This is a genomic window from Actinomadura rupiterrae (assembly GCF_024172125.1).
In the GTDB taxonomy this organism is placed as follows: Bacteria; Actinomycetota; Actinomycetes; order Streptosporangiales; family Streptosporangiaceae; genus Spirillospora; species Spirillospora rupiterrae.
Genome location: NZ_JAMZEA010000002.1, coordinates 1 through 228543 on the forward strand (window position 1 = coordinate 1; position 228543 = coordinate 228543).

204 protein-coding genes, 1 tRNA gene and 1 other RNA gene are annotated in these 228543 nt (G+C 72.5%); 111 read left to right on the forward strand and 95 right to left on the reverse strand.

The window, feature by feature from the left end; genetic code table 11:
• Together FHU30_RS04530 and FHU30_RS04535 are read left to right on the forward strand one after the other, a co-directional pair.
• Nucleotides 1–277 (forward strand): DUF4267 domain-containing protein (locus FHU30_RS04530; RefSeq protein ID WP_253871944.1); only part of this gene is annotated, 277 nt, incomplete at its 5' end.
• Nucleotides 278–378: 101 nt separating this feature from the next.
• Nucleotides 379–1344, forward strand: coding sequence for a pirin family protein (locus FHU30_RS04535; RefSeq protein WP_253871947.1), 966 nt, complete (start codon nt 379–381; stop codon nt 1342–1344).
• A 10-nt stretch (nt 1345–1354) separates the two neighbouring features.
• On the opposite strand, the gene FHU30_RS04540 is transcribed toward FHU30_RS04535, so the two are convergent.
• Entirely contained in the window at nt 1355–2443 is a 1089-nt protein-coding gene (locus FHU30_RS04540; protein ID WP_253871949.1) for a Gfo/Idh/MocA family protein, read from the reverse strand.
• 147 nt (nt 2444–2590) lie between these two features.
• Between FHU30_RS04540 and lplAB the strand changes: the two genes are divergently transcribed.
• A complete protein-coding gene (gene lplAB / locus FHU30_RS04545) occupies nt 2591–3640 on the forward strand; it encodes a lipoate-protein ligase LplAB (RefSeq protein ID WP_253871951.1) in 1050 nt (349 codons plus the stop codon).
• Nucleotides 3641–3707: 67 nt separating this feature from the next.
• A complete protein-coding gene (locus FHU30_RS04550) occupies nt 3708–4367 on the forward strand; it encodes a nitroreductase family protein (RefSeq protein ID WP_253871953.1) in 660 nt (219 codons plus the stop codon).
• A gap of 80 nt (nt 4368–4447) precedes the next feature.
• Here FHU30_RS04550 and FHU30_RS04555 read toward each other — a convergent pair whose 3' ends face one another.
• Nucleotides 4448–5080 (reverse strand): HhH-GDP family DNA glycosylase, encoded by a 633-nt coding sequence (locus FHU30_RS04555; protein ID WP_253871955.1) that lies wholly within the window; start codon nt 5078–5080, stop codon nt 4448–4450.
• A gap of 63 nt (nt 5081–5143) precedes the next feature.
• Entirely contained in the window at nt 5144–5848 is a 705-nt protein-coding gene (gene rnhB, locus FHU30_RS04560; protein WP_253873831.1) for a ribonuclease HII, read from the reverse strand.
• Between the two features lie 278 nt (nt 5849–6126).
• Between rnhB and FHU30_RS04565 the strand changes: the two genes are divergently transcribed.
• Nucleotides 6127–7296 carry a serine/threonine-protein kinase gene (locus FHU30_RS04565; protein WP_253871957.1) on the forward strand — a complete coding sequence of 390 codons (1170 nt, stop codon included), beginning with the start codon at nt 6127–6129 and terminating at the stop codon, nt 7294–7296.
• A 15-nt stretch (nt 7297–7311) separates the two neighbouring features.
• Here the strand turns inward: FHU30_RS04565 and FHU30_RS04570 are convergent, their stop codons facing one another.
• From FHU30_RS04570 to FHU30_RS04585, 4 genes are read right to left on the reverse strand one after another with little or no spacing between them, the layout of a single operon-like run.
• Complete coding sequence (locus tag FHU30_RS04570) at nt 7312–7917, reverse strand: response regulator (RefSeq protein ID WP_253871958.1); 606 nt, start codon at nt 7915–7917, stop codon at nt 7312–7314.
• A gap of 4 nt (nt 7918–7921) precedes the next feature.
• A complete protein-coding gene (locus FHU30_RS04575) occupies nt 7922–9181 on the reverse strand; it encodes a sensor histidine kinase (protein ID WP_253871960.1) in 1260 nt (419 codons plus the stop codon).
• Nucleotides 9182–9222: 41 nt separating this feature from the next.
• Nucleotides 9223–9954 (reverse strand): ABC transporter permease, encoded by a 732-nt coding sequence (locus FHU30_RS04580; RefSeq protein WP_253871962.1) that lies wholly within the window; start codon nt 9952–9954, stop codon nt 9223–9225.
• Nucleotides 9951–10886 carry an ABC transporter ATP-binding protein gene (locus FHU30_RS04585; protein ID WP_253871964.1) on the reverse strand — a complete coding sequence of 312 codons (936 nt, stop codon included), beginning with the start codon at nt 10884–10886 and terminating at the stop codon, nt 9951–9953. Before FHU30_RS04585 ends, FHU30_RS04580 begins: the two co-directional genes overlap by 4 nt.
• Nucleotides 10887–11047: 161 nt before the next feature.
• Between FHU30_RS04585 and FHU30_RS04590 the strand changes: the two genes are divergently transcribed.
• Both FHU30_RS04590 and FHU30_RS04595 read left to right on the forward strand, forming a co-directional pair.
• On the forward strand, nt 11048–13735 hold the full coding sequence (locus FHU30_RS04590) for an AAA family ATPase (protein WP_253871966.1): 2688 nt from the start codon (nt 11048–11050) through the stop codon (nt 13733–13735).
• A gap of 42 nt (nt 13736–13777) precedes the next feature.
• On the forward strand, nt 13778–14833 hold the full coding sequence (locus FHU30_RS04595; protein WP_253871968.1) for a winged helix DNA-binding domain-containing protein: 1056 nt from the start codon (nt 13778–13780) through the stop codon (nt 14831–14833).
• Here the strand turns inward: FHU30_RS04595 and FHU30_RS04600 are convergent, their stop codons facing one another.
• The 12 genes from FHU30_RS04600 to FHU30_RS04655 all read right to left on the reverse strand — a co-directional run bounded on the left by FHU30_RS04600 (nt 14834) and on the right by FHU30_RS04655 (nt 30145).
• On the reverse strand, nt 14834–14977 hold the full coding sequence (locus FHU30_RS04600; RefSeq protein ID WP_253871969.1) for a hypothetical protein: 144 nt from the start codon (nt 14975–14977) through the stop codon (nt 14834–14836). It abuts the gene before it with no gap.
• A gap of 42 nt (nt 14978–15019) precedes the next feature.
• The gene (locus FHU30_RS04605; protein WP_253871971.1) at nt 15020–15865 is read right to left on the reverse strand and encodes a 5-oxoprolinase subunit C family protein; all 846 of its coding nucleotides are present in this window, start codon (nt 15863–15865) and stop codon (nt 15020–15022) included.
• Entirely contained in the window at nt 15862–16536 is a 675-nt protein-coding gene (pxpB, locus tag FHU30_RS04610; protein WP_253871973.1) for a 5-oxoprolinase subunit PxpB, read from the reverse strand. Before pxpB ends, FHU30_RS04605 begins: the two co-directional genes overlap by 4 nt.
• Nucleotides 16533–17285: a LamB/YcsF family protein gene (locus FHU30_RS04615; RefSeq protein WP_253871975.1), complete on the reverse strand. Its 753-nt coding sequence runs from the start codon at nt 17283–17285 to the stop codon at nt 16533–16535. The genes pxpB and FHU30_RS04615 overlap by 4 nt, the downstream gene beginning before the upstream one ends.
• Before the next feature lie 17 nt (nt 17286–17302).
• On the reverse strand, nt 17303–18130 hold the full coding sequence (locus FHU30_RS04620; protein ID WP_253871978.1) for a putative hydro-lyase: 828 nt from the start codon (nt 18128–18130) through the stop codon (nt 17303–17305).
• Between the two features lie 71 nt (nt 18131–18201).
• Nucleotides 18202–18570, reverse strand: coding sequence for a UCP033725 family protein (locus FHU30_RS04625; protein ID WP_253871980.1), 369 nt, complete (start codon nt 18568–18570; stop codon nt 18202–18204).
• Complete coding sequence (locus tag FHU30_RS04630) at nt 18567–21650, reverse strand: TY-Chap domain-containing protein (RefSeq protein ID WP_253871982.1); 3084 nt, start codon at nt 21648–21650, stop codon at nt 18567–18569. The genes FHU30_RS04625 and FHU30_RS04630 overlap by 4 nt, the downstream gene beginning before the upstream one ends.
• 81 nt (nt 21651–21731) lie before the next feature.
• Complete coding sequence (locus tag FHU30_RS04635; RefSeq protein WP_253871984.1) at nt 21732–24590, reverse strand: TY-Chap domain-containing protein; 2859 nt, start codon at nt 24588–24590, stop codon at nt 21732–21734.
• A gap of 167 nt (nt 24591–24757) precedes the next feature.
• Nucleotides 24758–26380 (reverse strand): hypothetical protein, encoded by a 1623-nt coding sequence (locus FHU30_RS04640; RefSeq protein WP_443612884.1) that lies wholly within the window; start codon nt 26378–26380, stop codon nt 24758–24760.
• A 1318-nt stretch (nt 26381–27698) separates the two neighbouring features.
• Nucleotides 27699–27947: a hypothetical protein gene (locus FHU30_RS04645; RefSeq protein ID WP_253871986.1), complete on the reverse strand. Its 249-nt coding sequence runs from the start codon at nt 27945–27947 to the stop codon at nt 27699–27701.
• Nucleotides 27948–28818: 871 nt separating this feature from the next.
• Nucleotides 28819–29469: a cytochrome b/b6 domain-containing protein gene (locus tag FHU30_RS04650; protein WP_301322736.1), complete on the reverse strand. Its 651-nt coding sequence runs from the start codon at nt 29467–29469 to the stop codon at nt 28819–28821.
• Nucleotides 29456–30145, reverse strand: a complete 690-nt coding sequence (locus FHU30_RS04655; protein WP_253871990.1) for a molybdopterin-dependent oxidoreductase — start codon at nt 30143–30145, stop codon at nt 29456–29458. Before FHU30_RS04655 ends, FHU30_RS04650 begins: the two co-directional genes overlap by 14 nt.
• A gap of 132 nt (nt 30146–30277) precedes the next feature.
• Here FHU30_RS04655 and FHU30_RS04660 point away from each other — a divergent pair, with 132 nt between their 5' ends.
• Complete coding sequence (locus FHU30_RS04660) at nt 30278–30856, forward strand: HhH-GPD-type base excision DNA repair protein (protein WP_253871992.1); 579 nt, start codon at nt 30278–30280, stop codon at nt 30854–30856.
• Here the strand turns inward: FHU30_RS04660 and FHU30_RS04665 are convergent.
• Nucleotides 30849–32549: a serine/threonine-protein kinase gene (locus FHU30_RS04665; RefSeq protein ID WP_253871994.1), complete on the reverse strand. Its 1701-nt coding sequence runs from the start codon at nt 32547–32549 to the stop codon at nt 30849–30851. The two genes, FHU30_RS04660 and FHU30_RS04665, sit on opposite strands and share 8 nt — an antisense overlap.
• Nucleotides 32550–33050: 501 nt before the next feature.
• Here FHU30_RS04665 and FHU30_RS04670 point away from each other — a divergent pair.
• Nucleotides 33051–35204, forward strand: a complete 2154-nt coding sequence (locus FHU30_RS04670) for a SpoIIE family protein phosphatase (RefSeq protein ID WP_253871996.1) — start codon at nt 33051–33053, stop codon at nt 35202–35204.
• Between the two features lie 269 nt (nt 35205–35473).
• Nucleotides 35474–37138 (forward strand): RNA polymerase sigma factor, encoded by a 1665-nt coding sequence (locus FHU30_RS04675; protein ID WP_253871998.1) that lies wholly within the window; start codon nt 35474–35476, stop codon nt 37136–37138.
• 320 nt (nt 37139–37458) lie between these two features.
• Here the strand turns inward: FHU30_RS04675 and FHU30_RS04680 are convergent, their stop codons facing one another.
• From FHU30_RS04680 to FHU30_RS04695, 4 genes are all read right to left on the reverse strand, one after another.
• Nucleotides 37459–38205 carry a YaaA family protein gene (locus FHU30_RS04680; RefSeq protein WP_253872000.1) on the reverse strand — a complete coding sequence of 249 codons (747 nt, stop codon included), beginning with the start codon at nt 38203–38205 and terminating at the stop codon, nt 37459–37461.
• A gap of 240 nt (nt 38206–38445) precedes the next feature.
• Nucleotides 38446–38676: a DUF7455 domain-containing protein gene (locus tag FHU30_RS04685; RefSeq protein ID WP_253872002.1), complete on the reverse strand. Its 231-nt coding sequence runs from the start codon at nt 38674–38676 to the stop codon at nt 38446–38448.
• Nucleotides 38677–38803: 127 nt separating this feature from the next.
• Nucleotides 38804–39877 carry an ABC transporter permease gene (locus FHU30_RS04690; protein ID WP_253872004.1) on the reverse strand — a complete coding sequence of 358 codons (1074 nt, stop codon included), beginning with the start codon at nt 39875–39877 and terminating at the stop codon, nt 38804–38806.
• 97 nt (nt 39878–39974) lie between these two features.
• Nucleotides 39975–40877, reverse strand: coding sequence for an ABC transporter ATP-binding protein (locus FHU30_RS04695; protein WP_253872006.1), 903 nt, complete (start codon nt 40875–40877; stop codon nt 39975–39977).
• Nucleotides 40878–41046: 169 nt separating this feature from the next.
• Here FHU30_RS04695 and FHU30_RS04700 point away from each other — a divergent pair, with 169 nt between their 5' ends.
• Both FHU30_RS04700 and FHU30_RS04705 read left to right on the forward strand, forming a co-directional pair.
• The gene (locus tag FHU30_RS04700) at nt 41047–43137 is read left to right on the forward strand and encodes a DNA gyrase/topoisomerase IV subunit B (protein ID WP_253873835.1); all 2091 of its coding nucleotides are present in this window, start codon (nt 41047–41049) and stop codon (nt 43135–43137) included.
• Between the two features lie 7 nt (nt 43138–43144).
• Complete coding sequence (locus FHU30_RS04705; RefSeq protein ID WP_253872008.1) at nt 43145–44884, forward strand: LAGLIDADG family homing endonuclease; 1740 nt, start codon at nt 43145–43147, stop codon at nt 44882–44884.
• A gap of 38 nt (nt 44885–44922) precedes the next feature.
• Here the strand turns inward: FHU30_RS04705 and FHU30_RS04710 are convergent, their stop codons facing one another.
• The gene (locus FHU30_RS04710; RefSeq protein ID WP_253872010.1) at nt 44923–45396 is read right to left on the reverse strand and encodes a MarR family winged helix-turn-helix transcriptional regulator; all 474 of its coding nucleotides are present in this window, start codon (nt 45394–45396) and stop codon (nt 44923–44925) included.
• A 157-nt stretch (nt 45397–45553) separates the two neighbouring features.
• Between FHU30_RS04710 and FHU30_RS04715 the strand changes: the two genes are divergently transcribed.
• On the forward strand, nt 45554–46981 hold the full coding sequence (locus tag FHU30_RS04715; protein WP_253872012.1) for an MFS transporter: 1428 nt from the start codon (nt 45554–45556) through the stop codon (nt 46979–46981).
• Nucleotides 46982–47052: 71 nt separating this feature from the next.
• Here the strand turns inward: FHU30_RS04715 and FHU30_RS04720 are convergent, their stop codons facing one another.
• Nucleotides 47053–47433, reverse strand: coding sequence for an avidin/streptavidin family protein (locus FHU30_RS04720; RefSeq protein WP_253872014.1), 381 nt, complete (start codon nt 47431–47433; stop codon nt 47053–47055).
• 73 nt (nt 47434–47506) lie between these two features.
• Between FHU30_RS04720 and FHU30_RS04725 the strand changes: the two genes are divergently transcribed.
• Genes FHU30_RS04725 through FHU30_RS04740 form a run of 4 tightly spaced genes read left to right on the forward strand, consistent with a single transcriptional unit; the run spans nt 47507 to nt 51001 of the window.
• Complete coding sequence (locus FHU30_RS04725; RefSeq protein WP_253872016.1) at nt 47507–48472, forward strand: GlxA family transcriptional regulator; 966 nt, start codon at nt 47507–47509, stop codon at nt 48470–48472.
• A 53-nt stretch (nt 48473–48525) separates the two neighbouring features.
• Entirely contained in the window at nt 48526–49011 is a 486-nt protein-coding gene (locus FHU30_RS04730; protein WP_253872018.1) for a hypothetical protein, read from the forward strand.
• The gene (locus FHU30_RS04735) at nt 49008–50276 is read left to right on the forward strand and encodes a sensor histidine kinase (RefSeq protein ID WP_253872020.1); all 1269 of its coding nucleotides are present in this window, start codon (nt 49008–49010) and stop codon (nt 50274–50276) included. Before FHU30_RS04730 ends, FHU30_RS04735 begins: the two co-directional genes overlap by 4 nt.
• A complete protein-coding gene (locus FHU30_RS04740) occupies nt 50273–51001 on the forward strand; it encodes a response regulator (protein WP_308211196.1) in 729 nt (242 codons plus the stop codon). The genes FHU30_RS04735 and FHU30_RS04740 overlap by 4 nt, the downstream gene beginning before the upstream one ends.
• Nucleotides 51002–51026: 25 nt before the next feature.
• Here the strand turns inward: FHU30_RS04740 and FHU30_RS04745 are convergent, their stop codons facing one another.
• Entirely contained in the window at nt 51027–51800 is a 774-nt protein-coding gene (locus FHU30_RS04745; protein WP_253872022.1) for a glucose 1-dehydrogenase, read from the reverse strand.
• Nucleotides 51801–51914: 114 nt separating this feature from the next.
• Here FHU30_RS04745 and FHU30_RS04750 point away from each other — a divergent pair, with 114 nt between their 5' ends.
• A complete protein-coding gene (locus tag FHU30_RS04750; RefSeq protein ID WP_253872024.1) occupies nt 51915–52511 on the forward strand; it encodes a PadR family transcriptional regulator in 597 nt (198 codons plus the stop codon).
• 2 nt (nt 52512–52513) lie between these two features.
• Here FHU30_RS04750 and FHU30_RS04755 read toward each other — a convergent pair whose 3' ends face one another.
• The 3 genes from FHU30_RS04755 to FHU30_RS04765 are packed head-to-tail and all read right to left on the reverse strand — an operon-like array spanning nt 52514 to nt 54707.
• Nucleotides 52514–53494 (reverse strand): ABC-2 membrane transporter-related protein, encoded by a 981-nt coding sequence (locus tag FHU30_RS04755; protein ID WP_253872026.1) that lies wholly within the window; start codon nt 53492–53494, stop codon nt 52514–52516.
• Complete coding sequence (locus FHU30_RS04760) at nt 53491–54351, reverse strand: ABC transporter ATP-binding protein (protein ID WP_253872028.1); 861 nt, start codon at nt 54349–54351, stop codon at nt 53491–53493. The genes FHU30_RS04755 and FHU30_RS04760 overlap by 4 nt, the downstream gene beginning before the upstream one ends.
• Nucleotides 54348–54707 carry a GntR family transcriptional regulator gene (locus FHU30_RS04765; protein ID WP_253872036.1) on the reverse strand — a complete coding sequence of 120 codons (360 nt, stop codon included), beginning with the start codon at nt 54705–54707 and terminating at the stop codon, nt 54348–54350. The genes FHU30_RS04760 and FHU30_RS04765 overlap by 4 nt, the downstream gene beginning before the upstream one ends.
• A 142-nt stretch (nt 54708–54849) precedes the next feature.
• On the opposite strand from FHU30_RS04765, the gene FHU30_RS04770 reads away from it, so the two are divergent.
• Together FHU30_RS04770 and FHU30_RS04775 are read left to right on the forward strand one after the other, a co-directional pair.
• Nucleotides 54850–55725 (forward strand): hypothetical protein, encoded by an 876-nt coding sequence (locus FHU30_RS04770; protein WP_253872038.1) that lies wholly within the window; start codon nt 54850–54852, stop codon nt 55723–55725.
• A gap of 5 nt (nt 55726–55730) precedes the next feature.
• A complete protein-coding gene (locus FHU30_RS04775; protein ID WP_253872040.1) occupies nt 55731–55976 on the forward strand; it encodes a hypothetical protein in 246 nt (81 codons plus the stop codon).
• A gap of 49 nt (nt 55977–56025) precedes the next feature.
• On the opposite strand, the gene FHU30_RS04780 is transcribed toward FHU30_RS04775, so the two are convergent.
• Nucleotides 56026–56967: an acyl-CoA dehydrogenase family protein gene (locus FHU30_RS04780; protein ID WP_253872042.1), complete on the reverse strand. Its 942-nt coding sequence runs from the start codon at nt 56965–56967 to the stop codon at nt 56026–56028.
• The gene (locus tag FHU30_RS04785; RefSeq protein WP_253872044.1) at nt 56964–58094 is read right to left on the reverse strand and encodes an acyl-CoA dehydrogenase family protein; all 1131 of its coding nucleotides are present in this window, start codon (nt 58092–58094) and stop codon (nt 56964–56966) included. Before FHU30_RS04785 ends, FHU30_RS04780 begins: the two co-directional genes overlap by 4 nt.
• Nucleotides 58095–58333: 239 nt before the next feature.
• Between FHU30_RS04785 and FHU30_RS04790 the strand changes: the two genes are divergently transcribed.
• The 9 genes from FHU30_RS04790 (at nt 58334) to FHU30_RS04830 (ending at nt 66265) form a co-directional block, all read left to right on the forward strand.
• Entirely contained in the window at nt 58334–58957 is a 624-nt protein-coding gene (locus FHU30_RS04790; RefSeq protein ID WP_253872046.1) for a hypothetical protein, read from the forward strand.
• An 80-nt stretch (nt 58958–59037) separates the two neighbouring features.
• Nucleotides 59038–59400: a nuclear transport factor 2 family protein gene (locus FHU30_RS04795; protein WP_253872047.1), complete on the forward strand. Its 363-nt coding sequence runs from the start codon at nt 59038–59040 to the stop codon at nt 59398–59400.
• 224 nt (nt 59401–59624) lie between these two features.
• The gene (locus tag FHU30_RS04800; protein WP_253872049.1) at nt 59625–60392 is read left to right on the forward strand and encodes a hypothetical protein; all 768 of its coding nucleotides are present in this window, start codon (nt 59625–59627) and stop codon (nt 60390–60392) included.
• A gap of 162 nt (nt 60393–60554) precedes the next feature.
• Nucleotides 60555–61958 (forward strand): M20/M25/M40 family metallo-hydrolase, encoded by a 1404-nt coding sequence (locus FHU30_RS04805; protein ID WP_253872051.1) that lies wholly within the window; start codon nt 60555–60557, stop codon nt 61956–61958.
• Entirely contained in the window at nt 61955–63562 is a 1608-nt protein-coding gene (locus FHU30_RS04810; RefSeq protein WP_253872053.1) for a YfcC family protein, read from the forward strand. Before FHU30_RS04805 ends, FHU30_RS04810 begins: the two co-directional genes overlap by 4 nt.
• A 13-nt stretch (nt 63563–63575) precedes the next feature.
• Complete coding sequence (locus tag FHU30_RS04815; protein ID WP_253872056.1) at nt 63576–64940, forward strand: glucose-6-phosphate dehydrogenase; 1365 nt, start codon at nt 63576–63578, stop codon at nt 64938–64940.
• Nucleotides 64941–65059: 119 nt separating this feature from the next.
• Nucleotides 65060–65665, forward strand: a complete 606-nt coding sequence (locus FHU30_RS04820) for a hypothetical protein (RefSeq protein WP_253872058.1) — start codon at nt 65060–65062, stop codon at nt 65663–65665.
• A 70-nt stretch (nt 65666–65735) separates the two neighbouring features.
• Nucleotides 65736–66089 (forward strand): hypothetical protein, encoded by a 354-nt coding sequence (locus tag FHU30_RS04825; RefSeq protein WP_253872060.1) that lies wholly within the window; start codon nt 65736–65738, stop codon nt 66087–66089.
• Entirely contained in the window at nt 66086–66265 is a 180-nt protein-coding gene (locus FHU30_RS04830; RefSeq protein ID WP_253872061.1) for a hypothetical protein, read from the forward strand. The genes FHU30_RS04825 and FHU30_RS04830 overlap by 4 nt, the downstream gene beginning before the upstream one ends.
• A 196-nt stretch (nt 66266–66461) precedes the next feature.
• Here the strand turns inward: FHU30_RS04830 and FHU30_RS04835 are convergent, their stop codons facing one another.
• From FHU30_RS04835 to FHU30_RS04845, 3 genes are read right to left on the reverse strand one after another with little or no spacing between them, the layout of a single operon-like run.
• Complete coding sequence (locus FHU30_RS04835; RefSeq protein ID WP_308211198.1) at nt 66462–66734, reverse strand: DUF397 domain-containing protein; 273 nt, start codon at nt 66732–66734, stop codon at nt 66462–66464.
• A complete protein-coding gene (locus FHU30_RS04840; RefSeq protein ID WP_253872065.1) occupies nt 66686–66883 on the reverse strand; it encodes a DUF397 domain-containing protein in 198 nt (65 codons plus the stop codon). The genes FHU30_RS04835 and FHU30_RS04840 overlap by 49 nt, the downstream gene beginning before the upstream one ends.
• Complete coding sequence (locus tag FHU30_RS04845) at nt 66880–67740, reverse strand: helix-turn-helix domain-containing protein (protein ID WP_253872067.1); 861 nt, start codon at nt 67738–67740, stop codon at nt 66880–66882. Before FHU30_RS04845 ends, FHU30_RS04840 begins: the two co-directional genes overlap by 4 nt.
• An 85-nt stretch (nt 67741–67825) precedes the next feature.
• Here FHU30_RS04845 and FHU30_RS04850 point away from each other — a divergent pair, with 85 nt between their 5' ends.
• Nucleotides 67826–68695 (forward strand): ATP-binding protein, encoded by an 870-nt coding sequence (locus FHU30_RS04850; protein ID WP_253872069.1) that lies wholly within the window; start codon nt 67826–67828, stop codon nt 68693–68695.
• On the opposite strand, the gene FHU30_RS04855 is transcribed toward FHU30_RS04850, so the two are convergent.
• The 6 genes from FHU30_RS04855 to FHU30_RS04880 form a co-directional block, all read right to left on the reverse strand.
• On the reverse strand, nt 68692–69147 hold the full coding sequence (locus FHU30_RS04855) for a VOC family protein (protein WP_253872071.1): 456 nt from the start codon (nt 69145–69147) through the stop codon (nt 68692–68694). The genes FHU30_RS04850 and FHU30_RS04855 overlap by 4 nt on opposite strands.
• A gap of 145 nt (nt 69148–69292) precedes the next feature.
• Entirely contained in the window at nt 69293–69949 is a 657-nt protein-coding gene (locus FHU30_RS04860) for a DUF4097 family beta strand repeat-containing protein (protein ID WP_253872073.1), read from the reverse strand.
• Between the two features lie 178 nt (nt 69950–70127).
• Nucleotides 70128–70874 (reverse strand): SDR family NAD(P)-dependent oxidoreductase, encoded by a 747-nt coding sequence (locus FHU30_RS04865; RefSeq protein ID WP_253872075.1) that lies wholly within the window; start codon nt 70872–70874, stop codon nt 70128–70130.
• A 53-nt stretch (nt 70875–70927) separates the two neighbouring features.
• Nucleotides 70928–71353 carry an SRPBCC family protein gene (locus tag FHU30_RS04870; protein ID WP_253872077.1) on the reverse strand — a complete coding sequence of 142 codons (426 nt, stop codon included), beginning with the start codon at nt 71351–71353 and terminating at the stop codon, nt 70928–70930.
• Entirely contained in the window at nt 71350–71592 is a 243-nt protein-coding gene (locus tag FHU30_RS04875; RefSeq protein WP_253872079.1) for a hypothetical protein, read from the reverse strand. Before FHU30_RS04875 ends, FHU30_RS04870 begins: the two co-directional genes overlap by 4 nt.
• Nucleotides 71593–71669: 77 nt before the next feature.
• On the reverse strand, nt 71670–74201 hold the full coding sequence (locus FHU30_RS04880) for a DNA gyrase/topoisomerase IV subunit A (protein ID WP_253872081.1): 2532 nt from the start codon (nt 74199–74201) through the stop codon (nt 71670–71672).
• Nucleotides 74202–74280: 79 nt separating this feature from the next.
• On the opposite strand from FHU30_RS04880, the gene FHU30_RS04885 reads away from it, so the two are divergent.
• The 4 genes from FHU30_RS04885 to FHU30_RS04900 all read left to right on the forward strand — a co-directional run bounded on the left by FHU30_RS04885 (nt 74281) and on the right by FHU30_RS04900 (nt 77954).
• Nucleotides 74281–75444 (forward strand): lactate 2-monooxygenase, encoded by a 1164-nt coding sequence (locus FHU30_RS04885; RefSeq protein ID WP_253872083.1) that lies wholly within the window; start codon nt 74281–74283, stop codon nt 75442–75444.
• A gap of 108 nt (nt 75445–75552) precedes the next feature.
• The gene (locus FHU30_RS04890) at nt 75553–76173 is read left to right on the forward strand and encodes an ATP-binding cassette domain-containing protein (RefSeq protein ID WP_253872085.1); all 621 of its coding nucleotides are present in this window, start codon (nt 75553–75555) and stop codon (nt 76171–76173) included.
• A gap of 45 nt (nt 76174–76218) precedes the next feature.
• Nucleotides 76219–77349 carry a sensor histidine kinase gene (locus FHU30_RS04895; protein WP_253872087.1) on the forward strand — a complete coding sequence of 377 codons (1131 nt, stop codon included), beginning with the start codon at nt 76219–76221 and terminating at the stop codon, nt 77347–77349.
• Nucleotides 77346–77954 carry a response regulator transcription factor gene (locus tag FHU30_RS04900; protein WP_253872089.1) on the forward strand — a complete coding sequence of 203 codons (609 nt, stop codon included), beginning with the start codon at nt 77346–77348 and terminating at the stop codon, nt 77952–77954. The genes FHU30_RS04895 and FHU30_RS04900 overlap by 4 nt, the downstream gene beginning before the upstream one ends.
• A 207-nt stretch (nt 77955–78161) precedes the next feature.
• Here the strand turns inward: FHU30_RS04900 and FHU30_RS04905 are convergent, their stop codons facing one another.
• The 7 genes from FHU30_RS04905 to FHU30_RS04935 all read right to left on the reverse strand — a co-directional run bounded on the left by FHU30_RS04905 (nt 78162) and on the right by FHU30_RS04935 (nt 84344).
• On the reverse strand, nt 78162–79595 hold the full coding sequence (locus tag FHU30_RS04905; RefSeq protein WP_253872091.1) for a nitrilase-related carbon-nitrogen hydrolase: 1434 nt from the start codon (nt 79593–79595) through the stop codon (nt 78162–78164).
• A 76-nt stretch (nt 79596–79671) separates the two neighbouring features.
• The gene (locus tag FHU30_RS04910; RefSeq protein WP_253873839.1) at nt 79672–80283 is read right to left on the reverse strand and encodes a response regulator; all 612 of its coding nucleotides are present in this window, start codon (nt 80281–80283) and stop codon (nt 79672–79674) included.
• A 68-nt stretch (nt 80284–80351) separates the two neighbouring features.
• Complete coding sequence (locus tag FHU30_RS04915) at nt 80352–81434, reverse strand: sensor histidine kinase (protein ID WP_253872093.1); 1083 nt, start codon at nt 81432–81434, stop codon at nt 80352–80354.
• An 88-nt stretch (nt 81435–81522) separates the two neighbouring features.
• Nucleotides 81523–82278, reverse strand: a complete 756-nt coding sequence (locus FHU30_RS04920) for an SDR family NAD(P)-dependent oxidoreductase (protein WP_253872095.1) — start codon at nt 82276–82278, stop codon at nt 81523–81525.
• A 130-nt stretch (nt 82279–82408) separates the two neighbouring features.
• Entirely contained in the window at nt 82409–82987 is a 579-nt protein-coding gene (locus FHU30_RS04925; RefSeq protein WP_253872097.1) for a TetR/AcrR family transcriptional regulator, read from the reverse strand.
• Nucleotides 82988–83065: 78 nt separating this feature from the next.
• Complete coding sequence (locus FHU30_RS04930) at nt 83066–83674, reverse strand: hypothetical protein (RefSeq protein ID WP_253872099.1); 609 nt, start codon at nt 83672–83674, stop codon at nt 83066–83068.
• Nucleotides 83675–83891: 217 nt separating this feature from the next.
• Nucleotides 83892–84344, reverse strand: coding sequence for a hypothetical protein (locus tag FHU30_RS04935; protein ID WP_253872101.1), 453 nt, complete (start codon nt 84342–84344; stop codon nt 83892–83894).
• A 169-nt stretch (nt 84345–84513) separates the two neighbouring features.
• Between FHU30_RS04935 and FHU30_RS04940 the strand changes: the two genes are divergently transcribed.
• From FHU30_RS04940 to FHU30_RS05000, 13 genes are all read left to right on the forward strand, one after another.
• Complete coding sequence (locus FHU30_RS04940; protein WP_253872103.1) at nt 84514–85782, forward strand: sensor histidine kinase; 1269 nt, start codon at nt 84514–84516, stop codon at nt 85780–85782.
• Nucleotides 85770–86420 carry a LuxR C-terminal-related transcriptional regulator gene (locus FHU30_RS04945; protein WP_253872105.1) on the forward strand — a complete coding sequence of 217 codons (651 nt, stop codon included), beginning with the start codon at nt 85770–85772 and terminating at the stop codon, nt 86418–86420. Before FHU30_RS04940 ends, FHU30_RS04945 begins: the two co-directional genes overlap by 13 nt.
• A complete protein-coding gene (locus tag FHU30_RS04950; protein WP_253872107.1) occupies nt 86417–87235 on the forward strand; it encodes a DUF4097 family beta strand repeat-containing protein in 819 nt (272 codons plus the stop codon). The genes FHU30_RS04945 and FHU30_RS04950 overlap by 4 nt, the downstream gene beginning before the upstream one ends.
• 528 nt (nt 87236–87763) lie before the next feature.
• Complete coding sequence (locus tag FHU30_RS04955; RefSeq protein ID WP_253872109.1) at nt 87764–88771, forward strand: methionine ABC transporter ATP-binding protein; 1008 nt, start codon at nt 87764–87766, stop codon at nt 88769–88771.
• Nucleotides 88768–89424, forward strand: coding sequence for a methionine ABC transporter permease (locus FHU30_RS04960; protein ID WP_253872111.1), 657 nt, complete (start codon nt 88768–88770; stop codon nt 89422–89424). Before FHU30_RS04955 ends, FHU30_RS04960 begins: the two co-directional genes overlap by 4 nt.
• Before the next feature lie 25 nt (nt 89425–89449).
• Nucleotides 89450–90250, forward strand: coding sequence for a MetQ/NlpA family ABC transporter substrate-binding protein (locus tag FHU30_RS04965; RefSeq protein ID WP_253872113.1), 801 nt, complete (start codon nt 89450–89452; stop codon nt 90248–90250).
• Between the two features lie 112 nt (nt 90251–90362).
• Entirely contained in the window at nt 90363–91298 is a 936-nt protein-coding gene (locus FHU30_RS04970; RefSeq protein ID WP_253872115.1) for an STM4015 family protein, read from the forward strand.
• Nucleotides 91299–91302: 4 nt separating this feature from the next.
• On the forward strand, nt 91303–92217 hold the full coding sequence (locus FHU30_RS04975) for an STM4015 family protein (RefSeq protein WP_253872117.1): 915 nt from the start codon (nt 91303–91305) through the stop codon (nt 92215–92217).
• 2 nt (nt 92218–92219) lie between these two features.
• Nucleotides 92220–93380: an STM4014 family protein gene (locus FHU30_RS04980; RefSeq protein ID WP_253872118.1), complete on the forward strand. Its 1161-nt coding sequence runs from the start codon at nt 92220–92222 to the stop codon at nt 93378–93380.
• Nucleotides 93368–94168 (forward strand): STM4013/SEN3800 family hydrolase, encoded by an 801-nt coding sequence (locus tag FHU30_RS04985; RefSeq protein ID WP_443612885.1) that lies wholly within the window; start codon nt 93368–93370, stop codon nt 94166–94168. Before FHU30_RS04980 ends, FHU30_RS04985 begins: the two co-directional genes overlap by 13 nt.
• Nucleotides 94165–95478 carry an STM4012 family radical SAM protein gene (locus tag FHU30_RS04990; protein ID WP_253872128.1) on the forward strand — a complete coding sequence of 438 codons (1314 nt, stop codon included), beginning with the start codon at nt 94165–94167 and terminating at the stop codon, nt 95476–95478. Before FHU30_RS04985 ends, FHU30_RS04990 begins: the two co-directional genes overlap by 4 nt.
• Nucleotides 95478–96377: an STM4011 family radical SAM protein gene (locus FHU30_RS04995; RefSeq protein ID WP_253872130.1), complete on the forward strand. Its 900-nt coding sequence runs from the start codon at nt 95478–95480 to the stop codon at nt 96375–96377. The genes FHU30_RS04990 and FHU30_RS04995 overlap by 1 nt, the downstream gene beginning before the upstream one ends.
• A gap of 58 nt (nt 96378–96435) precedes the next feature.
• Complete coding sequence (locus FHU30_RS05000) at nt 96436–97554, forward strand: LCP family protein (protein WP_253872132.1); 1119 nt, start codon at nt 96436–96438, stop codon at nt 97552–97554.
• Between the two features lie 109 nt (nt 97555–97663).
• On the opposite strand, the gene FHU30_RS05005 is transcribed toward FHU30_RS05000, so the two are convergent.
• The 7 genes from FHU30_RS05005 to FHU30_RS05035 all read right to left on the reverse strand — a co-directional run bounded on the left by FHU30_RS05005 (nt 97664) and on the right by FHU30_RS05035 (nt 104087).
• Nucleotides 97664–98713, reverse strand: coding sequence for a DUF6745 domain-containing protein (locus FHU30_RS05005; protein WP_253872134.1), 1050 nt, complete (start codon nt 98711–98713; stop codon nt 97664–97666).
• Between the two features lie 122 nt (nt 98714–98835).
• Nucleotides 98836–99162 (reverse strand): DUF8820 family protein, encoded by a 327-nt coding sequence (locus tag FHU30_RS05010; RefSeq protein ID WP_253872136.1) that lies wholly within the window; start codon nt 99160–99162, stop codon nt 98836–98838.
• Nucleotides 99163–99227: 65 nt separating this feature from the next.
• A complete protein-coding gene (locus FHU30_RS05015) occupies nt 99228–100601 on the reverse strand; it encodes a threonine/serine exporter family protein (RefSeq protein ID WP_253872138.1) in 1374 nt (457 codons plus the stop codon).
• A 45-nt stretch (nt 100602–100646) separates the two neighbouring features.
• A complete protein-coding gene (locus FHU30_RS05020; protein WP_253872140.1) occupies nt 100647–102080 on the reverse strand; it encodes a glycosyl hydrolase family 95 catalytic domain-containing protein in 1434 nt (477 codons plus the stop codon).
• 35 nt (nt 102081–102115) lie between these two features.
• Complete coding sequence (locus FHU30_RS05025) at nt 102116–103048, reverse strand: glycoside hydrolase family 95 protein (protein WP_253872142.1); 933 nt, start codon at nt 103046–103048, stop codon at nt 102116–102118.
• The gene (locus tag FHU30_RS05030) at nt 103045–103368 is read right to left on the reverse strand and encodes an L-rhamnose mutarotase (protein ID WP_253872144.1); all 324 of its coding nucleotides are present in this window, start codon (nt 103366–103368) and stop codon (nt 103045–103047) included. The genes FHU30_RS05025 and FHU30_RS05030 overlap by 4 nt, the downstream gene beginning before the upstream one ends.
• Nucleotides 103368–104087, reverse strand: a complete 720-nt coding sequence (locus FHU30_RS05035; protein ID WP_253872146.1) for a FadR/GntR family transcriptional regulator — start codon at nt 104085–104087, stop codon at nt 103368–103370. The genes FHU30_RS05030 and FHU30_RS05035 overlap by 1 nt, the downstream gene beginning before the upstream one ends.
• Nucleotides 104088–104261: 174 nt before the next feature.
• On the opposite strand from FHU30_RS05035, the gene FHU30_RS05040 reads away from it, so the two are divergent.
• The 14 genes from FHU30_RS05040 to FHU30_RS05105 all read left to right on the forward strand — a co-directional run bounded on the left by FHU30_RS05040 (nt 104262) and on the right by FHU30_RS05105 (nt 122087).
• On the forward strand, nt 104262–105113 hold the full coding sequence (locus tag FHU30_RS05040; protein WP_253872147.1) for a fumarylacetoacetate hydrolase family protein: 852 nt from the start codon (nt 104262–104264) through the stop codon (nt 105111–105113).
• Nucleotides 105110–106393: an enolase C-terminal domain-like protein gene (locus FHU30_RS05045; RefSeq protein ID WP_253872149.1), complete on the forward strand. Its 1284-nt coding sequence runs from the start codon at nt 105110–105112 to the stop codon at nt 106391–106393. Before FHU30_RS05040 ends, FHU30_RS05045 begins: the two co-directional genes overlap by 4 nt.
• A complete protein-coding gene (locus tag FHU30_RS05050) occupies nt 106393–107163 on the forward strand; it encodes an SDR family NAD(P)-dependent oxidoreductase (RefSeq protein WP_253872157.1) in 771 nt (256 codons plus the stop codon). Before FHU30_RS05045 ends, FHU30_RS05050 begins: the two co-directional genes overlap by 1 nt.
• A 199-nt stretch (nt 107164–107362) precedes the next feature.
• Complete coding sequence (locus tag FHU30_RS05055) at nt 107363–108409, forward strand: sugar ABC transporter substrate-binding protein (protein WP_253872159.1); 1047 nt, start codon at nt 107363–107365, stop codon at nt 108407–108409.
• Entirely contained in the window at nt 108409–110946 is a 2538-nt protein-coding gene (locus tag FHU30_RS05060; RefSeq protein WP_253872161.1) for an ATP-binding cassette domain-containing protein, read from the forward strand. The genes FHU30_RS05055 and FHU30_RS05060 overlap by 1 nt, the downstream gene beginning before the upstream one ends.
• A gap of 143 nt (nt 110947–111089) precedes the next feature.
• On the forward strand, nt 111090–111995 hold the full coding sequence (locus tag FHU30_RS05065) for an aldo/keto reductase (protein WP_253872163.1): 906 nt from the start codon (nt 111090–111092) through the stop codon (nt 111993–111995).
• 18 nt (nt 111996–112013) lie between these two features.
• Entirely contained in the window at nt 112014–112823 is an 810-nt protein-coding gene (locus tag FHU30_RS05070) for an amidohydrolase family protein (RefSeq protein WP_301322740.1), read from the forward strand.
• A 7-nt stretch (nt 112824–112830) separates the two neighbouring features.
• Nucleotides 112831–113535 carry a (Fe-S)-binding protein gene (locus FHU30_RS05075; protein WP_253872165.1) on the forward strand — a complete coding sequence of 235 codons (705 nt, stop codon included), beginning with the start codon at nt 112831–112833 and terminating at the stop codon, nt 113533–113535.
• Nucleotides 113532–114941 (forward strand): LutB/LldF family L-lactate oxidation iron-sulfur protein, encoded by a 1410-nt coding sequence (locus tag FHU30_RS05080; RefSeq protein WP_253872167.1) that lies wholly within the window; start codon nt 113532–113534, stop codon nt 114939–114941. Before FHU30_RS05075 ends, FHU30_RS05080 begins: the two co-directional genes overlap by 4 nt.
• Nucleotides 114941–115537: a LutC/YkgG family protein gene (locus FHU30_RS05085; RefSeq protein WP_253872169.1), complete on the forward strand. Its 597-nt coding sequence runs from the start codon at nt 114941–114943 to the stop codon at nt 115535–115537. The genes FHU30_RS05080 and FHU30_RS05085 overlap by 1 nt, the downstream gene beginning before the upstream one ends.
• 165 nt (nt 115538–115702) lie before the next feature.
• Nucleotides 115703–117559, forward strand: coding sequence for an alpha-L-fucosidase (locus FHU30_RS05090; protein ID WP_253872171.1), 1857 nt, complete (start codon nt 115703–115705; stop codon nt 117557–117559).
• 100 nt (nt 117560–117659) lie between these two features.
• Nucleotides 117660–119990 carry a RecQ family ATP-dependent DNA helicase gene (locus FHU30_RS05095; RefSeq protein ID WP_253872172.1) on the forward strand — a complete coding sequence of 777 codons (2331 nt, stop codon included), beginning with the start codon at nt 117660–117662 and terminating at the stop codon, nt 119988–119990.
• Nucleotides 119991–120153: 163 nt separating this feature from the next.
• The gene (locus tag FHU30_RS05100) at nt 120154–120702 is read left to right on the forward strand and encodes an alpha-ketoglutarate-dependent dioxygenase AlkB (RefSeq protein ID WP_253872174.1); all 549 of its coding nucleotides are present in this window, start codon (nt 120154–120156) and stop codon (nt 120700–120702) included.
• A 728-nt stretch (nt 120703–121430) separates the two neighbouring features.
• The gene (locus FHU30_RS05105) at nt 121431–122087 is read left to right on the forward strand and encodes an HAD family hydrolase (protein ID WP_253872176.1); all 657 of its coding nucleotides are present in this window, start codon (nt 121431–121433) and stop codon (nt 122085–122087) included.
• A 1162-nt stretch (nt 122088–123249) separates the two neighbouring features.
• On the opposite strand, the gene FHU30_RS05110 is transcribed toward FHU30_RS05105, so the two are convergent.
• Together FHU30_RS05110 and FHU30_RS05115 are read right to left on the reverse strand one after the other, a co-directional pair.
• Nucleotides 123250–124176 (reverse strand): aminoglycoside phosphotransferase family protein, encoded by a 927-nt coding sequence (locus FHU30_RS05110; RefSeq protein WP_253872178.1) that lies wholly within the window; start codon nt 124174–124176, stop codon nt 123250–123252.
• A 185-nt stretch (nt 124177–124361) separates the two neighbouring features.
• A complete protein-coding gene (locus tag FHU30_RS05115; RefSeq protein ID WP_253872180.1) occupies nt 124362–125285 on the reverse strand; it encodes a carbohydrate kinase family protein in 924 nt (307 codons plus the stop codon).
• A 197-nt stretch (nt 125286–125482) separates the two neighbouring features.
• Between FHU30_RS05115 and FHU30_RS05120 the strand changes: the two genes are divergently transcribed.
• From FHU30_RS05120 to FHU30_RS05135, 4 genes are all read left to right on the forward strand, one after another.
• Complete coding sequence (locus tag FHU30_RS05120; protein WP_253872182.1) at nt 125483–128071, forward strand: bifunctional acetate--CoA ligase family protein/GNAT family N-acetyltransferase; 2589 nt, start codon at nt 125483–125485, stop codon at nt 128069–128071.
• A 525-nt stretch (nt 128072–128596) separates the two neighbouring features.
• Entirely contained in the window at nt 128597–129178 is a 582-nt protein-coding gene (locus tag FHU30_RS05125; RefSeq protein ID WP_253872184.1) for a DUF5998 family protein, read from the forward strand.
• Between the two features lie 293 nt (nt 129179–129471).
• Entirely contained in the window at nt 129472–130464 is a 993-nt protein-coding gene (locus FHU30_RS05130) for an alkaline phosphatase family protein (RefSeq protein ID WP_253872186.1), read from the forward strand.
• A gap of 112 nt (nt 130465–130576) precedes the next feature.
• Nucleotides 130577–131494, forward strand: coding sequence for a sulfurtransferase (locus tag FHU30_RS05135; protein WP_372503854.1), 918 nt, complete (start codon nt 130577–130579; stop codon nt 131492–131494).
• A 49-nt stretch (nt 131495–131543) separates the two neighbouring features.
• Here the strand turns inward: FHU30_RS05135 and FHU30_RS05140 are convergent, their stop codons facing one another.
• The 3 genes from FHU30_RS05140 to FHU30_RS05150 all read right to left on the reverse strand — a co-directional run bounded on the left by FHU30_RS05140 (nt 131544) and on the right by FHU30_RS05150 (nt 135125).
• Nucleotides 131544–134009, reverse strand: a complete 2466-nt coding sequence (locus tag FHU30_RS05140; RefSeq protein ID WP_253872190.1) for a CHAT domain-containing protein — start codon at nt 134007–134009, stop codon at nt 131544–131546.
• A 148-nt stretch (nt 134010–134157) separates the two neighbouring features.
• A complete protein-coding gene (locus FHU30_RS05145) occupies nt 134158–134601 on the reverse strand; it encodes a hypothetical protein (protein ID WP_253872192.1) in 444 nt (147 codons plus the stop codon).
• Nucleotides 134598–135125, reverse strand: coding sequence for an RNA polymerase sigma factor (locus tag FHU30_RS05150; RefSeq protein WP_253873843.1), 528 nt, complete (start codon nt 135123–135125; stop codon nt 134598–134600). Before FHU30_RS05150 ends, FHU30_RS05145 begins: the two co-directional genes overlap by 4 nt.
• Here FHU30_RS05150 and FHU30_RS05155 point away from each other — a divergent pair.
• A complete protein-coding gene (locus FHU30_RS05155) occupies nt 135069–135218 on the forward strand; it encodes a hypothetical protein (RefSeq protein ID WP_253873917.1) in 150 nt (49 codons plus the stop codon). The two genes, FHU30_RS05150 and FHU30_RS05155, sit on opposite strands and share 57 nt — an antisense overlap.
• A 195-nt stretch (nt 135219–135413) precedes the next feature.
• On the opposite strand, the gene FHU30_RS05160 is transcribed toward FHU30_RS05155, so the two are convergent.
• Nucleotides 135414–136583 carry a S8 family peptidase gene (locus FHU30_RS05160; RefSeq protein WP_253872194.1) on the reverse strand — a complete coding sequence of 390 codons (1170 nt, stop codon included), beginning with the start codon at nt 136581–136583 and terminating at the stop codon, nt 135414–135416.
• Between the two features lie 565 nt (nt 136584–137148).
• On the opposite strand from FHU30_RS05160, the gene lnt reads away from it, so the two are divergent.
• From lnt to FHU30_RS05180, 4 genes are all read left to right on the forward strand, one after another.
• Nucleotides 137149–138735 (forward strand): apolipoprotein N-acyltransferase, encoded by a 1587-nt coding sequence (gene lnt, locus FHU30_RS05165; protein WP_253872196.1) that lies wholly within the window; start codon nt 137149–137151, stop codon nt 138733–138735.
• 282 nt (nt 138736–139017) lie between these two features.
• Nucleotides 139018–139512, forward strand: coding sequence for a DUF3145 domain-containing protein (locus FHU30_RS05170; protein WP_253872198.1), 495 nt, complete (start codon nt 139018–139020; stop codon nt 139510–139512).
• Between the two features lie 670 nt (nt 139513–140182).
• Entirely contained in the window at nt 140183–140533 is a 351-nt protein-coding gene (locus FHU30_RS05175) for a VOC family protein (protein ID WP_253872200.1), read from the forward strand.
• 56 nt (nt 140534–140589) lie between these two features.
• Nucleotides 140590–141129, forward strand: coding sequence for a DUF6939 family protein (locus FHU30_RS05180; protein WP_372503845.1), 540 nt, complete (start codon nt 140590–140592; stop codon nt 141127–141129).
• A gap of 60 nt (nt 141130–141189) precedes the next feature.
• Here FHU30_RS05180 and fabF read toward each other — a convergent pair whose 3' ends face one another.
• From fabF to FHU30_RS05230, 10 genes are all read right to left on the reverse strand, one after another.
• Nucleotides 141190–142473, reverse strand: coding sequence for a beta-ketoacyl-ACP synthase II (fabF, locus tag FHU30_RS05185; RefSeq protein ID WP_253872204.1), 1284 nt, complete (start codon nt 142471–142473; stop codon nt 141190–141192).
• A gap of 355 nt (nt 142474–142828) precedes the next feature.
• Nucleotides 142829–143080, reverse strand: coding sequence for an acyl carrier protein (locus FHU30_RS05190; RefSeq protein ID WP_253872206.1), 252 nt, complete (start codon nt 143078–143080; stop codon nt 142829–142831).
• A 40-nt stretch (nt 143081–143120) separates the two neighbouring features.
• Entirely contained in the window at nt 143121–144092 is a 972-nt protein-coding gene (locus FHU30_RS05195) for a beta-ketoacyl-ACP synthase III (protein WP_253872207.1), read from the reverse strand.
• On the reverse strand, nt 144089–145006 hold the full coding sequence (locus tag FHU30_RS05200) for an ACP S-malonyltransferase (protein ID WP_253872209.1): 918 nt from the start codon (nt 145004–145006) through the stop codon (nt 144089–144091). Before FHU30_RS05200 ends, FHU30_RS05195 begins: the two co-directional genes overlap by 4 nt.
• A 1913-nt stretch (nt 145007–146919) precedes the next feature.
• A complete protein-coding gene (locus FHU30_RS05205; RefSeq protein ID WP_253872211.1) occupies nt 146920–148101 on the reverse strand; it encodes a PucR family transcriptional regulator in 1182 nt (393 codons plus the stop codon).
• A 464-nt stretch (nt 148102–148565) separates the two neighbouring features.
• Nucleotides 148566–149633, reverse strand: a complete 1068-nt coding sequence (locus FHU30_RS05210; RefSeq protein ID WP_253872213.1) for an alpha/beta hydrolase — start codon at nt 149631–149633, stop codon at nt 148566–148568.
• Between the two features lie 15 nt (nt 149634–149648).
• Nucleotides 149649–151499, reverse strand: a complete 1851-nt coding sequence (locus FHU30_RS05215; RefSeq protein ID WP_253872215.1) for an acyltransferase family protein — start codon at nt 151497–151499, stop codon at nt 149649–149651.
• Nucleotides 151492–152442: an alpha/beta hydrolase gene (locus FHU30_RS05220; RefSeq protein WP_253872217.1), complete on the reverse strand. Its 951-nt coding sequence runs from the start codon at nt 152440–152442 to the stop codon at nt 151492–151494. The genes FHU30_RS05215 and FHU30_RS05220 overlap by 8 nt, the downstream gene beginning before the upstream one ends.
• A gap of 1055 nt (nt 152443–153497) precedes the next feature.
• On the reverse strand, nt 153498–154163 hold the full coding sequence (locus FHU30_RS05225) for a response regulator (protein WP_253872219.1): 666 nt from the start codon (nt 154161–154163) through the stop codon (nt 153498–153500).
• A complete protein-coding gene (locus FHU30_RS05230; RefSeq protein WP_253872221.1) occupies nt 154160–155542 on the reverse strand; it encodes a sensor histidine kinase in 1383 nt (460 codons plus the stop codon). The genes FHU30_RS05225 and FHU30_RS05230 overlap by 4 nt, the downstream gene beginning before the upstream one ends.
• A gap of 379 nt (nt 155543–155921) precedes the next feature.
• On the opposite strand from FHU30_RS05230, the gene FHU30_RS05235 reads away from it, so the two are divergent.
• The 3 genes from FHU30_RS05235 to FHU30_RS05245 all read left to right on the forward strand — a co-directional run bounded on the left by FHU30_RS05235 (nt 155922) and on the right by FHU30_RS05245 (nt 158221).
• Entirely contained in the window at nt 155922–156950 is a 1029-nt protein-coding gene (locus FHU30_RS05235) for a PHP domain-containing protein (RefSeq protein WP_253872223.1), read from the forward strand.
• An 88-nt stretch (nt 156951–157038) separates the two neighbouring features.
• Nucleotides 157039–157761 (forward strand): helix-turn-helix transcriptional regulator, encoded by a 723-nt coding sequence (locus FHU30_RS05240; protein WP_253872225.1) that lies wholly within the window; start codon nt 157039–157041, stop codon nt 157759–157761.
• Between the two features lie 82 nt (nt 157762–157843).
• Nucleotides 157844–158221, forward strand: coding sequence for a VOC family protein (locus FHU30_RS05245; RefSeq protein WP_253872226.1), 378 nt, complete (start codon nt 157844–157846; stop codon nt 158219–158221).
• Nucleotides 158222–158613: 392 nt separating this feature from the next.
• Here the strand turns inward: FHU30_RS05245 and aceE are convergent, their stop codons facing one another.
• Nucleotides 158614–161391: a pyruvate dehydrogenase (acetyl-transferring), homodimeric type gene (aceE, locus tag FHU30_RS05250; protein ID WP_372503846.1), complete on the reverse strand. Its 2778-nt coding sequence runs from the start codon at nt 161389–161391 to the stop codon at nt 158614–158616.
• A 388-nt stretch (nt 161392–161779) separates the two neighbouring features.
• Here aceE and FHU30_RS05255 point away from each other — a divergent pair, with 388 nt between their 5' ends.
• From FHU30_RS05255 to FHU30_RS05275, 5 genes are all read left to right on the forward strand, one after another.
• A complete protein-coding gene (locus FHU30_RS05255) occupies nt 161780–161971 on the forward strand; it encodes a DUF1918 domain-containing protein (RefSeq protein ID WP_253872228.1) in 192 nt (63 codons plus the stop codon).
• A gap of 98 nt (nt 161972–162069) precedes the next feature.
• The gene (locus tag FHU30_RS05260; protein ID WP_253872230.1) at nt 162070–162477 is read left to right on the forward strand and encodes a YjbQ family protein; all 408 of its coding nucleotides are present in this window, start codon (nt 162070–162072) and stop codon (nt 162475–162477) included.
• 205 nt (nt 162478–162682) lie between these two features.
• On the forward strand, nt 162683–163108 hold the full coding sequence (locus FHU30_RS05265) for a DUF3052 domain-containing protein (RefSeq protein WP_253872236.1): 426 nt from the start codon (nt 162683–162685) through the stop codon (nt 163106–163108).
• 153 nt (nt 163109–163261) lie between these two features.
• Nucleotides 163262–163723 (forward strand): peroxiredoxin, encoded by a 462-nt coding sequence (locus tag FHU30_RS05270; protein WP_253872238.1) that lies wholly within the window; start codon nt 163262–163264, stop codon nt 163721–163723.
• A 289-nt stretch (nt 163724–164012) separates the two neighbouring features.
• Nucleotides 164013–164357, forward strand: a complete 345-nt coding sequence (locus FHU30_RS05275; protein ID WP_253873919.1) for a hypothetical protein — start codon at nt 164013–164015, stop codon at nt 164355–164357.
• Between the two features lie 144 nt (nt 164358–164501).
• On the opposite strand, the gene FHU30_RS05280 is transcribed toward FHU30_RS05275, so the two are convergent.
• The gene (locus tag FHU30_RS05280; protein ID WP_253872240.1) at nt 164502–165470 is read right to left on the reverse strand and encodes a phosphoribulokinase; all 969 of its coding nucleotides are present in this window, start codon (nt 165468–165470) and stop codon (nt 164502–164504) included.
• A gap of 232 nt (nt 165471–165702) precedes the next feature.
• Here FHU30_RS05280 and FHU30_RS05285 point away from each other — a divergent pair, with 232 nt between their 5' ends.
• Nucleotides 165703–166359: a response regulator gene (locus FHU30_RS05285; protein ID WP_253872242.1), complete on the forward strand. Its 657-nt coding sequence runs from the start codon at nt 165703–165705 to the stop codon at nt 166357–166359.
• A complete protein-coding gene (locus tag FHU30_RS05290; protein ID WP_253872244.1) occupies nt 166356–167477 on the forward strand; it encodes a GAF domain-containing sensor histidine kinase in 1122 nt (373 codons plus the stop codon). The genes FHU30_RS05285 and FHU30_RS05290 overlap by 4 nt, the downstream gene beginning before the upstream one ends.
• A 5-nt stretch (nt 167478–167482) precedes the next feature.
• On the opposite strand, the gene FHU30_RS05295 is transcribed toward FHU30_RS05290, so the two are convergent.
• Nucleotides 167483–168700 carry a saccharopine dehydrogenase family protein gene (locus FHU30_RS05295; RefSeq protein ID WP_253872247.1) on the reverse strand — a complete coding sequence of 406 codons (1218 nt, stop codon included), beginning with the start codon at nt 168698–168700 and terminating at the stop codon, nt 167483–167485.
• A gap of 114 nt (nt 168701–168814) precedes the next feature.
• The gene (locus FHU30_RS05300; protein ID WP_253872249.1) at nt 168815–169678 is read right to left on the reverse strand and encodes a LysR family transcriptional regulator; all 864 of its coding nucleotides are present in this window, start codon (nt 169676–169678) and stop codon (nt 168815–168817) included.
• A gap of 88 nt (nt 169679–169766) precedes the next feature.
• Between FHU30_RS05300 and FHU30_RS05305 the strand changes: the two genes are divergently transcribed.
• The 5 genes from FHU30_RS05305 to FHU30_RS05325 all read left to right on the forward strand — a co-directional run bounded on the left by FHU30_RS05305 (nt 169767) and on the right by FHU30_RS05325 (nt 175544).
• Entirely contained in the window at nt 169767–171194 is a 1428-nt protein-coding gene (locus FHU30_RS05305) for a form I ribulose bisphosphate carboxylase large subunit (protein WP_253872251.1), read from the forward strand.
• Nucleotides 171194–171613: a ribulose bisphosphate carboxylase small subunit gene (locus FHU30_RS05310; RefSeq protein ID WP_253872253.1), complete on the forward strand. Its 420-nt coding sequence runs from the start codon at nt 171194–171196 to the stop codon at nt 171611–171613. The genes FHU30_RS05305 and FHU30_RS05310 overlap by 1 nt, the downstream gene beginning before the upstream one ends.
• Before the next feature lie 90 nt (nt 171614–171703).
• Nucleotides 171704–172627 (forward strand): CbbX protein, encoded by a 924-nt coding sequence (cbbX, locus tag FHU30_RS05315; RefSeq protein WP_253872255.1) that lies wholly within the window; start codon nt 171704–171706, stop codon nt 172625–172627.
• A gap of 85 nt (nt 172628–172712) precedes the next feature.
• A complete protein-coding gene (locus FHU30_RS05320) occupies nt 172713–174455 on the forward strand; it encodes an alpha/beta hydrolase-fold protein (RefSeq protein WP_253872257.1) in 1743 nt (580 codons plus the stop codon).
• Nucleotides 174456–174638: 183 nt separating this feature from the next.
• The gene (locus tag FHU30_RS05325; RefSeq protein ID WP_253872259.1) at nt 174639–175544 is read left to right on the forward strand and encodes a proteasome assembly chaperone family protein; all 906 of its coding nucleotides are present in this window, start codon (nt 174639–174641) and stop codon (nt 175542–175544) included.
• 96 nt (nt 175545–175640) lie between these two features.
• Here the strand turns inward: FHU30_RS05325 and zwf are convergent, their stop codons facing one another.
• The 5 genes from zwf to FHU30_RS05350 all read right to left on the reverse strand — a co-directional run bounded on the left by zwf (nt 175641) and on the right by FHU30_RS05350 (nt 181801).
• A complete protein-coding gene (gene zwf, locus FHU30_RS05330; protein WP_253872261.1) occupies nt 175641–177086 on the reverse strand; it encodes a glucose-6-phosphate dehydrogenase in 1446 nt (481 codons plus the stop codon).
• A gap of 77 nt (nt 177087–177163) precedes the next feature.
• Complete coding sequence (locus tag FHU30_RS05335) at nt 177164–178105, reverse strand: aldose 1-epimerase family protein (protein ID WP_253872263.1); 942 nt, start codon at nt 178103–178105, stop codon at nt 177164–177166.
• A 363-nt stretch (nt 178106–178468) separates the two neighbouring features.
• On the reverse strand, nt 178469–180013 hold the full coding sequence (locus FHU30_RS05340; protein ID WP_253872265.1) for an FAD-dependent monooxygenase: 1545 nt from the start codon (nt 180011–180013) through the stop codon (nt 178469–178471).
• A complete protein-coding gene (locus FHU30_RS05345; RefSeq protein ID WP_253872267.1) occupies nt 180010–180930 on the reverse strand; it encodes a VOC family protein in 921 nt (306 codons plus the stop codon). Before FHU30_RS05345 ends, FHU30_RS05340 begins: the two co-directional genes overlap by 4 nt.
• A gap of 13 nt (nt 180931–180943) precedes the next feature.
• Nucleotides 180944–181801, reverse strand: coding sequence for a fumarylacetoacetate hydrolase family protein (locus FHU30_RS05350; protein WP_253872269.1), 858 nt, complete (start codon nt 181799–181801; stop codon nt 180944–180946).
• 115 nt (nt 181802–181916) lie between these two features.
• Here FHU30_RS05350 and FHU30_RS05355 point away from each other — a divergent pair, with 115 nt between their 5' ends.
• Nucleotides 181917–182630, forward strand: coding sequence for a FadR/GntR family transcriptional regulator (locus FHU30_RS05355; protein ID WP_253872271.1), 714 nt, complete (start codon nt 181917–181919; stop codon nt 182628–182630).
• Here FHU30_RS05355 and FHU30_RS05360 read toward each other — a convergent pair.
• The 3 genes from FHU30_RS05360 to FHU30_RS05370 all read right to left on the reverse strand — a co-directional run bounded on the left by FHU30_RS05360 (nt 182615) and on the right by FHU30_RS05370 (nt 185075).
• On the reverse strand, nt 182615–183331 hold the full coding sequence (locus tag FHU30_RS05360) for a class II aldolase/adducin family protein (protein ID WP_253872273.1): 717 nt from the start codon (nt 183329–183331) through the stop codon (nt 182615–182617). The two genes, FHU30_RS05355 and FHU30_RS05360, sit on opposite strands and share 16 nt — an antisense overlap.
• Nucleotides 183331–184284 (reverse strand): TAXI family TRAP transporter solute-binding subunit, encoded by a 954-nt coding sequence (locus tag FHU30_RS05365; protein ID WP_253872275.1) that lies wholly within the window; start codon nt 184282–184284, stop codon nt 183331–183333. The genes FHU30_RS05360 and FHU30_RS05365 overlap by 1 nt, the downstream gene beginning before the upstream one ends.
• Before the next feature lie 65 nt (nt 184285–184349).
• Nucleotides 184350–185075 (reverse strand): FadR/GntR family transcriptional regulator, encoded by a 726-nt coding sequence (locus FHU30_RS05370; RefSeq protein ID WP_253872282.1) that lies wholly within the window; start codon nt 185073–185075, stop codon nt 184350–184352.
• Between the two features lie 110 nt (nt 185076–185185).
• Here FHU30_RS05370 and FHU30_RS05375 point away from each other — a divergent pair, with 110 nt between their 5' ends.
• The 8 genes from FHU30_RS05375 (at nt 185186) to FHU30_RS05410 (ending at nt 192927) form a co-directional block, all read left to right on the forward strand.
• Entirely contained in the window at nt 185186–186181 is a 996-nt protein-coding gene (locus FHU30_RS05375) for a hypothetical protein (RefSeq protein WP_253872285.1), read from the forward strand.
• A 36-nt stretch (nt 186182–186217) separates the two neighbouring features.
• Entirely contained in the window at nt 186218–187309 is a 1092-nt protein-coding gene (locus tag FHU30_RS05380; RefSeq protein ID WP_253873847.1) for an alcohol dehydrogenase catalytic domain-containing protein, read from the forward strand.
• A gap of 33 nt (nt 187310–187342) precedes the next feature.
• Nucleotides 187343–188056, forward strand: coding sequence for a dienelactone hydrolase family protein (locus tag FHU30_RS05385; protein ID WP_253872287.1), 714 nt, complete (start codon nt 187343–187345; stop codon nt 188054–188056).
• Nucleotides 188057–188081: 25 nt separating this feature from the next.
• Nucleotides 188082–188801, forward strand: a complete 720-nt coding sequence (locus FHU30_RS05390; protein WP_253872290.1) for a PIG-L deacetylase family protein — start codon at nt 188082–188084, stop codon at nt 188799–188801.
• The gene (locus FHU30_RS05395) at nt 188798–189493 is read left to right on the forward strand and encodes a 4-carboxy-4-hydroxy-2-oxoadipate aldolase/oxaloacetate decarboxylase (RefSeq protein WP_301322742.1); all 696 of its coding nucleotides are present in this window, start codon (nt 188798–188800) and stop codon (nt 189491–189493) included. The genes FHU30_RS05390 and FHU30_RS05395 overlap by 4 nt, the downstream gene beginning before the upstream one ends.
• Entirely contained in the window at nt 189490–190482 is a 993-nt protein-coding gene (locus FHU30_RS05400; protein WP_253872292.1) for a PrpF domain-containing protein, read from the forward strand. The genes FHU30_RS05395 and FHU30_RS05400 overlap by 4 nt, the downstream gene beginning before the upstream one ends.
• 3 nt (nt 190483–190485) lie before the next feature.
• Nucleotides 190486–191514, forward strand: a complete 1029-nt coding sequence (locus FHU30_RS05405; protein ID WP_253872294.1) for a VOC family protein — start codon at nt 190486–190488, stop codon at nt 191512–191514.
• Nucleotides 191515–191679: 165 nt separating this feature from the next.
• Nucleotides 191680–192927, forward strand: coding sequence for an MFS transporter (locus tag FHU30_RS05410; protein ID WP_253872296.1), 1248 nt, complete (start codon nt 191680–191682; stop codon nt 192925–192927).
• 11 nt (nt 192928–192938) lie between these two features.
• Here FHU30_RS05410 and FHU30_RS05415 read toward each other — a convergent pair.
• Nucleotides 192939–193011 (reverse strand) — tRNA-Val (locus tag FHU30_RS05415).
• 341 nt (nt 193012–193352) lie between these two features.
• Here FHU30_RS05415 and glnII point away from each other — a divergent pair.
• Both glnII and FHU30_RS05425 read left to right on the forward strand, forming a co-directional pair.
• Nucleotides 193353–194372, forward strand: a complete 1020-nt coding sequence (gene glnII / locus FHU30_RS05420) for a glutamine synthetase (RefSeq protein WP_253872298.1) — start codon at nt 193353–193355, stop codon at nt 194370–194372.
• Nucleotides 194373–194611: 239 nt separating this feature from the next.
• On the forward strand, nt 194612–195235 hold the full coding sequence (locus FHU30_RS05425) for a hypothetical protein (protein ID WP_253872300.1): 624 nt from the start codon (nt 194612–194614) through the stop codon (nt 195233–195235).
• 22 nt (nt 195236–195257) lie between these two features.
• Here the strand turns inward: FHU30_RS05425 and FHU30_RS05430 are convergent, their stop codons facing one another.
• The 3 genes from FHU30_RS05430 to FHU30_RS05440 form a co-directional block, all read right to left on the reverse strand.
• Nucleotides 195258–196088, reverse strand: coding sequence for a hypothetical protein (locus FHU30_RS05430; RefSeq protein ID WP_253872302.1), 831 nt, complete (start codon nt 196086–196088; stop codon nt 195258–195260).
• Nucleotides 196089–196217: 129 nt separating this feature from the next.
• A complete protein-coding gene (locus tag FHU30_RS05435; protein ID WP_253872304.1) occupies nt 196218–196655 on the reverse strand; it encodes a universal stress protein in 438 nt (145 codons plus the stop codon).
• A gap of 9 nt (nt 196656–196664) precedes the next feature.
• The gene (locus FHU30_RS05440; RefSeq protein ID WP_253872313.1) at nt 196665–198323 is read right to left on the reverse strand and encodes a RelA/SpoT family protein; all 1659 of its coding nucleotides are present in this window, start codon (nt 198321–198323) and stop codon (nt 196665–196667) included.
• Between the two features lie 334 nt (nt 198324–198657).
• On the opposite strand from FHU30_RS05440, the gene FHU30_RS05445 reads away from it, so the two are divergent.
• The 9 genes from FHU30_RS05445 to FHU30_RS05485 all read left to right on the forward strand — a co-directional run bounded on the left by FHU30_RS05445 (nt 198658) and on the right by FHU30_RS05485 (nt 218084).
• Nucleotides 198658–199761 carry an alpha/beta fold hydrolase gene (locus tag FHU30_RS05445; protein WP_253872315.1) on the forward strand — a complete coding sequence of 368 codons (1104 nt, stop codon included), beginning with the start codon at nt 198658–198660 and terminating at the stop codon, nt 199759–199761.
• Nucleotides 199762–200148: 387 nt separating this feature from the next.
• Nucleotides 200149–207504: a type I polyketide synthase gene (locus tag FHU30_RS05450; protein WP_253872324.1), complete on the forward strand. Its 7356-nt coding sequence runs from the start codon at nt 200149–200151 to the stop codon at nt 207502–207504.
• Nucleotides 207501–211805, forward strand: coding sequence for a beta-ketoacyl synthase N-terminal-like domain-containing protein (locus FHU30_RS46880; protein WP_253872331.1), 4305 nt, complete (start codon nt 207501–207503; stop codon nt 211803–211805). The genes FHU30_RS05450 and FHU30_RS46880 overlap by 4 nt, the downstream gene beginning before the upstream one ends.
• On the forward strand, nt 211802–212158 hold the full coding sequence (locus tag FHU30_RS05460; RefSeq protein ID WP_253872333.1) for an acyl carrier protein: 357 nt from the start codon (nt 211802–211804) through the stop codon (nt 212156–212158). Before FHU30_RS46880 ends, FHU30_RS05460 begins: the two co-directional genes overlap by 4 nt.
• Nucleotides 212159–212167: 9 nt before the next feature.
• On the forward strand, nt 212168–212860 hold the full coding sequence (locus tag FHU30_RS05465) for an alpha/beta fold hydrolase (RefSeq protein ID WP_253872335.1): 693 nt from the start codon (nt 212168–212170) through the stop codon (nt 212858–212860).
• A complete protein-coding gene (locus FHU30_RS05470) occupies nt 212853–213821 on the forward strand; it encodes an alpha/beta fold hydrolase (protein WP_253872342.1) in 969 nt (322 codons plus the stop codon). The genes FHU30_RS05465 and FHU30_RS05470 overlap by 8 nt, the downstream gene beginning before the upstream one ends.
• Nucleotides 213818–215086 (forward strand): glycosyltransferase, encoded by a 1269-nt coding sequence (locus FHU30_RS05475; RefSeq protein WP_253872345.1) that lies wholly within the window; start codon nt 213818–213820, stop codon nt 215084–215086. Before FHU30_RS05470 ends, FHU30_RS05475 begins: the two co-directional genes overlap by 4 nt.
• Nucleotides 215083–216975 (forward strand): methyltransferase domain-containing protein, encoded by a 1893-nt coding sequence (locus tag FHU30_RS05480; protein ID WP_253872347.1) that lies wholly within the window; start codon nt 215083–215085, stop codon nt 216973–216975. The genes FHU30_RS05475 and FHU30_RS05480 overlap by 4 nt, the downstream gene beginning before the upstream one ends.
• Nucleotides 216972–218084 carry a galactokinase gene (locus FHU30_RS05485; RefSeq protein ID WP_253872349.1) on the forward strand — a complete coding sequence of 371 codons (1113 nt, stop codon included), beginning with the start codon at nt 216972–216974 and terminating at the stop codon, nt 218082–218084. The genes FHU30_RS05480 and FHU30_RS05485 overlap by 4 nt, the downstream gene beginning before the upstream one ends.
• Nucleotides 218085–218215: 131 nt before the next feature.
• Here the strand turns inward: FHU30_RS05485 and FHU30_RS05490 are convergent, their stop codons facing one another.
• Together FHU30_RS05490 and FHU30_RS05495 are read right to left on the reverse strand one after the other, a co-directional pair.
• On the reverse strand, nt 218216–218599 hold the full coding sequence (locus FHU30_RS05490) for a hypothetical protein (RefSeq protein ID WP_253872351.1): 384 nt from the start codon (nt 218597–218599) through the stop codon (nt 218216–218218).
• Between the two features lie 491 nt (nt 218600–219090).
• On the reverse strand, nt 219091–219438 hold the full coding sequence (locus FHU30_RS05495) for a DUF6191 domain-containing protein (protein ID WP_253872359.1): 348 nt from the start codon (nt 219436–219438) through the stop codon (nt 219091–219093).
• A gap of 248 nt (nt 219439–219686) precedes the next feature.
• Here FHU30_RS05495 and FHU30_RS05500 point away from each other — a divergent pair, with 248 nt between their 5' ends.
• The 4 genes from FHU30_RS05500 to rnpB all read left to right on the forward strand — a co-directional run bounded on the left by FHU30_RS05500 (nt 219687) and on the right by rnpB (nt 222731).
• Entirely contained in the window at nt 219687–220505 is an 819-nt protein-coding gene (locus FHU30_RS05500) for a Nif3-like dinuclear metal center hexameric protein (protein WP_253872368.1), read from the forward strand.
• Nucleotides 220502–221245, forward strand: coding sequence for a zinc ribbon domain-containing protein (locus FHU30_RS05505; protein ID WP_253872370.1), 744 nt, complete (start codon nt 220502–220504; stop codon nt 221243–221245). Before FHU30_RS05500 ends, FHU30_RS05505 begins: the two co-directional genes overlap by 4 nt.
• Nucleotides 221242–222342 carry a bifunctional RNase H/acid phosphatase gene (locus tag FHU30_RS05510; RefSeq protein ID WP_253872372.1) on the forward strand — a complete coding sequence of 367 codons (1101 nt, stop codon included), beginning with the start codon at nt 221242–221244 and terminating at the stop codon, nt 222340–222342. Before FHU30_RS05505 ends, FHU30_RS05510 begins: the two co-directional genes overlap by 4 nt.
• A gap of 12 nt (nt 222343–222354) precedes the next feature.
• Nucleotides 222355–222731, forward strand: an RNA gene (gene rnpB, locus FHU30_RS05515) — RNase P RNA component class A.
• Nucleotides 222732–222766: 35 nt separating this feature from the next.
• Here the strand turns inward: rnpB and FHU30_RS05520 are convergent.
• Nucleotides 222767–224008, reverse strand: a complete 1242-nt coding sequence (locus tag FHU30_RS05520) for a tyrosine-type recombinase/integrase (protein WP_253872374.1) — start codon at nt 224006–224008, stop codon at nt 222767–222769.
• A 31-nt stretch (nt 224009–224039) separates the two neighbouring features.
• Nucleotides 224040–224624: a helix-turn-helix domain-containing protein gene (locus FHU30_RS05525; protein WP_253872376.1), complete on the reverse strand. Its 585-nt coding sequence runs from the start codon at nt 224622–224624 to the stop codon at nt 224040–224042.
• 120 nt (nt 224625–224744) lie between these two features.
• Between FHU30_RS05525 and FHU30_RS05530 the strand changes: the two genes are divergently transcribed.
• Nucleotides 224745–224957, forward strand: coding sequence for a helix-turn-helix domain-containing protein (locus FHU30_RS05530; RefSeq protein ID WP_253872378.1), 213 nt, complete (start codon nt 224745–224747; stop codon nt 224955–224957).
• A complete protein-coding gene (locus FHU30_RS05535) occupies nt 224954–225967 on the forward strand; it encodes an AAA family ATPase (RefSeq protein ID WP_372503847.1) in 1014 nt (337 codons plus the stop codon). The genes FHU30_RS05530 and FHU30_RS05535 overlap by 4 nt, the downstream gene beginning before the upstream one ends.
• Nucleotides 225968–226232: 265 nt before the next feature.
• Here FHU30_RS05535 and FHU30_RS05540 read toward each other — a convergent pair whose 3' ends face one another.
• Genes FHU30_RS05540 through FHU30_RS05555 form a run of 4 tightly spaced genes read right to left on the reverse strand, consistent with a single transcriptional unit; the run spans nt 226233 to nt 228173 of the window.
• The gene (locus FHU30_RS05540) at nt 226233–226577 is read right to left on the reverse strand and encodes a hypothetical protein (RefSeq protein WP_253872382.1); all 345 of its coding nucleotides are present in this window, start codon (nt 226575–226577) and stop codon (nt 226233–226235) included.
• Between the two features lie 48 nt (nt 226578–226625).
• Nucleotides 226626–227459, reverse strand: coding sequence for a helix-turn-helix domain-containing protein (locus tag FHU30_RS05545; RefSeq protein ID WP_253872384.1), 834 nt, complete (start codon nt 227457–227459; stop codon nt 226626–226628).
• A complete protein-coding gene (locus tag FHU30_RS05550) occupies nt 227459–227974 on the reverse strand; it encodes a DUF6879 family protein (RefSeq protein ID WP_253872386.1) in 516 nt (171 codons plus the stop codon). Before FHU30_RS05550 ends, FHU30_RS05545 begins: the two co-directional genes overlap by 1 nt.
• The gene (locus tag FHU30_RS05555; protein ID WP_253872395.1) at nt 227958–228173 is read right to left on the reverse strand and encodes a hypothetical protein; all 216 of its coding nucleotides are present in this window, start codon (nt 228171–228173) and stop codon (nt 227958–227960) included. The genes FHU30_RS05550 and FHU30_RS05555 overlap by 17 nt, the downstream gene beginning before the upstream one ends.
• Between the last annotated feature and the right edge of the window lie 370 nt (nt 228174–228543).

Genomic DNA, 228543 nt, shown 5'->3' on the forward strand with positions numbered 1-228543 from the left:
CGGCTACTTCGACGTCAAGGGGTTCCGCGACCTGGCGGCGGCCGGGGTCGTGTTCGCGCTGCTCGCGCTCCGCCAGCACCGCGCGCTGGCCTGGGTGATGCTGTTCGACGTGCTGATCCCGCTCGGCGACATGTTCACGGTCATGACGCACGGCAGCTCGTTCGGCTACGCCTACGCCGTGCACGGATCCGCCGCCACGCTGATGGTCGTCGGCGTCGTCCTCCAGTTCGTCCGCGTGGCCCGCGACGACCGCGCCCAGAAGCGGTCCGCCGCCTGACCTCCGCTCGACACCGCGCGCGCCCCGACCCTCGCGACACGAGGGCGGGGCTCGGGTGCGTCCGGGACGGTGGCAGGCTGGTGGGGACGGAGGGGAGCGCGGTGAGTGATCTACAGACGCGGCCGGAGGCCGTGGCGTGCGGCGGACGGGACGACGTGGCGGGCGGACCGGTCCGGGAGCTGCTCAAGTCCCGGACGGTCTCGCTCGGAGCGGGCACCGAGGTGCGGCGGCTGCTCCCGACGCTCGGCCGGCGGATGGTCGGCGCCTGGTGCTTCGTGGACAACTACGGCCCGGACGACATCGCGCGCGAACCCGGCATGCAGGTGCCGCCGCACCCGCACATGGGGTTGCAGACCGTGAGCTGGCTGCACGCGGGGGAGGTGCTGCACCGCGACAGCCTCGGCAGCCTCCAGACCATCCGGCCGCGCCAGCTCGGGCTGATGACGTCCGGACGGGCGATCTCCCACTCGGAGGAGTCGCCGCGCGGGCACGGCCCGGTGCTGCACGGCGCGCAGCTGTGGGTGGCGCTGCCCGGCGCGGCGCGCAACACCGACCCGAGCTGGGAGTTCCACGCCGACCTGCCCGTCGCGGCGGCGCCCGGGCTGACCGCGACCGTGCTGCTCGGCGAGCTGGCCGGGACCGCGTCGCCCGCCCGCGTCCACACGCCGATCGTCGGCGCGGACATCGAGGTCGCGGACGGCGCGGACGCGCGCCTCCCGCTCGAACCCGACTTCGAGTACGCCGTGCTGACCATGTCCGGGCGGAACGTCGTGGACGGCGTGCCGCTCGACCCCGGGTCGATGCTCTACCTCGGCTGCGGGCGCCGCGAGCTGCCCGTCCGCGCGGACGGCGGCGGTTCGCTGATGCTGCTCGGCGGCGAGCCGTTCGAGGAGCGGCTGGTCATGTGGTGGAACTTCGTCGGGCGGTCCGGCGACGAGATCACCCAGGCCCGCGCCGACTGGATGAACGGCGACCGGTTCGGGACCGTCCACGGCTACGACGGCGGCCCCATCCCCGCGCCGGCGCTGCCCAAGCTCCCCCTGAAACCCCGCGGCCGCACCCGCTGAGGCCGGGCGGTCAGGCGGCCGGGAGGCGGGTGCCGGTCTCGGCGGAGGCGCGGACGACGTCGAGGAGCCGGTGCAGGTCCAGCGCCTCCTCGAACGAGGGGACGGACGCGGGGGAGCCGGCGAACGCCTGGTAGACGCGCGCCACGTTCGCGGCCTCCGTGCCGCGCAGCGACGGCGGGAGCGCCTCGTCCGGGAGGTCGAGCACCTGCGGCTCGCCGCCGGTCTCGCGGTTCCCCAGCAGGACGAGATCGTCGATCTGGACGCCGTACCCGCCGCGCGAGACCAGCGTGAGGTCGCCCTCGGTCCCGGCGATCTCGATGCGGGTGCCGGGCGCGGTGCGCTTGGCGTAGTGGACGTGCGCGGAGAGCGTCGCGCCGGACGCGAGCGTCCCGGCCAGCGCGATCTGGTCGGGGCTGTCCGCCTCGACGGGCTCGCCCGTCTCCGCGACCGTGTAGTGGACGCGCTGGACGGCGGTCGTCGCCGACAGCTCCGCGATCGGCCCGACCAGGTGCCGGACCAGGTCCAGGTGGTGGCCGCCGCCGACCTCCAGCGTGCCCGCGGCGTTCCGCACGTCCGCGGTGTAGGACGACCAGCCGGGCAGCGTGCCGTCCGCGCCCTTGAAGAGCCCGGCGTGCACGTTCACCGAGGTCACGCGGCCGATGTGGCCGTCCGCGAGCAGCTGGCGCGCGCGGACAGCGGCGGGTGCGAACCGGGCCTGGAGGCCGACGGCGGTCCGGACCCCGGCGCCGGCCGCCAGCTTGGCCACGGCCTCGGCCTCCGCGGTCGTCCGGGTGAGCGGCCATTCGGAGAAGACGTGCTTGCCCGCGTCCAGCGCGGCGCGGATCAGCTCGTCGTGCGCAGGGACCTTCACCGTGATCGCGACGAGGTCGACGTCCGGGTGCGCGGCGAGCGCGCGCGGGTCGGTGAAGTGGTGCGGGACGCCGTAGCGGCGGGCGGCCTCGCGGGCGCTCTCCTCGCGCCGGGTGCCGACGGCCGTGATCTCGAAGCCGTCCAGCGCGCGCAGCGCCGGGACGTGGGCGCGCGACGCCCAGCCCTGGTCCGGGTTGGCCCCGATGATGCCGACGCGGATCGCGGACATGGTGATCTCCGTTCAAGAAGCGGACGCGGGTCGTCCGGATGTCCCGACCGTAGCTCAAACGGACGCGGGCTGTCCACTTAATCCGGACGGGCGAAGTCCGCTTAGATCCGGAATCCCCGGTCCGCGGCCGCGGTTGAGTCCGGTGTGATGCATGGCGAGTACAAGGTGCCCGGCGGGAAGCTCGTCGTCGCCGACGTGGACGTCGTCGACGGCCTGCTCCGCGCCCCCCGGATCAGCGGCGACTTCTTCCTCGAACCCGACGAGGCGCTCGACGCGATCGACCGCGCGCTCGACGGGCTGCCCGCCGGGCTGGAGGCGCGCGACCTCGCCGCCCGCGTCCAGGCCGGGCTGCCGCCGGGCACGGTCATGCTGGGCCTCACCGCCGAGGCGGTCGGGATCGCCGTCCGGCGGGCGGTGTCGCGGGCGTCCGACTGGCGCGACCACGACTGGCGGCTCGTCCACGAGGGGCCGCAGCCGCCCGCGCTGCACATGGCGATCGACCAGGTGCTCGCGGAGGAGGTCGGCGCCGGCCGCCGCCCGCCGACGCTGCGGATCTGGGAGTGGGGCGCGTCCGCCGTGGTCATCGGCAGCTTCCAGTCGCTGCGCAACGAGGTGGACGGCGATGCCGCGTCCGCGCTGGACGTCGAGGTCGTGCGCCGGATCAGCGGCGGCGGCGCGATGTTCGTCGAGCCCGGCAACACCATCACCTACTCCCTGTACGCGCCGGAGTCGCTGGTCGCGGGCATGTCGTTCGCCGAGAGCTACGCCTTCCTCGACGACTGGGTGCTCGGCGCGCTCGCCGAGCTGGGCGTCCGCGCCTGGTACCAGCCGCTCAACGACATCACCTCCGACCAGGGCAAGATCGCGGGCGCCGCGCAGAAGCGGCTCGCGAGCGGCGCCGTCCTGCACCACGTGACGATGTCCTACGACATCGACGTGGACAAGATGCTCAGCGTGCTGCGGATCGGCCGCGAGAAGCTGTCCGACAAGGGCACCACCAGCGCGAAGAAGCGCGTCGACCCGCTGCGGCGGCAGACCGGCCTGGCCCGCGACGAGATCATCCGCCGGATGGTCGCGCACTTCCGCACCCGCTACGGCCTCACCCCGGACGCCCTGACCGACGACGAGCGCATCCTCGCCGACAAGTACGTGGCCGAGAAGTTCAGCACCCCCGAATGGACGGCCCGCGTCCCCTGACGGACTGGTCGCCGCGTGGCAGATCTTGCCGTTGTGGGCGGGACGGCCGGACGGTTAGAACGAGGGCATGAGCCAGTACCCGTACCCGGTCGTCCCCGCGCCCCGGTTCGACGTGCCCGCCGGCCAGGCCGTCGAGCGCGCGCGGGCGTTCGCCGACACCATGACGCTGCGCCGGACGGTCCGGGACTTCGCGCCCGATCCCGTGCCGCGCGAGGTGGTCGACCACGCGCTGCGCGCGGCGGCCACCGCGCCGAGTGGCGCGAACGTGCAGCCCTGGCGGTTCGTCGTCATCACTGACCCGGACCGCAAGCGCAGGCTCCGCGAGGCCGCCGAGGCCGAGGAGCGCGAGTTCTACGAGCGCCGCGCGTCCCCCGAATGGCTGGAGGCGCTGGCGCCGCTCGGCACCGACTGGCGCAAGCCCTTCCTTGAGGACGCCCCGACCGTCATCGTCGTCTTCGAGGTGCACAAGGGACCGCATTCGCCGCGTCCGTACTACGTGAAGGAATCGGTCGGGATCGCGGTCGGGTTCCTGCTGGCCGCATTGCATCAGGCGGGCCTCGCCACGCTCACGCACACGCCGAGCCCGATGAAGTTCCTGAACGAGGTGTGCGAGCGTCCGCAGGAGGAACGCGCGTACGTGGTCGTCCCGGTCGGCTACCCGGCGGACGCGGCGATGGTCCCCGACATCACCAAGAAGCCGCTCGACGAGACCGTCATCCACCTCTGACACCGGCCCTGAACGTGACAGCGGCCCTGAATGCGGTAGGGACGCGGCCGGGTTGTCCCCGGCCGCGTCCCTACCGCCGGTCAGGCTTTGAGGACGGATTCGGCGAGCTTCTTGTCCCGCGCCACGCGGACGAGCGCCGAGGTGAAGCGCGCGAGTTCCTTGTCGGGGACCTCGTCCGCCAAGCGCTTCGGGTCGGTGGTGAGGCCGAGGCGTTCGGCGCCCTTGAGAGCCTGCGCGTCCATGTAGGGGCGTAGCCACGGCCACATCTGCTGGGCTTCGCGGCAGAAGATGTCCACGCCGGTCGGGCCGATCCCCGGGAACTCCTTCAGCAGCTCGGCGGCGCGCTTGGTGTCGCGTTCCGCCTCGATGGGCAGCCGCCGCAGGTCGCCGCCGTACTTGTCCTGGACGATGTCGGCCATCTCGCCGAGGCGCGTCGAGGTGCTCTCGTCGTAGCGGACGTAGTGGCCGCGCCCGAGCGCGTCCACCCGCTGCTGCCAGGTCAGCCGTGCCATGCCCCGCGCCGTCCCGCCGCCCGCCTCGAACAGCTCGCGGGCCGCGTCCATCGCGATCTCCGAGCCGATCCGGGCGCTGAGCAGGTTGGCCAGCACGAGCAGCTTGAACAGCGCGGCCGGCTGGTCCTTCAGCGGGATGCCCACCTCCTCGGCGTAGGTCCGGCCCGCCTCACGCAACAGCCTCTTCACGACAGCGTCCATCAACGCACCTCCCGTCATCCGCGCTTTACCCAGGAGCGGGCGGTTGACGCCTGCCGGGGGCGATCAGAGCAGGCTGAGCTGGCCCTCGCCGGCCAGCGGGTCGCGGTAGCGCTTCAGGTGGCGCCAGCGGGGGAGGTCGTCCAGGTACGACCAGGACATCCGGTGATGCGGGGTCGGGCCGTGCTCCTCCAGCGCCTTCTGGTGGACCGGCGACGGGTAGCCGGCGGCGTCGGCGAAGCCGTACCCGGGGAAGCCGCCGTCAAGCGCGGCCATCAGGCCGTCCCGATGCACCTTCGCCAGGACGGACGCGGCGGCGACGGTGATCGAGCGCTGGTCGGCCTTGACCTCGCAGCGGACCCGCCAGCGCGGGTCCCGGACGTAGTCGGCGTCGCCGTCCAGGAGCACCAGGTCGGGCGGTTCGGGCAGCGCCGACAGCGCCCGGACGGCCGCCCGCCGCAGCGCCGCCGTCATGCCGATCTCGTCGATCTCCGCGGGGGACGCCGCGCCGATCGCGTGCCCGTCCAGCCAGTCCGGCAGGATCTCGGCGAACGCCTCCCGGTGCCGCTTGGTGAGCAGCTTGGAGTCGGTGAGCCGGACCGTCCGGCTGCCGCGTCCGGGCAGTTCCGGCGGGTCCGAAAGGTCGGTGACGGCCGCGCAGACCACGACCGGCCCGGCCCAGGCGCCGCGTCCGACCTCGTCCACCCCGGCGATCCGCACCGGACGGCCGGTCAGCTCGCGCAGCTCGTGCTCGATCTCGTACCCGGCCACCCGGGACGGCCGCGCGCCGGACGCCTCGGGCACGCCGGGATCGAACCCGGGCAGCGCGACATCGGCCTCGGCCTCGCCGGAAACGGCCTCACCACCGGACACGGATCCTCCCGAACGTCGACACCCCTGCGGCGTCCACGATCGTACGGCCCCGTCCCGCCGGGGATCGGCCAACGCGCTGGGGTGTCCGGTCCTGGAGCCTCGGAGGGAGTTCCCTTATGCCCGGTGAGGAGTAGCATCCGGCGCAACAGGACTCCGCCGCTTCAGGGGTGGTCGGCATGGAGGCTCTGCGGTCGGGGGACCCGCGCCGCCTGGGAGGCTACGACCTCCTCGGACGCCTGGGAGTGGGCGGGCAGGGAGTGGTGTACCTCGGCCGGTCCGCGCCGGGGCGGCGGGTCGCGGTCAAGCTGCTGCACCCCGGCCTCACCGAGGACCCGGCCGTCCGGGCGAGGTTCGTCGCCGAGGCCGCGGCGGCGCGGCGGGTCGCCCGCTTCTGCACCGCGGAGATCCTTGAGGTCAACGTCGCCGGGGACCAGCCGTACGTGGTCACCGAGTACGTCGCCGGTCCGTCGCTGCGGCACCTGGTGACGGCGCGCGGCCCGCTCGCCGGGGCGGAGCTGGAACGGCTCGCGATCGGCATGGCGACCGCGCTCGCCGCCATCCACACCGCCGGGATCGTGCACCGCGACTTCAAGCCCGCCAACGTCCTCCTCGGCCCGGACGGCCCGCGCGTCGTGGACTTCGGCCTGGCCCGCGCGCTCGACGTCACCCCCACCCAGACCGGCGGGCGCCCGGTCGGCACGCCCGCCTTCATGTCGCCCGAGCAGCTCAACGGCGACACCGCCGACCTCGCCATGGACGTCTTCGCCTACGGCGCGACGCTGGTGCTTGCAGGGCTGCTCTCCGCGCCGATGGTGTTGGGGCACGGGGTGCAGGCGCCGCGTGCGGCGATGCCGCGGCTGATCGCGCCGACGACGTCCGAGCGGGTGGTGAAGCCGCACGCGGTGGCGAGCGCGGCGCGCGAGCATTCGCCGGACGGCGCCGGAGACCCGCCGAGCGTCTTCGGGACGGCGACGTCGCCGGGGAAGGCGTCGGCGCGTGGCAAGCCCTCGACCGGTAGGCATCCTTCGAGCAGCGCGTCGCCGGCGTCGTCCTCGCCGTCCGGCTCGTCCCCGCAGGCGGGGATGCTCTGGACGGAGCGGGGCGGAGTGCAGCTCGCCGGGAACTGGTCGAGCCACTCGTTCCGGATCTGGGCCGAGGGCGGGCCGGTGCACTGGACGTCCAGTACCGGGCCCTACCTCAGCGCGCCGGCCGCCGGGGACCTGGCCGCCGAGGAGCGCTCGGAGATCACGGTGGACGAGCGTCCGGCCGCGCCCGCGACGGGATGCGACACCGTCACCCTCACCGGCGAGCGCAACTCCCGCACCCTCACGATCTGCTGGGGGTGAGCCGCGGACGGGCCGTCAGAGCCAGCCGTTCTGGCGGGCGGCGCCCACGGCCTCGATGCGGTTGCGCGCGCCGGTCTTGCCGATCGCGGACGACAGGTAGTTGCGGACGGTGCTCTCCGACAGGTGCAGGCGGCCCGCGATGTCGGCGACGGTCGCGCCGTCCGCCGCCGCGGCCAGCACGTCCCGCTCCCGGTCGGTCAGCGGGTTCGGCCCGACCGACAGCGCGGCCGTGGCGAGCGCCGGGTCCACGACCTGCTCCCCGGCGAGGACGCGGCGGATCGCGGCGACCAGGTCCTCGATCGGGCCGTCCTTGACCAGGAAGCCGCGCGCGCCCGCCTCCATCGCCCGGCGCAGGTAGCCGGGGCGGCCGAAGGTCGTGACGATCAGCACCCGGCAGTCCGGCAGGTCGCGGCGCAGGTCGGCCGCGACGTCCAGGCCGGTGCGGTTCGGCATCTCGATGTCCAGGACGGCGACGTCCGGCCGGGTCTCCAGGGCCGCGGGCAGCACCTCCGCGCCGTCCGCGACCTGGGCGACGACCTCGATGTCGTCCTCCAGGTCGAGGAGCAGCGCGAGCGCGCCCCGCATCATGCCCTGGTCCTCGGCGAGCAGCACTCTGATCACCGGGTCATTCTCCACCCGCCGCGACCGGCACCGACGCGGCCAGGACGAACCCCGACGGCGACGGCGACGCCTTGAGCGTCCCGCCCGCCGACCCGACCCGCTCGCCGAGCCCCGCCAGCCCGTTCCCGCCGGACACCGGCCCGGCCTCAGCAACCAGTCCGCCGGACGCCGCGGCCCGGCCGTTGTCGGCGATCTCCACGGACGCCGCCGACCCCTCGTTCCGGACCGTGATCACGCACCGGCCCGCGCCGCTGTGCCGGATCACGTTGGTGACGCCCTCCCGGACGACCCATCCGAGCAGCGCGTCCGGCTCCGGAGGCAGCGGCCCGCCGGACCGCCGGACGACCGCCTCGACGCCCGCGTCCGCGAGCGCCGTCCGGGCCCGGTCCAGCTCGGCCGCCAGGCCCCGCCCCCGGTACCCGCTGACCGCCTGCCGGACCTCGGTGAGCGCCTGCCGCCCGACCTGCTCGATGTCGGCGGCCTGCTCGGCGGCGCGCGCCGGGTCCCGCTCGGCGAGCCGCCGGACGGCCTGCGCCTTCACCACCATCAGCGACAGCGTGTGCCCGAGCAGGTCGTGCAGGTCCCGGGAGAACCGCAGCCGCTCCTCGGCGACCGCCGCGTGCGCCAGCTCCTCGCGCACCTCCCGCAGCAGCGCGATCACCGAGAACAGCCGGATCACGATCGCGGTGACCGTGCCCGCCGTGATCGTCCCCCACAGGATGCTCTGCAGCGCGCCGCCCCTCAGCCCGGCCAGCCAGATCGTCAGCCCGGCCGCCGTGGACACCCCGCCGACCAGGAGCAGCAGCCCGTACTCCGGACGCGGCGACGCGCTCGGCAGGTGCCCGGCGACCGTCCCGGCGGCCAGCCCGGACAGCGGGAAGAACACGAACCACTCCGGGCCGAGCCGGACCGTCGCCGTCACCGCCAGCGCGGTGAGCACGACCACCCCGGCGACCGGCAGCCGCATCGGGACGCGCGCGTCGAACGCCGCGAGGACCGTCCCGGCGTACCCGGCCACGAAGAGCACCAGCACCGGCGCGGCCAGCCACAGGGGGTGCGCCGAACCGGTCACCACGTCCTGGAACGGCCACCAGGCGATGACCCCCCAGAAGAGGAACGCCCACGGGGACGGGCCCTTCTGGTCGACCTTCTCCAGGTCCACGGGCGGCCGGCGGGGGACGCGCCCCCGCACCAACCGGGAGACCCGCACCAACGGGGAGACCCGCACCGGCCGGGAGGCCCGCGCCTCCGGGAACCGCTTCATCCGCTGCTCACTCTTCGCACGCCGAATACCGTACGGCCTGCTCAGAGCGCCTGCGCCGCGCGCCGGTAGCCGACCACCGAGAACACCGTGAACGCCACCGCCCACGCGCTCAGCACCCCGACTCCCACGAGCGTCGGCGCGTGGCCGCCCGCGACGTTCCAGGACAGCTCGCCGTACCGGTTCACCGGCGTGATCCGCGCGACGTCCGCCAGCCAGGACGGCATCTTGCCGATCGGGAACCACAGCCCGCCGAGCATCGACAGGCCCATGTAGAACACCAGCGCCGCCATCTGCGCCTTCTGCGCCGTCAGCAGGTAGCCGAACCCGACGCCCAGCACGGCGAGCGGTGCGATCCCCAGCCACAGCAGCAGGAACACCGCGACCCAGCGCCCCGGCGACAGGGCGACGCCGTCCACCAGGCCGCCCGCCGCGCAGACCGCGACGATCGGCGGCAGCGCCGCGACCATCGCGCACACCGCCCGCCCGATCACCGCCTGGGACGGCCCGAGCGGCAGCAGCCGCAGCTGCCGGATCCAGCCGAGCGGCTTGTCCTCGGCGATCGAGACGCCGTTCGTCATCACCGCGCCGATCGCCCCGAACCCGGCCATCCCCACCATCGAGTACACCGCGCCGTCCGCGCCCTTCCCGGTGCCGAGGTCCAGGTTCGTGAAGACCAGGTACATCGTCAGCGGCGACACCAGCGTCATGATCAGGTAGCCGGGGTCGCGCAGCAGCCGCAGCATCTCCAGCCGGACGTAGTGGAACAGGATCATCGGACGGCCTCCTCGGCCTGGATCGGCGCAACAAGGGCCGGTTCGGCATGGGTCAGGGACAGGAACGCCTCTTCGAGGCTCGCGCCGGAGACCTCCAGGTTCCGGACGGCCCCGGCGGCGGCGAGCGCCAGCACGGTCGCGTCGGAGTCGGTCGTGTGCAGCCGGACGCGCCTCGCGTCCACCTCGCTGCTCACCACACCCGGCAGCGCCGAGAGGTCCGCGTCCAGGGAGGTCGGCGCGTCCACGCTGACGGTGCGGCCGGGGACACGGCGCTTGATCTCCTCGCTGGTGCCGTCCGCGACGACCCGGCCGCGGTCGACCACCACGATCCGGTCGGCCTCGGCGTCGGCCTCCTCCAGGTAGTGCGTGGAGAACAGCACGGTCGCGCCGCGGTCCGCGCACGTCCGGATCGCGGCCCACAGCTCCCGCCGCGACTCGATGTCCAGCGCGGCGGTCGGCTCGTCCAGGACGATCAGGTCCGGCGACCCCGCGACCGCCATCGCGAACCGGACGCGCTGCGCCTGCCCGCCGGACAGCGCGTCCGCGCGGCGCCCGGCCAGGTCGGAGATCCGCGCGACGCCGAGCAGGTCGTCCAGCGACGGCACCGGTCCGCGTGCCACGGCGGCGTGGGCCCGCTGGACGAACCCGACCAGCTCCCTCACCGTCACCCCGCCGATCAGCCGGCCGGTCTGCGGCATCGCGCCGATCCGCCCGGCCCGGACGGCCCGCTCCGGCGTCCCGCCGAGCACCCGGACGGTCCCGGCGTCCGGCGCCCGCAGCCCGAGCATCATCGAGATCACCGTCGACTTGCCCGCGCCGTTCGGCCCGAGCAGCGCCACGGTCCGTCCCCGCGCCAGCCGCAGGTCGATCCCGTCGACCGCGCGCACCGCCCCGAAACTCTTGGTCACTCCGTGCAACTCCACCGCATCCATACCGAGGACCCTAGGAATCGGCGCGCCCCTCAAGGCAGAGCCGGACATCCGCATTAGCGCAGTACAAATGTCCCGGTTGACACAGAACTGCTCGGCGCGTGAGGCGAAGCTTGTCGTCGAGGGGTGCCGTTGGGGCAGCTCCTGCGCTTTACTTCGGATTGATGACGTTGTTCGGAGGCTCCGGCTCCCGCCCGGCGGCAGGGAACGCTGCGCGGGACCTCTTCGAGCGCCTGCGCTGCCGGTACTTCCAGGTGGTCCCCGGAGTGCGGTTCCTGGGCGGGGTGGTCCTGCTGGCCGCGGCCGTCGCGGTGGCCGCGGTGCTGAACCTGCCGGTGCCGACCTCCGCCGCGTTCGCGGTCGTCGTCCTGGTGGTGGCGCACCTGACGCTGCGCTCACCTGCGGGAATGGCCGTCGCGGCCGTGGTCGCCGCGTGGCTGGCCGCTTCGGTGGCGCTCGGACGGCTCTACCCGCACGGCTACCTGAGCGCAGGGCTGCTGCTGGCGCTGCTCGCCTTGCCCGTCGCGATCGGTTCGCTTCGTTCGCGCGGGTATGCGCCCTGGCGGACGGCCCTCATCTCGCTCGTCCCGGCCGGTGTCGTCGCCGCCGGGTCGGCGATCTCGGTTCCGCGGCTCTCGGCCGGTCCAGCGTGGGTGGCGGCGCTGGCCGTCCTGGTCTACCGCTGGGACCAGGCCCGCCGGACGGGATCGGCCGAGGCCTACGAGACCGGCTGGGTCCAGGAGCAGGCCGGAGGCCGCGCCGACAGCACCGGCGACCGTCCGGACGTTTCCGGAGGTCGGCCTGATGCTTCCGGAGGACGTCCCGATGGACGGCCTAACGGTCCCGGGGGGCGTCCCGACGGTAAGGGTTCGCGGACGGGCAAGGCGCCGGGCAAGCGGCCCGCGAGCGCCGAACCGCCCGGCGATCCGGCGTCTGAGGACGATGCCGTCCCGCCGTCCACCGGCGTTCCGGCGGCGACGCGCGCCGCGTACGAGGAGCGCGCGGCGGCGGAGGCGCGGCCGGACGAGCCGGACACCCCCTCGGTCGGCGAGGCGCTCGCCGAGCTGGAGGCGATGATCGGGCTCGCGCCGGTGAAGCGGCAGGTCAGGTCGATCGCGGCGTCCATCGAGGCGGCGCACCTGCGGGCCGCGGCCGGGGTGCCGACCGAGAAGCCGATGCGGCACCTGGTGTTCGTCGGGCCGTCCGGGACGGGCAAGACGACCGTCGCCCGGGTGCTCGCGCGGATCTTCCACGCGTTCGGCCTGCTGCCGTCCGCGACCGTGGTCGAGGCGACCCGCGCGGACCTGGTCGGCGAGTACCTCGGCGCGACGGCGATCAAGACGAACGCGCTGGTGGACGCGGCGCTCGGCGGCGTGCTGTTCGTGGACGAGGCGTACGCGCTGGCCAACGCGGCCGAGGGGCAGCCGGACCGGTTCGGCGACGAGGCCGTCCAGACGCTGCTGAAGCGGGCCGAGGACGACCGCGACAACCTGGTGGTGATCCTCGCCGGATACGAGGACCGGATGGGCGCGTTCCTCGACTCCAATCCCGGGCTGGCCTCGCGGTTCGGCACCCGCGTGCACTTCCCGTCCTACAGCCCGGACGAGCTGCTGGAGATCGCCGAGTACCACGTCGGGCAGCGCGACGACCGGTTCGACGACGCCGCGCGAGACCGGCTCGCGACGCGGTTCGCCGAGGTCCACCGGCGCGGGATCGTGGACGAGCTGGGCAACGGCCGGTTCGTCCGGTCGCTGACCGAGGCCGCGGCGCGCGCCCGGGACGTGCGCGTCGTCGCGACCGTCAGGGATCGCGCGCCGGCACCCGAGACGCCCACCGCCGGCGGGCCGACCGGCGGGGCGACCGGCGGGCCGGGCATGCCGACCGGCGGGCCGGGCATGCCGACCGCGGACGAGCTGGTCACGCTCACCGCGCGGGACGTGGAGGCGGCGTTCACCGAGCTCACCGAGCGGTACCGCGGCTACGCCGAGACCCCGACGCTGGAGGAGGCGCTCGGCGACCTCGACGCGATGATCGGCCTGGCGCCGGTGAAGCGGCAGGTGCACCAGATCGCCGCGCAGCTCCAGGTGGCGCGGATGCGGCAGGAGCAGGGCCTGGTCACGCGCCCGCCGACCCGGCACTTCGTGTTCACCGGCCCGCCCGGAACGGGCAAGACGACGGTGGCGCGGGTGCTCGGCCGGATCTTCGCCGCGCTCGGCCTGCTCACCCGCCCGGACGTGGTGGAGGTGCAGCGCGCGGACCTGGTCGGCGAGCACCTCGGCGCGACCGCGCTGAAGACCAACCGCGTCGTCGACTCGGCGCTCGGCGGCGTGCTGTTCGTGGACGAGGCGTACTCCCTGGTCAACCCGGGCTATTCGGGCGGCGACGCGTTCGGCTCGGAGGCCGTCCAGACGCTGCTGAAGCGCGCCGAGGACGACCGGGATCGCCTGGTCGTGGTGCTCGCCGGATATCCGGCCGACATGGACCGGTTCCTGGCGTCCAATCCTGGATTGGCCTCGCGCTTCGACGAGCGCGTGGACTTCCCGTCCTACGGCCCGGACGAGCTGCTCCGGATCGCGCAGCTCATCGCCGGCCAGGGCGGCGACACGTGGGCCGAGACCGCGCTGGACGACCTGGCCTTGGTGTTCCAGCGCGCGGTCGGCCTCGGCCGGGTGGACGAGCTGGGTAACGGCCGTTTCGCCCGCAACCTGTACGAGAAGGCGTCCGCGTGCCGGGCGCTGCGCGCCGCCGCGCTCGGCGAGTCCGCGACACCGGCCGACCTCACGACGCTCACCGCCGACGACGTGCACGACGCCCTCGCGGAGCTGACCCAGCGACTGTCCCGGATGTGGTGAGGCCGTGCGCCGGGCCGTCCCGGATGTGGTGAGATCGTCCGTATGGAGACGGTGACCTGGGCGCAGGCCCTCGCCTGGCGCATGCGCCGGCAGCACGTCGAGGCCCCGGACGGCGGGTCCGCCGCGGACGTCGCGCGGCGGCTGGCGGGCGTCCAGGCGCAGGTCGCGTCGGCCGCCGACCTCGCCGTCCGGATCAGGCAGGGCGAACCGTCCGGAACCGCCGATGCGGTCGCGTCCGGAACGCTCGTCAAGACCTGGGCGATGCGCGGGACCCTGCACCTGCTGCCCGTCGGCGACGCTCCCGCCTACCTCGCGCTATGCGCCGCGTCCCGCAACTGGGAGAAGCCGAGCTGGCAGAAGAACTTCGGCGCGACGCCCGCCGACATCGAGGCGATCGCCGAGGCCGCCCGCACCGCGCTCGCGGACGGCGCGCCCCGCACGCGCGAGGACCTGGTCGCCGCGATCGTCGCCGAGACCGGCTCCACGCATCTCGCCGACGTCCTCGGCTCGGGGTGGGGAACGGTGCTGAAGCCGCTGGCCTGGAAGGGCGTCCTGTGCCACGGGCCGTCTCAGGGCAACCGCATCACCTTCGTCCGCCCGCTCTGGTCGTCGTCCCTTCCGTCCTTGGAGGACGCGGGGCGGACCGTCGTGCGTGCTTTCCTGGGTGCGCACGGGCCTGGCACGCCTGACACCTTCGATGCCTGGCTGCTCCGGAAGGCCAGCCGGAAGAAGGACGTCCGCGCCTGGTTCGAGTCCGCCGACCTCGCGGAGGTCGATGTCGAGGGCACTCACATGTTCGTTGTGCGGGAGCACCTGGATGACCTGGTCGGCACGGCGCCGTCCGCATCCGTCCGGCTGCTGGGGCCGTTCGACCAGTACATCCTGGCGGGCGGCACCGGCTCGGCCCACCTCGTCCCGCCCGCCCACCGGAGCGCCGTCAGCCGAACGGCGGGCTGGATCTCCCCGGTCGTCCTCCACGAAGGCCGCGTCGCAGGCGTCTGGGACGCCGCGACCTTCGACGTCACGCTCTTCGAGGACGATGTTCCCGCCGCCGACCTGGCTTCCGAACTCGATCGCGTGCGCGCGCTGGCGGGCTGATCAGCGGCCGTCCTCGCGGTATCGGCGGGACGGCCCGTCGAACGGTTTCCAGTCCTGGGAGTCGCGCGAGTCGACGACTCCGAGGCCGAAGTAGGCGCAGCAGGCCAGCACCACGAGCAGGGCCAGCACGACCAGTGCTCCCATACGCGGAGTATGCGCTTGATCACCTGGTATGCCCAGGCTTGGTTATGTTTGACGGAAGCGGACCGTGCCGCCCGGACGGAGCTGGGCAGTCAGAGGCAGATCCCGGTTCCGGACGACCGCGATGACCGGGTAGCCGCCCGTCGTCGGATGGTCGGTGAGGAAAACGATCGGTTTGCCGTCCGGCGGGACCTGGACGGCACCTGTCACCATGCCTTCGCTGGACAGTTCGCCTTCGCGTGCGCGTACGAGGCTCGGCCCGTCGAGCCGCACGCCGACGCGGTTGCTGTCCTGCGAGACCGTGTACGGCTCCGAGGTGAGGACGGTCAGGGCGTCATCGTCGAACCAGTCGTCCCGAGGGCCGGGGACGATGTGCAGGATCGGGACGTCCGGGATGGACGGGACGGGAGCCTGGTCCACGCAGATCGGCGTGTCGGTTGCGCCCGTCGGAATGCGGTCGCCTTGCGCCAGCGGCTTCGGACCCAGGCCGGAGAGCAGGTCCGTGGAGCGGCTGCCTAAGGTCTCGTCGCAGGTCAGGCCGCCTCGGACGGCCAGGTAGCTGCGCAGCCCGGAAGCCGGGATGCCGAGGTTGAGCGTGGCGCCGCCATTGATCTGGATGGGCGCGTTCATGCCGTGGCGACGGTCGTCCAGACGGAGGTCCAGCGGAGCGCCGGTGACGGCGATCCAGGCCGGGGCGTCGAACCTCACTGCGGCGTTGCCCAAGGTGAACTCGATGCACGCCGCGCCCTCGGGGTTGCCGACAAGGCGGTTCGCGAGGCGCAGCGACGCGGCGTCGGCGGCGCCCGAACGCGGGACGCCGAGATGCGCGAATCCGGGACGGCCGAGATCCTGGACGGTGGCGAGCGCACCCGGCCGCACGATCTCGATCACCGCGTCGCCTCCGGGACGAACCGGACGCGCAGCCCCGGACGCAGCAACGCAGGCGGATCCTTGTGGACGTCCCACATCGTGAGATCCGCATGTCCCAGCAAGCGCCACCCGCCAGGAGACGGCGACGGGTACACGGCCGTGTAGGGACCGGCGATCGCCACCGATCCCGCTGGGACGGACGTCCGCGGCGTCGCGCGCCGGGACACGTGCAGCGCCTCGTCCAGGCCGGTGAGGTAGCCGAAACCGGGGGAGAAACCCAGGTAGGCGACCGAGTACTCGGCCGACGCGTGCCGCTCGACCACCTCCCGGACGGTCAGCCCGCTCAGCTCGGCGACCTCGTCCAGATCCGCACCGTCATAGTGGACGGGGATCTCGACGGGCGCCGCGTCCTCGGCCTCGGAAGCGCCGAGTTCGAGCGTCGCGACGCGCTTGGCCAGCTGATCGAGGTCGCAGACGTCCGGATCAGCGACCAGCAGCACAGTCCGCTCACCCGGCACGATGTCAGAAACTCCGCCGAACGCTGCATCCCGCGCGCCCGAGAACGCACCCTCCCGCGCGCCAGCGGATGCGGCGTCGCGGAGGGCGCGGTGTAGGCGGTGCGCTTCGTCCAGGCTCGCGGTCTCGATGAGCAACCCGCCGTCCCCGGCCCGCCGGATCGTCCTCGGCGTCATGTGAACGCGCCCAGCCTCACGCCCGCGGCATGCAACGCGTCCCGGACGGCGCGGGCCAACTGCACCGCGCCGGGCGTGTCGCCGTGGACGCACATCGAGCGCGCCGAGAGCGCGACGTCCGAGCCGTCCACGGTGGTGACGCGGCCCTCGGTCGCCATCCGGACGGCCCGTTTCACGACCTGCTCCGGATCGTGCACGACCGCGCCCGGCACGCGCCGCGACACGAGCTTGCCCTCGGGCGTGTACGCGCGGTCGGCGAAGCACTCGTCGATGACCGTCAGGCCGTCCGCGACCTCGTACAGCGCCGAGCCCGGCAGCGTGAGCATCGGCAGCGTCGTGTCGAACGCGCGCACGGCGTCGGCGACCGCGCGCGCCTGCACGGGATCGCGGGCGAGGCGGTTGTAGAGCGCGCCGTGCGGCTTCACGTACGCGACGCGTCCGCCCTCGGCCCGCGCGATGCCGTCCAGCGCGGCGAGCTGGTAGAGGATCTCGGCGGTCAGCTCCTCGGCCGCGACGTCCATTTCGCGCCGTCCGAAACCCGCGAGATCGCGGTAGGACACCTGCGCGCCGATCGCCACGCCCCGCGCCACCGCCGCCGCGCACACCCGCCGCATGATCAGCGGATCGCCCGCGTGGAAGCCGCACGCCACGTTCGCGCTCGTGATCACGTCCAGCAGGGCGAGGTCGTCGCCGAGCTCCCAGACGCCGAACCCCTCGCCGAGGTCGGCGTTGATGTCCATCACCGGCATGCAGAAGGTGTACCATCTCAGCCGGGCGTGAAGCCGTCCGGCCGGTCGGTCACGAACATCCTCCCAGGTGAGTGCGTGATGGCGAACTCCGGCCGCGCGGCCATCAGCACCGCCTGCGGCGTCACCCCGCACGCCCAGAACACCGGCACGTCGCCCGGCGCGAACTCCACCGGATCGCCGAAGTCCGGCTTCGTCAGGTCGACGATCCCGAGCTCGGCCGGGTCGCCCGCGTGCACCGGCGGCCCGTGCATGGCCGGGAACCTCGCGCTCACCGCGACCGCCTCGTCCACCAGACCGCCCGGTATCGGACGCATCGACACCACCAGCGGCCCCGCGAGCCGTCCCGCACGGACGCACGGCCGGTCGGTCACGAACATCGGGACGTTCCGTCCCTGCTCGACATGCCGCACCGGCACCCCGGCCGCCGCGAGCGCCGTCTCGAAGCTGAAACTGCACCCGATGAGGAACGCGACCAGGTCGTCCCGCCAGTACGGCGTCGCGTCCGGAACCTCGGCCACCGGACGTCCGTATTGGAAGATCCGGTAGGACGGCAGGTCGCGCCGCAGGTCCGCGCCGGGCGCGGTCTCGTGCGGGCACGCGTCGCCCGGATCGGTGACCTCCAGCAACGGGCACGGCCCGGGGTTGCGGCGGCAGAACAGCATCGCGTCGAACGCGATGTCCCGCGGGACGGCCAGCAGGTTCGCCTGCGCGTACCCCTCGCACCATCCCGCCGTCGTGCCCGGCTGGGCGCCCGCCCTGAACAGCGCCCTGGCCTGCGCCGGGGTCAGGATGGACGGCCGGTCCGGCACCGGCTGACCCGGTTTCGGCTGATCTGGTGGCGACATGGCCACCCCTTTCGGCAGACCTGCCGGCTACGTATCGCAGATCTGCCGGTTATGCCCCGCCGCGAGCGGTTTCAGACCGCCTTCTCCGCCATCCCCGTGACCTCTTCCCGCGGCGCCCACGCCTGGTACACACCCCGGTCGAACAGCTCCAGCCCGAGCCGCTCCGCGACCGGCGCCCGCCCGCCCGTGTACTCCACCCGCAACCAGCCGTCATGCTCGCCCAGCACCAGGAACGGCTCGCCCCGCCACGTGCAGTGCGTGCTCACATACGCCAGCCGGGTCACCTCCCCGAACGGCACGACCCGGACATACCGGTCCGACGTGACCTCCTGGAACCCCTCCGCCGGACGCGCCCGATACAGCCGCACCTCGTCCCCGTCCGGACTCGCCTCGTACTCCTCGCCGCGCCAGTCCGCGACGTACCCCTGCCGGATGCTCATTCCCATCCCCCTCGCGCATGCCGCCCCCGCGGCCCCTCGTCCACCCCATCCGCGGGCTCGTCCTGACCGAACGCGTCATCCCGCCACCCGGAATCCGCATGCCTCCCCGGTCCCTCGACCGACCCCGAAGCCCAAAACCCACCAGGATCCGAGCCTTCGCGCCCCCCTGCCCCCGAGGCCCCGACCCCACCAGCCCCAGACGCCCCGAAGCCACCTGAGCCCGCCGCCCCGAAGCCACCTTGACCCGACGCTCCAGGGCGCCCCTGACCTGTCGTCCCGAGGCTGCCTGGGCCAGGCGTCGCGTGGCCATCTGGGCCCGGCGTGCCAGGGCCACCTGAGCCTGGCGTCCCGAGACCGCCTTGGCCCGGCGTGCCAGGGCCACCTTGTCCGGGTGCCCCGAGGCTGCCCCGGCCCGGCGTCGCGGGCCCACCTCGGCCTGTCGTCCCGAGGCCACCTGGACCGGGCGTCCCGAGGCCGCCATGGCCGGGCGTGCCAGGGCCACCTTGTCCGGGTGTCCCGAGGCTGCCCGGGCTCGGCGTCGCGGGCCCACCTCGGCCCGGCGCTTCAGGGCCGCCTGGGCCGGATGCCCCGAAATCGCCTGCTCCTGACGTCCCGAGACCGCCCCGGGCTGACGTGCCGAGGCCACCTGGACTCGGCGTGCCGGGACGGCCTGGAGCGGACGGCCCGAGGCCGCCTGCGCCCGGCGTGTCGGGACGTCCCGGGCCAGGCGCGCCGGTGCCACCGGGACCTGACATCCCGAGGCCGCCTGGGCCGCCCGGCGTTGCGGGGCGGCCAGCTTGGCCCGGCGTTCCGGGGCTACCCGGGCTGGACGTCCCGAGGCCACCTGAGCTTGACGTGCCGAGGCCGCCTTGACCCGGGGTTCCGGGGACGTTCGGGTTCTGGCGTGCGAGGTCGCTTGTGCCGGGCGTCGCGCCGCCGGGTCTTGGGGTGCCCGGTGTCGTCCGTCCGGCGGACGCCGAGGACTGTGCTCGGGTGGAGCGGCGGGCGGTGCGCGGGGTGCGAGGCTTGTCCACGCCGCGCGCGGTCGCCAGGCGGATCCGCCACCGGCGCAGGTCGGCGTCGTAGACAGCGACGAGCGTCGTCCGCCCCTCGCGGGCCAGCCGGTACATCTCCGCGCCGTGCGGCAGCCGCTGACTGTCGATCTTGTACTCGACGATCGGCGGCCCCTCGCCCGCCGCGTACCCGCTGCCTGTGAACGGCGGGTGCTCCACGACCCAGCCGCCGGGGATCAGCGCCAGCTCGGCCTCGGTCTCGGCGCCCAGCGGACGCCGGAACAGCGGCGGCTTCGTCGCGGGCCAGCGGATCACGTGCACCGCGTCCATCCCCGGGTCGAACGGCGAGCCGGGATGGTGCAGGCCCAGCGCGCGGACGAGCTGCTCCGGACGGGTCAGCTCCGCGACGTCCTTCAGCTTGTGGACGTATCCGGCGATCAGGTCGTAACCGCCGTCCAGGTAGTGGACGACATGCTCGGGCCGCAGCACCTTCTGCATCAGGAAGACCTTGGGCGGAGCGGCAGCGGGCTCCGGCGTCGGCTGCTGATCCGGTTCCGGCGGACGGACAGGCTCGGGCCGCGTGACCTGCGGGATCGGCACGGCCGCACGACTCAGTCCCGCCACATGCCGATCGGACGGATCGGGCGGCACTGGCGAACCCGTCCCTAGCGCACCAGGCCCGGCCGGCGCTCCGGGCTGCCCTGAAGCCGCAGGCCCACCCGCAAAGCCAGGCTGCGCCGCCACGCCAGAGCGACCCGACGACCCGAACTGCCCCGCACCGCTGCTTTGCGCTGTGCCCGCGCCCTGCGCCGGGCTGCCAGGCTGGGTCGGCTCCCCGAACTGCGCTGGACCACCGGCCTGCGCCAGGTCCCCGGGCTGCGCCGACTCCCCGAACTGCGCTGGACCACCGGCCTGCGCCAGGTCCCCGGGCTGCGCCGACTCCCCGAACTGCCTCGGGCCTCCGCCTTGCGCCGGACCGCCGCCCTGCGCAGGGCCGCCGGGCTGTGTCGGGCTGCCAGGCTGGGTCGGTTCCCCGAACCGCGCTGGACCGCCGGCCTGCGCCGGACCACCGGGCTGCGCCGGGCTGCCGGGCTGGGCTGGCTCCCCGGGGTGCAGTGGACCGCCGGGCTGCGCCGGGAAGCCGGGGTGCCCTGGACTGGCAGGCTGAGCCAGGGGCCCAGGCTGCGCCAGGCTGCCCGGTTGGGCGGGTCCGGACGGGGCGGCAGGGGGTGCGGGCGGGGGAGGGGTGATGGTCGGGAGCATGCGTGTGTCCAGGTAGGACGCGCTGGGCAGCCCGGGATTGACGGCGAGCTTCCAGTCCGGGTGCGGCCAGTCCCGGACGAGGTCGGCGACCGTCGAGGTCTGGTGGTGGACGGCCTGACCGCGCAGCGACCGGTCCATCGCCTCGGGGGACGTGAAGGCCAGGACGAACGTCCCGCCGCCGAACTGGGCCGTCGCGAAGTGCCGTCCGCCCTCGGCGTCCGTGCCGGGGGCGGGCAGGTACAGCGTGGCGCGGGCGAGGAGGTCGAGGTATCCCTCCTGGTCACCGCGTTCGCGGGCGACAGTCAGGGCGTGCTCGGTGTCGCCCTCGCCGGTGATCGCGGTCGGGGTCGCCGCGTCCTCGACGTCCGGCAGGGCGGACGCGATGCCGAGCGCGGGCAGCGCTAGGGGAGTGCCGCCGTCCGGGCCGGTCGTCCCGGCCTGGTACACCAGCTCGCGCGGTGACCGGACGCCGTACGCCTCCCGCAGCGCGTTCGTCATCCGCTTGGCGAGATCGCCGCAGGGCCGCGGACGCGTCGAGTCCGGGGCCTCCAGGCGGATCCACCAGTTCAGCCGGTCGTGCTCGTCCGGCTCGTTCCAGCCGAGTCCGGACAGCTTGCGCTCCTGCCGCGCCGACAGCGGCTCCGGCAGGAACTCGTTGCCGACCGCCTCGGCGTGCAGTGCGCGGCCTACGCGCAGCGCCTGCGTGTAGGGCAGCCCGGTCGGGCCCTGCACGATGAGGTACGCGCGGTCCGGCAGCCGCAGCAGCTCGGCGCCGAGCCGGTCGGCGAAGTCGCTCCAGTCCACTCGGTCCAGCCTTCACATCCGCGGGTCGGGTCGGGGAGAACGACCGTAGCGGAGTGTCGCGGTCCCCGTCCCCACCAGTACCTATTCGCCGCGCTGCGCGGGCAGCGCGTCCGCCCGCACCGGCGCCCACGCGCCCCCGATGGCGTCGTAGACCGCGACCGGAGCGCCGTCCCCGTCGCCGTCCGCCTCCCAGAGCGGCGTCCCGTGCGGAACCCGCAGCACGGCCGCCGCACCGCTCGGCGCGGATTCACCGTATGCGGAGTCCGGCACCGGAGCGGCCGCCGGCATGGCGGCCGTCCCATGCTCCGCCAGGCCCGGCAGAACCGGCATCCCGGACGTGTCGAACTCCCGGAACCCCTGCGCCGCGTCCCGCCGGCCCACGAACGGCACGGCGCCGGCGAACGCCGCCTGCCCCGCGCCGTTGGAACCGACCGGCGCGAACCCGTCCCGCTCGGCCTGCGCCATCCCGCCGGCCGGCGCGCCGGCCCCGGACACCTCGCCCCTCGGCAAGGCCGCTTCGTCGCGCGGCCCCGCACCAAGCTCGCTTTCCGGACGAGCGGCGACACGGGCGCTGGGCGGCCCATAAGCCGCGAACTCTTCGAACTGCGCAGGCGTCGCGTGGACCTCGGGCCGCGCGTCCGGCGGAACCGGACCGTCCGTTCCGGCAAATCCGGCCCCCGCGAAATCCGCACCCGCCGCAGGGAAGCCATCGCCAACCCCGTTCGCGTTCGCGCCAGGGAACCCAGCCTGCGGGACGTCTGCGCCGGTCGCCGACCGTCCGTCGCGCGGCCCTTCTGGCGTCCGACCGGCGAAACCGGCGTCCGCGCCAGGCCCGCCGAGCCCGTTCGCGTTCGCTCCACTGAAATCGGGGTTCGGGCTATCTGAACCCGTCGCCAGGTGCTCGTCACGCGGCGCTTCTACAGGCCGACCGGGGAATCCGGCGTCAATGCCAGGCCCGCCGAGCCCGTTCGCTCCAGGGAACCCGGCCTGCGGGTTCTCTGCGTCTGTCGCCCGTTGTACGCCGCGTGGTGCGTCTGCAGGGAGGCCCGGAAACCCGGCGCGCGGGACGTCCGTGACCGGCTCGCCATGCCCGTTCGCGTTCGGGAAGCCGGCGTGCGGGTTGTCTGCGCCGGTCGCCCGTTGTTCGTCGCGTGGTGCGTCTGCGGGCAGGCCCGGGAACCCGGCGCCTGGGAGGTCCGTGACCGGCTCGCCGTGCCCGTGCCCGTTCGCGTTCGCTCCGGGGAATCCGGCGCGCGGGCCGTCTGAGGGCTGGGCGGGGAACTCGTTCGGGCTTGGTGTCAGACGGCCGCCGGGCGGGGCGTCCACGCTGGGGAAGCCTTCGCGAGCGGCGTCCGAGCCAGGGCCGGGGAAGGCGTCGGCTGAGCTCTGCGGGTGTGCGGGCGTGGGCCAGGCGGCAGCGGACGGGTTGTGCGCGGGGAGTTCTTCGCGCGGAGCTGGGACGGAAGGGGGCGCGGGCGGAGGTGTGATCCGGTGCGCGTCGGACGGGCCGGGCCCGGCGAAGTCCTGCGCGGGCTGGACGGGCGTTCCTGGCATCTGCGGCGTCGCGGACGGGTCCTGGCCCGCGGACAGGGCGGACGGGCCCGGACCCGCAGACAGAGCGGACGGGTCCTGGCCTGCGGACGGAACGGACGGGTCTGCGGGTCGGCCCGGGAAGCCCGGTGCGCCGGACGGCTCGTGCGCGTTGGTCGAGGCTGCGAAGGAGTTCTGCGAGCCGGGGACGCCGGGCGGCAGCGGGACGCTCTGCTCCGCGAACTGGTCATACGGAGCGGCCGGGGCCTCCGGCGCGGCCGGGGGCTCCGGACTGGCCGGGGTCTCCGGCGCGGGTGTCCGCTGGGCTTGGGCGGCGCTCAGGCGGGTGACGGCCGACAGGTCCAGCAGGACCTCGCTGGCGAGACCCGGGTTGATCGCGAGCTGCCAGGACGGGTCGGGCCAGTTCGAGGCGAGGTCCGCGAAGGACGTCCGGCGGTAGGGCGTGCCCTGGGCCGAGACGCGGGCGAGCGCGCCGGGGGAGGTGAACACCGTGAGGTACGTGCCGGTGCCGATGTTGATGGTCGGCGGGGTGCTCTCCCCGGGCGCCTCCGGGAAGACCAGGTCGGCGGTGGGCAGCAGGTCGAAGTACGTCGTGTGGTCTCCGCGCTCCTTCGCCTGCGCGAGCCGCGGCTCGATCTCGTCCGCCGGAGACAGAGCGGGCCCGGGCGAGGGCGCGCCGCCGCCGGACAAAGCGTCATGAGGTGCGCCGCTGCCGGACAGAGCGTCCTGGATGGACGGCACGGATTCGGGCAGCCCAGGGAAGCCGTTCAACGCCGGCCCGGTCAGGTTCTTCGCGTCCGGCAATGCAGGCGGCGGTGGCGGCGGAGGCGCCGGCGGCGGGACGGGCTCGGACGCCAGGACGTCCGCGGGCGGAAGGTCCTGGAAGGAGTCCTGGCCGGAACCGGACAGCGGGTCCGACCGCCGGGTGCGCGTGATCCGGGACGGGTCGGCGCAGTCGAGGCCGAGGTCGGGCAGCTCGACCAGGCCGGTGCCGTGCCGGTGGAACGACTCGTAGACCAGGTCGGACGGCCGCCGGACGGCCTGGACGTCGCGCAGCGCGGTGACCATGACGTCGGCGAGCCGGCCGTGGTCGGCCGGGGTCGCGTAGGCGGGCAGCTCGGTCCACCAGTTGCGCGGGCCGGCCGCGCCGGGGTCCGCGGGCGGACGCCAGTCGGCCTCGCTCATCACCTCTTCGTCCGCGAGGGTGAGAAGTAGCGGTCCGTCGAGGAAGTTGTTGCTCACCGCCTCGGCATAGAGCCGGTCCGGTTCCCGCATGGCCTGGACGTAGTGGCGGCTCTCCTCACGTTCCCGGACGATCAGGATCGTGTCCCGTTCCAGGGTCGCCAGCTCGCGTCCCAGGCGCCGAGCGAACTCGGACCACTCCAACAAGATCACTCCCTACGGCCGGGGGCGCCCCCCGGTTCCCCCCGTCGATCACTGCCCGGTTCGATGATTGTCGGCCGGGACGCTTTCTGGCAAACCGGGCGCTCAGCCCCGCCGCCGCGCGGCGCCCGGCCCTCCTCCGCCGCCGCGCCCGGCGCGGCGGAGGCCCGTGCTCAGCCCGGCGGCGGCTCGTGCCGCAGCACCCGCAGCGCGGCCCGCAGCGCGCGCGGGTCGTGCCCGCTGCGGTCCAGCACCGCGATCAGCCGGTGCAGCACCTCGTGCCGCTCGAACCCCACGTCCAGCAGCGCCTGCGCGGTCTCCCACAGCTGCGCCGGGTCGCCGCGCCAGAGCCGGTCCGCGAGCCGCTCGTGCGCCTCCAGATGCTCCTCCGGCGCGCCCGGATGCTCCAGCTCCAGCAGGACGCGCCGGTCCGCCGGATCGGACGGGTCGAGCTCCGCCAGGTCGATGGTGCCGTGCCGCCCCGACACTCTGTGCCGTCCTGACAGAAACGGCAGCGCGAACGCGCGCCGCGGCAGCGCCTCCAGATCACCGTCCGGAAGCAGCCGGTCCACCAGCTCGCGGTCGAGGCCGAAGGCGGACGGGTCGCGGTAGGCGTCGGCGAACTTGGCCGTCGCGTCCCACACCGCGTCCAGCGTCGCACGGACCGCCTCGTCCGGCAGCCCGGTCCGGCGCCCCGCCCAGCGCACCCACGCGGCCAGGACGTGCGGGACGGCGTCCTGCTCGGCCTGCGACAGCAGCACCTTGCGCGGCAGCCAGTCCAGCAGGAACATCTCGCACTTGACCGGGCTCACCCGCAGCGGGCGCCCGAAGTCGTGCGCGCAGCCGTAGTCGATGATCCGGTCCACGCAGCGGATCGCGGCGGCCGTGTCGGACAGGTCCGCCGCCTCCTTCGACGCCAGGAACCTCGTCGCGAGCGTGGCCCGCTGGTCCGCGCCGTGCACCGCGGGCTGCGGCGCCCGCCCGCCGGTCGGCAGCGCCCGCACCCGGTGCCGGACGAACGCGTGGTAGGAACCGAAGCTCTCGTCGACCGGCGCGTCCGGCTCCTCGTTCGCCTGGTCGAGGCAGCGCTGCAGCAGCGCCCGCGCGTCCCGCGGCTCGACCTCCGCGAACCGCGTCAGCGGGTTCGCCGCCGCCTCCCGCCGGCAGTGGTCGAGCAGCCGCTCCACCCGGGACGACACCCACGCGTCCCGGACCGTCCCGCACGCGGGCGGCCGCTCCCCGGGCAGCCGCGGCCCGACGACCCCCGGCTTCGTCCGGTCCACGAGCACCACCATCGCGTGCCGCTCCGCCGCCGTCCCCGGACCCCCGGGGTACTCGAAGACGCAGATCACCGACTCCTGGTCCCCGTACACGTCGCGGGACACGTAGCACTCGCGCGGCTCGACCATCCCGACCCGCTCGGCCCAGATCGGCCGCGCGACGCCCTGGTCCATCAGCTCCAGCGCGGCCCGCTCGGCGCGCGCCGCCTGCCCCCGCGTCCCGAGGCAGGTGATCCCGGTCAGCAGCGCCAGCGCGGCCGGGCTTCCGACGCGTCCGGCATGCGCGACCAGCGCCTCACCCACGACCTCCTCGACATCGCCGTCCGCGGCGCGCCGCCCCCACCACGACCCGAGGATCTCGCTCACGATCAGCTCGGCGTCCAGCGGACTGCGCACGGCCAGCAGCTCGCGCGCGTGCCGCAGCATCCCATCGAAGATCGCGGCGATTTCGTCGCCCGGTACCGGCGGCTCAGGTGCGGGCCCCCCGGCGGACGGACGGCTGCTACGGGGACTCACCCCCCTACCTTCTCAGATCCCACCCCCCAGAACGCAGCACTTCCCACCCCGCGCCCCCGAACACCCCCCCCACCGACCCACCGCACGCCACCGAGCGCAAACCCCGCCCCCACACCGCCGACCGGACGCAGCCCAGCCCCCGCAAGCCCCACACACCACCCACCGGGCGGAGCCGCTTCCCCCACCACAAGCCCCCCGCGCCACCCGCCGCCCGGACGTAGACCGGTACCGCAGCAAGCCCCGCACAGGCAAGCCGCCGCAAAGCCCGCACGCCCGCTGCTGGGCGGCCCCGGTTCGTCCGCCGCAAGCACCGCACTCCGGTCCCGGGCGGACGCGGCTCGCCAGCCGCAGGCCCACGTGCAACTCGCTGGGCGGACGTGGCCCGACCGCCCCCGAGGCCCGCACACCAGCCGCCGAGCGCTGCAGCCAGCCACCACAAGGCCCGTACGCCCACTGCCGGGGGACGCGGTTTGCCCGCCACAAGTCCCACGCGCCACCTCGCCTGCCGGACGCGGCTGGCGGGGAGCCAGCAGAGCCAGCGGTCGGTCCTGTCGGCCCGGATGGGGTGGCGGTTGGCGCCACGGGAGAGTGCGACGAAATTGGGGCCCCAGTACCGACCGCCGCGACAGGCCCGCACACCCGCCGCCGGGCGGGACGCCAGCCGCCGCAAAGTCCGGACGTCCGCTGCCGGACGGACGCGGGCTACCCCCGGCGAGGCCCGCGCAAGCGCCCGCGAGAGATGCTCGGCCAGACGCGGGAGGCCGCGGAAGGTCGCCGGGCGGACGCAGGACGGTCGTCGCCAGGCCGCGAGCGACCGCTGGGCGGACGTGGATCAGGCGCAGGCCAGCCGCCGAAAGAGCGCAAGCGACCGCCGAACGGGCGCGGGCCGGCCGCCGAGCGAACACGGCAGGCCGTGGGCTGGCCGCCACGCGGACGTTGCCCTGCCGCCGGGCGCCGGCGGCAGGGCGGCCGCCGGAAGGGCGTGAGCGACCGCTGGACGGACGTAGGTCAGGCGCCGGGCGGCGCGGCAGGTCGTGGGCCGCCGGGCGGGGGAGGGCGCAGGATGGCCGCCGGAAGGATGCAAGTGACCATCGGCGCACGCGGGTCGGCCGCCGCAAGACCCGCGCAGAACAACAGAAGGGCGCGGGGACCCATGGCAGAGGGCGCGCACGAGCCATGGGAGGTTCGCGGACGGGGCGCCCGTCGGCGGCGGCGAGGGTGCCACCCTGGCGTCCAGTGAGCAACCGCTGGGCGGACGTTGGTCGGCCGACGCGCGGCCCGGTGCCTGGGCTCTGGGGGCGTGGCGGGCGGGTGGGGGTCAGCCGCCGCGGGCCCAGGGGGTGACGCTGCCGGATGGCGGGTCGGACTTGACGCGCGAGGTGAGCTGCTCGCGGGCCATCCGTTCGACCAGGTCGAGGGTGGGGGAGAGGCCGAGATGGGTCATGCGCGCCTGGACGTCGGCGACGCACCGCGCCACGTCCTCCGCGGAGAAGATCACGAACTCGGTGCTGAGCCGCCGCGTGAGCAGGTCGCGGGTCTCGCTCCGGTGATCGGCAAGTGCAGGCATCGCACGCCTCCGCGCCCGAGGTGCCCGGCGGACGGGGGTGAACCGCCGGGGGAGGCGCGGCCGGGCCGCACACCGCCCGGCAGGCCGCCGCGACCCCGCCTCGATGTCTCATTTCAGCGCGTTCGCGCCGAGTGTCAAGACTTCCGGCCGTCCCGATTCCCGGCCGCCGATCGCGCGGTCACCCCACCCCTCACCAACCGCCCCCACCCCACCCGCGCCCGCCCCGGCCGACGACGCCAAGGGCCTCGCAGCGGATGCGCATCGCCCCCCATCCGCCCGACGCCCACCCGCCCGCTGGGACGTGCTGCCCATGTCCGTGCCGGGGCACTGCGCGTGCCCCGTGTTGAGAGTGAAGTGCGCACGTGTCGGACGTGCCGTGCGCGCCCGCCTCCGCCACTCCACCCGCGTCCGCTGGCGATGTCGGCGGCTTTGCGCCCCACGCGCCCGCTTGGATGTGCCGCCGTGCCCGCCTCCCGTGCCGGGCGTGCACTGTGCGCTCGTGCCGGACGTGCAGTGCGTGCTCGTGCCGGACGTGCCGTGCGCGCCCGCCTCGGCCACCCACCGGCGACAGCGTGGGCCGACGCTGTCAGGGGCGTCGCGGCGGCTCGCGTCGTGCCCGCTGGCGCGGCAGTCGCCCCACCCGCGCGCTCGGACGTGCTGCCCGTGTCCGCGTCGGCGTGCCGCCCGTGTCTGTGCTCGTGCCGGACTTGGTGTGCGCGCCTGCGTTGGCTACTTCATCCGCGCTTGGGGCGGTCGGTGCTGTCCGGGGGTGTCGCGGGGACACGCGGCGTCCCCACCCGCGCGGCGACCCCCACCTGCGCGGCGGCTGCCCTGCCCGCGTGCTTCGACGGGGGGTTCGGGCTTGTTGGGGTTATGGGGGATCGGATGGGGGCGGGGGTGGTTGGGTGTCGGTCCAGGTGGGGTGGTGGCGGGTTGCCCAGGGGCGGGTTACGTGGCCGGTGGCCATGCCGCGTAGGGCGCCGGGGTCGCGGAGGGCCTCCCAGAGGTGTCCGACGGTGACGACCGCGATCACCAGGAAGAGCCAGTCGTGGACGAAGGTCGCGCCGGTGCGCCAGCGGTCGGGCCACGGGTCGGGCCAGGTCAGCATCGCGCCCGTGCCGAGCATGACCAGGGCGGCCCCGGCCGTGAACGCGGCGTTCAGCTTCTGGCCGGCGTTGAACTTCCCGACCGGGATGACGCCGCGACCGTCCACGACGGCGCGGCGCTGCCCGCTGCGGAGCCAGTGGCCGTCCTGCGCGCTGAAGCGGTTGAGCGCGCCGAGGTCGCGGCGGAACGCGCGCGACGCCAGCCCCAAAAGAGTCGGCACCGGCAGCAGCAGCCCGCAGTAGATATGGACGGGCTTGATGATCTCGCGGTGCCCGACCATCGTCGCGAACGCCGGGATGTACAGCATCGTCGCCGTGATCAGGCAGGCCAGCATCAGCAGCGCCGTCGCGTGGTGCACCCACCGCTCCGCCAGAGTGAAGCGGAGGAGTACGGCTCGTCTGTCAGGTGGGGGCATCGTCGCGTCCGTTCGAGTGGCCGACCCAGGCGTCCACGTCGTAGCCGCGGTCCTCCCAGTAGCCCGGGTGGACGGTTTCGGTCACCTCGATGCGGCCCAGCCACTTGAGGGACTTGTAGCCGTACATCGGCGCGACGAACAGCCGCACCGGGCCGCCGTGATCGTGGCTGACCGGTTTGCCCTCCATCGCGGTCGCGACCAGGACGTCCCGGCGGCGCGCCTGCTCCAGCGTCAGCGACTCGGTGTACACGCCGTCGAACGAGTGGAACCGGACCGCGCGCGCACGAGGCGAGACACCCGCCGCGTCCAGGAGGTCTGGTAGCGCGACGCCCGTCCACTCCACGTGCGGCACGCGCCAACCCGTGACGCACTGGAAGTCGCGCTGGACCTTCGTCTGCGGCAACCGGGCCAGTTCCGCCAGTGAGTACGCGCGCGGACGAGCGACCAGACCGTCCACCCGCACCTTCAGATCACGCGGCGTATGGACGGTGCCCACCACCGAGTAGAAGCGGAACCCGCCCACCGCGGGAAGCACGTCCCCGATGCCGCTCACCGGCGAGAACGCCCGCGTCACCTCGCGTTGCAGGGACGCGCCGACGGCGACCCCGGCCGCGCCGAGGCCCAGCATCCCCAGCACGATCCGGCGCCCGACCGGTGCGCCGCGCTCCTCGTCCACGCCTCCCATTCGACCACCGCCTCGCCGCCCCCGCCACGATGCGCGTCCCGCCGTAAGACTTCCGCAAGAATTGCCCCGCACCCACCGCCGCCGGGACGCACCGGCCCGCGCACCGCCGCCTGGAGGAACGACATGCCGATCACGCTCCCGATCGAGGACGGCGCGAACGACCTGCTCAACCGGGACCCGTTCGCCCTGCTGACCGCGATGCTGCTGGACCAGCAGGTCCCGCTCGAACGCGCCTTCGCCGCCCCCGCCGAGCTGGCCGCGCGCCTCGGCCACGACCCGGAGCCGGAGGAGCTGGCGGCCTACGACCCGGACGCGCTGATCGAGATCTTCAGCCGCAAGCCCGCGCTGCACCGCTACCCCAAGTCGATGGCCGCGCGCGTGCAGACCCTCGCCCGCGCGATCGTGGACGACTACGACGGCGACGCCGCGAACCTCTGGAAGGGCGTCACGTCCGGCAAGGAGCTCTACAAGCGCGTCTCCGGCCTGCCCGGCTACGGCGAGCAGAAGGCGAAGATCTTCGTCGCGCTGCTCGGCAAGCGGCTGGACGTCCGTCCGGAGGGCTGGCGCGAGGCGGCCGGCTCCTACGGCGACGAGGGCTCCTTCCGCTCCGTCGCCGACATCGTGGACGAGGAGTCCCTGGGAAAGGTCCGCTCCTTCAAGCAGGAGATGAAGGCCGCCGCCAAGGCCGGCAAGGCTAAATAGCCCGGAACGTCCGCAGGAAGACGACGAAGTCCGCCTTGGCGCGCTCGAAGTCGTCCGAGCGCGCGGACATGTCGGCATAGAAGCCGCGCCCGCCGATGCTGAACCAGCGGATGCTCGCGTGGTACTCGCCGCCGCCGCGCCTGATGGTGATGGTGTACTCCAGCTCCGCCGCCGCGTCCGCGTAGTCGATGCTCTGGAGGCGGAGCGGCCGGAACCCGGTGTAGGTGACGGTGTCCCGCTGGATGCCGTCGCGCTCGCCCGTGGCGTTCGCCAGGGGATCGCCGGACGCGGCCCTCACGAAGATGTTGCGGCCGCCGGAGTCCTGGAACTGCCGTTCCTTCTCCTGGCCCGCCCAGGGCGCGACCCATCCGGTGGGGATCGCCGCCGAGAACCCCAGCTTGTCGTCCCGGAACAGCCGGTACCCGGCCGGGACGACCTGCGGCCCGCTCTGCCGTCCCGCAGGCCCGAAAGCCGGTGGACGCACCGGAGGGGACGTCCCGGCACTTGAGGACGGGCGCGAAACGGCACCTGTAGGTGGATGCGAGCCGGGATCAGGCCCGTGACCCGCGTTCCCGCTGAAAGTCCAAGCCAGGACCCCGGCAGTGACCAGAAGCGCGACCACACCCGCGGCGACCGCGATTGGCCTCACCGGAAAGCGCCGAGTCTCATGGCCGGGCAAAGGCGTTAGGGGCGCCTCGGGACGGCTCTGCGTCGGATCGTGCGCGGGCGCGTCCAGCGGACGGTCCGGGGACGCGAGAAACCGCCTCAGAGCGTCAGCGGCCTCAGCAGCAGTAGGACGCGCCGCCGGATCACGCCGCATCAGCGACGCCAGCAGAGGAGCGAGCGCTCCCGCATGCGCGGGCGCAGGAGGCGGCCCCGACAGCAGCGCCCCAACGACCTGCACAGAACTCGTCCCCTGGTAAGGCGGATGGCCCTCCACCGCCGTATACAAGGTCGCGCCCAGGCCCCAGACGTCCGCAGGCGGTCCGACCGTCCCTCCGGGCGACGCCTGCTCGAGAGCCATGTACTGCGGCGTGCCGAAACCGGCGTTCGTCTGGGACGGCGCGTCGAGCAGCACCGAAAGGCCGAAGTCGGTCACGACGACACGCTCGCCTGTGAGCTGCACGTTGCTCGGCTTCAGATCCCTATGGACGACCCCGGCGGCATGCGCGGCGCTGAGGGCCTCCGCCAGCGCGAGCCCGATCTCGGCGACCCGCCTCACCGGCAACCGGCCGGCGGCCAGGATCTCCTGCGCGAGCGAACGGCCGCGCAGCAGCTCCATGACGATGACCGGGATCCCTCCGTCCAACAGGACGTTGTACACGGTGACGATGCCGCGATGGTCGAGCTGCGCCGCCGCGCGTGCCTCCCGCACCGTCCGCCGAGCAACCCCCTCGCGCGCGTCCGCCAGCCGCTCACGCTCGCCCGCCCCGGTAGCCGCCTGCTCGCGCTCGCCCGCCCGTCCGCGCTCGTTCGCCCGGTGCGCGAGCCGCTCGCTAGCCGTGTCCGCCGCGCGTTCGGTCGGGGTGGGCGAGGGGAGGGCGGGGATGAGCTTCAGGGCCACGTCGCGGTGCAGGGTCTCGTCGCGGGCGCGCCAGACGGCGCCCATGCCGCCCTGCCCGACGAGTTCGGCGAGCCGGTAGCGCCCGCCGACAAGGTCTCCGCTGCGCGCCGCGCCGCTCGCCGCCGTCACGCGCCGATGCTAGGCAGATTCGCCCGGCCCCCGGGGCGATGCGGTGATTTATGGACCTGCCGAGGGACACGTGACGGGTTGTCCGTTCGGGGCCCCGGAACTCCCAAGTGGCTTTGCCTTCTTTTTGCTTCTGGATAGGGCAGCTGGTCAGCGTTGTTTCGGTGTGTCCGGAAAGAGGGGAGAGCGTGCCGGGCGGCGCGTCCGTGCGGCGCCCGACGCCCGATCCGGCGTAGCATCGTCCACTCGCCGTCCGGAAGGACACCGTTCCGGCGGGCGTCCTCGTGCGCGCGTGAAACACCGTCCGAATCGCGTGCCGTGCGCCGTATCTGCCGCAGGCGGATCGGCGACAGGGCTTCCGTCGGGGGCCACGCGTCGAGATGATGAGAACCTGACTTCGACGGGTGTTGTGATGGAGGCGGGAGCGTTAGCCTGCTCCCATTCACACATAGTGATGAGAACTTGCCGCGCGGTACGGGACCCCCTGGGGCGGAGGTGTTGCCAGTGAGCACCGAGACGTCCGTTCCGCGTCCCCGGCTCTCCCGGCTGAAGGGTCAGCCCATGGATGCGTCCGACGCCGCCCTCTACGCCACGCTGCTGAAGGAGGCCCCGGCGGGGATCGCGCTCTTCGACACGGGGCTGCGGTGCCGCCGCGCCAACGACGCGCTCGCCGCCATGCTCGGGGTGTCCGCCGCCGACCTCACCGGCCGCCACCCCGGCGAGGTCCTCGCGGACGAGACCGCCCTCGCCTTCGCCGCCGCGCTCGAAGCCGTCCTCGCCGACGACCGGCCCATCACCGACGCCGAGATCGCCGTCGGCGGGCGCATCCTGTCCTGCTCCTGGATCCCCGCCCGGGCCGGAGCCGCCCAGCCCGAAGGCAAGGACAAGGGCCGGGACAAGACCCGCCCGCCCAAGCAGGCCGGCTGGGACGACAAGCCCGTCGGCGTCGTCCTCACCGCCCTGGACGTCACCGAGCGCCGCCGCGCCGAGGAGGTCATCCGCCGCAAGGAGCAGCGCTACCGCTCCCTCGTCGAGGCCAGCTCCCAGGTCGTGTGGGTCGCCGCAGCCGACGGCGCCGCCATCGACGACGCGCCCGAATGGCGCGAGATCACCGGCCAGACCCCCGACGACTACGCCGGCGGCGGCTGGCTCGCCGTCGTCCACCCCGAGGACCGCGCCCGCATCGAGGGCATCTGGCGCGAGGCCGTCGCCGGCGACCGCGTCTTCGAGACCGGCTACCGGATCCGCACCCGCAGCGGCGCCTACCGCCACTTCGACGTCCGCGCCGTCCCGATCTGGCAGGGCGACCGGGTGATCGAGTGGGTCGGCGCGAACACCGACGTCACCGGCCAGAAGGAGGCCGAGGAGATGCGCGGCCGCCTCACCGAGCAGCTCTCGGCGGCGGCGCTGCGCACCGCGCGGCTCCAGCAGGCCACCTCGATGCTCGCCGAGGCGCTCACCGTCGCGCAGGTCGTCCAGGTGATCACCGAGGTCGGCCGGTCCGCGATCGGCGCCGACTACTCCGCCGTCGCGCTGCTCGACGACGACAAGCTGCGGCTGTCGATCGTCACCCCCGCCCCGCCCGGCGGCGACCCCGCGCCCGACCAGGCCCGCCCCGCCCGCGACGACATCCGGGTCAGCGACCAGACGGTCATGTCGATCGCCGTCCGCGAGGGCCGCCCGTTCCTCGCCCAGAGCCCCGACGACCTGCGCCTCCAGCTCGGCCGGGACGAGGCGGAGCTGTTCACCCAGCACGCCGAGGAGCGCGCCTGGGTCGGCCTGCCGCTGCTCGCGGCGGGCGCCCCGATCGGCGCGCTGCGGTTCTCCTTCAAGCGCCCCCGCGAGATCACCGAGGAGGAGAAGGTCTTCCTGGAGGCGCTCGCCGGGCAGTGCGCCCTGGCCGTCGAGCGGGCGCTGCTGTTCGAGCGCGAGCACAAGACCGCCGAGGAGCTCCAGCTCAGCCTGCTGCCGAGCGACCTGCCGCAGCTGCCGGGCATGGTCCTGGCCGCCCGGTACAACCCCGCCACCCGGCACGTCCAGGTCGGCGGCGACTGGTACGACGTGTTCCGGCTGCCGGACGACCGGCTCGCCGTCGCCGTCGGGGACGTCATGGGCAAGGGCGTCCGCGCCGCCGCCGGGATGGGCCGCGTCCGCAACGCGCTGCGCGCCCTCGCCCTGAACGACCCCCGCCCGGCCGCGGTCCTGTCCGGTCTGGACCGGTTGTTCTCCGCCACCGAGGACGAGGAGCAGTTCACCACCGTCGCCTACGCGGTCATCGACCCCGAGACCGGACGCGGCGCCTTCAGCAACGCCGGCCACCCGCCGCCCCTCCTGATCTCCCCGGACGCGCCCGCCCGGGTCTCCACCCGCGAGCCCGGCACCCCGCTCGGCTGGCCCTCGCAGCGCCAGCAGACAAGTTTTTCCATCGAAACCGGCAACACTGTGGTCTTCTATTCCGATGGACTTGTGGAGAACCGTAGGCGTGGGGTGGACGCCGGGCTGGAGGAACTGGCCGCTGTAGCGACGGACGCCCCACCTCAAGTGGTAGGAGACCCCGAGAGACTCGTCGACTTCCTGGTCGATCGGATGCTTGCCGGGTACGAGCAGGTGGACGATGTGACCGTACTTGCCCTGCATGTCCCGCCGAAGTCCCCGTGACGCCCGCGTAGAAGTTCCGCCGAAGGCGGCGAGAAGACGGCGTAGTACGTACGAAGGACCGCCGTGCGCCCTCTAAGGTGGTGTGTTACCGGGCAGCACATCGAAGCGGAATGCGCAGCCGTGCCAGAATGCTTGACCCTAGTAAGAGCGGGTACGCTGCGGTCCCGCACAGGGTGGCCCGCCCGGTGCACGTGGTCCCACTCCGAGTGAGGCCCGTCCCGTCAGGGCGCTTGGGTCAGCCAACCCACACGTTCGTTCGAGAGGTATTTGTGTCGCCTGCTAGCTCGACCTCGAAGGCATCAGACCTGCACGAGACCGTCATCGCGCAGCTGATCGAGCGTGGGAAGTCCCAGGGCAATCACCTCGACGCCGACGACCTCCGCCGTACGTTCGAGGAGGCCGAGATCCCCATGTCGATGGCCCCCAAGATTCTGCGTGCCCTGAGCAAGGAGGGTGTGATCGTCGTCGTGAGCGCCGCCGACTCAGCGGCGCCGAAGCGGACGCGCAAGCGCGCGGCCGCACCGGCGCGCAAGCCCAAGACCGCCGCTGCCGCCAAGGAGCAGCAGCCCGACACCGTGACCGCCGTCGTCGGCGACGACGAGGAGACCGCCGAGGCCGCCGAGGCCACGGCGAAGAAGGCCGCGGCCAAGAAGCCCGTGCCTGCCAAGCCGAAGAAGGCCGCCGCCAAGAAGGCGGCGCCGAAGAAGGCCGAGGCCGCGCCCGCGGCGGCCAAGGGCCCGGCCAAGAAGGCCGGCGACGACCCCGAGCTCGACGACGAGGTCGACGTCGACGACCTCGACGAGGACCTGAGCGACCTCGAGGCCGACCTGGAGGACGACGCCGAGCTGGAGGCGTCCGACCAGGGCGACACCGAAGGCGACGACGAGGAGGCCGCCCCGGCCGCCGCGACCGCCAAGGCCGCCGCCCCGGGCCAGCCCGCCAAGTCCCCCTCCGACGAGGAGGCCTTCGTCCTCGGCGACGACGACGAGGACGCCCCGGCCCAGCAGATCGCCGCCGCCGGCGCGACCGCCGACCCGGTCAAGGACTACCTCAAGCAGATCGGCAAGGTCCCCCTGCTGAACGCCGAGCAGGAGGTCGAGCTCGCCAAGCGCATCGAGGCCGGCCTGTTCGCCGAGGAGCGCCTGGCCACCGAGGCCGGCACCCTCTCCGAGGAGGACCAGGAAGACCTGGAGTGGATCGCCGAGGACGGCCGCCGCGCCAAGAACCACCTGCTGGAGGCCAACCTCCGCCTGGTGGTCTCGCTGGCCAAGCGCTACACCGGCCGCGGCATGCTGTTCCTCGACCTGATCCAGGAGGGCAACCTCGGCCTGATCCGCGCGGTCGAGAAGTTCGACTACACCAAGGGCTACAAGTTCTCCACGTACGCCACCTGGTGGATCCGGCAGGCGATCACCCGCGCGATGGCCGACCAGGCCCGCACCATCCGCATCCCGGTACACATGGTCGAGGTGATCAACAAGCTCGCCCGCGTCCAGCGCCAGATGCTCCAGGATCTCGGCCGCGAGCCGACCCCGGAGGAGCTGGCCAAGGAACTCGACATGACCCCGGAGAAGGTCGTCGAGGTGCAGAAGTACGGCCGCGAGCCGATCTCCCTGCACACCCCGCTCGGTGAGGACGGCGACAGCGAGTTCGGCGACCTGATCGAGGACTCCGAGGCCATCGTCCCGGCCGACGCGGTCAGCTTCACCCTGCTCCAGGAGCAGCTGCACTCGGTGCTCGACACCCTGTCCGAGCGCGAGGCGGGCGTGGTCTCCATGCGGTTCGGCCTCACCGACGGTCAGCCGAAGACCCTGGACGAGATCGGCAAGGTCTACGGCGTGACGCGCGAGCGCATCCGCCAGATCGAGTCCAAGACCATGTCCAAGCTCCGCCACCCCAGCCGCAGCCAGGTCCTCCGCGACTACCTCGATTAAGCCTCCGGCACCGCGCCCCCTCGCCTAGCGGCTCGGGGCGCGGCCCGGATGCTTGTGCGAACGCGGCATCGCTTCGCGATCAAGCGCGTGGGGACTCGCCTCCGGCGTCGTCCCCACGCGCTTGTTAGCGCGTTCGCGTGCGGGCTGGGCCGACCACGCGCGAACGCGTGCGAGCTGAGCCACGTGCGAGGGCGTGCCCACGTTCGCGTGGGGGGCGAGCCAACGCGCGTGAAGTACCGGCCCCCAGGTCGGTACTTCACGCGCTCAAAGGGCTGCAACCGTCCGCATACTCTAAGTGCACGCGTCGCCACTGACTGTGGTCAGACGTGGAGGATGATGTCTAGGTTGGGGCCGTTCAGTTCGGCGGTGTGGCCTAGGTCGGTGACGGCCTTGAGGAGTTCTTCGGGGGTGGACGGGTTCGCGCCTGCCTTCAGGAGGTCGTGGGCCACGGCGCCGCGCGTGGCCTTCGCCATGTGGCTGACGACCGTGCGCTTCGCTACGCCGCCCAGGAAGAACTCGCGGAAGACGCGGACGGCCACCGAGGGCCGGCGGGCCTTCCAGGCGGCGGCGTACGGGCCGGAGCGCATGTCGATGACCAGGCCGTCCGGGAGGTCGGCGAGGGCCTCGGCCAGGGCGGGACGCCACAGCGCGGCCAGGCGGCCCTCCGGCGGGAGCGTGACGCCCATCGCGAGCCGGTATGGGGGGATGCGGTCGGTGAGCCGCAGCGTGCCCCACAGGCCCGAGAAGACCAGGATCTGCTCGGCGGCGGACTCGTTGGGCAGGTCGTGCAGGGCGAGGTTGTCGTAGAGCACGCCCTGGTACAGGTCGGCTACGGAGAGTGTCGGCGCCTCGCGAAGCGCGCGGTTGCGGGAGAGCGCCTCGTCGGTCTGGCCGGCCGACAGGCCCAGCACGTCCGCCGCGTCCGGACGGAGGCTGACCTCGCCGAGCGCGCCCAGGACGCGTTCGCGGACGGGGTTCAGCGACGGGAAGCTGAGCGACGCGAGATCCAGCGGCGGGCCGTCCCCGGTGCGGGACTTCTTCTCGGACGGCGGCAGCAGAATCAGCACGGTTCCCCCGATGACGCATCGAACTGTCCGTACCGGGCGAATGCGCGGGCGAAAGGCTCCGGCGGCTCCGGACGGCGGTCCCTCCAGGATAGGAGCAGGACGCCCGGATTCCCGCAGGTCCGCGATGTGAGAATGCGCGCCCCGGACGGAAGCGGACACGCAGCGTGCTTATCCGGTCACAGCAGAACGGCGGCCACCGCCATGCGGTGACCGCCGTTCGGCGATTCACTTATATCGAGGCTAGCGCTCGTCCTCGAGAGCGTTTGCCGGGGTGTTGGTCAGCCTGTCGGTCTCGTCCTGGATGTCGGCCCCGTTCGAGCGGAGCGCCTCCGAGTACTTACGCCCGTGGTGAGCGCAGAACAGAAGGTCGCCGCCGCCTACAAGGACAGCACGGACGTAGGCCTGGGCGCCACAGCGGTCACACCGGTCGGCGGCCGTCAGCGGCTTGGTCGGGGCAAGGGCTCCAGTCACGGCACCTTCCTCATGGTCGGGGTCGGTACTTAGGACAACATCTAACCCGACGCTGACGTTCCCAACCTGTTTCTCAGTACGCCCACAGCAGAATGGGCGCATTAGTGACGGAGGTCACACGGCACCGTCACGTCGCGTCCCACCGGAACAGCCGCGCCGCGACCGCCGCCGCCACGACGGCGATACCGAGCAGGATTCCCATCTGCGGCAATGCCGACATCGGGCCCTGCCCGCGCGCCATCACGTTCAGCATCCCCTCGTTCAGATACCGCAGCGGGAACACGTACGAGACCGCCTGCATCCACTTCGGCGCATAGTCCAGCGGGAAGAACGACCCGCCGAGGAACGCCATCGGCAGCACGATCAACTGCGTCACCGTCTGCGCCGTCTCCTGCGTCTTCGCCCACGCCCCCACGACCATCCCCAGCGACAGGAACGTCAGCACCCCGCACACCACCAGCGGGATCGACATCCACCACGCGTGCTGGAGCTTCAACCCGAAGAACGGCAGCTGCGCCACCAGCAGGAACACCGCCAGCTGCCCCAGCGCGATCCCGAGACTCACCACCACCCGCGCCCCGAACACCGTCGGGATCGGCACCGGCGCCAGCCGCAGCCGCCGCAGCAGCCCCTTCGTCCGCCACAGCACCAGCGTCTGCGACGCCCCGAACATCCCCGCCGACGCCAGCGCCCACCCGAGCAGCGACGGCGTGAAGAAGTTGATCCCCTTGATCGACTTGTCCTCGACCCGCTGCGAGGCGACCGTGTACGTCGGCGGACGCCCCGACTCCGCCACGTTCGCCGCATTCGCCACCTGCTGGACCACCGACTGCACCACACCGGACTTCACCCGGTCGGCCCCCGAGTAGTGGACGACCAGCCGCCCCCCGGACTGCTCCACCGCCGCGTCCGCGTCGCCCTTCTGGACCTTCTTCAGCGCCCCGGCCAGATCATCGTGCTTGACCTTCACCGTCCGGCCCAGCTCGCCGGACGGATCATGCTGCAGCGCCCGGTCGAGCACCGGCACCGCGCCGACCTCCACCACGTCCACCTTGCCGGTCGTCTGCTTCCCGAACACCCCACCGAAGATCACCAGGAACAGCAACGGGAACAGCACCGTGAAGAACAGCGCGCCCCGATCCCGCCGAAACCCCAGGAACAGAGCACGAGAGAGCGACTTGAAACTGTCGAACGTACTCACGCTGTGTCTCCCACGGGCTTCCGGTGCGCACAACGGCGGCGCCTTCCCTCGCTCGTTCCTCGCTCAGTCCAGGCGCCGCCGCGCCCCTCCAGCCCGCTCATGCCCTGTATTCCCTTCCGGTGAGGTCGAGGAAGACGTCTTCGAGGGTGGCGCCACGGATCTGGACGCCGTCCAGAGCGTCCTTCGCGGACAGCGCCGCCACCACCGAGGACGGGTCGCGCGTCTCCACGACCAGGGACACCCCGTCGTCCGACACCTCGTCCACCCCGGCGAGGCCCCGCGCGTCCTCCGCCGCCAGGACGCCGCTCGCCACGCTGATCCGCGTCGGCGCGTCCAGCCCCCGCACCAGCGCCGCCGGCGGACCCAGCTTCAGGATCCGGCCCCGATCCATGATCGCCACCCGGTCGCAGAGCAGCTCCGCCTCGTCCATGTAATGCGTCGTCAGCACGATCGTCCGGCCACCCGTGTTGATCGCCCGCAGCACGTCCCACAGGTTCCGGCGCGCCTGCGGATCCAGCGCCGCCGTCGGCTCGTCCAGGAACACCAGCTCCGGGTCGTGCACCAGCGCGCACGCGATCGACAACCGCTGCGCCTGCCCGCCCGACAGCATCTCCACCCGCACGTCGGCCTTCTCCGCCAGCCCGACCGTCTCCAGCATCTCGTCCGCCTTCCGCGCCGAGACACCGTAAAGCGAACCGAACGTGCGCAACTGCTCACGCGCCGTGAGACGCTCGAAGAACGACGTCGCCTGCAACTGCACGCCGATCCGCGGCAGCAACTTCGCGTTACGCGGCCACGGCTCCAGACCGAGCAGCTCCACCCGCCCCTCGTCCGCCTCCCGCAGCCCCTCGACGATCTCCAGCGTCGTCGTCTTCCCCGCCCCGTTCGGACCGAGGATCCCGAAGAACTCACCCTCCGGCACCTCGAACGACACCCCGTCGACAGCCTGCACGTCCCCGTACCGCTTCCGCAGCCCCCGCACGCTGATCGTGTTTTTCATGCCGCCGACCCTAGAACGCCGTGACCTGCGCGACCCATAGTCCGGCGGGTGGATTCCGCCATCTCCACCCCGGTCCGGAATGTGCGGGAGCGGCGAGCCTGTCGGTGGAGTGTCGGTCCCCAGGGGTACCCTCATGCCCGACCGTCCATCCCCCGAGGAGCACACGCAGTTGACCGCCGCCACCGCCGAAGCGACCGCCGACGACCAGCAGGGCTACTCCGCCCGGCACCTCTCGGTGCTGGAAGGGCTGGAGGCCGTCCGCAAGCGACCCGGCATGTACATCGGGTCCACCGACTCCCGAGGGCTCGCGCACTGCCTCTGGGAGATCGTCGACAACTGCGTCGACGAGGCCCTCGCCGGATACTGCACCCACATCGACGTCGTGCTGCGCGCCGACGGCTCGTTCGAGGTCGGCGACAACGGCCGCGGCATCCCCGTCGACATCGAACCCAAGACCGGCCTGCCCGGCGTCGAGCTGGTCATGACGCGCCTGCACGCCGGCGGCAAGTTCGGCGGCGTCTCCTACACCGCCTCCGGCGGCCTGCACGGCGTCGGCGCCTCCGTCGTCAACGCCCTCTCCGCCCGCCTCGACGTCGAGGTCGACCGCGACGGCCACACCCACGTCATCAACTTCAAGCGCGGCCTCCCCGGCGAGTTCGCCGACGAAGGACGCCCCAACGCCCGCTTCAAGAAGAAGTCCGGCCTCCGCCAGACCCGCAAGGTCGCCAAGAAGACCACCGGCACCCGGGTCCGCTTCTGGCCCGACATGCAGATCTTCCTCAAGGGCGCCACCGTCGAGACCTCCCTCGTCCTCGACCGGATGCGCCAGACCGCCTTCCTCATCCCCGGCCTCACCATCGACGTCCGCGACGAGCGCGGCGACGAGGTCGTCGAGGAGACCTTCCGCTTCGACGGCGGCATCTCCGAGTTCTGCTCCTACCTCGCCAAGGACCAGCCCCTCGGCGACGTCCTCCGCCTCCAGGGCCGCGGCCACTTCACCGAGACCGTCCCCGTCCTGGACGACCAGGGCCACCTCGTCCCCACCGACGTCGAACGCGACCTGGAGGTCGACGTCGCGCTCCGCTGGGGCACCGGCTACGACACCATCACCCGCTCCTTCGTCAACGTCATCGCCACCCCCAAGCACGGCACCCACGTCCGCGGCTTCGACCGCGCCCTGCTCAAGGTCGTGAACGAGCAGCTCCGCGCCGTCAAGCTGCTCAAGAACAACGACGACGACGTCATCAAGGACGACGTCCTCGAAGGCCTCACCGCCGTCGTGACCGTCCGGCTCCCCGAACCGCAGTTCGAGGGCCAGACCAAGGAGGTCCTCGGCACCTCCGCCGCCACCCGGATCGTCTCCCAGGTCGTCGGGCGCGAGCTCAAGGCGATCTTCGACAACCCCGGCCGCGGCCAGAAGCAGGCCCTCCGCACCATCCTGGAGAAGGTCGCCGGCGCCGCCAAGACCCGCATCGCCGCCCGCACCCAGCGCGACAACCAGCGCCGCAAGAACGCCCTGGAGAACTCGGCGCTCCCGGCCAAGCTGGTCGACTGCCGCACCACCGACGACCGCAGCGAGCTGTTCATCGTCGAGGGCGACTCGGCGCTCGGCACCGCCAAGCTCGCCCGCAACTCCGAGTTCCAGGCCCTGCTGCCGATCCGCGGCAAGATCCTCAACGTCCAGAAGGCCTCGGTCGCCGACGTCCTGAAGAACGCCGAGTGCGCCGCCATCATCCAGGTCATCGGCGCCGGGTCAGGTCGGACATTTGACGTCGAAGCGGCGCGTTACGGGAAAATCATTATTCTTGCGGACGCGGACGTCGATGGCGCCCATATCCGGACACTTCTCCTCACGCTCTTCCACCGCTACATGAGGCCGATGCTCGAAGCGGGCCGGATCTACTCGGCCGTCCCGCCGCTGCACCGCATCGAGCTCGTGAAGCCGAGAAAGGGCCAGGAGAAGTACGTCTACACGTACAGCGACGCCGAGCTGCGGCGTAAGTTGGTCGAGCTGGAGCGCAAGGGCCAGCGCTGGAAGGAGCCCATCCAGCGGTACAAGGGCCTCGGCGAGATGGACGCCGATCAGCTGGCCGAGACCACCCTCGACCCGCGCCACCGGACGCTCCGGCGGGTCCGCGTCGAGGACGCCGAAGAGGCCGCGAAGATCTTCGACCTGCTCATGGGCAGCGAGGTGGCCCCGCGCCGCGAGTTCATCGTCAACGGCGCCGCCGAACTGGACCTGGAGCGCATCGACACCTAGGAGCGCGATGTCGCTGGTGCCCGAAGAGCCCCTGTTCCTCCTCGACGCGCGAGACGGTTTCGTCTTCGAGCGGACGGGGGCCCTGCTCGGCGACAGAGAGCGGCTGAAACGGCTCCGAAGCGTCCGAGGCGTCGCGTGCGGTGACATCGCCGGTCTGTCGGTGGCGTCCGCTCGCGTCCCGCGCCTCGTGGAGGAGACCTACCGGGGACCGGCCGTCCGTGTTCGCACGGCTTACGGCCGGTCCCTGACCGTTACGGGCGACCGGCTGCTCTTCGTCCACTCTCACGGTCGGCTCGTCTCCCGGAGGGCCGTCGATCTCCAGGTGGGCGACCTGGTCGCCCTCGGACGGCGCCTGCCGCGTCCGGACGAACCGTGCACCGAGATCGACCTGGTGCGCTTGCTCTGGGAGCGAGGGCATGCCGACGCCGTCCGCGTGGAGGGCGAGCCGATCCGGCGGCTGCTGGCCTTGAAGGCGGCCCGCCGTCAGCCCGCGATGCTGCGCCGCGATGAGGAACGCGTCCGGCTGCCCCGTGAGGCCTGGAAGCGGTTGGCCCGGGCCCGCAGGGCGCGAGGGATCACGGGCACGGACATGGCGCAGCGCATCGGCTATCGCCAGGCGTGCAGTATCAGCGAGTTCGAGACGTGCCGATCGCTGCCGCCGGCCAAAGCGTTCCGCGCGTACCTCGGCGCGCTGGGGGAGCAGTGGCCTCCCGAGGCCGTCATCGTCGCCTCGCAGGTCGATCGCTGGGCCGCCGTCGACTCCGCCAACGCCCGGTACCGCGCCATCTCGCCCGCAACCTGGCTGGCGAGCCTGGACGCGTCGGATCTGCGCTGGCTCGACCGGCAGCCGGACAAGCGCGATCTCGTCCTGTACACGCGGGCCCACCGTGAAGGCGCGGTTCCGCGCTTCCGGGCGGTCACGACGGAGCTGTGTTACGCGCTGGGCTGGTACCTCGCGGAAGGATCGGTCTCTTCGCGCGGGGCCAGGCTCAACTACTCGCTGGGGGTGGACGACGACCGCTACCTCCCCGGTCTCCGTGCGGCCATCGCCGCGTTCGGCGAGGGAACGGCCGCGCTGCACATGCCCAAGGGCCGGCCGAAGAGCCGGCACCTCTACGTCCAGGCGCCCATCGCCGTCCGCATGATCAAAGCTCTGGGGCTGGGCGGGACCGCCCTGGCGAAGCGGATCCCGGACCTGATCTTCAAGTGCCCGGAGGAGTGCCAGCAGGCATTCCTGGAGGGCTACTACCTCGGCGACGGCACCAAGCAGACCGAAGGGCGCCGACTGGAATTCGGAACGTCCTCGCCGGATCTGGCGGTCGGCCTGCTTCACCTGCTCGCCCAGTTCGGGGTGGTCGCCTCCCTCTTCCGGCGGCCTGGCGGCGTCTTCACCATCCGGGGCGAGGCCGTGCACACCCAGCCGAGCTTCGCCGTCGTGATCACCTCCGTGCAGGGCCTGCAGAAGCTCTCGTGGCTGTGGCGGCAGGCCCCCAGCGCCGCCGCGTACGACCGCAGGATCAGCGACCCGGTCCGGCCCGGCCACGACGAGTGGGTTTCCGACACGGTGATGAGCGTTCCCGTGCGGGAGGTCGAGGTGTTCGACTATGAGGGGCCGGTGTACGACGTTCCGGTGGGGGACGGGTACGCGGTCATCGCGGGGACGGGCGGGTTCTTGAGCAGGTCGTCCGGGCGGCGTGACGCGCGCTCCGGGCGGCGCGTGCTGCGGCTCGGCGGCGTGCGGGGCTGACGTCCGGGCTGGCGGAGACGGTGTGGCTGCCGTCCCGGTCAGGGGGAGTGGGGGGCGTACTGGGTCAGGGCGTCGGTGAGGTCGTCGAAGAGGCGGGTCGCGAGGCGGTGGAGGTCGGCGCGGTCGGACGGTGACCAGCCGGCGAGGGCGGAGTCGAACCAGCCGAAGATGACGGCGAGGTAGCGGTCGATGACCTGCTGCCCGTCGGGGGTGAGTTCGACGAGGCGGGCGCGGCGGTCGTCGGGGTCGGTGACCGAGCGGACCAGGCCGCGTTCCTCCAGGCGCTTGACGTGCCGGGTGACGTGCGGGCCTTCGACCTGCATGCGGTGGGCGATCTCGCCGACGCGGCGGGGGCCGTCCGAGGCGTTGAGGACGCCGAGGATCGTGATGGCGGGGCGTTCGAGGGTGGTGCCGGTGGCCTCGATGGCGGTCTCGTAGAGGCGTCCGCGGTTGACGGCGGTGGACAGCGCGGCGAGGCGGGCGAGCAGCTCGGCGGGGCTCGGTTCGGGCATGGCACGAATGCTACCTAACTTAGGTAAGGGTTCTGTGGCGCAGCTCACCCTAGATAGATACCTAACTTAGGTATATTTTGGTCGCGAGCCCGCCCTCGGAAGAGGAGATGAGTACGGGCACAGAAAAGATACCTAAGTTAGGTAAGGAGTAAGTCGGATGGCCATAACGGAACTCGGTGCGGAACAGCGGCGACGGCGGAGGCAGGCGAGGCCGTGGCCGGTCGTGGTGGTGCTCGCCGTGGCGACCTCGGTGACGTCGGTGCAGCAGACGGCGGTGCTGCCGCTGCTCGGACGGCTGCGTGCCGAGCTGCACGCGCCGCTGACCTCGGTGGCCTGGGCGTTCACCGCGAGCCTGCTGGTCGGGGCGGTGGCCACGCCGCTGCTCGGCCGGATGGGGGACCTCTACGGACGGCGGCGGGTGCTGCTCGCGGCCCTCGGCGCGCTGGCGGCGGGGTCGGTGCTCGGGGCGCTGTCCACGTCGCTCGCGGTGCTGGTCGTCGCGCGGGTCCTGCAAGGTGTCTCGATGGCGGCGCTGCCGCTGACGGTCGGGATCGTCCGGGGCGCCCTGCCGCGCGAGAAGCTGCCGGCGGGGCTCGGCGTGGTGTCGGCGACGATGGGGGTCGGGGTCGGCGGCGGGCTCGTCCTGGCGGGGGTCGTCGCGCGGTTCACCGAGGGGTACCGGGCGGTGTTCTGGGTGATGGCGGCGCTGGCCGTGGCGGCGGCGCTGGTCGTGGCGCTGGTCGTCCGCGATGCCGAGTCGGGCAGGACGGGCGGACGGCTCGACCTCCCCGGCGCGGCGCTGCTGAGCGGGACGCTGGTCAGCCTGCTGCTCGGGATCAGCCAGGGCCAGGCGTGGGGCTGGCTGTCGGGGCGGGTCCTCGCGCTGTTCGCGGCGGCGGTGGTCCTCGGCGTGCTGTGGATCGTGGTCGAGCGCCGGACGGACGACCCGCTGGTGGACGTCGCGATGCTCACGCACCGTGGGACGGTCGGCGCGAGCGTGTCCTCGCTGCTGCTCGGTTTCGCCCTCTACGGCGGGTTCACTCTGATCCCGAACTTCGTCCAGGCGCCGGCGAGGGCGGGGTACGGGTTCGGTGCGTCCGTGCTCGCGGCGGGGCTGTTCCTGCTGCCGACCACGTTGCTGATGATCGCGGTGTCCACGCAGGCCGGACGGCTCATGCGGCGGATGCCGGCGTCCGTGCTGGTCGCGGCCGGGTCGGCGCTCACGGCGCTGGCCGCCGGGTGGCTCGCGTTCTTCCACGCGCACCGCTGGGACGTCTACGGCGCGACCGTCCTGCTCGGTGTCGGGATCGGTCTGGCGTTCGCGGCGCTCGGCACGATGGCCGTGGAGCACGTCCGTCCGGAGCAGACCGCGGTGGCGAGCGCGGTGAACAGCCTCGTCCGGCTGGTCGGGGGCGGTGTCGCGGGGGCGCTCACCACGGCGATCCTTGCGCGCGACACCCTGCCGGGTTCGGCGGTGCCGTCCGAGCACGCCTACGCGACAGGGTTCGCGCTGAGCGGGGTGGTGGCGCTGCTGGCCGCCGTCGCCGCGCTCGCGTTCCATGCGGCCGCGCGGAAGCGTCGCTGATCAGGTCTCGCGGGTAAAGCTGATCAGGTCTCCCGGGGGTGACGCTGATCAGGTCTCGCGGGTGAGGCTGATCAGGGTTCGCGGGTGAAGGTGTCGGCGTTGGTCAGGACGGCGTGGGCCCAGGGGAGGGTGATGCGCTCGGGGGCCTGGCCGGGGCCGGGTGGTTTGACCGCGGTGTCCTGGACGACGTGCCAGACGGTTTCGAGGCGGCCTTCGCGGAGGAGGCCGGTGAACGAGGCGATGGAGTCGCCGTCGGGGCCGGTCCGAGTGAAGGCGAAGTTGAGGCAGGCGCCGCGGTGGACGCCGGTGACGGGCACTTCGGCGCCTGCGAAGGCGCTGTCGGCGAGGGCGGTCCGGAAGGTTCCGGTGACGGTGTCGTCGGTCTGGTCGGTGATGGTGAGGACTGAGCCGTACTGGTTGCGCCAGCGGCCGAGCCAGGTCGAGTTCGTCATGCGTCCAGGGTTCCCAGCGAGAGCGTCCCGGGGGAGTGGCTGGATTGTCCCGAATCGGGCTTATCCTGCCAGCATGGTCCATCGGGTCGTGGCGCTGGCGGTGCCGCCTCAGTCGCCGTTCGAGATGGCGAGCGTGGCGCAGGTCTTCGGTGTCGAGCATCCGGACGCTCCGGCGCGGTACGCGTTCACGGTCTGCGCCGAAACACCCGGACCGGTCGAGGTCATGGCGGGATGCCCGCTGTTCGTCGAACATGGGCTTGAGGCCATGGACGAGGCGGACACGGTGATCGTGACGGGTTGGCCCGATCATGCGGCGCGTCCGTCCGGGGGCCTGGTCGAAGGATTGCGGGCGGCGCACGCGCGGGGCGCACGGGTCGTCGGGCTCTGCTCCGGCGCGTTCGCGCTGGCGGGAGCAGGCTTGCTGGACGGACGGGCCGCGACCACGCACTGGCGCATGGCGGACGAGCTGGCCGCGCTGTATCCCAAGGTGGACGTCCGGCAGGACGAGCTCTACGTAGATCACGGCGATGTGGCGACCAGCGCGGGAACGGGCGCGGCCGTTGATCTCGCGCTGGCCCTCGTCCGGCGGGATTTCGGGGCGGCGCATGCGGCGGAGATCGCGCGGCACATGGTGCTGCCGCCGCACAGGGACGGCGGGCAGCGGCAGTACTCGCGGCTCGCGCCGGAGCCGGAGCATCCGGCCGAGGAGACGCTCGCGAAGATCGTGGAGTGGGCGGAGGCGAACCTGCACCGGCCGATCACCGTGGCGGACATGGCGGCGCAGGGCGCGGTCTCCGCGCGGACCCTGGCCAGGCTGTTCGAGCGCGGGTTCGGTGTGGCGCCGGGGAGGTGGCTGCTGAGGCGGCGCATCGAGACGGCCCGGACGATGCTGGAGCGCACGGATGCGACGGTCGATGCGGTCGCGTCGGCCTGCGGGTTCGCCGATCCGTCCAACTTCCGGCGCCGGTTCGCGGCGGAGACCGGGACGACCCCGGGACGGTACCGGCGGGTGTTCTCCACCTCGGGGTGGAGAGGCTGAACTCCGGCTCCGCGCCGATCCGCCGGAGGGGGCGGTCTCCGTAGCTTCGAGGCATGAGCACTTTGGCGAACGTCCTGGTCGTCCTCCTCGTCCTCGGGCTGGTGCTGCGGCGGCAGCTGACCGCGCAGCGGATCAACGAGGCGCGGATGTACACGCTGCCGGTGGTCCTGGTGATCATCGGGATCGTCCAGGGCGGGCTGGTCGACCACGCGCACCTGGCGGTGAGCGCCGGGCTGCTGGCGGTGGAGGTCGTCGTGGGGCTGCTGCTCGGCGCGATGCGCGCGGCGACGATGCGGCTGTGGCGCGAGCCGGACGGTTCGCTCTGGCGGCAGGGCGGCGGTCTGACGCTGGCGTCCTGGGTCGTGTCGGTCGCGGTGCGGATCGGGCTGATGGGCGTCGGGTACGCGTTCGGGGTGCACACCGGGTCCGGGAACGTGCTGGCGTTCCTCGGGGTGTCGCTGCTCGCGCAGTACGCGATCATCGATGTGCGGTCCCGTTCGCTGCCCGCGCGCCGTACCGGCGTTAACGTCGCGGCATGAGCAATCGTCAGGCGGCGCGTCCACCCCGCGGCTCTTCCCAGGACGCGCCTTCCGAGGATCCGGGCGCCGCGCGGCGCGCGCGGAAAGGGCCACTGGCCTGGCTCGGGCAGTATGTGGCGTTCTCGGGTTGGTGGGACGCCTGCGACAGCAGCGGCCGGACGGGGCAGCAGACGTCCGTCGGCGACCGCGTCGGGCGGGTCATCGCCCGGACGAGCCTGCTGCTCTGGGGCCTCGGGTTCTACCTGCTGGCGGTGCTCAAGTCGGGCCCGCACTCGCCCGCCGCGTGGACGGGCCTGGCGGTGACGAACCTGCTCGCCGCCGGAGGGCTGGCGTGGGGGCTGCTCGCGTTCGACCGCGACGACGCGCCGCGGTGGTCGCTGGTGCCGCTGGGGATCACGGTCCTCGGCGGGCTCGGCGCGAACATGATCGAGTCGCATGTCGGCGCGAACACCCTCGTGTACATCGCGACGGGGATCGCGGCGGCGCGGCGACCGGGCGTGGACGGCGCGGTGTTCACGGCCGGTGCGGCGGCCCTGCTGACCGGGACGGAGCTGATCGCCGACCAGTCGGTGGACGGCTGGTCCATCCTCGCGTTCGTCGGCGTGTACGCGGCGGCCCTCGCGCTGCGCGAGCGGCGCGGGCGGCGCAGGTCGGAGGCGAACGAGGCGGCGCTGGCCGAGCGGTCCCGGATGGCGCGGGAGATCCACGACATCCTGGCGCACTCGCTGTCGGCGCAGATCGTCCACCTGGAGGGGGCGCGGCTGCTGCTGAGCCGGGACGGCGACCGGGAGCGGGCGCTGGAGCGGGTGGAGCGGGCCCAGCGGCTCGCGCGGACCGGCCTGGAGGAGACCCGCCGGGCGCTGGCCGCGCTGCGCGGCGAGGCGCCGCCGCTGGACGAGGCGCTGGCCGAGCTGGCCGACGAGTACCGCGCCGCGACGGGCCGTCCGGCCGAGCTGGAGATCACCGGGACGCCGTACGAGCTGACGTCGGCGATGACGCTCGCGTTCGTCCGGACGGCGCAGGAGGCGCTGACGAACGTCCGGAAGCACGCGCCGGGCGCGTCCGTGCGGATCGTCCTCGCGCACCTCGCGGACGCCGTCGAGCTGACCGTGACCGACACCGGCGGCACCGAGGACCCGATCGTCACGACGGGCGGCGGCTACGGATTGGTGGGCATGCGCGAGCGCGCGGAACTCGTAGGTGGGACCCTGGAGGCCGGACCGGACGGCAAGGGCTTCCGGGTGGCGCTGCGGATACGGATGTGACGGGCGAGAACACGGGTGCGACGGGCGGGAACGCGGGCGACAACGCGGGCGACAACGCGGGCGCGGGGGTTACGCGGGTCGTCGTCGTGGACGACCAGACGGTGGTGCGGGAGGGGCTCGTCCTGCTGCTGGAGCTGCTGCCGGGCCTGGAGGTCGCGGGTTCGGCGGCCGACGGCGAGCAGGCGCTGGAGCTGGTCGCGCGGGTGGCGCCGGACGTGGTCCTGATGGACCTGCGGATGCCGCGCATGGACGGCGTGGAGGCGACCGCGAAGATGCGCGAGCTGCACCCGGACGTGCAGGTGGTCGTGCTGACCACCTACGCCGACGACGAGTCGATCTTCGCGGCGCTGCGCGCGGGCGCGCGCGGCTACCTCACCAAGGACGCCGGGGCGGACGAGATCGCGCGGGCGGTCGAGGCCGTCCGCGGCGGGCACGCGCAGCTCGACCCGGCCGTCCAGCGGCGGCTGGTCGAGGCGGTCGCGGCGGGCGAGCCGCGCCGGACCCGCGACACCGGCCTGCCGGACGGCCTGACCCGGCGCGAGGCCGAGGTGCTCACGCTGATCGCCCGCGGCCGCTCCAACGGCGAGATCGCCCGCGACCTGTTCATCAGCGAGGCGACGGTCAAGACCCACATCAACAACCTGTTCGCGAAGGCGGGCCTGCGCGACCGGGCCCAGGCCGTCACGTACGCCTTCCGCAACGGCCTGGTCGCCGACGACGACTGAACTGGGCGGCTGGGCCGCCGGGCCGTCAGGTGCGCTGGGCGCGGATGCCGTTCATCATGGCGTTCTCGCCGGCCGTCCAGCCGCCGTCGACGGCCAGCTCGGCGCCGGTCAGGTAGGACGCGTCGTCCGAGATCAGGAAGGCGACCGCGGCGCCGATCTCCTCGGGCACGCCGGTGCGTCCGAGCGCGGCGAGCGGGAAGCTGCCCTCGCCTTCGGTCGCGCCCGCCGACTCGACGGTCATCGGCGTCACGGTCATGCCGGGGTGGACGGAGTTGACCCGGATCCGGTCCGCGCCGAGCTCCACCGCGGCGATCTTGGTGAGCCCGCGGACGCCCCACTTGGACGCGCCGTAGCCCGAGGTCAGCGGCAGCCCGGTGAGCCCGGCCGCGGACGAGATGTTGACGATCGAGCCGCCGCCCGCGGCGCGCATGGCCGGGATCGCGGTCTTGATGCCGAGCCAGACGCCGAGCAGGTTGATCTTCAGGACCTTCTCGAAGTACTCCTGCGGCTCGTCCTCGATGGTCTGGCCGGACGCGATGCCCGCGTTGTTGACCAGCCCGTCCAGCCGCCCGTACGTCCCGACGGCCCGGTCGACGACGGCCTGCCACTCGTCCGCGCTGGACACGTCGTGCCGGACGAAGATCCCGCCGATCTCCGCGGCGGTCTTCTCGCCCTCCTCGGCGAGGACGTCGGTCAGCACGACCTTCGCGCCGCCCGCCGCCATCCGCCGGGCGGCGGCGGCGCCGAGCCCGCGGGCGCCTCCGGTGACGATGACGGCCTTGTCCTGGAGTCCGGACATCCTTGTCCCTCCCTGTACCTCGATCTCCGTTGGCTCCAGGTGTATTCCAATTTGGAACAAGTGCCAAATCAAGCGCCCGCTCGGCCCCCGGACGACTCCGGATAATCTGGATCTATGGCCCACGCCGACGAGCCCCCAGCGGAAGTGCGGCTGCCCGCGACGGCGTGGGCGGTCCTCGGCATCCTGGCGTTCGGCGAGGAGCTGACCGGCTACGAGGTCCGCCAGTGGGCCGAGCACATCCTGCGGTTCTTCTACTGGAGCCCGGCGATGAGCCAGATCTACTCCGAGCTCAAGCGGCTGGAGCAGGTCGGGTACGCCGCGTCCCGCGAGGTGTCGGGGGAGGACGGCCGTCCGCGCCGGGTCTACGCGATCACCGATGCGGGCCGCGCGGCGGCGTCCGACTGGCTGGCGCACGCGCCGGTCGAGCCGCCGGCCCTCAAGCACGGCCCGCTGCTGCGCGTCTGGCTCGGCCACCTCGCCGACCCCGACCGCCTCCGCGAGGTCGTCACCCAGCACCGCGACCGGAGCGCCGACCTCGCGGCGGAGGCCGACGAGGCCCGCCGCGCCGCCGCGGCCGTCAGCGGCTGGGCCTACCCCGAACTGGTCGCCCGCTGGGCCGTCCGCTACCACACCGCCGAACGCGATCTCGCCGCCCGACTCCTGGACGACCTGGACGAACTGGTCGCATCCGGCCGAGCCCCCGACCTCTAGCCTCAGACTCCGCGGCGGCGGAGCCGGTGGACGGCGAGGGCGAGCAGGACGAGCGCCAGCCCGCCGAAGATCGCGAACTCGATGAGCTGGAACGTCCAGAACCGTCCCGCGGGCTGGTAGACGGTCTTGAGGTGCAGGCCGAGGCTCCGCAGGTAGGCGTCCGGGTCGTGCGTCGCCTGGGCCCTGCCGACCACCTGGCCCTCCGCCGCGGCGGACAGCGGGCGCCCGGACGGGTCCAGCAGGTGGAAGCCGAGCGTCCAGCCGGGCCTGCCGGGGATGACGGGAAGCGCGCTCGGGCCCAGCGTGTGCCGGAGCGTCGGCGCGGAGATCCGCGCGGCGGGCGCCATGTAGTGCTCGCGCAGCCAGAACTCGACCGGCATCCGGACGGCCATGAACCCGGCGAACGCGGCCACGATCGCCGGGACCGTCCGCCGCATGAGCTGCCCGGCCAGGACGGCGGCCGCGAACGCGAACAGCGTGTACCCGGTGAGCGACAGCCCTTCGAGGTCGAACGCGCCGGGCGCGAACCGGCCGGTCACCTCGTCCACCGGCGCGCGGAACCAGGTGAAGATGAGGCTCAGCGCCAGGCAGACCGCGGTGATCCCGGCGGTGACGAGCACGATCCGCTGCACCAGCCACCGCGTGCGCGGGACCGACTGCGTCCACGCCAGCCGCCACGTGCCCTGCTCGTACTCGCGGCCGAGGATCCCGGCGCCGACGATCGCGCCGATCAGGCCCGGCAGCGGGCTGAACCAGGTGGACAGGTGGTTGGCGATGCCGTTGAACTGCTCCATGAACGCCTGCAGCGCCGTCTGGCAGTGGTCGCCTCCGGTGTCGTGCGCCAGGCAGGCCGCGACGCCGTGCGAGGCGAACGACCCGCGCGCGGTCTCGCCGTAAGGCAGGAACACCGCCGCGACCAGCGCGATCAGCGCCAACCCCGCGTACACCTGCGCCCGGTGCATGCGCCACGTGAACCAGATCATCGCGTCACCGCCGGGCTCTCCAGGTAGGCGAGGATCAGTTCCTCGAGGCCCACCCGATGCTGCTGCCACACCGGATGCACCGCCGTCTCCTCCGGTCCCGTCCGGACGAGGAGGTCGCTGTGCCGCTCGCTGTGCACGGCCCGGACCACGCCGGGCACGTCGGTCGCCGCGTCCCGCGGGCCGCTGAGCAGCCGGTGCGCGGCCAGCACGTCCTCGATCGCGCCGTCCAGCCGCACGGACCCGCGGTTCAGGACGACCAGCCGGTCGCACACCGCCTCCAGGTCCGCGATCACGTGCGACGACAGCAGCACCGTCACCTCGTCCTCGGCGACGGCCGACATCAGCGTCCGGCTGAAGTCGCGCCGCGCGACCGGATCGAGGTTCGCGAGCGGCTCGTCCAGCACCAGCAGCCTCGGCCGCTTCGCCAGCGCGAGCGCCAGCGACACCTGCGCCTGCTGCCCGCCCGACAGCGCCCCGGCCCGCTTCACCAGCGGAATGTCCAGCGCCGCCAGCCGCAGTTCCGCCAGCGCCCGGTCGAACCCCGGATTGAGCGCCTGCCCCATCCGCAGCAGCTCCGCGACCGTCATGCCCCGGTACAGCGGATGCTCCTGCGCGACGAACCCGACCCGCGCGAGCGCCTCCGCCGTCCCGCCGGCGTCCCCGCCGAACACCCGCACCCGCCCCTCGGACGGACGCAGCAACCCGCACACCAGATGCATCAGCGTCGTCTTCCCCGCCCCGTTCGGCCCCACCAGCGCCACCACCGACCCGGCGGGCACGCTCACCGAGCACTCCCGCAGCGCCCAGGCCCGCCCGAACCGCATCCCGAGCCCCTCGGCCTCCAGCGCCGCGGTCATGCCGCCCCCTCGGCCCGCACGTCGTTCCGCACCGCCGCGATCAGCGCCGTGACCGTGTCGTCGTCCAGCCCGGCCGCCTGCGCGTCCCGCACCCACCGCTCCAGCGACCGCCGCAACCGCGTGAAGTCCCCGGGCGCCACCGCCTCGACCTCCGCCGTGACGAACGTCCCCTGCCCCGGCTTCGCCTCGACGACCCCCTCGTTCTCCAGCTGCCGGTACGCCTTCACCACCGTGTTCGGGTTGATCGTCAGCGTCCCCACGACCTCCTTCACCGTGGGCAGCTGATCACCCCGCCGCAGATATCCCAGCAGCAGCGCCTGCCGCACCTGCTGCACCAGCTGCAGATACGGCGGCACCCCGCTCCGCCCGTCCAACCGAAACCGGAACACCTCAACCCCGTTCTACTATGATGTTAGTAAAACAGTAGATCGAACTCCGGATGCCGTCAACGCTCGAATAGTGCGTGACCAATCGGTCGCTGTAGGTAGTCTCATCCGTGTGCCCAAACCCCCGCATGAGGCGCTGCATCGCATCTTCCGGTGCGATGGCGGGTTGTTCGCCCGCGCCTTGAAGTCCTATGCCGGAATCGACTTCCCGGAGATCCGGGAGGTCCAGGAAGTCGACACGATCCTGGAGGAGTCCAAATCGACGGTGGGTGAGGTCGACACCGCCCTGCTGGTGACGACCGTCGAAAGCGAACGCCACGTCGCGATCGTCGAAGCCCAGGGGAAGATCGACCCCGACAAGCTGCTGAGCTGGCCGTACTACCTCGGCTACCTGCAGTACAAGCACAAGTGCGACGCGACCCTGATGGTGGTCTCCCACGACCTGGAGACCATCAGGTGGGCGCGCAGGCCGATCAAGAAGGGCCTCCCGGGATGGACCTCGCTCGCGGCCTACCCGATCGGCTTCGGCCCGGACAACGTCGAACCTCTGACCTCCCCGGACCAGTTCGTCCACGATCCCATGGCGGCGGCGTTCTCCATCCTGACGCACGCGGCAACGCCGCCCGCGAAGGGCATAATGGGGCTGATGGACGAGGGCATCGACGCCCTCCTGGAGACGGACGAGAAGACCGCCCGCTTTCTGGGGAGGTTCCTGCACGCGGGCCTCGCCAAGAGTGACTTGCTCGAACCCTGGAGGGAGATCGTGAGCACGATCATCTACGACAAGAAGCTCTTCCACGAGATCAGCGCCAAGTCCGAGGCCAAGGCAGGCCAGCGGATGCTGCTGACGGTGCTGGAGGCGCGGGGGCTGCGGCCGTCCGAGAGCGAGCGCCGGCGCATTCTCGACTGCAGGGACAGCGCCGTCCTCGAACTCTGGGGTGCCCGGGCGGTCAGCGCCGAGTCGATGTCGGACGTCTTCGCCGACTGAGCCCGGTGGTCCACCACAAGTCACCGCTCTTCGACGACCTCCGGAAGCGCAGCCGCGACGAAGGGAAGGCCGAAGGGAAGGCCGAAGCGCAGCGTGAGATGCTGCTGAACCTGTTCGCGCACCGGAAGTTCTGCGTGTCCGAGCAGGTCAGGAGGCGCGTCCTGGCCTGCGAGGACAGTGAGACCATGAACCTGTGGCTGATGCGGGCCGCCGACGCCTCGTCGATCGATGAGGTCTTCGCCGACGAGTGACGCAGGGTTTCGGACGCCGGGTCCCCTTTGGGGGGCTCGGCGTTCTTTGTTAGAGGGTGTTGATGAGGGTGGCGCGGTGGGTCGTGGGGGAGCCCCAGGTGGTCAGGAGGGCTCTTGACTTGCGGATCCAGAGGGACGGGGCGTACTCGGCGGTGTAGGCGATCGCGCCGTGGACCTGGAGGGCGGTCTTGGCGGTGCGGTAGGCGGCCTCGGATGCGGCGATCTTGGCGGCGGACGTGTCGCGGGGGAAGTCGGAGGTGCCGTGGGACAGGGCGGCCGCGTGGACGAGGGGACGCGCGAACTCCAGGTCGATGAGGGCGTTGGCCAAGTGGTGCTTGACGGCCTGGTACTCGCCGATGGGGTGGCCGTACTGGGATCGGGTCTTGGCGTAGTCGACGGAGAGTTCCAGGAGGCGGCGGCCTACGCCGAGGTGCTGGGCGGCGCAGGCGAGGGTGGCCAGGTGCAGGGACGAGTCGTCCGCCGGGCCGAGCTTGCGCGTCGGGGTGACCTCGTAGAGGCGGCGGGACGGGTCGATCGACGGGCGCAGGGCGCGGGCCGGGGTGGCTTCGTAGACCTCGCCGTCCTGGACGGTCAGGACGAGGTCGGCGACGTCGGCGTCCAACGCGTAGGGGGCGGCGAGGGTGACCAGGGCCTCGCCGGCGGCGATGCGGGGAAGCCAGCGGGTGTCGCCGAGGGCGGTCAGCAGGGACGCGGCCGCGATGGTCTCGACCAGGGGGCCCGGGACGGCGTGGCGGCCCAGTCCGTGCATGGCGGTGACCAGCTCGACCGGGAGCAGGCCCATGCCGTCGTGCTCCTCGGGGACGGCTAGGGCGAACACGCCCGTTTCGGCCAGGGACGTCCAGATGCGGCGGCCGGGGGCGTGGTCGCCGGACGACCAGGCGCGGATCGCGGACGGCGTGTCGGCCTGGTCGAGGAGCTTGTCCAGGCTCGCGGCGAACAGGCGGTGCTCCTCGGACAGGACGAACCTCATCGCGCTCCCCTCGGCAGGCCGAGCACGCGCTCGGCGATCACGTTGCGCTGGATCTCGTTGGTGCCCGCGTAGATCGGGCCGGCGAGCGCGAAGACGTAGCCCTCCAGCCAGTCGCCGTCCAGCTCGCCGTCCGGGCCGAGCAGGTCGAGGGCGGTCTCGTGCAGGGCGATGTCGAACTCGGACCAGAACACCTTGTTCAGGCTGGACTCGGCGCCGATGTCGTCGGTACGGGAGATCGTCTCGAAGCCCTTCAGGCGGTAGGCGCGGGCCTTGAGCCAGGCGTCGGCGACGCGGTCGCGCAGGGCCGTGTCGGACGGGTCGGCGCGGTCCCGCCACAGCGCGAGGAGCCGGTCGGCAGCGGCGGTGTAGCGGCCGGGGGAGCGCAGGGTGAGGCCGCGCTCGTTGCCCGCCGTGGACATCGCGACCTTCCAGCCGTCGCCGGGCGCGCCGATGACGTCGCCGTCCGGGACGAACACGTCGTCGAGGAAGAGCTCGGCGAACGCGGGCTTGCCGTCGAGGCGTCCGATAGGGCGGACCGTCACGCCGGGCGCGTCCAGCGGGAACATCAGGTACGTCAGCCCCCGGTGGCGCGCCGACTCGGGGTCGGACCGGAACAGGCCGAAGGCCATGTCCGCGAACGCGGCGCGCGAGCTCCACGTCTTCTGCCCGTTGAGCAGCCAGCCGCCGTCCGCGCGGGTGGCGGTCGAGCGCAGCGCGGCCAGATCGCTGCCCGCGCCCGGCTCGGACCAGGCCTGCGCCCAGATCACCTCGCCGCGCGCCATCGGCGGCAGGACGCGCCGGAGCTGCTCGGACGTGCCGTGCGCGAACAGCGTCGGCGCGAGCAGGTTGACACCGTTCTGGGAGACCCGCCCGGGCGCGCCCGCCGCGTAGTACTCCTCCTCGAAGATCAGCCATTCGAGCGGGGTGGCGCCGCGCCCGCCGAACTCCGCCGGCCAGTTGACCGTCGCGTAGCGGTCCGCGCCGAGCGTCCGCTCCCAGGTGCGGTGCGCCGCGAACCCCTCGGCGGTCTCCAGCGACGGCAGCGGCTCGGCGGGGACGTGCGCGTGCAACCAGTCGCGGACGTCCGCGCGGAACGCCTCGTGGGCGGGGGAGAAGTCGAGATCCATCAGCGGCGGCCTTCACCTCGGGTTCATCTAACAACTGTTTGGTAGATTAAAGCACGACCGTCCGGCCCCCTCCGGCCCCGCCCCGGCAAGATCGCATACGCCGCCCGCCGCCCGCCGCGCGCCCGGAAGCGCGCCCCGGCCAAGGGACGGCAATCATCGGGTCAAGTGCACCGGCCCCGGCTGACCTGCGCCGCAGCATGGGAGCGGCCCCCCGCCCGCACGACCGAGAGGACGGTCAGGTGCCCAAGAGCTGGATGATCGCCGACTTCCTGCGCCCCTACGCGCAGTGGCGGATCGACCGGGCCGAGGAACGCGACGACGGACGCAACGCCAGGGCCGCCATCGGACTCATCGACGCCGCCGCGTACGCGATGCAGCTGGACGACAGCGACCGCGTCATCGTCCGCCTCGCGATCGCCGGCTGCTTCGCGTTCGAGCGCTTCAACCCCGGCGTGGAGGGCGAGCGGCTGATCCGACGCTGGCACTACGACGACACCGAGGGCACACCCGGCGACCTCCTCACCGCCCTCGCCGACGCCGCCGAGCGCGGCATCGGCCCGGACTCCGCCGACCCGCCGTCCCGCCCGTCCACCCGCTGGCGCACCACCGACCGCCCCCACCGGAACGAATCTGACGAAGCCCCCTCCACCTCGGACGACGCCGCCGCCTTCGGCGAACCCTCCCGCGATGACGCGCCGTCCAATCCGTTCTCGGACCCCCAGGTCCCCCGGCACACGGACTTCCGCTACCCGGACGTCGCGGGAGCGCGCCGTCCGGACGGTTCCGCTCCGCGCGGCAAGGGGGACGGCTCGTCCACCCCGAAGCCGCCCCGCCCGCGCCGCGGCGAGAACTCCCCGGCCTGAGCGGACGGCGGCGCCCCACTCGAACCAAGCGGCCGCTCGGTATCCTGGCGCCTGCGTGACCACTCCAGGGAGGGACGACCGTGGCCGACACCGAGCACATGAAGGCGACCATGCGCCGCTACGCCGAGCTGTTCAACGCGGGCGACCACGTCGCCGTCGCGGACCTCTACGCGGACGGCGCGGTGATCGAGGACCCGGTCGGCAAGCCCCCGGTAGAGGGCCGCGCCGCGATCGAGAAGTTCTACGCCGACTCGATCGCCGCGGGCGCGAAGCTCACCGCGCACGAGGTCCGCGGCTCCTACGGCGACCGCAGCGCCATGCGCTTCTCCGCCGACCTCCCCGGCCTGCACATCGACGGCATCGAGGTCATGACCTTTGACGAGGACGGCAAGGTCGTCCGCATGGAGGCCTTCTGGGGTCCCGGCGACTTCCTCACGACCTGACCCCCCGAGTTCCACACGACCTGACCCCCGAGCCGCCCGCCCTCCCGGACGCGCGGGAGGGCCTTCGCGTTGTCGTGGACGGACGGCCGGAGCCTGACACTCGCAAGCCGAACTTTCGCCGGGTCCCGGCTGTCACATCCCCCATAAGCGCGGTGATCAGGGGCCGCGCGCACGGGGATCGCCGTCCCGCCTCCGGGACGGCCCGACACGTACGGGGACATGCGATGTCGATCAGCAGAACAAAGCCGGTAGGCACGATCAGCAGGGCCATCGCCGTGGCGGGGATCGCGGCCGGGCTCGCGGCGTCCGCCGCAGGCGCCGCCTACGCCGAGACGGGACCGGGCACGGGAGGTGGGCAGGACGCGCGCGCCGACAAGCAGATGCACGTTTCGGTCACGCCGCGCGTCGTCGAGGCCGGCGGGACGCTCACCTTCCGCACCTACACGACGGCGAACTACGACAAGCACCAGTTCTGCGTCCAGCATGGGACGGGCAAGCCGGGCCACCGCGTCTACAAGAACGTGGCGTGCGGCTGGTCGGTCTACCAGGGCCATCGCGTCCCGCCGCTGGCCACCATCAAGGTCCGGACGGAGCGGACGCTCGGCGCGGAGACGTTCCGGACGGTCGTCTACCACGGCACGCGGGTGTGGGGCGTGTCCGCACCCGTCACGGTGACCGTGAAGCGGCCCGCCGCCGACACGGTCACGCTCTGGGGGCCGGACGACCTGGGCTGGAAGGCGAAGCACGGCAGGAAGTTCCCGCTGGTCGCGGGCATCGGTGCGAACCGCCCGAACGAGGTCTGCCTCCAGCTGTGGAAGCACGGCCGGTTCGCCACCGTGGACTGCGCGAAGGCGCACTCGACGAAGATGGACTACGAGGCGGGCTTCTGGTTCATAACAAAGCAGCCGAAGATTCTCAAATTCCGCGCGGTCGAGTACCGCGCGGGTTACCCTGTAGGGGTCTCGAAGGTCATCACATTGCGAGTGAGCTGACCTACGCGCAGAACACCGGCCGCCCCTCTTGAGGGCGGCCGGTGTTTCGCTTTTGGGGCGGTTTCCGGCGGTTTCCCCGGCCCGTTTCCGCCGCCGCGGCCAGGGGTAGACCGCCTTCGATGTGTCGTCCCCCCGGAACGGTGCCGAGCCGGGGAGTGGACTGTGCGGGACGTCGAGGGCGACGCCGACGCCGTGAGCGCCGACGCCATGAGCGTCGAGGCCAGGGCGCGGGCGCTCACCCCCGACCTGGTCGCCGAGCTGGAGCGGCTCGCCGCCGTCCCGTCGATCGCGTTCCCCGGGTGCCCGCCGCACGAGGTGGCCCGGGCGCACGACCACGTCGTCCGGATGCTGACGGAGGCCGGTGTCCGGGACGTCGGTGCGATCCGGCTGCCCGATACCCCGCCGGTCGTCACCGGCACGATTCCCGCGCCCGAAGGCGCGCCGACCGTCCTGCTGTACGCGCACTATGACGTCCAGCCGCCGGGGGACGAGTCGCTCTGGAAGTCGCCGCCGTTCACGCCGACGCCTTTCGAGGAGGACGGCCGGAAGGCGGTCCGGGCGCGCGGCATCGCCGACGATAAATCCAACATCATGGCTCACATTGGAGCAATTCGGGCATGGAATGGCCGTCCTCCGGTGGGCGTCCGGATCGTGTTCGAGGGCGCGGAGGAGTGGGGCAGCCCGCTCGACGACTATCCGGTCGCGCATCCCGGGGAATTCCAGGCCGATGCGATGGCCATCGCGGACATGGGCAACGTCCGCGCCGGGCAGCCGACGCTGACGGTCGCGCTCCGCGGCGTCACCGACGTCGTCATCGAGGTGCGGACGCTCGAAGGCGCCAAGCACAGCGGCAACTTCGGCGGCCCCGCGCCGGACGCGATGCTCGCGATCGTCCGCGCGCTGGCGAGCCTGCACGACGAGAACGGCGACGTCGCGGTCGAGGGCCTGCGGCGCGAACCGTGGACGGGCGCGTCCTACACCGACGAGGAGTTCCGCGAGGCCGCGGGCGTCGAGCCGGGGATCCCGCTGCTCGGCACCGGCACGCTCGGCGAGCGGCTCTGGTCCGGGCCCGCGATCACCGTCACCGGCATCGACGCGATCCCGGTGGACAAGGCGGCCGGAGCCTGCGTCCCGTACGCCCGCGCAAAGATTAATCTGCGCGTCCATCCCGAGCAGCCCGCGAAGGAGGCCGAGGCCGCGCTCGTCCGCCACCTGAAGGCGCAGCGCCCGTTCGGCATCCCGCTCACCGTGTCGGTCGCCGGCGAGGCGGGCGACGGGTACCGCGCCGGGACGGGCGGCCCGGCGATGGAGGCGATCGCCGCTGCGATGCACGCCGCCTACGGGACCGACCCCGTCCAGATGGCCGCGGGCGGCGCGATCCCGTTGGTCAGCGCGCTGCACAAGGCCGTCCCGGACGCCGAGATGCTCCTGTTCGGCGCGCAGGACGGCAAGTGCAACCTGCACGCGCCGAACGAACGCGTCCTGGTGTCCGAGCTGGAGAACACGGTCGTGGCGGAGGCGCTCTTCTTCGCCGAGTTCGCCGCCCGCTGGGGAGACCGCCGATGACGACCGACAACGACACCGACGCTGCGTCCGACGCGGCGTCCGACGCTGCGCCGCCGCGGTCGGCCGGTAGCGCGCCGCCGGGCCCGGGCGGTGGCGGCCCGCCGACCGCGGACGACACCGGAGAGTCCGGGAAGAAGTTCCGCTTTCCGACCGCTTACACCGTGCTCGCGCTGGTCGCGGTCGTCGTGTGGGCGGTGGCGTTCGTCGTCCCGACCGGCGAGTACCAGGTGGGCGCGGACGGCAAGCCGAAGGGCGGGTCGTACCACCACATCCACCACGCGTACTCGTTCGGGGACCGGCTGCGCGACCTGCTGCTGTCCCCGATCAACGGCCTCTACGGCATCAAGGACGCCAAGACCGGCATGGTCGCCCCGGACGCCGTGGGCGATCTGTACGGTTCGGCGGCGGTGTTCCTGTTCGTCCTGGCGATCGGCGCGTTCATCACCATGACGATGGCGACCGGCGCGCTGGACAGCGGCATCGCCCGGCTCGCGCACCGGCTGCGCACCCGCGGGGTCGCGCTGGTCGTCGGGATCATGATCGTGTTCTCGGTCGGCGGCACCGTGGAGGGCATGGCCGAGGAGACGCTGGGCTTCTACGGCCTGATCATCCCGCTCGCGCTGGCGCTCGGCTACGACCGGATGGTCGGCGCGTCCATGATCATCCTGGGCGCGGGGGTCGGCACGCTGTGCTCGACGATCAACCCGTTCGCGACCGGCGTCGCGTCCGGTGCGGCGGGCATCTCGATCGGGGACGGCCTGCCGCTGCGCCTGCTGATGTACATCGTCCTGACCGCCGTCGTGATCGCCTACGTCGTCCGGTACGCGGCGCGCGTGAAGCGGAACCCGGCGCGTTCGCTCGTCGGGTTCAGCGCGGCCGACCGCGAGACCGCCGAGACGTCTACGGCCGAACCGCCCGAGCTGAGCCGGCGGCACAAGCTCATCCTGGTGCTGGTCGCGCTGACCTTCATCTTCATGATCTACGCGATCCTGCCGTGGGCCGCGATCATCAAGGGCCCGGACGCCAAGCCGTTCCCCTGGGAGCTCGGCTGGTACTTCCCCGAGCTGACCGCGCTGTTCATCGTCGCGACGCTGGTCGTCGGGGCGGTCGGCGGGCTCGGCGAGGCGGGCACCGTGGAACGCCTGGTCAGCGGCGCGGGCGACTTCCTCGGCGCGGCCCTGATCATCGTGCTGGCGCGCGGCGTCTCGGTGATCATGAACAACGCGAAGATCACCGACACCGTGCTGCACTCGCTGGAGAACCTGGTCACGGGCAGCTCGTCCGGGTTCTTCGCGTGGCTGATGTTCGTGGTGAACCTGCCGCTGGCGTTCCTGATCCCGTCCACCTCGGGGCACGCCACGCTCGCGATCCCGATCCTTGCGCCGCTCGCCGACTTCGCCCACGTCCCGCGCGCCCTGGTCGTCACGGCGTGGCAGTCGGCGTCGGGCCTGATCAACCTGTTCACCCCGACGACCGCGGTCGTGATGGGCGGCCTCGCGCTGGCGAAGGTCGGCTACGACCGGTACCTCCGGTTCGTCGCGCCGCTGCTCGGCATCCTGTTCGTCCTGGTCAGCGGCATCCTCGCCGTGGCGGCCCTGCTGTGAAGAAGGAGTCCTCATGAGCCGCGGACCGGTCGCGTCGGCGCTGGTGGTCTTCGGGATCACCGGCGACCTCGCGCGCAAGTCCCTGCTGCCCGCGCTGTACCGGCTCGCCGGGCGCGGCCGCCTGAACATGCCGGTGATCGGCGTGACGCGCCGCTCCTGGACCGACGACGACCTGCGCGACCACGCCCGCGACGCGATCGGGGACGACCTGGACGAGTCCGTCTTCTCCGACTTCGCGTCCCGGCTGCACATCGTCGACGGCGACCTCACCGACCAGGCCACCTACCGCCGCATCTGCGACGCCGTGGCGGACGTCCCGTTCGTCACCTACTACATGGCGACGCCGCCGACCCAGTTCACCACCATCGCCGAGCAACTCGGCAAGGCGGGTCTCAACCGCGACTCCCGCCTCGTCGTCGAGAAGCCGTACGGCCACGACCAGGCCTCGGCCCAGGCACTGGACGACGAGCTGCACCGCACCTTCGCCGACGACGCCCTCTACCGTGTCGACCACTACCTCGGCTCCGAGGCCGTCCGCGGCATTCCGGTCGCCCGTTTCGCCAACCCGCTTCTCGAAACGGTCTGGAGCCGCGACCACATCACGTCCGTCCAGATCACGATGGCCGAGGACTTCGACGTCGCCGACCGCGGCGGCTTCTACGACCCGACCGGCGCCGTCCGGGACGTGTTCCAGAACCACCTCCTGCAGATCCTCGCCCTGCTCGCCATGGACCCGCCCGCCTGCCGCGACGCCACGTCCGAGAACGTCGCCAAGTGGGAGCTGCTCCGCGCCGTCCGCACCATCGAGCCGTCCGACGTGGTGCGCGGCCAGTACGACGGGTACCTGAGCGTCCCCGGCGTCCACCCCGACTCGACCACCGAGACCTACATCGCCGCCCGCCTGCACATCGACAACTGGCGCTGGAAGGACGTCCCGATCCTCATCCGCACCGGCAAGTGCCTCCCGCTGACGTCCACCGAAGCGATCATCGAACTCCAGTCCCCGCCCCTGGCCCTTTACGGCCACCCGGAACCCAACCTGCTCCGCCTGAACCTCGACAAGCGCCGCGGCCTCTCCCTCGACCTGTCCCTGAACCGCGCCGAGGGCCAGCCACCCCAACCCGCCGCCGTCCCCGCCCGCGTCCCGCCCATGGGCAACGCCGAACTCCCGTACGAGCACATCCTCGAAGCCGCCATCGTCGGCGACGCCTCGGCCTTCGCCTCGTTCCCCTTCATCGAGGAGTCCTGGCGCATCGTCTCCAAAATCATCGACCGCGAAGACCCACCGACGACCTACGCCCGCGGCTCCTGGGGCCCCGACCAGTCCAAGGACCTCCCCGCCCCGTCCACCTGGCACCGAGTGACCACCCCCGACTAGGCAACCCCCGCACGACCCACTCCGAACGGGGGATCACCGCCCCGGCCATTCGACCGCCCGGGGGAAGCGCGCCGTCCACCCGCCTGCGACCTTCGAAGCAACGAGCCCAAGGAGGTCACATGGCAACCCGCACCGTCCTCGCCGCAGCCGTATTCGCGACCGCACTAAGCGCCGGCACCGCCTCCGCCACCGAGCCCGTCCCCAAGGAATCGAGCCTGGTAGGGGACGCCTGGGTGCACTTCCCAGCCGACCCCGAGAACCCGTTCCGCCGCTTCATCGTGAACGTCCACGGCAACCCCTGGCGCATAGTGGACGGCCGCCTCGTCATAGGCGCGGCCCGCGGCACCGTCGACATCGACCACTACGCCGGCGGCGAGCACACCTGGGTCAAGATCAAGGCCGACTACATCATGGCCACCGGCCCCATAGCCGTCATCTCGGGCCTCTGGCAGGACGCCCGCGACCCCAACAAACAGCGCGCGACCCTGACCTTCTACCAGTCCCCGCAAGGCCACCGCTTCGACCGCGTCGGCTTCTCCTGGGGCGTCGTGAACGAGCAGTGCCAGCAAATGGGCACCGGCCCCGCCCCCTTCAGCCCCGCAGCCCCCGGCCCCGACGGCCACTGGCTGAAGGGCTACACCATCAAGCCGGCCCCCATAGCCCTCCCCACCAAGTTCCTCCCACCCAAGGACCCCTCCGACTGCAAATACGACCACCAACCCTGACCCAACCGTCCACACTCATCCCATGCCGGACGATCCACTCGAAGCCCTGATCCCCTCCCTCCTCAGAGCCGTGGACCCGCAGTGGCGACCTCCCAACTTTCCCCCGATCGAGGACGAAACCCACCGCCGCCACGAGTGGATCGAGGCGACCCGCCTCCAACTGAGCGACGCCCTGGCAGCGAACCCCCACTTCACGGCCCGCGCCGCGGAGGACGTCGTCAGGGCCGTGCTCTTGGACGCGAACTTCACCAACCAGTTGGTGCACCCGCTGATCCAGGCCACCGGCCGCCGCGACGTCCTCCTCCGCCTGATCGAGGCGCTGGAATCCGGACCCATGGAACGTCGGAGGACATCATCCGCTCCGCAGGCAAGATCGACGATCTGTGGCCCCGCTTCTGGCGAGCCTGCCTCGTCACGTTCGTGACCTGCGAGGACGACGAGACCAGACGCCAACTCCAGACGGCGTTCCCGTTGGACCCGGCCCGCTACGACCCGCAAGACGCCGACTTGGTCGCCAAAGCCCGCCAGATCGCCGAATCCGCCCCCGACCGCTTCCAAAGCCTCCGCAACGGCAGCACCGGCTACGGCGCCGCGATCTGACACCGAACTCAGCGCTTGAGCCGTCGATAGCGCCGAAGAAGCTCGGTGATATCCGCCGGATTTGCGGCGCCGTTCAGCTCGTCCAGCAACGCGTCCGGGCAAAGCTCATAGAGGTCACCCCACCACCGCCGCGCGCGGTTGTCCCAGACCCGATACCCACCAGGCACCCCGCGAGCCACATACCTACGCCTACTCATCACGCACTCGTGCTGTTCGCACCTCCACGCACGCGCTCAAGCAAGCAACGCCAGGAAGCTGCGTCCACAGTCAAAACCGCGCCACCTGCGTCCCTGGAATCACGCACAGAGCACTGACGGCCCGACGCTGCGACTTCCACGCATCCGTTGCCGCCGTCGCTGAAAGAGCTCTTCCGGAACCTCGTCCCAGTGCCGTTGCTCATCGCTGCCTGGTCTCTTGGACTCAAGTGTCGAAGTCGCCTTGCTTGAGGCGTCCGATGAACGCGTGCCATGTGACTGCGTCCACCTTCAGGACCGGGCCGGACGTGTCCTTGGAATCACGGACCAGGCATCCAGGACCGGACTCCGCGATCTCCACACAATCGGATCCGCCGCCTTGCGAATAGGTGCTCTTTCGCCATGTGGGTTCGGCCTGCTTCACGTGGCTCCCCTTACCTCCTCCAGCAGCCGGTCACGAGTCGCTTCGGCGGAGAGTGCCGCCTCGGCGAGCCGGTCGAAGCGGTCGGTGAACCGGCGCAGCTCGTCCTTCTCCTCAAGGAAGCGGTAGTCGATGGTCGTTTCGAGATAGACGATGTCACGCTCTGCGGGATCAGTGAAGCCGAGGTAGGTGAAGGCCTCCCCGGCTCCTGGGTAGGGACCGGCGGCGGTGGGGATGAGGCGAAGTTCGACGTGCTCCTGCTCCGTCATGTCCAGCAAGTGCTTGAGTTGTGCTTTGCGCAGCTCAAGAGGCCGGATGCGGGCGATGACGTTCTCGTCTACGACCGCGCACAGCCGCGTCGGAACCGCCGGAAGCGTGAGAATACGCTGGCGTTCCAGACGCGCATGGACATGGCGTTCGATCTCAGCAGGGTCGTCGATTCCGGCAGCCCGAGTGACCGCCTCGATGTACTCGCGGGTCTGGAGCAGGCCGGGCACGAAGGTGTTCTGGAACGTCCTGATCAGCGAGGCTCCTGCCTCGAAGCCGGGAAATTCGTCCCGGAACACGTCGTTGTAGCGGGACCACCAGCCGCGTTGGCGGCCCTCGCGGGCGAGGGTGATCAGGGCCTCGCGTTCGGCGCCCTCGATGCCGTACAGCTCGCAGAGGTCGGCGACGGCGTCGCTGTTCGGCTCGATCCACTTCGACTTCTCGATGTAGTTGAGCTTGGACGGGCTCCAGCGCAGGCGCTTGCAGACCTCCGTGGTCGTCATCCCCACGTTCTTGCGCGCCTGGACGAGCTTGCGGCTCACCGCGCGCTTCCTGATCGTCGGGCTGTACCCGGCGGCGTGGATCTCCGGCATGCGGCGAGCATCCCACCACGGTGCGTGATCATTCCAGGAATTTCAGAATCAGGAGTCTCTTTTAGATTATCTATTGAATGGATCATTGGCTGCTGCCACGCTGAGCCTCGAACTGACCACGGTCGGCAACGGTGCCGACGTCAACGGGGTGGTGATCGAGATGGGGAATCCTCCTGGTTCGGTGGATTCGGCCCTGGCGGCGGGGCGGGTGCGGGCGGGGGAGTGTGTGGCGTGGGTGCTGCCGGCGGACGAGACGTGCGCGGCGGTCGCTCGGCGTCATCTTCGCGGAGTGATGGCCGCGCTCGGGCTGGCGGACGAGCTGGTCTACGACGCGTCCACGATGGTGTCGGAGCTGGCCGCGAACGTGTTCGTCCACGCGCTCGGCGGGCTGCCGGGGTCGGTCGGAACACTGCCGGAGCTTTGGCTGCACCGGCGGCGGGAGAAGACGCAGCTTGTCGCGCAGGTCTTCGATGTCGCGCCATGGAAGGGCGTCATCCCGGGCGGGGCGTGCCGTCCGGCGTTCGACAGCGAGGGTGGGCGTGGCCTGGAGGTCGTTGACGCTCTCGCCGCCGAGCATGGCGGAGAGTGGGGCGTCCACCGGAGTCGGGCGCGGCTCACAGGGACGCCCGCGTCCGGGAAGGTCGCGTTCTTTGCTCTGCCGGTCGGGGCGGCGTGGCCGATTCCGCCGGTGGACGTGGGGTCGGCGCTGCGCACGTTGGAGTTCTTGCTCCTCGCGCGGGGGCTTGGGCCCATGCATCGGTGCGAGGGGTGGAACATGGGCGTTCTGTCCGTGCGGGCCGAAATCACCGTGTGGGCGCGGCCGCATGGCTTCCACCTGACCATGCCGGGTGTCGGGACGACCCGGTATGCGCTGGCGGAGATCGCTGAACTGGCCGAGGTCGTCGTTCGCTGCAATGAGGAGCTGGACGCGGGGGGTGGGGGCGTGAGGCTTTAGGCGCGGAGGTTCTGGGCGCGGCGGGCCAGTTCTTGCGGGGTCAGGTCTTCCAGATGGGTGAGGAAGACCCAGACGTGGCCGAACGGGTCGCGCAGGATTGCGGTGCGGTCGCCGTGGAACTGGTCGGCCGGGGGTTGCAGGAGCTCCGCGCCGGCTTCGGTGGCGCGGCGGGTCAGGGCGTCGACGTCGGGGACGAAGACGTGGAGGCCGGCGGTGGTGGCGCCGGCGGTGCTCGGTGCGGTGAAGTACGGGCCGTCGGCGTCGCCCAGCATGAGGGTGGAGCCCTGGACGCTGATCTCGGCGTGGACGATGCGGCCGTCCGGGCCGTCGAGGCGGAACAGTTCCTTGGCGCCGAACGCGCGGACGTAGAAGTCGATCGCGTCGGCGGCGCCGTCCAGCATGATGTGGGAGACGACGGCGTTGCGGTAGATCTCGGGGACAGCGGTGGTCACGGGTTCCTCCTTGGTCGAGCCGATGACCATGACGGTAGAACCTGGACTTTGGTTGAGGTCAAGCCCGGAAGGCGCTCTCGGCTGAAGCGCGAAGGGCAGGAACTCGGGGGAGTTCCTGCCCTGGTGCGTCCGGTCATCGCGGGGGTCAGAGGCTGCGGGCGGTGATGTCGCCGTTGGGGGTGGTGGCCTTGATCTCCAGGGTCGGGGCGCCGTCGTTCTTGAGGGCGTTGCTGATGCGGCCGTGGCTGGTCTGGGCGTCCAGGGAGGCCGGGACGCCGGGGGCGGCCGTGATGTCGATGCTTCCCGACTTGGTGCTCAGGGTGACCGTGCCGGCCGCGGCCTCGGCGACGCGGATGTCGCCGTGGGCGGTGCTGATGTCGGCGGGGCCGTTGAGCCTGCCGACCTCGACGTCGCCGTCGGTGGCGGTGAGCTTCAGGCTCGCGACCTCGTCCAGCTGGATCTGCCGGTAGGCGCCCTCGAAGGCGACGTCGCCGAGCGGTCCGCTGGTCTGCAGGGCGGCGCTGGCCGCGGTGCCCTCGACGGCGGAACCGGCGGGCAGGTAGACGGTGACGTGGACGGCACCGGTGGAGCCGAAGGCGTGGTTCCCGGTGGCGTTCTCGACCCGCAGGACACCGTCGGCGTAGTGGACGGCGGTGTTCTCGGCGGCCTTGACGTCCCGTCCCTTGGACGCGTCGGCGGGTGAGATCTCGACGGCGGTGCGGTCGGCGGCGATGAGCTGGATGTGCCCGGCCGGGACGTTCAGGACGACGGTGATCGGGGCGGTGGTGGCGAAGGTGTTCATGGGGGCTCCCTGCATCTCGCGGCGTTTGCCATGTTCTTTCTGACAACGCAAACGCTACGTTGCTTTCCGAATTCATGCAACATTAACGTTGCGTCGGGAGTGTATTTCTGCAGGTGAACAGCATGAAATCGTTGCGAAGGCTTGCCGTCTAACGCAACGTCGCGTGTGTCCATTGCGGTCAGTCGACCGGGCCGCCGGCGACGTAGATGACCTGGCCTGAGACGAAGCCGGCGGCGTGGTTCACCAGGTAGGACGCGGTGTGCGCGATGTCCTCGGGCTGTCCGACGCGGCCGACCGGGATGGACTCGGCGGCCTGGCGCTGGAACTCCTCGAACTCCAGACCGAGGCGGCGCGCCGACAGGCGGGTCATGTCGCTGACGATGAAGCCGGGCGCGATGGCGTTGGCGGTGATGCCGTGCGGGCCGAGCTGGAGGGCCAGGGACTTGGTGAAGCCGATCAGGCCGGCTTTCGCGCTGCCGTAGTCGACGCGCCCGGCGTCGCCGGTGGCGGAGATGCTCGACATGGTGACGATCCGGCCCCAGCCCGCGTCGATCATGTACGGGACGACCGCCCGGGTGAACAGGAACGGGCCGCGCAGGTTGATGCCGAGGACGGTGTCCCACTGCTCGGTCGTCATGTCGACGAGGGCGGCTCGCGGGCCGACTCCGGCGTTGTTGACGAGGACGGTCGGCGGGCCCAGCTCGGTGGCGGTCCGGGCGACGGCCTCGGTGACCTGGGCTTCGTCGGAGACGTCGGCGACGATCGCCAGAGCCCTGCCGCCCGAGCGGGTGATGGACTCGACCGTGGCGGTGCTGTCGTCCAGGTCCACGGCGGCGACGGCGAAACCGTCCTGGGCCAGGCGTTGGGCCACTGCCGCGCCGATGCCTCGGGCCGCTCCGGTCACGATCGCTGTTGCGTTGCTCATGGGGACGAGTTCACGCCATCCCGACGCGTCCGCAAATGGAGTTAGGGCATGGCTTAATGCAGCGCGGCGATGGCCGTCTCCCAGGACGCCAGGTAGGCCGGGTACTCGGCGGCGAACTTCGCCAGGGCGGGTTCGGCTTCGGGGCGCAGCGCGGTCAGGTCGTAGGTGACCTGGACGCGGCTCCCGGCGTCCGACTCGGCAAGGGAGACCGTGACGGTTCCGGCGCGGTCGCCGGGGACGACCCGGGCGTAGGAGATGGACGAGGGGGCGACACGGTCCAGGACGAGCCAGGCCGCATGGTGGCCGTGCGCGGCGGTTTCGAAGACGACGCCCGGTTCGGTGTCGTCGGACGGGTCGTCCGGGAAGTGCGGGTCCCAGCCGTCCGCCCAGGCGCGTTCGCCGCGCGGGGTGAAGAGCGGGAAGGCCCGCGCGGGCGGCAGGGCGACGTCGATCTCTCCGGTGAGGCGGACGCGGGTCATTTCTCCTCCAGCAGGTGGGAGTCGGCGGCGGTCAGCGTCAGGCCGTAGACGTCCTTCAGGCGCTCGATCTTCTGCAGGGTGTCCGGGCCGAACGGCGTCCTGCCCTCGAAGGTGTGCAGGACGATGCCCTCGACCAGGTCGCCGAGCGACAGGTCCAGGTATTCGGCCAGGCCCTTGAGGACCTTCAGGGTGTTCCGCTCGATCCGGAACCCGGTCTGCACGCGCTCAACGCTTACCATGGTAACAATGTAACACGGTCGCCCGAAGAGAAGGCCGGGCGGCCCGCGAAGGGACCGCCCGGCCGGAGAAGCGGGTGCTACTCGACCTCGCCGCCCTGCTCGCCCGCCAGTTCGGCGGCCTCGGCGGCGGCCTCGGCCGGGTCGCGCGGCAGCGGCCCGATCGGGCCGCCGAACGCGGCGATGGGCTTGGGCAGCGGCGTGCCGGAGCCGTCGCGGCGGCCGATCTCCTCGTCCACGTCCATCGGCCTGCCGTTCGCGGCGGTCGCGCGGATCGGGGTCGGGCCCGCCCAGCCGAGGATCAGGGTGTCCTCGCCCTTGAGGAACCGGTGCGAGCGGACGCCGCCGGTCGCGCGGCCCTTGGACGGGAAGTCGGCGAAGTCGGCGATCTTGATCGCGCCCGCCTGGGTGCCCTCCAGCGCCGTGGACGAGCCGGAGATCGTCACCACCCGCGCCTCCCGCGACGGGTCGAACGCGCCGAACCAGATCACCTTCGCGTCCGCGGCGAGCTTGATGCCAGCCATGCCGCCCGCCGGACGGCCCTGCGGCCGCACCAGCGAGGCGCTGTAGTGCAGCAGCTGCGCGTCGTCGGTCATGAACACCAGGTGCTGCTCTTCGGACTCCAGCTGGACGGCGCCCACCACGCGGTCGCCGTCCTTCAGCCCGATCACCTCGAACTCGTCGCGGTTGGCCGGGAAGTCCGGGACGACCCGCTTCACCACGCCCTGCTCGGTGCCGAGCGCGAGGCCGCCGCCCGAGTCGTCGAGCGCGGCGAGGCCGACGACCTTCTCGTCCGGGTCGAGCTCGACGTACTCGGTGATCGGCGCGCCGCCCGCCAGCGAAGGCGGCGCGGATGTCGGCGGCAGCGTCGGCAGGTCGAGCACGTCCACCTTGATCAGCCGTCCGGCGGAGGTGACCGCGCCGATCTCGCCGCGCGCCGTCGTCCGCACGACCGAGACGAGCACGTCGTGCGGGGACCGCGCGCCCTCGGCGGGCAGCGGGTCGCCGGACGAGGTGCGGGCGAGCAGCCCGGTGGACGACATCAGCGCCAGCACCGGGTCGTCGGCGATCTCCAGCGGCACCGCGGCGGCCTCGACCTGCCCGGACGCCTCCAGCAGCACGGTGCGGCGCGGGGTGGCGAACTCGGCGGCGACCTCGGCCAGCTCGTCCGAGACGACCTTGCGCAGCTTGCGCTCGGACTCCAGGATCGCGGTCAGCGCGGCGATCTCCTTGGTGAGCTGCTCCTTCTCCTTCTCCAGCTCCAGCCGGTCGTACCGGGTGAGGCGGCGGAGCGGGGTGTCCAGGATGTACTGCGCCTGGATCTCCGACAGCTCGAAGATCTGCATCAGCCGCTGCTTGGCCTGCGCCGAGTCGTCCGACTGCCGGATGACCTGGATGACCTCGTCGATGTTCAGCAGCGCGACCATCAGGCCGTCGACCAGGTGCAGCCGGTCCTCGCGCTTCTTGCGGCGGAACTGCGAGCGGCGCCGGACGACGTCGATGCGGTGGTCGACGTACACCTGGAGCAGGTCGCGCAGGCCGAGCGTGCGCGGCTGGCCGTCGACCAGGCAGACGTTGTTGATGCCGAAGGTCTCCTCCATCGGCGTCAGCCGGTAGAGGTCGGTGAGCACGGCCTCGGGGTTGAAGCCGTTCTTCACCTCGATGACCAGGCGGAGCCCGACGTTGCGGTCGGTGAGGTCCTTCAGGTCGGCGATGCCGTTGAGCTTCTTCGCCTGGACGAGCTCCTTGATCTTGGCCTTCACCCGCTCCGGGCCGACCGAGTACGGCAGCTCGGTGACCACGATGCCCTTGCGCCGGGGGGTGACGTTCTCGACCTTGACCGTGGCGCGGGTCTTGAACGTGCCGCGCCCGGACGCGTAGGCGTCGCGGATGCCGGTGAGGTCGGTGATGCGGCCGCCGGTCGGCAGGTCGGGACCGGGGACGAACCGCATCAGGTCGTCGAGCGTGGCGTCCGGGTGGGTGATCAGGTGCCGGGCGGCCGCGACGACCTCGCCGAGGTTGTGCGGGGCCATGTTGGTGGCCATCCCGACCGCGATCCCGGACGCGCCGTTGACCAGCAGGTTCGGGAACGCCGAGGGCAGCACCTCGGGCTCGTTCTCCTGCCCGTCGTAGTTCGGCTTGAAGTCGACGGTGTCCTCGTCGATGGACGCGACCATCGCCATCGCGGCCCGGGACATGCGCGCCTCGGTGTACCGCATGGCGGCGGGCATGTCGTCGCCGCCGAGCGAGCCGAAGTTGCCGTGCCCGTCGACCAGCGGCATGCGCATCGCCCACGGCTGCGCGAGCCGGACCATCGCGTCGTAGATCGCGCTGTCGCCGTGCGGGTGCAGCTTGCCCATCACCTCGCCGACCACGCGGGCGCACTTGACGTGCCCGCGGTCGGGGCGCAGGCCCATCTCGTTCATCGAGAACAGGATGCGGCGCTGCACGGGCTTCAGCCCGTCCCGCGCGTCCGGGAGCGCCCGCTGGTAGATCACCGAGTAGGCGTACTCGAGGTACGAGCCGCGCATCTCCTCGGAGACGTCGACGTCGACGATGTTCTCTTCGAAGTCGGGCGGCGGGGGAGGGGCTTGGGATCCACGACGTGCCATGTGAAACATTGTGGACGGTCCCAGGGACAGATTCGCCCGCGACGCGTCACGGCGCGCCGGATTCGAGGAGGTTTTCCGCGTGAGCCAGCTCGCCGACTTCCAGAACGAGATCTACCTGAACGGCCTGGCTGACGTGCGGCCGGACCTCCCGGCGGATCTCACGAAGCTGGAGGCGCTGGCGGAGGCGAAACTGTCCGCCGCGGCTTTCGGATACGTGGCGGGATCTGCCGGGAGCGAGGCGACCGCGCGGGCCAACCGGGACGCGTTCGACCGCTGGCGGATCATCCCCAGGATGCTCCGAGACGTCGCAGAACGCGACCTCTCGGTGACCGTGCTCGGCACGCCGATGCCCGCTCCTGTGCTGCTCGCGCCCATCGGCGTCCAGTCGATCCTGCATCCGGACGGCGAGCTGGCGATCGCGCGGGCCGCCGCCGCGACCGGGCTGACGACGATCCTGAGCACGGCCTCGTCCTATGCGATGGAGGACGTCGCGGAGGCGAACGGCGATGGCCCGCGCTGGTACCAGCTGTACTGGCCGAAGGACCGCGAACTGGCCGCGAGCTTCCTCGACCGCGCCAAAGCCGCCGGGTACACGGCCCTGGTCGTCACGCTCGACACGTTCACGCTCGCGTGGCGGCCGCGCGACCTGGACCAGGCCTACCTGCCGTTCCTCCGCGGGATCGGCGTGGCGAACTACTTCAGCGACCCGGTCTTCCAGAAGGCCGTGGGCGGGCCGATCACCGAGGCGAACCGGCAGGTCGCGCTGCTGCACTGGATCGGGCAGTTCGGCAACCCGTCCCTGACCTGGGACGATCTGGCGTTCCTGCGCGAGCACTGGGACGGCCCGATCGCGCTCAAGGGCATCCAGCACCCGGACGACGCGCGCCGCGCGATGGACGCCGGGATGGACGCGGTGATCGTCTCCAACCATGGCGGCCGGCAGGTGGACGGCGCGATCGCGTCCCTCGACGCCCTCCCGCTGGTCGTGGACGCAGTGGGCGGCCGTATGGCGGTCCTGTTCGACAGCGGCATCCGGACCGGTGCCGATGTCGCGAAGGCGCTGGCCCTAGGCGCGCAGGCGGTTCTGGTAGCGCGGCCCTATGCGTACGGGCTCGCGCTGGGAGGCGAGGCCGGCGTCCGGCACGTCCTGCGCTGCCTCCAAGCCGACCTGGAACTGACGTTGGCTCTCTCCGGGCACCGGACGGTTTCCGAGCTCTCGCTGGATTCGCTCGTGCGCGCCTGACACTCGTGCGGGCCTGACATATGTCATGGGTGGTCCCTGAGAACCTCATGGGCCGTTCCTGACACCCGTGACTGCCTGCTTTGAACCGGTGCGCGCAGCATGGAGGGCATGAGGCCGTCAGTAGTCGAGATCCGGAATCTGCGCGTCCAGTCCCTCCGGGACGTTTCGCTCAGCGTGGGACGCGGCGAGACGCATGCCGTCCTCGGCGGCTATGGCTCGGGCAAGACGACCCTGCTGGAGGCCGTCGCGGGCCATCGCCGTCCGGTTTCGGGGTCGGTGGTGATCAAGGGCGGCGGCCCGGCGACGGTCTGGCGCGAGGGCGGCCTGTTCCCCGGCCTCACCGTCGCGGAGATCGTGGACGCCTGGCGCCGCTGGACCCTCGACCCGCTCACCCGCTCCGAGGCCCTCCTGCTGACCGGGCTCGCGGGCCGCGCCGCTGCTGTCTTCGAGGACCTGGACGGCACCGAGCGCCGCCTCCTGGACCTCGCGCTGGCCCTGGTCGGACGGTCCGACGTCCTGCTGCTGGACGAGCCGTTCGCCGGACTGGACGCGCCGTCCGCGTCCCGCGTCCGGGCCGTGCTGCGGTCGCTCGCAGGCAAGGGAACCGCCATCCTGTTCACTACGCGTGACATCGACGAGGCCTGCCGCGCCGACCACGTGACCGTCCTGGCGGGCGGCCTGCCCGTGCCCGGCTCCCACGCCCTCCGCGCGGCCACCCGCGCCGCCTGACCGGCGTGGACGGCAGCATGGCGCAGGTCACCGTACGCTGATCGCGTGGTGCAGCCCCGGATCCCCCGAGCGCCGGTCATCGCCGCGATCATCGTGGCGCTGACCTCGGTGTCGCTCGCCGGGCTGCTGCTGCCCGCGCTGTCGGACGAGGCGTTCGGCCGCCGCGATCCGGTCCGGTTCGTCCCGGCGCTGGTGGCGGTCGCGGGGGTGTGCGGCCTTTACGGACGGCTCCTCTGGCTGAACCTGACCCGCCGCAGCACGCCCGCCCACCGCCTCGGGCTCGCCGCGATCACGGCCGTGAGCTGGACGTTGCCCGCGGTCCTCGGCGTCCATACCGGGTGGGGGAACGCGCTGCTCGTCCCGGCGGGGCTGATCGCGGTCGTGCTGCCCGTCCGGCAGGCGGCGTATGTGGCGGGCGCGGGGACGATCGCGGGGGCCGCCTACGGCGTCGCGCTCGGGATGCAGCCGCTTGCCGTCCTGTACCAGCTCGTGGCGTTCCCCATGGTCACGTTCTCGGGCTACATCACCGTGTGGCTCTTCCATGTCGTCCAGGAGCTTCGGGAAGCGCGCGCGGAGCTGGCACGGTCGGCTGTAGGCGAGGAGCGGATGCGCTTCGCCCGCGACCTCCACGACGTCCTCGGCCATAGCCTTCAGGCCGTCGCGCTACGGGCCGAGGTCGCCGAGCGGTTCGCCGACCGCGACCCCGCGCGCGTGCGTAAGGAACTCGCCGAAATCCAGACCATGGCTAGGGACGCGGTCAAAGACGTCCGGGAAGTCGTGCGCGGCTACCGGGCCACGTCCCTGCGCACTGAGCTGGACGGTATGTCCGCCGTCCTCCGGGCAGCCGGGATCGACTGCGACCGTCCCGATCTGCCCGCCGGGCTGCCGGGCGGCGTCCACGAGCCGCTCGGATGGGTCGTCCGGGAGGCGGCCACGAACATCCTGCGCCACTCGTCCGCCACCTGGTGCCGCATCGACGTCGCCGCCGAGCCGGGCGGCGGCCGGGTGCGGCTGGAGATCGTCAACGACGGCGCGGCGCGTCGGGACGGCCCGCCCGGCAGCGGCCTGGCCGGGCTCGCCGAGCGGCTCGCCGCCGCGGGCGGGGAGTTCGCCGCCGGAGCCATCGGCGACGGGACGTTCCGGCTGGTCGCGGCCCTACCGACGGGAGGATCATGATCCGGGTGCTGCTGGCGGACGACCACCTGCTGATCCGCGAGGCGCTGGTCCTGCTGCTGTCGACCGAGGACGGCATCGAGGTCGTGGCCGACGTCGGGCGCGGCGACGAGGCGGTCGCCCAGACCCTCGCGCTCAAGCCGGACGTCGCCGTGCTGGACATCGACATGCCCGGGATGTCCGGCCTGGACGCGGCCGAGCGGCTTGCCCGCGAGCTGCCGTCCTGCCGGCTGGTGATCGTCACCGCGCACGGCCGGCCCGGCAACCTGCGCCGCGCGATGGCCGCCGGGGTGCGCGGCTTCCTCGGCAAGGACGCGCCGGGCGCGCGGCTCGCCGAGGTCGTCCGGCAGGTCGCCGGGGGAGCGCGCTACATCGACCCGCAGCTCGCCGCCGACGCCCTCGCCGCCGAGGAGTGCCCGCTCACCCCGCGCGAGCTGGACGCCCTGCGCGCCGCCGCCGGAGGCGAGCCCGTCTCCCGCATCGCCCGCACCCTCGGCCTCTCCGAAGGGACCGTCCGCAACTACCTGTCCGCCGCCGTCACCAAACTCGGCGTCGACAACCGCCACGCCGCCGCCCAGATCGCCGCCGACCGCGGCTGGCTGTACTAATTGAGCCCCGGCTCCGCGCCCCTCGCCTAGCGGCTCGGGGCGCGGCCCGGATGCTCGTGCGAACGCTGCATCGCTTCGCGATCAACCGTGCGGGGCTCGCCTTCGGCTTCGCCCCGCACGGTTGTTAACGCGTTCGCGCCGGTTGCGGTCGCTGCGTGGCCAGGCGTCGGCGGCCCCGGTCTCCGGGCAGGTCAAGGCGGCGCGGCGCTAAGTGCGGGGGCGAAGGGGTGCTTCGGCTTTCTCGGCGGGTGTTGCGGCGTGGGATCCGGGGCGGCGCTTTCGGGTGAGGGGCACGGCGATCGCTGTGGTGATCAGGAAGGCGATGCAGAGCCAGGCGAACCAGTCGCCTAGGCGGGCGTACAGGGTGCTGACCGCTCGGTACGGCACCTGCGCCGACACGGTGACGAAGCCTGGGTGGTCGGTGGAGCGGGTCGCCTGGACGCGGCCGTACGGGTCGCTGATCGTGAGGTCTCCGGCGCGGGCGTTCCGGGCCACGGCGAGGCCGCTCTCGACGCCGCGGACGAGGGCCATCCGGCCGTGCAGCCAGGCGTCGGAGTGGAAGTCCCAGGCGGGCGCGAGCAGCGCGGCGGCGCCGTCCGACCGGTAGCCGCGGACGAGGCCGGGGAAGTCGAGGTCCTTGCAGATGATCACGCCCCAGCGGGGACGGCCCGGCACGCTCACCCGGGACGTTCCGGGCGTGAACTCCTCCTCCAGGCCGGGGATCAGGTGGTGCTTGACGTACTCGGCGGGACGCCCGCCGTCCGCCGGGTACACGATCGCGGAGTTGCTGCTCTTGCCGCCGCTCTTGTGGATCAGCCCGGCGACGACGGCCGCGTGCCGCTCGACCGCGAGGCGAGACAGCGGCCCGGACAGCAGCGGCAGGGTCCGATCGTCGGCGACGAAGGTCTTCTCCGGCAGGACGATCGCGGCGGCGTCGATCGTCCTGGCCTGCGCGATGTAGCCCGCGAGTAGGCGCCGCCCTTCGGGGCTCGCGACGTCGATCTCGTCGTTCGGGTGCTCGGTCGCGAGGAGCGCGACGGTCTCGCCGTGGGGCGCGGACGCGGTCGCCGTCCGGATCGTCCCGAAACCGAGGACGAGCGCGAGGAGCGCCGCGCCCGTCCCGACCGCGCGCGGACGCAGCGTCGCCACGGCCGCCGGGACGCCCATGAGCAGGAACGTCACGCCCCAGATCCCGGTCACCGACACGAACTGGACGACCGGCCCGACGTCCGCCTGCGAGTAGGCGATGCTCCACCAGGCGCCGTGCGGAAGCGTGAGCGAGAAGACGTACTCCATCGTCGTCCACCCGGCGGCGAAAACGGCCGATGCGATCAGCGGACGATCTGCCACCACCAGCCGCCGGTAAGCGACCGCGAGCCCGCCGAAGACCAATGCGGGAAGCACGAGGATGCCCACGATCGCCGGGACGGGCATTTCCAGGACGCCCTTGAAGTAGCTCGCCATTCGCGCCTGCCCGGCGAGCCAGGCGAGCGTCGCGGCGGCGAACGCCGCACGTCCGCCCATCCGCGGGACCGCCCACAGCAGCGGCAGCGGCGCCAGCCAGGTCAGGACGAAGACGGGATGCAGTCCGGTGCCGAAGGCGAACAGGACGCCCGACAGCACGACCAACACGATTCTCATGCCGCCGATATTTCGCCGAAGAGCCTGTTCACCGCGTCCGGCGCGGGCCCGATTTCCCGCGTACTCCGTGAGGACGTCAGGCGTCTCCGGGCGTGATGAGCCCGGATTCGTACGCGAAAACGACGGCTTGCACGCGGTCGCGCAGATCGAGTTTGGCCAGCACCCGGCTCACATGCGTCTTCACGGTGTATTCGCTGACCACGAGGGATTCGGCGATTTCGAGATTGGAAAGGCCGCGTGCCAGCAGCCGCAGGATCTCGGCCTCGCGTTCGGTCAGGCCGTCCAGGCGCGCGGCGAGAAGGGGCGCGACGCCGTGCCCGGGCCGCCGCACCAGGTCCTCGACCAGGCGGCGCGTCACCGTGGGGGCCAGCAACGAGTCGCCCTGCGCGACCACGCGCACCGCGTTCGCCAGCTCGTCGCGCCGGATGTCCTTCAATAGGAAGCCGCCCGCCCCGGCGCGCAGGGCGTCGTAGACGTACTCGTCCAGGTCGAACATGGTCAGCACCAGGACGCGGACGCCCGGCAGCTCGGCGCGGATCCGGCGGGTCGCGGCCACGCCGTCCAGGACGGGCATCCGCACGTCCATCACCACGACGTCGGGACGCAGCTCGGCGGCCCGCGCGACCGCCTCGGCGCCGTCGGCCGCCTCGCCGATGACGGAGATGTCGGGCTGAGCGTCCAGGATCATCGCGAACGCGGCGCGGAAGAGATCCTGGTCGTCGGCGACGAGCACGCGGAGCGGATCGGGCACGGGGTTCATCCCATCGGAAGGACGGCCTCGACCGCGAATCCGCGACCGCCCGCGACCGGTCCGGCGTGCAGCGTCCCGCCGCAGGCCGCCGCCCGCTCCCGCATGCCGACGAGCCCGCGCCCCGAGCCCTTTCCGGACGACCCGGAACCGTCGTCCCGGACCTCGACCCGCAACCCGCCGCCCGCCGGCCGGAGCCGAACCGCGACCTTCGACGCACCGGCGTGCCGGATCGTGTTGGTCAGCGCCTCCTGGACGATCCGGTAGGCCGCGACCGCGACCGCGGGCGGGACGTCCGGAACCGGGTCCGGGACGTCGAGGACCGCGTCCAGCCCGGCCCGCCGCGCGCCTTCGACCAGGTCGGGCAGGGTGTCCAGGCCGGGCGCCGGGCCGCTCGGCTCGGCCGGCCGCAGCGTGCCGAGGACGGACCTGAGCTGCGTGAGCGCGCCCCGTCCGGTGTCCGCGATCGACTCGAAGACCGCCTCGGCGCGCGCGGGCGAGGCGGCGAGCACGACCGGTCCCGTCTCCGCCTGGACGACCATGATCCCCACCGAGTGGGTGACGATGTCGTGCATGTCGCGGGCGATGCGCGCGCGTTCGCGTTCGGCCGCCGCCTCGCGTTCACCGGCGAGGCGGCGTTCCCGTTCGGCCAGTTCGGCCGCTCGTGCGCGACGCGCGCGCGTACCGGTGCCGAGGGCGTAGGCCGCTACGAACAACGCCGCGAGCGACCGGTACACCTCGGAGTCTTCATGCGGGAGTGCTAGGGAGATGTAGACGCCGACGCCGATCAGCGGGATCGAGGCGATCCGCGTGCGCGCGCCCGATTCCGCGGCGATCGTGTAGACGGCGACGAGCGGCCCGTACGGCAGGAACGGCTTCTCCCACAGGACGAGCCCGGTCATCGCCGTCCCGACGACGATCCCGACCGGTAGCGGCGCGCTCCGCCGCCACAGGACCGGAACCGACGCCAGCAGCGCGAGCAGGAGAACGGCCGGGCCGCCGCCGAGCGCCGGGACGGCCGTCGCCGCCGTGACCGCCGCCGTGACCGCGACGTCCGCCCGGTTCACCCTGCTCAGGGCTCGTTGCACCACCGCACGAGTATCGGCGGCGGGGCGGGCCGTCCGCATCGTCCGCGAGAGTGACCCGGGGAGTCGTCCCTCCGGCGGCCGGGCACCGCGCTCAGGCGGTGACGCCGCCGTCGATGACCATGTCGTGCCCGACCACGAAGCCCGCCTCGTCGGAGGCGAGCCACAGGACGGCGGCGGCGATCTCGTCGGCCTCACCGCCGCGACCGAGCGGGATGTCCTGCGCCTGCCGGGCGGCCCACTGCTCGCGGGTCTCGCCGGGCCGGAACGACATCGGCCCGTCGGACACGCCCGGGCTGACGGCGTTGATCCGCACGCCGTCGCCGATGTGGTCGCGCGCGGCGGCACGGGTGAGGGTGCTGACCGCGGCCTTCGCGACGGCGTAGCCGGCCAGGTTGGGGCGGCGGCCGTGCACGCCGATGTTGGACGCCATGTTCACGATCGCGCCGCCGCCGTGCGCGCGCATGTGCGCGATCTCGTGCTTCATGGACAGGAAGGTGCCGGTGGCGTTGATCTCCAGGCCGGTCCGCCAGGCGTCCTCGTCCAGGTCGGCGACCGGGGCGGGCGGGACGAACACCCCCGCGTTGTTGAAGGCGACGTGCAGGCCGCCGAAGCGCGCGACGGTCTCGGCGACCATGCGCGCCGCGCTGGCGGAGTCGCTGACGTCCGCGACGGTGTGCGCGGCCGTCCCGCCCTCGGCCTCGATCACCCGGACGGTCTCCTTGAGCGCCTCCTCGGTGCGCCCGGCGACCATGACGGACGCGCCCTCGCGGGCGAAGGCGAGCGCGGTGGCGCGGCCGAGGCCGGTCCCGCCGCCGGTGACCAGGACGACGCGGTCGGAGAAACGCATGACGGCTCCTTATTGAGAATGATCGGTCTTGAATGAGGGTGCACGAAAGGGCTGGACGGCCGGAGCTGATCGGTTCGGTCGAGCGGGGGCAGGTGGGCAGGATCAGGTGAGCAGGGTCAGGTGAGCGGGGTCAGGTGAGCAGGGTCAGGGCCTGGTCGGCGGCGTCCCGGAGGCGGGCCTCGCCGCCCGGGGCGCGGCCGAGCACGCGCATGCCCTGCATGAGGACCAGCAGCATGCGGGCCAGGGCGCGCGGGTCCCGGTCCGCGGCCAGTTCGCCCTGGGCCCGTGCCCGCACGAGCGCCGAGGTCAGCAGCGCCTCCAGGTTGGTCCAGCTCGCCTCGACCTTCCGCGCGGCCTCGCCGTCGCGCGCGGCGAGTTCCACGGCGGTGTTCACCACCAGGCAGCCGCGCAGCGAGGAGGAGGACGACTCGGCGGCGAACCGCCGCACGACCGCGCGCACCTGCGGAAGGACCGGGCCCGGGTTGGAGAGCTCGTCCAGGAGCCTCGGCGCGTTGTCCTCGGCGTACAGCTCCAGCGCCTTCACGTACAGGTCGTGCTTGCCGCCGAAGGTCGCGTAGAGGCTGGCCCGGGCCACGCCGGTCCGCTCGACGAGGTCGGCCATCGACGTGCCCTCGTACCCGCGCTCCCAGAACAGCTCCAGAGCGCGGCGCAGGGCGGTGTCGGGATCGAACTCCTTGGTCCTGGCCATGCGAGGACTCTAGATCTTTTGAGAACGATCGGTCAAGTTATGGGTGGCGCAGGACGGTTTGGAGCGGTCCCAAAAGAGTCAGGCGTGGGCGGGGACGGAGGGGTGCTCCAGGTCCAGCACGCCGCGGACCCCGCCGTCGGCGTCCAGCGCCTCCAGGACGGGCGCGCGGCGGCTGCCCCACACGATCGCGACGTGCCCGTGCTCGGGCACCCGCAGCAGCCGGGACCCGACCCGCACCGACGCGACCCCGGCGGCGGCCCGCAGCCGCGCCTGGTTCACCCACTTGGCGCCCCACGGCAGCAGCCGGTCGGCGTTGCGGACCGTCCGGCCCGAGCCGTAGAGGCGCAGCGCGCCGCCCAGCTCGTCCTCGGTGCGGCGGTCGAGCGGCTGCGCCGGGGCCGAGCCCGAGCCGCCGCCGAGCTCCATCCACTCGCCGCCCCGGAACTGGAAGGTCAGGCCCTCGATCATGACGCCGTCCAGGAACGCCCCGCCGCCGTTCCGCAGCACGCTCACCACGGCGATGTCGCCGTCGACGTCGTGCGACAGCAGCGCGTCGCCGTCCGGCTCGGCAAGCGCGGACGCGGGCGCGGCGCCGCCGTCGCGGTCCGTCGCGCCGGGCCCGGACGGGCCGGAGTCGCCGTCGCGCAGGAGGCGGAGGCACTGCTCGCGCACTTCGCGGTCGTTCATGATGCGGACCTCAGATCGTGCCTTCAGGGCAAAGGGCCGAGCCTCCGGGAACGGAGGACCGGCCCTGCGTCCCAGCCATGCTAGAGGCCGGAACGGGGTGTCATCACCGATCTTGCGCGAATGTGGTCAATGAGTCTATTTCCCCCAGGTCACGGCCCTGAATCCCCCCGCCGCACCCCTCACCCGCGCCCCCGCCCCGCCCCCTGCCGGGAGGCCCTTACGCGGCGGGCTTCGGGAAGGCCCGGACGGCCAGGACCGCGCACACCGCGGCGAGCGGAAGCTCCATGCCCGCCGCCAGCACCAGCGCGAAGGCGCGGTCCGCTCCCGGCGCGGACGTCAGGACGTCGAACCAGGCGTCCATGAACAGCAGCGCGGCGGTCGCGGCGGCGGGCAGGCTGAGCCGCGGGTCGCGGCGGGCCGCGAGCAGGCCGGTGCCGATCAGGCCCGCCGCGAGCAGCGCGTCCAGCCCGATCCAGGCCGCCGACCAGTTCGTCACGTGCGCGGTGGACGGCGTCCGCAGGGCGAGCAGCGCCATCCACGGCAGCAGCGCCAGCCCGGCCGCCGCCAGCGCGTGCCCGCCCCGCATCCGCCGCAGCGCCCGGGCGGGTCGCGGGGCGCACGCGGTCCGACGGCCACGGGGGCGGGCGATCGGGCTGATGCTGGCGACCATGACGGGTTCCTCTCTGAGCGGCGGTCTTCTCGACCTGCCTCAAAGCCTGTCCGAGCGCGGCCTCCAGATCAGTAGCGGCGCTTTCCGAAAAGGGGTGGTGTTAACTTCACCTCCAGGGCGGAAAACCGCTGCATAGCGGGCGGGTCACCGGCGGCCTTACGGTCTGGGCATGGTGTCCAGTTCCGTAGGGCGGCGCGTCCTCACCCACGCGCCGTGGTCGCGGGCGACCTGGCGGGAAACCGTCTTCGTCGCCTCCGGGGTGCCGCTCCAGTTCGCCGGCTGGGCGGTGGTGGCGCTGCCGTGGCTGATCTGGGCGGCGAGCGACCTGGCGGTCATCCTGCTGTGGCTGGCCGTCCCCCTCGGCGCCGCGGTGCTGCTGGCGCGCCCGCTCGCGGCGGCGCACCGGGAGCGCTGCTGGGCCGTGCTCGGCGTGGACATCCCCCCGCTGCCCCCGCGCGGCGAGGGCGACGGGCTGTGGAGCGCGCTCGGCGACCTGCGCTCGCCCGAACTGTGGCGCCTGATCCGCTACCACCTGCTGGTCGGCCCGCTGATCGGGCTGGCCGCGCTCGCGACGGTCGCCTGCTGGCTCGGCGCCTTCGTCCTGACGACCGTGAGCGTGTACGCGTGGGCGCTGCCCGCCGACAGCCCCCTGTCGCTGACCGGGCACGCCGTCCGCATCGGCGTCCTCACCGTGCTCGGGGTCGTCCTGCTGGTCGGAACGCCCTACCTCGCGGACGGCGTGGCGCGCTGGGACGTCGGGGCCGTCCGGTCCCTGCTCGGCCCGGACGTGACCACCGAGCTGCGGCGGCGCGTGGAGGACCTGGCCGAGAAGCGCGCCGGTGTCGTGGACGCCGCCGACCTGGAGCGCCGCCGCATCGAGCGGGACCTGCACGACGGCGTCCAGCAGCGCCTGGTCTCGCTCGCGATGAACCTCGGCCTGGCCCGGGAGACGATGGCCGACCTCCCGCCGGACGCGCTGAAGGTGATCGTCGAGGCGCACGAGGAGGCCAAGGAGATCCTCACCGACCTGCGCAACTTCATCCGCGGCCTGCACCCGGCCGTGCTGGAGGACCGCGGCCTGGACGCGGCGCTGTCCGGCGTCGCGGCGCGCGTCCCGGTGCCCGTCCGGCTGAGCGTGGACGTGCCGCGCCGCGCCTCGTCCACGGTCGAGGCCGTCGCGTACTTCGTGGTGTCCGAGGCGCTCACGAACGTGGTCAAGCACGCGAGCGCGACCTCGGTGGACGTGGCCGTGCTGCGCCGCGGCGACGTGCTGCACGTGACCGTCACCGACGACGGGAAGGGCGGCGCGTCGTTCGGCGGCGGCACCGGGCTGCGCGGGCTGGCCCGCCGGGTCGGGTCCGTGGACGGTACGTTCCGCATCACCAGCCCCGAAGGGGGCCCCACCACCATCACCGTGGAGTTGCCGTGCGCATTGTGATCGCCGAGGACTCGGTCCTGCTGCGAGCCGGGCTGATCAAGCTGCTGGAGACCTCGGGCTTCGAGGTCCCGGCCGCGGTCGGCGAGGCCGAGGGGCTGCTCGCGGCCGTCGCCGAGCACCGCCCGGACGCGGCGATCGTGGACGTCCGGATGCCGCCCGGCTTCACCGACGAGGGCGTCCGCGCCGCGCTGGTGCTCCGCCAGGAGTTCCCCGAGGTGGCCGTCCTGCTGCTGTCGCAGTACGTCGAGGAGCGGTACGCCGCCGACCTGCTCGCCACGCACACCAGCGGCGTCGGCTACCTGCTGAAGGACCGGGTCGCGGACGTGTCGGCGTTCCTGGACGCGCTGCGCCGGGTCGCCGCCGGCGGCACCGCCCTGGACCCGGAGGTGGTCTCCCAGTTGCTCCTGCGCCGCAGCAGCAGCCCGCTCGAACGGCTCACCCCGCGCGAGCGCGAGGTGCTCGCGCTGATGGCGGAAGGACGCTCGAACGCCGGGATCGCCGGCGCGCTCGTGGTGAGCGAGAGCGCGGTCGCCAAGCACATCAACAACATCTTCTCCAAGCTCGACCTCCCGCACGCCGAGGCCGACCACCGCCGGGTCCTCGCCGTGCTGCGCTTCCTGGACGGAGACTCGACATGAGCGTCACCGACGAACCCCTGACCGCGTCCCCGCCGTCCGGGCGCCCGCGCAACCGCGGGCCCTGGTACGCGCTGGCCGCGCTGACCGCCGCGCTCGTCGTCGTCCCGGCCGGGCTGGAGGTCGTGGGCGTGCAGATGCGGCACGGCTCCGACGTCTCCGAGACGCTGACCCGGCACGTGCGGGCGGTCGAGGTGGAGGCGGCGTCCGCCTCGGTGACCGTGCGGGCCTCGTCCGGGCCGTCCCGGATCCGCCGGGACCTGCACTGGGTGCTGACCAGGCCGCGGGTCACGACCGACTGGGACGGCGACACGCTGAAGCTCAAGGTGACCTGCGGCGACGGCGGCGTCATCGGCTGGAGCCTGTGCGACGCGAACGTGACCGTGGACGTCCCGGCGGACGTCGCGGTGAGCGGGCGGATGAGCTCGGGCACCCTCGCCGTCAGCGGCCTGACCGGCAAGGTGGAGGTCCGGAACAACTCCGGGACGCTGGACCTGAGCGACCTGGCCGGACCGCTGCGCGCGAAGGTCGCGAGCGGGTCGATCAACGGAAGGCGGCTGCGCAGTGACGACGTCAACGTCTCGTCGGGGTCCGGCTCCGTCAAACTCGGCTTCACGGCGCCCGCCTCCCGCGTCGTCGCCCGCACGGGGTCCGGCTCGATCGACCTCGGCTTCCCGGCGGGCTCGCACTACCTGGTCACGGGGCACAGCGGCTCGGGCTCCCGCAACTTCGAGGACGGCATCGAGGGCGGCCCGGGGACGGCGGACACGCTCGACGTCACCACCGGTTCCGGCGCCGTCGACGTCCACTACACCTGACGTTCCCGGGGACGTTCCGGGAACGTCCGGACCGTCCGCCGTCCTGTGACCTGGCGCACGTTTGTGCAGGTCGTCGGCTTGCGCCGATTTGCGTCAGGAGCGTCCAGCGGGTTTACTTCTGGACCATGACCGCCGTTCACCCGTGCCAGCCGCGCCGCCCGCAGACCCTGCGGACGATGACGCGTGCCCTGGGGTGTCCGTGCCGGTGCCGAATGTGTGACCGCTGAGGGCCCCCGCCGAACCGCAGACTCGCGCCCCGAAGCGAGCGACCTCCGACGACTCCGTACCGGAAGCCGCAACCCGCACATGATCTTCCAACGCCACCTGCTGAGCCACGCGCCCTACCCGCCCGGCCGCGCCTGAGCCGCGTCCGGGCCGCGCCCGGGCCCAGGTCAGCGCCCCTGGCCGGCGCACCGTAGCCGCGTACGCCCCGCCTCCGGGCGGCCGTACCGCGTTTTCACGCGTCACCCGCCCCTTTCCGCCTGCCGCCGCCCGCTCCGGGCGCGGTCGTCCACACGGATATTTCCTGTGATCCAGATCGAGAAACTCCGAAAAACCTACCGGTCCCGAGGCCGCGAGCTGACCGCCGTGGACGGTGTCGACCTGACCGTCCGCGAGGGGGAGATCTTCGGCGTCCTCGGCCGCTCCGGCGCCGGCAAGAGCACCCTGCTCCGCTGCGTCAACCTGCTGGAACGCCCCGACGAGGGGCGGATCGAGGTGGACGGCCGCGACCTGCTCGCGCTCTCCGGCGGGCAGCTGCGCGCGGCCCGGCAGGGCATCGGCATGATCCACCAGCACTTCGGCCTGCTGTCCAGCCGGACCGTCGCCGGGAACGTCGCGTTCCCGCTGGAGGTCATGGGCGTCCCGCGCGCCGAGCGGGCGGAGCGGGTGGCCGAGCTGCTCGGCCTCGTCGGCCTCACCGAGCACGCGGGCGCCTACCCGGCGCAGATCTCCGGCGGCCAGAAGCAGCGCGTCGGGATCGCCCGCGCGCTCGCCGGCCGGCCCAAGGTGCTGCTGTCGGACGAGGCGACCTCCGCGCTCGACCCCGAGACGACCGCGTCGATCCTCGCGCTGCTGCGCGACCTGCGCGACCGGCTCGGCCTGACCGTGCTGCTCATCACGCACGAGATGGACGTGGTGAAGCGGATCTGCGACTCGGCCGCGATCATGCGCGACGGCCGGGTGGTCGAGTCCGGGACCGTCCGCGACCTGCTGCTGCGGCCCGGCTCCGAGCTGGCCCGCGACCTGTTCCCGCTGCCCGCCGCCGACGTCCGCCCCGGCACCACCGTCGTGGACGTGACGTTCGAGGGCGAGGCCGCCGGACGGCCGTTCGTGTCGTCGCTCGCCCGCACCTACTCCATCGACGTCAACATCCTCGGCGGCGCCGTCGAGGACGTCGGCGGCACCCGGATCGGGCGGCTGCGGATCGAGCTGCCCGGCGGCCCCGAGCTCAACGCCGCCCAGCTCGCGCACCTGCGCGAGGCGGGCCTGACCGTCGAGGTCCACCCCGTTCCCGGGACGGAGGTGGCGGCATGACCTGGGACGAGATCTGGCCGCTGCTGCGGCAGGGCACCGTCGAGACGCTCCAGATGACGGTCTGGGCGACGGTGATCACGGCCGTGCTCGGGGCGCTGCTCGGGCTCGCGCTGGTGGTCACCGACCGCCGGGGCCTGGCGCCGCTGGCGCCCGTCCACCACCTGCTCGGACTGGTCGTGAACATCGGCCGGTCCATCCCGTTCATCATCCTGCTGGTGGCGCTGCTGCCGGTGACCCGCGCGATCGTCGGGACCACCATCGGCACCACCGCCGCGATCGTCCCGCTGGCGGTCTCGGCCATCCCGTTCTACGCCCGGCTCGTGGAGACCTCGCTGCGCGAGGTGGACCCGGGCGTGGTCGACGCGGCCCGCGCGATGGGCGCGTCCCGCCCGCAGATCGCCTGGAAGGTGCTGCTCCGCGAGGCCCGGCCCGGCCTGATCGCCGGCCTGGTCGTCACGTTCGTCGCGCTGATCGGCTACTCGGCCATGGCCGGGGCGATCGGCGGCGGCGGGCTCGGCGACATCGCCAACCGCTACGGCTACCAGCGCTTCGAGACCAACGTGACCTACGCCGTCGTCGTGGCGATCGTCGTGCTCGTCCAGATCGTCCAGTTGCTCGGCGACCGGCTGGTCCGGCGCCTCTCCCACCGCTAGAACCGAAATGAAGGGGGCACTCTTCGTGCTTCGCAAGATCACCGCCACCGTGGCCGCCGCCGGACTGCTGTTCGGGCTCGCCGCCTGCGGCTCGGGCAAGGACAAGGACACCCTCGTCGTCGGCGCGACCTCCGTGCCGCACGCCGAGATCCTCGACTACGTCAAGAAGAACCTGGCCGACAAGGCCGGGCTCAAGCTGGAGGTCAAGGAGTTCAGCAACTACGAGCAGCTGAACCCCGCCCTCAAGGACGGCCAGCTCGACGCCAACTACTTCCAGCACCGGCCCTACCTCGCCGAGTCGAACCAGAAGCTCGGCGCCAAGCTGGTGTTCGTCGCGGGCGTCCACCTGGAGCCGCTCGCGGTCTACTCCAAGAAGGTGCACAAGCTCGCCGACCTGAAGCAGGGCGCGACCGTGGCGCTGCCGTCCGACCCGTCCAACGAGGCGCGGGCGCTGAAGCTGCTGGCCGCCAACCAGCTGATCACGCTGAAGCCGGGCAGCGAGGAGAAGGCCACGCCGAAGGACGTCGCGTCCAACCCGAAGGGCGTGAAGTTCAAGGAGACCGACGCGGCCGCGCTGCCGCGCCAGCTCGGTGACGTGGACGCCTCGGTGATCAACGGGAACTACGCGCTGGAGGCCAGGCTCGACCCGGCCAAGGACGCGCTCGCCACCGAGTCGGCGCAGAACAACCCGTACGTGAACGGGATCGTGACCACTCCGGAGAAGAAGGACGACGAGAAGATCAAGAAGCTCGTCGAGCTGCTCCAGGGCCCGGAGGTCAAGAAGTTCATCCAGGACAAGTACCACGGCTCGGTGCTTCCCGCCTGATCCCGCGCCGGACCCTCCCCGTGGCCCTCGGACTGATTTGTCCGAGGGCCACGTGTTTGTCGGGCGGCACTGGTAGGACATGTCCCGACAGTGATCCGGAAGGGACCCCCCGATGAGCATCCTCGTCCACCTCGCCGACTTCGCCGGCCTGCCCGTGGCGGTCTTCGCCCCGGCCTCCGAACCGGCTCCGGCGGTGCTGGCCGCCCCCGCCGAGCACGCCTGGTACGTCGGCACCGACTACGACGAGGACCCCGATTTCGCGGAGCTCTGGGCCCGGTTCCGCGGGCAGGTCGACACGACCGCGGTGACCGCGCTGGTCATCGGCTACTGGGGCCCGCCCGACGAGAAGAACACGACCGAGGTCGTGAAGCTGCTCGTCGAGGCCGCGCCCGCCTTCCCGGCGCTGCGCGCGCTGTTCCTCGGCGACATCGTGATGGAGGAGTCGGACATCTCCTGGATCGGGCATGGCGACCTCGCCCCGCTGCTCGGCGCGTACCCCGGTCTGGAGCGCCTGGAGGTGCGCGGCTCGCCGGAGGTGGTGGTCGAGCCGCTCCGCTCGGAAGGCCTGCGCACGCTGCGGTTCGAGAGCGGCGGGCTGCCCGGCGAGGCCGTCCGGGCCGTGACGGGCGGCGACCTGCCGAACCTGCGGCGGCTGGAGATGTGGCTCGGCACCGAGACCTACGGCGGCGACTCGACGGTCGCCGACCTCGCGCCGTTGCTGTCCGGCGAGCGCTTCCCGGCCCTGCGCCACCTCGGCCTGCAGAACTCCGAGAACCAGGACGAGATCGCCGAGGCCGTCGCGGGCGCGGCGGTCGTCGCGCAGCTGGAGACGCTCAACCTGGGCATGGGCACCCTCTCCGACCGGGGCGCCGAGGCGCTCCTGTCCGGGCAGCCGCTCACCCACCTGAAGAAGCTCGACCTGCGCCACCACTTCCTGTCCGACGCCATGATGGAGCGCCTCCGCACGTCCCTGGACGGGGTCGAGGTGCTGCTGGACGAGAAGCAGGAGTCGGACGGCGGATGGTTCTACATCGAAGTCTCGGAGTGACGCCATGACCCTGCACGAGCATCTGACCGAGTTCGCCGGACTCCCCGTCCTGCGGTTCGAGCCCGGGACCGAGGAGCTGGACGCGGCGGCCTTCGCCTGGCGCGTCGGCGGCGGCTACGACGTCAAGTGGCGCGACGAACTGCACACCCTGCTCGACTCCGTCGACGCCGGGCGGATCACCGCCCTGGTCGCCGGCTGGTGGGGGCACGAGGGCGCGGAGCACTACCCGCCCACCGCGCTCATCGAGGTGGCCGACCGGCTGCCCGTGCTGCGCGCGCTCTTCGTCGCCGACGTGGTGATGGAGGAGAACGAGATCTCCTGGATCCAGCACGGCGACGTCACGCCGCTGCTGGCCGCGTTCCCGCAGCTCGAAACGTTCGAGGTGCGGGGTGGTGACGGGCTGCGGCTGACGCCGTTCGCGAGCACGTCCCTGCGCAGGATGCGGTTCGAGTCCGGCGGGCTGCCCGGTCAGGTCGTCAAGGCGGTCGCGGAGAGCGACCTGCCAAACCTGGAGCATCTGGACTTCTGGTTCGGCGACGAGAACTACAACTACGGCGACGAGGTCCGCGTCGGGGACCTCGCGCCCTTCCTGTCAGGGGAGCGGTTCCCCGCGCTGCGGCGGCTCGGCCTGGAGAACGCCGACTTCCAGGACGACATCGCCGCGGCCGTGGCCTCGGCGCCGGTCGTCGCGCAGCTGTCGTCGCTGAGCCTGGCCATGGGGACGCTGACCGACCGCGGCGCGGAGCTGCTGCTGTCCGGGCAGCCGCTCACCCACCTGGAGTCGCTCGACCTGCACCACCACTTCCTCTCGGACGCGATGATGCAGCGGGTGCGCGACGCGCTGCCCGGAGTCGACGTCGACCTGCGCGGCCAGGAGGAGAACGACGGCGAGTTCGTGTTCGTCGCCGTCTCGGAGTGAACGTGCCGTTCACGATCATCGGCTACCCGGGGGACCGGCGTGTCACGCTCTTCGCGGACGCCTGCCGGGCTGCCGGGCTCGCCGAGCCGCACGTCATCGGCTGGCCGTCGGTGCTGCGCGGTTCCTTCGCCCTGCCTGCCGGGGTGCCGGTGCGGATCGATTCGCCCGGCGAGGATCCCGTTGTGGATGCGATGCTGCGGGGTGCGGTCGCGCCGTCTTCGGTCGGTGGCGGGGCCCGCTGGTATTCGGGGTTCGTCGCCGGGCTTCGGCGGATCGAGGCCGCTGCGCGTTCTGCGGATGCTCCTTTGCTGAACTCTCCGTCCGAGATCGCGGTCATGTTCGACAAGCGGCTCTGCCACTCGCGCCTGCGCGCCGCCGGGGTGCCGGTGCCGCCTGCGCTTTCCGGGGTTTCCGACTACGCCTCGCTGCGGGCGCGGATGGAGGAGGCGGGCGAGCAGCGGGTGTTCGTGAAACCGGCGCACGGATCGTCCGCTTCGGGGGTCATCGCGCTGGAGGTCGCCCCGGCGCGCGGGCCCGGCGCCCGCGGTTCGGCGCGGATCAAGGCGGTGACCTCGGCGGCTCGGCGTCCGGACGGGTTCCACAACTCGCTGCGCGTCCGGACGTACCGGACGGAGGCCGAGGTCGCCGAGCTGGTCGACGCGCTCGGGCCGGACGGGCTGCACGTCGAGCGCTGGATGCCCAAGGCCGCGCTGGACGGGCGCGTGCTGGACCTGCGCGTCGTCGTGGTCGCCGGGGTGCCGACGCACGCGGTCGTGCGGACCAGCACCGTCCCGATGACGAACCTGCACCTCGGTGGGCTGCGCGGGGACCTCGCCGCCGTCCGGGACGCGCTGGGCGAGGACGGCTGGCGCGAGGCTCTGGACGTGTGCGCGCGGGCCGCCGCGTGCTTCCCGGGCAGCCTCATGGTCGGCGTGGACCTGCTCGTCGGCATCGGCTGGAAGCGGTTCGCGGTCGGCGAGGTGAACGCGTTCGGCGACCTGCTGCCGGGCCTGCCCGGCCTCCCGGACGGCCCGGCCGCCGGAGCCGACACCTACACTGCCCAGGTCATGGCCGCTATGTCCGCCTTGCCGGGAGCCGCGCGCGTGCCTTCGGAGACCTTGGGGGCCGCATGGACGACACCGGGGGTCGCATGCGCGATATGAACGGGATCGTCGGCACGCATGACGTGGTGCTGGTGACGCTCGACACGCTGCGCTTCGACGTCGCGGACGAGCTGCTCGACGCGGGGGAGACGCCGCGATTCGCGTCCGTCCTGCCTGGTGGGCGCTGGGAGCGGCGGCACGCGCCCGGCAGTTTCACGTACGCCGCGCATACCGCCATGCTCGCCGGTTTCCTGCCGACTCCGGCCGAACCGGGGCCGCATCCGCGCCTTTTCGCCGCCGCATTTCCGGGCAGCGAGACGACGAGCGCTGGCACTTTCGCTTTTGACGCCGCCACGCTCCCGGAAGGGCTCGCGGACGTCGGCTACCACACGGTCTGCATCGGCGGAGTCGGGTTCTTCAACAAGCAGACAGCGCTCGGTTCAGCTCTGCCTTCTCTGTTCGCCGAGAGCCATTGGGAGCCGTCTTTCGGCGTCACCGATCCGTCCAGCCTGGACAACCAGATCGAGCGGATCGAGAAGAGCGTGGCGGCGCTGCCTTCGGAACGGCGGCTGTTCTTGCTGCTCAATGTCTCCGCGCTGCATCAGCCGAACTGGTTCTACCTGGACGGCGCGACGCGCGGGTCCGGCGACACGCGCGCCAGCCACGCCGCCGCCCTGCGCTACGTGGACGCCCGCCTGCCGCGCCTGCTCGGCGCGCTCCGCCGCCCGTCCCTCGTGATCATCTGCTCCGACCACGGCACCGCCTACGGCGAGGACGGCCACGTCGGGCACCGCATCGGCCACGAGGTCGTCTGGACCGTCCCCTACGGAGAGTTCGTTCTTTCATGACCAGCCCGTACCAGGGTTATGTGTACGCCTACCCGCACAAGACCGCTTACCGGCCGCTCGATCCCGCGCCGCCATTGCGGTCGGTGTGGGCCGAGGAGGACAAGAGCGCGCTGTTCCTCTATTTGCACGTTCCGTTCTGCGAGATGCGGTGCGGCTTCTGCAATCTGTTCACGCGGACGGGCGCGTCCGAGGATCTGACCTCGGCTTACCTTTCGGCTCTGTCGCGCCAGGCCGATGCGGTTACCGATGCCTTGGGCGACGCCTCGTTCGCCATGGCCGCTTTCGGCGGCGGAACGCCGACCTATCTGAACGCCGCCGAGCTGGATCGGCTGTGCGACATCGCGTCCCGGTTCGCGCCGCTCGGGTCGGCGCCGCCGGGGTCGGCGCCGCTGGGTGTCGAGACGTCTCCGGCCACCGCAACGCCGGACCGGTTGCGCGTGCTGCGCGATCGCGGGACGACGCGGATCTCGATCGGCGTGCAGTCCTTCGTGGACGCCGAGGCGCGCGCGGCCGTCCGTCCACAGAAGCGCGCCGAGGTTGACACTGCGCTCGACGCCATCCGGGACGCCGCGATCCCCGTCCTCAACATCGACCTGATCTACGGCATCGCCGGGCAGACGGCCGAGAGTTGGGCGTACTCGCTCGAAACGGCGCTCCGCTGGAAGCCCGAGGAGATCTACCTCTACCCGCTCTACAAGCGTCCGCTGACCGGGCTGTTCCGGCTCGGCCGCGACTGGGACGACCATCGCCTCGCGCTCTACCGGCAGGGCCGCGACCACCTGCTCGCCGCCGGATACGAGCAGGTTTCCATGCGCATGTTCAGGCTGCCGTCCGGTGGCGTCGGCGGGACCGGGGCCGGCGGGACCGAGTACTGCTGCCAGTCGGACGGCATGATCGGGCTCGGCTGCGGTGCCCGGTCGTACACGTCCGATCTGCACTATTCGTTCGAGTATGCGGTCGGCGCGACCGAGGTCCGGGCGATCATCGACGACTACGTCCGTGCGGACGACTTCACTACCGCGCGCGTCGGTTTCCGCCTGGACGAGGACGAACGGCGCCGCCGCCATCTCCTCCAGTCGCTCTTGCAGGCGTCCGGGCTCGACCGCGCCGCCTACCGTGCGCGGTTCGGTTCCGATGCGATGGACGACTTTCCGGACGACCTCAAGGGCTTCGCCGATCGCGGCTGGCTGGACGTAGGCCCGGACGCGCTGCGCCTCACGTCCGAAGGGCTCGCCTACTCGGACGCGATCGGACCGGCGCTTTTCTCCGGTTCCGTGCGTGCGCTCATGGACGCCTACGAGGCCCGCTGATGCCTGCCGTCCCGCTTCCCGATCCTGTTGTGGCGCGTCCGCGTCCTGCGCGTTCCGACGAGCACCTGACGATTCTGTATCGCGGGCCGCTGGCGAGCTGCGACTACGACTGTCCGTACTGCCCGTTCGCCAAGCGCCGCGACAGCGTCGAGCAGTTGCGCGCCGACCGTGCCTCGCTGGAACGCTTCACGGCGTGGGTCTCCGGTGCTCCCTCGGTCTCGGTGCTGTTCACTCCTTGGGGAGAAGGTCTCGTCCGGTCCTGGTATCGGCGGGCTTTGGTGGAACTGAGCCACCTGCCGAACGTCCGGCGCGTGGCCATCCAGACGAACCTCAGCTACCGGACGTCCTGGACGTCCGACGCCGATCCGGCGAAGCTCGCCCTCTGGGCCACCTACCACCCCGGCCAGGTGCCCTACGAGCGGTTCCTCGGCAAGGCCCGCGACCTCGCCGAACGCGGCATCCGGTACTCGGTCGGCGTCGTCGGGCAGCCCGAGCACCTGGCGGACGCCCTCCGGCTCCGCGCCGACCTGCCCGAGCACGTCTACCTCTGGGTGAACGCCGCCGAAGGGCGCAGCTACACCGACGCCGAGGCCGCCGAGTGGACGGCCATAGACCCCCTCTTCGGCTACAGCCGCGACCCGCATCCGAGCCGCGGCCGCGCCTGCCGAACCGGTGAGAGTGTCGTATCTGTGGACGGCGACGGGACCGTCCGGCGCTGCCACTTCGTCCCGGACGTCCTGGGCAACCTCTACGACGGGACGTTCCGCGCCGCGCTGGGCCCGCGCCCCTGCCCGCTCGACGTGTGCGACTGCCACATCGGCTACGTCCACCTGGAGCCGCTCGGCCTCTACGACGTGTTCGCCGGCGGAATCCTGGAACGCATCCCGAAACTGGCGTGAACCCGTTCGGGCGGTAGTGGCAAGACACTCCCGGAAAGATCGTCTTCTGGGAGGCCCCATGACCCTCCGGCGCACGCTCGCCGTGGTCTCCGTCGCCGCCGCGACGCTCGCCGTGTCCGGGAGCCTGAGCGCCTACGGGTACTACTACAGGCTCCAGTCGAGCATCCACCACGAGGATCCCGACGCCATGCTCGGCAAGGACCGGCCGAAGAAGCTGAACGCGTCGGTCAACCTCCTGCTGCTCGGCTCGGACTCGCGCGCGGGCGGCAATGCCAAGTACGGGCGCGGCCACCAGAGCGAGGCGCCGAAGGCGGACAGCGTGATCCTCGTCCATATCGCGGCGGGCGGCGGGCGCGCCTACGGCGTCAGCATCCCGCGCGACCTGGTGGTGCCGATCCCGTCCTGCCCGAAGAAGAAGGGGCCGCCGACGCCGGCGCTGAGCCTCGCCATGTTCAACTCGGCGTTCGCCCGCGGCGGCCCGACCTGCACGATCAGGACGGTCGAGAAGTTCTCCGGGATCCACATCGACCACTTCGTCCAGGTGGACTTCACCGGGTTCAAGGGCCTCACCGAGGCGGTCGGCGGCGTCTCGATCTGCCTGCCCAAGGCCGTGCACGACCCCAAATCGGGTCTGAACCTGCCGAAGGGGACGAGCGTGGTGAAGGGCGAGACGGCGCTGGAGTTCGTCCGCGCCCGCTACACACTCGGGGACGGCACCGACACCCAGCGGATGCGGCGGCAGCAGCAGTTCATGGCCTCGTTCGCGCGCCAGGCCATGACGTCCGGCGTGCTGAGCAGCCCGTCCCGGCTGAACAAGCTGCTGGGCACAGGCGCGCGGTCGATGACCACCGACCGCGCGCTGAGCCTGTCGGAAATGCTGAGACTCGCCCAGGGTGTCCGCGGTCTCTCGGCCGACTCGCTGAAGTTCGTCACGCTGCCGTCGTCGCCGTGGGTCCGCAACCGGAACCGGGTCGCGATGACCCCGGCCGCCGCGCCGTTCCTCGCCGCCATCCGCGAGGACCGCGACCCGCTCGCGACCCTCAAGCCGAAGGACGGCGCGTCGCCGGGCCGGACCGCAGGGGCCAGGCCGACCCGGCCCGCCCAGTCCAAGTCTCCGGCTCCGACCGGCGACGAGATCCGCCCCAGCGACGACATCTGCCGCAAAACCTGGGGCTGAGCCGGCAGTCCAGCCTGGGCGATGAGCCCCGGTCGGCCCGCTGGGCGATGAGCCCGGTCGGCCTGCTGAGCGATGAGCCCGGGTCGGCCTGCTGGGCGGTGTGCCCGGATCAGGTCTGCTTGAGCGGGTTGTAGTCGGCCGCGTCGATGCCGAACGTCCAGGCGACGCCCTCGCGGGCGGTGCGGGTCTCCGGCGGGACGCGCAGGTAGTACTGCCGGTAGGTGCCGTCCGGTTCGGGCGTGGAGTTGACGACCTCGACCATGACCACCGGCTCGTCGTCCCGCAGGTCGATCCGCCACAGCACGCCCGTCTCGTCCCGGTGCAGGGGCTTGGCGCCGGTCTCTTCGAGGTAGCGGTCGTAGCCGTAGACCTCCAGCATGACCCGGCGCAGCTCGGCGTTCAGCCGGGTGAGCGAGGCGATGAACCCGTCCGGGATCGGCATGCCGCGCCACGCGTGCAGGGCGAGCCCGTCGGGGAAGGCCAGGGCCGGGCCGTCGCCCCGGTGAAGACGGCCCGGCTCGTCGCGGTGCAGCTCGGACGGCCGCTCGGACACGATCACGAGCCGCTCGTACGGCCACCACCAGCCCGCGTTCCGCGCCGCCTCGGCGAGCCCGGGAGGCGGCGTGCCGAGCGCGTCGAACTGCGCCAGCCACGGCGCGTCGTGCTGGCCGAGGACGGCGTCGAGGGTGGCCGTGCGCAGCACCGACTCGGCGCGCGAGCCGTCCTCGCGCGCCAGGTCGCCGACCGCCTGCCGGATGCGGACGACGACTTGCTGCACTTTGTCCCACAACGGCGCGGCCGTCCGCGACCAGGAGCGCGCCCACTCGCGATTGCCCAGCCGCTCGTGCGCCTCGGCGCGCGCGGCCTCCCACGGACGCGTCCGGACGGCGTCGCGCACGCTCGCACCGGCATCGGACGGCACGTCCGGCACCTCGATGCCCGCTTCGCGCAGAACCTCCGCGTTCCCGGCGAGGACGGCGGCGGCGAGCGCCCCCTGCGCCGGCGACTCCACCCACAGGAACCGCTGCGGCGCGTCCAGCCCGGCGGCCTCGTAGGCGGCGGTGATGCCCGCCTCGGCCCGCGCCCGGTCGCCCGGCCCGGTGGCGAACGCCGCCGACTCCCAGGACAGCATCAGGTTCGCGTGGTCCAACTCGTTCACGACTCTCCAGAGGGGGTGAGGGGAAGCCCGCCACGGACGCGGGTCAGGCGCAGGGGAAGCCCGCCACGGACGCGGGTCAGGCGCAGGGGTCGTTCAGCCGGCCGGGCTCGTCCGGTGGCGGGTCAGTCGGCGACGACGCGGACGGCGCCGGGGACGTACTCGCGCTGCCGGACCACGCGGTACCAGCCCTGGGGGAGCGAGATGGCCGCGTGCTCCTCGTGCCCGAGCCGTCCGCCGGCGGGCAGGTGCAGGTAGTCGGGGGCGAGCGGGTCGGGGTCGCGCAGCAGCGTGCCCTCGCAGTTCAGGGCGTGCGCGTGGCCGGTGGCCTCGCCGAGCGCGAGGACCATCCGGCCACGTCCGTCCCGCGCGGCGGGCGGCAGGCCGAGGAGGTTCCGCGGGACCTCGTCCTCGCTCACCGGGACGATGAGGATGTCTCCCTGTCGGTACATACCGAGAACGTTAGAAGGGGCCTCTGACACTTTCCTCGGGGGCCTGCAGGCGTCCCGGATGACGCCTACAGGCCGCGTGTGCGCCGCGCGGCTGGACGCGCCCATCTGCCCGATGCGCTGAGGCCGACGCTCTGGAAGGCCCGTACCAGTTCACTGCCGAGGTTGACGCCCGCGCCGAGGGCCAGTGCGACCGACAGCGCGGCCACCAGACTCAGCGCGCCTTGCTGCGCCGCTCCGGTGTTCAGCTCGACCATGCCCCGGTATAGGAGCGTTCCAGGAAGCAGCGGCGAGATCGCCGGGACCACGTAGGGGAGGGACGGCGCGTTCCGCCACCGCGCGAGCATGCTGCCGAGCATGCCCACGATGATGGCCGAGACCGCCGACGCCAGGACGGGTGTGACCTTCCAGTTCAGCAGTACGACGTACATCACCCAGATCAGCCCGCCGCCGATGCCCGCCGGGATCAGCACGTTGCGGGGGCCGGCCAGGCAGACCGCGAAGGTCAGCGCGACCGCCGCCGCCGCCAGGACGGGCACGGGCTGCAGCAGCGCCGGTGTTACCGGAAGGTGGCCGACGTTGATGTCCACGTTCAGCCGTACTGCCAGGTAGACCGCGACGCCGAGGCCGGCGACGATCGCGGCGATGATGAAGAAGACCTCCAGCAGCCGCGCGCCCGCGCTGACCAGGTCGCCTGTGATGCCGTCCTGGATGGACGCCACGAGCGGGCGGCCCGGCAGCAGCGCCAGGATGGAGCCGGTGACGATCGTGGACGCATGGCCCTGGTGGCCCGCCGCCACGACCAGCGCCGCGGCCGTCGCGGCGATCGCCGCGGCCACCGTGAGCTGGAAGAACTCGGCGATGCCGCGGCGGGCGAGGGCGGCGGCCGTGCGGTCGCCGAACACCGTCGCCACGAACGCGGTCGCGGCGACCAGCGGCCCGCCGCCGACCAGGATCGACGCCGACGCGGCGATCGCGCCGAGGCAGAACACCATCAGCCACGGCGGGTAGGGCGCGCGCCCGCGCTTGATCTCGTGCAGCTGCGCGAGCGCCTCGCCCAGCCCGAGCATCCCGATGGACGCCTCCTGGACGAGCTGGTGCAGCGCGGTCAGCCGCCAGTAGGCGGGCGTGCGGCGGCGGATGGAGCGCGCTCCGGTGACCGGGGGCTGGCCGCCCGCGGGGTGCGCCGAGACGAGCAGGCTGGTGAAGGTGACCTGGACCTCGGCGCGCGGCACCTCGTAGGCGACCGCGAGGCTCAGCATCGCCTCGTTCACCCGCTCGGTGCCCTCGCCGCTGGCCAGCAGCAGCTCCCCGACCCGCAGGGTCAGCTCGATCGCCCGGGGGTCGAACGCGTCGTTCGGCTCGTCCTCGGGCGGCTCGGGAGGGTTGACGTCCATGAGGACGTGCCAGCTCCGGCGCAGGCGCTCCGCAGTGCGACCCATGACCGAAAAAACCCTCCCGCCCGCGACCAAGATCTCGATCGCAGGCTACCCATGCGTCACCGGTGATAAGCCGCCGCGAGTCCCACAAAGGACAAACCGGTAACGGTGGTTCGCGCGCGTCCGGAATGTGATGGTCGCGGCGTCCAAGGTGACGGGGACATCTTCTCGTGTCGTGGTGTCACTGGCGTGGAAGGCATCGCTGAACAGGGCGTTTGTGACGCTCATCTCTCCTTCCCGCCAGGTCAGGAGGATGATCTCGACGGCCCGGCCGGCCCGCCAGGTGACGTCCACGGTCGCGTTCCCGCGAGCGCGCAGACCCGTCGCGGACCCGTCCCGCCAGGCGGCTGGAAGCGCCGGGAGGACCTCGATGGTCCCGTGATGGGACTGGAGCAGCATCTCGGCGATTCCCGCCGTGGCGCCGAAGTTGCCGTCGATCTGGAACGGCGGGTGGGTGTCCCAGAGGTTAGGGAGGGTGGACGTGGCCAGTTGGTAAGTCAGCATCCTGTGCGCGCGGTCGCCGTCGCGCAGCCGGGCCCAGAAGTTGATCTTCCAGGCCTTCGACCAGCCCGTCCCGCCGTCGCCGCGCGCGGCCAGCGCGACCGCGGCGGCCCTCGCCTCGGGCGTGTCGGGGCTGATCTGGCGTCCCGGGTATAGCGCGAAAAGGTGGGAGGCGTGCCGGTGCGTGTCGGAAGGGTCGTCCCGGTCGAGCCTCCACTCCTGGAGCTGGCCCCACGCGCCGATGCGGAGCCCGGGGTCCAGCCTGACCAGGGTCTTCGCGATTTCTTCGCGAAGTTCTCCGTCGACCCCCAACGTTTCGGCGGCCTCGCTCGTGTTTGTAAGTAGATCCCAGACGATCTGCTGGGACATCGCGGGTCCGGCGGAGAAGTCGCCGTGCTCGGGGGAGTAGGCCGGCGAGGCGACCAGCGTCCCGTCGAGGGGATCGGGGCGCAGGTTGCCGAGCCAGAACTCGGCCGCCTCCCGCATCGCGGGGTAGGCGGTCTCACGGAGGTAGGAGGTGTCGCAGGTGAACAGGTAACGCTCGTACATCTGGCGGGTGAGCCAGGCCGCCGCCTCGGGGAACCAGAACGCAGTCGGCCAGTCGTGCACGCCCGTGTAGCCGAACGGGTTCACCTCGTTGTGGACGACCCAGCCGCGCGTCCCGAACATGCGCCGCGCCGTCACCCGGCCGGGCTCCCGCAAGGCCGTGACGAACGCGTCGTACGGCCCGGCGGTCTCGCCGAGGTTCGTCGTCTCGGCGGGCCAGTAGTTCATCTGGAGGTTGATGTTGGTGTGGTAGTCGGCGCTCCACGGCGGCTCCGCCAGGCCGTTCCACACGCCTTGCAGGTTCGCGGGCAGCGACCCGTCCCGCGAGGACGCGATCAGCAGATAACGCCCATAAGCGAAAAACAGCTCCTCCAGCGCCCGATCGGCCTCGGTGTCGCCCTGCCCGTAGCCCGCCAGCAACCGATCAGTCGGCACTCGCCGCCGAGGGAGGTGATCCGTTGCGCTCAGGGTCAGGGTGACGCGGTCGAAGAGGCGCGGTGGTCGCGGACGTGCTCGGCGCGCAGGGCGGCATGGCCTGCGCGGACGGCCTCGTCCACGGCCCGGGTGACGCGCGCGTGCGGATCGTCGCCGCGGTACGCGGGGTAGGTCGCCGCGTAGTCGGTGGCCGCTGACAGCACGAAGTAGGCGCTGTCCGCGCCGGTGACGGTGATCTCGCCGTCGCCGTCCACCCGCGTGCCGCCCTCGGTCACGACGTGCACCTGCGCCTCGAAGCGCAGCCCGTTGTCGGCGAGCGCCCCCCGGACGGTCAGCCGCCCGTCCCGGACCGAGACCACCTGGTCGTCGCGCGGCGAGGTCTCGCGCAACGTGAACGAGACCGCGCCGGGCCGGTCGGCGGCGAGCCGTCCGACGATCACGTTCGCGGGATGCGACGCGAAGTACTCGCGCCGATGCCGCACGCCGTCCACGACATACGACACCCGAGCCACCCCCTCCCCAAGCTCCAACTCCCGCCGATACCCCGCCACCGCCACGGACCGCCCGCGGTCCGATCTCGGTTCCTTCCGTCCGCGGACCGGGCGGGAGTGGGGCGGGGTGGGGTGGACGAGGAGGTGGAGGTCGCCTAGGGGCTGGTAGGAGCCGTAGCCCGTGCGGGGGCGGCCGAGGTGGGATGCGACCTCCTCGGGGGAGAGGTGCTGCCTCTCGTCCAGGAGGTGCTGGACGGTCCGGACGGCGTCGGCGGCGTCCCAGTTGCCGAAGTCGTAGCCCTCGCGCGAGCCGGGGCCGCCCGTCCAGAGCGTCTTCTCGTTGAGGAGCAGGCGTTCGGCGTGGACGCCGCCGAACACGCAGGCGCCGAGGGCACCGTTGCCGATGGGCAGCGACTCGCGCTCCCAGTCGGTGGCGGGCGACTCGTACCAGAGCCTCAAGGCGGGGCGTCCGGTCATTCGGGGTGGGGGAGGTGCCAGACGGCGGGGAGGCCGGCGGCGGCGCCGGACGCGGAGTAGTCGTGGACGACGTCCAGGTAGCCCGCCATGCGGGCCTGCCAGGCGGTGTTCACCGGGAGGTCCTCCAGGGCGGCGAGCAGGTCGGCGTAGTCGTCGCAGTCGAGGACGTGGAACAGGTCGAGGCCGCTGCGCCAGATCGTCCAGTCGCGGGCGCCGGCGGCGCGGATGGCGTCGGTCAGCTCCTCCGGCACCTCTCGGTGCGCCTGCTCGTAGGCGGCCTCGGCGCCGGGCTTGAGCCGGGTGTGCAGGGCGATGCGCATCAGTCCTCCTCGGGGTCGGTGTCGGCCTGGCGGCGCGCCCAGTCCTCGACGGCGCCGATGTGGACGGCGGCGGCGGTGCGGGCCGCCTCGGGGTCGCGCTCGCTCAGCGCGCGGTAGATCGCGGCGTGCTCGTGGAAGCTGCGGGCGAACGCGTCGGCCTCCTGCCGGCCGTGCCAGACGCGCGCGCGGAAGGTGCGGGTGTTCAGCCCGCCCAGGATCGCGGCCAGCACCGGGTTCCCGGCGGCCTCGTTGATGATCCGGTGGAACTCCATGTCGTGCCCGACGATCTCCTCGGAGTCCACGCCGCGCTCCATCGCCCGCATCTGGACGCGCAGCAGCGCGAGCCCGGACTCGTCGATGCGCGCGGCCGCGGTCGCGGCGGCCGCCGGTTCGAGGATCTTGCGCACCTGCACCAGGTGCAGCAGCGTCCGGCCGCGGGACATCTCGGCGACCGCGCCGAACGTCTCCAGCAGGTCGTCCGGGCTGAGCCGGGTCACGTAGACGCCCGCGCCGTGCCGCGACTCCAGCACGCCGAGCGCGGTCAGCGCCCGGATCGCCTCGCGCATCGAACTGCGCGACAGGCCGAGCTCGACGGCCAGCTCGCGCTCGGTCGGCAGCCGCTGGCCCGGCAGCAGCTCCCCGGCGCCGAGCTTCGCCCTGATCTGGGCGATCGCCCGCTCGGTGACGGTCGTCCGTGGCGTGGTCGCGTCCTCGGTCACCCCTGGTTCTCCCTTCCCCCGATGCCGTGACCATCCTGATCTGGTCGGACCAATCAACGCAAGTAACGACTTCATTACGGGGTATTGCCAGGATCCCCCCGAGAAGTGGTCTGATGACTCCACGATTGGTCCGATGAATCGACAGCAAGATCGAGTATGAGGGGGGACGCCTCAGTGAAGCTGCTGCGCGTGGGACCGGCGGGCGCCGAGCGGCCGGCCGTCCTGGCCGGGGACGGCACGGTGCGCGACCTGTCCGGGATCACCGCCGACATCGACGCCGCGTTCCTCGCCGGGGACGGCCTTGACCAGGCACGCGAGGCGCTGGCGGCGGGAAGCCTGCCGGTGCTGGCGGCGCCCGGACGGGTCGGCCCGCCGCTCGCGCGGCCCGGCAAGATCGTGTGCGTCGGCCTCAACTACCGCGACCACGCCGCCGAGACGGGCGCGGAGCCCCCGGCCGAGCCGGTGCTGTTCATGAAGGCGCCGAACACAGTGGTCGGACCGGACGACGAGGTGCTCGTCCCGCGCGGCAGCGTGAAGACCGACTACGAGGTCGAGCTGGCCGTCGTCCTCGGCGGCACGGCCCGCTACCTGGACTCGCCCGAGCAGGCCCGCGGCCTGATCGCCGGGTACGCGATCAGCAACGACGTCTCCGAGCGCGAGTTCCAGCTCGAACGCGGCGGGACGTGGGACAAGGGCAAGTCCTGCGAGACGTTCAACCCGTTCGGCCCGTGGCTGGTCACCGCCGACGAGATCGCCGACCCGGCCGCGCTCCCGCTGCGCCTGTGGGTGAACGGGGAGCTGCGCCAGGACGGCTCGACCAAGGACATGATCTTCGGAATCGAGCACGTGGTCTGGTACATCAGCCGGTTCATGGTGCTGGAACCCGGCGACGTGATCAACACCGGCACCCCGGCCGGGGTCGCCCTCGGCCGTCCCGGCGAGCCGTACCTGCGCGCCGGCGACGTCGTGGAGGTCGAGATCGAGGGCCTCGGCCGGCAGCGGCAGACCGTCGGGAGCGCCGCGTGAAGATCGTCGCGCTGGAGGCGCACGACGTCCGCTTCCCGACCTCGCGCGAGCTGGACGGCTCGGACGCGATGAACCCCGACCCCGACTACTCGGCGGCGTACGCGGTGCTGCGCACCGACGACGGCCTCGAAGGGCACGGGTTCTGCTTCACCATCGGCCGCGGCAACGACGTCTGCGTCGCCGCGATCGAGGCGCACGCGCCGCTGGTCGTGGGCGCCGACCTGGACACCGGCGACCTCGGCGGGTTCGCGCGGCGGCTCGTCCACGACTCGCAGCTCCGCTGGCTCGGCCCGGAGAAGGGCGCGGTGCACATGGCGGCCGCGGCCGTCGTGAACGCCGCGTTCGACCTGGCCGGACGCGCCGCCGGGTTGCCCGTGTGGCGGCTGCTGGCCGAGATGTCCCCCGAGCAGATCGTCGACCTCGCGGACTGGCGCTACCTCACCGACGCCCTCACTCCTGCGCGCGCGATGGAAATCCTCCAGGACGCCCAGCCCGGCAGGGCCGAACGCACCGAAGCGCTCACCGCGCAGGGATACCCCGCCTACACCACCACTCCCGGATGGCTCGGCTACAGCGACGAGAAGCTCGTGCGCCTCGCGCGCGAGGCCGTCGCCGACGGGTTCACCCAGATCAAGCTGAAGGTCGGCGCGAACCTCGGCGACGACATCCGCCGCATGCGCCTGGCGCGCGAGGCGGTCGGCCCGGACGTCCGGATCGCCGTGGACGCGAACCAGCGCTGGGACGTCGGCCCCGCGATCGAGTGGACGAAGGCCCTCGCGCCCTACGACCCGTACTGGATCGAGGAGCCGACCAGCCCGGACGACGTGCTCGGCCACGCGGCCGTCCGGCGCGCGGTCGCGCCCGTGAAGGTCGCGACCGGCGAGCACATCGCGAACCGGGTCATGGTCAAGCAGATGCTCCAGGCCGGCGCGCTGGACGTGCTGCAGATCGACGCCTGCCGGGTCGCCGGGGTCACCGAGAACGTCGCGAACCTGCTGCTCGCCGCCGCGCACGGCGTCCCGGTGTGCCCGCACGCGGGCGGCGTCGGGCTCTGCGAGGCCGTCCAGCACCTGTCGATGTTCGACTACGTCGCGGTCAGCGGCAGCACCGACGACCGGGTCATCGAGTACGTCGACCACCTGCACGAGCACTTCACCGATCCGGTCCGGATCGTGAACGGGCGGTACGCCGCGCCGGCGGCGCCCGGAATGTCCACCGAGATGCGCGCGGCGAGCCTGGCCGCGCACGCCTTCCCGCACGGCGAGGTCTGGAGGAGCTGATGGACGGTCTGGAGGAGCCGAGGGAGTTCGGCGGGATCAGGGCCATTGTGACCGGCGGCGCGTCCGGCATAGGCCTGGCGACCGCGACGCTCCTGCGCGCACGAGGAGCGGCCGTCGCCTGCCTCGATGTGGACGACGCGCCCGAACCGTTCTTCACCGCTAAGGCGGACGTGACCGACGACGCGTCCGTGCGCACCGCCGTAGGCGCGGCGACAGGACACCTAGGCGGACTCGATGTTCTGGTCAACAACGCCGGAATCGGTGCCCAGGGCACTGTCGAGGACAACGACGACGACGAATGGCGGCGCGTCCTGGACGTGAACGTCCTCGGCATCGTGCGCGTGACGCGCGCCGCCCTCCCGCACCTGCGCGCGTCGGCGCACGCGTCGGTCGTCAACACCTGCTCCATCGCCGCGACGGCCGGGCTTCCCCAGAGGGCGCTGTACTCGGCGTCCAAGGGAGCGGTCCTCTCGCTGACGCTCGCGATGGCCGCGGACCACGCCCGCGAGGGCATCCGCGTCAACTGCGTCAACCCCGGCACGGTGCACACGCCCTGGATCGGACGGCTCCTGGCGAAGGCCCCCGACCCCGACGCCGAACTCGCCGCGCTCAACGCCAGGCAGCCGATCGGCCGCCTGGTCTCCGCCGAGGAGGTCGCCACCGCGATCGCCTACCTCGCCAGCCCCGCGTCCGGCGCCACCACCGGCGCGTCGCTCGCGGTGGACGGCGGTATGCAGGGCCTCCGGCTCCGTCCCGCGTCCGGCTCGTGAACGGTCGGACGGCGTCCGACCACCCGGTCCGGACGCTCCCCACGGCGTCCGACCGGCTGGTCCGGGCGCGGTCCACGGCGTCCGGCCTACCGGTCCGGACGCTCCCCACGGCGTTCGGCCCGCTGGTCCGGATGCGATCCACGGCGTCCGGTCCGCCGGTCCGGACGCGACCCACCCCTTTCGTGGAGGAGAGTCAACGATGATTCGCAGCAAGATCATGGCCGGGGCCGCCGTCGCGCTGTCGGCCGCGCTGCTCGCGGGCTGCGGCAGCACCAAGGACTCCGGCGGCGGCGCCAAGGCCGCCGGGGGCAGCGGCAAGGTCGGCGTCGACCTCCCCCTGCTGACCTCGCCCTTCTGGCAGTCCTACAACGCTTACGTCCCGACGATGGCCAAGCAGCTCGGTGTGAAGACGATGCCGACGGTCAACTCCAACTCCGACCCGACGCAGCAGATCACCGACATCAACAACCTGCTGAACCAGGACGTGAAGGGCCTGGTCGTCGCGCCGCTGGACAGCGCGGCGATCGTCGCCGGGCTCAACCAGGCGGGCCGCAAGGGCGTCCCGGTCGTCGCGGTGGACGTCGCGCCGGACAAGGGCAAGGTCGCGATGGTCGTCCGCGCGAACAACGTCGCCTACGGCGAGAAGGCCTGCACCTACCTCGGCGACAAGATCAAGAGCGGCAAGGTCGTGCAGATCCAGGGCGACCTCGCCTCGGTCAACGGCCGGGACCGCTCGCAGGCGTTCAACGACTGCATGAAGAAGAAGTACCCGCAGGTCAAGGTGCTGGAGATCCCGGCGGAGTGGAAGGCGGAGAAGGCCGCGTCCGGGCTGGACACCGTCCTCAACGGCAACCCCGACGTCAAGGGGATCTACATGCAGGCGGGCGGCGTCTACCTCGCGCCGACGCTCCAGGCCCTGCGCAGCAAGGGCATGCTGCACACCGCGGGCGGCCCGAAGCACATCGCGATCGTCTCCAACGACGGCATCCCGCAGGAGTTCGACGCCATCCGCAAGGGCGAGATCGACGCGACCGTTTCCCAGCCGGCCGACGCGTACGCCAAGTGGGGGCTGTACTACATCAAGGCCGCGATGGAGGGGAAGACCTTCCAGCCGGGCAAGACCGACCACGACAGCGAGATCGTCAAGCTGCCCAACGGCCTCCTGGAGGACCAGCTCCCCGCGCCGCTGGTCACCAAGGAGAACGTGGACGACAAGGCGCTGTGGGGCAACACGGTGGGCAAGTGATGGCCGCGCCCCTCGACAAGTCCCCGCCGGACGCGGCCGTCCCGATCGTCGAGGCGGAGGGTGTCACCAAGCGTTTCGGCTCGACCGTGGCGCTCGCCGATGCCCGCCTGAAGGTGCTTCCTGGCGAATCGCACGCGCTCGTCGGACGGAACGGAGCGGGCAAGTCGACGCTGGTCAACGTTCTGACCGGGATCTTCCCGCCGGACGGCGGCGCGGTCCGGTTCGACGGCCGGCCCGCCCCCGCGCCGGGCGACCGGGACGGCTGGCGCGCCCGCGCCGCCTGCGTCTACCAGAAGTCGACGATCATCCCCGAGCTGACCGTCGCGGAGAACCTGTTCCTGAACCGGCAGCCCGGCACCCGCGGCGTGATCGGCTGGAAGCGGATGCGCCGCGAGGCCGCCGACCTGCTCGCGGCCTGGGACGTCCAGGTCGACCCGGCCGTCCCGGCCGGCCGGCTCAGCGTCCAGGACCGGCAGTTCGTCGAGATCGCGCGGGCGCTGTCGTTCGGCGCGCGGTTCATCATCCTGGACGAGCCGACCGCGCAGCTCGACAACGCCGAGATCGAGCGGCTGTTCGTCCGGATGCGGGCGCTGCGCGAGAGCGGCGTCGCGTTCCTGTTCATCTCGCACCACCTCCAGGAGGTGTACGAGGTGTGCGAGACCGTCACGGTCTTCCGGGACGCCCGCTGGATCATCACGGCGCCCGTCGCCGAGCTGCCGCGCGCCGACCTGGTCGCGGCGATGACCGGCGAGGCGACCGAGCTCGGCCGGGAGAGCGGCCGCCGCGAGCCGGTGACCGCGCCGGTCCGGCTCTCGGTTTCCGGCCTGTCCGGTCCGGAGTTCTCGGACGTGTCGCTGGAGGTGCGGCGCGGCGAGGTGGTCGGTCTGGCCGGTTCGTCCGCGAGCGGGAAGATCGAGCTCGCCGAGACGCTCGTCGGCCTGCGCCGGCCGACGTCCGGAACGGCCGTTCTGGACGATCGTCCGGTGCCGTTCGGGGACGTCCGGAAGGCGATGGACGCCGGGATCGGGTTCGTCCCGCGCGACCGGCACGCCCAGGGCCTCGTGCCCGGGCTTTCGGTCGGCGAGAACGCCACCATGACCGTCGCCGGACGGCTCGGGCCGCTCGGCGTGGTCAAGCCGGGCCGGCTGCGCGCCGAGGCCGCGGGCGCGATCACCGATCTCGACATCAAGACGTCCGGGCCGGAGCAGCCGGTCAGCGGCCTGTCCGGCGGCAACCAGCAGAAGGTCGTGATGGCGCGCGCTCGCCACCGCGCCGGGCCTGCTGGTGCTGATCAACCCGACCGCCGGGGTGGACGTGAAGTCCAAGGAGGCGCTGCTCGCGGTGGTGGACCGGGTCCGCGCGGACGGCACCGCCGTGGTCATCATCTCCGACGAGCTGGACGACCTGCGCCCCTGCGACCGGGTGCTGGTCTTCTTCCACGGCCGGATCACCGCCGAGCGCGCCGCCGGCTGGTCCGACCGCGACCTGGTCGCCTCGATCGAGGGAGTGTCCTGATGGCCGATGTGGCCGAGAAGGCCGGAGCCGCGGCGCCGGTCGTCCCGCCCGCGCGGGCGGGCGTGCTGTTCCGGCGGGCCCGCGAGTTCGCGCTGGTGCCCGCGCTCGTCGTGCTGGTCGTCCTGGGGGCCGTCGTCAACGACAGCTTCCTGACCCAGCGCAACATCATCTCCATCCTGGGCGCGTCGGCCGCGCTGGCGCTGGTCGTGCTGGCCGAGTCGCTGATCCTGATCACCGGGAAGATCGACCTGTCGCTGGAGTCGACGGTCGGCATCGCGCCCGGGCTCGGGGCGCTGCTGGTGATTCCAGCCGCTTCGGCGGGGTTCGGTACGAAATGGCCCGCCTGGGCCGGGATTCTGGCGATCTTCGTGGTGGGCGCGGCGGTCGGCGCGTTCAACGGCTTCCTGTCGGTGAAGCTGCGGCTGAACGCGTTCATCGTGTCGCTGGCCATGCTGATCGTGCTGCGCGGCCTGCTGACCGGCGCGACCAAGGGCAAGACGCTGTTCGACATGCCGGACGCGTTCTTCTCCATCGCGACCACCACGTTTTTGCAGGTCCCGATGTCGGTGTGGCTGGCCGTGCTGTGCTTCGCGGTGGCCGGGTTCGTGCTGCGCTACCACCGGCTCGGCCGGGCGCTGTACGCGATCGGCGGCAACCCCGAGGCGGCGCGCGCGGCCGGCATCCGGGTTGAGCGCGTGACCTTCGCGGTGTACGTGGTCGCCGGGGTGCTCGCGGCGGCGGCCGGGCTCTGCCTGACCGGCTACGTCGGCGCGATCAACGCCAACCAGGGGCAGAACATGATCTTCACGGTGATGGCCGCGGCCGTCATCGGCGGGATCTCCATGAACGGCGGCAAGGGCACGATGACCGGCGCGGTCACCGGTGTGCTGCTGCTCGGCGTGGTCGACAACCTGCTGACCCTCGCGCAGGTCGCGTCCTTCTGGAAGCAGGCGATCTATGGTGCGATCATCCTGGTCGCCCTGGTCATCTCGCGGGTGACTTCGGGGCAGGCTCAGGAATGAGGCGGGCCCCGGCAGGGAAGGCGCCCGCCGGGCCGCCGGCCGAGGCACCCGCTGGGGTCCGGCCGGAGCGTCTGGGCGAGGCGCCCGGCCACAGCGCCGGTCGCGGCGCCGGCCTCGGTGCCCGCTCAGGAGGGAACGTCGGGATGAAGATTCCGGTCACGCCGCTCGCGTTCGGCAGCGCCGCCATCGGCGGGCTGTACGCCCCGGTACCGCCCGATACGGGCGTGCACACCGTCCAGCGGGCCCTGGAAGCCGGGATGCGCTACCTGGACACCGCGCCGCACTACGGCGCGGGCAAGGCGGAGCGCATCCTGGGCGCGGCCCTGTCGGATGTCCCGCGCGAGTCGTTCACCATCTCGACGAAGGTCGGACGGGTGCTGCGGCCGCTCCGTCCTGGCGAATCCCCGGATTCGGCCGGTTTCGAGGGCGAGCCGCCGGTGAAGCGCGAATGGGACTTCAGCCGGGACGGCGTGCTGCGCTCACTGGAGTCGTCCTTGGAACGGCTCGGTATCGACCGCGTGGACATGGTCTACCTCCACGACCCGGACGCGCACGAGGACGAGGTCTATGCGTCGGCGTATCCAGCGCTGGCAGAGCTGCGCGAGCAGGGCGTGGTCGGTGCCATCGGGGCCGGAATGAACCAGACGGAGATGCTGACGCGGTTCGTCCGGCGGCTTGACCTGGACGTGGTGTTGTGTGCCGGCCGCTATACGCTTCTCGACCGTTCCGCTGAGGCGGAGCTGCTTCCCGCGTGCGTTGAGCGCGGTACGGCCGTGGTTGTAGGCGGTGCCTACAATTCCGGGCTGCTCGCGGGCGGGACGACGTACAACTACGAATCCGCCCCTGTCGCCATGCTGGAACGCGTCGCTGAGCTGGAACGAGTCTGCACTCGCTACGACGTGCCGTTGCGGGCGGCCGCATTGCAGTTCCCTATGCGTCACCCTGCCGTCGCGAGCGTGCTGGTCGGCTGCCGTACTCCCGAGGAGGTCACGGAGAACGCCGCCCTGTTCGCACTGGACGTTCCCGAGGACCTCTGGAAGGAACTCTGATGTCCGGGAGATGCTCTGATGTTTGACGCTCACCACCATCTTTGGGATACGTCCGCCCGTGACTATGCGTGGATGGACGGTCCGTGGGCTGACCCCCTGCGCGGTCGTTTCGATGTACCGCGATATGTGTCGGCTTCGGGCGGGGAGGTCACCGGCTCTGTTGTTGTGCAGGCCCTACAAAGCGAAGACGAAACCAGAGAACTGCTTGCTTTGGCTGACGGGGCGCCGGTTTCGGGCGTCGTCGGTTGGGTGGACCTAACGGCGGGTTCGGTTGCCGAGACGCTGGCTTCGTTCTCTGGGCCTCTTGTAGGAATCCGGCACATGGTGCAGGACGAGCCCGATCCCGAGTGGTTGTCCCGTCCGGACGTCCAGCGCGGGCTCCGTGCCGTGGCGGACGCCGGGATCGTCTACGACCTGCTGGTCAAGCCTCCGCAGGCGGACGCGGCGCTCGCGGTCGTGCGCGCGCTGCCGGAGGTGTCGTTCGTGCTCGACCACGCGGGGAAGCCCGACATTGCGGGCGGCGTATGGGAGCCGTGGGCGTCCTGGATCGCGGCCATGGCGGAGGCGCCGAACGTGGCGGTGAAGCTTTCCGGGCTCGTCACCGAGGCCGGGCCGGACTGGCGGCCGGACGACGTGCTGCCCTACGCGCGCCACGTGCTGGAGGCGTTCGGGCCGTCCCGCGTGATGTTCGGATCCGACTGGCCCGTCTGCACACTCGCCGCTTCCTACCGGCGCGTAGTTGATCTTGTCCGGGTTACGCTGGCGGACGAGGACCGCGCCGAGGTCTTCGACGGAACGGCCCGGCGCGTCTACCGGATCGGGGGGTGACCCGAAGGTGCGCGTCGCGCTGTTCGTGACCTGCGTCAACGACACGCTGTTCCCGGGGACGGGGCGGGCGACCGTCCGGTTGCTGGAGCGGCTCGGATGCCGGGTCGAGTTCCCGGAGGCCCAGACGTGCTGCGGCCAGATGCACTTCAACACCGGCTACCGCGACGACGCGCTGCCCCTGGCGCGCCGGGTGGGGGAGGTCTTCGCCGGGTACGACGCGGTGGTCATGCCGTCCGGCTCGTGCGCGGCGATGGTGCGCGAGTGGTACCCGACGCTCGGAGTGGAACCGCCATCGGGCGTGTACGAGCTGGCGGAATTCCTCGTGGACGTGCTGAAGGTGGAGGACGTCGGAGCCTACTTCCCGCATACCGTCACCTACCATCCGACCTGCCATTCGCTGCGTTCCCTACGGCTTGGTGAGCGGCCCTACAAGCTTCTCTCGGCCGTGCGTGGTTTGACGTTGAAGCCGCTAGGAGGGTCTGACGAGTGCTGCGGTTTCGGCGGCACGTTCTCCCTGAAGAACCCTGCCGTCTCGGCCGCCATGGGAACCGACAAGGTCCGTAACGTGCTGGACACCGGCGCCGAGGTTCTGTGCGCCGCCGACAATTCCTGCCTGATGCACATCGGCGGCACGATGCGTCGCGAACGCGCGGGCGTACGAGTGATGCATCTGGCGCAGATCCTCGCCTCCACAGAGGAGAACCCGGCATGAGTCCTACGTTCGTCGGAATGCCGCCGTTCCCGAAGGCGGCCGCCCGGGCGGTCGACAACGCCCAGCTGCGCCACAACCTCCACAAGGCCACGCACACGATCCGCGACAAGCGGGCGGCCGTGGTCTCCGAACAGCCCGACTGGGCCGCTCTGCGGGCCGCCGGGGCCGGACTGAAGACCCGCGTCCTGCGGCACCTGGACGACTACCTGGAGCAGCTGGAACGGGCCGTCGAACGGGCTGGCGGGCATGTGCACTGGGCCGCCGACGGCGCCGAGGCCAACCGCATCGTGCTCGACCTCGTGCGCGCGACGGGGGAGACCGAGGTCGTCAAGGTCAAGTCCATGGCCACGCAGGAGATCGGCCTGAACGAGGCCCTCGCCGAGCAGGGGATCACCGCCTACGAGACCGACCTGGCCGAGCTGATCGTGCAGCTGGGCGACGACCGGCCCTCGCACATCCTCGTCCCGGCCATCCACCGGAACCGGGCGGAGATCAGGGAGATCTTCCAGCGCGCGATGGCCTCTTGGGGCCGTCCGGCGCCTGACGGCCTCACGGACGAGCCGCGCGCCCTGGCCGAGGCGGCACGCCTGCACCTGCGCGAGAGGTTCCTCTCGGCGAAGGTCGGCATTTCCGGAGCGAACTTCGCCGTAGCCGAGACCGGCACGCTGGTGGTGCTGGAGTCCGAGGGCAACGGCCGGATGTGCCTGACCCTTCCGGAGACGCTGATCTCGGTCGTCGGCATCGAGAAGCTCGTGCCAACGTGGCAGGACCTCGAAGTCTTCATGCAGCTCCTACCGCGTTCCTCCACGGGCGAGCGCATGAACCCGTACACATCCATGTGGACGGGTGCGGCCGAGGGCCAGGACTTCCATCTGGTCCTCTTGGACAACGGCCGGACGAACGTCTTGGCTGACGAGGTCGGACGCCAGGCGTTGCGTTGCATCCGCTGTTCAGCCTGCCTGAACGCGTGCCCTGTATACGAGCGCGCAGGAGGGCACGCCTACGGCTCGGTGTATCCCGGGCCGATCGGCGCGATCCTGACACCTCAGCTACGCGGCTTCAGTTCCGAGCTGGACGAGTCCCTTCCGTATGCCTCTACGCTCTGCGGCGCTTGCTACGACGTCTGCCCAGTAGCCATCAACATTCCGGAAGTGCTGCTGCACCTGCGCGCCGAGGTCGCCGCATCGGGCGCGCACAAGGGCGAGAAGCTCGCCATGGGCGCGGCTAGGCGCGTGCTTTCGTCGCCCGGTCTCCTGGCTGCCGGCCAGCGCACCGCGGGCCGCTTCCGGAAACTCACCCCGCGCCGGCTGCCCGGCCCCTTGGCCGCTTGGACGGACACCAGAGACATACCGGCGCCCCCGACCCAGTCGTTCCGCGACTGGTGGGCCTCACGGGAGGAGAAGTAGTGGGCTCGCGAGAGACGATCCTCGCGCGCGTGCGTTCCGCGCTGGCCGACGTCCCGTCCGCCGAGACGCCGGACGATGTGCCGGTCCCGCGCGACTACCAGCGCAGCCGATCCGGGCTCGACCTGGTGGAACTGCTGGTCGACCGCCTGGTGGACTACCGCGCTGTCGTTCACCTCGACCCGTCGGTGGCCGACCTCGCGCGCGCACGAGGACGGCTGATGGTGCCGACCGGCGTGCCATCCGAATGGCTTGCCGGCGTGGAGGTCGTGCGGGACGAACCGCCGCTCTCTGCTACCGAACTGGACGCGCTGGACGGCGTCCTCACAGGCTGCGCGGTCGCCATCGCCGAAACCGGCACGATCGTGCTCGACGGTGGTGAGGACCAAGGCCGCCGCGCCCTGACCCTCGTCCCCGACTACCACCTGTGCGTCGTCCGCCGCGACCAGATCGTCCGGACCGTCCCGGAAGCGCTGGAACGCCTGGACCCGTCGCGCCCGCTCACCTGGATCAGCGGGCCGTCCGCCACCAGCGACATCGAACTCGACCGTGTCGAGGGCGTGCACGGGCCCCGCACCCTCGAAGTCGCCATCCTCTGACCTACCTCGAAGTCGCCATTTCTGACCCTGCCGCCTCGAAGCCGCCGTCCTCCGACCTCGCCCAGAGCTCCCTGACATCTCCATCCGTATCCGAACCGGCGTCCGGTGGGCCGGCTTCGTGGCTTCCGCATGCCCACCTCAAGTCCCCCCGATCCGAGGAGACCCATGCGTCATCCCACCCTGCGCGCGAGCCTGCTCGCCGCGACGACCCTGGCGGGCCTGGCCGTTCCGACGGCCGCGTCCGCCTCCGACTCCGCCTTCGCTGACTGCTCGGGCCCGATCCGTCCCGCGTCGGTGATGAGGATCGAGGCGTGCGACACGCCTTCGCGGATCATCGACAAGGCCGCGAACATCGTCCCGCGTGAGGGCCAGATCAACTGGCAGCGCAAGGAGGTCACCACCTTCACGCACTTCGGCATGGACACCTTCACCAACCGCGAGTGGGGGTCCGGAGCCGAGGACGAGGACACGTTCGCGCCCAAGAGCCTGGACGTCGACCAGTGGATGCGCGCCTACAAGGCCGCCGGTGCCAAACAGGCGATGTTCACGGTCAAGCACCACGACGGGTTCGTCCTTTACCCGACCCGGTACAGCAACCACTCGGTCATCGCGAGCCCTTGGTGGGTCCGTACGTCCGGATGCGGTTCCGCGGACGCGGCCAAGGCGGCTCGTGCGCGCGCGGAGGCCGCTCGTGGGTCCGACCCGTCCGCCTACTGGCAGGTGCGCGCGGCCGGATGCGAGAACAAGCAGGGCGACATCCTGGCGCAGTACGTCGCCGCAGCCCGCCGCGCCGGACTCAAGGTCGGCATCTACATCTCCCCGGCGGACGGCGCGGAACTCCCGCACGCCTGGCACCGCGAGTGGGTCAAGCAGGTCGTCGCCAAGCACGACGCGGGCAAGCCCCTCAGCATCGAGGAGCAGGCCACCTACGACGACCGCGACCGTGACCCGAGCGGCCAGGGCCGCTACGGCAGCGGAAGCGCCATCGCGCCGCGCACGATCCCGACCCTGGTGAAGAACGACGACCGCGCCAAGGCCGTCGCCAAGGGCAAGCTCCCGTCCTTCAAGTTCGCTACGGACGAGTACAACGCCTACTACCTGAACCAGCTGTACGAGCTGTTCACGCAGTACGGCCCGATCGACGAACTGTGGCTGGACGGCGCAAACCCCTGGTCCGGCGAAGGCATCACCGAGAAGTACGACTTCACCGCGTGGTTCGACCTCATCCACAAGCTGTCGCCTAACACGGTCGTCTTCGGCGGCCCCCAGGGCATCCGCTGGATCGGCAACGAGAACGGCGTCGCGCGCGAAACCGAGTGGAGCGTGACGCCCGCTACAGCGGAACCGCGCAGCTACCACAACGAATGGCTTCTGCCGGAAGGCGCGTCCGTCGCCGACATCGGCTCACGCGCGAAGCTGACCGCGCCTGCCGCGAAGTACCTCCAGTGGTTCCCTGGCGAAGCCGACGTGTCCCTGCGCCCCGGCTGGTTCTTCCACCCGGACCAGAAGCCCAAGACCCCGTCGCAACTGGTCGGCCTGTACGACCAGTCCGTGGGACGGAACGCCTCGCTACTACTGAACATCCCGCCCGCCGCGGACGGCAAGGTCGCTTCCGAGGACGTGAACGCCCTCACCTCGTTCGGGCGCGCGATCCGGGAGACCTACTCCCGCAACCTGCTCGCCGGCGCGCGTCCTACCAAGGCGGCCCACGCCCTGACCGACACTCGGCTCGGCACGTCCTGGCAGGGCGGCTCCCTGGACCTGAACGGACCGACCACTTTCGACCGCATCCGCCTGGGCCAGGACATCACGCGAGGCCAGCACGTCGAGGGCTTCAACGTCGAAGCCTGGAACGGGTCCGCCTGGAGCACTCTTGTGACGGGCACCACGATCGGCTACAGCCGCATCCTGGCGCTGCCCGCCCCGGTGACCGCGTCCCGCATCCGGGTGGCGGTCACGCAGGCCCGTGCAACCCCCTACATCACGACGCTCGGCCTGTACCGGACGTCCGCCCCTAGGTAGCTCCATGGCCAACTCGCCCGCCGCCTAGAGCGGCGGGCGAGTTATCCACAGAACGCGGTTCTAGTCGGGTGGCGTCGGCGACGGCTGGTACCAAGGAGGCATGACAGACCCAACGACGCCCGACGCGCCCCGCGACAACGCTGAGCAGCACCTGCGTGGTGACGCTGAGCAGCACCTGCGTGGTGACGCTGAGCAGCACCTGCGTGGTGACGCTGAGCAGCACCTGCGTGGTAACGCGGAACGCTGCCTGCGGGGGCTCGCGGGCGAGGGCGCCCGGCTCCGCGACGACCAGTGGACCGCCATCCGAGCGCTGGTCGTCGAGCGCCGCCGCGCCCTGGTCGTCCAGCGCACCGGCTGGGGCAAGTCCGCGGTCTACTTCGTCGCCACCCGGCTGCTCCGCGACCGCGGCGCCGGCCCGACCGTGATCGTCTCCCCGCTCCTCGCCCTGATGCGCAACCAGATCGAGGCCGCCGAGCGCGCCGGCATCCGCGCCCGCACGGTGAACTCGGCGAACACCGACGCCTGGGACGCGGTCTTCGCCGAGGTCGAGGCGGGCGAGGTCGACGTCCTGCTGGTCAGCCCCGAACGGCTCAACAACCCCGACTTCCGCGACCAGGTGCTGCCCAAGCTCGCCGCCGGGGCCGGGCTGGTCGTGGTCGACGAGGCGCACTGCATCTCCGACTGGGGCCACGACTTCCGCCCCGATTACCGCCGCCTCCGCACGCTCCTCGCCGATCTCCCGCCCGGCATCCCGGTCCTCGCCACGACCGCCACGGCCAACGCCCGCGTCACCCAGGACGTCGCCGAACAGCTGGCCGGCGTCCGCCCCGCCACCCTCGCGGACGAGGACGTCCCTCCCACAGCCGCGTCCAACACCATTCCGGTCGAAGCGCCGACAGCGGACGCCGGGCCTGCCGCGGATGCGGCCGCGACGGCACTGGCCTCGGAAGGGGCCTTGGTCCTGCGGGGCTCGTTGCAGCGGGAGTCGCTGCACCTCTCCGTGGTCGAGCTGCCATCGGCCGACCAGCGCGTGGCCTGGTTGGGGGAGCAGCTGGACGCGCTGCCCGGGTCCGGCATCGTCTACACGCTCACCGTGGCCGCCGCCCACGAGATCGCCGGATACCTCCGCGACCGCGGCTACGCCGTCGCCGCCTACTCGGGCCAGACCGATCCCGACGAACGCCTCCAGGCCGAACGCGACCTGCTCGACAACAAGCTCAAGGCGCTGATCGCCACCAGCGCCCTCGGCATGGGCTTCGACAAGCCCGACCTCGGCTTCATCGTGCACGTCGGCGCGCCGCAGTCGCCCGTGGCCTACTACCAGCAGATCGGCCGCGCGGGCCGCGGCGTCGACCGCGCCGAGGTGATCCTGCTCCCGGGCCGCGAAGACCGCGACATCTGGGCCTATTTCGCCAGCCTCGCCTTCCCGCCCGAGCCGGTCGTCCGCACCACCCTCGACGTCCTGGGGGCGGCCGGCCGGCCGCTGTCCACCTCCGCGCTGGAGCCGATGGTCAACCTCGGCCGCTCCCGCCTGGAGATGATGCTGAAGGTCCTGGACGTGGACGGCGCCGTCCACCGCGTCAAGGGCGGATGGGAGGCCACCGGCCACCCCTGGCAATACGACCGCGCCCGTTACCGGCGCGTCGCCGCCGAACGCGAACGCGAGCAGCGCGCGATGCTCGACTACATCGCCACCGCGTCCTGCCGCGAGGAGTTCCTCCGTCGCCAGCTGGACGACCCGTCCGCCGCCCCCTGCGGCCGCTGCGACAACTGCACCGGCGTCCACCGCCCGGCCGAGGTGTCCGCCGCGGGAGCCGCCAGCGCCCGCGACCGCCTGCAACGTCCCGGCGTGGACGTCCAGCCCCGCCGCATGTGGCCCACCGGCGTCAAGGACGACCCGGGCGTCTCCGGCCGCATCCCCGCCGCCGAGCAGGCCGAGGAGGGCCGCGTCCTCGGCCGCCTCACCGACATCGGCTGGGGCAACCGCCTGCGCGCCCTGTTCGCCGACCAGGCCCCCGACACCGAGATCCCGCCCGACATGGTGGACGCCGTCGTGAAGGTCCTCGCCGCCTGGAACTGGTCCACACGTCCCGCCGCCGTGGTCTCCATCGGCTCCCGCAGCCGCCCCCGCCTCGTCCGGAGCTTCGCCGCCCGCGTCTCCGAGATCGGCCGCCTGCCCTACCTGGGTGAGCTCGTCCCTATCGGCGAGCCCACCCCGCGCCGCCACAACAGCGCCCAGCGCCTCCGCTCCGTCTGGCACGACCTGACCGTCCCCGACGACCTGGCCGCCGCCGTCGCCCAGACCCCCGGCCCGATCCTGCTGATCGACGACCGCATCGACACCGGCTGGACCATGACCGTCGCCACCCGCCTCCTCCGCCAATCAGGCGCCCCAGCCGTCCTCCCTCTCGCCCTAGCCGTCCCATCATGACCGCCCACCCCGAAGCACTCGCCGACGCCCACCTGAGCTAACGGGAGGGCTCCAGGGCCAAGAGTCGCCAAGATCTGGCCGCCCCATCCAGGCAACCTGGCAACGCCGACGAATCCGTGTAAATCCCGCATCGGGCCGACCGAGATCGAATAGATTTTCGAACATGATTCCGGGCTTGCTGTGCCTCCCTGACTGGCTGGACGAGGACGACAGGCAAGACTTGATGGCGGAGATCGACGCGGCGCCGTGGTCGTCCCCGCTCAAGCGACGCGTCCAGCACTACGGCCACCGGTACGACTACGGCAGCCGCGGCGTGGCCGCCGACGCCCCGGCCCCGCCGCTCCCCGGCTGGGCCCTGAAACTGGCCCGCGACCTGCACGAGGAGGGATATTTCGAGAACGAGCCCGACCAGGTGATCGTGAACGAGTACGAGCCGGGCCAAGGCATCAGCGCCCACGTGGACTGCGTGCCCTGCTTCGGCCCGGTCGTCGCCTCGATCAGCCTGCTCTCCCACTGCGTCATGGACTTCACGCACCCGGAGGACAAGTCCCGCGTGCCCGTCCCCCTCGCCCCCGGCACCCTCTGCGTGATGACCGGCCCGGCCCGCTACACCTGGCGACACGCCATCCCCGCCCGCAAGACCGACCCCGCCCCCGTCGGCCGCCTCCCCCGCTCCCGCCGAGTCTCAGCAACCTTCCGAACCGTCCTCTGACCTCCTCCCCAAAACCCGAGAACAACCCCCGCGCCCGCCCCCAACACAAGTCGCGCCTCCGCCCCACACCCAGCACAAGCCACGCACCACCCCGACTCGCCATGAGCGCCGCACAAGTCCCACGCCCCACGGCAGCGCCCGCGCTCGACACAATGGCGCGCGCCGGGTCAGCGCCCAACGCGAGACCCGGGCCACGTTCGGGCTCGGCACAAGGTCCGCGCCAAGCTTGCGCTCGGCGCAAGGCGCGCAGCAAGCCTGCTCGCGGGATTAGGTGCGGAACAAGCCTGCGCCTGGCGCAAGGTGCGGACCGCGGCCGAGCTTGGATGGGCCTGCACTGGGCCGCGCTCAGTTGCGGCGCTCGCACTCGGGGCGAGGCGCGTGCTGCCGCGCTCGGTGAGGCGTGCACCAGAGCCGCGCTTGGGATGAGTCGTGGACTGGGAGCGCGCTCGGGATGAGGTGTGCGCCGGAGGTGGCTCGGGGGCGGGGCGCGTATCGGGCCTGTGGCTCGGTATGCGGTGCGGGAGAGCGGGTGAAAGGTTCGGCGGCGGGTTTGGAGTCGGCTTGTGGCGATGACGGCGGCGGCGTGCGTCGCCGCTTGTGCCATCGACGGGTGGGGGCGGGTGAGGTCGAGTTGTGCCCTCCTGGCTGGTGCGATGTGGAGGCGAGCCTGATGGCTTGTCGGGGTGGGGGCGTCAACGGAGGTTGACGCTTTGCTGTAGGTTCATCCCATGGCGAACGACCTTGAACTGGTGATTTTCGACTGCGACGGCGTGCTCGTGGACAGCGAGCCGATCGCGGTGCGGACGCATTCGGCCGTGCTGACCGAGCTCGGCTGGGCGGTGAGCGAGCAGGAGGTGATGGAACGGTTCGTGGGACGCTCGACCGCGTCCATCAACGAGATGATCGAGGCCCGGTTGGGGCCCGAGCTGACCGTTGAGGCCGAGCGGCGCTTCAAGCGGCTGCATGCCGAGGCCGTGGACGCCGAGCTTGTCACCGTCGAAGGCATCGAAGAGGCGCTGGACGGCGTCGGGCTTCCGTTCTGCGTCGCGTCCAGTGGAAGCCACGACAAGATGCGGCACACGCTGGGCCGCACAGGCCTATACCCCCGCTTCGAGGGACGGATCTTCAGCGCGACCCAGGTCGCGCGCGGCAAGCCGGAGCCCGACCTGTTCCTGTTCGCCGCGTCCGAGATGGGCGTGAGGCCGGAAGCCTGCGTCGTGGTCGAGGACAGCCGGTACGGCGTCCAGGCCGCGCGCTCCGCAGGCATGCGCTCGTTCGGCTACGCAGGCGGCCTCACCCCCGCCGAGTGGCTGGAAGGCCCCGGCACCGTGGTCTTCGACGACATGCGCAAATTCCCCGAACTCATCGAAAATCTGCCCCTCTGATCCTGGCCGCCCAGCCCCCGAACCTCGCCCCACCTCACCCCGCCCCCGCCCCGTCCTCCCCGCCCCCCGCCCCACTCCGCCTTACAACCCGCGCACACACGCCCTCCGCCTGGCTGCGCCCTCCACCTGACCGCGCCCCTCGGCTGGGCGCCGTATCTGCTGGGCCGCGATTTCCATCAGGGCGTGCCCTCCGAGGTGGCGGCCCCTTCACTTGGGCGCGTCTTTCGCCGGGGCGCGTCTTCGCCCGGCCGCGTCCTTCGGCCAGCTGCGCCAGCCAGCTGGACGCGCCCTTTGACTGGGTGAAGCCTCCGCCAAGGCGCGTCCGTCACCTGTTCGCGTCCTCGGTTGGGTGAAGCCTCCGCCATGGCGTGCGTCCTTCGCCTGGTGGCGCCCGTCGCCTGGCCGCGTCCTTCGGCTGGGTGCTGCCTCCGCTGGGCCGCGTTTCCGTCAGAGCGCGCCTTCCGCTGTGGCGGCCCGGTCATCTGGCGCGTCTTCCGCCAAGGCCGTCCACTACCAGGGCGCGTCCTCCGCCAAGTGGAGCCCGTCACCTGGGGCGTCCTTCGGCCGAGTATCGCCTCCGCCGAGACGCGTCCTTCGCCTGGCCGCGTCCGTCACCTGGACACGCCCCTCGGTTGGGCGTACTCCCCGCTGGGGCGCGTTCTCCACCTCCTGGCGCCTCCCCTTGCCGCATCCTTCGAAGGGCGCCGTCACCCCTGGGGCGCGTCTTCCGCTTGGGGGCCCTTCGCCAGGCTGCGTCCTTCACTTGGCCGCGTCCTTTGGCTGGGGGCCATGTCCGCCGGGGCGCGTCCTTCGACTGGCGTTGCCTCCGGCTAGGCGCGTCCTTCGCGTGGACGTGCCCTTTGGCTCGGCACCACCAAGGCGCGGCCGTCATCTGGGGGGGGCGTTCCTCGGCTGAGTGCCGCTTCCGCTAGGGCGCGTCCACTACCAAGGCGCCCTCCGTGGTGGCGGCCCCTGTCACCTGGTTGCGTCCTCAGCTGGGCGCGCTCGTCGGCAGGGTGCCGCCTACGTCTTAGCTGGCGGGCCGCCTTTGGCTGGGTGGGGCGCTCGTCTGGACGGGCTCTCCGTGTGGGCACCGCCTGTTGGAGGGCTGGCTTTCCTCGGCAGGCTTTAGCTCGCGGGCTGGTCTTTGGCAGGGGGTGGGTTAGGGAGTTCCGAGGAGGGTGGCCAGGTGGTCGGCCAAGGTGGCGATGGCTTCTAGGTCGGGGCCGGTGCGGGCGATGGTGAAGCCGTGGGTGCGAGCGTGGAAGGCCGCTCGGACGGCGTGGAACTGGGCCCAGCGGTGGACGCGGTCGCGGTCCAGTTCGGCCGCGTCGGCGAAGATGTCCAGGGCGCGGTTGAAGGCCTTGGCGTGGTCGTCCGATTGGAGGAGGGACAGGGCGCGCGACTTGAGGAGGGCTCCGACGTCGTAGGCGGGGTCTCCGGCGTGGCCCTTGGGGTCGATGGCCAGCCAGGGCTCGCGGTCGGCGCGCAGGATGTTGCCCGGATGCAGGTCGCCGTGGACGAGGGTGTCCGGCTGAGTGCCGCCCAGGTCCTCCGCGGTCTCGATCGCGGCGTCCACGACCCGGTCGGGCATGGTGTGCGGAAGTTGCTCGGCGTCCTTGCGCAGCTCGTCGGCCCAGGCCGGAGCGTGGTCCCGCAGCCGGGGGAGGTGCGGGGGAGCGGGGATGGCCAGGCGGCGGCTGAGGCGGCCGGCGATCCGGATGATCTCGTCGTCGTCCGCGAGGTCGGCCAGGGTCTCCGGGTGGGCGCGTTCCAGGAGCAGCGCGAACCGTTCGTCATCGCGTTCGTGCAGCTGGACGGCCCCGCGTCCGGCCCAGGCGGCGAAGGCGTCCGGTTCGTGGACGTTGCCGGGATGGGTGAAGGACACCTTGAGGACGGCCGGTCCGGAGGGTGCACGGACCGGCACGACGATGCCCACGGCGCCGTGTGTGACCTCGCCGTCCGGGGTGCATGACCAGCGTTCCAGCAGCTCGTCCACGATCTTGGGGAGCCCGACGAGCCAGCGTGATCCCGGCTCGCCCTCCCGGGCGACCGTGCTCCGCGCGAACGCCTCCGGCACATCGATCATCCGAGCACTCTATGTGTCCCGGCCGACCCTACGTGGGGCGTTCGCGAACGCTCCCTGCGCTGGAGTGTTGCGCGGTCGTCGCGTCCTGTGCTGAGACTTGCACGACGCGTGGTCCCGGACTGGACGTCACGTGGACGCTCGCACGCTTGAGCGTTGTACGGGTGCGCGCGGCGGGCGGGGGCGGGTTAGTGGATGGGGTTGTCGAGGACGTCCAGGGAGGGGCGGGCGCCGAGGTGTTGGAGGGCCTGGGCGGCGAGGCGGTTGCCGGCGGCGAGGGCCTCGGCCGGGGGCTTGCCGTCCAGCCAGGCGGGGAGGAAGCCGGCGACGAACGCGTCGCCCGCGCCGGTGCCGTCGACGATCTTCTCGACCGGGTCGGCGGCGACGGTGACGGCGTCGGGGCGGCCGTTGGAGTACCAGAGCGAGCCGTCCGCGCCGTTCTTGATCACGACCTGGGGGTACCAGGCGGTGAGCACCTTGGCGGCGGCCTCGGGGTTGTCGCGGCCGGTGAGGACCTCGGCCTGGGCGGTGTTGAGGACCAGCAGCCGGGCGCCCTGCGTCCACTCCAGGAACGGCTCGGCGCCCATCCGCTTGAGCGGCGAGGAGGACGCGCCGTCCACCGACACCGACATCTGCGCCTTGCGGGCGAGGTCGAGCGCGTGGATGGCGGCCTTCCGGGACCCCTCGTTGATCAGCGAGTAGCCGGAGAGGTGGAAGTGGACGCCCTGGGTGAACAGGTCCTTGCAGCGCTCGACGTCCTCGGGCAGCAGCGCGCTGTTGGCCCCGGGGTCGGACAGCATCGTCCGGTCGCCCTTGTGGGTGACCAGGACCACGCAGGTGCCGGTCGGGCGCTCGGAGTCCATCACCAGGCGCGCGTCGACGCCGTAGCCCATCAGCTCCATGTCGCGGTTGCGGCCCGCGATGTCGGAGCCGCGGCGGCCGACGAACGCGGCCTCGGCGCCCTCCAGGGCGAGCCAGGAGGCGACGTTGGCGCCGGACCCGCCGCCATGGGTGGTGACGGCCGCGGGAGTGTCGCTGCCCTTGGCGAGGGGGTAGGCGGCACGTGCCACGGTGTCGGTCATCAGGTCGCCAACCACGACTACCCGGGTCATGGGGTCATCACCTCGATCAACACGGCCCGCGTGAGCGGCGGAGTGGGCGTAGGCACGACCGTAACAGCTCTTGACCTCCGATGAGGTCTCGAACGCGCGTCGGGGCCGCGGACATGCCGCCTCTCACGCCCGGACCGGGGCATTCCCGGTCGAGGCGGCCGCAACGGCACGGATGCCCGTGGCCTAGTCTCGGTGGCGTGACCGGGGAGAGCAAGCCGGACTATCCGGACCAGTGGGAGGCCGACGTCGTCCTCGCGGACGGCGGGACGGCGCATCTGCGCCCGATCCGGCCCGCGGACGCCGATCTGCTGCGGTCCTTCTACGCCCGGCTGTCCGCTGAGACGATCTACTACCGGTTCTTCTCGCCGCGGCCGCACTTGTCCGACCGTGAGATCCAGCACTTCACGACCGTGGACTACGACCGCCGGGTCGGGCTGATCGCCACGATCGGCGGCGACATGGTGGCGGTCGTCCGCTATGACCGGCTCACCGACCGTCCTGGCACCGCCGAGGTCGCCTTCCTGGTCGAGGACGCCCATCAGGGACGCGGCCTGGGGCCCGTCCTGCTGGAGCACATCGCCGCAGCCGCGCGCGAGCGGGGCCTGCACCGGTTCGTGGCCAGCGTGCTGCCGGACAACCGGCGCATGACGCGGGTCTTCAGGGAGGCGGGCTACCGCGCTGAACAGCGCTTCGAGGACGGCGTGATCGAGCTCGTCCTTGACCTTGAGCCTACGGAAACGTCTGTGGAGGTCACGTCCGCGCGTGAGCACAGGGCGGAGGCACGGTCCATCCAGCGGCTCATGACGCCTCACTCGGTGGCCGTGGTGGGAGCGAGCCGCGCTGAGCACAGTGTGGGGCAGACCGTCCTGCGGAACCTGCTCGGTGGGGATTTCAGCGGTCCCGTCTACCCGGTGCATCCGACCGCTACGGCGGTGGCCGGTGTGCGCGCGTACGCGTCCGTGCTGGATATCCCGGACGACGTGGACCTGGCGGTGGTGGCCGTCCGGGCCAATACCGTCCATGAGGTCGTGGAGCAGTGCGCCAGTAAGGGCGTCCATGGGCTGGTCGTGGTTTCGTCGGGATTCGGCGAAGCCGGGCCGGAAGGACGGGCGCGGCAAGAAGAACTGGTCCGGCTCGCCCGCGCCTACGGGATGCGTGTGGTCGGCCCCAACTGCCTTGGCATCGCCAATACCGATCCGAACATCCGGCTTAACGCGACCCTTGCCCCGACCCTGCCTGGACGCGGGCCAGTGGGGTTCTTCTCGCAGTCGGGTGCGCTGGGCACGGCCATCCTCCAGCGCACCGCGGAACGCGGTCTCGGCCTCTCCACGTTCGTTTCGGCAGGAAACCGGGCGGACGTGTCCGGCAACGACCTCATGCAGTACTGGGAGGAGGATCCGGCTACCAAGGCCGTCCTGCTCTACCTGGAGTCCCTGGGGAACCCTCGCAAGTTCGCGCGGCTGGCTCGACGGCTGTCGCGACGTAAGCCGATCGTCGCGGTCAAGAGCGGACGCAGCACGCAGGGCGTCCCGCTGGGGCATGCTGCGCGCGCGCTGAGCCTGCCCGACCATGCGGTGAGCGCCCTGTTCGCGCAGGCAGGAGTGATCCGGGTCGACGACCTTTCCGAGCTTTTCGACGTCGCGCAGCTGCTCGCCTACCAGCCCCTCCCGGCAGGCGACCGGATCGCCATCATCGACAACTCCGACTCGCTGGGCCTCCTGGCACAGGACGCGGCCGTCGCTCTAGGGCTGCGCGTGAGGCCGCCCGTCGACCTGGGCCCCCTGGCAGACGCGGACGCGTACGAGGAAGCCCTCGCCACCGCCCTGCGGGACGAGAACGTCGATGCCGTCGTGGCGCTGTTCACCCCGCCCACGATCGGCGGCTACGACCTGCGCGTCCCGGAGAAGATCCTGCGGCTCGCGGCCGGCTCGTCCAAGCCGATCGTGGCGACGTACCTGGGGTCCAAGGGCATGCCCGGCGACCTGCGGATCAACGCGCCGGACGGGAGCGCCTCGGCCGGGTCCGTGCCGTCCTACCCGGCCCCGGAGGACGCCGTCCGCGCGCTGGCCTACGTGATCAGGTACGCGCAGTGGCGGCAGCGTCCGCCCGGGCGCATCCCCGACCTGGTGACCGCGGAGGACCGCCGCCGCGCCCGCGCGCTGGTCGGCGGCTGGCTGGAGGCCGTCCCCGCCGACGGCGCACCGGTCGCGGCCTCGCGCGCGCAGGCGGCGGAGCTACTCGCCTGCTACGGCATCCACCTGGCCGAACCGGAACCGTCCGCGGAGGGGCCGGCCGGCGGCGAGGCGGCAGGGCCGGTCGGGGGCGGGGCGGCAGGGCCGGTCGGGGGTGCGACGGAAGGGGCGCTGGAGGCCGCTGAGGAGGACTGTGGCGGCTCGGGAGTGCCCGTCCGCATCGTCACCTCAGAGGACGCCTCGTTCGGCGCCGTGGTGGCGTTCGGGCTCGCGGACGAGACCGCCGCGCTGCTGGACGACCGCGCCTACCGGCTCGCGCCGCTCACCGACGCCGAGTCCGCCGCGATGGTCCGGGCCGTCCGGACCGCGCCGCTGCTGCTCGGCCACCGGGGCGCCGAACCGGTGGACGTGTCGGCCCTGGAAGACCTGCTGCAGCGGGTCGCGAAGCTCGGCGACGACCTGCCCGAGGTCGCCCGCCTGGAGCTGGACCCGGTGATCGCGGACGCCTCGGGCGTGTCGGTGCGCGGCGTCCGGTTGCGGCTGCAACGTCCGATGGGCCCGCGCCCCGAACTCGGCCCTCGCCGCCTGGGCTAACGCCCGCCTCCGACCTTGTTTCGGGACGGTCAGGACGGTGGGCCGGGCGGGGCCGGGCCGGGTTCCGGCGGGACCGGATCAGGCGCAGGGCCGGGCGGGATGGGATCCGGCGCGGGCCCCGGCGGGACGGGCCCTGGCGGCGGCTGGGGCGGACTAGGAGGCGGTTCCGGCGGCGGGACGGGGGGTTGCGGCGGCGGCGCCGGCTCCGGCCCGGGGCGCGGGATCGGCTGGGGCGAGGGAAAAGGATCTCTGTCTGCCATGTCCCCTTCCGTACCCATCTCCGGCGCTGCCCGACCCTGCCACCCCGCGAGCCCAGGGGTGTCCGGCCGGAAGAACGGACCGGAAACGCCCATTCAGGAGCAGACTCCGGCATCCGGCGCCCGGCCGCCGAAACCGGCCCCGGATGCTCCAAGGACGGCGCGGGCGGCGGCCTCGTGCGCCCGGGCGGGGAAATCGGGCCCGGAAGCCGGTGCGGAAGGGCCTGCCCGTGTGCGGGCACGGCCCCGGACAGGGCAGGATGGACACATGAGGGAAACCCGAGCGACGGCTCACGGGTTGCGCACCGCCATCGAGCGCAGCGGTTACTACCCGGGCCTGGTCGCGGACGCGGTCGAGTCCGCCATCGGCGACGAGCGCGTCGTCGCGTACGTGGTCCACCACGAGGCGGCGTTCGACCCCGCCATGGAGGTGCGCCGGCACGTCACCGTGCTCGCGCTGACCGCGACCCGGCTGCTGCTCTGCCACACCGACGAGCACCCGCCCGGCGACGGGATGGCCCGCCCGCACGCGTCCACCACCACCGAGGCCGTCAAGCTCGACGGCGTCCAGTCGGTCGCGCTCACCCGGGTCGTCCCCGATCCGGAGGCCTACGTGCCGGGGATGCCGCCCAGCGAGGTCGTGCTGACCCTCGGCTGGGGCGCGATCGCCCATATCGACCTCGAACCCGCCACCTGCGGCGACGAGAACTGCGAGGCCGACCACGGCTACACCGGCAGCGTCACCGCGGACGACCTGTCCCTGCGGGTGAGCGAGGCCGCCGACGGCGCCGACGCCGTCGTCCAGGTCCTGGCCTTCGCCGAGGCCCTGTCCGCCGCCACGGCCCGGTGACCCCCGCGCCCGCCCCGCGGCCCGGCCCTGTGCCGGACCCGGCGGCGTTCCCCGGCGCGGACGGCGGTGGGGGCGCTGCCCTGGGGCGGAGCGCCTTTCCCCGGCCGACTCCGGCCCCCGGCATGGCGGACGGCTTGGGAACGTCGCCCTTTCCACTGGACGGCTCGGAAGCGCCCCCGGCGCCCGTCCCGCCATACGGGTCGAGGACGTTGTCGGACCTCACGACATCCGTCCTAGGGACGCTGGGGGTGCCCAGGGCCGACAACCCCCTGGGCCTGGCTCCGCTCCCGCGCGTGTGCGTGTTGGTCATCGACGGTCTCGGCTGGGACCTCCTGCGCGCGCACCCGGACGAGGCGCCCTTCCTGAACTCGCTGTCCGGAGGCCCTCTCTCAGCCGGACTGCCCGCGACCACGGCCACCAGCCTGGGATCGCTCTCCACCGGACTGCCCCCTGGGGCTCACGGCTTGCTCGGCGTCCAGGTCGCCGTGCCCGGTACCGGACGGCTGCTGAACTGCCTCAGATGGCAGGACGAGCTAGCCGAACCCGCTGAATTCCAGCCCGCGCCTACCGTTTACGAGCGTGCTGCTAGGGACGGTGTCGCCACGTCCTACATCGCTCTGGGGCTGTACCGCGACACCGGGCTCAGCAGGGCGACGACGCGTGGCGCGACGCACATCCCGGCCAGCGGCCTAGGGCAACTGGTCGCCCAGGCCGAATATGCGCTGCGCCAAGGCGATCGTGCGTATGTGACCGTCTACCACGCGGATCTGGACTCGACAGGTCACCAGTTCGGCTGCGGCTCCCCGCATTGGCGGCACCAGCTGCGCTTCATGGATTTGCTGGCCGAGCGCATAGCGGCGGTCCTGCCGTCCGGGGCGGCGCTCTACGTGACCGGTGACCATGGCATGACCGACCCGACGGTTCGGGTGGACGCGGACACCGTTCCTGAGCTGGCGTCCGGAGTCGCGATGCTCGGCGGGGACGCCCGCTGCCGCTACGTCTACACCGAGCCCGGCGCTCAGGACGACGTCCTGGACGCCTGGCGCGGGACGCTCGCCGACCAGGCGTGGGTCCTGTCCCGTGAGGAGGCCGTGGCGGCGGGTTGGTTCGGGCCGGTCGTCCCAGCGCTTCTGCCCCGGATCGGCGATGTCGTTGCCGTTCCGTTCACCGACCTCGCGATTGTGGCCAGCTCCCGCGAACCCTGGCTGGAACGCATGGTCGGTATGCACGGGTCCCTGGTTTCGGCCGAACAGCTCGTCCCATTGGTGATGGCGGTTCGCGACTGAACCCCTCCTCGTGCGCGCGCGTGTGGCTGAGGTGGTGCTCAATAGACTCGGCGGCGTGACGAACCTGCCTCCGGCCCTCCCTAATTCGGGCGACGACGGTCAGACTGGCGATGTGCGCCCTCTCATCGACGTGTCCACGCTGGAACGCCTGTTGAAGCGCGGGGGCCCCGCGCCGGTGCTGCTCGACGTGCGCTGGCATCTCGGCGGCCCGCCCGGCCTGGAGTCCTACCGGAAGGGCCATCTGCCCGGCGCGGTCTTCGTCGACCTGGACCGGGACGTCGCAGGACCGCCCGGACCCGGCGGCCGCCATCCGCTGCCGGAGGCGGCGGCGTTCGAGGCCGCGATGCGGCGGGCCGGGGTCAGCGCCGACCGGCCGGTGATCGTCTACGACGACGCCGACTCGACGGCCGCCGCGCGCCTCTGGTGGACGCTGCGGTATTTCGGCCACGAGAACGTCCGTGTCCTGGACGGCGGCTACCGCGCCTGGACGACCGCCGGATACCCGGTGGCAACGGCCGCAGAGGCAAACCCGGCCGCAGCCAGTGGGAAAGGCCAGGATTCAGATGCGGAGCCGGGCTCGTCCGCGGAGCCGGGCAGGGAGTCGGTTGCGGCCGTCCCGGGTGACTTCAGGGTGCGTCCGGGCTGCCTTCCGGTGCTGGACGCGGCCGGCGCCGAGGCGTTGGCGAAGGCGGGTGTGCTCCTTGACGCGCGCGCGTCCGAGCGGTTCCGGGGCGAGGTCGAGCCGATCGACCCTGTGGCCGGGCACATTCCGGGTGCCGTGAACGCGCCGACGCTCGGGAACGTCGGCGTGGACGGCCGGTTCCTACCGTCGGAGTTGCTGCGCGACCGGTTCGCCGAGCTGGGCGCGACGGACGCGGTCGACGTGGGCGCCTACTGCGGATCGGGCGTCACGGCCGCGCACGAGATCCTGGCCTTGCACCTCGCGGGGATTCCGGCGGCGCTCTACGTCGGCTCGTGGTCGGCCTGGGTCGCCGACCCGACCAACCCCGTCGCCACAGGGGAGGCCTGAGTCTTAAGGGTGCGTGCCCGCGGGCGCAGGCGAAGCCTGGGCGTGCTCCCTAGCCGGCGCCGTAGCAGGTGAGGCCGAGAAGCCCTGGGGAGCGAGGCAGGGCAGCCAGGGCCCTCGACGGACTGGTTCCGGCCGCTAGGAGGGCGTGAAGATCGGCCATGAACGGCGGGGACGCGGCGTCGCGAAGCGGCACGGGGCTCGCCACAACCGTGCGGGTGCCCAGGGCTAGCAGAACGCCCACCATGCCTATGACCGCGTCGTCTGCGCCACCTCGTCCGACGTCGCAGGCCGAAAGGACGACCGTTCTTGGCGCCGCGGACAGTTCCTCTAGGTCGTGCACCGTCAACGGCCCGTCCGCTAGCAGAAGTCGCGAGAACATCGGGTTGTCGACTCGGAACTCACCGTGGGTGGCCATGTGGACGAGCGTGGCTCCGTCCATGGCGTGCCGTACGGTTTCGACCCGAGCCCTGGGGCCGTCGAGTGCAAACGCACTCGGATGGACGCGTCGGAGGACGCGCGTCTCCTGTTCCGCGTGCACGAGGCCGGGCCCGGCGACGAGGAGCACGCGCCAGGTCGTGGCCTGCTCAGGGATCGTATGCGCGCGCAGCCAGGCGGTCGCCGACGGTACGACACTGCAGGGACGTCCATACAGCGAAGGCAGGACGTTCCAGGGAAGCGCATGAAGGCTTCCGGTAGGCGCGATCACTACCTCGGACGCCGGTATCGCCAGCGGGGCTATGAGCTGCTCATCGAGTCGGCAGGTCGACTGGGCGAGGCTATGGAGGGCGTCGTCGTGCTGCTCGTCGTCGCTGAGGTTCCGTAGTGCCGCATGGATCAGTTCGACTTGCTGGGCTGCCTGCGCGTACGAGCCGAGGCAATGCCGCTGTGGCCGGCCGTCCGCGATTGTCACCGCCCAGAGAGCGTCGTCTATACGGACGAACTGGAGAAGCGCGCGCTCTCCCAATGCCTTGCTCAGCTCATACAGCCGTGGGACGTCTGGTTCCGTGCGGCTACTGGAAGGCGAAAGGCTGTGCGCGCCCGCGCGTATGGAGGACTCCAACTCCGCCATGCGCTCGGTCAACGCCATGGCCGCCTCACCCCGAGACGTCGCGAGCGCATGAGCGCTGCTCAGAAACCGGAGTTCGGCCAAAGCGGCCGCCCGGCGGGGATCTTTGGGCGGACGGATCGCTACCGGACGGCGCGCGAGCGCCCGGCGGCGTTCGTCGGCATGCAGAAGCTCGCGCGCGGAGCGGGAGAGGCGCAAGGCGAGGCAGCTCAGGTCCGCGCCGAGCCGAGCCGCTCGGGCGCGCAGGTCGTGGGCGGCGAACGCGTCGGCATGATCGGCCAGCACCGAAAGGCCCGACCACACGGCGGCGAGCGCGCCCCTGAGATCGCCTCGCGCCTGCCGCTCCAGCGCTGTGGCATGCCAGGCGACAACGCGAAGTGCCGCCGGGCCATGCGCGCGCGCACGAGCTACCGACGCGAGCAGATGCTCAGCCGGACGTCCCAAATGGAGCGCGAGGCGTGCGGCAATGATCCGTGCTTCAGCGGAAGCCTCTGCCCATCCGGCATTGGCCAAGCGATCGGAAGTGGCCATGGCCGTGCCGAGAAGCACGGCCGACCGTTCACCCGTCTCCCATCGCGCGCGCAGGAGCAGATGCTCAGTGAGCGGGAGCCAGCCAAGGCGTTCCTGCCGGGTGAAGACGTCGGCGGCCGTTCCGGCTGTGATGACTGCGTCTTCAGGGGCGCCCGCCCCGAGCTGGGCGTGCGCCAAGAGGAGTAGGCCGTCCGCCAGGTCGCACTTGTAGCCGTTGGCTTCGACCTCGCTCACGGCCGTTTCCAGGAGTTCGCGGGCTTCGTTAGGGAGCCCGGCATAGATGAGTGTCTCCGCGCGGTCGAATCGGCACTGCGCTGCCCTCTCGCCACTCAGACCCGGTTCGGCCTTCGCGTACAGGCGCAGCGCTTTGGGGATGTCCCCACGCCGGGACGCCACGAACGCGAGGTTCGCGTGCGCCATCGCCGTTTGCAGACCAAGGCGGTGCTTCTCGCTGGTCGCCCTCGCCTCATTGAGGAGGCGTTCGGCTTCGTTCAGCTCGCCGCGCAGCGCTCTGGCCAAACCGAGGTTGGAAAGCATGCCGGCCAGAGCCACGGGGTCATCGCCTACGCGCAGTCGGGGGAGGGTGGATGCCGCGAGGGAGTCCGCGTCGGCAATCCTCCCTGCGCGCGCGAGGGCGCAGACGGTATTGGCCGCGAGCCTGTGTGCATCGGCGCCTTGCAGGATTCCCTGGGCTCGTCGGGCCTCGGCCAGAGCGCGACTGGTTTCACCACGTGCGGCGAGCAGCCCCACAAGGTTCATGCGGATCTGCGCAACGGCATACACGGACGGCCCGGCGAGAGACAGAGCCTGCTCAAGGTGCGCTATGCCGTCCTCTAGGAAACCGAGCTCTTTGGCCGCTAACCCTGCTGCTCGAAGCGCAACCACTAGGTCGGTGGTGTCTCCCAAGGCTTCGGCCATAGCGACTCGTTCGGCTGCCTTGCGGTATGCGGTTGCCGGGTGCGTTGTCGCAAGGTGGAGTAACTCCCGTCCTACGACATCCGGCGGCTCCTGAAGCATGCGACTCCGTTTTCCATGACGTTTTCTATGACGTTGGTGTGGCTCGCGCTCAGAGCCGGATCCAGCTTGTGACCACGCACGAGGCGTCCGGTAGGTGGAAGACGAGGCTGACCAGGCCTTCCGGGACGGCTGTGAGGGCGAAGCGTCCGGTCTCGTCCGCGCGCGCGGACCGTTCGGCGGCGTGCGGATGTCGAAGCCGCACATCCGCGACGGTCGCTGGGGCGAGGCGTCCGGTCAGCGCGAGATCCTGCCCGGCGCCTGAGACCTGGACCTCGACCGTGTGACCGGGGGCTCGGAAGGTGAGCAGCCGGATGCCGCTCGCGCTGCGCGTCCCGACCAGTTGGCGATCCCGCTCGCCGGAGAGTTCCGCGAGGTCGGCGCTGGGTTCGCGCCAGGCGAGCGCCGAACGTGCGGCGGCGAGCACGTCGTCCGGGACGGGATCGAGCCGGTCGAAGGCGGCGCGCAGTTCGTCCAGGAGGGGCTCCTCGTTCATACGGCGAGCCTCCGTCGCAGTAGGGCGAGGCAACGGGCACGAGCAGATCCGATGCTGCCGATCGGGATGTCTAAGGCAGCGGCCAACTCGGCGTAGCTGGGGGCAAGTGCGAGCATGCGGAGGAGGTCTTGGCAACGGCGGGGGAGCGTCCGCAACGCGTCCCCGACGCGGCCTACCTGCTCGCGCACGAGCGCCGCGTCCTCCGGGCCGAAAACTCCGCTTCCGGCGCCGCTCGCCTGGACGCCGTCTGTGAGACGCCACGGATCCGCCGAATCCTCACGGCTCCGCCGTCGGGCCAAGGCCAAGGCCTCGCGACGTGCCGTGACCGCCAACCAGCGCGGAACGGTCTGAGGGTCGCGAACGGTATCGATCCGTTCGACCAGCCTCAGCCAGGTCGTCTGAACGACATCGCCGCAGTCGGCATCGTCCAGGCCGCACGATCGCGCGACCGCCCACAGGAGCGGCGCATGGCGATCCACCAGGAGTCCCCAGGCGGCCCCGTCACCCAGCCTCGCCCGGACCACGAGCTCGGCCGACTCGACCTGCGCGGCGTCACCGATCGGTGGAAGCGGTACATGCCGTCGCTTCGTACGCTGTGCCTCGTCCGCGCGCGGTAGCGGCACCACCCCTTTCTCAGGCTCGCCTGCCATCACCCCAGGAAGAACACGTCCCGTACCGGACGGAGCAGGACGATCGTTCAGGGCCACCCGCACTCCTCCAAGAGGCCCCCGCTGAGGGACGACCCTAGAGGCGGCCACCGACACGCACAGTGCGCACGCCGTCACGGTTACCGCATCGCTGCCGGGCCGTGTTCAAGACCTGATGATTACTCCGAGGTCCGGACGGGTAGGGGAGGCCGCCGGATCGAGAACCTTGTCGGCGGCGGCTGCAACAGGCAGATCCTCGGTAGCGGCTAAAGATGCGATGCGTCCCGCTATGGCGGGCGCGGCGAACGACGTCCCGCTCCACGTCGCGTAGCCGGTGAACCGGTCCGGATCGATCCCGTTGACGCGCCCACGCGGGCCGTCGAACCGGACGAAGCAACTCGCCACATCGACACCCGCCGTACTGGCGTCCACCCACCATCCGTAGTTGGAGAACCAGGCCCGGTCCTCCGCGCGCGCGTCGAGGGCGGCCACCCCGACCACCGATTTCAGTGCGGCGGGCCAGAACGGACGATCGCTCGCGCCGTTACCCGCACACGCGACCACGACCGTCCGGCGGCCCAGCATGGCCAACGCGCGCGCGAGCACAGGAGACGGCCGATCGTCGAAGGTGTAGCAACCCAGCGACATGTTGACCACGTCAGCCCCGCCCCACACCGCGAGCCAGTGCAACGCGCGGATGACGTCCAGCTCGTCCCCTACGCCGTCCCCACCGATCACGCGCCGCGCGCGGATTCTCGCGGACGGGGCGTGCCGGAGCACGACGCCCGCGACGAACGTGCCATGCCCGGCCTGCGCGTCCAGCTCGAAGTCCAGATCGGCGTCCAGGACCTCCGCCACCTCGCTCCGCTGCGCGGCGAACCACTCCGTCCCCTCGTACCAGGGATGCGGATCCAGTCCGGTGTCCAGCACGGCGACCGTTACCTCGCGCCGAGCCGGTCGGGGCTCGGGCATGGGCATCGCCGTAGCCGCGCGGGGCAGATCGGCAGGCCCGCTCCACCACAAGGGCTGTCCGTGCACCAGATGGTTAGGGGAGATGCTCAGCTTGCGATGCCGCCCATCGCCGGAGAGTTGCGCGGCCAGCTCGCACACGTCCACCCGCGCGGGCGCGCGCAGCCGTAGTCGCGTGACACCATGCCCGTCCTGACGCGAGGCGTACCAGCGCCGCACCAGATCCTCGGCGGCCGCGGCGTCCTCTGCAGCCACCAGCACCTGATCCTTGCGCACCAGCGCCGGACGCCCTTGGAGCGGTTCCACGACCACCGCGTCCCGGTGCCGCGCGAGCAGCCGCTCCAGGCGCGCCTGCTGATCGAACATCTGCCACTCCTCCGCCGCCGCCCGATCACTCTCCGCGCTCATCGTGGCCGACGGATGGCTCCGGCAAGCGGGAGTTCAGGCAACCCGCAGGAGGTGCTCCCTCCTGAACGGAGCCCTGAAAAATGAGGCTGAGAGGCGCATGCGAGCGGTGCTGCGGCGGCGTCGCTCGGCCCGCCCGTCCGCCCCGCGCTGCCCCGAGCTCGGGCGGTATCTCTCCGGACTCGCGGGTCGTTGTTGCATTTGAGCAGCTCAGAGCGTTTCCGCGGCAGGTTATCCACAGGTTGGCCCCGGGCTGGCATAGCGAGGCGGCCGGATGTCTTACTGGAGACATGAACGAGACGCACCTGCCGCACCGGCAGCACATTCCGGCCGTTACGACCGCCGAGCCCCACCGCCGTCCTTCGGTGGCGGCCCGCTTCAGCCGAGCCGATCGGCCCGTCCGCCGCGGACGATCCCCGTCCGCCGGGGTCTCGCTGCACGCCCGTCAGTTCCGTCGCGCCCTCAGCACGCCGGAGGCTCCGTGATGGGCCGCCGCTCCGTATGGTTGGGCCGCGCGGTCGCTCTTGTGGCCGGCGCCGTCCCCATCCTGACCTTCCCGAGAGCCGACCTCGGCTGGCTGGCCTGGGTGGCACTGGTCCCCGGGATGCTGCTGATGGTGCGGGCCCGCACGCGCCGCGAGGCAGCCGCCCGGGGCTGGGCGTTCGGCGCGGGCTACCTGCTGGCCGCTCTCTACTGGACGGTGCCTTACATCGGCCCTGGCCTCCCCTTGATCGCCGTCGTCTTCGGCGCGCTGTGGGCTCCCTGGGGAGTGGCCGCCCGAGCCCTGATCCCGGGCCGTCCGGTCTCTGCCCTTCTCATCCTGCCGAGCGCGTGGGTGACGATCGAACTGGTCCGCTCCCGTCCAGCTCTCGGCGGTCCGTGGGCCGTGTATGGCGCAACCCAATGGCAGCACCCGACAGAGCTCTCCCTGGCCGCCCTTGGAGGAATCTGGCTGATCTCGTTCGCACTGGTGGCCGCCAACACCGCCCTGACCCTCGCCCTAGCGACCCTCCACCCGCGCAGCTCGCCCCAATCCGAGCCGACTGCTCCCACTCCTGCCCCCGAGCCAGCAACCCCGGAAGCCGCCTCCGCAAGCCCGCCGCCCCCCAACCAACCGGTTACCGGACCGTTCTCGGGAGGCAGCTCAGCCAAGAGCAAACGAATGTTCCGCGCCGGGATGGTCATCCTCTTCGCGACCCTCGTATCTCTCGGGCCGCTGACCTTCGCGGCGCGTGCGGGACCGCCGACCGCCCGGACGATGCGGATCACCCTCGTCCAGCCCGGCATGGTGAACGACGCCGGGACGCGGCTCGCGGACGAGTTCAGGCTGACCGCGGATGCCGCGCCCGCCGACCTCACAGTGTGGGGGGAGAGCAGCGTCGGGGTGGACCTGGACCGCGACCCGGCGCTCGTCGCCCGCTTCCGCGAACTGGCGGCGACGCGCGGACCGCTCCTGGTCAACGTGGACGCGGCCGACGCACGCGGCCGCATCACGAAGTCGGCCGTCCTCGTGGGCACGCAAGGCGTCCAAGCCCGGTACACCAAGACGCGGCTTGTGCCTTTCGGCGAGTACATCCCGTTCCGGCGCGCGTTCGGCTGGCTCAGCGGGATCAGCAAGGCCGCCGGACAGAACCGCGTCCCCGGCACCGGCCCCACCGTGATGAAGGCCGACGGCACGACCTTCGGCCCGCTCATCTGCTTCGAGTCGGCGTTCCCCGACCTGGGGCGCGCCCTCGTCGAGCGCGGCGCGGGACTGATCGTCTACCAGTCGGCGACGTCCAGCTTCCAGAACAGCTGGGCGCCACCCCAGCACGCGTCGCTCGGCGCCGTCCGGGCGGCGGAGACGGGACGTCCGGTGGTCCAGGCGGCGCTGACCGGAGTGTCAGCCGCCTACGATCCGCGCGGACGCCGCCTCGCATGGTTCGACACCGACCGCCGGGGCACGGTGACGGTCACCCTGCCCGTCCCGCCGACGACGACGCGGACACCGTACGACCGTGTGGGCGACGTCATCCCGCTCGGATGTCTGATCGCCACCTCAATGGGGATCATGGGCGCGGTGTGGAAGCGCCGCACCCGGGCGCGAGGGTCAGGAGTGATGAATCAACAGTGACGCAAATCGTCATCCGCACCGGATAGGACCGGCGGGTGAGGTTGGGTGGACCGGAGCGGTCGCCACCGCGGACGGCGACGACGGTGCAGGACGGGAGAGGCGTTGGGAAGCTGCGAGCCGCACGAAAGTGACGCGACCGCTGATGGTCAAGTGACAGACAAACAATGGTCGCGTGGTGGTGCGTCGGGTGTCCATGATGCAGAATGAGGGACGCGGAATCCGTCTCGGGAGCGTACGAGGCCGTAGGGGAAGACGAGCCTCGGTACAGATCCAGGAGGTCCGGTGACCGCACGTGGCGTCTTCTACGTCCACTCCGCGCCACCTGCGCTGAGCCCGCACATCGAGTGGGCCGCCGCAGGTGTTGTCGGCGTGCCCGTTTCACTCGAGTGGGCCGACCAGCCCGCCGCGCCGGGCACGCTCCGCGCCGAACTCCATTGGGAGGGCAGGCCCGGAACCGCGGCGGGGATCACCTCCGCCCTGCGGAGTTGGAAGCTGCTGCGCTTCGAAGTCACCGAGGACTCCACCCCGGGCTGCGACGGCGTGCGCTACAGCTTCACCCCGTCCCTCGGCGTCTTCACGGGCGTCATCGGGGCGAACGGCGACATCATGGTCCCCGAAGACCGCCTCCGCGCGGTCATGGCCAACGCCGCCGTCGGCAAGACCACCCTCGAACACGAACTCGACCGCCTCCTGGGCACCCCCTGGGACAACGAACTGGAGCCCTTCCGCCGGGCCGGCGACGGCGCCCCCGTCCGCTGGCTGCACGCCGCCGTCTGACCCCACCCACCACCCGCGCGCCCGGCCCCCGCCCAGCCGCCGCGCCCAACCCCAACACGCCCAAACCCGCTCGCTCCCCACCCCCACGCTCCCCACCCCTCCCAACCGCCCGCACCGCTCCCATCCGCGCGGCGCCATTCCCGCCCGCCCGCACCTCTCCCGCCCGCGCGGCGCCGCTCTCGACCGCCCCGCGCCGTCCCCGACCGCCCCGCACCGCTCTTTACCGCCCGCGCTGCTCCCGCCCGCGCTGCTCCCGCCCGCGCTGCTCCCAACCGCGCGGCGCCGCTCCCATCCGCGCGGCATCGCTCCCATCCGCGCGGCGCCGCTCCCATCCGCGCGGCATCGCTCCCAACCGCGCGGCGCCGTTCCGGTCGGCCGCACCGCTCTCGACCGGCCGCGCCGCTCTCGACCGCGCGGTGCCGTTGCCGACCGCGCACCGCTCTCGACCGCGCGGCACCGCTCTCGACCGCGCGGCACCGCTCTCGAGCGCGCGGCACCGCTCTCGAGCGCGTCGCGCCGCTCTCCATCGCGTGGCGCCGTTCCCAACCGCCTGGCGCCGCTCTCAACCGCGTGGCGCTGGGTGTCTGGTGCTCTGGGGCCGGTGCGGGGAGTGGGGGTGGGGTGGTTTGTAGGTTGGGGGGTGGTGTTGGTGGTGAGGTTGGGAGGTCTGGTGGGGGTTCGGCGGGTTGTGCCTAATGTTCGGGTTCGGGATGTGGGGGCCAGTCGGGAGTTCTACGGGCGGCTGGGGTTCGAGGAGGTCATGAACCATGGGTGGATCATGACCGTGGCCTCGCCGGAGGTTCCCACGGCGCAGGTCAGCTTCTATGCGGAGGACGACAGGACCGGGCCGGTCTCGCCTGACATGAGCGTCGAGGTGGACGACGTGGACGCGGCGTATGCGGCGATGCTGGAGGCCGGGATGGAGATCGTCCACCCGCTGCAGGACGAGGAGTGGGGCGTGCGGCGGTTCTTCGTCCGTGATCCGGACGGGCGGGTCGTCAACGTGCTGGGCCATCGCTGACCGGGGGCGTTCTCGGGGCGGGGTGAACTGTCGGAGGGCGGCGGCACGCTGTCCTCATGGCCGTTCACGTCGCGAGTCGCCGGCGCACCACCGTCCGGAGGGACCATCCCGATGCGGTGGTCTTGGATGTCACGTCGCGGGGTGAGGAGCCGTGGGTCCGTCTCAGCCCGTTCTTTCCGCATGGCGGGATTCCGGTGCCGGGGCATCCGGAGCGGACCTCGCAGTCCGTCGAGGGCGTCTGGCAGGCGCTGAAGGTGTTCGCCACTGAGGCCGAGGATTTCGGCAAGCTGGACATCGCGGCGATGAAGGGCATCAAGCGGACCGTCCGACGGCTGGGGCCGCCGCTGGGGCATCGCGTCGCCGGACGCCTGCTCGGCTACGAGGAGGCCCGGCGGGAGATCTACCTGCCCACGTATCGGTGGATGCTGGAGAACCGGGCGGCCGAGGTCGTCGAAGAGCTTCGGGAGCTCGGTTCGCGGCGGGAGGTCGTCCTGCTCGACTACACCACGAACGGGGACGTCGCAGACCTATCGTCGCCGCTTTCGCATGCCGCGCTCGTCGCCCACCACGTTGACCACGGCCAACGCCGCCGCTGACAGCAGGACGCCCGTCCCGGTGTGGATGACCGGGACGGGCGTCTTGAGGTGGTTTCCGGCTCAGAGAGCGCGCTTGAAGGCGACCGAGACGTTGTGGCCGCCGAAACCGAAGGAGTTGTTGAGGGCCGCGGCCGGGCCGTCCGCGAGCTTGCGCGGCTCGCCGTGGACGATGTCGAGGTCGACCTCGTCGTCGATGTCCTCGAGGTTGGCGGTGGGCGGGATGATGCCCTCGCGCAGGGTCAGGACGGTGATCACCGACTCCAGCGCGCCCGCGCCGCCGAGCATGTGGCCGGTCATCGACTTGGTGCCGGTGACGGTGATGTTCTTGGCCGCGTCGCCGAGCGCCGCCTTGATCGAGTTCAGCTCCGCGACGTCCCCCGAAGGCGTGGACGTGGCGTGCGCGTTGACGTGCACGATGTCCTCGGGCTTCAGGTCGGCGTTGGCGAGCGCGCGGCGCATGGCCTTGGCCTGGCCGGCGCCGCTCGGGTCCGGCAGGACGATGTCGTAGGCGTCGCCGGAGTATCCGCAGCCGGCCGCGATCGCGTGGATCGTCGCGCCGCGCTTGCGGGCGTGCTCCTCCGACTCCAGGATCATCACCGCGGCGCCCTCGCCCAGGACGAAGCCGTCGCGGTTCTTGTCATACGGGCGCGACGCGCGCTCGGGCTCGTCGTTGCGGGTGGACATCGCCCGCATCACGCCGAACGAGGCCATCTGCAGCGGGTGGATGCACGCCTCGGTGCCGCCGCAGATCACCATGTCGGCGCGGCCCGTCCGGATCATGTCGATCGCGTACCCGACCGCCTCGGCGGACGAGGCGCAGGCGCTGACCAGCGAGTGCGAGCCCGCGGTCGCGCCGTACTCGATGCCGACGTGCCCGGACGCGCCGTTCGGCATCAGCATCGGGACGGTGAAGGGCGACACGCGCTGCCAGCCCTTCTCCTTGAACACGTCGTAGCTGCCTAGCGCGGTGTGCAGGCCGCCGATGCCGGTCGAGACGACGACGCCCAGGCGCTCGCCGTCCATCTCGAAGCCCTCGGCGTCCGCCTCGTAGCCCTTCTTGGTGCGGGACTTCAGCCCCGCGTGCAACCAGGCCTCCCGCGCCGCGATCAGCGCGATGGCCTGGCAGCGGTCGAGTCGTCGCAGCGTCTGCTTCGGCAGGACCTCGGACGGATCGACGGCGAGCTGCGCGGCGAACCGCACGGGCAGCTCCTCGACGCCCTCCCAGTCGAGCTTCCGCACCCCGGACCGACCGGCGAGCAGCGCGGACCACGTCGACGGCACGTCGCCGCCGAGCGGGGTCGTGGCACCGAGGCCGGTCACGACGACGGTCGTCTTGTTGCTCATGGTGTGAGTGCTCCTTGCGTTACTGGGGGGTGGCGACGGCGCGCCGGCGGGACCTCGCGGTCCGTCCGGGGTGGCGGCGCGCCGCGGCCGTGCGGCGATGGCTGCCCGTCATCACGGAGACGACGGATCGTCCCGCCCGCGAGGCGACCGGTCCGGCCCGCGGACGGGGCCGAGCCTGTCATCCCGCGACCGGGACGGATCGCCCGCGAACGAGACGGTCGCCCGGCGGACGAACCGCCCTGCGGACGAACCCGTCGTCCTGCGGACGAACTGTCGCCCCGCGGACGGACCTGTCGCCCCGCGGCGAGACGGCTGGTCTCCTCATAGTGAGACGGCTGGTCTCCCCGCGGAACTTTCAGACCTTTAGCTTCTGGACGAAATTGATGACATCCTGCACGGTCTTCAGGTTGCGCAGCTCGTCGTCGGGGATCTCGACGCCGAACTTGTCCTGGGCGGCCACCGCGATCTCTACCATCGACAGGGAGTCGATGTCGAGGTCGTCGATGAAGTTCTTCTCCGGGGTGACCTCGGACTTGTCGATCCCCACGATCTCGTCGATGATCTCGGCGAGGCCGTCCAGGATCTCCTGCTCGGTGGCGTCTGCCATGGTGTCGGTGTCTCCTTTGTGGGTTGTCCAGAACGCGTGGCTACGGGATCTGGATGACTTGGGCAGCGTAGGACAGTCCCGCGCCGAACCCGACCAGCAGGGCCGGGGCGCCGGACGGCACGTCGCCGCGTTCGATCATGTGCGCGAGGGCCAGCGGGATCGAGGCCCCCGAAGTATTGCCGGACCGGGTGATGTCGTCGGCCACCACCGCGTTGGTCGCCTTGATGCGGCGCGCGATGGCGTCGATGATGCGCAGGTTGGCCTGGTGCGGGACGATCGTGGCCAGATCGTCCGGGACGAGCCCGGCCCGCTCGACCGCCGCGAGGGCGACCGGCGCGATCGCGGTCGTCGCCCAGCGGAACACGGCCTGCCCGTCCTGCCGGATGAAGGAGGTCCGGTCGGCGATGGCGATCCGCTCCGGGGCGCTGCCGTCGCTGCCCCAGACGACCGGGCCGATACCGGGGGTTTCGGACGGTCCGACGACGGCGGCGCCCGCGCCGTCCGCGAAGATGATCGCGGTCGACCGGTCGGTCTGGTCGATCCACTGCGACATCTTCTCGGCCCCGACGACCAGCACGTTCCGGGCCGACCCGGTGCGGACGGCGGCGTCCGCGGCGGCGAGCGCGTAGCAGAATCCGGAGCACGCCGAGTTCAGGTCGTACGCGCCCGGCGCCTCGATGCCGAGGCGGTGCGCGACGGCCGGCGCGTGGCTCGGCATCGGCGTCTCGGCCGAGCAGGTCGCCACGATCACCAGGTCGACGTCGGACGGTGCGAGACCGCTCGCGGCGAGGGCCTTCCCGCCCGCCTGGACGGCCAGGTCCGTGATCGTCTCGTCCGGCCCGGCGAGGCGGCGCTCGACGATGCCGACGCGGGACCGGATCCACTCGTCGCTGGTGTCCATGACGGCGGCGAAGTCGTGGTTGGTGACGACCTTCGCCGGCTGGTGGCCGCCGAACCCGAGCACCCGGGCACCCGGGCGGACCGGCTCGGCACGCAGCGTGACACCCGTCATGAGGTGTGCGCCTTGATCAGCTCGCGGGCCTTGCCCAGGTCGTCCGGGGTCTTCAGGGCGAGCAGCTCGATGCCCTTGAGCTCGCGGCGGGCCAGGCCGGTGAGGGTGCCTGCGGGCGGCAGCTCGATGATCGCGGTGACGCCCAGCTCGCGCATGGTCGCCATGCACTCGTCCCACCGGACGGGCGCGCTGACCTGCGCGACCAGCCGGTCGAGGTAGTCGCGACCGGACGTCACGACCGCGCCGTCCCGGTTGGACAGCAGCGTGCTCTGCGGGTCGTGGACGTCCGCGCCCGGCGCGAGCTTCGCGAGGGTCGCGACGGCCGGCGCCATGTGGTCGGTGTGGAACGCCCCGGCGACCGCGAGCGGACGCAGGCGCGCCTTGGCCGGCGGCTCGTCCGCGAGCGCCTGGAGCTGCGCGGTCGTCCCGGCGGCCACGACCTGCCCCGCGCCGTTGACGTTCGCGGGGGTCAGCCCGTGCTTCTCCAGCATGGCGAGCACCTCGTCGGGCTCGCCGCCGAGCAGCGCGGTCATCCCCGTCTCGGTGACGGCGGCGGCCTCGGCCATGGCCCGGCCGCGCTCCCGCACGAGGACCAGCGCGGTCTCCGGGCTCAGCACGCCCGAGATCGCGGCGGCGGCCAGCTCGCCCACGCTGTGCCCGGCGACGGCGTCGGGCCGTCCGCCCTCGGGGTACAGCTGCTCGTAGGCGGCCAGCGCCGCGGCGACCAGCAGCGGCTGCGCCACGGCGGTGTCGCGGATCTCCTCGGCGTCCGCGGTCGTCCCGAAGCGCACCAGGTCCAGTCCCGTCACCGCGGACCACCAGGCGAGCCGGTCCGCGACGCCGGGCACCTCCAGCCACGGCTCAAGGAAACCGGGGGTCTGGGCGCCCTGCCCGGGCGATGCGAGGAGAATCACGCGATCCAGCGTGCCGGGTGCGCCACCCCCCTGCCGATGCGGAAGCACACGAACTTTGGTCCGGACGCTTTGTACGACCCCTACAACCCCCATACCGGACACCCCACCCCCTTACCCCCACTCCCACCCCTCCGCCCTCACACCCCCAGCCCCCCGAAACCCCCCAAACAAGCCCCAAACCCCCACCCCCAAAGCCCCTCCCACACTCCCAGCCCCATCCCACACTCCCCTCGACCCCGCACGCCTCGCTCCCCTCAGCCCCAAACCCTGCGGCAGAGACCGCAAAAGCCCCCAACCGCGACGCCTGACCCCGTCCCCGATGCCCGACCCGTCCCCGATGCCTGACCCCGTCCCCGATGCCCGACCCCGTCCCCAGGACTTTTACCTCCGCCGCGCCGCACGCCGGCCCGACCCACGCCCAGATCCGCGCACATCGCCGTCCAGCCCAGTGCCCAGGCCCAGGCCCCTCACCGTTGCCGCACAGTACGCCGGGCCCGAGCCACGCCTACGCCCAGATCCGCGCTCGTGTCGGCGCCCACGCCAGTGCGAGGACGGGACTGAGGCGTCGCTTCCCGTGCGCGCCCGGCCCAAGATCCGCGCCCATGCCCAAAACGGAACCGCGCTCCCGCACCAAGGTCAGGCCACGCCCTCATTCGCGCTCGAAGTCACGTCCAGACCCCGGGCGACGCCTCTCAGACAGCGCTTTCGCGCCCACGCCTGTACCGCGCCCACGCCCAGGGACGCGCCTATGCGCTCGAAGGAACCGTGCCCGGGGGCGTGTCATGCCTCCACGTCGTGGCCACGTCAACCCACAGTCGGCCCCGCGCCAGGCCCGCGCCAGGCCCGCGCTCGTGCCAGGTCTGCGCTCACGCCCGCGCCAGACCCACGCCCGCGCCAGGCCCACGCTCGTGCCAGGTCTGCGCTCACGCCCGCGCCAGGCCCGCGCCTGGGGTGGGGGCCCAAGCCCATGCTGGTGTCGGCGTCCACGGCGGTGCGGGGTCGGGCCCGGAGGCGGAGCTTCTGGGCGTGCGTCCGCACCGAGGTCGTACTCGCCCCTACGCTCCAGGCCGGAACCGTCAAACTGCGAGCTTGCGACCGCGTCCGCGCCTGCGCTCGCCCCAGGCCCATGCTCGTGTCGGCATCCAGGGCAGTGCGGCGTCGGGCCCGGAGGCGGAGTTTCTGGGGGTGTGCCCGCGCCGAGGTCGTACCTGCGCTCACGCTCCAGGCCGGAACTGTCGAAGTCCGAGCTCGCGCCCAGTTCCGCACCTGGCCAGTGTCCGCGGCCATGGCGACACCGGCCCGCAGGCGTCGCTTCCGCTCTTGGCCGGGCCCAATTGCGCGTTCACGCCCAAGTCGGCACGTGCCCTCGTCCGCGTTTCATGCCGTGCCTGCTTCGTGCCCTGGCCGCATGCTCAGGTTTGCGCACACATCCGCGCCCTCGCCTTGTTCGGACCCGCGGTTTCGTCCACGGCCGAGCTTGCCCCCGATCCTGGGCGACGTCCTCGGACAGCGCCTTTCCTGCCTGGGTCTGCCACGCGCCCACGTCCGGAGTTGCACCTGCGTGCACGCCGGAACGTGCCCGGGGTCGTGTCCGCCTCCACGTCCGCACACGTCCGCACACACGTCCGCGCTCTTGGGCGGGCGCGCGTCCACGCTCGGGCGCGTGTCGGGGCGAGCTGTGTTGAGGCGGCGTCTGGTGTTGGTGCCGGGGCCGCACCTGTGCTCGGGGCGTGGCTGTGCTTGGTCTGGCTCCGTGCCTGCGGCTGCTACTCAAGAGCTTCGAGGCAACGGCTGGAGCGTTGGCCGGTGGGGCTTGGGCGCGGGGGCGTGAATGAGGCGCCCGGGCTTGCGTGGGGTTGTTCGGGGACTTGGCGTGGCTTGGGCGGGGGCGGCCTGGTCTGGGGGCTTGGGGGTCAGGAGCGGGTGGGGCGGCGGGAGAAGCGGCCCAGGGCTAGGGCGATGCGGAGGGTGAAGGCGTTGCGGCCGTCCGTGGGGGCCAGGCCGGTCAGCTCGGTGACGCGGCGGAGGCGGTAGCGGACGGTGTTGGGGTGGACGAAGAGGAGGCGGGCCGTCGCCTCCAGGGAGGATCCCTGCTCCAGGTAGGTGGTGAGGGTGTCGAGGAGGGGGGCGCCCGCGTCGCACATGGGGTCGTAGACGTGGTCGACCAGGTGGCGGCGGGCGACGTCGTCGCCGTCGAGGGCGCGTTCGGCGAGCAGTTCGTCCGACGGGACGGGACGGGGGGCGTCCGGCCATCCGGCGGCGGCGCGCAGGCCCGCGAGCGCGGACCGGGCGGAGACGGGCGAGTCGTACAGATCGCCGACCGTGGGGCCGACCACGACCGGACCGGGGCCGCACTTGGCGGCGATGTGCCGGGCGGCGGCGACCGCGTCCTCGGTGCCACCGATGATCACGACGACGCGGGTGCCCTGGACGCCGGCGAGCGCGTCCACACGGGCGCGGCGGGCGGCCAGCTGCATCTGGTCTATGGTGACCTCCGGCTCCTCCTCGTCCGAGGTGAAGCCCGCGATCACGGTGACGGGCTTGGCGGTCCAGCCGAGCGCGGCGGCCCAGGAGTGCATGCCGTCGTCCACCTCGCCGCGCAGGACGGCGTTGACGACCAGCGCCTCCAGGCGGGCGTCCCAGGCGGCGCGGGTCTCCGCGGCCTGCGCGTACACCTGCGCGGCTCCGAACGCGACGTCCCGGGTGTAGCGGAGGATCGCCTCGCGCAGCTGCGCCTCACCGCCGGGGGCGGCCAGCTCCTCCAGCCGGGTCTCCACCACGTCGATGATCACGCGGACCATGTCGATGGTGTGCCGCAGCTTGATCGAGCGCATCAGCTCCCGCGGCGCGGTGCCGAACACCTCGGCGGCGATGGCGGGCTTGGCGTTCTCGCCGCTCCCGAACCACTCCACGAACGCCGCGATCCCGGCCTGCGCGACCAGCCCGATCCACGACCGCTGGTCGGCGGGCATCCGCCGGAACCACGGAAGCTGCTCCTCCATGCTGGCGAGGGCCGCCGTGCCGAACGTCCCCATCGCCTTCTCAAGGCGCTTGGTCGTCTGCTCGCGGAGCGCCGCGTCGCTGCTGCTGTCCACACGTCCAGAGTGCCATCTCGAACGTGATGAATCGCCCCGCCACCCTCAACTGAACTGCCGAGTAACCCCCTACCCGCCAGTAGCTCAACTTGGAGATCGGACCCGATGGCCAGTACTGCGTCCATACTCATGATGGCCTGATGACCTGCGAAAACTCACCTCAAGGGTGAGCTCTGGTCCGTGTGTCCGAGGGCAATGTGATGCCCGGCCGACCGGGCGACACATGTATCGCGAGCTGGACATAACCGACGCCTGACGGATGGACGCCCCGAAGCTCCCCAAAGAGTCAGCCCAAGGGTGAGCCGACAGGCGATCGACCGCATGGAGGGCCCAGCCAGGAAGCGCCCGGCGTGTCGGACTGAGGCGGGGCGGGACGCGGGGGCGCCGGGTGGGGTGCTGGGCGAAGCTGGGGCGCGGTGGGACGAGGCGTGGGTCGTGTGGTGGCTGGGGGTTTTGGGGTGGGGTTAGGCGGGGGTGACGTTGGTGGGGCGGCCTAGGGCTATGTAGGTGAGGTTGCGTAGGGAGGGGGAGTTGGGGGCGAGGTAGTCGCTGTGGCCGACGCGGCCGGCTTGGAAGACTCGGGCGCCGAAGTTGCGGGAGACGGGGTCGGGACCTAGGCCCAGGCCGAAGATGCGGACGTGCGGGACGTCCTCCATCCAGTCGGTGGCGCCTCGTCCGGCCCAGACGCGGGCGGTGGTGCCGAGGCCGCCGGCGGTCCAGGCGGTGGTGCCGGGGCTGCCGAACAGGGCGATGTCGGACACCTTGCGCCAGGCGGGGCCGCCGGGGCCGTAGCCCTCCATGGCGGCGCGGCCGCAGACGACCGAGCCGTAGCTGTGGCAGAGCAGGCCGACCTGGGCGGACGGGTTGACCCGGTGCATGCCGACGAGGAACTGGCGGAGCTCGACGGCGCCGCGTTCGGCGCGGGTGTCGGTGAGGACGTCGCTGCTGAAGGTCTTGGGGGCGGCGTAGCCGAGCCAGGCGACGACCGCGAGGTCGCTGCCGGGGGACAGCCTGCGGGCCTCGTCGTAGACGGCGCGGGCGCCGCCGCCGGGGGACGCCCAGGCGCGTCCGGCACGCATGTCGAAGCCCGCGATCGTGGAGTCGGCACCGGGCACCAGGACCGCGACGCGGCGGGCGCGGGCGAGATCGCCGACCACTTCGACGGCCTGGCCGCGGCCGCGCGGGTCGACCGTGAGGAAATGCCGGTCCTGCTGGAGGAACGCGGTGAGGGCGCGGGCGCGCTCGGTGTCGCCCACGTCCCTCGCGGTCTTCAGGGCCTTCGCGATCGTGAGCCGCTCGGCCGCGTAGCGGGCGTTGAGCGTGCTCGGCGAGAGCATCGGGACGGGGCCCGGCTTGGCGTAGGGGTCGGCGTGGCCCGTCCCGGCGGTGGTGAAGAGCACGCCGCCCGCCAGCACCGCGCAGGCGGCCAGCCGCCGCAGCGGGTGCCTGCGGCGGTGCGGCCGTTCGGCCGGGACGTCGCCGGCGGTCTGCTCACTGGAGGAGGACTGCGGCGTCTCGGAAGACTGCGGCATGCCGGCCTTTCTACTTCATCCAGGTCGATGCTCGGCGCATCCGGTGGTCGTCGTGCGTGTCCCGAAAGCCCAGTCCGAGGCGTTCGGTCTCTTGGTGAGATGTACGGGACGGCCCGTCGGTTGGAATCGGATCCGCCGCTCGAAGCGGTGCGCCAGCGACCACAGTCCCGCCAGGACGGCGGCGAACACCGGGATCCAGACCAACCGGTGGAAGATCCATCCGGGATGGCCGGGCGGGTCGAGCAGCCCTGGCACTGTATCCGTGATCCTCGTCACGAGAGCTGAAACGCCCAGCATCGCGGTTTGGTGCCAGAGGAACAGGGTCATTGCCGAGAGATTCACCATGGCCACGCCCGCCCAGAGCACCGGACGCCGCATCAGCCGGGCGAGCGGGCCGCGGAGCAGGAGCGCCGCGCCGCACTGCGCCAGCCCGAACGCCACGGCCGCCAGCGTCGGCGGCGACAGGTTCGAGACCGGCTGTCCGGGGACCCCGACCATGCTCGCCGGGTATCCGCCGAATACGACGAGCCCGATCGCCGCCGCACCCCCGCCGACCAGCAGCGCCAACGGCCCGAGCCATGTCCTCGCCCCATCGCGAGCGAGGCCTCGCGCGGGCCCATCCCGGCCGGGGCCCGCGTGCCTGGGATCGCGGAGGCGGCGCGGCCCGTTGGACCGCGAGGGCTCTGCTGGGCTGCTGGGGTTGTGGGGGGTGAAGGAGCCGTGGGCCCAGGCGGCGCCCAAGGTGAAGGGGACGAGCCATGCTGAGGCGACAGTGAGCCAGCTGAGCCAAGGGGGTCCTCCCAGGGCGAAGCGGGACAGGTCGATCAGCGCGGTGGCGGCGACCGGGAGCGCCGCGGCCCAGGCGCCCCAGCGGCGGACGGCGCCGGCCACGATCGGGGTGAGCGCGGTGAGGCCCAGGTAGACCAGCAGGAACCACAGCGGGTCGAGGACCAGGTTGATCAGCGAGCCGATTGTCCCGGCCGGGTATCCGGCCACGAGTAGCAGCGGGACGGCCCCGGCCCACACTGCCAACAAGATCGGCACAGGCTTCACCAGCCGGACGGCCCTCCGCTCAAGCCAAGCTCTGTAGCTGCGGTCTCGGCTGTCGCCGACCCGTCCGAGCCGCGCTCGATAGCCGCGATCTTGCTTGTCGCCGGACCGTCCGAGCCATGGCCTGCAGCGGCGACCGTGCCCGTTGCCGAGTTGTCTGAGCTGCGCTTGATGGCCGGGGCCTTGCCTGTCATCGGTCCGTCCGAGCCAAGTCCGGTAGCTGCGGCCTCGTCCGTTGCTGGACCGTCTGAGCTGCGCTTGATGGCTGCGGTCTTGCTTGTCGTCGGGCCGTCTGAGCCAAGTCCTGTGGCTGTGGCCTTGTCCGTTGTCGGGCCGTTCGGGCCATAGCTGATTGGTGCGGGCTCGCTGGTTGCCTGCGGAGGCTGCTCTGGTCGGTGGGTGCCCTTCGCGAGGATTTGTGGTTTGGGTGCTCCTGGTTCGGGTGGTGCCTCCTCGTGTGCTGGTGGGGCGGGTGGGGGTGGATGAGTGGGTGGTGAGGTAGCTGCGGGTGGTGGTGTAGCCGCCTACCAGGAAGAAGATCGCGAGGGTCTGGAGGAGCCAGCTGATCGGGGCCAGTGCGGGCATGGTCGTGAGGGGGCTGGCGGCGTGCAGGACGCCGCCGGTGTTGACCACGGCGGTGACCAGCCAGTGGCCCAGGATGACGCCGAGGATGGCCAGGGCGCGGAGGGCGTCCACGGCGCGGTCGCGGGTGTCGGGGGTGGTCGCCTCGATGACCGTGACGAGGCCGGGCTTGCGGTCGGCCATGCGGCGGTAGCGCTCGGCGTGCCAGGCGGGGAGCGCGGGTTGCTCAGCCATGGGTCACCTCTGCTTCCTTGTGCAGGGCGATACGGGTGAGGTTGGCCAGCGGGGTCGACCCGGGCTTCAGATACGCGCTGTGCGGGCCGCCGCCGGCGGCGAAGCGGCGGGCGCCGAACGCGCTGGAGAGCGGGTCGCGGCCGAAACCGATGCCAAGAAGCCGGACATGCGGGACGAACTGCATCCAGTCGCCGGAGGAGCGGCCTGCCCACACCTGCGCGGACGGGAAGATCTGGCGCGCGGAGCCCGCCGTGGTTCCGGGGCTGCCGAAAAGCGCGACCTCGTCCACGGGCAGCGGTCCGGACTTGCCCGCTCGGCCGCAGACGACCGAGCCGTAGCTGTGGCAGAGCAGGGCGATCCCGGCGCGGCCGTTGACGCGGTGGACGTCGCTGACGAACCCCCGCAGCGCGGACGCGGCCGTCCGGGCCCGGTCGTCGGTGAGGACGGTGGTGCTGAGCGTCGGCGGGGAGGCGTAGCCGAGCCAGGCGATCACCGCGAGGCGGGTGCCGGGCGCTTCGCGGCGGGCCTGGTCGGCGACCGCCCGCGCGCCGCCGCCCGCCCACTTCCACGAGTCGAAGTTGGTCAGCAGGCCGTCCGCGCCGGGGACGATGACGGCTATGCGGTCCGCCTGCGCGAGGTCGCCGATGACCTCGACGGCCCGTCCCGTCCCGCGCGCGTCGAAGGACAGGAACCGGCGATCGGGCGTCAGGAACCGTGCCAGCGCTCCCGCTCGGCCCCCGTCGTGCGCGCGTTCGGCCACGGTGCGCGCCGCCTCGATCTGCCCGTGCACGGCCGCGTACCGCGCAGGCAGCGCCCCCGTGGACAGGCTCGGCAGCGGGCCCGGCGCCCCGTAGGGATCGGGGACGCGCGCGGCCGCCGCGGTCGAGGCGGCCACGGCCAGCACGGCCACGGCCGCGGCGCTCCGGCGTCCAACGATCCGCATGCTCGGATGTCCTTCCTGATCAGTGCTTCCTCACCACTGATCTGGAAGGTAGGAACCGGCGCCCGTAACGCGGATCAACCACCGGTGCCGTCTTCCCACGTACCACCCGAGTACTACGCCGCCTACACCCACGAGCCGGGCCTCCAAACCGGCCCCGAGCCCGCGCCCTGAGCCCCCCGCCCCGCGCCTCACGCCCGCGCTTCGCGCCCGCGCTTGCGCCTGCGCCGAGCCCGAGCCTGCGCCGAGCCCGAGCCTGCGCTTCCGCTCGCGCCAGCGCTTGCGCCCGAGCCCCCCCGCCCGCGCCCGCGCCAGCGTTTGCGCTCGTGCCCCGCGCCCGCGCCCGCGTTTGCGCCCGAGCCCCCCCGCCCGCGCCCGCGCCAGCGCCAGCGTTTGCGCCCGAGCCCCCCGCCCGCGCCCGCGCCAGCGCTCGCGCCCCGCGCCCCGCGCCCGTGCCCACGCCTGCGGTCGCGCCTGCGCCTGCGCCCGAACTCGAGCCTGCGCTTGCGCCCGCGCCCTGAGCCCCCGCGTCTGCGCCTGCGCCTGCGCCGAGCCCGCGCCCTGAGTCTCGCGGCTCATGCCCAAGTCCGCGCACGAGCCTGCGCCGCCCGCGCCCTGCCCCTAGCATCCATGTGCGGCCACGTGCCGACCGCGTGCCTATGCCCGGCGGCGGGCCTGGCCCAGGCGTCCTGTCTATGCGGCCACACGCTGGGCGCGACTTTGTGTGTGTGCGGCTACGTGATGATGCTTGCCCAGGTGGCCAGGGCTGGCGTCGCGTCCATGCGGCTACGCATCATGCGCGCTTCGCGTTTGGGCAGCTCTTCGTGTCCTTGCGCGGCTACGCGACGAATCTCGCCAGCGGGCCCCCTGGCTGGTGTTCCGTCCAACGGCCACGCGCCATGCGTGCCTTTGCGTCTGTGCGCGGCTGTGCGGCGATGCCCGCCGGTGTTGGGCGTTCCGTCCGTGCGGCTACGCAAGTATGCGCGGTTTGCGTTCGTGTTCGGTTTTGTGTTTGTGAGGGGTGGGCGTGCTCCGGTGGTGTGGGGGTTTGCTGGGGGTTATTCGCCGGGGCGGACTAGGCCGGTTTCGTAGGCGTAGACGATGGCTTGGGCGCGGTCGCGGAGGGCGAGTTTGGCCAGGATGCGGCCGAAGTGTGTTTTGACGGTCTGCTCGGCGACGACCAGTTCGGTGGCGATCTCGGCGTTCGAGAGGCCGCGTGCGACCAGGGCCAGGACCTCGGTCTCGCGGTCGGTCAGCTCGTCCAGGCGGGAGCGGGACGGTCCGCGCGGGGCGCCCAGGCGGGCGAACTCCGAGATCAGGCGCTTGGTGATGGACGGCGACAGGAGCGCGTCACCGGCCGCGACGACCCGGACGGCCTCGGCCAGCTCGGTCGCCGAGGCGTCCTTCAGCAGGAAGCCGGACGCGCCCGCGCGCAGTGCCTCGTAGACGTAGTCGTCCAGGTCGAAGGTGGTGAGCATGAGGACCTTCGGCGCGTCGTCGGCGCCGGACGAGAGGAGTCGGCGGGTCGCCTCCAGGCCGTCCATCACGGGCATGCGGACGTCCATCAGGACGACGTCCGGGCGCAGTGACCCGGCCACCAGCAGGGCCCGCTCGCCGTTCTCGGCCTCGCCCACGACCTCGATGTCGGGCTGGGCGTTGAGCAGGACGCCGAATCCGGTCCGCACCATTCCCTGGTCGTCGGCGATCATCACCCGGATCGTCATGAGGCCGATGTCCCCGGACGGCCGGTGTTCGTGGACGACGCGGTGTCCGGTGGTGTGGTCTCGGGCAGGTTTGCGGTCACGGCGAATCCTCCATCGGCGAGCGGCACGGCGGACAGGTCGCCGCCGAGCATCGCCACCCGTTCGCGCATTCCGACCAGGCCGTGGCCCGCGCCCGGTGGGGACGGCGTGGGGGAGTGGCCGGGCGCGGCCGGGCCGTTGACGATGCTCAGCCGTAGTATCCCGCCCCCGCGCGCGACCTCGACCCCGACTGCGGAGCCGGGAGCGTGCCGCATCGCGTTGCTCAGCGCCTCCTGGACGATCCGGTAGGCGGTCAGCCCCACGCCCGGTGGCAGGTCGGTGAGGTCACCCTTGACCTGGGACGCCACTTCGAGCCCTGTACCGCGCGCGCCTGCGAGCAGCTCGTCCAGGCGTTCCAGGCTCGGTTGGGGTGCGGTGACGGCGCCGTCCTCCTGGCGCAGGACGCCCAGGATGCGGCGCATCTCGCGTAGGGCGTCCAACGCGGTCGCGCGGATTTCGGCCAGGTCCTCACGGGTCGTTTGGGGGACGTCCGGTGTCTTGTACGGCGCGGCCTCGGCCTGGATGGCGATCATCGACATGTGGTGGGCGACCACGTCGTGCAGCTCGCGCGCGATGCGCTGCCGTTCCAGCAGGACGGCCTCGGCGTCGCGGTGCCTCCGCTCCTGCTGCTCAAGCTCGCGCCGGGACGCCTGTCGCGTGCGCACGAGGAAGCCCACGAGCAGCGGCAACGCGATAAGGACCGCGGCCCCCGCCGCCGTGCGCGGCTGCAGCAGGCCCGCCCCGAGGACGGTCACGAGCGCCACCCCGATGGTGGTCTCGCGCGAGCACCGCACCGCCACCAGGTACAGGACGAACAGCATCGCGATCACACCGGACGGGATGAACCGGTCGTTCGTCTGGATGAGCAGGGCGGAGACCACCATGCCGGACGCCGCGAGCCGCCACGCCCCCAGCGGATGCCTCCTGCGCAGCGCGAGGGGCGCGGCGAGCCAGACCGCGAGGACCACCGCGCCGAAGGTCGGCGACGGATGCGGCGGCGGCGCCACGTCCGGGGCGTAGGGCGGATGGTAGGGCGGCGGGCCGCTGAGCCGCTCCGCCAGCACCGGGATGCCGCTGAACAGCAGGATCACCGCGAGGAGCAGGTCGAACCCCTGCGCGACGAGCCCGAACGGCAGCCGTCCTATGCCGATGAAGCGCGTCCAGCGCAGCCCGAACGGCCAGGGTGGGGAGGGCGTCGCGGGCTCGGCGCGCCCGCGCCACAGCGCGGCGGCGAGCGGACGCGTCAGCAGGCGGACGGTCGCCCGCCCGCCGGCCTCCTCGCGCTCCACCTCGCCGCTCATAGCCCCAGGTTAGAGAACCGGAGCCCGCCCCCGGATGCCCCTGCGGTGCCACCCTCACGTCATACCGTGGTCCTACCGCCGGACGCGCCGTGCTCGGAGGGCCGGTGATCGTGAGCCCGGACGGTCGCCTGAGCCATACCCAGGGGCCAGCCCCTCGCATGATTCAGCAGCATCCGTGGCCGGACCGCCGCGCGATCCATGAGCGCGCATGGTCGCCGCCTGAGTTTGCTGCCGCGTGATCTCGGCTCGTTCAGGGCCGGGTCGCCGCGTTGGGGTGCGTGGTCCGGAGGGCTTGACCGGGGTGGAGCGTGGGCGGGGAGAGGCTCATGTGAGCTTGGTGGGGGGTTCAGGGGGGTTGGGGCGGGCTAGATTGCAAGGTATGGAGCCTGCTGAGGCATTGCGGCGGATCGCCTTCCTGCTGGAGCGGGCGCAGGAGCCGACGTTCCGGGTGCGCGCCTTCCGCAAGGCCGCGGACCTCGTGGACGGCATGTCGCCGGACGAGCTGGCCGAGCGCGCCGACCAGGGCACTCTCGGTGATCTGCCCGGTATCGGCAAGGTGACGGCGCTGGCCATCACGGAGGCGCTGCGCGGTGAGACGCCCGTCTACCTGCGGCGGCTGGAGGCGACCGAGGGCGAGCCGGTCGACGAGGCCGCGGCCCGGCTGCGCGCCGCGCTCAAGGGCGACCTGCACACGCATTCGGACTGGTCGGACGGCGGTTCACCCATCCGCGAGATGGCCGAGGCCGCGATCTCGATCGGGCACGAGTACATCGCGCTCACCGACCACTCGCCCCGGCTGTCGGTCGCGAACGGCCTCTCGGCGGACCGGCTGCGCCGCCAGCTGGACGTCGTCGCCGAGCTGAACGAGGAGCTTGCGCCGTTCCGGATCCTCACCGGTATCGAGGTGGACATCCTGGACGACGGCTCCCTCGACCAGGACGAGGACCTGCTCGAACGCCTCGACGTCGTGGTCGCGAGCGTCCACTCCAAGCTGCGGATGGAGCGCGTCCCGATGACCGAGCGGATGGTCAAGGCCATCGCGAACCCGCAGGTCAACGTCCTCGGCCACGCCACCGGACGGATCGTCAAGGCGGGTGGGCGCCGCGGCGGCCTGCGCCCCGAGTCCGCGTTCGACGCCCAGCTGGTCTTCGACGCCTGCACCGCCTACGACGTCGCGGTGGAGATCAACTCGCGCCCGGAACGCCTCGACCCGCCCAAAAGGCTCCTCCGCCTCGCCGTCGAGGCCGACTGCCGCTTCTCGATCGACTCCGACGCCCACGCGCCGGGCCAGCTCGACTGGCAACCCAACGGCTGCGACCGCGCCGCCCGCTGCGGCATCCCCGCCGACCGCGTCGTCAACACCCTCAAGGCCGACGACCTCCTCGCCTGGACCCGCGCCGCCCGCTGACCCCGCACGCGCCCCGACGTCTGCCCCCGCCGCGCGCTGACTCGGGTGTGTGGCTGTTTTGTCGGAGGGGGCGCGTACGGTCGGCGGGGTGAACCGCACAGACCGGTTGTATGCGCTTGTGGAGGAGTTGCGGGCCAGCGCGCCGCGCCGTCGCAGCGCCCGCGAGCTGGCGGCGCTCTACGAGGTGAGCGTCCGGACGATCGAGAGGGACATCGGCGCGCTGCAGCAGGCGGGCGTGCCGATCTACGCGGACGTCGGCCGGACCGGCGGGTACACGCTCGACAAGGAGCGGACGCTGCCGCCGGTCAACTTCACGGCGAGTGAGGCCGTCGCGCTCGCGATCTGCCTCGGCCGCGCGGGGGACACCCTCTACGCGCAGGCCGCCCGGACGGCGCTCAACAAGATCCTTTCGGTGATGCCCGCGGCGGACAACGACGCCGCGCGCGACCTCGCGTCCCGCATCCGCTTCAGCGTTCCGGCCGAGGACGATGACGTGCCCGAACCGCCCGTCCGTCCCGCGCGGGACGCCGTGCTGGAGGAGGCGATGGTCTCGCGGCGCGTCGTCCGCATCAGCTACGTGGACCGGCACGGCAGCGAGACCGACCGGGACGTGGAGCCGCAGGCGTTCACGGCCGCCGAGCGCGGCTGGTACCTGCTCGCGTGGTGCCGGCTGCGCGGCGAGACCCGGGTGTTCAGGCTCGACCGCGTCCGGCGGGCCGTCCCGCTGGAGGAGATCGCGCCGCACCGGTCGTGGGCGTCCCTCGGCGACCCGCCGAAGGAGCTCCGCACCCGCGTGCTCGAACTCGCCTGAAAGCCTCGGAAACACCGACAGGGGGTTGTCGCCGCGCCGGGTCATCCTCGCTACGACGCACGGACGAGCGAGGAGACGGACAATGACCGACATCGCGTACAACTCGGTGGCCTGGTTCGAGATCGGCACCGGGAAGGCCGATGAGACCAGGCGCTTCTACGGCGAGCTGTTCGACTGGACGTTCAACATCACCGAGGGCGGCACACTCAAGTACGACGAGGTCACCACGCCCGGCGCGGACCGGCCGTCCGGCGGCATCATGGAGTCGGACGGCCACTTCCCGGACTACGCGATCTTCTACGTCGTCGTCCGGGACGTCACCGAGACGGTGTCCCAGGCCGAGGCGCTGGGCGGCAAGGTGATCGTCCCGGCGACGACCACCGAGGCGGGCCTCACCTTCGCCCAGCTCCAGGACAGCGCCGGGCACCACTTCGGCGTCTTCAGCCCGCCCGCGCCGTAAGGCCCCAGGGGCGCCGCATCACGATCGTTGGGAGCTCGATATGCGCCGTGTGGCGATCGCTGGGTGCGGCTTGTAGTGCGGAAGATGCGCCGCGTGGCGCTTCGCATAGATCGACAGGCGCTGCGTAGCGCTTGATGAGTTGGGTAGCACCGCCGCTCAGGAGAGCTTTGGTGGACGTCCCGCCTCGCCACGTCGTCCAGTACAAGGGCGGGCGTGCCGTGCCGGGCCGTTCGGCCAGAGGTGCGGAAAGGCCCCGGGACCGCGACCTACACCTTCGCAGTCTCGGGGCCTCCGCTCGTACGCGTCCCGGTCGGCTCGCGGGCCGTCGGGTCCGTTCGTATGCGAGCCCGTTCGTTCGTACGCGCGCGGACGATTCGCTCGTGCGCGCGCGGTTAGGCTTCGCCGCCCGTGTTGCTTTCGGCGGTCTGGACACCTCCTGCGAACACCTCGTCCACAGGGGAGCTCAGCCGGTAGTAGTCCATCGCCTTCTGCAGTACCTCGTGCTTGACGTCGCCCGCGCGCGCGAGCCGGGTCAGGACGGCGAGGACGATGGACGCCGTGTCCACGTGGAACACGCGGCGCGCCGCGGCGCGGGTGTCGGAGAAGCCGAAGCCGTCCGTGCCAAGGGACGCGAAGTCGCCGGGGACCCACGGGGCGATCTGGTCCGGGACGGCGCGCATGTAGTCCGACACCGCGACGGACGGGCCGGGCGCGTCGGCGAGCCGCTGCGTGACGTACGGGACGCGCTGGTCCTCGTCCGGGTGCAGCATGTTCCACTCGTCGCAGGCGGCGCCCTCGCGGGCCAGCTCGTTCCAGGAGGTCGCCGACCAGACGTCCGCCGCGACGCCCCACTGCTCGGCGAGCTGGCGCTGCGCCTCCAGCGCCCAGCGGCCCGCCACGCCGGACGCGAGGATCCGGGCCTTCGGCGCCTCGCCGCCCAGCTGGGACGGCGACTGCAGGTAGAGCCCCTTGAGCAGGCCGGCGACGTCCAGGTCGGACGGTTCGGCGGGCTGCTGGTAGGGCTCGTTGTAGACGGTGAGGTAGTAGAAGACGTCCTCGCCGTGCGGGTGGGTTTCGGACGACCCGTACATGCGGCGCAGCGCATCCTGGACGACGTACGCCAGCTCGTAGGCCCAGGACGGGTCGTAGTGGACGCAGGCGGGGTTGGTCGCGGCGAGCAGCGGCGAGTGCCCGTCGGCGTGCTGGAGGCCCTCGCCGGTGAGCGTGGTGCGGCCCGCCGTCGCGCCGAGCAGGAAGCCGCGGCCCATCTGGTCGCCGAACGCCCACGCCTGGTCGCCGGTCCGCTGGAACCCGAACATCGAGTAGAAGATGTAGACGGGGATCATCGCCTCGCCGTGCGTGGCGTAGGACGTCCCGGCTGCGATGGTGGACGCCATGGAGCCCGCCTCGCTGATGCCCTCGTGCAGCATCTGGCCCTGCTCGGACTCCTTGTACGACAGCAGCAGCTTCCGGTCGACCGCCTCGTAGGTCTGCCCGTGCGGCGAGTAGATCTTGGACGTCGGGAACAGCGAGTCCATGCCGAAGGTGCGGTACTCGTCCGGGGCGATCGGGACGAACCGGGCGCCGATGTTCTCGTCCTTGATCAGGTCCTTCAGCAGCCGGACGAACGCCATCGTGGTGGCGATCCGCTGCTTGCCCGACCCGCGCTTGAGCTCGCCGTACACCGGGTCGCCGGGCAGCTTGAGCGGCTTGGATCGCACCACCCGGCGCGGCAGGAACCCGCCGAGCGCGGCGCGCCGCTCGCGCATGTACTCGATCTCGTCGGAGTCCTCGCCCGGGTGGTAGTAGGGCGGCAGCTCGCCCTCCAGCGCCGAGTCCGGGATGTCCAGGTAGAGGCGGTCCCGGAACTCCTTCAGCTCGGCCTTGGTGAGCTTCTTCATCTGGTGGGTGGCGTTGCGGGCCTCGAAGTCGGGTCCGAGCGTCCAGCCCTTGATCGTGTGGGCGAGGATCACGGTCGGCTGGCCGACGTGCTCGCGGGCCGCCTTGAACGCCGCGTACACCTTGCGGTAGTCGTGCCCGCCGCGGGACAGCTTGCGCAGGTCGTCGTCGGTCAGGTGCTCGACCATCTTGCGCAGTCGCGGGTCGTCGCCGAAGAAGTGGTCGCGGATGTAGCCGCCGGACTCGACGGTGTAGGTCTGGAACTGGCCGTCCGGGGTGGTGTTCATCTTGTTGACCAGCACGCCGTCCACGTCCTGGGCGAGCAGCGGGTCCCAGTCGCGGCCCCAGATGACCTTCAGCACGTTCCAGCCGGCGCCGCGGAAGAACGACTCCAGCTCCTGGATGATCTTCCCGTTGCCGCGCACCGGGCCGTCCAGCTGCTGCAGGTTGCAGTTGATCACGAAGGTGAGGTTGTCCAGCTCCTCGCGGGCGGCCAGCCCGATCGCGCCGAGCGACTCGGGCTCGCCGGTCTCGCCGTCGCCGAGGAACGCCCAGACGTGCGAGCGCGAGGTGTCCTTGATCTTGCGGTTGTAGAGGTAGCGGTTGAACCGGGCCTGGTAGACCGCGTCGATCGCGGTGAGTCCCATCGAGACCGTCGGGAACTCCCAGAAGTCGGGCATCAGCCGCGGGTGCGGGTAGGACGACAGGCCGCCGCCGGGGTGGCTGAACTCCTGCCGGAAGCCGTCCAGCTTGTCCTGCGGGAGGCGTCCTTCCAGGTAGGCGCGCGCGTAGATGCCGGGCGCGGCGTGTCCCTGGATGAACACCTGGTCGCCCGACTCGCCGTGGTCCTTGCCGCGGAAGAAGTGGTTGAAACCCACCTCGTACAGCGAGGCCGCCGAGGCATAGGTGGCGATATGCCCGCCTACCCCGAGATTGGGGCGGTTGGCCCGGGAAACCATGATCGCCGCATTCCACCGAATGTACGCGCGGATCCGGCGCTCGATGTGCTCGTCGCCCGGGAACCAGGGTTCGTGCTCCGGTGGAATGGAGTTGATGAAATCGGTGCTGCGCAGGCCGGGCACCCCGACCTGCAGCTCCCTCGCCCGCTCCAGCAGGCGGAGCATCACGTACCGCGCCCTGCCCCGGCCTTCGGTCTTGATGACCGTGTCCAGCGACTCCAGCCACTCCCGGGTCTCGTCCGGGTTGATGTCCGGCAGCTGGCTCGGCAGGCCGTCACTGATGATCGAGAAACGTTGACGTCCGGAAGCCACGGGGTCCCCTCTGCTGTGCTCGGCGTCTGTCCGGAGCGGCGGGGCCGCCGGCGGGTGGCCGGCGCTCCGCCGCCCCTGGTCGTCGGTCCATCGTCGCCGTTCGGCGGGACCATCGCACCTCTACCGACCGGTATTCATTCTGGCCGCCCGGGCGCACGCCGTAACCCCCAGATAATGCCCCTTTCCGCCCCTTTTAGCCTGCCGATTCCCGGCAACCCTCCTGCTGATCCCCGGCCACTCGCGGGTGGACGCCCCGCGTCCGGAAACGGGCGCGAAGGGCGCGCCCGGGCTCTTGGCGGACGCGTGATCGGGTACCAAGCTGGAAGGGAGACGTCGACCGGACGGTCCGCGCGCCGCGCGCGACCCCGTGCCAAGTCCGGAGGATCATATGAACGCATCGGTCGGAGACCGGCTGCACGTGCACGGCAACACCGTCGGCCTCGCCGACCACACCGGCGAGATCATCGAGGTGCGCGGCCCGGACGGCGGCCCGCCCTACCTCGTCCGCTTCGCCGACGGCCACACCGCCCTCGTCTTCCCCGGCCCCGACGCCGTAGTGGAACCCCGCCCCACCCCCTGACCTCCCCGCCGAGGGGGCCGTCGTGCCGAAGGGGGCGCCGTGCCGCGTGCGGGGTCGGGTGGGGTTGGCGGGGGGTGGATGCTGGTAGACAGGGAGCTATGGAGAGCACCGTGGTCCGGGTGGCCACTGGGAACGCCGAGGTCGTGCGGGACATCACGCCCGAGTGCTCGCGGTTCGCCGCCGAGCAGGGCGGGGACGGGCTGCTGCACGTGTTCGTGCCGCACGCGACGGCCGGGGTGGCCATCCTGGAGCTGGGCGCGGGCAGCGACGACGACCTGCTGGCCGCGCTGGGCGACCTGCTGCCCGCCGACGACCGGTGGCGGCACGCGCACGGCTCGCGCGGGCACGGGCGCTCGCACGTGATGCCCGCGATGATCGCGCCGTACGCGACGCTGCCCGTCCTGGGCGGGCGGTTGCAGCTCGGCACCTGGCAGTCGGTGGCCCTCGTCGACCTCAACGTGGACAATCCGGACCGGCAGGTACGGTTGTCCTTCCTTGCGGGATGAGCGTGGGTTGTTACGCTCGGTGGGTGTTTCGTCACGACGTCCGGCGCGAATCGGCCAATGAGGCCACCAAATGCCGGGAGAACACTTGCGCGAGGGGCCTCCACTTGTGTGGACTGTCCCGCAAAACCCGCGCGGGGCGGGGTCGGACCGCCACGGGGGTGGCCCGGACCGTCCGGTGCGGACTTACGACCATGGGAGGACTTTCGTGAGCGCGACCGCAGGTCAGGCGCAGTCTGAGCGCAGCCTGGCCGAACGGCTCGGATTCAAGCCGGACCAGGTGGTGCAGGAGATCGGCTACGACGAGGACGTGGACGAGGAGCTCCGCGAGAGCATCGAGACCGTCACCGGGGCCGAGCTCGTCGACGAGGACTACGAGGACGTCGTCGACGCCGTCCTGCTGTGGTGGCGCGAGGAGGACGGCGAGCTGTTCGACGCCCTCTCCGACACCCTGGTCTCCCTGGCCGACGGCGGCGTGGTGTGGCTGCTCACCCCCAAGGCGGGGCGGGACGGCCACGTCGAGCCGAGCGACATCGACGAGGCCGCCTCCTCCTCCGGCATGACGCAGTCCAAGAGCGTCTCGGCGGCGGGCGACTGGTCGGGCACCAAGCTCGTCCCGCCGAAGGGCCGTTGAGCCGCGCCCCACGCGACGGCGCCCGTGTCCGCCTCCGGTCCCCTCGGGGCCGGGCGGCGGCGCGGGCCCGTGGCAGACTGGGCGGGACGGGTCCCCGCGGCTGCGGGGACGAGCGCATCCCGCCCCCGGGCGGGTCGATCCTCGGGAGAGGCATTGGCGGTTGAGGCAGGCGGCGTCGCACCGGACTTCGAGCTGAAGGACCAGCACGGGACACCGGTGAAGCTGTCGGACTTCCGGGGCGAGAAGAACGTCGTCCTGGTGTTCTTCCCGCTGGCTTTCAGCGGCGTGTGCACCGGCGAGCTGTGCGCGATCCGGGACGAGCTGCCGACGCTCACCGGGGACGACGAGACCCAGGTCGTCGCCGTCTCGGTCGACTCGACGTTCGCCCAGCGCGCGTGGGCCGAGCAGGAGGGCTACACCTTCCCGCTCCTCTCGGACTTCTGGCCGCACGGCGGCGTCGCCCGGTCCTACGGCGTCTTCGACGAGGACCGCGGCATCGCGACGCGCGGCACCTTCATCATCGACAAGGAGGGCGTCGTCCGCTGGACCGTGGTCAACGCCATCCCCGACGCCCGCGACCTCGACGACTACCGCAAGGCGCTGTCGAACCTGTGATCCGGCTCCGCGTCCGCGCCTAGCGGCTCGGACGCGGCCCGGCCTCATGTGCGGGCGCGGCATCGTTTTGCGATCAACCCTGCGGGGCCCGCCTTCGGCGCCGCTCCGCGGGGTTGGTCACGCGCCCGCGCCGGCTGCGGCGTCCACGGGGTTCCCGCCCGGTGGACGCGCGGACGCCGGCCCGCGATCGAATGGGTCCGCGCGATGCTTGCGGGAGTCGCGGGGGCTCCGCAAACTTGACCTGTAGGCCGGGACCCCCACCCGGCCCTTCGCACCCGTTGGAGGTGTGATGCCCTGCTTCCGGTGCGGGGCGCGGCAGACGGACCCCGCCCGGGGCGCGAGTCCCTGGCGGCGCGGGGTCCTCGCCGACCACCAGGTCCTGGTCTGTCCGGCCTGCCAGGCCACGGACGGCTGGGCGGACGCGCTCGACCGCTGCCCGTCCTGCGGCTCGGCCGCGCTGGTCTGCCGCCTCGGCGACGTCGAGTGCCGCGAGTGCGGGCACACGCGCGAGGCCGTCCGCGACGACGGCGAGCCGCGCTCCGAGCCCGTCCAGGACGACCCTTCCCCCAACCCCGACCTGTCCCAAGAGGTGGCCGCGGCCCTGGACCGCGTCCTCGGCCGTCCCCTGGCCTGATTCGACGTCCCCGTTCCCCAGCCTCGGTCGGGCAAAGGAATACCGGCCGGGCGCTTTTCCGCGTTCGCGCCCGGCCGGTCGCGGTCGGGCGGCCCGGAGTGGAAGGGTGTTCCGGGGCCTCCCCGCCCGATCGCGGGTCCCTCGTCAGGCGAGGGCCTTCACCTCGCCCGTCTGGCGGGCTTCGAGCAGGTGGTAGAGCAGCAGGAGCTGGGTGATGGCGAGCGGGTCGCTGGTCTGGGTCTCGCCGACCCGGCCGAGGGCCTCGGGGGAGAGGCCGGGGCGGTCGGCGAGCCGGTCCCAGAGGGCGTTCTTCACGATGGACGACTCGTCCGAGCCGACGTAGCCGTGCACGTGCAGGGCGTCGACGGGCCGGCCGTCGGTGTCGCGGTGCAGGCTGAGGTGCAGGGCGGTGTCGCGCTGGTGGCGGGTGGCCTCGGCGATGACCGGGGCGAGCTCGGGGTGGTCGATCGTCGGGCGCAGCAGCAGCTCCGCCGAGAGCGGTCCGGGACGTCCCGGGACGGGCGCGAACCGGACGACGATGTCGGCCCAGCGGCGCTGCGGCCGGACGAAGGCGGCGCTCTCGGGCTCGCGCCGGTCCAGCTCGGCGCGGACCTGGTCCGGGGTGTAGCCGCGCCGCGAGCAGTCCCGGTCGATCTTCCAGGAGTGCCGCAGGTCCTCGGGCGGGTCGAGGTAGACGGTGATGTCGAAGCAGGCGCGGGCCATCGCGGTGTGCAGGGGCAGCAGGCCCTCGACGATGACGAAGTCGCGCGGGCGCACGAGCTCGGGCCGGACGAGCTTCCCGGTCGAGTGGTCGTACACCGGCTTCAGGATGGGCTCACCGAGCGAGAGCAGCTGGAGGTGCTGCTCCATGATCTCGATGTGGTTGCAGTCGGGGTGGAGCGCGGTGAACGGCTTGCCCGCCCGTTCGGCGCGGTCGTAGGCGTGGTAGTCGTCCACGCAGACGGCGGTCATCCGGTCCGCCCCCAGGCACCGCACGAGCCCCCTGGTCAGTGTGGTCTTTCCCGCCGCACTGTCCCCCGCGATGGCGAGCATGACGGGCCTGCGGCCCCCGCCGCGGGCCGCGCGGAGCATGTGCACGATCCGATGGGGCACGGGTGTCCCTCCGTCCGCCGGTGTTCTCTTGTGCCCGTGACGCTAGGCGGGACCGCGCGGGGCATCGTCACCCGAACGGGGGAGCGCGGGGGGTGAAGCGAGGGGGAGGGACCCCACCGGAACGTTCCGCGCGGACGAAGGTTCCGCAGCGCATTAGGGGAGGGCGGCCCGGCAGGGGGTTCCGGCCACCCGGAGGCTACTCGTCGGTAGCGGCGGTTGTTATCGTTCCGGGATGGGCCACCCCGTGCGCGTCGTCCTCGTGGACGACCACGAGATGATCCTTGCCGGGCTGTCGGCGATGCTGGCGGGGTTCGCGGGCCGGGTGCGGGTGGTGGGCCAGGCGGGGACGGGCGCGGAGGCGGCGCGCCTGGTCACCGCGCTGCGCCCGGACGTGGCGCTGCTGGACGTCCGGCTCGGCCCGGAGAGCGGCCTGGACGTCTGCCGGACGCTCACCGGGCTCGTCCCGGAGACGCGCGTGGTGTTCCTGTCGGTCTACGACGACGAGCAGTACGTGTTCGAGGCGCTGCGCGCGGGCGCGGGCGGCTACCTGCTCAAGCGGGTGGACGGTCCGGAGCTGGTGCGGCGCCTGGAGGAGGTGGCCCGCGGCGAGACCGTGGTCGACCCGACGCTCGCCGGGCGGATGGTCGTCACGGCGGCGCGGCTGACCCGCGGCGAGTTCTGGCCGGGGGCCGACCGGGGGCTGACGCAGCGCGAGAGCGAGGTGCTGTCGCTGCTGGTCACGGGCCTGTCGAACCGCGCGATCGCGACCCGGCTGGTGCTCAGCGAGGAGACGGTGAAGAGCCACCTGCGCGCGCTGTACCGGAAGCTGGAGGTGACCGACCGGTCGGCGGCCGTGGCGGTGGCGCTGCGCGAGGGCCTGTTCCGATGATGCCGGCGCCGAGCGCGCCCGGCGCGCTGGAGCTGCTGGCGGGACGCGGCGCCGACCTCCTCGCGCGGATCGTCGCGGTGGCCTGCGGCGACCGGGAGCTTCCGGGCATGGCGGACGAGCTGGCCGCGCTGGTCGTCCGGACGGCGCGGGCGGTGGCGTTCTGCGACGTGTACGTCCTCGACGAGGACCGGCGGACGCTGACCGGCGCCGGGCGCGTCGTCCCGCTCGGCCGGGGCGTGGTGGGCTGGGTGGCGGCGCACGGCCGGCCGCGGCGGCACGCCGACGGGCGCGGCCTGGCCGTCCCGGTGATCAGCGGCCCCTTCGTGATCGCGGTCGTGGACGTCTCGGGCCCCTGCCCGGAGGACGACGCGGCGCTGGTCGGGGCGCTCGCCGAGCTGTTCGCGCCCGTCCTGTGCTCGTGCCGGAGGCTGCGGACGGCCCGGGAGCGCGAGCGCGCGGCGGAGCGGTTCGCCGAGCGGGCCGTCGAGGCGCAGGAGGCTGAGCGGACGCGGCTCAGCCGGGAGATCCACGACGGGATCGCGCAGCGCCTGGCCAGCCTCGGCTTCCACCTGTCGGCGGCGCAGGGCGCGCTGCCCGAGCACCATCCGGAGGCGCGCGAGCGGATCGCGTCCGCGCGCGAGCTGTGCGACCTGGCGTCGGCGGAGACCCGCGCGGCGATCGGCGGGCTGCGTCCGCCCGTCCTGGATGACCTGGGCCTTTCGGCCGCGCTCGCCGCCCTGGCCCGCGACGCGACCGGACGCGGCGACGGCCTGGACGTGTCGGTCGTCGTCGCAGGCGAGCTGGACGAAGCGCCGCCCGACCACGTCCAGACCGCCCTGTACCGGATCGCGCAGGAGGCCGTCGGCAACTGCCTGCGCCATGCGGCCGCGTCCCGGCTGGACCTGCTGCTGGAACTCGAATGCGACCGGGTGCGGCTGGTCGTCGCCGACGACGGGCGCGGCTTCGTCCCGCACCGCCGCCGCCCGGCGTCCTACGGCCTGCGCGGCATGACCGAGCGCGCCGAACTCCTCGGCGGGCGCGTCACCGTCGTCAGCCGCCCGGGCGGCGGCACCCGCATCGAGGCCGTCGTCCCGGTCGGCCCGTCACGAACTACGTAGGAAGTTCAGCTGGTCTTCAGGACGCGGAAGCCGAGGCCCGCCTTCACGAGGCGGTCGATCAGGGCGTTGCCCATGGCCTGGGCGGTGGTGACCTGCCCGGCGGTTTCCGGCAGGTCGTCCTGGGCGAGGCAGAGCGCGGACTCGGCGAGCATCTTGGCGGTCTCGTCGTAGCCGGGGTCGCCGCCGGACACCTCGGTCACGACGCGCTTCCCGCCGCCCTCGCCCGCGAAGGTGAGCGAGAACCAGTGCTTGGCGCGGCGCGCGGCGGACGGTCCTTCGCCCGGCGTGGCGAGCTTGAGCAGCAGCGCGCGCGTCGGCGGGAGCTGCGCCGCGGCGATCGCCACGCCCGTGCCGATCCCGAGCGCGACGGCCGCCGGCAGGCGCTTCAGCGCGAGGAAGTGGCCGAAGGTGAAGTCCGGGCCGTACCGGTCGAGCGCCGTGGCGGACCGGGCGACGATCTGCGAGTCGATCACTGGCAGCGGCACCGTCCAGCCCGCGCGGGTGTGCGGGATCGGGCCGCGTTCGAGGCTGACCTTGCGCCCGCTGGTGGAAGCGGGCTCGGCGCGGCGGCGGTCGCGTTCGGCGCGGAGCATGCTCGGCAGGTCGGCGAAGATCCCGACGGCGGAGTGCAGCGTCCCGCCCGAGAACTGGGCGTGGACCCGCAGGAACGCCTCGACGCGCAGCGGCACGCCCGCGGGGAGCTGCTGCACGGTGAAGTACGTCCCGAGGTCGGACGGGATGGAGTCGAAGCCGCACGCGTGCACGATCCGCGCGCCGGACCGGACGGCCTGCTCGTGGTACTTCACGTACATCCGGTCCACGAACGTCGGCTCGCCGGTCAGGTCGACGTAGTCGGTGCCGAGCCGCGCGCACGCGGCGACGAGCGGCTCGCCCAGCCGGACGTACGGCCCGACCGTCGAGATCACGACCCTGGTGGACGCGGCGACCCGCTCGATCGACGCCTCGTCGGCCGTGTCCGCTTGGAGCAGCGGCAGTTCGGCGAGCGCCGGGTCGATCGCGGCCAGCCGGTCGCGGACGTCCTCCAGCTTGGCGATGCTGCGTCCGGCCAGCGCCCACCGGACGCCGGCGTCGGCGCGTCCGGCCAGGTACTCGGCGGTCAGCCCGCCGGTGAACCCCGTCGCACCGAACAGGACGAGGTCGTACGGACGGTCGGACTTGGAAGCCGGACGGTCGGGCTCGGCGGCTGGACGGTCGTCGGTCATGGCAGCGTCCTCCCCACGGGTTCGAATCCGATTCTGTCGGATGCGGCGTCCAGTAGCGCACCCGGGCTCCTCCCCGGCGTGTCCCGCGAGCCGGACATGAAACGCGCCGCAGGCTCAGCGGGACCATTCCGGGGCGTCCAGCAGCAGGTTCACGAACAGGAGCGTGGTCGGCGTCGGCACGGGCCCGGCGACGGCGTGCCATGGACGGTCCAGCGGCAGCCCCGGCGCCGGGACGATGACCAGGTGGCCCGCCGCAAGCTCGGCGCCGACCGCGTCGCGCGAGACCAGCGCGACGCCGAGCCCGGCGGCGGCGCCCGCGACGACCGCGCCGTTCGAGCCGAGCACCAGCCGGCGCGGCGCGGCCCGGTGCTCGGCGAGGTACTCCTCGGCCGCGCCGCGCGTGCCGGAGCCGCGCTCGCGCATCACCCACGGCGTCTCGTCCAGCGAGAACGAGGCCGCGACGTCCGGTGAGGCGACCACGACCAGCGAGTTCGGACGGCGCGCGAGGACCGTGGCGTCCAGGCCGGACGGCGGGCGTCCGGCGAGCACGAGGTCGGACGTGTGCGAGGACAGCAGCTCCCAGACCATCCGGCGCGGCCCGACCGAAAGGGTCAGTTCGACCTCGGGGAACCGTGACCGGAACGCCGCGAGCACACCTGGCAGGACGTGGTCGGCGGCGGTCGTCACGGCCGCGAGCCGCAGCGGTCCCCGCGCCGGGTCGGCCGCGCCCCGCGCCGCCGCCCGCCCCTGCGCCAGCAGCCCGAGCACCTGCCGCGCATACGAGGCGTACACGTCTCCGGCGGCCGTCAGCCGGACGCCCCGTCCCTCCCGCCGGACGAGCGCGACGTCCAGCTCGCGCGAGAGCGCGGACACCGACGCCGACACCGCCGACTCGGTGACGTACAGCTCCCGCGCCGCCGCCCGCACCGAGCCGGTGTCGGCCAGCGCGACCAGCGCCCGCAGCCTGGATTCAGTCATCGCTCAAGTATCCGCCGGAAACACTTGATGGACAATGCAAGTGTCGCCGCGTCAGTCTCGGGGTCGCATCCACCCGAGAGGAGCGGCGATGAGCCGGTGGTCGGCGGGCGTGATCCCGTACGCGGAGATGGGCTACTGGAGGCCGGACTACGAACCGGGGCCGAGCGACGTGCTCGCGGCGTTCCGGATCACCCCGCAGCCGGGCGTGCCGCCCGAGGAGGCGGGCGCGGCCGTGGCGGGCGAGTCGTCCACGGCGACCTGGACGGTCGTCTGGACGGACCGCCTCACCGCCTACGAGCAGTACCAGGCCAAGTGCTACCGGGTGGAGCCGGTGCCCGGGCGGGACGGCGAGTTCATCGCCTACATCGCCTACGACCTGGACCTGTTCGAGGAGGGCTCCATCGCGAACCTGACGTCCTCGATCATCGGGAACGTCTTCGGGTTCAAGGCGCTGAAGGCGCTGCGGCTGGAGGACATGCGGATCCCGACGCACTACGTGAAGACGTTCCAGGGCCCGGCGCACGGGATCGTGATGGAGCGCGAGTACCTCGGCAAGTTCGGCCGGCCGCTGCTCGGCGCGACGGTGAAGCCGAAGCTCGGGCTGTCCGCGCGCAACTACGGGCGCGTCGTCTACGAGGCGCTGCGCGGCGGCCTCGACTTCACCAAGGACGACGAGAACATCAACTCCCAGCCGTTCATGCGCTGGCGCGACCGCTTCCTGTACTGCATGGAGGGCGTGACGCGGGCGCAGGCGGCGACCGGCGAGGTCAAGGGCCACTACCTGAACGTCACCGCCGCGACGATGGAGGACATGTACGAGCGGGCCGACTTCGCCCGCGAGCTGGGCTCGGTCGTCGTGATGATCGACCTGACCGTCGGCTACACCGCGATCCAGTCGATGGCGAACTGGGCGCGGCGCAACGGCGTCCTGCTGCACCTGCACCGCGCCGGGCACTCGACGTACACGCGCCAGAAGACGCACGGCGTGAGCTTCCGCGTGATCGCCAAGTGGATGCGGCTCGCCGGGGTGGACCACATCCACGCCGGGACGGTCGTCGGCAAGCTCGAAGGCGACCCGCACAGCGTCGCGGGCTTCTACGACACGCTCAGGCTCGACAAGATCGCGGCGGACCCGGTGAAGGGCCTGTTCTTCGACCAGGAGTGGGCGTCGCTGCCCGGCACGATGCCGGTCGCGTCCGGCGGGATCCACGCGGGCCAGATGCACCAGCTGCTCGACCACCTCGGCGAGGACGTGATCCTCCAGTTCGGCGGCGGGACGATCGGCCACCCGATGGGCATCGCCGCCGGCGCCACCGCCAACCGGGTCGCGCTGGAGGCGATGATCAAGGCCAGGAACGAGGGCCGCGACTTCCTCGCCGAGGGCCCCGACATCCTGCGCGCCGCCGCCAAGCGCAGCCGCGAGCTGGACGTCGCGCTCACCACCTGGGGCGACGTCACGTTCAACTACGACTCCACCGACACCCCCGACGTCGTCGAGACACCTGTGAGCCTCTGATGCGCATCACCCAGGGAACCTTCTCCTACCTGCCCGACCTCACCGACGACGAGATCGCCGCGCAGGTCGCGTACGCGCTGGACAACGGCTGGCCCTGCTCGGTCGAGTTCACCGACGACCCGCATCCGCGCAACTCCTACTGGGAGATGTGGGGGCTGCCGATGTTCGACCTCGCCGACCCGGCCGGGGTGGTGTACGAGGTGAACGAGTGCCGCCGCGCCTACCCGAACCACTACGTCCGGCTGAACGCCTACGACGCCCGGTACGGGCGGCAGACGACCGCGCTGTCGTTCATCGTCCAGCGGCCGAAGGACGAGCCGGGCTTCCGGATCGACCGCGAGGAGACGTCCGACCGGCGCGTCCGGTACCGCATGCACCCGTACGCGCTGGACCGTCCCGAGGGCGAGCGGTACGCATGACCACGTTCGACATCCGGGCGCGGAAGGAGACGGACGCGTGACGACCTTCGACATGCGTCCGGCAGAGGAGCGGCACGAGGAGGCGGACGCGTGACCACGTTCGACATGCGTCCGGCGGAGGAGGAGCAGAAGGAGGCGCTTCCGCCGGACGCCCGGGTCGACCTGGCCGCCGAGCGCGGCGAGTCCCGCGTGGACGAGGTGCTGGACGGCCTGGACGCCGAGCTGGTCGGCCTCGCGCCGGTCAAGACCCGGATCCGGGAGATCGCCGCGCTGCTGCTGGTGGACCGGGCGCGCGCCCGGTTCGGCATCGAGTCGGGCCGTCCGAACCTGCACATGTGCTTCACCGGCGGGCCCGGCACCGGGAAGACGACGGTGGCCGTCCGGCTGGCGGAGCTGCTGCACCGGCTCGGGTACGTCCGGCGCGGCCACCTCGTCTCGGTCACCCGGGACGACCTGGTCGGCCAGTACGTCGGGCACACCGCGCCGAAGACCAAGGAGGTCCTGAAGCGGGCGATGGGCGGCGTGCTGTTCATCGACGAGGCGTACTACCTGTACCGGGCCGAGAACGAGCGGGACTACGGGCAGGAGGCCATCGAGATCCTCCTCCAGGTCATGGAGAACCAGCGGGACGACCTGGTCGTCGTGCTCGCGGGGTACCGCGACCGGATGGACTCGTTCTTCGCGTCCAACCCGGGGATGAGCTCGCGCATCGCGCACCACGTCGACTTCCACGACTACGACGTCGGGGAGCTGGACGCGATCGGCCGGCTGATGCTGGAGCGGGACGGGTACCGGCTCGCCCCGGCGGCCGAGCCGGTGTTCCGCGAGTACCTCCAGCGGCGGCGGGCGCAGCCGCGGTTCGCCAACGCCCGGTCCGTCCGGAACGCGATCGAGCGGGCGCGGCTGCGGCACGCGAACCGGCTGGTCGCGGCGTCCGGGCCGGTCGGCCGCGCGGAGCTGACCACGTTGACGCCGGACGACTTCCTGGGCAGCCGCGTGTTTCGGGATCCCTAACTTTCGTGACCGGTGATAACGAATGGTGCTCCGGTGGGGATGGAGGGGACAGGAAGATCGTCATCCCCCCACAGGAGGTGGGCCCATGCGGGCTCGGCTCGCCGGCGCGCTGTGCGTCGCGCTGCTCGTGGTGACCGGGACGACCGCGGCCGGGGTGACCGGCCGCGGTCGGCTCCGGTTCACCGTCACCCTGTCGCCCTCCGTCGCCAAGGCGGTCGTGGACGGCCGCGCCTACGTCGTCGTCTCCCGGAAGGGGGACTCCGAGCCGCGCGACCAGATCGACATCACGGGCGGCGTCCCGTTCTGGGGGCGGAACGCCGACGGCGTGCGTCCCGGCCGGAAGGTCGTCCTGGACGGCGCCGGCGGCACCTACGGCTACCCGCTCAAGAGCATCGCGTCGCTGCCGTCCGGCCGCTACTCGGTGCAGGCGTTCTTCAACACCTACGACACGTTCCGGCGCGGCGACGGCTCGACGGTCAAGATGCACATGCCTTGCGGCGACGGCATGGACCTGTTCCACTCGCCCGGCAACTTCTACAGCACGCCGCGCTGGGTCACCATCGACCAGCGGGACCCCGGAACGGTCGACCTGACCGCCGACCACCTGATCGCGCCGTCGCAGCCGGTCCCGGCGGGCGGCACCTGCCAGCAGGGCAACCCGGCCGACTCCGCGCACGTGAAGCACGTCAAGATCCAGAGCCCGGCGCTGTCGAAGTTCTGGGGACGGCCCGTCTACATCGGCGCGAACATCCTGCTCCCGACCGGGTACGACCCGAACGGGACGGTCCGCTACCCGGTCGAGTACCACTTCGGGCACTTCACCACGAACGCCCCGCGCGGGTTCCGCGAGGACGGCGGGAACGCGTTCTCCAAGTGGTGGCTGTCGGACGCGGCGCAGCGCTTCATCGTCGTCGAGGTCCGCGAGGAGAACCCGTTCTACGACACGTCCTACGCCGTGGACACGCCGAACCTCGGCCCCTACGGGCAGGCCACCACGCGCGAGCTGATCCCGGCGATCGACTCCCGGTTCCACACGATCGCCGCGCCGTACGGACGCATCACCAGCGGCGGTTCCACGGGCGGCTGGATGGCCGTGGCGAGCCAGGTCTTCTACCCGGACGTCTACGGCGGCACGTTCGCGGGCTACCCGGACCCGGTGGACCTGCGCCGCGAGCAGATCGTCAACGTGTACGACGACGCCAACGCCTACGACACCATCCGCGAATGGGACCGGACGCCCCGTCCGGACAGCCGGACCGTCCCCGGCGACACCAACTACGTCAACGCACAAGAGAACCTGTGGGAACTCGCGCGCGGCGACCGGGACCGCTCGGGCGGCGCGTGGGCCATGTGGGAGGCGCTGTTCAGCCCCCGCGGCAAGGACGGCTACCCGGCGCAGGCATGGGACAAGCCGACCGGGACCATCGACCACTCGGTCAGCGCCGGATGGAAGGCGATGGACCTGTCCGCCAAGGTCGCCGCCGAGTGGCCGACGCTCGGACCGAAACTCCAGGGCCGCGTGTTCCTCTACGTCGGCGACACCGACACCTACTTCCTGAACACGGCCGTCGAGCTGTTCCAGCAGCGGACGGACGCGCTGACGAACCCCTCGTCCGGATTCACCTTCGTCTACGGGCGGGCCAAGCCGCACGGCTGGTCGCCCTACACCGTCCAGCAGTGGTTCCAGATCTACGCCGACTACGTGGCCAAGCACGCGCCGCAGGGGACGAACATGAGCGGCTGGCGCGGACCGCGCGTCCTGCCGCGCCTGAACACGGCGGGAGGTGAGATCGTCCCGCCGCAGAAGCACGTCGGCCTACCCCGCTGATCACCCCGGCCGGGCCCGGCGCGACCCCGGCCCGGCCCGCCCCCGGCCCGGCTCGGCTCGTCGTGCCGGGCCGGGCGCTTAACGGGAATGTGCGGAGATGCGACGACGATCACATCGCCCGGCGGGATGGCGGGCCCCATGTCCTAGTGTTGGGACGACCGACAGGAAGAGGTGGGGGAGAACTTGCTGAACCCTGAGGACCTGTACGAGCTGGACGCTGACCTGCCCGAGATGACCGGGCCGGTCCTGCTGCACAGCATCGACGGCTTCGTGGACGCGGGACAGGCCGGCCAGCTCGTCCGCGAGCACCTCCTCGACTCCCTGGACGGCCGCGTCGTCGCCCGGTTCGACGTGGACGCGCTGCTCGACTACCGCGCCCGCCGCCCGCTGATGACCTTCGACCGGGACCACTGGTCCGGTTACGAGGCGCCCGAGCTGGTCGTCCGGCTGCTCCGGGACGAGGTGGGCACGCCGTTCCTGATGCTCACCGGGCCCGAGCCCGACCGTCAATGGGAGGGCTTCTCCGCCGCCGTCCGGTCCCTGGTGGACCGGCTCGGCGTGGCGCTGACCGTCGGCTTCCACGGCATCCCGATGGGCGTCCCGCACACCCGCCCGGTCGGGCTGACCGCGCACGCCACCCGGCCCGAGCTGATCACCCGGACGTCCTGGTTCGACCGCGTCCAGGTGCCGGGCAGCGCCGCCGCGCTGCTGGAGTACCGGCTCGGCGAGCACGGCCACGACGCGGTCGGGTTCGCCGTGCACGTCCCGCACTACCTCGCCCAGTCCGGCTACCCGGCGGCGGCCGTCGCCGCGCTGGAGGCGGTCGTCGCCGCGACCGGCCTGGTGCTGCCGTCCGACGCGCTCCGCGAGGCCGCCGGCCGCACCGACGCCGAGATCGCCGAGCAGGTCGCCGGGAACGCCGAGGTCGAGAAGGTGGTGAGCGCCCTGGAGCAGCAGTACGACGCGTTCGCGGGCGCCGCCGAGCGCGAGTCGCTGCTCGCCGAGCGGCAGGACATGCCCACCGCCGACGAGCTGGCCGCCCAGTTCGAGCGCTTCCTCGCAGAGCAGGACCGTCCCGACACCCCCTGACCAAGCGCCCTGAGCGCACAGCGATCGGCGGCACGCCCCGACTGGGCGCGCCGCCGATCGCCGTTTTCGGACGCGCGGGCTGTCAGGAGTCGGCCGTCAGGCGCCGGCGGGTCGGACGCTCGGGCCGGTCGGGCGCGCGTCCGCCTGCGGCCGGACGTCGTGCCAGCCGTCCGGGCCGGGCATCTTGTCGGCGGCCTCCGGCCCCCACGAGCCGGGCTTGTACGGGAGCGGCTTCTCGTCCAGGTTGAGCACCGGTTCGACGATCCGCCAGCACTCCTCCACGACGGGCAGGACGGCGAAGTAGGTCCGGTCGCCGGTGATCGCGCCCTCCAGGATGTTCTCGTAGGGCATCTCGACCCGGCCGTACACGTCGGCGAAGTCCACGCGCAGCGGCACCGGGTCCGAGCCCTTGCCGCGCTCGGGCTGCTTCACCACCAGCTCCACGGTCATGGCCGCCTCCGGCACCATGTGGAAGCGGATCAGGTTCGGCGCGGGCTTGCCGCTCTCGGCCGGGTAGAGCGTGACCGGCGGGCGCTTCAGCTCCACCACGACCTCCGTCGAGGTGGTCTTCAGGGACTTGCCGCTGCGCAGTAGGAACGGCACGCCCTCCCAGCGCCAGTTGTCCACGAACATCCGGGTCGCGAAGTAGGTCTCGGTGGTCGAGTCCGGCTTCACGCCCTCGACGTCCAGGTAGCCCTGGTACTGGCCGCGGACGGTGTCGGCGGGCACCATCGAGCGGGTGGCCTGGAGCACCTTGTGCTTCTCGGCCTTCTCCGCGTCCACGGACGGGTCGGACGGCGGTTCCATCGCCAGGAACGTGAACACCTGGAGCAGGTGGTTCTGGATGACGTCCTTCAGGCACCCCACCGAGTCGTAGAAGGAGCCGCGGTCGGCGACGTCGAAGTCCTCGATCAGGTTGATCTGGACGTTGTCGATGTGCTCGCGGGTCCAGATCGGCGCGAGCATCTCGTTGGCGAACCGGGCCGCCTTCAGGCCCTCCACCGCCACGTCGCCGAGGAAGTGGTCCACCCGCAGCAGGTGGTCGTCGTCGAAGTACCGCGTCAGCTGCCGGTTCAGGCTGCGCGCCGAGGCGAGGTCGTGGCCGAACGGCTTCTCCACCACGAGCCGCGCGTCGCGGTTCAGGCCCTCGCCCGCCAGCGACTCGGCGACCGTGGTGAACAGCGACGGCGGGATCGCGAGGTAGTGGCTGACGAACGCGTCGTCCCCGGCCGACTTCCTGATCTGGTCGCGCAGCCGGGAGAACGTGGCGCCGTCCTTGAAGTCGCCGGTGACCAGGCTCAGCCTGGACGCGAACTTCTTGAAGACGTTCTCGTCGAAGTCGGTGACGGCGGCGGAGATGCACTTGTGCGCGTGCTTGCGCAGCGCCTCGTCGTCCATGTCGGAGTAGGCGACGCCGATGACCGGGACGTCCAGAATGCCGCGCTCGGTCAGCCGGTAGAGCGCCGGGAAGAGCATCTTCGCGGCGAGGTCGCCGGTGATGCCGAACAGGGCGAGCGCGTCGGCGCGCTGCGGTGTGTCCATGACGGTGCGTCCTCCAGCTTGTCGCTGCTTGTCGCTGCTTGTCGGTCGGTCTCGGTCGGTCTCTTGGTGGTGTCCGGTCAGCCCGCGAGGATGCCCCACGAGCCGCTGTGCGTGGCGCCAGGCTCCAGCCGGATGACGTCGGTGCCGCTGCCGAACGCGTTCGGCGGGCACGTCATCGGCTCCACGCCGAGGCCGAGGCGGCGCTTCTCCGGCGGGACGCCGTCGGCGGTGTAGACCTCCAGCCAGGGGTGCGTCCGGTCGAGCCAGAACGAGGTCCGGCGGTTCGTCCCGGACAGGTGCACCCAGGCGCGTCCGGCGTCGTCGCGGTCCAGCTCGGTGAAGGCGCGGTCGATCTTCTGGTCGCCGAGCCGCCGCCCGGCGCGCAGGTCGTACTCGGTGCCCTCGACCGCCGTCGGCGGGCCCGGCGGGATCATCCGGTCGTTCACCGGCAGGTACCGCGCGCCGGGGATCTGCACGATGCACCCGTCGATCGGCTCGCCGACCGACAGGTACGGGTGCGCGCCGTGCCCGTACGGCGCGGCGACCCGGCCGTGGTTCGCGGCGGTCACCGTGATCGTCATGCCGTGGTCGGGATCGAGCGCGTAGTCGGCCGTGACGTCCAGCCGGAACGGGTAGCCGGGCGAGCCGAGCAGCCGGGTCGCGAGCGAGACCTGGTCGGGCGCGCGCTCCACCTCCCGCCACGTGGACCAGCGGACCAGGCCGTGGATGGCGTTGTCGTACTCGGGCTCGTTGATGTCGAGGAGCAGGTCCGCGCCGTCCCACTTGTAGCGGCCGTGGTCGACGCGGTTCGGCCAGGGGATCAGCAGCTGGCCGAACGCGGCGGGCGGCGTCTCGTCCTCGCCGTAGCTCAGCACGAGCGGCTCGCCGTCGTGGGTGAGCGAGCGCAGCCCGGCGCCCTCCTCGGTGACCACCGCCCGGTAGGGCCCGGCGGCGATCTCGAACTGCTCGCCGGTCGCGGCCAGCGAGCCGCGGCGGGTCTCCGGAACCGATGTGCTCATCGCGGCCTGTCCTCTCCTCCGGACGCCTCGGCGGCGCCGGGCCGGGCGCCCGGCGCGCGCTCCCGTGGCGCGATACCCCGGATCTCCGCGTCGATGTGAGCGCGCGAGGGCGCCGCAGGAAGCCGGAATCCTCCGAGTGGAGGTGATTCCGATGGATTGCCCTCTTGCTGGCGATCTCCCCCCTCGCCCTTGTGCGGACGCCCTGCCGATGGTCAAGAAATCCCCGCGCGATGCCCTGCGCGCGGCAGGACGCCGAAGGCCGCTCCGACGCGGACGATCACGTCGGAGCGGCCTTCGGTGCGGCGGGGGCGGAGCGCGGCGGGGGCGGAACTCGGCGGGTCAGGGGTGGCGGAGCGCGGCGGGTCAGGGGTGGCCGGTGGCGCGGCGGAGGATCTCGCGCGGGTCGGACGGCCCGTCCCCGGACGCGGTCCAGGCGGTGTGCTGGTCGGGCCGGACCAGCGCGAGCCCCGTCGGCGGGTGGTCGAACAGGTCCAGCGGGACGCCCTCGGCGGCGGCCGCCTTCACGAACCGCTCGGTCTCCGGACGGTCCAGGTCGCCGACCAGCGTGAAGCCGCGGCCGAGGTGGTCGAACAGGGAGTCGCCGGGGCCGAGCCAGCGGTGGTCGAGGCGTCCGCCCGCCGGGCCCGTGACCAGGGGCGTGCCCCGGTAGGTGTAGCCGAGGACGAGGTCGAGGCTGTGGAACTCGCCGTCCTTGCTCTCCTGGACGGCCCGCGCGACCGCCGGACGCGCCGCCGCGAACTCGGCCTCGCCGCCCGCGAGGCGGGGGTCGGCGAGTTCGGGCGCCAGCGTCGCCATGTTCCGGGCGGCCTCGGCGATCGTCTGCGCCGCGACCGGCCTGCGTTCGGCCTCGTAGCTGTCCAGCAGGGCCGCGGGGGCCCAGCCGGACAGGACGGCGGCGAGCTTCCAGCCGAGGTTCACCGCGTCGCCGATGCCGGTGTTGAAGCCGTGCCCGCCCCAGGGCGGGTTCAGGTGCGCGGCGTCCCCGGCGAGGAAGACCCGCGACGTCCCGTACCGCTGCGCCAGCAGCAGCTTGGCCTTCCACGGGTCGGTCGCGACGATCTCGGCGTCGATGTCCTCGCCGACCAGGGCGCGGACGAGGCCCAGCGGGTCGGCCTCGCCCTGCTCCTGGGAGACGCCCTGGGCGATGCACCACCACAGGTCGTCCAGGTTCAGGCGCCCGACGAGACCGGGACGATCCGGATTGAGCACCCAGTAGTGGACGGCCGGACCGTGCGGGACGCGGTCGCCGAGGCCGGGCGCGCGGAAGACGATGTTGAAGTTCGGCCGCTCGTCGGCCGACCCCTCGTAGACGACGCCGATGGCCTCGCGGACCGTGCTCCACGCGCCGTCCGCGCCCACCAGGTAGTCGGAACGAACCTGCTCGGCGGCCCCGCTCGGACCGGACAGCGTCGCGGTGACGCCATCGGGGTCCTCTGCCAGGCCCGTGACCGTCCAGCCGGTGCGGAGGTACGCGTGCGGGGACGCGGCGACGGCCTCGCGCAGGACCTGCTCGATCGCGGGCTGCCCGATCTGCTGCCCGGCCTCGGCGACCAGGTCGTCCCCGGCCAGGTCGAGGCCGAAGCAGCCGCGGAACCGGGTGATCTCGCGGCCGAGCAGGCCGGTGGTGAACACCGCCTCGTCCGACCAGGAGACCGGCAGCGCCGCCGCCTCCCGGACGCGGTCCGCGAGGCCCCAGCGGCGGAACAGCTCCATGCTGCGGGCCGAGGTCGTCTTGGCGCGCGGCCGCAGCCACGACACCTGCTCGCGCGGCTCGACCACCAGCGACGCGACGCCGTGGTGGGCCAGCTCCAGCGCGGCGGCGAGCCCGACCGGCCCACCCCCGGCGATCAGCACGGGGACGTGCGCGGCGGAGGAGTCGGCGGTCATCGGCTGTGGGCTCCGGTCATGAGGGCGGCCAGGTCGTCCGGGCGCAGGAACGAGGGCGGGGGCGGCGGGCCCCAGTTGAACAGGCCCCTGGCGCCTTCGAGGGTCTCGGGCGTCCAGAGCTGGTCGTCCAGGATGGTGTCCATGTCGGAGTAGTACTCGGCGAAGTTGCCCGCCGGGTCCTTGAGGTACCAGAAGAAGTTCGACCCGGCATGGTGGCGTCCGAGGCCCCAGACGTGCCGCTCGGGGTGGCCGTCCAGCATCGCCGACGCGCCCCGGCCCACGTCGTCCACGTCGTCCACCTGCCATGACGTGTGGTGCAGGAACGCGACGGGCGCGGCGAGGACCAGGACGTTGTGGTGGTCGGTCGAGCAGCGCAGGAAGGCGCCGATGTCGCCGATCATGTCGCTGGTCCGGAAGCCGAGGCCGTCGCGGAAGAACGCCGAGGTCGCCGCGAAGTCGGTGGTGCCGAGCACCGCGTGGCCGAGCTTGCGCGGCCGGACCGGCTCGGCGCGCAGGATGCCCGGCGCGCGCGCCCCGGCCCGCTCGATCCGTCCGGGGCCGTTGTAGCGGGTGGCCGGGACCTCCGGCTGCGAGATGCGCGGCTCCACTTGCAGGACGGCCCGGACCCCCGTCACCGCCTCGTACGCGATCAGCGTGTCCGCGCCGCGTTCGGCGGGGATGCCGAGGGCTTCGAGGCGGTGGGCGGCCCGGTCGAGGTCGTCCGGGTCGTCGGCGCCGATGCGGAGCTCGACCAGCCGCCGGGTCGGGGCCTGGACGAGGCGGAGCTGGTCGCCGCCGTCGCGGGTGGCGAACCAGCCGTCCGCGCCAGGGGCCAGGCCGAAGTCGGCGTAGTAGCCGGCGGTCGCGGCGACGTCCGGGACGCCGATGGTGACGGAGCTGAGGCGGTGCAGGGGCATGGTCGTCCTCCGATCAGGCCGAGGCGAACGTCTGGCGCAGCTCGCCGATGCCCGCGATCTCGCTGACCAGCTCGTCGCCGGGGGCGAGCCAGCGCTGCGGGTCGCGGCCGAGGCCGACACCCGCCGGGGTGCCGGTGAACAGCAGGTCGCCGGGCAGCAGCGGCAGCACCGCCGACAGCCGGGACACGAGGGTCGGGACGGCGAAGATCAGGTCGCGGGTGCGGCCCTTCTGCACCTCCTCGCCGTTGATCGCGGCGCGCAGTTCGAGGTCGTCGCGGTCGTCCAGCTCGTCCGGGGTGACGACCCACGGGCCGGTCGGCGCGAAGCCGGGGAACGACTTGCCGAGGCTGAACTGCGGCGCCGGTCCGGCGAGCTGGGAGATCCGCTCGCTGATGTCCTGGCCGACGGTGAGGCCGGCAATGTGGTCCCAGGCGTCGTCCTCGGAGACGTGGGACGCGGTGCGGCCGATGACGGCGACCAGCTCGACCTCCCAGTCGGTGTGGCCGCCGTCCGGGAGCGTCACCTCGGTCACCGGCCCCGACAGGGCCGTCACGAACTTGGTGAACACCGGCGGCAGGCCCTCGGGGACGGCGAACCCGGACTCGGCGGCGTGCTCGCGGTAGTTCAGCCCGACCGCGAGGATCTGGCGCGGCGCGGGCACCGGCGCGCCGAGCCGCGCCCGGTCGAACGTCCGGCCTTCGGGCAGTTCGGCTTCCCGCGCCCAGGCGGCGAAGGCCGCCCAGTCGCCGTAGAGGGCCTGCGGATCCGGGCCGAAGCGGTCCCCGCTGGCCTCCGCCACGTCCACCGCCAGGTCCCCGGCCCGGTCCTGGACGACCAGCACCGCGCGTCCGTCAAGATTGCCGACCCGCATCGCGACTCCTATTCGACATGATGATTATGGTGATAATGCGGGCCCTGTGGCGGGGGCGTCAAGGGCTCACCCTGATAACGTGCATGATGAATTTCCGGACGCACTGGGAGGGCCGTTGAGCCTGCGACCCCTGACCGGCCCCAGCACGGCGCGCCGCGCCGAGCAGGCCGCCGAGCGGATCGCCGACCTGGTCCGCGGCCGCGAGCCCGGCGCGCGGCTCGGCACCAAGAACGACCTGCGCGCGCTCTGCGGCGTCTCGGTCAGCACGTTCAACGAGGCGCTGCGGCTGCTCCAGGCGCGCGGCCTGGTCACCGTCCGGCCCGGTCCCGGCGGCGGGCTGTTCGCCGCCGAGCAGTCCCCGATCGTCCGGCTCGGCAACTCGGTGCTCGCGCTGGACGCCGACGAGACCACGGTCGCCGAGGCCATCCGCATCCGCGACGCGCTCGACCCGCTGCTCATCGAGGACGCCCTGTGGCACGCCTCGCCCGCCGACATCGCCGAGATGCGCGCCATCGTCGACGAGATGGGCCGCGCGGCCGAGGACGGCGACGGGACCGGCTTCGTCCGCGCGAACTGGCGGTTGCACCACCGCATCGCCGAGACGAGCCGGCACGTGCTGCTGCGCTCGCTTTACGCGAGCCTGCTCGACCTCATCGAGTCGCACACGCTGTCGGTGCTGCCCGACGGAACCGAGCCGCTCCAGCCGTACCTGCGCGACCGGCACCGCCTGCACGCCGACCTGGTGGACGCCATCGCCGCGCACGACCGGGCTGCGGCGGCGCGGCTGATCCGCGAGCACAGCCCGGTCGGCGCTCAAGCGACGTCCTGACCCGTCCCGGCCTGGTCGGCTCGGCGCAGCAGGTAGTCCCAGCCCGCTCGCAGCTGGCGGTCCGACCAGCACTGGTCGCGTTTGGCGAGGGCCTCGGCGGCGTCGGAGTGGTCGCGGATCGGCCCGGCGGCCATCGCGGTCAGCTGGACGCGGCAGGCGCGTTCGAGCAGGACGGCGTGCATGACGGCCGCGTGGACGCCCTCGCCCGCGGCGACCAGGCCGTGCCGGTGCATCAGCGCCGCCGGTGCGTCGCCCAGCGTCTCCGCCAGCGCTTTGCCCAGGTCAGGGGTGGAGACGAGGGCGCCGGTGGTGGTGAAGCGCGGCACGTCCTTCCCGCCGAACAGCGCGCCGTCGTGCGAGATGGGCAGCAGCGGCGTGCCGAGCGCGGCGAACGCGACGGCGGCCTGGGCGTGGGAGTGGACCGTGCAGGTCACGGCCGGGTTCCGGCGCATGATCTCCAGGTGGATGTGCGCCTCGATGTGCGGGGATCCGGCGCCGTCCAGCACCTCGCCGCCGAAGGAGACCAGCTGCAGGTCCCGGTCGTGGACCTCCTCCAGGCCGCGGCCGGGCGCCTTGATCCAGATGCCGCGCCCGTCCGGGTCGCGGACGGCGACGTGGCCCCAGACCATGTCGCCCTGACCGGCCATCGCGAGGACGCGTCCCGCCTGGAGCGCCGCGCGCCTCTCGGGCACGTCCCGCATCACGCCGCCTCCAGCGTCTCGTAGTAGCGGACGGCGCCGGGGTGCAGCGGGATGGGGGAGCGGCCGATCGCCACCGGGTCGAGCGGGTAGGTCAGCGGACTGCGCTCGGGCGGGAGGTGCCGGTACTGGGCCTCGATCGTCGCGCGCGTCTCGCCGAGGATCCAGGCGATGAGGTGGGCGACGTCGCCCGGCAGGTCGGACCGGGTCAGCACGATGAAGTCGGAGAAGTCGAGCGTCTCGAAGCGCGGGCAACCGGGGAAGTGGCCTTCCTCCACGGTCGCCGAGGGCCAGCCGTAATCGGCTTCCAGGCCGTCCAGGACGTCGCGCTCGACGGGCAGGAAGGCCAGGTCGGCGCCGAAGCGCTGCCAGTGCGGCAGCATGACCGCCTCGTGGACGACCGCGTCGGCCTCGCCGCTGGTGATCCGCTCGAAGGTGTCGAAGGGCCGCTCGTCGGCGAAGGGCCGGCCGCCCCAGCCCTCGACGTCCACGCCCGAGCGCGTCAGGACCTCGTGCGCGGCCCAACCGACGAGGTTGGTGCCGTCGTGCTGGGCGGTGGCGAGCCGGAGTCGCGGCTTGGCGGCGCGCAGTTCGGCGAACGAGCCGATGCCCAGGGAACGGTCCACGCCGACCACCAGCCGGTCGCGCTGGGGCAGGACGCCCAGCGCGCACAGGTCGGGGAAGGGTTCGCCCGCGTAGGGGCCCCGGCCGTCCAGTGCGGCGGCGGCGAACGCGGCGGGCGTGGTCAGGGCGATGTCGACCTGGCCGCGGCCGACCGCCCGGGCGGCGTCGGCGCCGCCGCGCCCGTTCCAGATGGCGACGCGGGTGTGCGGGCCGGCGCGGTCGGTGAGCTCCTGCGCGATCCAGCCGCAGACGCGGTGCAGGTTCGCGGTGCCCCAGTCCCCCTGGAGGTGCAGGGAGACCGAGCGGCTGAGGGTCGGCGCGGGTGAGGGCATGGGTCGCTCCCGGGAAGTCGGGGTGGGGCGACCACTGTATTAATCAATCATAATCAATTCAAGGGTCAGCCCGCGTCGTGCTCCCTCAGCAGCCGCGCGACCGCCTCCCGGTCCCGGGCGTCGAGCGCGTCCACGAGCGCGGCGTGCAGCTCGTGGCGGCGGCGCATGAAGCCCTCCTCCGGCTCGCCCTCGGGCATGATCTTCGGCGTCCGGGCCTCGATCACCTCCTGCGAGCGCAGGTAGCAGTCGCGCAGCAGCGGGCCGGGGCTGATGGCGGCCAGCCGGGCGTGGAACCGCCAGGCCGCGCGCACGTAGGCGGGGCCGTCCAGGCGTCCGGCGGCCTCGCCCATCTCGCCGGTGAGGGCGCGCAGCTCGGCGAAGTCGGCGGGGGAGCCGTACCACAGCGCGTCCTCGATGATCAGCGGCTCGATCGCCTCCCGGACGCGGAAGGCGTCCGCCAGCGCGGCCTGCGCGTCCACCTCGCCGTCGCCGCCCGTCCCGGTGCGCGCGGCCGGCGCCGGGGCGGACCCGTCCGGGGCGAACAGCCCGCCGCCCGGACCCGGCCGGACGGTCACCAGCCCGCGCTCCTGGAGCAGCCGCAGCGTCACGTTGAACGTGCCGACCGACACCCCGCACGCGGTGCGGACCTGCTCCTTCGTGCCGAGCCGGGCGCCGGGCTCCAGGCGCGCGAGCAGCTCGGTCACGCGCGCCGCCGCCTCCTCCGCGCGGCCGGGCGGACGCCGCTCCCCGGGCCCGTCCCGGTCCTCCCGCAAGGTCGCCCTCGGCGCCACGGTCCCTCCATCACGTTCGATCGCCGCCTTGACGGCCCGGTCCGACGGTGGCCATCATACCCCTCGATGTAATCATTATTATTAATTAGCGAACGCGAGGAGGCCGAGCCGTGGGACTCGTCCATGAGGTGATCGACGCCTTCGACGCCGCGGAGCCCGTCCGCCGGGTCGCGCGGCGGGAGGAGCTGCTGCTGGGCGCGCCGCTGCCCTCGCCCAAGCGGCCGCCGCGCGCCTACCGGCCGATCGGGGCCGCGCACTTCCCGGCGCATTTCGTGCCGCAGGGGTTCGAACCGCCCAAGGGCATCTTCGAGAGCGACTTCCTGCGGATCGAGCGGCAGACGATGGCCGGGTTCCGGCAGCCCTTCTACCACCGCAACTGCGACGTGGACGAGCTGTCCTACCAGGTGTACGGCACGCGCACGCTCATGACCGAGCTGGGCAGCCTCGACCTGGTCCCGGGCGACTTCTCCCGCATCCCGGTCACGGTCGCGCACGACAACCACGCGCACGACGACATCCACCTCCTGTTCTACGTGCCCGCGCATGTCGCGGAGCTGCGTCCCGCCGTCCGGACGTCCGAGCTCGTGCTCCCGCCTTTCGAGGGCTGGAAGCCGGAGGTCCGCAACCTGATGACCACCGAGTGCCTGGGCGGTCCCGAGCACGACATCGTCATGACGCCGGTCGACGAGCAGCTGCTTCTGGAGCAGGCCGACGTCGAGCCGGAGCGGATCAACGTGCTCCGCCCGTCCGGCGAACCGGGCGCCGACGGCACGCACTGGCTCTACCGGTCCGCGCGGGTCAGGATCGGCCACACCGCGATCGACCGCTCGGACGGCCGGGAGTACCGCACCCACCGCGACGCCGACGACGTCCAGTACCAGATCAGCGGGCGGCGCGTGCTCGTCACGCAGCTCGGCGTCCTGGAGCTGGAGCCGGGCGACTTCGTCCGCATCCCGGTCGGCGTCGCGTTCACCAGCATCGTCACCGAGCCGAGCACGCACCTGACCGTGCTGTCGGCGCTGGCCGTCCCGCAGGTCACCGAGTCGACGAAGACCGGGCAGGTGCTCGGCGTCCCCGACCTGGACCGTCTGCGCGCCGCCGGATGAACCACCACCCCGTGAAAGGACTCCGCATTGTCTGAGATGAGAGCCGCCCGCGCCCACAAGGGCTCCGATGTGCTGCACCTGGAGCGGGTGCCCGTTCCCGAGGTGGGCGAGCACGACGTCCTCGTCCGCGTCGCCGCCGCGGGACTGGCGCCGAGCACCATGAAGCTGCTGGCGGCCGGGATGTTCCGGCACCTGCCGACCGTCCCGGGCCACGAGGCGTCGGGGACGGTCGAACGGGTCGGCTCGGGCGTCGATCCGGGACTGGTGGGCAAGCGCGTCCGCGTCCACCCGATGCTGTCGTGCCGGACGTGCGGGTACTGCACCGGCGAGCGGCAGCAGCTGTGCGCCGAGCACGCCATGATCGGGCAGGGCGCGTTCGGCACCGGCACGCTGGAGCTGTACGCGCGGTACCACGACGGCGGGCTCGCCGACTTCGTCCGCGCGCCGCACTGGCTGATCGACGAGATCCCCGACAACGTCAGCTTCGACCTCGCGGCCAAGGTGCACGACCTCGGCAACGCCGTCCGCGCGCTGAAGTGCGCGGGCCCGCTCGACGCCGCCACGGTCGTGATCACGGCGGCCACCGGGACGATGGGCACGGCCTCGATCGTCCTCGCGGAGCACTTCGGCATCGACCGCCTGGTGCTGGTCGGACGGTCCGCCGAACGCCTGGAGGCGGCGCGGAGCCTCGTCCCGCACCTGCGCGTGGACACGATCGCGCTGGACGACCTCGACCCCGAGTGGCCGACGTCGCGCGGGCTCACCGCGCGCATCCGGGAGGTCGTCCCCGCCGGGCCGGACGCGGTGCTCGACTACCTTCCCGCAGGTCCCGGCGCTGAGCAGGCCATGCGGTCGCTGGCCAACGGCGGCGTGTTCGTGCACATGGGCGGCAACGACGCGCCGATCAGCATCCCCATGCGGGAGACGATGCTCGGCTGCTGGCGCTTCGTCGGCACCCGCGGCTGCACCCGCGAGGACACCGACCTGGTCCTGAGCCTGCTGGCGTCCGGCGGGGTCCAGGCCGAGCAGCTGATCACGCACCGGTTCGCGCTCGACGACGTCAACGCCGCGCTCGCCGCCCTCGCCGGACGGCACGAACCCATGTGGATGGGCGTCATCCGCCCCTGACCACCGACGAACCCACCCCGGGGAGCACTGCCCATGACCGAATGGACCACCGTCGAGACCGCCACCGGGCCGATGCGCGTGTACATCGCGCGCCCGGACGGTCCCGCGAGCCGCGCCGTCGTCGTCCTGCAAGAGGCGTTCGGCGTCAACGACCACATCCAGGACATCGCCCGACGCTTCGCCGAGCGCGGGTTCCTCGCCGTCGCCCCCGACCTCTTCCATCGCAACGGGGTCGGGACGCTGGCCTACGACCAGCACGCCGAGGCGATGCCGCTGATCGGGGCGATCGGCGCCGACCAGATCGTCACCGACGTCCGCGCCGCGCAGGAGTACCTGGCGGGCGAGGGGATCCCGGCCGGCCGGACGGCCGTCGTCGGGTTCTGCTTCGGCGGACGCGCCGCGTTCACCGCCGCCACCGCGATCCCGGGCCTCGCCGCGACCGTCGTGTTCTACGGCCCCGGCATCGCCGCCGGCCCGCACGCCGTCCTCGACCGGGCCGCGAAGATCGACGCGCCGCTGCTGCTGCACGTCGGCGCGGACGACCCGACCATCCCTTCCGAGCAGGTCGCGGCGATCCAGGACGCGCTCACCGCGGCGGGCGCCGACTTCGAGCAGCACGTCTACGCCGGTGCCGGGCACGCCTTCGCCTGCGACGCGCGCCCGCACATGTACCGCGAGGAGGCCGCCGACCTCGCCTGGACGCGCACCCGCGCCTTCCTCGACCGCCACCTGCCCGCGGCGGCCTGACCTCTCTTCCGCACCTGGAGGTGCCATGTCCGATGGGCCCGTACTGATCGTCAGCGCGCACGCGGCGGACTTCGTCTGGCGGGCCGGTGGTTACGCCGCGCTCCCCGCCCGGCGCGGCATCGGCGCGCACGTGGTCTGCCTGTCCTACGGCGAGCGCGGCGAGTCGGCGGCGCTGTGGAAGTCCGGCGCGTCGCTGGAGCAGGTCAAGGCCGCGCGGCGGGCCGAGGCCGAGGCCGCCGCCCGCGTGCTCGGCGCCGAGATCACCTTCCTGGACGCCGGGGACTACCCGCTCCCGCGCGCCGACGAGGAGCTGATGGACGCCCTGGTCCAGCGCATCCGGGCCGTCCGGCCGGGCGCGGTCCTGGTGCACAGCGCCACCGACCCGTACAACGCCGACCATCCGCGTGCCGCCGAGCTGGCACTGGAGGCCCGAGTCCTCGCGCAGGCCGAGGGCTACCCGAGCGAGCATCCGGTCATCGGCGCGCCGCCGGTCTTCCGGTTCGAGCCGCACCAGCCCGAGATGTGCGGGTTCCGGCCGGACGTCCTGGTCGACATCACCGAGGTGTTCGACGCCAAGCGCGAGGCCATGGAGTGCATGAACGCGCAGGAGCACCTCTGGGACTACTACACCGATCTCGCCCGCCGCCGGGGCGTCCAGGCCGTCCGCAATGGCGCGGATCGGGCCGTCCGCTACGCGGAGGCGTACCAGCGCGTGTACCCGCAGGTCGCCGGGGTGCTGGCATGACGCCGACCGTGGTGACCGGGACGCCGCGCGCCGGTGCCGGACACGTCCGGGCGCTGGGCGCGCACGGTGTCGCGACCGTGCACGAGGCCATGGGACGCGACGGGCTGCTCGACCCGTCCTTCCGGCCGATCTATCCGGGAGCGACGCTCGCGGGAACCGCCGTCACCGCGCTGTGCCATCCCGGCGACAACCTGATGATCCACGTGGCCGTGGAGCAGTGCCGGGAGGGTGACGTCCTGGTCGTCGCGACGACCTCGCCTTGCACGGACGGGCTGTTCGGCGAGCTGCTCGCCACGTCGCTGCGTGCCCGTGGCGTGCTCGGGCTGGTGATCGGCGCCGGTGTCCGCGATGTGGGGCCGCTGACCGGGATGGGCTTCCCCGTCTGGTCCACGGCCGTCAGCGCGCAGGGCACGGTCAAGGCCACGGCGGGCAGCGTGAACGTGCCCGTCGTGATCGGCGGACGCCTGGTCCACCCGGGCGATGTGGTGGTGGCCGACGACGACGGCGTGGTCACCGTGCCCCGGCGCCGCGCCGCCGAGGTCGCGGACGCCGCCGCGGCCCGCGCCGAGCGCGAGGAGCGGACCCGGGAGGCGCTGGCGGCCGGCCAGCTCGGGTTGGATCGCTACAACCTGCGTCCCCTGCTCGAACGGCTCGGCGTGCGGTACGTGCCGTACGAGGAGGAAGACGGGTGATCCGGGCGGCCCTGCTGCGCGGCGGCACGTCCAAGGGCGTCTACCTGGACGCCGCGGACCTGCCCGCCGACCCGGCCGAGCGGGACGACCTGCTGCTGCGCCTGCTCGGCTCGCCCGACCCGCGGCAGACCGACGGCCTCGGCGGCGGCCACCCGCTGACCAGCAAGGTCGCCGTCGTGTCGGGGGCCGCCGACCCGTCCACCGCGGACGTCGACTACCTCTTCCTCCAGGTGCACGTCGACCGGCCGCTCGTGTCGGCGGAGCAGCCGTGCGGCAACATCCTCGCCGGGATCGGGCCATATGCCCGGCTGCGTGGCCTCGTCCCGCCGGACGCCGGGACCGTCCGCATCCGCATGGTCAACACTGGGGGACTGGTCATCGCCTCGCTCGGTCCCGGCGCGCCGGGCGACGAGATCGAGGTCGCGCTGGAGTTCCAGGAGACCGCCGGATCGGTCTGCGGCAGCCTCCTGCCGACCGGGAACGTCCGGGACGAGATCGACGGCATCCCCGTGACCTGCATCGACAACGGAATGCCGGTGGTGCTGGCCGCCGCCGCCGACTTCGACCTCACCGGCCACGAACCGCCGGGCGTCTTGGAGGCCGACGAACGCCTGGCCGCGCGCCGCGAACGCGTCCGGCTGCGGGCGGGCGAGCTGATGGGGCTCGGCGACGTCGCGGGCGCGACCGTCCCCAAGATCACGCTGGTCGCGCCGCCGCGCGCGGGCGGCACGCTGGCCACCCGCACCTTCATCCCGCACCGCTGCCATCCGGCGATCGGCGTGCTCGGCGCCGTCAGCGTCGCGACCGCCGCGGGCCTCCCCGGATCGGTGGCCGCGCCTTACGCGACCGGCGGCGATCTCATCCGGCTGGAGCATCCGACCGGACATTTCGATACCCGCCTCACGTCCTCGGGAGGTGCGGCCGTCCTGCGCACCGCCCGCCTGCTGTCCGACGGGACCGCGTGGCCCCGTCCTTCCCACCGGAGCTGACCCATGCCGCAGATCCCGCCCGCCGAGTTCACCGAGCGCTGCCGCGACATCGCGCACGTCGGCCCGGTCGAGCTGCTCACCCCCGACGCCGACGCGACGACGGCCTTCTTCACCGGCCCGATGGGCATGGAGGAGGTGGCCCGCGACGGCCGCTCGGTCTACGTGCACGCCTGGGACGACTACGAGCGGTTCACCGTCAAGATCACCGAACGCGACCGGGCCGGGATCGGCCGCACCTACCTGCGGGCGTCCGGTCCGGGCGCGCTCCGCCGCCGGGTGGACGACCTCCCCGGCGGACGCTGGACCGCCGACGAGTTCGGCCTCGGCGACGTCTACCTGTGCCAGGACCCGGACGGCCACGAGTTCGGCCTGTACTGGGACACCGAGTGGTATCGGCCGGACGAGGCGCAGCGCCCGGCGTTGAAGAACCAGGCCGCGCGCTTCCCCGGCCGGGGCGCGAACATCCGCCGCCTGGACCACGTCAACTACCTGGCCGCCGACATGCCGGGCGCCCGGACGTTCCTCACCGACCGGATCCGCGCCAAGCCGACCGAGCAGATCATGCTCGACAGCGGCGAGGTCTCGGGATTCTGGACGACCGTCTCGGACAAGACCTACGACCTCGTCTACACGGGCGACTGGTCCGGCACGCCGGGACGCCTGCACCACGTCGCGTTCGCCACCGACACGCGCGAGGACATCCTGCGCGCCGCCGACGTGTTCCTGGAGGCGGGCGTCCACATCGAGACCGGGCCGCACAAGCACGCCATCCAGCAGACGTTCTTCCTCTACGTCTACGAGCCGGGCGGCAACCGCATCGAGCTGTGCAACGCGGGCGCGCGGGTGATGCTCGCGCCCGACTGGCAGCTCGTCACCTGGACCGAGGCCGAGCGCGCCAAGGGGCAGGCGTGGGGCCTGAAGACGATCGAGTCCTTCCACCGCCACGGCACCCCGCCGGTGGACGCGTCGCCTCCGGCAGCGGACGCGCCTTCGCCGACCGCCGCGCCTTCCCCTGCGGACGCGTCCCAATAAATCAACCTGTTCATTACGAACATCGTTGTGCCGAGGTCTTGACGCCGAGGTGGTCGAGTGAGCAGTATCACCCTAATCATTATTACGAATTGCTCCCGCGCACCCACCCCCACCCAGGCGCCGCCCTCTCGGAACCGTCGCGGCGCCTTCGCGTAAGGAGAACCCGTGACCGCGACCCTCGCGCCTCCGGCGACACGGATGAGGACGGGCATGCTCGCGCTGGCGTGCCTGGTCCTGTTCATCGACGGCTACGACCTGTTCGCGCTCGGCACCATCGGCCCGAGCCTGCTGCACGACCGGTCCTGGGGAGCCCACCCGTCCACGCTCGGGACGCTCGGCAGCGTCACCGCGGCGGGCATGCCGTTCGGCTCGATCCTCGCGGGCTGGTCCGCCGACCGGTGGGGCCGCCGCGTGCCGCTGGCGCTGTCGGTCGGCTGGATCTCGGTGTCGATGCTGGCCACCGCGCTCGCCGGCGACCTCACCCAGCTCGGCGCGGGCCGGTTCTGCACCGGCATCGGCATCGGCGCGCTGGCCCCGCTGGTCTCGGCGCTGGTCTCGGACGGCGCCCCCGCCGGCCGCCGGACGCTGCACCTGGCGGTCGCGCTCGGCTCCATCGGCGTCGGCGGCACCGCGTCCGCCCTGCTCGGACGGTTCCTGCTGCCGGAGCACGGCTTCCAGAGCATCTTCTGGATCGGCGTGGTGCCGGTCGTGCTCGTCCCGTTGATCTGGGTGATGGTTCCGGCGGGCCGTCCGCAGCACGCACGTCCCGAAGCGACGCGTCACGAAACGACGCGGGTCGGGGCGGCGCGGGATGCGTGGCGGGCCGTCGCGGAGCTGTTCAGCCCGTCCGCCCGGCGCGGGACGGTCCTGCTGTGGCTCGCGACGTTCATGAGCATGGCGCTGGTGTACAGCACGACCGCGTGGCTGCCGACGGTGATGATGCGGAGCGGCTACAACCTCGGCTCGTCGCTGGAGTTCATGATCGCCTTCTCGGTCGGGGCGAGCGCGGGCGGCCTGGTGGTCTCGCTGCTCGCCGACCGCGGCCACCTGAAGCTGGTCACGCTGGGCACGTTCGTGCTGGCCGCGCTGGCCCTGCTCACCCTCAGCTCCAACCAGCCGCGGCCGCTGCTGCTCGCGGTGTCGGCGCTGGCGGGGCTGGGCTCGCTGGGCTGCCAGAACATGATCATCGCCTGCATGTCCGCCTTCTACCCGCCGCACCTGCGCGGCACGGGCCTCGGCGTCGGGCTCGGCGCCGGACGGATCGGCGCGATCGTCGGGCCGTCCTACCTGTCGGCGGCGACCGCGATGGCGTCCTCGCCCCGCACCGGCTTCGTCGCCTTCATGATCCCGGCGGTGCTCGGCGCGGCCATCGTGGCGCTGCTGCCGCGGACGCTCTCCCCGGGACCGGAGTAGGGGGTTCTGGGTGGGGCTGGCCGGGCTCGAACCGACGACCTGCGAGGTGTAAGCTCGCTGCGCTACCAACTGCGCTACAGCCCCTGACCGGCAAGACGATACCGTCTCCGGCGCCGCGAACGGTACTCGGGCCGGAGCCGCCAGGACGGCCCCCGGAGCGTCCCGCCGCCGGTCGCACGGCCGGAACCCGCCGCAGGTCGAAGATCAGGTAGCCACCGCCTTCCGTCCGGCCCCGCCTCCGTCCGAGGCGGGGCCTTCGGCGTCCGGAAGTGCACCGGATGGGCGGTGTGACCGGATTCTCAGGCGCATTCCGGCAGGTCAGGCAGCGGTTTACATGCCGTTCACAAACGGGCAACAGGTCCGAAATGCCCTATTGCCAGTCTCGTCCTCGGCCGGAGACACCGGGCCGTGGATGGAGGAAGACGTTGAGCTACAAGGCCGAATACATCTGGGTCGACGGCACGGAGCCCACCGCGAAGCTCCGCTCCAAGACCAGGATCCTCGCCGACGGCGCCGAGCTTCCGGACTGGGGCTTCGACGGCTCCAGCACCAACCAGGCCCCCGGTGACAGCTCCGACTGCGTGCTCAAGCCCGTCCTCTCGGTGCCCGACCCGATCCGCGGCGGCGACAGCAGGCTCGTGCTCTGCGAGGTCTTCCTCGTGGACGGCACGCCGCACCCGACCAACAACCGCGCCAAGCTGCGCCCGGTGGCCGAGCAGTACGCCGCGCACGACGCCTGGTTCGGCATCGAGCAGGAGTACACCTTCTTCCAGGCCGGCCGCCCGCTCGGCTTCCCCGAGACCGGCTTCCCCGCCCCGCAGGGCCCGTACTACTGCGGTGTCGGCGCGGACGAGGTGTTCGGCCGCGAGATCGTCGAGCGCCACCTGGACGCCTGCCTGGAGGCCGGGATCAAGGTCTCCGGCATCAACGCCGAGGTCATGCCCGGCCAGTGGGAGTTCCAGATCGGCCCGGCCGGCCCGCTGGAGGTCGCCGACCACCTGTGGCTCGCCCGCTGGCTGCTGTACCGCATCGCCGAGGACTTCGACGTCGCCGCGACGCTCGACCCCAAGCCCGCCAAGGGCGACTGGAACGGCGCCGGCGCGCACACCAACTTCTCCACCAAGGCGATGCGCGAGTCCTACGACGCGATCATCACCGCCTGCGAGTCCCTCGGCGCCGAGGGCAAGGTCGAGGAGCACATCGCCGGCTACGGCCCGGGCATCCAGGAGCGGCTGACCGGCCAGCACGAGACCGCCCCCTGGAACGTCTACAGCTACGGCGTCTCCGACCGCGGCGCGTCCGTCCGCATCCCGTGGCAGGTCCAGGTGGACAAGAAGGGCTACATCGAGGACCGGCGCCCGAACGCCAACATCGACCCCTACAACGTCACGCGCCTGCTGGTGAACACCTGCTGCGAGGCGCTGGAGAAGGCCGGCCAGGTCTGATCCGCCCCGCGTCTCCTCCTCCCGAAGCCCTCCGTGCGACCGCGGAGGGCTTCGCCCGTCCCCGGGGGGCTTCGGCCGTCACGTGGGCTTCGGTCGTTCCGGGCTTGCTGCTTCCAGGGTGATTCGGCCGTTTCAGGGGCTTTCCCGTGCTGGCTAAATGACCGCAAAGTGTTACTCGGCGGGGAGTCTCCCCTCACCGCGCCGGGTAGCACTCAGGCATCCGCGAGGGGGGAGCTGGCATGGCGGAGCCGCCGTTCGGGCCGTCCGCGGGCGGTGCCGGGAGACCGCGCCGCGGCGGGGCGGCGCGCGACGCCCGGCCCCGCACGGACGCGGTGCAGCGGTCGTTCCGCTGCCGGCACGCGGTGCGCCGCGAGCTGCCGCCGCAGTTCCGCTACACCGACTACCTCGCGATGCACGAGGACGCCGCGCACCCGGACGCCGAGGCGCGCCGCCTCTGGCTGGTCGGGCTCGGCGCGGCCTTCGTCGCCGCGATCCTCGCGTTCGGGTCGGCCTACGTGATCCGCGTGATGTCCGGCCTGGCCGTCCCGTCCTTCGTGGACCGGACGCTGGCGCCGGGCAACGCGGGCGTCGCCTACGCGATCTGCTCCGGAGCCGTCACGCTCCAGCTCACCGCGCTCGTGCAGATCCTGGTCGCGACCGCCGACCGGCCCGTCCGCGCCTTCCTGTGGACGGGCGGGTTCCTGGTGGTGCTGGTGACCGCGCTCCCGCTGCTGGTCGGAGGGCCGATCCAGGCGTCCGCCACGACCGCGCTGCTCGACCTGTGCGGCGGCGCGGCCGCCGTGGCCGTGCTGGCCGCCGCCGCGTCCGTCATCGGCCCGCCGCCCAGGATCTTCGACATCTGACCCGGAGGCCGCGGCCGCCAGGTCAGCGGCCGACGTTGATCACCAGCGGTTCCGGCGCGGTCGTCGAGGTCACCCGGAACGGGACGAGCCGCTGCCGCACCCGGTGCCGGAACTGCTCCGGCGGCGCCAGCACCCGGAACTCGCGGTGGATCCCGGACACGCCCATCACCAGGTGCGCGTCCCAGTGCCCGCGCGGCAGCGGGTCGTCGATGAACGAGCGGGTCAGCGGGACGGCGGCGGTGTAGGTGAGAAGCCCGTCCGCGCGGCCGATCCGGACGAACGCGTCGTAGGAGCGGCCCCGCGCCGGGTCGCGCAGTGACAGCCACGCGGTGAGCGGCGCCTGCGCCTCCGGCAGCGCGAGGTGCCCGGTGATCATCAGCTCCTCGTCCCGGCCGTTCCAGGACAGCGCGTCGGCCTGGCAGTCCCCGGCGGTGCGCGGCTCGCCGCCGACGTCCAGGGCGAGGTGCCCGTGCCGATCGAAGTACACGGTGACCGGGGTCGAGCCGGGCAGGAAGCGGCGCTGCGGGGTGCTGTCGAGCGTGACGTCCGGACCGGCGCGCAGCGGCGTGGCGCGCGGCCCGCTGGACGGCCCGACGCCGAGGTCGAGATCCCACACGCCGTGCGAGAGGGCCGATCCCGACAGCGCCTTCGCGGGGTCGACGCCGCCCTCGAAGGTGGTGCCGCCGTCGTCGTGCCCCGCCGGGGCGGCCGGGACGGCCAGCACCCGGTCGCCGTCCCGCTCGCGCAGCAGGACGGCCAGGTCCGGCGCGTCCACGCGGACGCCGGGCACCCGCCCGCGCAGCCGCAGCACGCCGTCCGTCCAGCCCACGTCGGTCAGGTACGGCTCGTCCACGGATCCCCCCACCTCGTCGCTCGGGCTTCTGGAGATCACCTACCCCGCCGCGCCCGGCCGGACCCGTGCTCAGGCCGATGCGACCCGTGCTCAGCCGATGCGACATGCTCAGGCCGATGCGACTCGTGCTCAGGGGACGACGGTGACGGGCCAGCGGCCGGCCCGGACGAGCCGGACCGCGACCGAGCCGACCAGCCGGTGCCCGGCCTGCGCGGAGGCGCCGACGACCACGACGTCCGCGCGCACCTCGTCGGCGATCCTGGACAGCACCCCGGCCGGGTCGCCGGGCTCGGTGCGGTACTCGTAGTCGACGTGCGCGCGCTCTGCGGCCTTGGCCAGCTCGGCGCGCATCTCGCCGGCGACCTCCTCGGCCGCCTCGCGCAGCACCGCCGCGCCGCCCGGTGTCAGCGTCGACATCGTCGCGACCGGCACCACGTAGACCAGCACCAGCCGCGCGCCCGACCGGCGGGCCAGGCCCCAGGCGTACGCCGCCGCGTGCAGCGACGGGTCGGAGCCGTCCACTCCGCACACGATCACTTTCGGACCGTCGGTGGCCAGCTCGAACATGCCCCCAGACTAGCCCGGGGCCTGCGTCCCCGGCCGCTCCGGGGCATGGGAGGCGAGCCAGTGCGCGATGCCGACCCGGGCGTGCGCGGTGACGGCGAAGTCCAGCCACTCGGCGGACGGCGCGGCGGCGGGCCCGGTCAGCACCTGCACCACGTTGCCGCTGCGCAGCTCCGCCGACAGCGGCGCGTGCCGGCCGTTGACCAGCGCGCCGATGGAGCGTTCCCCGGTCCCGTCGTCCAGGGAGAAGGCGAAGTCGAGCGCGGTCGCGCCCGCCGGGAGGACGAGCATCCGGCCCTGCGGGGTGAACGCGGCGACCATGCCGGGCGCGTGGTCGGCGCGCAGGCCGTCCAGGAACCGGTCGGACGGCGCGGCGGACTGCCAGGCCAGCAGCCGGCTCAGCCACTCCAGGTCGCGGCGGCCCGCCACCTCCCGGCCCGCCGCGCCGTCGCCCGCCTCGCGGACGCTCGCGACGATGCCGTACTCGGCGAGCGGGTGCATCGCCCGGCTCCGGATGATCACTTCGAGCGGGTCGCCGCCCGGGCCGACCACCCTTGTGTGCAGCGACCGGTACAGGTTGTCCTTGGGCAGCGCGATGTGGTCGCGCAGCCGCCCGGGCACCGGGTGCAGGACGGAGTGCACCGCGCCGAGCGCCACGTAGCAGTCGGTGTCCGGGCCGTCCACCAGGACGAGCAGCCGCGCGGCCTCGCCTGGACGCAGCCCGGCGACGTCGCCGCCGCGCGTCCGGTGCACCGAGTACAGGTGCCGAGGCCGGACGGACGTCTCGGCGGTGATCCCGTGCCGGCGCAGCGCGGGTTCGACCAGCCCGATCGCGGGGCCGAACACGGCTGGCGCGGCGGCGACCGCGGCGGCGACGGCGCGGGCCGTGGCGGCGTGCCCCTCGGGATCGCGCGCGGCGAAGGCCAGGTCGTCCATCTCGCGCTGCAGGACGCGGATGCCGAGCCGCTCGGCGAACGGGACGAGCAGCTCGTGCGAGGCCGTCGCGATCCGGATCCGCTTCTCCAGCGGCTGGAAGCCGAGCGTGCGCAGGTTGTGCAGCCGGTCCGCCAGCTTGATCACCAGCACCCGCAGGTCCGCCGCGGCGGCCAGGACCATCTTGCGGAACGTCTCGGCCTCGGCGCGCGCGCCCCAGCGCTCGCCATCCAGCTTGGTCACGCCGTCCACCAGGACGGCGACCTCGGCGCCGAAGTCGGCGCGCAGCTCGTCCAGGGTGTAGGCGGTGTCCTCGACGGTGTCGTGCAGCAGCGCGGCGACGAGGGTGGCGGTGTCCATGCCCATCCCGGCGAGGATCGTCGCGACGGCGAGCGGGTGGGTGATGAACGGCTCGCCCGACTTGCGCAGCTGGCCGCGGTGCAGGCGCTCGGCGACGGTGAACCCGCGGATCAGCTCGCGCTCGTCGCGGCCGGGGCAGACCGACCGGTACGCGGCGAGCAGCGGCGCGAGCGCGGCGGTGAGCGCGGGGTCACGGGACGCCCGCCGCCCGGACGCGCCGCGCCCGATGACATGCCGCCCGATGACATGCCGCCCGATCAGAGGCCGTCCGATCAGGGTCCGCCCGAGCACGCGCCGTCCGGGGGCGTGCAGGGTCGTGGCGCGTCGCTGGTGGGGACGCGCGTCCTCGGTTTGCGTGTGGGGCGTGCCTTCGCGCACGCCGGGCCCTTTCATCGCCCACCCGCCTGACACCGGCCCGTGGCGTGGATGCTACGGGGTGTAACTGGCATTATGCGCGAAGTAGCCGCCCCCGGCCAGAGGGGGGCCGTCCGGGAGGCGGCGGACCGGGGCCGCCGCATGACCGTGCGGTCATGTCAGCGTCGTGCGGAACCCTCACCGGAGCGACTGTTGTCAAGACCAATTAACACGGACTTCACGGGACTGTGACGTCCGTCCCGCTCCTACCGGGTAGAAACGACATTGCCCGAGGTGGACCGGCTTTGGCCAATACGTTCGCTCCGGCCGCCCCCTAATGGAGATGGATAATCGTGAAATGATCCCCTCTCCCCGCAGCCTCCGAGCCGCCGCGTCCAACGCCGCGCACATGCTCCTGTACGGACACGTCGCCGACCTGCGCCCGATGCCCGCCGTGCTGCTGGACGACGGGCCGAAGGGGGCGGTCTACCGGTACCGCGCGCCGGAGGGGGTCGTCCCGGCGGGGCCACCGGTGCTGTTCGTCCCGCCGCTCGCCGCGCCCGCGCGCTGCTACGACCTGCGCCGCGGATGCAGCCTCGCCGAGCACGTCGTCACCGCGGGCCGGACCGGCTACCTGCTCGACTACGGCCCGGTTTCGTTCGCCGACCGGCGGATGGGCTTCACCGAGTGGGTCCGCGGGGTGCTTCCGGACGCGATCCGGACGGTCAGCGCCGACTCCGGAGGCCAGCCCGTCCAGCTCGTCGGCTGGTGCCTGGGCGGCATCCTGTCGCTGCTCGCCGCCGCCGACGACCCGGGCCTGCCGATCGCCTCGGTCGCCGTGATCGCCGCGCCGGTCGACATGTCCGCGGTGCGGCTCGCCGCGCCGCTGCGGCCGCTGACCCGCGTGCCGGGCCTCGGGACGGGCGTGGTCGGCGCGTTCGACGCGGTGTTCGGCGGCCTGCCGAGGCCGCTGGTGAAACGCGCCTACCAGGTGATCGGGGCGGACAAATACCTGCTCCGCCCTTACAAGGTGCTCGCCAATCTCGACGACCGCGAATTCCTGGCGCAGATCGAAGCGGTTGACCATTTCACCAACTCGATGCTCGCCTATCCCGGGAACACCGCGCGGGACGTTTACCGGGAACTGCTGCGGGACAACGCGCTGTCCGGCGACGGCGTCCGGATCGGCTCCGACCTGGTCCCGCTCGGCGGGGTGAAGGTGCCGGTCCTGGCGATCGCCGGGCGCGGCGACGGACTCGCGCCGGTCCGGTCCGTCCGGCCGCTGACCCGGCTGCTCGCCGGCGCGCCCGAAGTGCGGTTCGCGGCGGCGCCCGGCGGCCACCTCGGCGTCCTGACGGGCCGGTCCGCGCGCGCCACCACCTGGGCGCACCTGGACCGCTGGCTGGACGAGGGGACCGTCCGGCACGGCATCCGCGTGCCCCGCCGCCAGATCCTCGCCTGACCGCCGCCGCCCCCGGCCCGTCCCAGTCCCCGAACCGCCCCCTGGTCCGCCCCCGGTCCGCCCCCCCCGGCCCGCCCCCCGGTCCGTCGCCCGGTCCGTCGGCCGATGATCTGCCCCCGGCGCGTCGTGTCTCTGCCCCCGTCCCGGCGCGCCGGGTCCGCTCCCGGTCAAGAGAAGGTCCGGGAATCCTCTGGAGTGCGCGGGGAAGCGTGACCCGGGTGTGTCGCCTGGGTGGTCGCGCCGTCGCCGACCGTAGTGTTGCGCCTCGTCGCGGCCCCCTCCTGCGGAGGGCGCGCCGCGCTTCGCAAGAGGAGTGACGAGCCAGGGTTGTTCGAGCCGCGCCGGCCTCAAGGGTCGGGCCGGGCGCGGAACGGCGGGGGGCAGTGCATGGCGGCTGAGGTGGGTCCGGGCGGCGTGGCCGGAGGCGTTCCTGGAGGCCGGTCCCGCCGGCCCGGGGTGGAGGTCGTCGGCGTCGGACCGTTCGGCCGTCCCGCGCCGCACCTGGCCGCCGCGGTCTGCCGCGCCGGCGGCCTCGGCGTGCTCGACCTCGGCACCGACCGCGCCGCCGCGCTCGCCGCCCTCGCCGACCTGGCCCGCTGGTGGCGGGGCGGCTTCGGGGTGCGCGTCCCGGCCGGCTGCGGGGTGCGCCCGGACGAGCTGCCCGACCAGGCCCGGACCGTCCTGCTGGACGCCGCGTCCCTCGAAGAGACCGCCGGTTACGCGCGCGGGCGCAGGCTCCTGGCCGAGGTCGTGGACGCGGCCGAGGCGTACGAAGCGCTGGACGCCGGCGCCGACGGGCTCATCGCGCGCGGCTGCGAGGCGGGCGGACGGGTCGGCGAGCTGACCACGTTCGTGCTGCTCCAGCTTCTGCTCGCGGACGCCGCGATCGGCGTCCCGGTACTCGCGGCGGGCGGGATCGGCCCGCACACGGCCGCCGCCGCCGTCGCGGGAGGCGCGGCGGGCGTCGTCCTGGACGTCCAGCTCGCGCTGGTCCGCGAATGCGAGCTTCCGCGGGACGTGGCCGACGCGCTGCGCGCCATGGACGGCGGCGAGACCCGCGTGACCGGCGGCCACCGCATCTACACCCGCCCCGACCTGCCCGACTTCGAGCTGGACGGGCTGACCCCGGCCGAGGCGAACACCAGGCTCGGCGCGTCCGGCCTGCACATGAAGGCGCTGCCGGTCGGCCAGGACGGGTTCCTCGCCGCCGCGCTCGGCGACCGCTACCGCACCGCCGGGGGAGTGGTCCAGGCCGTCCGGGACGAGGTGGACGCGCACCTGCGCGCCGCGCTCGCGGCCCGCCCGCTCGCGCCCCGCGACAACCCGCCCGGCGCGCCGATCAGTCGCGACTACCCGGTCGTGCAGGGCCCGATGACGCGGGTCAGCGACCGGTCCTCGTTCGCCGCCGCGATCGCGCAGGACGGCGGGCTGCCGTTCCTCGCGCTCGCGCTGATGGGCGGGGACGAGGTCCGCGACCTGCTCACCGACACCGCCGACCGGCTCGGCGACCGGCCGTGGGGCGTCGGCGTGCTCGGCTTCGCGCCGCCGGAGGTGCGCGAGGCGCAGATCGCCGCGGTGCTCGCCGCGAGGCCGCCGTACGCGCTGATCGCGGGCGGCCGCCCGTCCCAGGCCGCGCCGCTGGAAGAGGCCGGGATCTCCACCTACCTGCACGTCCCGTCGCCCGGGCTGCTCGACCGGTTCCTCGCCGAGGGCGCGCGCAAGTTCGTCTTCGAGGGGCTGGAGTGCGGCGGGCATGTCGGCCCGCGCGCGAGCTTCCCACTGTGGGAGGCGCAGGTCCAGCGGCTCCTCGACTTCACCGACAAGACCCCGGACGCGGCGGACGGCATGTCGGTGCTGTTCGCGGGCGGCATCCACGACGAGCGGTCCGCCGCGATGGTCGCCGCGCTCGCGGGTCCGCTCGCCGAGCGCGGCGCGGACGTCCGCGTCCTGATGGGCACCGCGTACCTGTTCACCTACGAGGCCGTTGCGGCCGGGGCGATCCTGCCCGGCTTCCAGCAGGCGGCCGTCGAGTGCGCCGGGACGACCCTCCTGGAGACCTCGCCCGGCCACGCCACGCGCTGCGCCCGCACCCCGTACGTCGAGGCGTTCGAGCAGGCCAGGCGCGAGCTGGAGGCGGCTGGGACGACCCGCCGCCGGATGTGGGAGCAGCTGGAGGAGCTGAACCTCGGCCGGCTGCGGATCGCGGCCAAGGGCCTGCGCCGCGGACCGGGCGGCGGCGCGCTGCAGAGCGTCGAACCCGCCGACCAGGCCCGCGAGGGCATGTACATGATCGGCCAGGTCGCGGCGCTGCGGACGGCGACGACCAGCATCACCGGCCTGCACGAGCAGGTCACGACGGGCGCGCTGCGGTTCCTGGAGGCGCGCGCCGAGGCGCTCGGCCTGACCGCTGCCGAGCCCGCGCCGGAGGCCGCCGCCGAGGCCGACCCCATGGACATCGCGATCGTCGGCATCGGCTGCGTGTTCCCCGAGGCCGGGGACGCCGCCGAGTACTGGGCGAACATCGTCCGCGGCGTGGACGCGATCTCCGAGGTCCCGGCGGGCCGCTGGGACCCGTCGGTCTACTTCGACCCGAACAGCACCGGGGGCGAGAAGACGCCGTCCAAGTGGGGCGGGTTCGTGCCGGACGTCCCGTTCGACGCGTTCGCCTACGGCATCCCGCCGAACTCGCTGTCCAGCGTCGAGCCGATGCAGCTGCTCGCGCTGGAGGTCGCGGCGCGCGCGCTGCGCGACGCGGGCTACGACGAGCGCCCGTTCGACCGGTCCCGCACGTCGGTGTTCTTCGGCGCCGAGGCCGGGACGGAGCTGGGCACCGCCTACTCGACCCGCGCGATCCTGCCGAAGTACTACGGCGAGGTCCCGCCCGGCGTGGACGGGCAGCTCCCGAAGCTCACCGAGGACTCGGTGCCCGGCGTCCTCACCAACGTGATCGCCGGGCGGATCGCCAACCGCTTCGACCTCGGCGGCGCGAACTACACCGTGGACGCCGCGTGCGCCGCGTCCCTCGCCGCGCTCGACGCCGCCTGCAAGGAGCTGGCCGCCGGGACGTCCGACATGGTGCTGTGCGGCGGCGCCGACCTGCACAACAGCATCTACGACTTCCTGCTGTTCTCGTCCGTGCACGCGCTCTCCCGCAAGGGCCGCTGCGCGACGTTCGACGCGGGCGCGGACGGCATCGCGCTCGGCGAGGGCGTCGCGTGCGTGGTGCTGAAGCGGCTCGCGGACGCCGAGCGCGACGGCGACCGGATCTACGCGGTCGTGAAGTCGGTCGCCGGGTCGTCCGACGGCCGCTCGCTCGGCCTCACCGCGCCGCGCGCCGAAGGGCAGCGCCGCGCGCTGGACCGCGCCTACGCGCGCGCCGGGGTGGACCCGGCGCGGGTCGGCCTGATCGAGGCGCACGGCACCGGCACCGAGGTCGGCGACCGGACGGAGCTGGCCACCCTCACCGAGACGTTCACCGCGGCCGGGGCCGCGCCGGGCAGCGTCACGCTCGGCTCGGTCAAGTCCCAGATCGGGCACACCAAGTGCGCCGCCGGGCTGGCCGGGCTGATCAAGACCGCGTACGCGCTGCACCACGGCGTCCTGCCCGGGACGCTGCACCTCACCGAGCCGAACCGCGCGTGGGACGCGTCGTCCAGCCCGTTCGCGTTCGGCCGGACGGCCCGTCCGTGGGCGGCCGCGCCGGGCGACCGGATCGCGGGCCTGTCCGGGTTCGGGTTCGGCGGGTCCAACTTCCACGCCGTCCTCGCCGGGTACGACGGCGCGCCCGAGCCGGTGTCCGGGCTGGCCTGCTGGCCCGCCGAGCTGCTGCTGGTCCGCGGCGCGGACCGGAACGCCGCCCGCGCCGAGATGGACCGGCTCGCCGCGCTGGCGGACGCGCCGGGCGCCCGGCTGCGCGACCTCGCCCGGACGGCCGCCGAGCCCGGCCCGGACTCCGTGCAGGTCGCGATCGTCGCGTCCGGCATCGCCGACCTGCGCCGCAAGCTCGACGCGGCGCGCTCCTTCCGCGCCGGGCCGGGCGTGTTCGTCGCGCCGGGCAGACCGGGCCGCGGGAAGGCCAGGGAGCCCGGCAAGGTCGCGTTCCTGTACCCGGGGCAGGGCAGCCAGCGGCCGAACATGCTCGCCGACCTGTTCGTCGCGTTCCCGCGGCTCCAGCGCCTGCTGCGGCTCGCGGACGGGAAGTACGCGCCGGCCATGTTCCCGCCCGCCGCGTTCACCCCGGAGGACGAGCGCGCCCAGCGCGAGGCGATCACCGACACGAGGATCGCGCAGCCCGCGCTCGGCATCGCGGGCCTCGCCGCGCACCGGCTGCTGACCGAGCTGGGCGTCCGGCCCGACCTCGCCGCCGGGCACAGCTACGGCGAGCTGGTCGCGCTCGCCGCGGCCGGCGTGTTCGGCGAGGACGACCTGGTCGGGCTGTCGGCCGCGCGCGCCGAGGCGATCCTCGCCGCCGCCGGCGGCCACGGCGACGACCCCGGCGCGATGGCCGCCTGCGCCGGGACGCTGGAGGAGGTGCGCGCCGCCGTCGCGGGCATCTCCGAGCTGGTCGTCGCCAACCACAACGGACCCCGCCAGGTCGTCGTCTCCGGCTCGACGCCCGCGCTGGAGCAGGCGCTCAAGGCGCTGTCGGAGCGCGGGATCGCCGCCACCCGGATCCCGGTCGCGGCGGCCTTCCACAGCCCGCTCGTCGGCGGCGCCGCCGCGGCCCTGCGCGCCGAGCTTTCTCGCTGCGACCTGCGCTCGCCCGCCTTCCCGGTCTGGTCCAACACCACGGCCGCGCCCTACGACAGCGAGCCCGCGGGCCTGCGCGCCACGCTCGCCGGGCAGGTCGCCGCGCCGGTCCGGTTCGTCGAGCAGATCGAGGCGATGTACGCGGCGGGCGCGCGGGTGTTCGTCGAGGCGGGCCCTGGCCGGGTGCTGACCCGGCTGGTCGGCGAGATCCTCGGCGACCGCCCGCACACGGCCGTGGCCTGCGACGCGCCCGGCGAGGACGGCATCGAGCGGCTGCTGCTCGCGCTCGCCGAGCTGGCCGTCGCGGGCGTCCCGGTCGACGCCGCCGCGCTGTTCGCCGGGCGCGACGCCCGCGTCCTGTCGGCCGCCGACCCGCCCGCCGTGCCCGGCTGGATCGTCAACGGCCACCTCGTCCGCACCGCCGACGGCGCCTACCTGGCCAACGGGCTGCGCCCGGCCGAACGCGTCTCGTCCCCCTCGGGAGGAACCATGGCACCCGCCACCCCGGACGACCCGGCCGCCGGGTCCGCGCCCCAGCAGGACCCGGTGCACCTCGCCGTCCTGGAGTACCTGCGCAGCAGCCGCGAGCTGGTCGCCGCCCAGCGCGACGTCGTGCTCGGCCTGCTCGGCGCCCGGACCGCGGCGTCCGCGCTGCCCGCGCCGCCGCCGCCCGTCCCGGCGCCGCGCTCGGTGCTGTCGGGGCATGTCGTCCCGCAGAGCTTCGCCAACCCGCAGAGTCCCGCCGGTTCGCAGGGCCCCGCCGATTCGCCGTCCGCGCCGAGGGCCGGGACGTCCACCCGGCCGGACGTCCCGGCCGGGCCCGCCGTCCTCGGCCCGGACGGGATCCGCGCTGCGGTTCTGTCGGTGATCGGCGCGCGGACCGGCTACCCCGAGCCGATGCTCGGCGCGGACCTCGACCTGGAGGCCGACCTGTCGATCGACTCCATCAAGCGCACCGAGATCATCGGGGAGCTGGCCGAGCGGGTCGGGCTCGCCGCGGCCGGCGCGCGGCTGGACGAGGCGATCGTCGAGCAGCTCGCCCGGATCAAGACCATCGGCGAGATCGTCGCCTGGATCGGCGACCGGCTCACCGAGCCGAAGGCCGCCCGGCCCTCCGAGCCGAAGGGCGCCCGCTCCGCCGAGCCGAAGAGCACCCGGTCCGCCGAGCCGAAGGCCGCCCGCTCCGAGCCGAAAGGGGACCGCCGTGCCGAGCCGGGGGACATCCGGTCGGCCGCGCAGGTGAGCGCGCCGGAAGGACCCGAGGCGGACGAGCAGGCCGTCCCGCCGGTGCGGCAGATCGTCCGGATGCGGGAGCTGGCGCCGCTGCCCACTCCAGACGTCGTGCCCGGACGGTTCGAGGGCCGCACGTTCGTGATCGTCGACGACGGCTGCGGGATCGCGCTGGAGCTGGCCGCGCTGCTGGAGCAGCAGGGCGCCCGCGTCCGGACGCCGCTGGACGCCGGCGGCCCCTGCGACGGCCTGATCCACCTCGCCGCGCTCCGGCCGGGCGGCGGGCCGGTGCTGCCCGGCGCGTACGCCGGGATCCGGGAGGCGCTGCTGACCGGACCGCGCTGGCTCGTCCTCGGCACCGGCGCGGGCGGCGCGTTCGGCCGCGGCTTCGACGGCGGCGTCGGCGACCCGACGCCGGGCGCGGGCCTGCGCGGCCTCGCCCGGACGCTCGCCCGCGAGTTCCCCGAGACGCTCGTCCGGGCCGTCGACGTCGACACCAAGGACAGCCCGCGCGCCATCGCGCTGCGCCTGCTGGCCGAGATGCTGGCGCCCGGCGAGCCGGTCGTGGTCGGGCACGACGGCGACGTCCGGCGCGGGCTGTCGGTCGTCCGCGCGGAGCTGCCCCCGGTCCGGTCGGCCACGCCCGGCCTCGGCCCGGACGGCGTCGTGCTGCTCACCGGCGGCGCGCGCGGCATCACCGCGCGGATCGCGCTGGAGCTGGCCCGCACGACCGGCTGCCGGGTCGAGCTGCTGGGCCGCACGCCCGAGCCCGCCGCCGAGGACCCCGAGCTCGCGGACGCGCCGGACCGGCCCGCGCTGCGCCGCGCGCTGGTCGCGCAGGGCGGCCGGACGCCCGCCGAGATCGAGGCGCGGATCCGTTCCGTGCTGGCCTCGCGGGAGATCCGCGCGAACCTCGCCGCGCTGCGCGAGCACGCCGCCGCCGTCCGGTACCACCCGGTGGACGTGCGGGACGCGCAGGCCGTCCGGGCCGTGGTGGAGGACGTCTACAACCGGCACGGCCGCCTCGACGGCGTCGTGCACGGAGCCGGGCTGCTGGAGGACCGGCTCGTCCGCGACAAGGCGCCCGACTCGTTCGACCGGGTGTACCGGACGAAGGTGGACGGCGCGTCCGCGCTCGCCGCCGCCGTCCGTCCCGACCTGCGGTTCTTCGTGGTGTTCGGCAGCGTCGCCGGGGTGTACGGGAACCGGGGGCAGGCCGACTACGCCGCCGCCAACGACGCCTGCGACACGCTCGCCCGCGTCTGGCGGACCGAGCTGCGCGGCCGCGTCCTGGTCGCCGACTGGGGCCCGTGGGCCGGGGGCGGCATGGTGTCGCTGGAGCTCGCCCGCGAGTACGCGAGGCGCGGTGTCGGGCTCCTCGACCCGGACGCCGCCGTCGCCGCGCTGATGCACGAGATCGCCGCCGGTGATGACGTCCAGGTCGTCCTGTCCGCCCCCCTCACCGACCCCGCCGACACGACCGCGCCCCTCGCCGACCGCGCTGAGACGGCCGCCTGCCTCGCCGACCGCGCTGAGACGGCCGCGCCCCTCACCGAGCAGGACGGCCCGGCCCGGCCCTTCGTCGACCCCGCCGGGACGACCGTGCCCCTTGCCGACTCCGACAGGACGGCCGGGGTTCACGCTGACCCCGTTGGGACGGGCGAGGGCGTGGGGGACGGTGAGGGCTCGGCCGGGGCGGGCGGCGGGGAGCCTGCCGGGGGAGCCGCCAGGGGAGCCGGGGGAGCCGCCGGAGCCGCCTCGTGACAGGCGGCGAGCCGATCGCGGTCGTCGGCCTCGGCGCGGTCTACCCCGCGGCGGGGTCGGCGGCGGAGCTGTGGGCGAACGTCCGGGCCGGGGTGGACGCGATCACCGACGTCCCGCCGCACCGCTGGGACCCCGCGCTCTACCACGACCCGGCCGCCTTCCACGGCACGCCGCGGTCCGACCGGTTCTACTGCCGGCGCGGCGGCTTCGTGGACGAGCTGGCCACCGCCGACGCGGCCCGGTTCGGGATCATGCCGAACGCGGTGCCCGGGATCGAGCCGGACCAGCTGCTCGCGCTCCGCACGGCCGCCGAGGCGATCGCGGACGCGGGCGGCGACGAGCGCCTCCCGGACCGGACGCGCGTCGGGGTCGTGCTCGGCCGCGGCAGCTACATCGGCCCCGGCATGGCCCGCTTCGACCAGCGGGTCGGAGCGTTCCACCAGATCGCGGCGATCCTGACCGACCTGCTGCCGGACCTGCCCGCCGACCGGGTGGAGCAGATCCGGGACGCGTTCCGGTCCCGGCTCGGCCCGGACACGCCGGAGCTGTCCGCCGGGATCGTCCCGAACTTCGCCGCGTCCCGCGTCGCGAACCGCTTCGACCTGCGCGGCCCCGCGTACACGGTGGACGCGGCGTGCGCGTCGTCGCTGCTCGCGGTCGAGCACGCGGTGCGGGCGCTGCGCTCGGGGCAGTGCGACGCGATGCTCGCCGGGGCCGTCCACCACTCCCACCACGTCACGCTGTGGAGCCTGTTCAGCCAGCTCAAGGCGCTGTCGCCGAGCGGGGTGATCCGCCCGCTGGACCGCGCCGCCGACGGCACGCTGCTGTCGGAGGGCACCGGCATGGCGCTGCTGAAGCGGCTGCCGGACGCGCTGCGCGCGGGCGACAAGATCTACGCGGTGATCCGCGGCGCCGGGTCGTCCAGCGACGGGCGCGCGGCCGGGCTGCTGAGCCCGCTGGTGGACGGCCAGGTCCTCGCGCTCGAACGCGCCTGGGCGGACGCCGGGCTCGACCCGTCCGCGCCGGACGCGGTCGGCCTGGTGGAGGCGCACGCCACCGGCACACCCACCGGGGACGAGGCGGAGCTGGCCACGCTGCGCCGCGTGTTCGGCGACCGGGGGAGCCCGCTGCACGTCGGCACGGTCAAGTCGATGATCGGGCACGCGATGCCCGCCGCCGGGATGGCCGGGCTGATCAAGGCCGCGTGCGCGCTGCGCGACGCCGTCCTGCCGCCGACGCTGCACGTCACCGAGCCGCATCCGGCGATGGCCGGGACGCGGCTGGTGCCCGTCCGCGAGGCGGCGGAGTGGGAGCGTCCGGCGGGCGGCCCGCGCCGCGCGGTCGTGAACGCCTTCGGGTTCGGCGGGGCGAACGCCCAGATCGTCCTGGAGGAGGCCCCGGCGGCGTCGAAGGCCCACCTCGGCCCCCTGCGGCTGCGCGGCGGTGAGGGAGAGCGGGCGGCCGGCCTGCGCGGCGAGGGCGGGGAGCGGGTGCTGCGGCTGGCCGCGCGCGACGCCGCCGCGCTCGCCGCGCTGCTGGACGCGCCGGACGAGGAGCTGCTCGCGCACTGCGACCGCGAACCGGACGACCTGCCCTGCCGCCTCGCGATCGTCGGCCCGGACGCCCGCAAGCTCAAGCTCGCCCGCGCCGTCGCCGAGCGCGGCACCCCCTGGCGCGGCCGCGGCGACCTCTGGTTCACGCCGCGGCCGCTGCTCGCCTCGGGCGGCCGGCTGGCGTTCCTGTTCCCGGGCTTCGAGCCCGCCTTCGCGCCGCGCGTGGACGACGTCGCCGACCACTTCGGCCTCGCCCGCCCCGAGCTGACCGGGCGCACCGACCTGCTCGGGCACGCCGCCGACGTGATCGCGGTCGGCCGGCTGCTCGCCGCCGCGCTCGCCGGGCTCGGCATCCGCCCCGACCTCGCCGCCGGGCACAGCCTCGGCGAGTGGACCGCGATGATCGTCGCCGGGATGTACCGGCCGGACGCCGCCGACACCTTCATCGGCATGCTCGACCCCGCCGAACTGAGGATCCCGGACGTCGCGTACGGCGCGCTCGGCTGCGGCGCCGACCGCGCCCTGGAGGAGCTCGGCGCCCGCGCCGACGTGGTCGTCAGCCACGACAACTGCCCGCACCAGTCGGTCATCTGCGGCGAGCCCGGGGCCGTCCGGGAGATCCTGCGGCGGCTCGGCTCCGAAGGCGTGCTGGGCCAGGAGTTGCCGTTCCGCACCGGCTTCCACACGCCGATGGCCGAAACCCTCCTGGACCAGCTGCGGCACGCGTTCCGCGCGATGGACATCAACCCGGTTCCGGACATCCCGCTCTGGTCGGCGACGACCGTCGGGCCGTTCCCGCAGACCGAGGCGGAGATCCGCGAGCTGGTCCTCCGGCACCTGCTGGAACCGGTCCGGTTCAGCGAGCTGACCGAGGAGCTGTACGGCGCGGGCGTCCGCGCGTTCGTGCAGGTCGGGCCGGGCAGCATCACCGGGTTCGTGGGGGACCGGCTCGGCGACCGCGAGCACCTGGCGATGGCCGTGAACGTCCCGCAGCGGGACGGCTTGGCGCAGCTCCGCCGCGTCGCCGCCGCGCTCTGGGCCGAGGGGCACGGCGCGGGCCCGGCCGCCGCGCCGCCGGTCGTGCCGACCGGGCCCGATGCGGTCCGGCTCGATCTCGGGGTCCCGGTCGTCCGGCTGGACGGGGCCGTCCCGCCGCTGACCCTCCCCGGTTCGCGGGCCGGGCGCGAGCAGGCGCGGCCGCCGCTGCCGCCGTCCGACCCGGTGACCGCCGAGCTGGACGCGCTGCTTCGCGAGGCCGTGGACAGCGCCACCCACGTGCTCGACGCGTTCCAGAGCGGCGCGTCCGCGCGGCCGGTGCCGCCGCTCGTCCCCTCGCAGCCGAGACCGACCGAGCTGACCGTCCCGCGCGTGTTCTCGCTGGACGCGATGCCGTACGTCATGGACCACTGCCTGATCCCGCAGCCGGTCGGCTGGCCCGACCCGTCCGACCGGTTCCCCGTCGTGCCGCTGACCACGCTCCTGGAGGTCATGGCGGACGCCGCGCGCGAGCTGTTCCCGCACCTGGTCTGCGTGGGGCTGGAGCACGTCCGCGCGATGCGCTGGGTCACCGCCGACCCGCCCACCGAGACCGAGATCTCGGCCCGGCTCGTGGCGGCGACCGGCGACGGCGTCCACAAGGTCGAGGTCGTCATCAAGGGCCACACCGACGGGATCGTCGTCCTCGCGCCCCGGTACCCGTCGCCGCCGCGGCCGGACCGCCGGCAGCTGACCGGCGAGTACCCGCCGCACGTGAGCGCCGAGCGGTTCTACTCCGAGCGCTGGATGTTCCACGGGCCGCTCTACCAGGGCGTCGCCGAGATCACCGCGCTCGCCTCCGACGGCCTGCGCGGCGTGCTGACCTCGCTGCCCACGCCCGGCGCGCTGATGGACAACGTCGGCCAGCTCTGCGGGCACTGGATCCAGGTGAACGGCGACAAGGACCAGACCGTCTTCCCGACCGGCATCGAGCGCGTCACCTGGTACGGCCCGCTGCCGCCGCCCGGCGAGCTGCTCCCGGTGACCGTCCGGAACCGCGCCATGACCGCCACCACGCTCCGCTACGACTGCGAGATCACCGGCGCGGACGGTCGGGTCTGGTGCCGCGTCGAGGGCTGGTCGACGCACCGCTTCTACACCGACGAGCCGATCTGGCGGATGAAGTTCACCCCGGAGGTGTCCGGCACCGCCGAGCCGCAGCCCGAGGGCTGGGTGCTCGCCCGCAAGCACTGGGACAACGGGTCCTCGCGCGACCTGCTCATGCGGCAGTACCTCAACGCCGCCGAGCGCCGCGAGTACGACGCGCTCACCCCGCGCGAGCAGGGCCCGTGGCTGCTCGGCCGGATCGCCGCCAAGGACGCCGTCCGGCACTGGCTCTGGGAACGCGGCCACGGCCCGCTGTTCCCCGCCGAGGTGACGATCAGCGACGGCGCGCCCGGGCGGCCCCGCGCGACCGGCGCGTTCGAGTCGCCCGCGCTCGCGGTCGGCTCGACCGACGAGCTGGGGGTCGCGCTCGTCCGGGACGCGGGCCGGCCGTGCCGCATCGAGATCACCCGCGTGGACCTCGCGCCGGGCGGCGGGACGGCCCGTCCGCCGGGCGCGGCGGCGCGCGAGTTCGACGGCCACACCGTGACCTGGACGCTCCCGGATGCTCCGCCCGCCGACGACCTGCGCACGGCCGCCGACCTCGCGGACGAACCGGACGACGACGGAGACGCCTTCAACCGCAACAAGGGGGAGAACAGCACATGACCGCTGGAAACGACGTCCTGGACGAGGTCGTGGCGATGCTGGCCGAGGTCGTCGGGGAGGACTTCCTGCTGGAGCAGGAGGTCGGCCCGGACACCTCCTTCAACGACGACCTCGCGCTGGAGAGCATCGAGTTCGTCGCGCTCGCCGAGAAGCTCCAGCTCCGGTACGGCGCGCGGATCGAGTTCGCCGCGTTCATCGCCGGGATGGACCTCGACCAGATCATGGCCATGACGGTCGGCGACCTCACCACCTACATCGAGTCCCGCCTGGCCGCCTCGGGCCCGGGCGACGCGCCGGGTGGCGGCCCGGGCGCCGGTTCGGAGGCTTCCGTCCCGTCCGGCGCGTACGCGTAGGGGACGGCCGTGGCCTACGTCCGCGTCCGCGGTGTCCGGTTCCACGTGGTGGACCTCGGGCGGGACACGGGCCGGGTGCCGGTGGTGATGCTGCACGGGCTGTTCACCGGCTCGGCGGCGTCCTGGTTCTTCACCGTCGCGCCCGCGCTCGCCCGGGACCGCCGCGTCCGGCTGCCGGACTGGCGCGGGCACGGCCTGACCGAACGCACCACGACCGGCTACGACACCGCGACGATGGCGGACGACCTGGCCGCGCTCACCGCCGACCTGCCGCCGTTCGCGATCGCGGGGCACAGCTACGGCGCGACCGTCGCGGTCCGGTTCGCCCGCGCCCACCCGGGCCGGACGACCGCGCTCGCGCTGGTCGACCCGCCGTTCGCCGACATCGACGTCCGCCGCTACGCGGTGCCCGGGGTCGCCCGCCGCGGCGCGGTCGCCGAGCTGCTGAAGCGCACCTCGCTGGCGTCCGACCTGGCGGCCGAGCCGCCGGTCACGGCGGCGGAGCTGGCCGAGCTCGCGGGCCTCCCGGTGCTGGCCGTCGTCGGGACGGACTCGCCGTTCCGGTCCGCCGCCGACCTGGTCGGACGGGCGCTGCCCGCGGCCCGGCGGCACGTCCTGTCCGGCGGGCACGACCTGCACATCACCGCGCGGGCGCGGCTCACCCCGCTGCTCGGCGCGTTCCTGGAGGAAGCACATGCCTGAGATCACCGCACGCGGCGTGCGGTTCCACGTCCAAACCCTGAACCCGCCCCGCCCGGCCTCCGGGCGGGACGGCGTTGCTGTGGAGCGTTCCGGTGCGGGCGGGGGCGGGGCGAGCGCGGGCGGGGCGAGCGCGGGTGGGCCTGTGGTGGTGTTCGTGCACGGGCTGGCGCTGGACAACCTGTCGAGCTTCTACTACCGGCTGGCCGGTCCGGTCGCGGCGGCCGGGGCGCGGGCCGTCCTGTACGACCAGCGCGGGCACGGGCTGTCGGAGCGGACCCCGTCCGGGTACGGCCCGGCGGACGCGGTCGCCGACCTGTTCGCCGTCCTGGACGAGCTGGACGTCGTCCAGCCGGTGCACCTGGTGTCGAACAGCTTCGGCGGGGTGCTCGCGCTGAACGCGGCCCTTGCCCGTCCGGAACGGGTCGCGGGTCTCGCCCTCATCGAGTCCTACGGGCCCGCCGACGACGAGCTGCTTTGGAACGAGGCATTGCTCAACACGCTCGGCAAGTCCGCGCTGGTGCTGGAGTACGAGAACCTCGCCGCGCAGTTCGGCGCGATCGGGTGGCGGCAGCGCGCCCGGCAGACCGCGACCGCGGACCGCCTGATCAACGGCACCACGCTCGTCGCGGACGTGGCCGCCGCCGAACCCGTCCGTCCCGCCGCGCTCGCCGCCCTCACCTGCCCGGTCCTGGCCGTGTACGGCGAGCACTCCGACCTCCTGGACGCCGGACGCCTCCTTGAAACGCACGTCCCGGACTGCGAGCTGCACGTCCTGCCGGGGCACGCCCACACCGTCCTCAGCGACGGCACCGATGACCTGCTCGCCGTCCTCCTCCCCTGGCTGAGCCGCCCTGCCACCACCCCCGCCTCCCGCGCGCGTGCGCGGGAGCAAGCCCCTGCCGTCGATCCTGGCTCGCGTCCGGGGGCGCGCGAGCCGTCCTGCGCCGGAGGTGCGCGATGAGCCCGAGAAACTCCCGCGGCCGGCGGGTCGCCGTCCCGCCGCTGCTCGGCGACGCGGTGCCGCCCGGCCGGACCGCCGAGAGCGAGCGGTGCCGGTTCCTGTTCGCGGTCCCGCCGCTGACCGGACACGTCAACCCGACCGTCGCGGTCGCCGCCGAGCTGTCCGCGCGCGGCCACCGCGTCGCGTGGGTCGGGCAGCGGGACGGCCTGGAGCGGCTCCTGCCGTCCGGCGCGCGGATCTTCCCCGCCGGGGACGCCGGGTTCTCCGCCGAGCGCGAGGCCCGCGGCTGGCTGTCGCTGCGCGGACCGGCGGCGCTGAAGTTCCTCTGGGAGGAGTTCATCGTCCCGCTGGGGCACGCGATGATGCCCGGCGTGGACCGCGCGGTCGAGCGGTTCCGCCCGGACGTGGTGGTCTCCGACCAGCAGGTCCTCGCCGCGCCGGTGGTGGCGCGGCTGCGCGGCGTGCCGTGGGCGACGTCCGCGACCACCTCCGCCGAGTTCACCCGTCCGCTCGCCGGGATGCCGCTGGTGGAGGAGTGGGTGCGGGACCAGATCGGCGACTTCCAGGCCGCGCACGACATCGACGACGTGATCGACCTGCGCTTCTCCGACCACCTGACGCTGGTGTTCTCCACCGGCGCGCTCGTCGGGGACGTGTCGTTCTTCCCCGACCACATCGCGTTCGTCGGCCCCGCGTTCGGCGGCCGGCCCGACCGCGGCGACTTCCCGTTCGACTGGCTGGACGCGCCGGGCGAGGGCGCGCGTCCGGCCGTGCTGGTGTCGCTCGGCACGATCAGCGGCCCGGCCGGCGCGCGGTTCTTCCGCGTCGCGGCCGAGGCGGTCGCCGAGATGGACGTCCAGGCGGTGTTCGTGATGCCGTCGTGTACAACCGACTGCGCCGATTTCGCCGTCCCGGACAACGTGCTGGTCCGCGAGCACGTCCCGCAGCTCGCGCTGCTGCCGCGGCTGTCGGCGGTGGTCACGCACGGCGGGCACAACACCGTCTGCGAGGCGCTCGCGCACGACGTCCCGCTCGTCGTCGCGCCGATCCGGGACGACCAGCCGATCATCGCGCGGCAGGTCGAGGCGGCGGGCGCCGGACGCGCCGTCCGCTTCTCGCGCGTCCGGAAGGACGAGCTGCGCGCGGCCCTGGACGGCGTCCTCACCGACCCGTCCTACCGCGAGGCCGCCGCGCGGGTCCGCGAGTCGTTCACCGCCGCCGGGGGCGCCGCCCGCGCGGCCGACCTGCTGGAGAAACTCGCGTGAGCTGGATCCCCGCGCTGTTCCCGCTGCTGGTCTCGGCCGGCCTGGCCGCCCGCGCCCAGATCCTGCGCCGCCGCCTCCGCGCCCTGACCCCCCTCCCCACCGCCACCCCCCGGGGCACTGCGCCCGTCAACCAGGGGAGCGCTGCTGGGGCAGGGGCGGGGCCGTTGGCTGTGGCTGGGGGGCTTGGTGGGGATAAGGGGTTCGAGTTCGTCACGGGGGAGCGGGTCATGCTGTCCGGGCCCGTGCGGCGGGCGGCGGTGGGGCATGCTCGGGAGAAGGGGCTGGACGTCCTGGACCTGGTCCCCGCCGACCTGCCCGCCGAGCGCGCTCTCGACCTGGCCCGCACGCTCGAACCCCGGACGTACCGGACGGACCCGCTCGCGGTCGGCCGCGGCGCCGGGTTCGCCACCGTCGTCGCCGGGGACCTGCTGGACCGCGCCGGCCACACCCGCGCGCCGCTCGATCCCGGCGCGTTCGGCGCGGCGACCGCGCGGCTGCGGCAGTTCACCACGTCCGCTGACCTGGCCGTCGTGCCGGCGGCGAGCCCGCGCGGACCGCTCGGGCGAGGGCGCAGGGCCTGGCTGACCGGGCTCGGCGTGCCGGTGCCCTGGACGGTCGCGACGTCCGTCCTCGGATACCTGGCGGTACTGGCCTCGGTGGCCGTCGCGCCGCTGCCCGGTCTGCTCGCGGTCGCCGTGTACTGCGCGGTGCCGTACATGGTCTTCGCCGGGACGGCGATCTTCCCGCACGACCTGCACGCGGCGGCGTTCTTCCGGCTCGTCCGGGAGCCGTACGGGTGGTGGCGGACGCTGACCGACGCGCCGTCCGCATGGGAGCGGGAACGCGCCGAACGCCGGGACGCCGCCCGCGCCCGCTACCGCGCCGAGACCGACCTGGGCGTGGAGCGCTTCCTGCTGCCGCGCCGCGAGGACTGCCCGTGGTGCGGGTCGGACAACCTGGTCGTGCACGTCCGGGCGGGCGACATGCTGCAGGCCAAGCCCGGCCGGTTCGCGCTGGAGCGCTGCCGCGACTGCGGGCACGTCTTCCAGAACCCGCGGCTCGGCGACGACGGCCTCGCCTACTACTACCGCGACTGCTACGACGGCCTCGGCGGCGAGCTGATGGAACGCGCGTTCTCCGCGCAGGGCGACGTCCTGCGCGCCCGCGCCCGGTTCGCCGCCGAGCACGTCGGCACCCCGCGTGCCTGGCTGGACGTCGGGACCGGCCACGGCCACTTCTGCCGCGTCGCCGCGCAGGTCTTCCCCGGCACCGCGTTCGACGGCCTGGACACCGGCGAGGGCGTCGAGGAGGGCGAGCGGCGCGGCTGGCTGCGGCACGCGCACCGGCGCGCCCTCCGCGACCTGCCGGACGGCCTGACCGGCGAGTACGACGTGATCAGCATGAACCACTACCTGGAGCACACCGGCGACCCGCTCGCCGAGCTGGACCTGGCGGTGAAGGCGCTGCCCTCCGGCGGGTTCCTGCTGATCGAGCAACCCGACCCGGAATGGCGGCTCGCCCGCCGGCTCGGCCGGTTCTGGATGCCCTGGCTCCAGCCGCAGCACCTGAACATGGTCACGGCCGGCAACCTCGTCCGGGCGCTCGCCGCGCGCGGGATGCGGGTCCAGGTCGTCCAGCGGCGCGCGGCGCACCAGCGCTACGACGCGCTGGCGGCGGTGTTCGTGGCGCTGAACACGCTCGCGCCCGACCCGTCCCGGCCCTGGGCGCCGGGCCCGCCGACCCGCGCGGGCCGGATCCGGCGCGCCGCCGGGCTGGCCCTGCTCCCGGTGCTGCTGCCGGCCGCCGCGCTGGCGGACCGGCTGCTGCTGCCCCTGGTCCCCGGCCCCGGAAACGCGTTCCGGGTGCTGGCACGTAAGGACGAAGGTTGACCGAAACCCTGAAGGACGGCCCGGTGGGACTCGCCGACGACCCGGAGATCCGGATCACCGCCCACATCTACGAGCGGATCTTCGGCGACCCGCCGACCACCCTCCGCCGAGCCCCCGGCGGCCTGACCCTACTGGGCGGCGCGGCCCCCGGGCGGGGCCTTGAGCCGGACCCGCGGCCGGACCCGCGGCCGGACCCGAAGCTGGTCCCGGGGCCGGGCCGGGAGCCGCGCCCAGGGCCGGGCCGGGAGCTGGACCCGAGACCGGGCCGGAAGCCGGGCCCAGGACCGGGCCGGAAGCTGGACCCGGGACCGGAGCCGAGCCGGGAGCGGGGCGCCGAGCCGGCCCTGGCGGTGGCGCTGGCCTGGGGCGCGATCGTCGCGGCCGGTCCGCACCCGGACGGCGGCGTCGACCTCTACTCGATGAACCGGCACACCGACCGCTGCACCTCGCTCGACGACGTCCCGGACTGGGCGGCGCACCCGGTCGAGGCGCTGCGCGCGCACGCCGACCCGCCGCCGCCGGTCCGGATGATCGTCAACCGCGAGCTGCCCGTCGAGACCGGCCTGCTGTCCGGCGCGGAGACGGTGTGCGCGGCGGCGATGGCGCTCGGCGACCTGCACGGCCCGCCGCTGTGGCCCACGGCGTCCGCCGGACGCCCGGAGTTCCTCGCCGCGCTGCACTCCCGCGCCCGCCACGCGCTGCTGATCACCGACGCGGGCCCGGAGCAGCTGCCGTTCGACCTCGCCGCGGCCGGGCTGCGCCTGCTGGTGATCGACATCGGCGCCACCGAGGACGCGATCATCGCCCCCGACCCGTCCGGGGACATCGTGGAGCGCGCCGCCGAAGCCCTGCGCGCGGGCTACCCGGCGGGCCTCGGCCCGCTCCTCACCGAGGCCCACGAACCCGGCCGCCCGACGCTGGACCTGGCCCTCTCCGCCGCCACCGACGCCGGAGCGCTGGGCGGACGGGCCCTGGGACGCTGCGTGATCACCCTCGTGCCGGTCCGCGCCGTCCGCCGCGTCCGCGCCGAGGTGACCGCCCATCTGGATGGGCGCACCACCCGTCCACCGCGTTTTCTGACAGCAGTGGCATCCGGACGCAACCTTTGACCCCCGTCGATGCTTATTAAGAGTGAGGGCACATCACAGAACGGAGGCGATCACGAGGATCATCGACGAGTAGAGCCGTAGGCGGCCAGGGGAGGCGGGAGCGCCGATCGAAGAGAGGAGAACCGGACCGGTCACTTGGGAGTGGGAGTGGAAGCGGGAGCGGGGAGGCGTTCGCGGAGCGCCTGCTCGACCAGGTCCACGGCGTGCACCAGCTGCACCAGGCGGGCGCCTTCGCGGCGGTAGGTGTCCAGCACGGCCTCGATGCCGTGCGGCGGGACGGCGCCGGAGAGCTCGACGCGCGCGGAGCGGAAGCCCTCGCGCGCGGCCTCGACGGCGGCGGTGACGTGGTGCCGCGCCATCCGGGCCAGCGCGACGGGGTAGCGGCGCAGCACGCCGTAGCGCCGGTACTCGGGCGGGACGAGCTCCAGCAGCCAGGCGAGCGCGGTCTCCTCGAACCGGTCGGTCCCCGGCGGATGCACCTGCGGCGGCCAGCCGGGCGGGACGAAGCTGCTCACCTGCCCAGAATACCCCATTGTCGAATATTTGTTCGATCGACTACCCGACTGTCCGATTCCAAGCCCACCCCACGAAACAGGCGCCTCGCAAGCCTCGCGCATCCCCCGCGGACGCGGCCTGCGCGGGACGCGGCCTGTGCGTGGCGCGGCCCTGTGCGTGGCGCGGGCCTGTGCGGGGCGCGGGCCCTGCGCGGGGTCCGGCCCTGCGCGGGGTGCGGGCCTGCGCGGGGTGCGGGCCTGTGCGGGGTGCGGCCCTGCGCGGGGTGCGGGCTTGCGCGTGGCGCGGGCCTGTGCGTGGCGCGGCCTTGCACGAGGCGCGGGCCTGTGCGGGGCGCGGGCTGTGCGGGGTGCGGCCTTGCACGAGTGTGCTCCTGCACGGTCCTCGCTAGTGCGCAGGGCGCGGGGCGCGCGGAGTGCCCGTGCGGATCGCCGTCCGTGCGGGACGGAGTTCAGGCGGGCCGGAGTTCGGGTGGGGCGGAGCGGGGAGGGGGTTACTCCTGGGTGGCGGGGCCGGTGCGGCGGATGCGGATGCGGCCGGACTCCAGGTCGTCGCGGCCGGAGTCGCCGGCCTGGAGCATGTCGTCGTGCTTCAGCGTGCGCTGCCGCTCCTGCTCCTCCTGCTTGACCTTCTTGGAGCCCTCGAACGCGGAGGCGAGGTCCTCGAACAGGCCGCCGCCCATGCCCGCGCCGGTCTCACCGTCCCCGCGGATGGCGCCCATCATGGACGTCCGGCCGGTGCCCTCCCGCGGCCACTCCACGACCTCGGGCTCGGCGGACTGCTTGGCCGCGCCCATGGGACGGCCCTTGACGCGCTTACGGCGACGGAACGGTGACTTCACACTCAACTCCAACGCGACGAGCTTCTGAAATGATCCCCGCCGGGCGGCCGATGGCGCCGGCCGCGCGCCGGGGAGGGAGCCGGTGTGCCTCCCGTCCTCCGGACCCTTGCCCACCGCGTCGGAGCGACTACCGTCCGAACGCGGCCGGGCCGGGCCGTCCACACGATAGCCGCTCGCCCGCGCGCCCCGCCGGTCCCGCCCGCCGCGCTGGCTCGGCTGGGGGCCTCCGGGGCGGTAGCCTGCGGGGCGTGCGTCTCTCCCAAGTCATCGCCGTCCTGGACGACCTGTACCCGCCCGCGTGGGCCGAGTCGTGGGACGCGGTCGGGCTCGTCTGCGGCGACCCCGACCAGGACGTCCGCCGCGTCCTGCTCGCGGTCGACCCCGTGGCCGCGGTCGTGGACGAGGCGCTGGAGTGGGGCGCGGACCTGGTCCTCACCCACCACCCGCTGCTGCTGCGCGGCGTGCACGGCGTCCCGGCGAGCACGCCCAAGGGCCGCCTGGTGCACCGCCTGATCAAGAACGACGTCGCGCTGTTCACCGCGCACACCAACGCCGACGTCGCCGATCCGGGCGTGTCGGACGCGCTCGCCCGCGCCGTCGGCGTGACCGGGGAGCTGCGTCCGATCGTCCCGGCCGCGGACGACCCGCGCCGCGGCCTCGGCCGGATCGGCGAGCTGCCGTCCACCCTCACGCTGGAGGAGTTCACCGCGCGGGTCGCCGGGGGGCTGCCCGCGACCGTCTGGGGCGTCCGCGCCGCCGGCGACCCCGATCGCCCCGTCCGGACCGTCGCGGTGTGCGGCGGCGCGGGCGACTCGCTGCTGTCCGACGTCCGCGCGGCGGGCGTCGACGTGTACCTCACCGCCGACCTGCGGCACCATCCCGCGTCGGAGTTCGTCGAGGCCGGGGGCCCGGCGCTGCTGGACGCGGCGCACTGGGCGACCGAGCACCCGTGGCTGGCGGGCGCCGCCGCGTCGCTCGCGAAGCACCTCGACGTCGAGACGCGGGTGTCCACGGCGGTCACCGACGCATGGCGCCTGCACGGTGCCGACAACCAAGGAGTGAAGTGAAAGCCGCACCGCACGCCCAGCAGCGCCTGATCGACCTGCAGGAGCTGGACACCTCGCTGGACCGCCTGGCGCACCGCCGCCGGACGCTGCCGGAGCTCGCCGAGATCGAGCGGCTGGAGGCCCGCCGCGGCGAGCTGCGCGACCACATCGTCGCGGCCGAGACCGAGCTCGGCGACCTGGACCGCGAGCAGAAGAAGGCCGAGCAGGACGTCGAGCAGGTCCGCACCCGCGCCGAGCGGGACCAGAAGCGGCTCGACTCCGGCATGGTCACCTCCGCCAAGGACCTGGCGTCCCTCCAGGCCGAGATCGAGTCGCTCGGCCGCCGCCAGTCCGACCTGGAGGAGGTCGTGCTGGAGATCATGGAGCGCCGCGAGGAGGCCGAGGCCCGCGTCAACGCGCTGCGCGCCGAGAGCGAGGGCTCCGGCGGCGAGCTGGCCGCCCTCACCGAGCGCCGGGACGCCGCGCAGGCCAAGATCGACGAGGAGGCCGGCCTCACGGGCACCGCCCGCAACGGCGTCGCCAAGGACATCCCGGACGACCTGCTCGCCCTCTACGAGAAGCTCCGCGACCAGTTCGGCGGCGTCGGCGCGGCCGTCCTCTACCGCGGCTCCTGCCAGGGCTGCCACCTCGCGCTGAACACCGTCGACCTGAACCGCATCCGCGCCGCCGCCGAGGACGACGTGCTGCGCTGCGAGGAGTGCCGCCGCATCCTCGTCCGCACCGCCGAATCGGGCCTGTGACAACAACCGGACGCAGGCTGGTCGTCGAGGCGGACGGCGGGTCGCGGGGCAACCCGGGGCCCGCCGGCTACGGCGCCCTCGTGAAGGACGCGCTGACCGGCGAGGTGCTGGCCGAGACGGCCGAGGCGATCGGCCTGGCCACCAACAACGTCGCCGAGTACCGCGGCCTGATCGCCGGCCTGGAGGCGGCGGCCGCGCTCGAACCGTCCGCCCGGGTCGAGGTCCGGATGGACTCCAAGCTGGTCGTCGAGCAGATGTCCGGCCGCTGGAAGATCAAGCATCCGGACATGCGCCCGCTGGCCGAACGCGCCCGCGTGACCGCGTCCACCCTCGGCTCGGTCACCTACGAGTGGATCCCGCGCGCTCGCAACGCGCACGCCGACCGCCTGGCGAACGAGGCCATGGACGCCGCCGCCCGAGGCGAAGAGTGGCAGCTCACCGAGGAAAAGCCCCCGGCCCCCACCTGGTCATCGGCCACCACGTCCCCCACGCGAACCCTCCTCCTCCGCCACGGCGAAACCCCCCTCTCCATAGAGAAGCGCTTCGCCGGCACAGGCGACATCCCCCTCACCGAGCGCGGCCTCGCCCAGGCCCGCGCCGCCGCCCGAGCGATCACGGGCATCGACGCCATCGTCAGCTCGCCGCTCGCCCGCTGCCGCGCGACCGCCGCCGAGGTCGCCGAGGCCACCGGCCTGGACGTCCGGGTCGAGGACGGCTTCCGCGAGACCGACTTCGGCGCCTGGGAGGGCCTGACCTTCCGCGAGGCGTCCGAACGCGACCCCGAGGCCCTCTCCGCCTGGCTCGCCGACCCGTCCGCCGCCCCGCCCGGCGGCGAGAGCTTCGCGACCGCGGCCCGCCGCGTCCGGACGGCCCTGGACAAGCTCAAGGTCCGCTACCGCCACCAGCGCGTCCTGGTCGTCTCGCACGTCACCCCGATCAAGATCCTCGTAGCGGACGCCCTGGGCGCCCCCCTGCCGTCCCTCTACCGGATGCACCTCGACACCGCGTCCCTCACCCGCATCGACTGGTACGACGACGGCCCCGCGTCCCTGCGCGCCTTCAACGACACCCACCACCTGGACGAACCGGTACGCTAGACGCACGGCGGACGAGCCGGCCGGACGGCCGCGTCGGGGCATGGCCCCGCCGAGGAAAGTCCGGGCTCCACAGGGCAGGGTGGTCGGTAACACCGACCCGGGGCGACCCGCGGGACAGTGCCACAGAAAGCAGACCGCCACCGCGAGGTGGTAAGGGTGAAACGGTGAGGTAAGAGCTCACCGGCGCCCACGGTGACGTGGGCGGCCAGGTAAACCCCACCCGGAGCAAGGTCAAGAAGGGAAGCGACGCTTCCCGCGCAGGCGTTCGAGGGCGGCCCGCCCGAGCCTGCGGGTAGACCGCTGGAGGCCGTCGGCAACGACGACCCGAGATGGATGGCCGTCACCGCCCAAGGGCGGCACAAAACCCGGCTTACAGGCCGACTCGTCCGCCCCACCCTTCTCTGACCTGCGGCGCAGCCACAGGTCACTGTGCCGATGTCAGCACAATGTCAGCACCACCGGTGCTGTTCGACCTTCGCCAAGCCGTGTCCATCGCGACCCGAAGGTTCTCGTCGGACTCGGGGAGCAGGTGGCCGTAGGTGTCTACGGTCTCGGTGATGGACGCGTGGCCGAGCCACTTGCTCACATGGGTGATGGGGACGCCTTCCGCCAGCGCCGTGCTGGCGAACGAGTGCCGCAGGTCGTGGAACGTGGTGTCCGCAGGAAGGCCCGCCTTCTTGAGGGCGGGCTTCCAGATCCGGTCGTTGAAGTAGTCCCGCCTCATGGGGTTGCCCTTGAGGGTGAGGAACACGAGTCCGTCCTCATGGGCGTCGATCTTGTCGCCGTACTCCTTGAAGTGGGCTGAGAGCGCCTCAATGACGAACTGGGGGAGTGGGATCTCCCGGTTGCTCGCCTTGGTCTTGGGTGAGGCCAGCACGGGCCGTGTGCCCCTGCTGCCGTCCTCCTTGTCACCGGTGTTGGTGATCTGCTGGTCCACCGTGAGCTTGCGTCCAAGGAAGTTGATGCGATCCCTGCACAGGCCGAATGCTTCGCCCTGACGCAGGCCGCAGCCGTAGGCCACCAGGACCAGCGCCCGCCAGCGCTGCGGGACCTTCTCAGCAAGGCTGGTGACGTCCTCAGGGGAGAGGACTCGGATCGTGGTCTTGGGCTTCTCGGGAAGCCTGATGTCCACGCACGGCGTCCTGGCCAACGCATCGTCCTTGACCGCTGCGTTGATGACACTCGCGAAGATGCCGTAGACGGTCTCGATGGTGGCGGGGCTGAGCGGCTTGTTCGTATGGGCGCTCGTCTGCTCACTGAGCTTCTTGACCCATGCCTGGACTTCGTTGCGGCGGATGGCCTGTAGAGGCTTCGCACCGAAGGTCGGGTAGATGTGGTTCTTGAGATGCCTTCGGTAGGTGTCTTCGGTCTGCCGCTTGTGGAAGCTCATGCGTATCCAGGCTTCGGCGTAGTCCCTGAAGAGCTTCTTCCCCCGGTTGGGGTCGATGTAAGTTCCCTCGTCCTTGGCGTTCTCCATCTTGCGGCCGAAGGCTTCCGCCTCGGCCTTGGTGCCCTTGAAGGTCTTCTCACGCTGTCGGCCCGCCTTGCCGCCTGGCTCCCGCCAGCGGACGGTCCAGTGATGAGGGCACTTGCCCCAGATCCGCCCCTTGCCCGTCTTGGTGGAGGCGTCCTTGGCGCACTTGCACTTCTTGATGAGGGTGGCCATCTCTGACGCTGAGCCTCTCTGCTCGCAGGTCCTAGAAGGGAGGTCCGCTGGGGTCCACCTGGGACAGGACCTCGCGGGCCTTGCTGGTCAGATGGGTCGCGGGCTTGCCCTCAGGCCCTTCGAGGAAGCCCTTGTCCCTGGCTCGTCGGATGCGAGCCGACATGGTGTTCCGTGACACGCCCGCCAACTCGGCCAGCTCACCGATCGGGTTGCGTCGGCCCGTCTCCACGAGTTCCACATAGCGCTTGGCCATACGGGCGTAGTCGAGATCCGTCTCCACGCGTTCGGGGAGGTGGCTCGCAGCCTGCGCCAGGCCAAGGGCCTGCCGCAGACGCGGACCGTACGCGGAGATGACGCGGCGGGCCTCCTGAAGGGGGACGTCGCGGAGCACGTCGAAGGTGATCCCGTCGGTCTCCAGGCTCCCGTCCAGGTCACCGCCCCCGCTGAAGAACACTTCGATCTCGGAAGGGCCGTTCCAGGGGCTCATCGGGTCGGCCGTGATGCGGACCGCCCACCCGCGCACCTCGTACACGCCCATGAGGACCGGTGCACCGTGCTTGCTGCTGATGCTCCATGGCTCCGGGAGCGTCGCCTCTAGAGCTGCCTTCTCATCCATGAGCGGAATCTAGCACACGACACATGGCAGGTGGCAGTCTCTATGTGTCACTATGAGGCGGCACCAATCCGGGTGCGACGAGTGTCAGGCCGCGAGGACACCGGCCATGAGGAGTGAGGATTGTCGAAGAACGCAAAGGTCAACGGAACGGTGGAACCCTGGGTCGGGACCCGGGATGTCGCTCGGCACCTCGGCAAGCCCGTCTCGTGGGTGCACGACAACGCCGAACGACTCGGCATCCCCAGGGTGAAACTGAGCAACCAGTACCGGTATCGCCTGAGCGAGGTGGATGCGTGGGTGATGCGGTTCGCCACTGGGGTGGGGAGCGAATGAGCCCGACTCGGTTCCAGATGACCACCTGGGATGAAGTCGTCGCGATGGAGATGGCCGAGCAGTACGTGATCGAGGGACTTGTCTCCGCTCACTCGACGCTGCTGGCAGGCGAGCCAAAAGCCGGGAAGTCGCTGATCACGGCGGGTCTTCTCCGGTCGCTCTTCACTGGCGAACCGTTCCTCGGGCGGCGGGTGAACCCTTCGCTCGATGGCCAGCCATACCGGGTTGCGCTCTGCTGGACGGATGACGCGGCAAGGCAGGAGTACAGGGATCGACTGCTGGCGGTGCTCCCGCCAGGCGCGAAACCTGATCTGCGCTTTTTCGAGATTCGCGGGGCGATGCGTGAGGAGGACTGGCCTCCGCTCGCGCGGCAGATCCGCGAGGCAGGCTGCAACTTCTTGGTCTTCGATGTGATGTCCCAGGCGCTCGACGGAAGCCTGAATGACGATCACGTGGTCAGCATGTTCTTCCGGGGCGTTCGCGAGTTCGCTCGCCAGGGCATCCCAGTACTGGTCCTCACTCACACCTCGGACAAGTCCGGGCCGAACGGCTGGAGGCCGACGGCCCCCATGGGAAGCACGCTCATTTCCGCCGCCGTGCGCACCCGGCTCATGCTGACCCGTTCGGCGGGTGGCATCTGGACGGTGAGAGTCACTGGTTCGACCACCGGTCTGAGCGAGATCCAATTCAGCGCAGTGCGGCATGACGTCCCCGCGTTCACGGTCGTGGCCTCGATGACTGTCGAGGAGCGCCGGGACGCGGCGGTAAGCCGAAGCAGAAAACGCAGCGGTGAGCGGCTGGACCGGGACGAGAAACTAGCCCAGTACATCGTGCAGCACTGTCAGGGGATGACCAGAGCGGAAGCTGCCGGAGTGCTGTTCCGTGCCAATCCTGGCGGCAGGAAGGAGAGTACCCTCCGAAAGGAGTTGTCGGGTGGGACGCTCAGCAGGATTCTGAGCTTCGACCCGGCAGACAAGAGCTGGTCGCTTGCCGGGCCCCTTGAAGTATGAGATTACCGATTACTCGGTTACCCCTATAGAGGGTTCGTACCTCACCCTCTGACCCACGTTTCTGAGTGGTTCTGGCCCGCTTGGCAGCCTACGGCTGCTGATCGGGCCACCAGCTTGGGTGGCCAGAGAAACAGTAGGAGACGAGGAGCGAGGGGGAGCCCCCTTGCGGGTCCCCCTCAGTCGGTTGGTTCACCAAATTTCCTGGTCACCTTGGCCAGCGTGTGCCTGGCCAAAGGGACGTGCCTCGTTCCGTCGGTCCACTTGGTCACCCTGCGACCGCGTCGCGGTTGCGGCTGGTCCTGGGGGAGTTCCTGGGGCCTTCGGCCACCTTCTGGGCTGCGCCCATCACGTCGTCCGCCGGACCGATCAGGCGGCCCGTCGGCCACACGAACCACCAGGTTTCTTCCACCTTGGTGCAAGCGACGTACGCGGACGGCGCGTCGCCCGCGAACGACTCGCAGACGTAGAGCATCCACACGTTCGCCTCCGACGGGAGCTGTACGACGGCTCGGAGGCCAGTGGTCTCCCGGACGGCCCGTCCGAGCGCCGCCAGTCGGCCGCGCCGGAATTCGTTGTCTGATTCCCGTTGCGAGTTCGCTGCCGTGTCCATAGCCGGAAGCTACGGCATTCGACAATGCCGCCTGCCACGGCTTTCATGTCATGGAATAAACCCGTCCCGGATCATGGTCAGAAACCGCTGGCACTCCTGGCCGTAAATAGCGGCCGGTTCGAAGGTGGCGAAGAGATCCAAGTAGAAGTCGATATCGCGGGGATCGCGGAGAAGGAGAGCGCCTGTGAACGTCTCCACGGTCGCGAGGCGCGAGTCATACACGGTGAACGTGTTCAGGGGGCCGTCAGGGGCCTGCTGGCGCGTCCAGGGGATGACGCCGAGGGAAATGTTCGGCAGTGCCTCCAATGCGAGCAGGCGGCCGATCTGGACCGCCATGGCCGCAGGTTCGCACATCGGCCACCGTATGGCCTGCTCTGTCAACAGGAACGAGAACCGCTTCCCGCTCTCATAGAGGACCGCTTGCCGCTCCAAGCGGCGCGCTACCGCCTTCGACTGGTCACCAGGGATGCTCGCCAGGCTGGCTCTCGCGTACTCGGGCGTGTGGAGCAGGCCAGTCAGCATCGCAGGCAGGAAGAAGCGGATGTGTGAGGACGTAGCCTCGTACGACGCCAGTTCCTTCTGCTTGTGGTGAAGCCCTCTGCGGAGGGAAGACCTCAGGTCTTGGTACTCGGTGTTCGCCAGCCGGGCGAGCGAGTACACCTCCTGCCGCAGTTCGTCCGGTGCGTCCAGCGCGGACAGGATTCGTTCCACGTCCGCCAGGGATGGCAGCGTCCTGCCGGTCTCTATCTTGGAGATCTTGGATTGGGAGATGCCGCAGCGCGCGGCGAGCCGGTCTCCGGTGAGCCCCTTCTCCAGTCTCAGATCTCGCAGAGCGTCCGCGAGATCGCTTCTGCGCTTGCCGAGTTCCTCAGGTTCGAGCACTAGCCTCGCCAGTACTCCTGGAAGGGCACCGCGCCCTTGAGTGCGAGATCCCGGTACCGGCGGTAGGCGTCGATGTCCGGCCTCTCCACAAGCTCTCGGCCGATCTGGGTGCCATCCGGCCGGTAGAGCATCCGGACCACGGTGGCCTCGTCGAACATCCAGAAGTCGTGATCCGGCAGCCCCGGATCGGGCTCGCCGGTCACGTCCAGGATGCGGATGTCCTCACCGGCCCGGACGTTGAACGCGTACCCCCACTCGAACTCGTACCGCAGGTAGTCCGACAGGGGCCGCGTCACCACATGGACGCGCAGGAACCGCTTTCCGGACGCCGTACCGTCGGTGACCTTGTCGAGCCAGGGGTAGTGCAGGTCGGCCGGAGGCTTCTCTCCGGCCAGGAACCTCTCGAACTCCTCCTGCTCGTCCGGCATGGAGTACACCGGGTGGAGTTCGAGCCGGAAGGCTTCACGGTGAAAGTCCCGCGTGTAGCGGGACCACTCCTCACCTTTCAAGTACACGGGCCGCCTCCAAGAGGACGCTCACCGGGATCTCCACGACAGCCTCACCCTCGGGCGTGAGGATGTCGTCTCGGACGTAGCCCTGCACTGGAACGGACCCGTCGGCGGGCGCGTAGACCTTCGGACAGTCGTCGCCCTTGCAGTCACCTGCGATGACCTGCGGTCGGGGTGTGCTGTTGCTGTTGCCGGTGGTCGTCATCGGAACGTCCCTTCTCGGGGGTGTCCTGTGCTCCCTGAGTGGGACGGTAGGAGCCGATTCCGGGTGGGTCAACGCCTCGCGGACTATTCCTGATCAGGAATCTCGTCAGGTGAGAAAGCCCCGTACTTTGGGGGATTTTCGGGCCTGGACTGTATAGCGGTCAGGCGGTGCGCGCTTAACACCCTGGGGTCAAGTTGCTGGCCTCCGTCCCGGCCACGGGCCTGTCGCCTCCACATGCCGTCCGCAGCGTGTGGGCTCGCGCAACGCGTCAACGCCTGTTCTTCCAGGACGTTGGCCCGTCGGCGGTCAGCACAACATCAGCACAGTGCCCGACAGGAGCCGGAATCACCCGACAACAAGCCGAAGGGCC

What these genes read in the sequence shown, in the direction of transcription:
- FHU30_RS04820 (WP_253872058.1), top strand. Translation starts at nt 65,060, where the DNA reads ATGGCAACCCGCACCGTCCTCGCCGCAGCCGTATTCGCGACCGCACTA.
- FHU30_RS04590 (WP_253871966.1), top strand. Translation starts at nt 11,048, where the DNA reads ATGACGTTGTTCGGAGGCTCCGGCTCCCGCCCGGCGGCAGGGAACGCT.
- FHU30_RS04835 (WP_308211198.1), bottom strand. Translation starts at nt 66,734, where the DNA reads ATGGCACGCGTTCATCGGACGCCTCAAGCAAGGCGACTTCGACACTTG.
- FHU30_RS05225 (WP_253872219.1), bottom strand. Translation starts at nt 154,163, where the DNA reads ATGACGATCCGGGTGATGATCGCCGACGACCAGGGAATGGTGCGGACC.
- FHU30_RS04800 (WP_253872049.1), top strand. Translation starts at nt 59,625, where the DNA reads ATGTCGATCAGCAGAACAAAGCCGGTAGGCACGATCAGCAGGGCCATC.
- FHU30_RS05335 (WP_253872263.1), bottom strand. Translation starts at nt 178,105, where the DNA reads ATGAGCACATCGGTTCCGGAGACCCGCCGCGGCTCGCTGGCCGCGACC.
- FHU30_RS04650 (WP_301322736.1), bottom strand. Translation starts at nt 29,469, where the DNA reads ATGCCCCCACCTGACAGACGAGCCGTACTCCTCCGCTTCACTCTGGCG.
- FHU30_RS04645 (WP_253871986.1), bottom strand. Translation starts at nt 27,947, where the DNA reads ATGCCTGCACTTGCCGATCACCGGAGCGAGACCCGCGACCTGCTCACG.
- FHU30_RS04860 (WP_253872073.1), bottom strand. Translation starts at nt 69,949, where the DNA reads ATGAACACCTTCGCCACCACCGCCCCGATCACCGTCGTCCTGAACGTC.
- FHU30_RS04845 (WP_253872067.1), bottom strand. Translation starts at nt 67,740, where the DNA reads ATGCCGGAGATCCACGCCGCCGGGTACAGCCCGACGATCAGGAAGCGC.
- FHU30_RS05290 (WP_253872244.1), top strand. Translation starts at nt 166,356, where the DNA reads ATGATGCCGGCGCCGAGCGCGCCCGGCGCGCTGGAGCTGCTGGCGGGA.
- FHU30_RS04735 (WP_253872020.1), top strand. Translation starts at nt 49,008, where the DNA reads ATGAGCAATCGTCAGGCGGCGCGTCCACCCCGCGGCTCTTCCCAGGAC.
- FHU30_RS05125 (WP_253872184.1), top strand. Translation starts at nt 128,597, where the DNA reads ATGAGGGAAACCCGAGCGACGGCTCACGGGTTGCGCACCGCCATCGAG.
- FHU30_RS05405 (WP_253872294.1), top strand. Translation starts at nt 190,486, where the DNA reads ATGCCGCAGATCCCGCCCGCCGAGTTCACCGAGCGCTGCCGCGACATC.
- FHU30_RS04540 (WP_253871949.1), bottom strand. Translation starts at nt 2,443, where the DNA reads ATGTCCGCGATCCGCGTCGGCATCATCGGGGCCAACCCGGACCAGGGC.
- fabF (WP_253872204.1), bottom strand. Translation starts at nt 142,473, where the DNA reads ATGAGCAACAAGACGACCGTCGTCGTGACCGGCCTCGGTGCCACGACC.
- lplAB (WP_253871951.1), top strand. Translation starts at nt 2,591, where the DNA reads ATGCATGGCGAGTACAAGGTGCCCGGCGGGAAGCTCGTCGTCGCCGAC.
- FHU30_RS04750 (WP_253872024.1), top strand. Translation starts at nt 51,915, where the DNA reads ATGGCCCACGCCGACGAGCCCCCAGCGGAAGTGCGGCTGCCCGCGACG.
- FHU30_RS05385 (WP_253872287.1), top strand. Translation starts at nt 187,343, where the DNA reads ATGACCGAATGGACCACCGTCGAGACCGCCACCGGGCCGATGCGCGTG.
- FHU30_RS05105 (WP_253872176.1), top strand. Translation starts at nt 121,431, where the DNA reads ATGGCGAACGACCTTGAACTGGTGATTTTCGACTGCGACGGCGTGCTC.
- FHU30_RS05065 (WP_253872163.1), top strand. Translation starts at nt 111,090, where the DNA reads ATGAAGATTCCGGTCACGCCGCTCGCGTTCGGCAGCGCCGCCATCGGC.
- FHU30_RS04810 (WP_253872053.1), top strand. Translation starts at nt 61,955, where the DNA reads ATGACGACCGACAACGACACCGACGCTGCGTCCGACGCGGCGTCCGAC.
- FHU30_RS04875 (WP_253872079.1), bottom strand. Translation starts at nt 71,592, where the DNA reads ATGGTAAGCGTTGAGCGCGTGCAGACCGGGTTCCGGATCGAGCGGAAC.
- FHU30_RS05320 (WP_253872257.1), top strand. Translation starts at nt 172,713, where the DNA reads ATGCGGGCTCGGCTCGCCGGCGCGCTGTGCGTCGCGCTGCTCGTGGTG.
- FHU30_RS04870 (WP_253872077.1), bottom strand. Translation starts at nt 71,353, where the DNA reads ATGACCCGCGTCCGCCTCACCGGAGAGATCGACGTCGCCCTGCCGCCC.
- FHU30_RS05210 (WP_253872213.1), bottom strand. Translation starts at nt 149,633, where the DNA reads ATGCCGCAGTCTTCCGAGACGCCGCAGTCCTCCTCCAGTGAGCAGACC.
- FHU30_RS04920 (WP_253872095.1), bottom strand. Translation starts at nt 82,278, where the DNA reads ATGCGTTTCTCCGACCGCGTCGTCCTGGTCACCGGCGGCGGGACCGGC.
- FHU30_RS04990 (WP_253872128.1), top strand. Translation starts at nt 94,165, where the DNA reads ATGACCAGCCCGTACCAGGGTTATGTGTACGCCTACCCGCACAAGACC.
- FHU30_RS04880 (WP_253872081.1), bottom strand. Translation starts at nt 74,201, where the DNA reads ATGGCACGTCGTGGATCCCAAGCCCCTCCCCCGCCGCCCGACTTCGAA.
- FHU30_RS05525 (WP_253872376.1), bottom strand. Translation starts at nt 224,624, where the DNA reads ATGGATGAGAAGGCAGCTCTAGAGGCGACGCTCCCGGAGCCATGGAGC.
- FHU30_RS05425 (WP_253872300.1), top strand. Translation starts at nt 194,612, where the DNA reads ATGGCGGAGCCGCCGTTCGGGCCGTCCGCGGGCGGTGCCGGGAGACCG.
- FHU30_RS04625 (WP_253871980.1), bottom strand. Translation starts at nt 18,570, where the DNA reads ATGAGCATCCGGCAGGGGTACGTCGCGGACTGGCGCGGCGAGGAGTAC.
- FHU30_RS05050 (WP_253872157.1), top strand. Translation starts at nt 106,393, where the DNA reads ATGGACGGTCTGGAGGAGCCGAGGGAGTTCGGCGGGATCAGGGCCATT.
- FHU30_RS04575 (WP_253871960.1), bottom strand. Translation starts at nt 9,181, where the DNA reads ATGAAGCGGTTCCCGGAGGCGCGGGCCTCCCGGCCGGTGCGGGTCTCC.
- FHU30_RS05255 (WP_253872228.1), top strand. Translation starts at nt 161,780, where the DNA reads ATGAACGCATCGGTCGGAGACCGGCTGCACGTGCACGGCAACACCGTC.
- FHU30_RS05275 (WP_253873919.1), top strand. Translation starts at nt 164,013, where the DNA reads ATGCCCTGCTTCCGGTGCGGGGCGCGGCAGACGGACCCCGCCCGGGGC.
- FHU30_RS05140 (WP_253872190.1), bottom strand. Translation starts at nt 134,009, where the DNA reads ATGGCCGAAGCCTTGGGAGACACCACCGACCTAGTGGTTGCGCTTCGA.
- FHU30_RS04695 (WP_253872006.1), bottom strand. Translation starts at nt 40,877, where the DNA reads ATGAAAAACACGATCAGCGTGCGGGGGCTGCGGAAGCGGTACGGGGAC.
- FHU30_RS04585 (WP_253871964.1), bottom strand. Translation starts at nt 10,886, where the DNA reads ATGGATGCGGTGGAGTTGCACGGAGTGACCAAGAGTTTCGGGGCGGTG.
- FHU30_RS05100 (WP_253872174.1), top strand. Translation starts at nt 120,154, where the DNA reads ATGATTCCGGGCTTGCTGTGCCTCCCTGACTGGCTGGACGAGGACGAC.
- FHU30_RS05010 (WP_253872136.1), bottom strand. Translation starts at nt 99,162, where the DNA reads ATGTACCGACAGGGAGACATCCTCATCGTCCCGGTGAGCGAGGACGAG.
- FHU30_RS04970 (WP_253872115.1), top strand. Translation starts at nt 90,363, where the DNA reads ATGAGCATCCTCGTCCACCTCGCCGACTTCGCCGGCCTGCCCGTGGCG.
- FHU30_RS05300 (WP_253872249.1), bottom strand. Translation starts at nt 169,678, where the DNA reads ATGACTGAATCCAGGCTGCGGGCGCTGGTCGCGCTGGCCGACACCGGC.
- FHU30_RS05350 (WP_253872269.1), bottom strand. Translation starts at nt 181,801, where the DNA reads ATGCGGGTCGGCAATCTTGACGGACGCGCGGTGCTGGTCGTCCAGGAC.
- FHU30_RS05540 (WP_253872382.1), bottom strand. Translation starts at nt 226,577, where the DNA reads ATGGACACGGCAGCGAACTCGCAACGGGAATCAGACAACGAATTCCGG.
- FHU30_RS04995 (WP_253872130.1), top strand. Translation starts at nt 95,478, where the DNA reads ATGCCTGCCGTCCCGCTTCCCGATCCTGTTGTGGCGCGTCCGCGTCCT.
- FHU30_RS05095 (WP_253872172.1), top strand. Translation starts at nt 117,660, where the DNA reads ATGACAGACCCAACGACGCCCGACGCGCCCCGCGACAACGCTGAGCAG.
- FHU30_RS04715 (WP_253872012.1), top strand. Translation starts at nt 45,554, where the DNA reads ATGGCCATAACGGAACTCGGTGCGGAACAGCGGCGACGGCGGAGGCAG.
- FHU30_RS04660 (WP_253871992.1), top strand. Translation starts at nt 30,278, where the DNA reads ATGCCGATCACGCTCCCGATCGAGGACGGCGCGAACGACCTGCTCAAC.
- FHU30_RS05190 (WP_253872206.1), bottom strand. Translation starts at nt 143,080, where the DNA reads ATGGCAGACGCCACCGAGCAGGAGATCCTGGACGGCCTCGCCGAGATC.
- FHU30_RS04815 (WP_253872056.1), top strand. Translation starts at nt 63,576, where the DNA reads ATGAGCCGCGGACCGGTCGCGTCGGCGCTGGTGGTCTTCGGGATCACC.
- FHU30_RS04865 (WP_253872075.1), bottom strand. Translation starts at nt 70,874, where the DNA reads ATGAGCAACGCAACAGCGATCGTGACCGGAGCGGCCCGAGGCATCGGC.
- FHU30_RS05195 (WP_253872207.1), bottom strand. Translation starts at nt 144,092, where the DNA reads ATGACGGGTGTCACGCTGCGTGCCGAGCCGGTCCGCCCGGGTGCCCGG.
- FHU30_RS04890 (WP_253872085.1), top strand. Translation starts at nt 75,553, where the DNA reads ATGAGGCCGTCAGTAGTCGAGATCCGGAATCTGCGCGTCCAGTCCCTC.
- FHU30_RS05030 (WP_253872144.1), bottom strand. Translation starts at nt 103,368, where the DNA reads ATGCGCATCGCCCTGCACACCCGGCTCAAGCCCGGCGCCGAGGCCGCC.
- FHU30_RS05155 (WP_253873917.1), top strand. Translation starts at nt 135,069, where the DNA reads ATGGCGATCCACCAGGAGTCCCCAGGCGGCCCCGTCACCCAGCCTCGC.
- FHU30_RS05460 (WP_253872333.1), top strand. Translation starts at nt 211,802, where the DNA reads ATGACCGCTGGAAACGACGTCCTGGACGAGGTCGTGGCGATGCTGGCC.
- FHU30_RS04720 (WP_253872014.1), bottom strand. Translation starts at nt 47,433, where the DNA reads ATGACGAACTCGACCTGGCTCGGCCGCTGGCGCAACCAGTACGGCTCA.
- FHU30_RS05360 (WP_253872273.1), bottom strand. Translation starts at nt 183,331, where the DNA reads ATGCGGGACGTGCCCGAGAGGCGCGCGGCGCTCCAGGCGGGACGCGTC.
- FHU30_RS05365 (WP_253872275.1), bottom strand. Translation starts at nt 184,284, where the DNA reads ATGCCCTCACCCGCGCCGACCCTCAGCCGCTCGGTCTCCCTGCACCTC.
- FHU30_RS04930 (WP_253872099.1), bottom strand. Translation starts at nt 83,674, where the DNA reads ATGAACGACCGCGAAGTGCGCGAGCAGTGCCTCCGCCTCCTGCGCGAC.
- FHU30_RS04935 (WP_253872101.1), bottom strand. Translation starts at nt 84,344, where the DNA reads ATGGTCGCCAGCATCAGCCCGATCGCCCGCCCCCGTGGCCGTCGGACC.
- FHU30_RS04710 (WP_253872010.1), bottom strand. Translation starts at nt 45,396, where the DNA reads ATGCCCGAACCGAGCCCCGCCGAGCTGCTCGCCCGCCTCGCCGCGCTG.
- FHU30_RS05345 (WP_253872267.1), bottom strand. Translation starts at nt 180,930, where the DNA reads ATGCCCCTGCACCGCCTCAGCTCCGTCACCATCGGCGTCCCGGACGTC.
- FHU30_RS05305 (WP_253872251.1), top strand. Translation starts at nt 169,767, where the DNA reads ATGAGCCGGTGGTCGGCGGGCGTGATCCCGTACGCGGAGATGGGCTAC.
- FHU30_RS05295 (WP_253872247.1), bottom strand. Translation starts at nt 168,700, where the DNA reads ATGACCGACGACCGTCCAGCCGCCGAGCCCGACCGTCCGGCTTCCAAG.
- FHU30_RS04745 (WP_253872022.1), bottom strand. Translation starts at nt 51,800, where the DNA reads ATGTCCGGACTCCAGGACAAGGCCGTCATCGTCACCGGAGGCGCCCGC.
- FHU30_RS05015 (WP_253872138.1), bottom strand. Translation starts at nt 100,601, where the DNA reads ATGGGTCGCACTGCGGAGCGCCTGCGCCGGAGCTGGCACGTCCTCATG.
- FHU30_RS05245 (WP_253872226.1), top strand. Translation starts at nt 157,844, where the DNA reads ATGACCGACATCGCGTACAACTCGGTGGCCTGGTTCGAGATCGGCACC.
- FHU30_RS04600 (WP_253871969.1), bottom strand. Translation starts at nt 14,977, where the DNA reads ATGGGAGCACTGGTCGTGCTGGCCCTGCTCGTGGTGCTGGCCTGCTGC.
- FHU30_RS04940 (WP_253872103.1), top strand. Translation starts at nt 84,514, where the DNA reads ATGGTGTCCAGTTCCGTAGGGCGGCGCGTCCTCACCCACGCGCCGTGG.
- FHU30_RS05115 (WP_253872180.1), bottom strand. Translation starts at nt 125,285, where the DNA reads ATGACCCGGGTAGTCGTGGTTGGCGACCTGATGACCGACACCGTGGCA.
- FHU30_RS05055 (WP_253872159.1), top strand. Translation starts at nt 107,363, where the DNA reads ATGATTCGCAGCAAGATCATGGCCGGGGCCGCCGTCGCGCTGTCGGCC.
- FHU30_RS04975 (WP_253872117.1), top strand. Translation starts at nt 91,303, where the DNA reads ATGACCCTGCACGAGCATCTGACCGAGTTCGCCGGACTCCCCGTCCTG.
- FHU30_RS04985 (WP_443612885.1), top strand. Translation starts at nt 93,368, where the DNA reads ATGCGCGATATGAACGGGATCGTCGGCACGCATGACGTGGTGCTGGTG.
- FHU30_RS05475 (WP_253872345.1), top strand. Translation starts at nt 213,818, where the DNA reads ATGAGCCCGAGAAACTCCCGCGGCCGGCGGGTCGCCGTCCCGCCGCTG.
- FHU30_RS04730 (WP_253872018.1), top strand. Translation starts at nt 48,526, where the DNA reads ATGAGCACTTTGGCGAACGTCCTGGTCGTCCTCCTCGTCCTCGGGCTG.
- FHU30_RS04780 (WP_253872042.1), bottom strand. Translation starts at nt 56,967, where the DNA reads ATGAGGTTCGTCCTGTCCGAGGAGCACCGCCTGTTCGCCGCGAGCCTG.
- pxpB (WP_253871973.1), bottom strand. Translation starts at nt 16,536, where the DNA reads ATGACGCCGAGGACGATCCGGCGGGCCGGGGACGGCGGGTTGCTCATC.
- FHU30_RS05145 (WP_253872192.1), bottom strand. Translation starts at nt 134,601, where the DNA reads ATGAACGAGGAGCCCCTCCTGGACGAACTGCGCGCCGCCTTCGACCGG.
- FHU30_RS04760 (WP_253872028.1), bottom strand. Translation starts at nt 54,351, where the DNA reads ATGACCGCGGCGCTGGAGGCCGAGGGGCTCGGGATGCGGTTCGGGCGG.
- FHU30_RS05285 (WP_253872242.1), top strand. Translation starts at nt 165,703, where the DNA reads ATGGGCCACCCCGTGCGCGTCGTCCTCGTGGACGACCACGAGATGATC.
- FHU30_RS05215 (WP_253872215.1), bottom strand. Translation starts at nt 151,499, where the DNA reads ATGGCTGAGCAACCCGCGCTCCCCGCCTGGCACGCCGAGCGCTACCGC.
- FHU30_RS04785 (WP_253872044.1), bottom strand. Translation starts at nt 58,094, where the DNA reads ATGGATCTCGACTTCTCCCCCGCCCACGAGGCGTTCCGCGCGGACGTC.
- FHU30_RS05555 (WP_253872395.1), bottom strand. Translation starts at nt 228,173, where the DNA reads ATGACGACCACCGGCAACAGCAACAGCACACCCCGACCGCAGGTCATC.
- FHU30_RS04950 (WP_253872107.1), top strand. Translation starts at nt 86,417, where the DNA reads ATGAGCGTCACCGACGAACCCCTGACCGCGTCCCCGCCGTCCGGGCGC.
- FHU30_RS04705 (WP_253872008.1), top strand. Translation starts at nt 43,145, where the DNA reads ATGTCGCTGGTGCCCGAAGAGCCCCTGTTCCTCCTCGACGCGCGAGAC.
- FHU30_RS04580 (WP_253871962.1), bottom strand. Translation starts at nt 9,954, where the DNA reads ATGATCCTGTTCCACTACGTCCGGCTGGAGATGCTGCGGCTGCTGCGC.
- FHU30_RS05220 (WP_253872217.1), bottom strand. Translation starts at nt 152,442, where the DNA reads ATGCGGATCGTTGGACGCCGGAGCGCCGCGGCCGTGGCCGTGCTGGCC.
- FHU30_RS05450 (WP_253872324.1), top strand. Translation starts at nt 200,149, where the DNA reads ATGGCGGCTGAGGTGGGTCCGGGCGGCGTGGCCGGAGGCGTTCCTGGA.
- FHU30_RS05180 (WP_372503845.1), top strand. Translation starts at nt 140,590, where the DNA reads ATGGCCGTTCACGTCGCGAGTCGCCGGCGCACCACCGTCCGGAGGGAC.
- FHU30_RS04615 (WP_253871975.1), bottom strand. Translation starts at nt 17,285, where the DNA reads ATGCCGGTGATGGACATCAACGCCGACCTCGGCGAGGGGTTCGGCGTC.
- FHU30_RS04910 (WP_253873839.1), bottom strand. Translation starts at nt 80,283, where the DNA reads ATGATCCTGGACGCTCAGCCCGACATCTCCGTCATCGGCGAGGCGGCC.
- FHU30_RS05025 (WP_253872142.1), bottom strand. Translation starts at nt 103,048, where the DNA reads ATGACCGGACGCCCCGCCTTGAGGCTCTGGTACGAGTCGCCCGCCACC.
- FHU30_RS04900 (WP_253872089.1), top strand. Translation starts at nt 77,346, where the DNA reads ATGATCCGGGTGCTGCTGGCGGACGACCACCTGCTGATCCGCGAGGCG.
- FHU30_RS05520 (WP_253872374.1), bottom strand. Translation starts at nt 224,008, where the DNA reads ATGGCCACCCTCATCAAGAAGTGCAAGTGCGCCAAGGACGCCTCCACC.
- FHU30_RS05470 (WP_253872342.1), top strand. Translation starts at nt 212,853, where the DNA reads ATGCCTGAGATCACCGCACGCGGCGTGCGGTTCCACGTCCAAACCCTG.
- FHU30_RS04555 (WP_253871955.1), bottom strand. Translation starts at nt 5,080, where the DNA reads ATGGACGCTGTCGTGAAGAGGCTGTTGCGTGAGGCGGGCCGGACCTAC.
- FHU30_RS04725 (WP_253872016.1), top strand. Translation starts at nt 47,507, where the DNA reads ATGGTCCATCGGGTCGTGGCGCTGGCGGTGCCGCCTCAGTCGCCGTTC.
- FHU30_RS05160 (WP_253872194.1), bottom strand. Translation starts at nt 136,583, where the DNA reads ATGTTCGATCAGCAGGCGCGCCTGGAGCGGCTGCTCGCGCGGCACCGG.
- FHU30_RS04595 (WP_253871968.1), top strand. Translation starts at nt 13,778, where the DNA reads ATGGAGACGGTGACCTGGGCGCAGGCCCTCGCCTGGCGCATGCGCCGG.
- zwf (WP_253872261.1), bottom strand. Translation starts at nt 177,086, where the DNA reads ATGGACACACCGCAGCGCGCCGACGCGCTCGCCCTGTTCGGCATCACC.
- FHU30_RS05235 (WP_253872223.1), top strand. Translation starts at nt 155,922, where the DNA reads ATGGAGCCTGCTGAGGCATTGCGGCGGATCGCCTTCCTGCTGGAGCGG.
- FHU30_RS05060 (WP_253872161.1), top strand. Translation starts at nt 108,409, where the DNA reads ATGGCCGCGCCCCTCGACAAGTCCCCGCCGGACGCGGCCGTCCCGATC.
- FHU30_RS04565 (WP_253871957.1), top strand. Translation starts at nt 6,127, where the DNA reads ATGGAGGCTCTGCGGTCGGGGGACCCGCGCCGCCTGGGAGGCTACGAC.
- FHU30_RS05090 (WP_253872171.1), top strand. Translation starts at nt 115,703, where the DNA reads ATGCGTCATCCCACCCTGCGCGCGAGCCTGCTCGCCGCGACGACCCTG.
- FHU30_RS05435 (WP_253872304.1), bottom strand. Translation starts at nt 196,655, where the DNA reads ATGTTCGAGCTGGCCACCGACGGTCCGAAAGTGATCGTGTGCGGAGTG.
- FHU30_RS04620 (WP_253871978.1), bottom strand. Translation starts at nt 18,130, where the DNA reads ATGTCGCCACCAGATCAGCCGAAACCGGGTCAGCCGGTGCCGGACCGG.
- FHU30_RS04550 (WP_253871953.1), top strand. Translation starts at nt 3,708, where the DNA reads ATGAGCCAGTACCCGTACCCGGTCGTCCCCGCGCCCCGGTTCGACGTG.
- FHU30_RS05340 (WP_253872265.1), bottom strand. Translation starts at nt 180,013, where the DNA reads ATGACCGCCGACTCCTCCGCCGCGCACGTCCCCGTGCTGATCGCCGGG.
- FHU30_RS05260 (WP_253872230.1), top strand. Translation starts at nt 162,070, where the DNA reads ATGGAGAGCACCGTGGTCCGGGTGGCCACTGGGAACGCCGAGGTCGTG.
- FHU30_RS05310 (WP_253872253.1), top strand. Translation starts at nt 171,194, where the DNA reads ATGCGCATCACCCAGGGAACCTTCTCCTACCTGCCCGACCTCACCGAC.
- FHU30_RS05000 (WP_253872132.1), top strand. Translation starts at nt 96,436, where the DNA reads ATGACCCTCCGGCGCACGCTCGCCGTGGTCTCCGTCGCCGCCGCGACG.
- FHU30_RS04960 (WP_253872111.1), top strand. Translation starts at nt 88,768, where the DNA reads ATGACCTGGGACGAGATCTGGCCGCTGCTGCGGCAGGGCACCGTCGAG.
- FHU30_RS05080 (WP_253872167.1), top strand. Translation starts at nt 113,532, where the DNA reads ATGAGTCCTACGTTCGTCGGAATGCCGCCGTTCCCGAAGGCGGCCGCC.
- FHU30_RS04925 (WP_253872097.1), bottom strand. Translation starts at nt 82,987, where the DNA reads ATGGCCAGGACCAAGGAGTTCGATCCCGACACCGCCCTGCGCCGCGCT.
- FHU30_RS05445 (WP_253872315.1), top strand. Translation starts at nt 198,658, where the DNA reads ATGATCCCCTCTCCCCGCAGCCTCCGAGCCGCCGCGTCCAACGCCGCG.
- FHU30_RS04755 (WP_253872026.1), bottom strand. Translation starts at nt 53,494, where the DNA reads ATGATCTGGTTCACGTGGCGCATGCACCGGGCGCAGGTGTACGCGGGG.
- FHU30_RS05070 (WP_301322740.1), top strand. Translation starts at nt 112,014, where the DNA reads ATGTTTGACGCTCACCACCATCTTTGGGATACGTCCGCCCGTGACTAT.
- FHU30_RS05390 (WP_253872290.1), top strand. Translation starts at nt 188,082, where the DNA reads ATGTCCGATGGGCCCGTACTGATCGTCAGCGCGCACGCGGCGGACTTC.
- FHU30_RS05395 (WP_301322742.1), top strand. Translation starts at nt 188,798, where the DNA reads ATGACGCCGACCGTGGTGACCGGGACGCCGCGCGCCGGTGCCGGACAC.
- FHU30_RS05230 (WP_253872221.1), bottom strand. Translation starts at nt 155,542, where the DNA reads ATGAGCGGCGAGGTGGAGCGCGAGGAGGCCGGCGGGCGGGCGACCGTC.
- FHU30_RS05380 (WP_253873847.1), top strand. Translation starts at nt 186,218, where the DNA reads ATGAGAGCCGCCCGCGCCCACAAGGGCTCCGATGTGCTGCACCTGGAG.
- FHU30_RS05110 (WP_253872178.1), bottom strand. Translation starts at nt 124,176, where the DNA reads ATGATCGATGTGCCGGAGGCGTTCGCGCGGAGCACGGTCGCCCGGGAG.
- FHU30_RS04905 (WP_253872091.1), bottom strand. Translation starts at nt 79,595, where the DNA reads ATGAGAATCGTGTTGGTCGTGCTGTCGGGCGTCCTGTTCGCCTTCGGC.
- FHU30_RS05535 (WP_372503847.1), top strand. Translation starts at nt 224,954, where the DNA reads ATGAGCCCGACTCGGTTCCAGATGACCACCTGGGATGAAGTCGTCGCG.